Origin of the sequence: Crossiella cryophila, assembly GCF_014204915.1 — a bacterium.
GTDB classification, from domain to species: domain Bacteria; phylum Actinomycetota; class Actinomycetes; order Mycobacteriales; family Pseudonocardiaceae; genus Crossiella; species Crossiella cryophila.
The window spans coordinates 2,935,001-3,162,566 of sequence record NZ_JACHMH010000001.1 but is presented as its reverse complement, the minus strand read 5'-3'; the positions used below and the strand labels follow the sequence as shown (position 1 = coordinate 3,162,566).

At 71.2% G+C, this 227,566-nt stretch carries 209 protein-coding genes, 2 rRNA genes, 2 pseudogenes and 1 riboswitch (2 of these 214 cut by a window edge); of the genes and pseudogenes, 95 read left to right on the top strand and 118 right to left on the bottom strand.

The window, feature by feature from the left end; genetic code table 11:
• From HNR67_RS14745 to HNR67_RS14690, 12 genes are all read right to left on the bottom strand, one after another.
• Positions 1-285, bottom strand: partial view of a YggS family pyridoxal phosphate-dependent enzyme gene (locus tag HNR67_RS14745; RefSeq protein WP_185002581.1) — the 5' portion only. The gene continues 456 nt to the left of window position 1, outside the view; only the first 285 of its 741 coding nucleotides appear in the window; the start codon lies at positions 283-285; the stop codon falls past the left edge of the window.
• A complete protein-coding gene (gene pgeF / locus HNR67_RS14740; RefSeq protein WP_185002580.1) occupies positions 285-989 on the bottom strand; it encodes a peptidoglycan editing factor PgeF in 705 nt (234 codons plus the stop codon). The genes HNR67_RS14745 and pgeF overlap by 1 nt, the downstream gene beginning before the upstream one ends.
• An 825-nt stretch (positions 990-1,814) precedes the next feature.
• A complete protein-coding gene (ftsZ, locus tag HNR67_RS14735) occupies positions 1,815-3,173 on the bottom strand; it encodes a cell division protein FtsZ (RefSeq protein ID WP_185002579.1) in 1,359 nt (452 codons plus the stop codon).
• A 245-nt stretch (positions 3,174-3,418) separates the two neighbouring features.
• On the bottom strand, positions 3,419-3,934 hold the full coding sequence (locus tag HNR67_RS14730; RefSeq protein WP_185002578.1) for a DinB family protein: 516 nt from the start codon (positions 3,932-3,934) through the stop codon (positions 3,419-3,421).
• The gene (locus HNR67_RS14725; protein ID WP_185002577.1) at positions 3,934-4,713 is read right to left on the bottom strand and encodes a cell division protein FtsQ/DivIB; all 780 of its coding nucleotides are present in this window, start codon (positions 4,711-4,713) and stop codon (positions 3,934-3,936) included. Before HNR67_RS14725 ends, HNR67_RS14730 begins: the two co-directional genes overlap by 1 nt.
• On the bottom strand, positions 4,710-6,068 hold the full coding sequence (gene murC / locus HNR67_RS14720; RefSeq protein WP_221490760.1) for a UDP-N-acetylmuramate--L-alanine ligase: 1,359 nt from the start codon (positions 6,066-6,068) through the stop codon (positions 4,710-4,712). Before murC ends, HNR67_RS14725 begins: the two co-directional genes overlap by 4 nt.
• Positions 6,069-6,139: 71 nt before the next feature.
• The gene (gene murG, locus HNR67_RS14715; RefSeq protein WP_312987271.1) at positions 6,140-7,243 is read right to left on the bottom strand and encodes an undecaprenyldiphospho-muramoylpentapeptide beta-N-acetylglucosaminyltransferase; all 1,104 of its coding nucleotides are present in this window, start codon (positions 7,241-7,243) and stop codon (positions 6,140-6,142) included.
• A 128-nt stretch (positions 7,244-7,371) separates the two neighbouring features.
• The gene (ftsW, locus tag HNR67_RS14710) at positions 7,372-8,790 is read right to left on the bottom strand and encodes a putative lipid II flippase FtsW (protein WP_185002575.1); all 1,419 of its coding nucleotides are present in this window, start codon (positions 8,788-8,790) and stop codon (positions 7,372-7,374) included.
• Positions 8,791-8,797: 7 nt separating this feature from the next.
• Positions 8,798-10,165 (bottom strand): UDP-N-acetylmuramoyl-L-alanine--D-glutamate ligase, encoded by a 1,368-nt coding sequence (gene murD, locus HNR67_RS14705; RefSeq protein ID WP_185002573.1) that lies wholly within the window; start codon positions 10,163-10,165, stop codon positions 8,798-8,800.
• A complete protein-coding gene (mraY, locus tag HNR67_RS14700; protein WP_185002572.1) occupies positions 10,162-11,256 on the bottom strand; it encodes a phospho-N-acetylmuramoyl-pentapeptide-transferase in 1,095 nt (364 codons plus the stop codon). The genes murD and mraY overlap by 4 nt, the downstream gene beginning before the upstream one ends.
• The gene (locus HNR67_RS14695) at positions 11,253-12,728 is read right to left on the bottom strand and encodes a UDP-N-acetylmuramoyl-tripeptide--D-alanyl-D-alanine ligase (protein WP_185002571.1); all 1,476 of its coding nucleotides are present in this window, start codon (positions 12,726-12,728) and stop codon (positions 11,253-11,255) included. The genes mraY and HNR67_RS14695 overlap by 4 nt, the downstream gene beginning before the upstream one ends.
• Entirely contained in the window at positions 12,725-14,236 is a 1,512-nt protein-coding gene (locus HNR67_RS14690; protein WP_185010661.1) for a UDP-N-acetylmuramoyl-L-alanyl-D-glutamate--2,6-diaminopimelate ligase, read from the bottom strand. The genes HNR67_RS14695 and HNR67_RS14690 overlap by 4 nt, the downstream gene beginning before the upstream one ends.
• 253 nt (positions 14,237-14,489) lie before the next feature.
• On the opposite strand from HNR67_RS14690, the gene HNR67_RS14685 reads away from it, so the two are divergent.
• Positions 14,490-16,517, top strand: coding sequence for a neutral/alkaline ceramidase (locus HNR67_RS14685; protein ID WP_185002569.1), 2,028 nt, complete (start codon positions 14,490-14,492; stop codon positions 16,515-16,517).
• Here the strand turns inward: HNR67_RS14685 and HNR67_RS14680 are convergent.
• From HNR67_RS14680 to hflX, 3 genes are read right to left on the bottom strand one after another with little or no spacing between them, the layout of a single operon-like run.
• A complete protein-coding gene (locus HNR67_RS14680; RefSeq protein ID WP_185002568.1) occupies positions 16,510-17,220 on the bottom strand; it encodes a dienelactone hydrolase family protein in 711 nt (236 codons plus the stop codon). The genes HNR67_RS14685 and HNR67_RS14680 overlap by 8 nt on opposite strands.
• Positions 17,221-17,245: 25 nt before the next feature.
• A complete protein-coding gene (locus HNR67_RS14675; protein ID WP_246493193.1) occupies positions 17,246-18,283 on the bottom strand; it encodes a hypothetical protein in 1,038 nt (345 codons plus the stop codon).
• Between the two features lie 5 nt (positions 18,284-18,288).
• A complete protein-coding gene (gene hflX / locus HNR67_RS14670; protein ID WP_185002566.1) occupies positions 18,289-19,713 on the bottom strand; it encodes a GTPase HflX in 1,425 nt (474 codons plus the stop codon).
• Between the two features lie 222 nt (positions 19,714-19,935).
• Between hflX and HNR67_RS14665 the strand changes: the two genes are divergently transcribed.
• Entirely contained in the window at positions 19,936-20,862 is a 927-nt protein-coding gene (locus tag HNR67_RS14665; protein ID WP_185002565.1) for a ferritin family protein, read from the top strand.
• On the opposite strand, the gene HNR67_RS14660 is transcribed toward HNR67_RS14665, so the two are convergent.
• Positions 20,808-21,725 carry an NADP-dependent oxidoreductase gene (locus HNR67_RS14660; protein WP_185002564.1) on the bottom strand — a complete coding sequence of 306 codons (918 nt, stop codon included), beginning with the start codon at positions 21,723-21,725 and terminating at the stop codon, positions 20,808-20,810. The genes HNR67_RS14665 and HNR67_RS14660 overlap by 55 nt on opposite strands.
• 76 nt (positions 21,726-21,801) lie before the next feature.
• Between HNR67_RS14660 and HNR67_RS14655 the strand changes: the two genes are divergently transcribed.
• A complete protein-coding gene (locus tag HNR67_RS14655; RefSeq protein WP_185002563.1) occupies positions 21,802-22,215 on the top strand; it encodes a winged helix-turn-helix transcriptional regulator in 414 nt (137 codons plus the stop codon).
• On the opposite strand, the gene dapF is transcribed toward HNR67_RS14655, so the two are convergent.
• From dapF to HNR67_RS14640, 3 genes are all read right to left on the bottom strand, one after another.
• A complete protein-coding gene (gene dapF / locus HNR67_RS14650) occupies positions 22,182-23,024 on the bottom strand; it encodes a diaminopimelate epimerase (RefSeq protein WP_185002562.1) in 843 nt (280 codons plus the stop codon). The genes HNR67_RS14655 and dapF overlap by 34 nt on opposite strands.
• 4 nt (positions 23,025-23,028) lie before the next feature.
• A complete protein-coding gene (gene miaA / locus HNR67_RS14645; protein ID WP_185010657.1) occupies positions 23,029-23,925 on the bottom strand; it encodes a tRNA (adenosine(37)-N6)-dimethylallyltransferase MiaA in 897 nt (298 codons plus the stop codon).
• A gap of 171 nt (positions 23,926-24,096) precedes the next feature.
• Positions 24,097-24,795 (bottom strand): class III extradiol ring-cleavage dioxygenase family protein, encoded by a 699-nt coding sequence (locus tag HNR67_RS14640; RefSeq protein WP_185002561.1) that lies wholly within the window; start codon positions 24,793-24,795, stop codon positions 24,097-24,099.
• A 218-nt stretch (positions 24,796-25,013) separates the two neighbouring features.
• On the opposite strand from HNR67_RS14640, the gene HNR67_RS14635 reads away from it, so the two are divergent.
• The 5 genes from HNR67_RS14635 to HNR67_RS14620 all read left to right on the top strand — a co-directional run bounded on the left by HNR67_RS14635 (position 25,014) and on the right by HNR67_RS14620 (position 31,886).
• Complete coding sequence (locus tag HNR67_RS14635; protein WP_185002560.1) at positions 25,014-26,333, top strand: DUF349 domain-containing protein; 1,320 nt, start codon at positions 25,014-25,016, stop codon at positions 26,331-26,333.
• A gap of 200 nt (positions 26,334-26,533) precedes the next feature.
• Positions 26,534-28,849, top strand: coding sequence for a glycosyl hydrolase family 95 catalytic domain-containing protein (locus HNR67_RS14630; RefSeq protein ID WP_185002559.1), 2,316 nt, complete (start codon positions 26,534-26,536; stop codon positions 28,847-28,849).
• Between the two features lie 175 nt (positions 28,850-29,024).
• The gene (locus tag HNR67_RS14625; RefSeq protein ID WP_185010655.1) at positions 29,025-30,551 is read left to right on the top strand and encodes an NPCBM/NEW2 domain-containing protein; all 1,527 of its coding nucleotides are present in this window, start codon (positions 29,025-29,027) and stop codon (positions 30,549-30,551) included.
• Between the two features lie 253 nt (positions 30,552-30,804).
• The gene (locus tag HNR67_RS46650) at positions 30,805-30,879 is read left to right on the top strand and encodes a putative leader peptide (protein WP_374205783.1); all 75 of its coding nucleotides are present in this window, start codon (positions 30,805-30,807) and stop codon (positions 30,877-30,879) included.
• Between the two features lie 53 nt (positions 30,880-30,932).
• On the top strand, positions 30,933-31,886 hold the full coding sequence (locus tag HNR67_RS14620) for a PhoX family protein (RefSeq protein WP_185002558.1): 954 nt from the start codon (positions 30,933-30,935) through the stop codon (positions 31,884-31,886).
• A gap of 926 nt (positions 31,887-32,812) precedes the next feature.
• Here the strand turns inward: HNR67_RS14620 and HNR67_RS14615 are convergent.
• Positions 32,813-33,985, bottom strand: a complete 1,173-nt coding sequence (locus HNR67_RS14615) for a S8 family peptidase (RefSeq protein ID WP_185002557.1) — start codon at positions 33,983-33,985, stop codon at positions 32,813-32,815.
• A gap of 158 nt (positions 33,986-34,143) precedes the next feature.
• On the opposite strand from HNR67_RS14615, the gene HNR67_RS14610 reads away from it, so the two are divergent.
• Positions 34,144-37,557 (top strand): NACHT domain-containing protein, encoded by a 3,414-nt coding sequence (locus HNR67_RS14610; protein WP_185002556.1) that lies wholly within the window; start codon positions 34,144-34,146, stop codon positions 37,555-37,557.
• Here the strand turns inward: HNR67_RS14610 and HNR67_RS14605 are convergent.
• On the bottom strand, positions 37,554-38,054 hold the full coding sequence (locus tag HNR67_RS14605; RefSeq protein ID WP_246492509.1) for an Rv2732c family membrane protein: 501 nt from the start codon (positions 38,052-38,054) through the stop codon (positions 37,554-37,556). The two genes, HNR67_RS14610 and HNR67_RS14605, sit on opposite strands and share 4 nt — an antisense overlap.
• Entirely contained in the window at positions 38,039-39,517 is a 1,479-nt protein-coding gene (miaB, locus tag HNR67_RS14600) for a tRNA (N6-isopentenyl adenosine(37)-C2)-methylthiotransferase MiaB (RefSeq protein ID WP_312987263.1), read from the bottom strand. Before miaB ends, HNR67_RS14605 begins: the two co-directional genes overlap by 16 nt.
• A gap of 70 nt (positions 39,518-39,587) precedes the next feature.
• Between miaB and HNR67_RS14595 the strand changes: the two genes are divergently transcribed.
• Positions 39,588-40,526 (top strand): TAXI family TRAP transporter solute-binding subunit, encoded by a 939-nt coding sequence (locus HNR67_RS14595; protein WP_312987262.1) that lies wholly within the window; start codon positions 39,588-39,590, stop codon positions 40,524-40,526.
• Positions 40,527-40,572: 46 nt separating this feature from the next.
• On the top strand, positions 40,573-42,402 hold the full coding sequence (locus HNR67_RS14590) for an alpha-1,3-galactosidase-related protein (RefSeq protein WP_185002555.1): 1,830 nt from the start codon (positions 40,573-40,575) through the stop codon (positions 42,400-42,402).
• Between the two features lie 846 nt (positions 42,403-43,248).
• On the opposite strand, the gene HNR67_RS14585 is transcribed toward HNR67_RS14590, so the two are convergent.
• Together HNR67_RS14585 and HNR67_RS14580 are read right to left on the bottom strand one after the other, a co-directional pair.
• Positions 43,249-44,652, bottom strand: a complete 1,404-nt coding sequence (locus HNR67_RS14585) for a HAMP domain-containing sensor histidine kinase (protein WP_185002554.1) — start codon at positions 44,650-44,652, stop codon at positions 43,249-43,251.
• A 4-nt stretch (positions 44,653-44,656) separates the two neighbouring features.
• On the bottom strand, positions 44,657-45,328 hold the full coding sequence (locus tag HNR67_RS14580; RefSeq protein ID WP_185010648.1) for a response regulator transcription factor: 672 nt from the start codon (positions 45,326-45,328) through the stop codon (positions 44,657-44,659).
• 174 nt (positions 45,329-45,502) lie between these two features.
• Between HNR67_RS14580 and HNR67_RS14575 the strand changes: the two genes are divergently transcribed.
• The 6 genes from HNR67_RS14575 to HNR67_RS14550 all read left to right on the top strand — a co-directional run bounded on the left by HNR67_RS14575 (position 45,503) and on the right by HNR67_RS14550 (position 50,221).
• Complete coding sequence (locus HNR67_RS14575; protein WP_185002553.1) at positions 45,503-46,231, top strand: amino acid ABC transporter ATP-binding protein; 729 nt, start codon at positions 45,503-45,505, stop codon at positions 46,229-46,231.
• 76 nt (positions 46,232-46,307) lie between these two features.
• Positions 46,308-47,120, top strand: a complete 813-nt coding sequence (locus HNR67_RS14570; protein ID WP_185002552.1) for a glutamate ABC transporter substrate-binding protein — start codon at positions 46,308-46,310, stop codon at positions 47,118-47,120.
• A gap of 100 nt (positions 47,121-47,220) precedes the next feature.
• Complete coding sequence (locus HNR67_RS14565; protein ID WP_185002551.1) at positions 47,221-47,907, top strand: amino acid ABC transporter permease; 687 nt, start codon at positions 47,221-47,223, stop codon at positions 47,905-47,907.
• Positions 47,904-48,827, top strand: a complete 924-nt coding sequence (locus tag HNR67_RS14560) for an amino acid ABC transporter permease (protein WP_185002550.1) — start codon at positions 47,904-47,906, stop codon at positions 48,825-48,827. The genes HNR67_RS14565 and HNR67_RS14560 overlap by 4 nt, the downstream gene beginning before the upstream one ends.
• Before the next feature lie 70 nt (positions 48,828-48,897).
• A complete protein-coding gene (locus HNR67_RS14555; protein ID WP_185002549.1) occupies positions 48,898-49,746 on the top strand; it encodes a transporter substrate-binding domain-containing protein in 849 nt (282 codons plus the stop codon).
• A gap of 76 nt (positions 49,747-49,822) precedes the next feature.
• Positions 49,823-50,221: a hypothetical protein gene (locus HNR67_RS14550; protein WP_185002548.1), complete on the top strand. Its 399-nt coding sequence runs from the start codon at positions 49,823-49,825 to the stop codon at positions 50,219-50,221.
• A gap of 52 nt (positions 50,222-50,273) precedes the next feature.
• Here the strand turns inward: HNR67_RS14550 and HNR67_RS14545 are convergent, their stop codons facing one another.
• The 4 genes from HNR67_RS14545 to HNR67_RS14530 all read right to left on the bottom strand — a co-directional run bounded on the left by HNR67_RS14545 (position 50,274) and on the right by HNR67_RS14530 (position 54,114).
• Complete coding sequence (locus tag HNR67_RS14545; protein ID WP_185002547.1) at positions 50,274-51,017, bottom strand: succinate dehydrogenase/fumarate reductase iron-sulfur subunit; 744 nt, start codon at positions 51,015-51,017, stop codon at positions 50,274-50,276.
• 1 nt (position 51,018) lies between these two features.
• Positions 51,019-52,932, bottom strand: coding sequence for a fumarate reductase/succinate dehydrogenase flavoprotein subunit (locus HNR67_RS14540; protein ID WP_185002546.1), 1,914 nt, complete (start codon positions 52,930-52,932; stop codon positions 51,019-51,021).
• Between the two features lie 21 nt (positions 52,933-52,953).
• Positions 52,954-53,754 (bottom strand): hypothetical protein, encoded by an 801-nt coding sequence (locus HNR67_RS14535; protein ID WP_185002545.1) that lies wholly within the window; start codon positions 53,752-53,754, stop codon positions 52,954-52,956.
• Positions 53,755-53,835: 81 nt separating this feature from the next.
• Complete coding sequence (locus HNR67_RS14530; RefSeq protein ID WP_185002544.1) at positions 53,836-54,114, bottom strand: hypothetical protein; 279 nt, start codon at positions 54,112-54,114, stop codon at positions 53,836-53,838.
• Positions 54,115-54,374: 260 nt separating this feature from the next.
• Between HNR67_RS14530 and edd the strand changes: the two genes are divergently transcribed.
• The 4 genes from edd (at position 54,375) to HNR67_RS14510 (ending at position 59,600) form a co-directional block, all read left to right on the top strand.
• Positions 54,375-56,234, top strand: coding sequence for a phosphogluconate dehydratase (gene edd / locus HNR67_RS14525; protein WP_185002543.1), 1,860 nt, complete (start codon positions 54,375-54,377; stop codon positions 56,232-56,234).
• Positions 56,231-56,854: a bifunctional 4-hydroxy-2-oxoglutarate aldolase/2-dehydro-3-deoxy-phosphogluconate aldolase gene (gene eda / locus HNR67_RS14520; RefSeq protein WP_185002542.1), complete on the top strand. Its 624-nt coding sequence runs from the start codon at positions 56,231-56,233 to the stop codon at positions 56,852-56,854. Before edd ends, eda begins: the two co-directional genes overlap by 4 nt.
• A gap of 125 nt (positions 56,855-56,979) precedes the next feature.
• The gene (locus HNR67_RS14515) at positions 56,980-58,488 is read left to right on the top strand and encodes an AbfB domain-containing protein (protein WP_185002541.1); all 1,509 of its coding nucleotides are present in this window, start codon (positions 56,980-56,982) and stop codon (positions 58,486-58,488) included.
• 341 nt (positions 58,489-58,829) lie between these two features.
• Positions 58,830-59,600, top strand: coding sequence for a helix-turn-helix domain-containing protein (locus tag HNR67_RS14510; protein ID WP_185002540.1), 771 nt, complete (start codon positions 58,830-58,832; stop codon positions 59,598-59,600).
• Here HNR67_RS14510 and HNR67_RS14505 read toward each other — a convergent pair.
• Positions 59,569-61,095: a flavin-containing monooxygenase gene (locus HNR67_RS14505; protein ID WP_185002539.1), complete on the bottom strand. Its 1,527-nt coding sequence runs from the start codon at positions 61,093-61,095 to the stop codon at positions 59,569-59,571. The two genes, HNR67_RS14510 and HNR67_RS14505, sit on opposite strands and share 32 nt — an antisense overlap.
• A gap of 49 nt (positions 61,096-61,144) precedes the next feature.
• Positions 61,145-61,849, bottom strand: a complete 705-nt coding sequence (locus HNR67_RS14500; RefSeq protein WP_185002538.1) for an NAD(P)-dependent oxidoreductase — start codon at positions 61,847-61,849, stop codon at positions 61,145-61,147.
• Between the two features lie 93 nt (positions 61,850-61,942).
• On the opposite strand from HNR67_RS14500, the gene HNR67_RS14495 reads away from it, so the two are divergent.
• From HNR67_RS14495 to HNR67_RS14475, 5 genes are all read left to right on the top strand, one after another.
• Positions 61,943-62,599, top strand: a complete 657-nt coding sequence (locus tag HNR67_RS14495; protein WP_221489895.1) for a TetR/AcrR family transcriptional regulator — start codon at positions 61,943-61,945, stop codon at positions 62,597-62,599.
• Positions 62,600-62,616: 17 nt separating this feature from the next.
• Positions 62,617-63,207, top strand: coding sequence for a TetR/AcrR family transcriptional regulator (locus tag HNR67_RS14490; protein ID WP_185002537.1), 591 nt, complete (start codon positions 62,617-62,619; stop codon positions 63,205-63,207).
• A 112-nt stretch (positions 63,208-63,319) separates the two neighbouring features.
• A complete protein-coding gene (locus HNR67_RS14485) occupies positions 63,320-63,772 on the top strand; it encodes a hypothetical protein (RefSeq protein ID WP_185002536.1) in 453 nt (150 codons plus the stop codon).
• A gap of 119 nt (positions 63,773-63,891) precedes the next feature.
• Positions 63,892-64,416 carry a hypothetical protein gene (locus HNR67_RS14480; RefSeq protein ID WP_185002535.1) on the top strand — a complete coding sequence of 175 codons (525 nt, stop codon included), beginning with the start codon at positions 63,892-63,894 and terminating at the stop codon, positions 64,414-64,416.
• A 41-nt stretch (positions 64,417-64,457) separates the two neighbouring features.
• Entirely contained in the window at positions 64,458-64,976 is a 519-nt protein-coding gene (locus HNR67_RS14475; RefSeq protein WP_185002534.1) for a hypothetical protein, read from the top strand.
• Between the two features lie 19 nt (positions 64,977-64,995).
• Here HNR67_RS14475 and HNR67_RS14470 read toward each other — a convergent pair whose 3' ends face one another.
• Positions 64,996-65,667, bottom strand: coding sequence for an HAD family hydrolase (locus tag HNR67_RS14470; protein WP_185002533.1), 672 nt, complete (start codon positions 65,665-65,667; stop codon positions 64,996-64,998).
• Positions 65,668-65,771: 104 nt separating this feature from the next.
• Positions 65,772-66,587 carry an amidohydrolase family protein gene (locus HNR67_RS14465; RefSeq protein WP_185002532.1) on the bottom strand — a complete coding sequence of 272 codons (816 nt, stop codon included), beginning with the start codon at positions 66,585-66,587 and terminating at the stop codon, positions 65,772-65,774.
• 38 nt (positions 66,588-66,625) lie between these two features.
• Here HNR67_RS14465 and HNR67_RS14460 point away from each other — a divergent pair, with 38 nt between their 5' ends.
• Both HNR67_RS14460 and HNR67_RS14455 read left to right on the top strand, forming a co-directional pair.
• Positions 66,626-67,036 carry a PPOX class F420-dependent oxidoreductase gene (locus tag HNR67_RS14460; protein WP_185002531.1) on the top strand — a complete coding sequence of 137 codons (411 nt, stop codon included), beginning with the start codon at positions 66,626-66,628 and terminating at the stop codon, positions 67,034-67,036.
• Position 67,037: 1 nt separating this feature from the next.
• Positions 67,038-67,802 carry an APH(3') family aminoglycoside O-phosphotransferase gene (locus tag HNR67_RS14455; RefSeq protein ID WP_185010644.1) on the top strand — a complete coding sequence of 255 codons (765 nt, stop codon included), beginning with the start codon at positions 67,038-67,040 and terminating at the stop codon, positions 67,800-67,802.
• 4 nt (positions 67,803-67,806) lie between these two features.
• Here HNR67_RS14455 and HNR67_RS14450 read toward each other — a convergent pair whose 3' ends face one another.
• From HNR67_RS14450 to HNR67_RS14430, 5 genes are all read right to left on the bottom strand, one after another.
• Positions 67,807-68,382 carry a TetR/AcrR family transcriptional regulator gene (locus tag HNR67_RS14450; protein WP_185002530.1) on the bottom strand — a complete coding sequence of 192 codons (576 nt, stop codon included), beginning with the start codon at positions 68,380-68,382 and terminating at the stop codon, positions 67,807-67,809.
• A 43-nt stretch (positions 68,383-68,425) separates the two neighbouring features.
• On the bottom strand, positions 68,426-68,809 hold the full coding sequence (locus tag HNR67_RS14445) for an MmcQ/YjbR family DNA-binding protein (protein WP_312987253.1): 384 nt from the start codon (positions 68,807-68,809) through the stop codon (positions 68,426-68,428).
• A 469-nt stretch (positions 68,810-69,278) separates the two neighbouring features.
• The gene (locus tag HNR67_RS14440) at positions 69,279-69,824 is read right to left on the bottom strand and encodes a regulatory protein RecX (RefSeq protein WP_312987252.1); all 546 of its coding nucleotides are present in this window, start codon (positions 69,822-69,824) and stop codon (positions 69,279-69,281) included.
• 2 nt (positions 69,825-69,826) lie between these two features.
• The gene (gene recA / locus HNR67_RS14435; RefSeq protein WP_185002529.1) at positions 69,827-70,876 is read right to left on the bottom strand and encodes a recombinase RecA; all 1,050 of its coding nucleotides are present in this window, start codon (positions 70,874-70,876) and stop codon (positions 69,827-69,829) included.
• Positions 70,877-71,126: 250 nt separating this feature from the next.
• Positions 71,127-72,086, bottom strand: a complete 960-nt coding sequence (locus HNR67_RS14430) for a helix-turn-helix domain-containing protein (protein WP_185002528.1) — start codon at positions 72,084-72,086, stop codon at positions 71,127-71,129.
• A 298-nt stretch (positions 72,087-72,384) separates the two neighbouring features.
• Here HNR67_RS14430 and HNR67_RS14425 point away from each other — a divergent pair, with 298 nt between their 5' ends.
• Entirely contained in the window at positions 72,385-74,211 is a 1,827-nt protein-coding gene (locus HNR67_RS14425) for a S8 family serine peptidase (protein WP_221489893.1), read from the top strand.
• Positions 74,212-74,279: 68 nt separating this feature from the next.
• Here HNR67_RS14425 and HNR67_RS14420 read toward each other — a convergent pair whose 3' ends face one another.
• Positions 74,280-74,474 (bottom strand): DUF3046 domain-containing protein, encoded by a 195-nt coding sequence (locus HNR67_RS14420; RefSeq protein ID WP_185002527.1) that lies wholly within the window; start codon positions 74,472-74,474, stop codon positions 74,280-74,282.
• A 39-nt stretch (positions 74,475-74,513) separates the two neighbouring features.
• On the opposite strand from HNR67_RS14420, the gene HNR67_RS14415 reads away from it, so the two are divergent.
• Positions 74,514-74,651, top strand: a complete 138-nt coding sequence (locus tag HNR67_RS14415) for a hypothetical protein (RefSeq protein ID WP_185002526.1) — start codon at positions 74,514-74,516, stop codon at positions 74,649-74,651.
• Here HNR67_RS14415 and HNR67_RS46230 read toward each other — a convergent pair.
• Both HNR67_RS46230 and HNR67_RS14405 read right to left on the bottom strand, forming a co-directional pair.
• Entirely contained in the window at positions 74,648-75,898 is a 1,251-nt protein-coding gene (locus HNR67_RS46230; protein WP_185002525.1) for an MFS transporter, read from the bottom strand. The genes HNR67_RS14415 and HNR67_RS46230 overlap by 4 nt on opposite strands.
• Positions 75,895-77,052, bottom strand: coding sequence for an acyl-CoA dehydrogenase family protein (locus HNR67_RS14405; RefSeq protein ID WP_185002524.1), 1,158 nt, complete (start codon positions 77,050-77,052; stop codon positions 75,895-75,897). Before HNR67_RS14405 ends, HNR67_RS46230 begins: the two co-directional genes overlap by 4 nt.
• Positions 77,053-77,369: 317 nt before the next feature.
• Between HNR67_RS14405 and HNR67_RS14400 the strand changes: the two genes are divergently transcribed.
• The 3 genes from HNR67_RS14400 to HNR67_RS14390 all read left to right on the top strand — a co-directional run bounded on the left by HNR67_RS14400 (position 77,370) and on the right by HNR67_RS14390 (position 82,593).
• Positions 77,370-77,966 (top strand): sigma-70 family RNA polymerase sigma factor, encoded by a 597-nt coding sequence (locus tag HNR67_RS14400; protein ID WP_407645175.1) that lies wholly within the window; start codon positions 77,370-77,372, stop codon positions 77,964-77,966.
• A gap of 9 nt (positions 77,967-77,975) precedes the next feature.
• Positions 77,976-78,779 carry an aminotransferase class IV gene (locus HNR67_RS14395; RefSeq protein WP_185002523.1) on the top strand — a complete coding sequence of 268 codons (804 nt, stop codon included), beginning with the start codon at positions 77,976-77,978 and terminating at the stop codon, positions 78,777-78,779.
• A 112-nt stretch (positions 78,780-78,891) separates the two neighbouring features.
• On the top strand, positions 78,892-82,593 hold the full coding sequence (locus HNR67_RS14390; RefSeq protein WP_185002522.1) for a S8 family serine peptidase: 3,702 nt from the start codon (positions 78,892-78,894) through the stop codon (positions 82,591-82,593).
• A 1,447-nt stretch (positions 82,594-84,040) separates the two neighbouring features.
• Here the strand turns inward: HNR67_RS14390 and HNR67_RS46645 are convergent.
• Positions 84,041-85,156, bottom strand: a pseudogene (locus HNR67_RS46645) (Hsp70 family protein); the annotation flags it as partial.
• A 96-nt stretch (positions 85,157-85,252) separates the two neighbouring features.
• Positions 85,253-85,819 carry a helix-turn-helix domain-containing protein gene (locus tag HNR67_RS14380; protein ID WP_185002520.1) on the bottom strand — a complete coding sequence of 189 codons (567 nt, stop codon included), beginning with the start codon at positions 85,817-85,819 and terminating at the stop codon, positions 85,253-85,255.
• 64 nt (positions 85,820-85,883) lie between these two features.
• Between HNR67_RS14380 and HNR67_RS14375 the strand changes: the two genes are divergently transcribed.
• The 5 genes from HNR67_RS14375 to HNR67_RS14355 all read left to right on the top strand — a co-directional run bounded on the left by HNR67_RS14375 (position 85,884) and on the right by HNR67_RS14355 (position 94,024).
• Positions 85,884-86,711: a class I SAM-dependent methyltransferase gene (locus HNR67_RS14375; RefSeq protein ID WP_185002519.1), complete on the top strand. Its 828-nt coding sequence runs from the start codon at positions 85,884-85,886 to the stop codon at positions 86,709-86,711.
• A 770-nt stretch (positions 86,712-87,481) separates the two neighbouring features.
• Positions 87,482-87,799 carry a hypothetical protein gene (locus HNR67_RS14370; protein WP_185002518.1) on the top strand — a complete coding sequence of 106 codons (318 nt, stop codon included), beginning with the start codon at positions 87,482-87,484 and terminating at the stop codon, positions 87,797-87,799.
• 91 nt (positions 87,800-87,890) lie between these two features.
• Positions 87,891-92,474: an ATP-dependent helicase gene (locus tag HNR67_RS14365; protein WP_185002517.1), complete on the top strand. Its 4,584-nt coding sequence runs from the start codon at positions 87,891-87,893 to the stop codon at positions 92,472-92,474.
• Positions 92,475-92,540: 66 nt separating this feature from the next.
• Positions 92,541-93,491, top strand: coding sequence for an endonuclease/exonuclease/phosphatase family protein (locus HNR67_RS14360; protein WP_221489892.1), 951 nt, complete (start codon positions 92,541-92,543; stop codon positions 93,489-93,491).
• A gap of 17 nt (positions 93,492-93,508) precedes the next feature.
• Entirely contained in the window at positions 93,509-94,024 is a 516-nt protein-coding gene (locus HNR67_RS14355) for a hypothetical protein (protein WP_185002516.1), read from the top strand.
• Between the two features lie 208 nt (positions 94,025-94,232).
• On the opposite strand, the gene HNR67_RS14350 is transcribed toward HNR67_RS14355, so the two are convergent.
• A complete protein-coding gene (locus HNR67_RS14350; protein WP_185002515.1) occupies positions 94,233-95,660 on the bottom strand; it encodes a serine hydrolase domain-containing protein in 1,428 nt (475 codons plus the stop codon).
• Between the two features lie 102 nt (positions 95,661-95,762).
• Between HNR67_RS14350 and HNR67_RS14345 the strand changes: the two genes are divergently transcribed.
• Positions 95,763-96,476: a TetR/AcrR family transcriptional regulator gene (locus HNR67_RS14345; RefSeq protein WP_185002514.1), complete on the top strand. Its 714-nt coding sequence runs from the start codon at positions 95,763-95,765 to the stop codon at positions 96,474-96,476.
• Positions 96,477-96,501: 25 nt separating this feature from the next.
• On the opposite strand, the gene HNR67_RS14340 is transcribed toward HNR67_RS14345, so the two are convergent.
• Entirely contained in the window at positions 96,502-97,509 is a 1,008-nt protein-coding gene (locus HNR67_RS14340) for a 1-aminocyclopropane-1-carboxylate deaminase (RefSeq protein ID WP_185002513.1), read from the bottom strand.
• A complete protein-coding gene (locus HNR67_RS14335; protein WP_312987246.1) occupies positions 97,506-98,141 on the bottom strand; it encodes a GntR family transcriptional regulator in 636 nt (211 codons plus the stop codon). Before HNR67_RS14335 ends, HNR67_RS14340 begins: the two co-directional genes overlap by 4 nt.
• 121 nt (positions 98,142-98,262) lie before the next feature.
• Between HNR67_RS14335 and HNR67_RS14330 the strand changes: the two genes are divergently transcribed.
• Positions 98,263-98,877: a TetR/AcrR family transcriptional regulator gene (locus HNR67_RS14330; RefSeq protein WP_185002511.1), complete on the top strand. Its 615-nt coding sequence runs from the start codon at positions 98,263-98,265 to the stop codon at positions 98,875-98,877.
• Between the two features lie 53 nt (positions 98,878-98,930).
• The gene (locus HNR67_RS14325; protein ID WP_312987244.1) at positions 98,931-100,565 is read left to right on the top strand and encodes an FAD-dependent monooxygenase; all 1,635 of its coding nucleotides are present in this window, start codon (positions 98,931-98,933) and stop codon (positions 100,563-100,565) included.
• 49 nt (positions 100,566-100,614) lie between these two features.
• Here the strand turns inward: HNR67_RS14325 and HNR67_RS14320 are convergent, their stop codons facing one another.
• The 4 genes from HNR67_RS14320 to HNR67_RS14305 all read right to left on the bottom strand — a co-directional run bounded on the left by HNR67_RS14320 (position 100,615) and on the right by HNR67_RS14305 (position 104,427).
• Positions 100,615-102,144: a TROVE domain-containing protein gene (locus HNR67_RS14320; RefSeq protein ID WP_185002509.1), complete on the bottom strand. Its 1,530-nt coding sequence runs from the start codon at positions 102,142-102,144 to the stop codon at positions 100,615-100,617.
• Between the two features lie 226 nt (positions 102,145-102,370).
• Complete coding sequence (locus HNR67_RS14315) at positions 102,371-103,120, bottom strand: MerR family transcriptional regulator (RefSeq protein ID WP_185002508.1); 750 nt, start codon at positions 103,118-103,120, stop codon at positions 102,371-102,373.
• Positions 103,121-103,216: 96 nt separating this feature from the next.
• Positions 103,217-103,987, bottom strand: coding sequence for a maleylpyruvate isomerase N-terminal domain-containing protein (locus HNR67_RS14310; RefSeq protein ID WP_185002507.1), 771 nt, complete (start codon positions 103,985-103,987; stop codon positions 103,217-103,219).
• A complete protein-coding gene (locus tag HNR67_RS14305) occupies positions 103,984-104,427 on the bottom strand; it encodes an SAV_6107 family HEPN domain-containing protein (RefSeq protein ID WP_185002506.1) in 444 nt (147 codons plus the stop codon). The genes HNR67_RS14310 and HNR67_RS14305 overlap by 4 nt, the downstream gene beginning before the upstream one ends.
• A 230-nt stretch (positions 104,428-104,657) precedes the next feature.
• Between HNR67_RS14305 and HNR67_RS14300 the strand changes: the two genes are divergently transcribed.
• Entirely contained in the window at positions 104,658-105,227 is a 570-nt protein-coding gene (locus tag HNR67_RS14300) for a GNAT family N-acetyltransferase (protein WP_312987240.1), read from the top strand.
• Positions 105,228-106,088: 861 nt separating this feature from the next.
• Here the strand turns inward: HNR67_RS14300 and HNR67_RS14295 are convergent.
• A complete protein-coding gene (locus tag HNR67_RS14295) occupies positions 106,089-107,774 on the bottom strand; it encodes a DUF885 domain-containing protein (protein ID WP_185002504.1) in 1,686 nt (561 codons plus the stop codon).
• Between the two features lie 94 nt (positions 107,775-107,868).
• On the opposite strand from HNR67_RS14295, the gene HNR67_RS14290 reads away from it, so the two are divergent.
• Complete coding sequence (locus HNR67_RS14290; RefSeq protein ID WP_312987238.1) at positions 107,869-108,540, top strand: DUF3153 domain-containing protein; 672 nt, start codon at positions 107,869-107,871, stop codon at positions 108,538-108,540.
• Here the strand turns inward: HNR67_RS14290 and HNR67_RS14285 are convergent.
• Positions 108,457-109,470, bottom strand: coding sequence for an AraC family transcriptional regulator (locus HNR67_RS14285; RefSeq protein ID WP_185002502.1), 1,014 nt, complete (start codon positions 109,468-109,470; stop codon positions 108,457-108,459). The two genes, HNR67_RS14290 and HNR67_RS14285, sit on opposite strands and share 84 nt — an antisense overlap.
• A gap of 432 nt (positions 109,471-109,902) precedes the next feature.
• On the opposite strand from HNR67_RS14285, the gene HNR67_RS14280 reads away from it, so the two are divergent.
• Positions 109,903-110,286, top strand: a complete 384-nt coding sequence (locus HNR67_RS14280; RefSeq protein WP_185002501.1) for a RidA family protein — start codon at positions 109,903-109,905, stop codon at positions 110,284-110,286.
• A 17-nt stretch (positions 110,287-110,303) separates the two neighbouring features.
• Here HNR67_RS14280 and HNR67_RS14275 read toward each other — a convergent pair whose 3' ends face one another.
• Positions 110,304-110,540 carry a hypothetical protein gene (locus HNR67_RS14275; protein ID WP_185002500.1) on the bottom strand — a complete coding sequence of 79 codons (237 nt, stop codon included), beginning with the start codon at positions 110,538-110,540 and terminating at the stop codon, positions 110,304-110,306.
• Between the two features lie 162 nt (positions 110,541-110,702).
• Positions 110,703-111,596 carry a methylenetetrahydrofolate reductase gene (locus tag HNR67_RS14270; RefSeq protein ID WP_185002499.1) on the bottom strand — a complete coding sequence of 298 codons (894 nt, stop codon included), beginning with the start codon at positions 111,594-111,596 and terminating at the stop codon, positions 110,703-110,705.
• Positions 111,597-111,775: 179 nt separating this feature from the next.
• On the opposite strand from HNR67_RS14270, the gene HNR67_RS14265 reads away from it, so the two are divergent.
• Both HNR67_RS14265 and mptB read left to right on the top strand, forming a co-directional pair.
• A complete protein-coding gene (locus HNR67_RS14265; RefSeq protein WP_185010632.1) occupies positions 111,776-112,867 on the top strand; it encodes a polyprenyl synthetase family protein in 1,092 nt (363 codons plus the stop codon).
• Positions 112,868-113,081: 214 nt separating this feature from the next.
• On the top strand, positions 113,082-114,689 hold the full coding sequence (gene mptB / locus HNR67_RS14260; protein WP_312987232.1) for a polyprenol phosphomannose-dependent alpha 1,6 mannosyltransferase MptB: 1,608 nt from the start codon (positions 113,082-113,084) through the stop codon (positions 114,687-114,689).
• Positions 114,690-114,741: 52 nt separating this feature from the next.
• Here the strand turns inward: mptB and HNR67_RS14255 are convergent, their stop codons facing one another.
• A complete protein-coding gene (locus HNR67_RS14255; protein WP_312987231.1) occupies positions 114,742-115,107 on the bottom strand; it encodes an Rv2175c family DNA-binding protein in 366 nt (121 codons plus the stop codon).
• A gap of 74 nt (positions 115,108-115,181) precedes the next feature.
• On the opposite strand from HNR67_RS14255, the gene pknB reads away from it, so the two are divergent.
• From pknB to HNR67_RS14235, 4 genes are all read left to right on the top strand, one after another.
• Positions 115,182-117,191 carry a Stk1 family PASTA domain-containing Ser/Thr kinase gene (gene pknB, locus HNR67_RS14250; protein WP_312987229.1) on the top strand — a complete coding sequence of 670 codons (2,010 nt, stop codon included), beginning with the start codon at positions 115,182-115,184 and terminating at the stop codon, positions 117,189-117,191.
• Between the two features lie 11 nt (positions 117,192-117,202).
• Positions 117,203-117,412 (top strand): hypothetical protein, encoded by a 210-nt coding sequence (locus HNR67_RS14245; protein WP_185002498.1) that lies wholly within the window; start codon positions 117,203-117,205, stop codon positions 117,410-117,412.
• Between the two features lie 42 nt (positions 117,413-117,454).
• A complete protein-coding gene (locus HNR67_RS14240) occupies positions 117,455-118,951 on the top strand; it encodes a flotillin family protein (protein WP_246492507.1) in 1,497 nt (498 codons plus the stop codon).
• A gap of 100 nt (positions 118,952-119,051) precedes the next feature.
• Positions 119,052-119,195 carry a hypothetical protein gene (locus HNR67_RS14235; protein WP_185002496.1) on the top strand — a complete coding sequence of 48 codons (144 nt, stop codon included), beginning with the start codon at positions 119,052-119,054 and terminating at the stop codon, positions 119,193-119,195.
• Here HNR67_RS14235 and HNR67_RS14230 read toward each other — a convergent pair.
• On the bottom strand, positions 119,192-119,959 hold the full coding sequence (locus HNR67_RS14230) for a TetR/AcrR family transcriptional regulator (protein ID WP_185002495.1): 768 nt from the start codon (positions 119,957-119,959) through the stop codon (positions 119,192-119,194). The two genes, HNR67_RS14235 and HNR67_RS14230, sit on opposite strands and share 4 nt — an antisense overlap.
• Before the next feature lie 99 nt (positions 119,960-120,058).
• Between HNR67_RS14230 and HNR67_RS14225 the strand changes: the two genes are divergently transcribed.
• From HNR67_RS14225 to HNR67_RS14215, 3 genes are all read left to right on the top strand, one after another.
• Positions 120,059-121,018: an ATP-binding cassette domain-containing protein gene (locus HNR67_RS14225; protein WP_185002494.1), complete on the top strand. Its 960-nt coding sequence runs from the start codon at positions 120,059-120,061 to the stop codon at positions 121,016-121,018.
• Entirely contained in the window at positions 121,015-121,782 is a 768-nt protein-coding gene (locus HNR67_RS14220; protein ID WP_312987223.1) for an ABC transporter permease, read from the top strand. The genes HNR67_RS14225 and HNR67_RS14220 overlap by 4 nt, the downstream gene beginning before the upstream one ends.
• Before the next feature lie 187 nt (positions 121,783-121,969).
• Positions 121,970-122,803, top strand: a complete 834-nt coding sequence (locus HNR67_RS14215; RefSeq protein WP_185002493.1) for an HAD family hydrolase — start codon at positions 121,970-121,972, stop codon at positions 122,801-122,803.
• 58 nt (positions 122,804-122,861) lie between these two features.
• On the opposite strand, the gene HNR67_RS14210 is transcribed toward HNR67_RS14215, so the two are convergent.
• Positions 122,862-124,250, bottom strand: coding sequence for a class II 3-deoxy-7-phosphoheptulonate synthase (locus tag HNR67_RS14210; RefSeq protein ID WP_185002492.1), 1,389 nt, complete (start codon positions 124,248-124,250; stop codon positions 122,862-122,864).
• 156 nt (positions 124,251-124,406) lie between these two features.
• Between HNR67_RS14210 and HNR67_RS14205 the strand changes: the two genes are divergently transcribed.
• Positions 124,407-125,768, top strand: coding sequence for an FAD-dependent oxidoreductase (locus HNR67_RS14205; protein WP_185002491.1), 1,362 nt, complete (start codon positions 124,407-124,409; stop codon positions 125,766-125,768).
• Positions 125,769-125,819: 51 nt separating this feature from the next.
• Here the strand turns inward: HNR67_RS14205 and HNR67_RS14200 are convergent, their stop codons facing one another.
• From HNR67_RS14200 to HNR67_RS14190, 3 genes are all read right to left on the bottom strand, one after another.
• Entirely contained in the window at positions 125,820-126,845 is a 1,026-nt protein-coding gene (locus tag HNR67_RS14200; RefSeq protein WP_185002490.1) for a 6-phosphofructokinase, read from the bottom strand.
• Between the two features lie 150 nt (positions 126,846-126,995).
• Positions 126,996-127,499 (bottom strand): polyadenylate-specific 3'-exoribonuclease AS, encoded by a 504-nt coding sequence (locus HNR67_RS14195; RefSeq protein ID WP_185002489.1) that lies wholly within the window; start codon positions 127,497-127,499, stop codon positions 126,996-126,998.
• A gap of 36 nt (positions 127,500-127,535) precedes the next feature.
• A complete protein-coding gene (locus HNR67_RS14190; RefSeq protein WP_185010622.1) occupies positions 127,536-128,249 on the bottom strand; it encodes a lysophospholipid acyltransferase family protein in 714 nt (237 codons plus the stop codon).
• Between the two features lie 189 nt (positions 128,250-128,438).
• Here HNR67_RS14190 and HNR67_RS14185 point away from each other — a divergent pair, with 189 nt between their 5' ends.
• From HNR67_RS14185 to HNR67_RS45640, 3 genes are all read left to right on the top strand, one after another.
• On the top strand, positions 128,439-128,927 hold the full coding sequence (locus HNR67_RS14185; RefSeq protein ID WP_246492506.1) for a hypothetical protein: 489 nt from the start codon (positions 128,439-128,441) through the stop codon (positions 128,925-128,927).
• A gap of 278 nt (positions 128,928-129,205) precedes the next feature.
• Positions 129,206-129,823: a TetR/AcrR family transcriptional regulator gene (locus tag HNR67_RS14180; protein WP_221489890.1), complete on the top strand. Its 618-nt coding sequence runs from the start codon at positions 129,206-129,208 to the stop codon at positions 129,821-129,823.
• 104 nt (positions 129,824-129,927) lie between these two features.
• Complete coding sequence (locus HNR67_RS45640; protein WP_281403234.1) at positions 129,928-130,059, top strand: hypothetical protein; 132 nt, start codon at positions 129,928-129,930, stop codon at positions 130,057-130,059.
• Between the two features lie 101 nt (positions 130,060-130,160).
• Here HNR67_RS45640 and HNR67_RS14175 read toward each other — a convergent pair whose 3' ends face one another.
• The 9 genes from HNR67_RS14175 to HNR67_RS14135 all read right to left on the bottom strand — a co-directional run bounded on the left by HNR67_RS14175 (position 130,161) and on the right by HNR67_RS14135 (position 136,380).
• Positions 130,161-131,111, bottom strand: coding sequence for an ROK family glucokinase (locus HNR67_RS14175; protein WP_185002487.1), 951 nt, complete (start codon positions 131,109-131,111; stop codon positions 130,161-130,163).
• Positions 131,105-131,497 (bottom strand): hypothetical protein, encoded by a 393-nt coding sequence (locus HNR67_RS14170; protein WP_185002486.1) that lies wholly within the window; start codon positions 131,495-131,497, stop codon positions 131,105-131,107. The genes HNR67_RS14175 and HNR67_RS14170 overlap by 7 nt, the downstream gene beginning before the upstream one ends.
• A 4-nt stretch (positions 131,498-131,501) precedes the next feature.
• Positions 131,502-132,716, bottom strand: coding sequence for an ArsA family ATPase (locus HNR67_RS14165; RefSeq protein ID WP_185002485.1), 1,215 nt, complete (start codon positions 132,714-132,716; stop codon positions 131,502-131,504).
• Positions 132,717-132,742: 26 nt separating this feature from the next.
• Positions 132,743-133,183: an SRPBCC family protein gene (locus HNR67_RS14160; protein ID WP_185002484.1), complete on the bottom strand. Its 441-nt coding sequence runs from the start codon at positions 133,181-133,183 to the stop codon at positions 132,743-132,745.
• Between the two features lie 26 nt (positions 133,184-133,209).
• Complete coding sequence (locus HNR67_RS14155) at positions 133,210-133,998, bottom strand: metallophosphoesterase family protein (RefSeq protein ID WP_185002483.1); 789 nt, start codon at positions 133,996-133,998, stop codon at positions 133,210-133,212.
• Positions 133,999-134,012: 14 nt separating this feature from the next.
• Positions 134,013-134,852: a poly(ethylene terephthalate) hydrolase family protein gene (locus tag HNR67_RS14150; RefSeq protein WP_185002482.1), complete on the bottom strand. Its 840-nt coding sequence runs from the start codon at positions 134,850-134,852 to the stop codon at positions 134,013-134,015.
• 104 nt (positions 134,853-134,956) lie between these two features.
• A complete protein-coding gene (locus HNR67_RS14145; protein ID WP_312987220.1) occupies positions 134,957-135,550 on the bottom strand; it encodes a Uma2 family endonuclease in 594 nt (197 codons plus the stop codon).
• Positions 135,547-135,993: an iron chaperone gene (locus tag HNR67_RS14140; protein ID WP_185002481.1), complete on the bottom strand. Its 447-nt coding sequence runs from the start codon at positions 135,991-135,993 to the stop codon at positions 135,547-135,549. Before HNR67_RS14140 ends, HNR67_RS14145 begins: the two co-directional genes overlap by 4 nt.
• 9 nt (positions 135,994-136,002) lie before the next feature.
• The gene (locus tag HNR67_RS14135) at positions 136,003-136,380 is read right to left on the bottom strand and encodes a polyketide cyclase / dehydrase and lipid transport (RefSeq protein ID WP_185002480.1); all 378 of its coding nucleotides are present in this window, start codon (positions 136,378-136,380) and stop codon (positions 136,003-136,005) included.
• Positions 136,381-136,491: 111 nt separating this feature from the next.
• Between HNR67_RS14135 and HNR67_RS14130 the strand changes: the two genes are divergently transcribed.
• From HNR67_RS14130 to HNR67_RS14115, 4 genes are all read left to right on the top strand, one after another.
• Positions 136,492-138,285: an AMP-dependent synthetase/ligase gene (locus HNR67_RS14130; RefSeq protein WP_185002479.1), complete on the top strand. Its 1,794-nt coding sequence runs from the start codon at positions 136,492-136,494 to the stop codon at positions 138,283-138,285.
• A gap of 183 nt (positions 138,286-138,468) precedes the next feature.
• The gene (locus tag HNR67_RS14125) at positions 138,469-141,663 is read left to right on the top strand and encodes an AfsR/SARP family transcriptional regulator (protein ID WP_185002478.1); all 3,195 of its coding nucleotides are present in this window, start codon (positions 138,469-138,471) and stop codon (positions 141,661-141,663) included.
• 28 nt (positions 141,664-141,691) lie between these two features.
• Positions 141,692-144,913, top strand: a complete 3,222-nt coding sequence (locus HNR67_RS14120) for an AfsR/SARP family transcriptional regulator (protein WP_185002477.1) — start codon at positions 141,692-141,694, stop codon at positions 144,911-144,913.
• Positions 144,910-148,029: an AfsR/SARP family transcriptional regulator gene (locus tag HNR67_RS14115; RefSeq protein WP_185002476.1), complete on the top strand. Its 3,120-nt coding sequence runs from the start codon at positions 144,910-144,912 to the stop codon at positions 148,027-148,029. The genes HNR67_RS14120 and HNR67_RS14115 overlap by 4 nt, the downstream gene beginning before the upstream one ends.
• On the opposite strand, the gene HNR67_RS14110 is transcribed toward HNR67_RS14115, so the two are convergent.
• The 10 genes from HNR67_RS14110 to HNR67_RS14065 all read right to left on the bottom strand — a co-directional run bounded on the left by HNR67_RS14110 (position 148,014) and on the right by HNR67_RS14065 (position 159,207).
• Entirely contained in the window at positions 148,014-149,150 is a 1,137-nt protein-coding gene (locus tag HNR67_RS14110; RefSeq protein ID WP_185002475.1) for a glycosyltransferase family 4 protein, read from the bottom strand. The two genes, HNR67_RS14115 and HNR67_RS14110, sit on opposite strands and share 16 nt — an antisense overlap.
• 10 nt (positions 149,151-149,160) lie before the next feature.
• Complete coding sequence (locus HNR67_RS14105; RefSeq protein ID WP_312987218.1) at positions 149,161-150,519, bottom strand: basic secretory protein-like protein; 1,359 nt, start codon at positions 150,517-150,519, stop codon at positions 149,161-149,163.
• An 89-nt stretch (positions 150,520-150,608) separates the two neighbouring features.
• A complete protein-coding gene (locus tag HNR67_RS46225; RefSeq protein WP_185002474.1) occupies positions 150,609-151,649 on the bottom strand; it encodes a C40 family peptidase in 1,041 nt (346 codons plus the stop codon).
• A gap of 14 nt (positions 151,650-151,663) precedes the next feature.
• Positions 151,664-151,815, bottom strand: a riboswitch (cyclic di-AMP (ydaO/yuaA leader).
• A gap of 302 nt (positions 151,816-152,117) precedes the next feature.
• Entirely contained in the window at positions 152,118-153,491 is a 1,374-nt protein-coding gene (locus HNR67_RS14095) for an NYN domain-containing protein (RefSeq protein WP_407645128.1), read from the bottom strand.
• Positions 153,492-153,569: 78 nt separating this feature from the next.
• Entirely contained in the window at positions 153,570-154,430 is an 861-nt protein-coding gene (locus HNR67_RS14090) for a hypothetical protein (protein ID WP_185002473.1), read from the bottom strand.
• 133 nt (positions 154,431-154,563) lie between these two features.
• Positions 154,564-155,451, bottom strand: a complete 888-nt coding sequence (locus HNR67_RS14085) for a hypothetical protein (protein WP_185002472.1) — start codon at positions 155,449-155,451, stop codon at positions 154,564-154,566.
• Positions 155,452-155,513: 62 nt separating this feature from the next.
• Positions 155,514-156,308 (bottom strand): hypothetical protein, encoded by a 795-nt coding sequence (locus HNR67_RS14080; protein WP_185002471.1) that lies wholly within the window; start codon positions 156,306-156,308, stop codon positions 155,514-155,516.
• Positions 156,309-156,440: 132 nt separating this feature from the next.
• On the bottom strand, positions 156,441-157,298 hold the full coding sequence (locus tag HNR67_RS14075) for a hypothetical protein (RefSeq protein WP_185002470.1): 858 nt from the start codon (positions 157,296-157,298) through the stop codon (positions 156,441-156,443).
• 51 nt (positions 157,299-157,349) lie between these two features.
• Positions 157,350-158,276, bottom strand: coding sequence for a hypothetical protein (locus HNR67_RS14070; protein ID WP_185002469.1), 927 nt, complete (start codon positions 158,274-158,276; stop codon positions 157,350-157,352).
• A complete protein-coding gene (locus tag HNR67_RS14065) occupies positions 158,260-159,207 on the bottom strand; it encodes a hypothetical protein (protein ID WP_185002468.1) in 948 nt (315 codons plus the stop codon). The genes HNR67_RS14070 and HNR67_RS14065 overlap by 17 nt, the downstream gene beginning before the upstream one ends.
• Before the next feature lie 142 nt (positions 159,208-159,349).
• Between HNR67_RS14065 and HNR67_RS14060 the strand changes: the two genes are divergently transcribed.
• Positions 159,350-161,083: a DEDD exonuclease domain-containing protein gene (locus tag HNR67_RS14060; RefSeq protein WP_185002467.1), complete on the top strand. Its 1,734-nt coding sequence runs from the start codon at positions 159,350-159,352 to the stop codon at positions 161,081-161,083.
• On the opposite strand, the gene HNR67_RS14055 is transcribed toward HNR67_RS14060, so the two are convergent.
• The gene (locus HNR67_RS14055; RefSeq protein WP_185002466.1) at positions 161,080-161,322 is read right to left on the bottom strand and encodes a hypothetical protein; all 243 of its coding nucleotides are present in this window, start codon (positions 161,320-161,322) and stop codon (positions 161,080-161,082) included. The two genes, HNR67_RS14060 and HNR67_RS14055, sit on opposite strands and share 4 nt — an antisense overlap.
• Positions 161,319-161,627: a DUF6247 family protein gene (locus tag HNR67_RS14050; protein ID WP_185002465.1), complete on the bottom strand. Its 309-nt coding sequence runs from the start codon at positions 161,625-161,627 to the stop codon at positions 161,319-161,321. Before HNR67_RS14050 ends, HNR67_RS14055 begins: the two co-directional genes overlap by 4 nt.
• Positions 161,628-161,834: 207 nt before the next feature.
• Here HNR67_RS14050 and HNR67_RS44360 point away from each other — a divergent pair, with 207 nt between their 5' ends.
• On the top strand, positions 161,835-162,113 hold the full coding sequence (locus HNR67_RS44360) for an Lrp/AsnC family transcriptional regulator (RefSeq protein ID WP_185002464.1): 279 nt from the start codon (positions 161,835-161,837) through the stop codon (positions 162,111-162,113).
• Here the strand turns inward: HNR67_RS44360 and HNR67_RS14040 are convergent.
• The 5 genes from HNR67_RS14040 to ctaE all read right to left on the bottom strand — a co-directional run bounded on the left by HNR67_RS14040 (position 162,110) and on the right by ctaE (position 167,027).
• A complete protein-coding gene (locus tag HNR67_RS14040) occupies positions 162,110-162,634 on the bottom strand; it encodes a DinB family protein (protein WP_185002463.1) in 525 nt (174 codons plus the stop codon). The genes HNR67_RS44360 and HNR67_RS14040 overlap by 4 nt on opposite strands.
• A 127-nt stretch (positions 162,635-162,761) precedes the next feature.
• Positions 162,762-164,417 (bottom strand): cytochrome bc1 complex cytochrome b subunit, encoded by a 1,656-nt coding sequence (gene qcrB / locus HNR67_RS14035; RefSeq protein WP_185002462.1) that lies wholly within the window; start codon positions 164,415-164,417, stop codon positions 162,762-162,764.
• On the bottom strand, positions 164,414-165,541 hold the full coding sequence (gene qcrA, locus HNR67_RS14030) for a cytochrome bc1 complex Rieske iron-sulfur subunit (protein ID WP_185002461.1): 1,128 nt from the start codon (positions 165,539-165,541) through the stop codon (positions 164,414-164,416). Before qcrA ends, qcrB begins: the two co-directional genes overlap by 4 nt.
• The gene (gene qcrC / locus HNR67_RS14025; protein WP_185002460.1) at positions 165,538-166,344 is read right to left on the bottom strand and encodes a cytochrome bc1 complex diheme cytochrome c subunit; all 807 of its coding nucleotides are present in this window, start codon (positions 166,342-166,344) and stop codon (positions 165,538-165,540) included. The genes qcrA and qcrC overlap by 4 nt, the downstream gene beginning before the upstream one ends.
• A 71-nt stretch (positions 166,345-166,415) precedes the next feature.
• Positions 166,416-167,027 (bottom strand): aa3-type cytochrome oxidase subunit III, encoded by a 612-nt coding sequence (ctaE, locus tag HNR67_RS14020; protein ID WP_185002459.1) that lies wholly within the window; start codon positions 167,025-167,027, stop codon positions 166,416-166,418.
• A 176-nt stretch (positions 167,028-167,203) separates the two neighbouring features.
• On the opposite strand from ctaE, the gene HNR67_RS14015 reads away from it, so the two are divergent.
• Genes HNR67_RS14015 through HNR67_RS14005 form a run of 3 tightly spaced genes read left to right on the top strand, consistent with a single transcriptional unit; the run spans position 167,204 to position 169,476 of the window.
• Positions 167,204-167,614 (top strand): hypothetical protein, encoded by a 411-nt coding sequence (locus tag HNR67_RS14015; protein WP_185002458.1) that lies wholly within the window; start codon positions 167,204-167,206, stop codon positions 167,612-167,614.
• A 21-nt stretch (positions 167,615-167,635) separates the two neighbouring features.
• Positions 167,636-168,715, top strand: coding sequence for an anthranilate phosphoribosyltransferase (gene trpD / locus HNR67_RS14010; protein ID WP_185002457.1), 1,080 nt, complete (start codon positions 167,636-167,638; stop codon positions 168,713-168,715).
• A gap of 53 nt (positions 168,716-168,768) precedes the next feature.
• Positions 168,769-169,476: an aminoglycoside N(3)-acetyltransferase gene (locus tag HNR67_RS14005; protein ID WP_185002456.1), complete on the top strand. Its 708-nt coding sequence runs from the start codon at positions 168,769-168,771 to the stop codon at positions 169,474-169,476.
• A 61-nt stretch (positions 169,477-169,537) separates the two neighbouring features.
• On the opposite strand, the gene HNR67_RS14000 is transcribed toward HNR67_RS14005, so the two are convergent.
• Entirely contained in the window at positions 169,538-169,939 is a 402-nt protein-coding gene (locus HNR67_RS14000; RefSeq protein WP_185002455.1) for a cytochrome c oxidase subunit 4, read from the bottom strand.
• A gap of 40 nt (positions 169,940-169,979) precedes the next feature.
• Positions 169,980-170,906: an aa3-type cytochrome oxidase subunit II gene (gene ctaC / locus HNR67_RS13995; protein WP_185002454.1), complete on the bottom strand. Its 927-nt coding sequence runs from the start codon at positions 170,904-170,906 to the stop codon at positions 169,980-169,982.
• Positions 170,907-171,104: 198 nt separating this feature from the next.
• On the opposite strand from ctaC, the gene asnB reads away from it, so the two are divergent.
• The gene (gene asnB, locus HNR67_RS13990; RefSeq protein WP_185002453.1) at positions 171,105-173,030 is read left to right on the top strand and encodes an asparagine synthase (glutamine-hydrolyzing); all 1,926 of its coding nucleotides are present in this window, start codon (positions 171,105-171,107) and stop codon (positions 173,028-173,030) included.
• On the opposite strand, the gene HNR67_RS13985 is transcribed toward asnB, so the two are convergent.
• The gene (locus HNR67_RS13985) at positions 173,020-173,691 is read right to left on the bottom strand and encodes a TetR/AcrR family transcriptional regulator (protein WP_185002452.1); all 672 of its coding nucleotides are present in this window, start codon (positions 173,689-173,691) and stop codon (positions 173,020-173,022) included. The two genes, asnB and HNR67_RS13985, sit on opposite strands and share 11 nt — an antisense overlap.
• Positions 173,692-173,861: 170 nt before the next feature.
• On the opposite strand from HNR67_RS13985, the gene HNR67_RS13980 reads away from it, so the two are divergent.
• From HNR67_RS13980 to HNR67_RS13970, 3 genes are read left to right on the top strand one after another with little or no spacing between them, the layout of a single operon-like run.
• Positions 173,862-174,962: a WD40/YVTN/BNR-like repeat-containing protein gene (locus HNR67_RS13980; RefSeq protein WP_185002451.1), complete on the top strand. Its 1,101-nt coding sequence runs from the start codon at positions 173,862-173,864 to the stop codon at positions 174,960-174,962.
• The gene (locus tag HNR67_RS13975) at positions 174,959-175,252 is read left to right on the top strand and encodes a ubiquitin-like small modifier protein 1 (RefSeq protein ID WP_312987209.1); all 294 of its coding nucleotides are present in this window, start codon (positions 174,959-174,961) and stop codon (positions 175,250-175,252) included. Before HNR67_RS13980 ends, HNR67_RS13975 begins: the two co-directional genes overlap by 4 nt.
• A complete protein-coding gene (locus HNR67_RS13970) occupies positions 175,252-176,262 on the top strand; it encodes a hypothetical protein (protein WP_185002450.1) in 1,011 nt (336 codons plus the stop codon). Before HNR67_RS13975 ends, HNR67_RS13970 begins: the two co-directional genes overlap by 1 nt.
• Here HNR67_RS13970 and HNR67_RS13965 read toward each other — a convergent pair.
• Positions 176,252-177,190, bottom strand: coding sequence for a carbohydrate kinase family protein (locus HNR67_RS13965; RefSeq protein WP_185010613.1), 939 nt, complete (start codon positions 177,188-177,190; stop codon positions 176,252-176,254). The genes HNR67_RS13970 and HNR67_RS13965 overlap by 11 nt on opposite strands.
• A gap of 171 nt (positions 177,191-177,361) precedes the next feature.
• On the opposite strand from HNR67_RS13965, the gene HNR67_RS13960 reads away from it, so the two are divergent.
• Positions 177,362-177,535, top strand: a complete 174-nt coding sequence (locus tag HNR67_RS13960) for a hypothetical protein (RefSeq protein WP_221491516.1) — start codon at positions 177,362-177,364, stop codon at positions 177,533-177,535.
• A gap of 71 nt (positions 177,536-177,606) precedes the next feature.
• Here the strand turns inward: HNR67_RS13960 and HNR67_RS13955 are convergent, their stop codons facing one another.
• Positions 177,607-177,969 carry a HesB/IscA family protein gene (locus tag HNR67_RS13955; protein ID WP_185002449.1) on the bottom strand — a complete coding sequence of 121 codons (363 nt, stop codon included), beginning with the start codon at positions 177,967-177,969 and terminating at the stop codon, positions 177,607-177,609.
• A 104-nt stretch (positions 177,970-178,073) separates the two neighbouring features.
• Entirely contained in the window at positions 178,074-179,210 is a 1,137-nt protein-coding gene (locus tag HNR67_RS13950; RefSeq protein WP_185002448.1) for a glycerate kinase family protein, read from the bottom strand.
• A 48-nt stretch (positions 179,211-179,258) separates the two neighbouring features.
• Between HNR67_RS13950 and HNR67_RS13945 the strand changes: the two genes are divergently transcribed.
• Both HNR67_RS13945 and HNR67_RS13940 read left to right on the top strand, forming a co-directional pair.
• A complete protein-coding gene (locus HNR67_RS13945; RefSeq protein WP_185002447.1) occupies positions 179,259-179,894 on the top strand; it encodes a DUF3043 domain-containing protein in 636 nt (211 codons plus the stop codon).
• A gap of 140 nt (positions 179,895-180,034) precedes the next feature.
• A complete protein-coding gene (locus tag HNR67_RS13940) occupies positions 180,035-181,021 on the top strand; it encodes an aldo/keto reductase family protein (protein ID WP_185002446.1) in 987 nt (328 codons plus the stop codon).
• Positions 181,022-181,042: 21 nt separating this feature from the next.
• On the opposite strand, the gene HNR67_RS13935 is transcribed toward HNR67_RS13940, so the two are convergent.
• On the bottom strand, positions 181,043-181,243 hold the full coding sequence (locus HNR67_RS13935; RefSeq protein ID WP_185002445.1) for a hypothetical protein: 201 nt from the start codon (positions 181,241-181,243) through the stop codon (positions 181,043-181,045).
• A gap of 48 nt (positions 181,244-181,291) precedes the next feature.
• Here HNR67_RS13935 and cobU point away from each other — a divergent pair, with 48 nt between their 5' ends.
• The 3 genes and pseudogenes from cobU (at position 181,292) to cobS (ending at position 183,970) form a co-directional block, all read left to right on the top strand.
• Complete coding sequence (gene cobU, locus HNR67_RS13930) at positions 181,292-181,831, top strand: bifunctional adenosylcobinamide kinase/adenosylcobinamide-phosphate guanylyltransferase (RefSeq protein ID WP_185002444.1); 540 nt, start codon at positions 181,292-181,294, stop codon at positions 181,829-181,831.
• A gap of 13 nt (positions 181,832-181,844) precedes the next feature.
• Positions 181,845-182,909, top strand: a pseudogene (cobT, locus tag HNR67_RS13925) (nicotinate-nucleotide--dimethylbenzimidazole phosphoribosyltransferase); the annotation flags it as partial.
• Between the two features lie 317 nt (positions 182,910-183,226).
• The gene (gene cobS / locus HNR67_RS13920) at positions 183,227-183,970 is read left to right on the top strand and encodes an adenosylcobinamide-GDP ribazoletransferase (RefSeq protein WP_185002443.1); all 744 of its coding nucleotides are present in this window, start codon (positions 183,227-183,229) and stop codon (positions 183,968-183,970) included.
• On the opposite strand, the gene HNR67_RS44355 is transcribed toward cobS, so the two are convergent.
• Positions 183,930-184,829 carry an EamA family transporter gene (locus HNR67_RS44355; protein WP_221489887.1) on the bottom strand — a complete coding sequence of 300 codons (900 nt, stop codon included), beginning with the start codon at positions 184,827-184,829 and terminating at the stop codon, positions 183,930-183,932. The two genes, cobS and HNR67_RS44355, sit on opposite strands and share 41 nt — an antisense overlap.
• A gap of 68 nt (positions 184,830-184,897) precedes the next feature.
• On the opposite strand from HNR67_RS44355, the gene HNR67_RS13910 reads away from it, so the two are divergent.
• On the top strand, positions 184,898-185,746 hold the full coding sequence (locus HNR67_RS13910; RefSeq protein WP_185002442.1) for a LysR family transcriptional regulator: 849 nt from the start codon (positions 184,898-184,900) through the stop codon (positions 185,744-185,746).
• Here HNR67_RS13910 and HNR67_RS13905 read toward each other — a convergent pair whose 3' ends face one another.
• The 4 genes from HNR67_RS13905 to HNR67_RS13890 form a co-directional block, all read right to left on the bottom strand.
• Positions 185,747-186,844, bottom strand: a complete 1,098-nt coding sequence (locus HNR67_RS13905) for a branched-chain amino acid aminotransferase (protein WP_185002441.1) — start codon at positions 186,842-186,844, stop codon at positions 185,747-185,749. It lies immediately after the preceding gene.
• Between the two features lie 107 nt (positions 186,845-186,951).
• Positions 186,952-187,623 (bottom strand): DUF402 domain-containing protein, encoded by a 672-nt coding sequence (locus HNR67_RS13900; RefSeq protein WP_312987202.1) that lies wholly within the window; start codon positions 187,621-187,623, stop codon positions 186,952-186,954.
• Positions 187,620-188,726, bottom strand: a complete 1,107-nt coding sequence (gene gcvT, locus HNR67_RS13895) for a glycine cleavage system aminomethyltransferase GcvT (protein WP_312987201.1) — start codon at positions 188,724-188,726, stop codon at positions 187,620-187,622. Before gcvT ends, HNR67_RS13900 begins: the two co-directional genes overlap by 4 nt.
• Positions 188,727-188,737: 11 nt before the next feature.
• Positions 188,738-189,988 carry an APC family permease gene (locus HNR67_RS13890; RefSeq protein WP_185002439.1) on the bottom strand — a complete coding sequence of 417 codons (1,251 nt, stop codon included), beginning with the start codon at positions 189,986-189,988 and terminating at the stop codon, positions 188,738-188,740.
• Positions 189,989-190,196: 208 nt separating this feature from the next.
• Between HNR67_RS13890 and HNR67_RS13885 the strand changes: the two genes are divergently transcribed.
• Positions 190,197-191,693: a leucyl aminopeptidase gene (locus HNR67_RS13885; RefSeq protein WP_185002438.1), complete on the top strand. Its 1,497-nt coding sequence runs from the start codon at positions 190,197-190,199 to the stop codon at positions 191,691-191,693.
• 379 nt (positions 191,694-192,072) lie between these two features.
• On the opposite strand, the gene HNR67_RS13880 is transcribed toward HNR67_RS13885, so the two are convergent.
• Positions 192,073-192,486: a hypothetical protein gene (locus tag HNR67_RS13880; RefSeq protein WP_185002437.1), complete on the bottom strand. Its 414-nt coding sequence runs from the start codon at positions 192,484-192,486 to the stop codon at positions 192,073-192,075.
• Complete coding sequence (locus HNR67_RS13875) at positions 192,487-192,831, bottom strand: oxidoreductase (RefSeq protein WP_185002436.1); 345 nt, start codon at positions 192,829-192,831, stop codon at positions 192,487-192,489.
• Between the two features lie 247 nt (positions 192,832-193,078).
• Between HNR67_RS13875 and lpdA the strand changes: the two genes are divergently transcribed.
• From lpdA to HNR67_RS13840, 7 genes are all read left to right on the top strand, one after another.
• Entirely contained in the window at positions 193,079-194,452 is a 1,374-nt protein-coding gene (gene lpdA / locus HNR67_RS13870) for a dihydrolipoyl dehydrogenase (RefSeq protein WP_185002435.1), read from the top strand.
• A gap of 53 nt (positions 194,453-194,505) precedes the next feature.
• Positions 194,506-196,269, top strand: a complete 1,764-nt coding sequence (gene sucB / locus HNR67_RS13865; RefSeq protein WP_185002434.1) for a 2-oxoglutarate dehydrogenase, E2 component, dihydrolipoamide succinyltransferase — start codon at positions 194,506-194,508, stop codon at positions 196,267-196,269.
• A gap of 104 nt (positions 196,270-196,373) precedes the next feature.
• A complete protein-coding gene (locus HNR67_RS13860; RefSeq protein ID WP_185002433.1) occupies positions 196,374-197,282 on the top strand; it encodes a TIGR01777 family oxidoreductase in 909 nt (302 codons plus the stop codon).
• A gap of 9 nt (positions 197,283-197,291) precedes the next feature.
• Positions 197,292-198,032 (top strand): lipoyl(octanoyl) transferase LipB, encoded by a 741-nt coding sequence (lipB, locus tag HNR67_RS13855; protein WP_312987198.1) that lies wholly within the window; start codon positions 197,292-197,294, stop codon positions 198,030-198,032.
• Between the two features lie 167 nt (positions 198,033-198,199).
• On the top strand, positions 198,200-201,355 hold the full coding sequence (locus HNR67_RS13850) for an AfsR/SARP family transcriptional regulator (protein ID WP_185002432.1): 3,156 nt from the start codon (positions 198,200-198,202) through the stop codon (positions 201,353-201,355).
• A 37-nt stretch (positions 201,356-201,392) separates the two neighbouring features.
• Positions 201,393-202,493, top strand: coding sequence for a serine hydrolase (locus tag HNR67_RS13845; protein ID WP_185002431.1), 1,101 nt, complete (start codon positions 201,393-201,395; stop codon positions 202,491-202,493).
• Positions 202,494-202,510: 17 nt separating this feature from the next.
• Positions 202,511-202,978: a winged helix-turn-helix domain-containing protein gene (locus tag HNR67_RS13840; protein WP_185002430.1), complete on the top strand. Its 468-nt coding sequence runs from the start codon at positions 202,511-202,513 to the stop codon at positions 202,976-202,978.
• 54 nt (positions 202,979-203,032) lie between these two features.
• Here HNR67_RS13840 and HNR67_RS13835 read toward each other — a convergent pair whose 3' ends face one another.
• Positions 203,033-203,968, bottom strand: a complete 936-nt coding sequence (locus tag HNR67_RS13835) for an LLM class F420-dependent oxidoreductase (protein WP_185002429.1) — start codon at positions 203,966-203,968, stop codon at positions 203,033-203,035.
• A 20-nt stretch (positions 203,969-203,988) separates the two neighbouring features.
• Positions 203,989-204,654 (bottom strand): TetR/AcrR family transcriptional regulator, encoded by a 666-nt coding sequence (locus HNR67_RS13830; RefSeq protein ID WP_185002428.1) that lies wholly within the window; start codon positions 204,652-204,654, stop codon positions 203,989-203,991.
• Between the two features lie 119 nt (positions 204,655-204,773).
• On the opposite strand from HNR67_RS13830, the gene HNR67_RS13825 reads away from it, so the two are divergent.
• From HNR67_RS13825 to HNR67_RS13810, 4 genes are all read left to right on the top strand, one after another.
• Positions 204,774-205,262, top strand: a complete 489-nt coding sequence (locus HNR67_RS13825) for a hypothetical protein (RefSeq protein ID WP_185002427.1) — start codon at positions 204,774-204,776, stop codon at positions 205,260-205,262.
• A 127-nt stretch (positions 205,263-205,389) separates the two neighbouring features.
• Positions 205,390-206,325, top strand: a complete 936-nt coding sequence (locus HNR67_RS13820) for an oxidoreductase (RefSeq protein ID WP_185002426.1) — start codon at positions 205,390-205,392, stop codon at positions 206,323-206,325.
• Positions 206,326-206,389: 64 nt separating this feature from the next.
• Entirely contained in the window at positions 206,390-207,391 is a 1,002-nt protein-coding gene (gene lipA / locus HNR67_RS13815; protein ID WP_185002425.1) for a lipoyl synthase, read from the top strand.
• Between the two features lie 302 nt (positions 207,392-207,693).
• On the top strand, positions 207,694-208,437 hold the full coding sequence (locus HNR67_RS13810; protein WP_185002424.1) for a DUF4191 domain-containing protein: 744 nt from the start codon (positions 207,694-207,696) through the stop codon (positions 208,435-208,437).
• 37 nt (positions 208,438-208,474) lie between these two features.
• Here HNR67_RS13810 and HNR67_RS13805 read toward each other — a convergent pair whose 3' ends face one another.
• On the bottom strand, positions 208,475-208,933 hold the full coding sequence (locus tag HNR67_RS13805; protein ID WP_312987193.1) for an RDD family protein: 459 nt from the start codon (positions 208,931-208,933) through the stop codon (positions 208,475-208,477).
• A 218-nt stretch (positions 208,934-209,151) separates the two neighbouring features.
• Between HNR67_RS13805 and glnA the strand changes: the two genes are divergently transcribed.
• Positions 209,152-210,576, top strand: a complete 1,425-nt coding sequence (glnA, locus tag HNR67_RS13800) for a type I glutamate--ammonia ligase (RefSeq protein ID WP_185002423.1) — start codon at positions 209,152-209,154, stop codon at positions 210,574-210,576.
• Between the two features lie 62 nt (positions 210,577-210,638).
• Here the strand turns inward: glnA and HNR67_RS13795 are convergent, their stop codons facing one another.
• The 3 genes from HNR67_RS13795 to HNR67_RS46220 form a co-directional block, all read right to left on the bottom strand.
• A complete protein-coding gene (locus HNR67_RS13795) occupies positions 210,639-211,052 on the bottom strand; it encodes a hypothetical protein (RefSeq protein WP_185002422.1) in 414 nt (137 codons plus the stop codon).
• Positions 211,049-212,005: a hypothetical protein gene (locus tag HNR67_RS13790; protein WP_185002421.1), complete on the bottom strand. Its 957-nt coding sequence runs from the start codon at positions 212,003-212,005 to the stop codon at positions 211,049-211,051. The genes HNR67_RS13795 and HNR67_RS13790 overlap by 4 nt, the downstream gene beginning before the upstream one ends.
• A gap of 127 nt (positions 212,006-212,132) precedes the next feature.
• The gene (locus HNR67_RS46220) at positions 212,133-213,128 is read right to left on the bottom strand and encodes an ArsR/SmtB family transcription factor (RefSeq protein ID WP_185002420.1); all 996 of its coding nucleotides are present in this window, start codon (positions 213,126-213,128) and stop codon (positions 212,133-212,135) included.
• 125 nt (positions 213,129-213,253) lie between these two features.
• On the opposite strand from HNR67_RS46220, the gene HNR67_RS13780 reads away from it, so the two are divergent.
• Positions 213,254-213,757, top strand: coding sequence for a hypothetical protein (locus HNR67_RS13780; protein ID WP_185002419.1), 504 nt, complete (start codon positions 213,254-213,256; stop codon positions 213,755-213,757).
• A gap of 16 nt (positions 213,758-213,773) precedes the next feature.
• On the opposite strand, the gene HNR67_RS13775 is transcribed toward HNR67_RS13780, so the two are convergent.
• Entirely contained in the window at positions 213,774-214,514 is a 741-nt protein-coding gene (locus tag HNR67_RS13775; RefSeq protein WP_185002418.1) for an SIR2 family NAD-dependent protein deacylase, read from the bottom strand.
• 81 nt (positions 214,515-214,595) lie between these two features.
• On the opposite strand from HNR67_RS13775, the gene HNR67_RS13770 reads away from it, so the two are divergent.
• Positions 214,596-215,042 carry a hypothetical protein gene (locus HNR67_RS13770; protein ID WP_185002417.1) on the top strand — a complete coding sequence of 149 codons (447 nt, stop codon included), beginning with the start codon at positions 214,596-214,598 and terminating at the stop codon, positions 215,040-215,042.
• A gap of 3 nt (positions 215,043-215,045) precedes the next feature.
• Here HNR67_RS13770 and HNR67_RS13765 read toward each other — a convergent pair whose 3' ends face one another.
• The gene (locus tag HNR67_RS13765) at positions 215,046-215,645 is read right to left on the bottom strand and encodes an NADPH-dependent F420 reductase (protein WP_185002416.1); all 600 of its coding nucleotides are present in this window, start codon (positions 215,643-215,645) and stop codon (positions 215,046-215,048) included.
• A gap of 151 nt (positions 215,646-215,796) precedes the next feature.
• Here HNR67_RS13765 and HNR67_RS13760 point away from each other — a divergent pair, with 151 nt between their 5' ends.
• Positions 215,797-216,102, top strand: coding sequence for a winged helix-turn-helix transcriptional regulator (locus tag HNR67_RS13760; RefSeq protein ID WP_185010601.1), 306 nt, complete (start codon positions 215,797-215,799; stop codon positions 216,100-216,102).
• Here the strand turns inward: HNR67_RS13760 and HNR67_RS13755 are convergent.
• The 4 genes from HNR67_RS13755 to HNR67_RS13740 form a co-directional block, all read right to left on the bottom strand.
• Positions 216,092-216,658 carry a hypothetical protein gene (locus tag HNR67_RS13755; RefSeq protein WP_185002415.1) on the bottom strand — a complete coding sequence of 189 codons (567 nt, stop codon included), beginning with the start codon at positions 216,656-216,658 and terminating at the stop codon, positions 216,092-216,094. The genes HNR67_RS13760 and HNR67_RS13755 overlap by 11 nt on opposite strands.
• 153 nt (positions 216,659-216,811) lie before the next feature.
• Entirely contained in the window at positions 216,812-216,973 is a 162-nt protein-coding gene (locus tag HNR67_RS13750) for a hypothetical protein (protein ID WP_185002414.1), read from the bottom strand.
• Between the two features lie 214 nt (positions 216,974-217,187).
• Positions 217,188-217,616 carry a DUF4279 domain-containing protein gene (locus HNR67_RS13745; protein WP_185002413.1) on the bottom strand — a complete coding sequence of 143 codons (429 nt, stop codon included), beginning with the start codon at positions 217,614-217,616 and terminating at the stop codon, positions 217,188-217,190.
• Positions 217,617-217,667: 51 nt separating this feature from the next.
• Positions 217,668-218,144: a DinB family protein gene (locus HNR67_RS13740; RefSeq protein ID WP_312987188.1), complete on the bottom strand. Its 477-nt coding sequence runs from the start codon at positions 218,142-218,144 to the stop codon at positions 217,668-217,670.
• 30 nt (positions 218,145-218,174) lie between these two features.
• On the opposite strand from HNR67_RS13740, the gene HNR67_RS13735 reads away from it, so the two are divergent.
• Positions 218,175-218,477 (top strand): hypothetical protein, encoded by a 303-nt coding sequence (locus tag HNR67_RS13735; protein WP_185002412.1) that lies wholly within the window; start codon positions 218,175-218,177, stop codon positions 218,475-218,477.
• A 1-nt stretch (position 218,478) separates the two neighbouring features.
• Here HNR67_RS13735 and HNR67_RS13730 read toward each other — a convergent pair whose 3' ends face one another.
• From HNR67_RS13730 to HNR67_RS13715, 4 genes are read right to left on the bottom strand one after another with little or no spacing between them, the layout of a single operon-like run.
• A complete protein-coding gene (locus HNR67_RS13730; protein WP_185002411.1) occupies positions 218,479-219,411 on the bottom strand; it encodes an NADP-dependent oxidoreductase in 933 nt (310 codons plus the stop codon).
• A gap of 2 nt (positions 219,412-219,413) precedes the next feature.
• A complete protein-coding gene (locus HNR67_RS13725) occupies positions 219,414-222,419 on the bottom strand; it encodes a bifunctional [glutamine synthetase] adenylyltransferase/[glutamine synthetase]-adenylyl-L-tyrosine phosphorylase (RefSeq protein WP_185002410.1) in 3,006 nt (1,001 codons plus the stop codon).
• Positions 222,420-222,422: 3 nt separating this feature from the next.
• Positions 222,423-223,169 carry a type 1 glutamine amidotransferase gene (locus tag HNR67_RS13720; protein ID WP_185002409.1) on the bottom strand — a complete coding sequence of 249 codons (747 nt, stop codon included), beginning with the start codon at positions 223,167-223,169 and terminating at the stop codon, positions 222,423-222,425.
• A 24-nt stretch (positions 223,170-223,193) separates the two neighbouring features.
• The gene (locus tag HNR67_RS13715) at positions 223,194-223,730 is read right to left on the bottom strand and encodes a rhodanese-like domain-containing protein (protein ID WP_185002408.1); all 537 of its coding nucleotides are present in this window, start codon (positions 223,728-223,730) and stop codon (positions 223,194-223,196) included.
• Between the two features lie 111 nt (positions 223,731-223,841).
• Here HNR67_RS13715 and HNR67_RS13710 point away from each other — a divergent pair, with 111 nt between their 5' ends.
• Positions 223,842-224,285, top strand: a complete 444-nt coding sequence (locus tag HNR67_RS13710; RefSeq protein ID WP_185002407.1) for an Lrp/AsnC family transcriptional regulator — start codon at positions 223,842-223,844, stop codon at positions 224,283-224,285.
• On the opposite strand, the gene HNR67_RS45635 is transcribed toward HNR67_RS13710, so the two are convergent.
• The 3 genes from HNR67_RS45635 to HNR67_RS13695 form a co-directional block, all read right to left on the bottom strand.
• Positions 224,232-225,122, bottom strand: coding sequence for a GNAT family N-acetyltransferase (locus tag HNR67_RS45635; RefSeq protein ID WP_185002406.1), 891 nt, complete (start codon positions 225,120-225,122; stop codon positions 224,232-224,234). The genes HNR67_RS13710 and HNR67_RS45635 overlap by 54 nt on opposite strands.
• A gap of 103 nt (positions 225,123-225,225) precedes the next feature.
• Positions 225,226-225,342: ribosomal RNA gene (gene rrf, locus HNR67_RS13700) — 5S ribosomal RNA — on the bottom strand.
• A gap of 92 nt (positions 225,343-225,434) precedes the next feature.
• Positions 225,435-227,566: ribosomal RNA gene (locus HNR67_RS13695) — 23S ribosomal RNA — on the bottom strand (it continues 978 nt past the right edge of the window).

Below are 227,566 nucleotides of genomic sequence, written 5' to 3'. Positions count from 1 at the left end.
CTGGAGCCGCCCGATGAGGTGCCAGCGCGGGTGGATCCCGGCCGCGGCGAGTTCGGCGGCCTTGGCGGCCGCCTCCTGCTCCCTGGACTCGCCGAACTCGGTCAGTCCCAGCTCGGCCAGCAGCGCCGCGTCCGAGGCCGGGAAGTTCTTGGTGATCGGCAGCAGCTGGACCTCGCCAGGGTCCCGCCCCGCCTTGGCGCAGGCGGCGTCGATCCGCTCCCGGATCTCCACCAGCGCCGCGGCCAGCTCGTCCCGCCGCTGTTGCCCGGTCAACTCGCCGGTCATCACGCCTCCACCCAGACGACCGAGGCGAGGCGGCCGGTGTTGCCGTCGCGCCGATGGCTGAACAACGTCTTGTCCTCGACCGTGCAGCGCGGGTCGAGTCCGATCTTGGCCACCCCCGCGTCGGCGAGCTGCTGCCAGAGCCCGGCGCGCAGGTCCAGCCCCGGGGTGCCCTTGCGCGTGCGGCAGGCCGCCCCGGGCAGGTGCGCCCCGACGTCGTCCTGCATGGCTTGCGGGACCTCGTAGCACTCCCCGCAGACCGAGGGCCCGAGCAACGCCTCGACCCGGTCGATCCGCGCGCCTGCGGCGTCCATGGCCCGCAGCGCGGCAGGCACCACGCCCACCCTGGCGCCGACCCGGCCCGCGTGTACCGCGGCCACCACGCCCGCCTCGGCGTCGCCGAGCAGGACGGGGACGCAGTCCGCGGTCAGGGCGACGAGGGCGAGTCCCGGCTCGGCGGTGACCAGGGCGTCGGTGGCCTCGGCCGGGTTGGCCTGGGGGCCGGTCACGGTGGTGACGGTGCGGCCGTGCACCTGTTCCATCCAGGCCAGGCGATCCTCGGCCAGACCGATGCCCTCGGCGAGCCGCTTGCGGTTGGCGCTCACGGCCTCGGTGGCGTCACCGACGTGATCGCCGAGGTTGAACGACTCGTACGGCGCACGCGAGGATCCGCCCGCGCGCGTGGTGATGACACGACGAATACGCACGTCCCGAACGTTAGCGCGCTTGCCCGGCCACCCCACACGGAGTGTTGGCCGTTCTTGTACGCCGTGTTGGCCGTTGTCGTACGGGGTGTTGGCGGTTGTGGGACGGGTTGTGGCAAGAGCGAAGATCAAGAGCGTCCTCGCCGGACGGGCAGAAATCAAAGGATGGGGGGAAAGTCAAGAGCAGAGAGCAGTGCTCGTACGGTTCCCCCATCCCCGTCAGCCTTCCGATACCAAACCACATCCCGGGCACGCAGACCGTGCGGTTGGGAAGCTAGGGCGGCGGCAGGTTGCGGTCTGCGCACCCGGGATGCGGTGTGTCCTCTCCAGGCTGACGGGGATGGGGGAACCGCTCGGGGACTGTTGAAAAGCCACCCCGGCTGCTTGTGCTCGGGCTCCGCCCGGTCGCGGCGAGTCGGAACCGCCTAGCCGCAGCGTTCCCGGGCTTCGCCCGCCTGCCCCCAACGCTCGCCGCTCCGGGCTCCGCCCGCCCGGCGTCCCACAACAGCCAACGTGGTGTCCCAGAACGGCCAACACTCCGTACCAAAGCGGCCAACACGCGGGCTGGGGTTTCAAGCTCCCGGCGTGTTGGCCGTTCTGGGACGGTGTGTTGGCCGTTCTCGTACCGGGTGTTGGCCGTTCTTGTACGCCGGGTTGGCGGTTGTCGTACGCCGGGTGGGCGGGTCCTGCCTCTGACTCGGCTGTCTTCCGGGTCCGGAACTGCCCGGCTGTCGTGAGGGGCTTCCCCGTCCGTCCATAACGGCCAACACGCCGTTCGCTGGCAAGCAAAAGGGCCGCCCGGGGGCGGCCCTTTTGGGGTTGGGTGGGTTAGCGGCGCATGAAGGGGGGGACGTCGACCTCGTCGTCGTCGGGCTCGTCGGTTACCGGGACTGAGCGGGACGGGAGGCCGCCGCCTAGGCCGGAGTTGACCGGGGGGAGGCCGTGTACGCCGGTGCGTGGGGGGAGGGGGTTCATGGGGTTGGTCGGCTGGTGCTGGTGGGGCTGGGGGGCCGGGGGTTGCTGGACCGCCGGCTGGGGCGCGGGCTGCGGCTGCGGGGCGGGCTGGTAGCTCGTGTGCGGCTGCGGCGCGGGCTGGTAGGTGGGCTGGGGTTGCGGCGCGGGCTGCTGCTGGGGCTGCTCGGGCTGCTGCTGGGGGGTGCCGCCGAGTTGGCCCGCGGTGGCGGGGGCCACGGGGGCACGGGAGGTGACCGGGGCGGGTTCCAGCTTCTTGTGCGTGGGGGTGCCGCCGTCGAACCCAGCCGCTATTACCGTCACGCGGACCTCGTCGCCGAGGGAGTCGTCGATCACCGTGCCGAAGATGATGTTGGCTTCGGGGTGGGCGGCTTCCTGGACCAGCGAGGCCGCCTCGTTGATCTCGAACAGGCCCAGGTCGGAGCCGCCCGCGATGGAGAGCAGCACGCCGTGCGCGCCTTCCATGGAGGCTTCCAGCAGCGGCGAGTTGATCGCCTTGCCCGCTGCCTGGACGGCGCGGCCCTCGCCGCGGGCCGAGCCGATGCCCATCAGGGCGCTGCCCGCACCGGACATGACGCTCTTGACGTCGGCGAAGTCCAGGTTGATCAGACCGGGGGTGGTGATCAGGTCGGTGATGCCCTGCACACCGGAGAGCAGGACCTCGTCGGCGGAGCGGAAGGCGTCCATCAGGCTGACGCCGATGTCACCGAGCTGGAGCAGCCGGTCGTTCGGGATGACGATCAAGGTGTCGCACTCGTTGCGCAGTGCCTGGATGCCGTCCTCGGCCTGCTTCGCCCTGCGCTTGCCCTCGAAGGAGAACGGGCGGGTGACCACGCCGATGGTCAGCGCGCCGAGCTTGCGGGCGATCGAGGCGACCACCGGCGCACCGCCGGTGCCCGTGCCACCGCCCTCGCCCGCGGTCACGAAGACCATGTCGGCGCCCTTGATGACCTCTTCGATCTCTTCGCGGTGGTCCTCGGCGGCACGCTGGCCGACCTCGGGGTTGGCGCCCGCACCGAGACCGCGGGTCAACTCGCGGCCGATGTCGAGCTTCACGTCGGCGTCGGACATCAGCAGTGCCTGGGCGTCGGTGTTCACCGCGATGAACTCGACTCCCTTGAGCCCAACCTCGATCATGCGGTTCACCGCGTTGACGCCGCCGCCGCCGATTCCGACGACCTTGATCACCGCGAGGTAGTTGTGCGGGGGCGTCATCGGGTCCGCCTTCCTGATCGTGGCTGTGTGTTCCTGTGCTGTGGCTCGCGGGTCTGGACCGTCGCCACCCGGCGCCAGCCCCGTCTCGAAACCCTCAGCCTCAACTGTCGGTTGAGAGTTATGTCAACCCCTGACCATCGAACGGGACGTTATGCACCGTCGGTGTTCTCCGTCCAGCAGCCACGCCGAGTGAACCCGCACACGTAACCCACGGCGGAAAGCCGTGGGCACGTCCCCACTGTCCGTCACTCTCCGGTCACACCGTCGAGCAGCTCGCGGATGAGGTCGAGGTGACCGGCATGGCGTCCGGTCTCCTCGATCATGTGGGTCAGCACCCAGCGCACGGATACGGTACCGAGTCGCGGATGAGCGAATGTCGCCGACAGGTCCTTTCGGGCCAGGATCTCCCGGCTGGCCGCGCATTCCCGCTCGTACTCGGCGATCACCGCGGCCACCGGCCGCCCCTCCGGGACCCGGAACTCCGCCTCCTCGTCGCCGCCGTACCAGGGCGGTTCGCCGGGCTGGTCGTCGACGCGGTTGCTGAACCAGGCCCACTCCACCCAGCGCAGGTGGCTGAGCAGTCCGACCACGGTCATCAGCGGTGAGCTGGGGATCAGCGATCTCCGAGCGTCCACTTCGGACAGTCCGGTGGCCTTGAGGACCACCGTGGCGCGCAGGAAGTCCAGGAAGCCGGTGAGGGTGTCGCGTTCGTCGGCGGCCAGTGGTGGTTCGGGTCTGGTGTCGATCTTCAGCTCGGTCATCAGACGACAGTAGGCAGGTCGGGGCTGGAGATGTTGAATATTTTCCCCGGCCTGCCCAGCAGCGGCTCCAGCACGAGGGCCTTGCGGTCGGAGTCGGCGGTGCTGCCCCAGCGGACCTCGCGGCCGCCGGTCAGCCGCAGCCGGACGTCGCCGGGCACCTCGGCGAAGACCTCCAGCACCTCCGGCCGCAGTTTCTCCGGCACCGCGGCCAGCACGTCCACCGCGGCCTTGGCGGCCGGATCATCCGGCGCGGCGCTGCGCACCTTCAGCGCGGGCAGGCCGTCCGGTGGTTTGGGCACGGTGGCGTAGGCCCGGCCGGTGCTGTCCACCAGCTGCGGGCCGTCCGCGCCCTCGAAGACCGCCACCGGGCTGCGCTCGTCCACGGTGACCACCAGGCTGCTCGGGAAGGAGCGCTCCACCCGCACGGTGAACACCCTGGGCACGGCGCCGATCCTGGCCGCCACCTCCTCGGTGTCCACCTGCAGCAGCGGGGTGCCGTCGGGCACGTTGGCCGCGGTCCGGATGTCCTCGGCGCTGAGCGCCTTGAGACCCTCGAACCGCACCTCCCTGACCGCGAACAGCCCGGTGTAATAGAGCACGTACCCCAGCCCGACCAGCACCGTCACCGCGGACATGAGCACCCAGGGCCGCAGCAGCCTGCGGAGTTTGGCCACCCGCCGCCGCGCGGCCGGACGGCGGCCGCGCACCGACGCCGGGCGCGGCCGGGCCGCCCGGCGCGGGTCGGTGTACCGCCTGCCGCGCTGCGGCGTCGCGCTCATCGTCCGGCGTCCTCGCCGCCGGCCAGCTCGCTCAGGATCTCCGGGCCGAGCATGGTGACATCGCCGGCGCCCATGGTGATCACCAGGTCACCCGGCCGGACCAGGCCCGCCACCAGCTTGGGCGCGTGGCTGAAGGAGGACTCGTAGTGCACCCGGCCCTGGGGCAGCGGCACGTTCTCGGCCACCAGCTCGCCGGTGATGCCCGGTTGCGGCTCCTCACGTGCCCCGTAGACGTCCAGCACCACGACCTCGTCGGCCAGGGCCAGCGCCTGGGCGAACTCGGCGCAGAAGGCCTTGGTGCGCGAGTACAGGTGTGGCTGGAACACGGTGACCAGCCTGCCGGTGCCACCGACCACCGGACGGGCGGCGCGCAGCTGGGCGTCGACCTCGGTGGGGTGGTGCGCGTAGTCGTCGTAGACCCGCACCCCGGCGGCCTGGCCCTTGAACTCGAACCGGCGGCGCACGCCACCGAAGGCGGCCAGCCCCTCCAGCAGACCGGTCAGCGGCGCGCCCAGTTCGAGTCCGGCCAGCAGCGCGGCGACCGCGTTGCCCGCCATGTGCTCGCCGGGCACGGCCACCGTGACGGTGACCTTCTCCCCGTTCAGCTCCAGCTCCGCCTCGCCACCGGCCGCGGTGGGCCGGTGCGCGAGCAGGTGCGCGTCCGCGCCCTCGGCCCGGCCGTAGCGCAGCACCCGCACGCCCTGGGCGGCGGCGCGGTCGGCCAGTGCGGCCGAACCGGGGTCGTCGGCGTTGGCGATGAGCACGCCGCCGGGTTCGATCCGGCCGACGAACTCGTCGAAGACCGCGACGTATGCCTCGACCGTGCCGTGGTGGTCCAGGTGGTCGGCCTCCACGTTGGTGACCACCGCGACCGACGGGCTGAACACCAGGAACGAGCCGTCGGACTCATCGGCCTCGGCCACGAAGGCGCCGCCGCTGCCGTGGTGGGCGTTGGCGCCGGACTCGTTGAGGTCCCCGCCGATGGCGAAGGAGGGGTCCAGCCTGCAGTGCTGCAGGGCCACGGTGAGCATGGAGGTGGTGGAGGTCTTGCCGTGGGTGCCCGCGATGCAGGCCACCCGGTGCCCGGCCATCAGCGCGCCCAGCGCCTCGGCCCGGCGCAGCACGGTGATCCCGCGTTCCCGCGCGGCCACCAGCTCCGGGTTGTCCGGCCGGATCGCGGTGGAGACCACCACCGCGGTGGGGCCGCCGTCGAGCTGGTCCAGGTTCTCCCCCGCGTGCCCGGCGCTGATCTCCGCGCCCTGGGCGCGCAGCGCGAGCACGGTTGGCGAGTCCTTGGCGTCGGAGCCGGACACCCGGGCGCCGCGGGCCAGCAGGATCCGGGCGATGCCGCTCATCCCGGCGCCGCCGATGCCCACCAGGTGGGTGCGGGCCAGGCGATCGTCGAGCGGGCCGACCTCGGGGGCGCTCACCGGCGCACCAGGTCCAGCACCATGCGGGCCAGCACCACATCGGCCTCGCGGTGCCCGCCGGACTGGGCGGCCGCGCCCATCTTGGCCAGCCGCTCCGGGTCGCGCAGGATCGGGATGACCTGCTCGCCGATCCGCTGCGCGGTCAGCTCGCCGTCGGCGATGATGATGCCGCCGCCGTTGTCCACCACCGGGTTGGCGTTGAGCGCCTGCTCGCCGTTGCCGTGCGGCAGCGGCACGAACACCGCGGGCAGCCCGAGCGCGGAGACCTCGGCCACGGTCATCGCGCCGGAGCGGCAGAGCACCGCGTCCGCGGCGGCGTAGGCCAGGTCCATCCGCTCCAGGTAGGGCACTGGCACGTAGGCCGGGGCGTAGGGCACCTGCTGCACGGCCACGGTGTTCTTCGGCCCGTGCGCGTGCAGCACGCCGATGCCGGCCGCGGCGAACTGCCCGGCCGCGGCCGAGACCGCGGAGTTGATCGAGCGCGCGCCCTGGGAGCCACCGACCACCAGCAGGCAGGGGGCGGTGGGGTGCAGGCCGAAGTAGCGGCGGGCCTCATCGCGCAGCGCGGCCCGGTCCAGGGTGGTGATGGACTGGCGCAGCGGGATGCCGATGACCCTGGCGCCGGGCAGGCCGGAGCCGGGCACGGCGGCGGCCACCGCGGCGGCGAAGCGGGCGCCGACCTTGTTGGCCAGGCCGGTGCGCGCGTTGGCCTCGTGCACCACGATCGGCACCCGGCCGCGGGCGGCCAGGTAGGCGGGCAGCGCCACGTAGCCGCCGAAGCCGACCACCACGTCCGCGCCGTGCCGCTCGAAGACCTCGCGGGTGCGGCGGACCGCGTCCCTGACCTTCAGCGGCAGCCGGAGCAGTTCCGGGCTGGGCTTGCGCGGCATCGGCACCGGCGGGATCAGCTCGAGCTGGTACCCGCGGGCCGGCACGATCTTGCTCTCCAGCCCCCGTTCGGTGCCCAGCGCGATGACCCGCACGTCGGGGCGGATCCGGCGCACCGCGTCGGCCAGGGCCAGCGCGGGCTCGATGTGCCCGGCGGTGCCGCCACCGGCGACGACGACACAGGGTCCACTTCGGACGGTTTCACCAGACACTGCGGAAGTCCTCCAGCCCGGATTCCCAGGCATCGTCATGGGGGGATCGGATGGCCGCGAGGGTAACAAAATCCGCCTGTGACACTGCGTGCGCCCGGGGCGCTACGCAGCGCGCCCAGGCACGGGGATCAGCGGATCCGGCCCTCGCGGCTGTTCGGGTAGCCGGCTCTGCGCCGGGGATCGGGGCTGCCGGTGCTGCGCCGGGTGCGCCGCCGGTCGTCCTGGGCCGAGGCGGCCTGGTGGGCGGCCGCGCGCACCGGGCGACCGGCCTGGCGGGGTGGGGTGGACGGGCGCACCGGCTTGCGTTTGGCCGGTGGCCGGTAGGGCTCTGGCGCGGGCAGCCGGAGCAGTTTGCCGACCCGGCCGGGGCCGAGGGTGCGCAACGCGGCCACGGCCTCCGGCTCGTGCCGGGCGTTGTTGGCCAGGATGCCGAAGACCAGCATGGTCACCGCGGCCGAGGTGCCACCGGAGGAGATCATCGGCAAGGTCAGGCCGGTGACCGGGAGCAGCCCGACCACGTAGCCGATGTTGATCGCGGCCTGGGCCACCAGCCACACGGTCAGCGTGGAGGAGACCAGCCGGATCCACGGGTCGGTGTTGCGCTGGGAGATGCGCAGGCCGACGTAGGCGAGCAGGCCGAAGAGCACCAGCACCAGGAACGCGCCGATCAGGCCGAGCTCCTCGCCGACCACGGCGAAGATGAAGTCGTTGTGCACGTTGGGCAGATAGCTCCACTTGGCCTTGCCCTGGCCGAGCCCCACGCCGAAGATGCCGCCGTCGCCAAGGGCGTAGAGCGCCTGCTTGGACTGGTAGGAGGCGGTCGGGTCGGCGTCGGGGTTGAAGAAGGAGGTCAGCCGTTCCAGCCGGTAGGCCGCGGTCATGGCCAGCACGATGGCGCCGGTGACCGCGCCGAGGGCGATCACGCCGAACAGCCGCAGCGGCGCGCCGGCGAACCAGAGCAGGGACAGCACGATCACCGCGAGGGTGATGGTGGAGCCGAGGTCGGGTTGCAGCATGAGCAGGGCGAACATCATCAGCGCCGCGGGCACCAGCGGCACCAGCAGATGCCGCCACTGGTGCAGCATGGCGCGTTTGGTGGCCAGCACGTGCGCGCCCCAGAGCACCAGCGCGACCTTGGCCGGTTCCACCGGCTGGAAGGACAGCGGGCCGATCTTGAACCAGCTGCGCGCCTTGTTCAGCTCGGCGCCGATGCCCGGCACCAGCACCAGGATGAGCAGCAGCAGGCTGACCACCATGGCCGGGATGCTGAGTCTGCGCAGGGTTCTGGCCGGTAGCCGCAGCGCGATCCAGAACAGCACCAGGCCGACGCAGACGTAGGCCAGCTGCTTGGCGAAGATCACGAACGAGGAGTTGAACTTGTTCAGGCTGTCCGGGATCGAGGCGGAGAGCACCATGACCAGGCCGAGGATGGTGAGCAGGCCGAAGACCGCCAGCACCAGGTGGAAGTCGGCCAGTGGCCTGCTCAGCCAGGCGGTGAGGGCGGAACGCCAGGAGACGCGGGCGGTCCTGCGGGTCCGTCGCGGCATCCCCGCCTCACCCAGCCTCTGGCGACTGATGTACCTCTCGGACGGCTTGGGCGAAGGCGCGGCCGCGGTGGGTGTAGTCGGTGAACATGTCCATGGAGGCCGCCGCGGGCGCCAGTAGCACAACATCACCCGGTCGTGCCATTGCGCTCGCCGCTCTCACCACCGACACCATGGGTTCATCGTCCCCCTCCGGCACGGTGTGCACGGGGACCTCGGGCGCGTGTCGCGCCAGCGCGGCGGCGATCACGTCCTTGTCCTGGCCGATCAGCACCACGCCTGCCAGTCGCGGCGCGGCCTCGGCGACGAGGTCCTCGACCGAGGCGCCCTTGAGCAGTCCGCCGGCCACCCAGATCACCCGGTCGTGGGCGCGCAGGGAGGAGGCGGCGGCGTGCGGGTTGGTGGCCTTGGAGTCGTCGATGTAGACCACGCCGTCGACCTCGGCGACCGGGCTGGCCCGGTGCGCGATGGGCTGGAAGCTGCCCAGACCCTCCCGGACGGCTTCGGCGGAGACGCCGTGCGCGCGGGCCAGTGCGGCCGCGACCAGTGCGTCGGCGAGTCCGGGTGGTCCGGCCGGGCGGATCGCGGCGGCCTCGGCGAGTACCGCCTGCTCGACCCGGTCCACCAGGTTGCCGCCGGTGATGCCGAACTGGCCGGGGGCTGGTTCGCCCAGCGTGACGCCGATCTTGCGGGGTGCCGGGGCGGCCGCCAGCAGTTCGGCGACCAGTGGGTCGTCCAGGTTGCCGATGGCCACCTCGCCGGTGAGCACGGCGGCCTTGGCCGCGGCGTAGGCGTCCAGGGAGCCGTGCCAGTCCAGGTGGTCCTCGGCGATGTTGAGCAGCGCGCCCGCGGTGGGCCGCACCGAGGGCGACCAGTGCAGCTGGAAGCTGGACAGTTCCACGGCCAGCACCCGGTGTCCGGCGCGGACCGCGTCCACCACCGGCAGGCCGACGTTGCCGCAGGCGACCGCGTCGGCCCCGGCGGCACGCAGGATGTGTTCCAGCATGCCGATGGTGGTGGTCTTGCCGTTGGTGCCGGTGACCACCAGCCAGGCCCTCGGCCCGTCCGCGGACTCCTGGTCCAGTCGCCAGGCCAGTTCGACCTCGCCGATGACCTCGACGCCCTCGGCCGCGGCGGCGGCCAGCAGCGGGGTGTCCGGCCGCCAGCCGGGGCTGGTGACCACCAGGTCGGTGCCGGGCGGCAGCTCGGTGAGGGAGAGCGCGGTGGCGTACTCGGTGATCGAGGCCAGCCGGGACTCATTGCCGTCGGTGACGGTGACCTTGGCGCCGTTCTCGGCCAGGGCCTGGGCGGCCGACAGACCGGACACCCCGGCCCCCGCGACGAGGACCGAGGCGCCGGCGAACTGGGACCGGCTCATCCGCCCGTGGCCAGCCACTCGCTGTAGAACAGACCCAGGCCGATCATGCAGCAGATGCCGCCGAGCAGCCAGAATCTGATGATCACCGTGGTTTCCGCCCAGCCGGCCAGCTCGAAGTGATGGTGGAAGGGCGCCATCCGGAACAGTCTTCGTTTGGTGGTGCGGAAGACCAGGATCTGCAGGCTCACCGAGAGCACCTCGACCACGAACAGCCCGCCGACGACGAACATCAGCAGCTCGGTGCGGGTCACGATGGACAGACCCGCGACCAGGCCACCAAGGGCCAGCGAACCGGTGTCGCCCATGAAGATCTTGGCCGGGGCCGCGTTCCACCACAGGAAGCCGACGCAGCCCGCCATCGCCGCGGCGGCCACGATCGCCAGGTCGAGCGGGTCCCGGACGTAGTAGCAGGCCGGGTTGAGCCGCTCGGAGCAGTCCAGCCGGAACTGCCAGAACGAGATGACCACGTAGGTGCCCAGCACCATCGCCGCGGTGCCCGCGGCCAGGCCGTCCAGGCCGTCGGTCAGGTTGACCGCGTTGGACCAGCCCGCCACCAGCAGGTTGCAGAAGATGATGAACCCGATGGCGCCGAAGGAGATGATCGAGATGTCCCTGACGAAGGACAGGTTCACCGAGGCAGGGGTGAGGTGGTAGTCGCTGGCGTCCGGGAACTGCAGCACCAGGTAGCCGAAGATGGTCGCGGTCAGCACCTGGCCGACGATCTTCGCGGTGCCGGACAGGCCCAGGTTGCGGGCCTTGCGGATCTTGATGAAGTCGTCCAGGAAGCCGACCAGGCCCAGGCCGGTGGTCAGGAACAGCACCAGCATGCCGGAGGCGGTCGGGCCGACCTGGTCGCCGGTGCCCCTGGTCAGGTAGACGAACAGGTGGCTGGTGCCGTAACCGGCCCACATGGCCACCAGGATCGCGATGCCGCCCATGGTGGGCGTGCCGCGCTTGGTCTTGTGGTGCTGGGGACCCTCCTCCCTGATCTCCTGGCCGAATCCCTGCCGGGAGAAGACCTTGACCAGGTAGGGGGTGAGCAGGATGGAGACCATGAGCGCGATCGCGCCCGCGACGAGAATGCCCTTCACGCGGTGTCACCGCCCTCGAGCAACGCGTCGGCGACCCGCCACAGCGCGGCCACCTTGCTGGCCTTGACCAGCACGACGTCCCCTGGCCGCACCTGTTCGCGCAGCAGCGCGATGGCGGCTTCGACGTCCGGCACGAGTACGGACTCCTCTCCCCATGACCCTTCGAGGTACGCGCCCTGGTGCATCGCGCCCGCCTGCTCGCCGACCACGACGAGCCGGTTGACGTCGAGCCGGACCGCGTAGCGGCCGATCGAGTCGTGCGCGGCGATGCTGTCCTCGCCCAGCTCCCCCATCAGCCCGAGCACGGCCCAACTGCGGCGGCGGGGCTCGGTGCGGCTCATGGCGGCCAGGGTCTTGAGCGCGGCGCGCACCGACTCCGGGTTGGCGTTGTACGAATCGTTGACCACCGTGACGCCGTCGGCGCGGGTGGTGACCTCCATGCGGCGGGCCGAGACCCGTCGCGCCGCGGAGAGCCGGTCGGCGACCTCCGCCGGCGTGGCGCCCAGTTCCAGCGCGACCGCGGCCGCGGCCAGTGCGTTGGACACGTGGTGCGCGCCGTGCAGCCCGAGCCGGACCTGGGCCTCCCCGGCCGGGGTGACCAGGCGGAAGGTGGCCCTGGCCTGCTCGTCGAGGTCGACGTCCTCGGCGCGCACGGTGGCCTTCGGGTCGGTCCCGAAGAAGACGATCTTGGCTTTGCTGCGCTGTGCCATCGCGGCGACCAGCGGGTCGTCGGCGTTGAGGATGGCCACGCCGCCCTCTTCGGCCGACGGCAGGGATTCGGCGAGTTCGCCCTTGGTCTGGGCGACCGCCTCCTGGGAGCCGAACTCGCCCAGGTGCGCGGTGCCGACGTTGATCACCACCCCGATCCGGGGCGGCGCGGTGCGGCAGAGCTGGCCGATGTGGCCCACCCCGCGCGCGGAGAGTTCCAGGACCAGGAAGCGGGTGTCGGCGTCGGCGCGCAGCACGGTCCACGGGTGGCCAAGCTCGTTGTTGAACGAGCCGGGCGGCGCGACCGTCGGGCCCATCGGCTCGACCACCTGGGCGATGAGGTCCTTGGTGGAGGTCTTGCCGGAGGAGCCGGTGATGCCCACGACGGTGAGTCCCTTGGGCGCCAGCGTGTCCACCGTGAGCCGGGCCAGTTTGCCGAGCGCGGCCAGCACCGCGGCGCCGGAGCCGTCGGTGTCGCCGGTCAGCGCCACCGAACCCCGGTTGGCCTCACTGACCGGCGGCACGATCACCGCGGGCGCGTCGACCTCCCGCGCGGCCAGCACACCGGCCGCGCCTGCCGCGATCGCGGCGGCGGCGAAGTCGTGGCCGTCCACCTTCAGCCCTGGCAGGGCCAGGAACAGGCCGCCCTCGGTCAGTTCACGCGAGTCGAACTCCACGCTCCCGGTGACCAGTGGACTGCCGTCGGTGTGGTGCAGGCGCCCGCCGACCGCTGCTGCGATCTCGGCGAGGCTGAGCGGAATCATGAACCCTCCGTGTGGTGGACGCCGGTAGCGCCACCGGGGTTGCCGGACAGTTGCGCGTCGATCGCCCCGGACAGCACCTGCCGGTCGTCGAAGGGCTGCACGACGCCGTTGATCTCCTGGCCGGTCTCGTGGCCCTTGCCCGCCACGACCACCACGTCACCGGGACCCGCGCGGCGCACGGCCTCGCGGATGGCGGCGGCGCGGTCGCCGATCTCGATGACCTCGCCGCGCTCGGCCTCGGGCACGGCCAGCGCGCCGGCCAGCATGGCGGCCCTGATCGCGGCCGGATCCTCGGTACGCGGGTTGTCGTCGGTGACGATGGTCAGCTCGGCGCGGCGGGTGGCGGCCTCGCCCATCACCGGCCGTTTGGCGCTGTCCCGGTCGCCGCCGCAGCCCAGCACCACGATGATCCGGCTGTCCTTGGCCTGTTCACGCACCGAGTCCAGCACCGCGGCGACCGCGCCGGGCTTGTGCGAGTAGTCCACCACCGCGGTGAAGTCCTGGCCGCGCACCACCCGTTCCATCCGGCCGGGCACGTCCACGCTGGAGAGGCCCTCGATGATGGCCGCGTCCGGCACCCCGGCCGCGTGCAGGCAGGCGGCGGCCAGCAGCGCGTTGGCCACGTTGAAGTCGCCGGGCAGCCGGATGGCCAGTTTCAGCTCGATGCCGTCCGGGCCGAGCGCGCGGAAGCGCTGGATGCCGGTGGTCTCGGTGCTGATGTCGGCGGCTCGCCAGGTGGCCTCGCCGTCCAGGGCGACGGTGACGGTGTCCTCGGTGACCAGCTTGCGGCCCCACTCGCCGTCCACCATCACCACGGCCTGATCCGCCCGGCCGTCGAACAGCTTGGCCTTGGCGGCGAAGTAGTCGGCCATGTCGGCGTGGAAGTCCAGGTGGTCCTGGGACAGGTTGGTGAAGGCGCCCACGGTGAAGTGGGTGCCCGCGACCCGGCCGAGGGAGAGCGCGTGGCTGGAGACCTCGATGGCCACGTCGCTGACCCCGCGTTCGAGCATCAGCGCGAACAGCGCCTGCAGGTCCGGGGCCTCCGGGGTGGTGAACGCGCTGTCCAGCCGGTCCCCGGCGATCACCGTGGCCACCGTGCCGATCAGCCCGGTGGTGCGGCCCGCGGCGCGCAGTCCGGCCTCGATCAGCGTGCTGACCGTGGTCTTCCCCGAGGTGCCGGTGATGCCGATGATCGAGAGCCGGTCGGAGGGGTTGCCGTAGATCCGGGCGGCCAGTTCACCCAGCACAGCGCGCGGATCCGGGTGCACCAGCACCGGCAGGCCTGCCGCGCGCACCTCGGGCAGCTCAGCGCCCGCGGCGTCGGTGAACAGCGCGATCGCGCCGCCCTCGACGGCCTGGGCGATGAACTGGGCCCCGTGCGCGCGGGCTCCCGGCAGTCCGGCGAACAGGTCGCCTGGCTGGGCCTGCTGCGCGCGCAGGGTGGCGCCGGTGACCCGGACCGCAGCGTGTTCGCGGCCGTTGTCACCAGCGAGAACGGCGCCGACCATGCCGGCTAGCTCGTCCAGTCGGACCGGCTCGGTCAGCGACGGGCGAGGCGGGGCTGTAGCGACCACTGATGGCACGCGCGAGAGGCTACCGGCGTGCGCTGAGTGGCCTAGCACGGCCCGACTGTGCTACTGGGCGTGATCCACCCGCGCCATACGTGAGAAGGGTTCACATTCAGCTCGGGTCTCGCTACCTTCAGGCCAACGCTTGTCGTGTTCCAGGTCACAGCCGACCTTGGCCGGAAGGGCTACCGCCATGCGCCTGCACCGCATCAGACCTGCCCTGACCCTCGCCCTGGCGACACTGCTCGGCGCCGGGTTGCTCACCCAACTCGACCCGGCCGCGGCCGCTCCCGCGGACACCTACCTGGTGGGCCGGGGCATCGCCGATGTGACCGGGGAACCGGCCGAGCGCGGCATGATGGGCTACGCCAAGCTGGACCAGCAGACCTCCGGCATCCACCAGCGGCAGCGGTCCAGGGCCTTCGTGGTGGCCGACTCCGCTGGCACCCAACGGATCGCGCTGGTGACGGTGGACGTCGGGCAGATCTTCGCCAGCGTCCGGCAGGCCGTGCTCAAGCGGCTCGGCCAGGAACTCGGCGGGGCCTACACGGACGCGAACCTGGCCATCACCGCCACGCACACCCATTCCGGGCCGGGCGGCTACTCGCACTACTCGCTCTACAACATCACGACCTTCGGCTACCACGACGACACCTTCAAGGCGATCGTCAACGGCATCGTGGCCTCGGTGAAGCAGGCCCACCAGGACCTGGCGCCGGGCTCGGTCTCGCTGGGCAAGGGCGAGTTGCGCGATGCCAGCGTGAACCGGTCCCGCCGGGCCTTCGACCGCAACCCGGCCGCGGACAAGGCCTACTTCCCCGAGGGCATCGACCCGCGGACCACGTTGCTGCGCTTCGATCGCGGCGGGCAGCCGATCGGCGCGCTGAACTTCTTCGCCACCCACGGCACCAGCCTGCGCGGCGACCACAAGCTGATCTCCGGTGACAACAAGGGTTACGCCTCCTACCACTGGGAGCGCGATGTCAGCGGGGTCGACTACCTCAGTGGCGCACCGGGTTTCGTGGCGGCCTTCGCCCAGACCAGCGCCGGGGACATGAGCCCGAACCTGGCCCTGAAGCCGGGCATCGGCCCGACCGACGACCACATCGCCAACACCAAGATCATCGGTGAGCGCCAGTTCGCCGCGGCCAAACGCCTGCTGGACAACGGCGGCACCGCGGTGGCCGGCAGCATCGGCTCCCGACTGTCCTTCGTGGACCTGAGCAATGTCACGGTGGACCAGCGCTTCACCGGCGACGGCCAGCAGCACAAGACCTGTGGCGCGGCCATGGGCGCGAGCTTCGCCGCGGGCAGCACCGAGGACGGGCCGGGGCCGGACATCTTCAAGGAGGGTGTCGGCAACAACCCGCTGATCGAACTGGTCACCAAGGCCCGCTACCAGGCCTCGCCGGAACTGCGCGCCTGCCAGTCCCCCAAGGACATCCTGCTGGACACCGGCGCACTCGGGCTGACCCCGAAGATCCTGCCGGTGCAGGTGCTCAAGATCGGCCAGTTCTACCTGGCCACGCTGGCCAAGGAGACCACCATCGTGGCCGGGCTGCGGCTGCGCCAGACGGTGGCCGCGGCCACCGGCGCGCCGCTGGAGAACGTGCTGGTCTCCGGCTACACCAACGACTACTCGGGCTACCTGACCACGCCGGAGGAGTACGACCAGCAGGACTACGAGGGCGGCCACACCATGTTCGGCCGCTGGGCGCTGCCCGCCTACCAGCAGGAGTTCGCCAGGGTCGCCGGTGATCTGAAGGCAGGCCGGGCCACCAGCCCCGGGCCGCAGGTCCCCGACCTGTCCGGGTCGAAGTGGACCGTGCAGCCCGGGGTGGTCATGGACGCCCCGCCGATCGGCTACAAGTTCGGCGACACCGTCACCCCGCCCGCGGCCGCCTACAACCGAGGCCAGCAGGTGAAGGTCGAGTTCGCCGGGGCGCACCCGAACAACAACCTGCACCACGGCGGGTCCTACCTGGAGGTGCAGCGCCAGGAGGGCGACCGGTGGAAGCGGATCGCCGACGACGGCGACTGGTCCACCAAACTCCACTGGGCCCGCTGGGGCATCGCGGCCTCCAGGGTCACCGTGACCTGGGACGTGCCTGCCAGCGCGCAGCCGGGGAAGTACCGGATCGTGTACTCGGGTGACGCCAAGGCTTTGTCCACCAAGATCACCTCGTTCACCGGCGCCTCCCCGGAGTTCACGGTCAGCTGACCGGCAGCGTCCGCGCCAGGAACTCCTCCGTCAGCCGCCAGGCCTCGGCCGCCGCCTCCGGGTGGTGGAACGCCGGGGCCTTGCGGTTGTGGAAGGCGTGCCCGGCCTGCTCCTGCACGTGCAGTTCGACGTTGGCCCGGCCGGCCGCGGCGGCCTCGACCTTGGCCACCTCCGCGCGCGGGATGTAGGGGTCGGCCCCGCCGAAGTGGATCAGGATCGGCGCGCTGATGTTCGCCAGCAGCCCCGCGTTGTCCGGCACGCCCGAGCCGTAGAAGGACACCACCGCGTCCGGACCGCCCTGCGCGGCCAGGAAGAAGGTGACCGTGCCGCCGAAGCAGAAGCCCAGCGCGCCCACCGGCGCACCGCCGACCTCGGGCAGGCCGCGCAGCACCTCCAGCGCGGCCAGGGAATCGGTGATGCCGCCCGGGAAGTCGTGCTTGCCGACGAGTTCCATGGAGGCTTTCAGGCCCTCCTCGCCGTGGTCGGCAGCCCAGTTGCGGTGCTGCCGCCAGAACAGGTCGGGCGCGGCCACCACGTAGCCCAGCGCGGCCAGGTCCGCGGCCACCGCCTTGATGTAGTCGCCGACGCCGAAGATCTCCTGCACCAGCAGGATTCCCGGGCGCGGGGTGGTGGCCTCGGGCAGCCACACGGAGAGGTCGAAGGTGCCATCGGAGACCGTCACGGTCTCCACACGCGTCGTCATTTCGCCATGCTAAGCGCGCAGGACGCTAGCGCTTCGCCCGCCTGCTGCGGCCCACCAGCAGGATCACCGCGAGCACGCCGACCCCGGCGAGCAGGATGCCGCCCCAGGAGGTCGAGCCCTCGGCCTCGGCGGGCTGGCCGGATGCCTGGTTGCCGCCGCCGTTGGGCGCGGGGGTCTTCGATGCCTGGTTACCGGCCGGAGCCGCGCTCGCGGCCAGCGCGGCCGCACCGGGGATCGCCCGGATCGGGTCCATCTCCTCGGAACCGGACAGCAGGGTGCCGTCGGGCTCGAAGGCGATGGCCTCGCCCTGGGTCTCGTTCGGCAGCGGCACGCGGACCGGTTCCCGTTTGAGCGCCTCGGCGATATCGCCGTCGGGGGCCGGGAACAGCAGCGCGTCGGTGTAGGTGCGCAGCGCGACCACGGTGCCGTCGTGGCTGACCGCGCCGCCGGTGACCAGCACCGAACCGAACCCGGCCACCGGACCGCCCGGCGTGCTGCTGGATCTGATCCGGATCGTGCCGACCTTCTCCAGCGGGGTCGGGCCAGGTGCGGTCAGCGCCTTGCCAGGGCGGTAGATCCCGGCCGCGGCGAAGGGTTCCTTGGTGACGATGTACGGGGTGCCCTTGCGGTCCAGCAGCAGGGCTTCCGCGTCGTGCGGGCCGTCGGGGTAGGTCAGCCGGTACAGCGTGGCCTTCCCGTTGGGCGTCAGCGCGTGCAGTGCCACGCTGTCCCGCTTCTTGCCGTTGTCGCCGGTGTCGGCCAGCCACAGCGTGCCGTCGGCCGCGCGGGCCAGGTCCTCCACGTCGAACGGGTCGGTGGGGTTGCTGATCACCCGCTCCACCTTGCACGCCGGGGTGAGCACCAGGACCTGCAACTTGGATCCGCCGTCGGCCATGGCGTACCAGCGCTTGCCGTCGCTGGCCAGGCCGCTGAGTTCCTTGAGCCGCTTGTCGGTGAACCGGCACTTCTCCACCGGCGCGGGTGGTTCGGCGGCCAGCGCGGGCAGCCCGGACACGCACAACAGCGCTGCCAGTGTCACCAGCAGCGCTGTCGTGCGAGCCAGGAAACTCACGCCCGGTTGCCCGCGAACTCGCCGAGTTGCCCGGCCAGTTCCGGCTTGACCCTGGCGCGCAGCTCGGTGCCGTCCTCGGTGTGCTTCTCGGTGAGCACCTGGCCCTCGGAGTGCACCCGGGAGACCAGCTCGCCCCGGCTGTACGGGATGAGCAGCTCCACCAGCACGTCCGGCCGCGGGATCCGCTCGGCCACCAGGTCGCGCACGGTGTCCATGCCGGCGCCGGTGTGCGCGGAGACGAACAGCGCGTCCGGGAAAAGGTGGCGCAGCCGGGTCGCGGTCAGCTCGTCGGCCTGGTCCAGCTTGTTCACCACCAGCACTTCCGGCGGCATGGGGGTGTCCCGGTCCTGGATGATCTCGGCGAACACCTCCCGCACCGCGGAGACCTGGCGTTCCGGCAGCGGGTCCGAACCGTCCACCACGTGCAGGATGAGGTCGGCGTCGGCGACCTCCTCCAGGGTGGATCGGAATGCCTCCACCAGCTGGTGCGGCAGGTGGCGGACGAAGCCGACGGTGTCGGTGAGGGTGTAGGTGCGGCCGTCCTCGGTCAGCGCCCGGCGGGTGGTCGGGTCCAGGGTCGCGAACAGCGCGTCCTCGACCAGCACGCCCGCGCCGGTGATGGCGTTGAGCAGGCTGGACTTGCCCGCGTTGGTGTACCCGGCGATGGCCACGTTCGGCACCAGGTTGGCCACCCGCATACCGCGTTTGGTCTCCCTGACCGTGCCCATCGCGCGGATCTCCCTGCGCAGCTTGGCCATCCGCTTGGTGATCCGCCTGCGGTCGGTCTCCAGCTTGGTCTCACCGGGACCACGCAGACCCACACCGGCGTTGCCACCGGCGCGGCCACCGGCCTGCCTGGACAGCGACTCACCCCAGCCACGCAGCCGGGGCAGCAGGTACTGCAGCTGGGCCAGTTCGACCTGCGCCTTGCCCTCCCGCGAGCTGGCGTGCTGGGCGAAGATGTCCAGGATCAACGCGGTCCGGTCGACCACCTTGACCTTGAGCTTCTCCTCCAGCTGCCGGAGCTGCCCAGGGGACAGCTCACCGTCGCAGATGACCGTGTCGGCGCCGGTCTCGATGACCGACTCGCGCAGCTCGATGACCTTGCCGGAGCCCACGTAGGTGGCCGGGTCGGGTTTCTGGCGGCGCTGGATGAGGCCTTCCAGGACCTCGGCGCCCGCGGTCTCGGCCAGCCGGGCCAACTCCGCGAGCGAGGCTTCAGCCTCCTCGGCGTCGCCCTCGGTCCACACGCCGACCAGCACCACCCGCTCGAGCCGGAGCTGTCGCTGCTCGACCTCGCTGATGTCCGCGAGTTCGGTGGACAGCCCGGCGACCCTGCGGAGCGCGGCGCGGTCGGCCAGTTCCATCTCGCCGGTCGAGAGGATGTCCGTCTCGTCGGCCTGTGTCATGAATTCCGTCATACGGGGTCCAGTGTCCCACGTTCCGCCAGCGATTTCCGGTGTGACCGGGCACTTTCGCGCAGCCGCCGCCGGACGGGTGACGCGGGTGGTCGTACGCCTGGGGTAGCAGCCGGGCGAATCGGTTACCGCCGTGGGCCGATGGAAAAGGACGCGGCCGCGAGTTGGATCAGGGGACGCGCACCTGGGCGTATGCCGGAGAAGTCACCGCAGGAGTCACCCGTCGTGAACCGCCCGATCCCCCGCCGCCTGGACCAGGCGAGCCTGCGCGAACTGCGCTGGCCGTCGCTGCGGGAGGTGTTGCGCCACCCGGTCGAGGTGGCCGCCGAGCGCCCGGAGCCGCGCGAACTGCACCGCCGCTGGGTGGCGCAGACCTGGCAGGCCGGGGACATCGACCTCACCGCGGACCGCAGGCACTGGCGGCGGTCGCTGCCCGAGCGGACCAGGGCGGACCTGCGGGCGCTGCTGCCGAGGCTGAACCTCGGCGAGCCCACCTCGATCGAGTCGCTGCGGCCGATCCTGGTCGCCGCGCCGGACGCGGACGCTCTGCTCTACCTGGGCACCCAGCTCGTGGACGAGGTCCGGCACCGCCAGTTCGCGCTGCGGGTGGCAGCGGAACTGTGCGACCTGCCCGAGCCCGCGCCCGGGTGGCCCGCGATGCGGGAACTCCAGGCCGAACTCTCCGGCGAGCTGCTGCGCCACCCCGCCGACTACCGGCGCTGGCTGCGCGCGGTGACCCTGTTCCACCTGGTCCAGCAGGGGGTGCTGGCGCTGTCCGGGCAGCTCGCCCTGGTCACGCTGCTGGGTGACATGCCGGGGCTGCCCGGCGTGCGGACCGCGTTCGCCGCGATCACCAGGGACCGCTCGCGGCACCTGGCCTTCGGCCTGCACGCGCTGCGCCAGGGCGTGCTGGAGGGCCATGCCGGGGACATCGGCGAGGTGGTGGCGCTGGCCGCGGCGCCGGGCATCGCGGCGGTGTTCGGCGAGGCCCACCCACACGCCCGGCTGGCCTGGCGGCGGCTGGCCTGGCTACTGCGGGAGATCGGCCTGCCGGAACGCTCCGGCCGGGACCGGCTGATCCCGGCCGGAGCGGGTGCTCACGGCGCCAGCACGATCCGGCCGCGGAAACCGCCGGCGGCCAGCTTGGTGTAAGCCTCGGTGACCTGCTCGAACGGCAGCACCTCGGACACCCGGACGGTGAGTTCGCCCTTCTCCACCAGTGCGGACAGCTCGGCCAGCCGGGGCCCGTGCGCGGTGACCATCACCGCGAGGCCGCGCACGTCCGCGCGGTCGGTGTCCGGCTGGCTGCCGTTGACCGAGACGAAGCCGCCGCCGGGACGCACCGCGGTGACCGCGTCCGCACCGATGTTGGCCGCGTCGATCACGCCGTCGACCTGCCCGAAGGTGGTCAGCGCGGCGCCGCGCGGGATGAACTCGGCCGCGCCGAAGGAGCGGACCAGTTCCTCATCGGCGGCACCGGCGGTGGCGATCACCTTCAGGCCGCGCATCTTGCCCAGTTCCACCACGTAACCGCCGACGCCACCGGCCGCGCCGGTGACCAGCAGGGTGCCGCCCTCGGGCAGTTCCAGCAGGTCGATGGCCTGGTCGGCGGTCAGCGCGTTGAGCGGCAGGCTGGCCGCCTCGGCGGCGGTCTTGCCTGCCGGGAACGGGGCCAGGTCGGTCGCGGGCAGCACCGCGAACTCGGCCTGCACATCGGGGGCCCGGTCCAGCTGGTCGGACAGGCCGATGACCCGGTCGCCGACCGCGTAGCCGGTGACGCCCGCGCCCACCGCGTCCACCACACCCGCCACGTCCCAGCCGACGCCGTAGGCCGGGAGCTGTGGCAGCCGCCCGGCGTGCACGAAGAACCCGCCCGCGCTGAGCAGGTCGACCGGGTTGAGCGCGGCCGCCTCGACCTTGATCCGCACCTGGCCCGCGCCCGCCTCGGGCACCGGCACCTCCGCGACCTCCAGCACCTCGGGGCCGCCGAACTTCTTGATCAGAATTGCTCGCATGCGGAGGACATTAAGTGAGCTACTCTCTGCCGGGGAGTACGTACTTCAAAGTGCGTACCACACCGGAAGGAGAGTCATGGCCACGCAGACCGCCGCCGACCGCAGATCAGCCGAGCGGGACGCCTACGACGCCTACCTGGCCGCCTGTCCGACCAGGAACCTGCTGGACCGGATCAGCGACAAGTGGGTGACGTTGCTGCTCTGCGCGTTGCAGGACGGGCCGCGCCGGTACAACGAGCTGTCCCGCAAGCTGGCCGGGATCAGCCAGAAGATGCTCACCCAGACCCTGCGCACGCTGGAGCGGGACGGCCTGGTGACCCGCGAGGTCACGCCCTCGGTGCCGGTGCGGGTGGACTACGCGCTGACCCCGCTGGGCACGAGCCTGCGGGCCACGGTGGAGCAGCTCAAGCTGTGGGCCGAGGCCAACATGGACCACGTGTACCTGGCCCGCGCGGGTTACGACGCGCGGAACGAGTCCCACCAGGACTGATCCAGGGTGCCGCTGGCGACCAGCACGGCAGGCCCGGTGAGGGTGGCGCGCTGGTCCTCCACGGTGACCCTGACCTGGCCGCCGAGGATGTCCACGGTGACCTCGCCGGTGTTGTGGCCGGTCAGGTGCAGGGCGGCGGCCGCGGTGGCCACCGTGCCGGTGCCGCAGGAGCGGGTCTCCCCCACGCCACGCTCGTGCACCCGCATGCGCAGCTTGCCGGGGGCGAGGGTGCGCACGAACTCGATGTTGACCCCGCGCGGGAACACCGCGGGGTCGTAGCCGGGCTGCCTGGTCAGGTCGAGGTCTTCCAGGCCGCCGTCCAGGGGGCAGACCAGGTGCGGGTTGCCGACGTCGACCGCGACGCCGGGGTACTCGCGGCCGCCAAGGGTGGCGGTGGAGCGGCCGAAGACGGTGACCGGGCCCATGTCCACGGTGACGGTGCCGTCGGCGTGCGCGATGACCGGCCGGATCCCGGCCCTGGTGCCGACCGGGAACTCGCCGACCTGGGCCAGGCCCTGGCGCACCAGGTAGTGCGCGAAGACCCGGACGCCGTTGCCGCACATCTCGGCGATGGAGCCGTCGGCGTTGCGGTAGTCCATGAACCACTCGGCCGCCTCGACCCCGGCCGGGGCGTCGGCGAGTTTGGCGGTGCGCACCACCCGCAGCACGCCGTCGGCGCCCAGTCCGCGCTGGCGATCGCACAGCGCGCGCACCAGGGCGTCGGTCAGGTCCAGTTCTCCGTCCGCGTCGGGCAGCAGCACGAAGTCGTTCTCCGTGCCGTGTCCCTTGAGGAATTCCACTCCGGCCACCGGTTCAGAGTACGTCCAGCACGGCCTGGTCCAGGCCGGGGTCCGCCGGGTCGAACCAGTGCGTGCGCTTGTCCCGGCGGAACCAGGAGCGCTGCCGCCGGACGAAGCGCCGGGTGGCCTGCGCGGTCAGCTCGGCGGCGGTGTCCAGGTCGTGCGTGCCGTCGAAGGCGGCCAGGACCTGCTGATACCCCAGTGCCCTTGACGCGGTGAGCCCGTCGCGCAGCCCGGCCGCCTCCAGTTCGCGGACCTCCTCGACCAGTCCGGCGGCGAACATCTCGGTGACCCTGGCGTTGATCCGGGCGTCCAGCAGCGGCAGGTCGGGGGCCAGGCCGATGATCACCGTGCCGTAGCGGGCCGGGCCTGGGGTGGGCAGCGTGGCGGAGAAGGGGCGGCCGGTGAGCCGGATGACCTCGAGGGCGCGCACCACCCGGCGGCCGTTGCTGGGCAGGATCGAGGACGCCGCGAGGGGGTCCTGTCCGGTGAGCCGGTCGTGCAGCACGGCGGAGCCGACCTCGGCGAGTTCGGCCTCCAGTTCGGCGCGCAGTCCCGGGTCGGTGCCGGGGAACTCCAGGTCGTCCAGCACCGACTGCACGTACAGGCCGGAGCCGCCGACGAGGATCGGCGTCCGGCCGGCGGCGAGCAGTTCCTCGACCTTGGCCCGCGCCTGCCGCTGGTAGGCGGCGACCGCGGCGGTCTCGGTGACCTCGAGGACGTCGAGCAGGTGGTGCGGCACGCCCTCGCGTTCGGCCTCGGTGAGCTTGGCGGTGCCGATGTCCATGCCCCGGTAGAGCTGGGCGGCGTCGGCGTTGACCACCTCGCCACCCAGTCGCCTGGCCAGTCGCACGCCAAGCCCGGACTTGCCGGCGGCGGTGGGGCCGACGATCGCGAGAGGACGAAGCAAAACCACCCAACCAGCCTACGAGCCCCCACAACGGCCAACACACCGTCCCACTTCAGCCAACACACCGTACGAGTTCGGCCAACACGCGGGGAGCGGGCAAGCCGGTCGGAGTGTTGGCCGTTTTCGTACCGTGTGTTGGCCGTTTTCGTACGGTGTGTTGGCCGTTGTGGGTCAGGTCCAGGTGGCCACGTGGTAGCCGACGCCGTAGGGGCAGTCGGAGTAGAGCAGCTCGGCCTGCCAGTCCCGGCCCGCGGTGGCGGCCCCGGCGACCTGGTAGGCGGCCCGGCCGTGCGCCCACAGCTCGACCGCCAGCGCCGGGTCCAGTGCGGTCAGCGGGGCCGGGTCGCCGGTGGCCAGCGCGCTGGAGATCCGGGCGTCGAAGTCCGGGGCGCGCGGATCCGGCGGCACCGGGGAGCGTGGGGTCAGCCGGGCCGAGGAGTCGGCGAGGACCAGCAGCCCGGTGCGCTCCGGTCCCGCGGCCAGCGTTGTCCCCAGATCTAGGCACGCGGCCGGATCAAGATCCGTGGGCAGCAGTTGGACGGTCACCGAGCGTGCGCCCGCGTGCGCACGCAGCCAGCCCGCGATCAGCGCCGGGACCGGCAACTCCGGGTCGGCCGGGCCCTGGCCGCGGCCCAGGTCGACCTCGAGGTCCACGCCGAACCCGGCGAAGGTGCCGCGGGCCTCCGGGCCGATGATCTTGGGTCCGGCCTGGTCAACGGCTATCACCCACCAGTGGTCGGCCATTCGGGTGAGGGTGGCGGCGGCCGCGCGGCAGGCCCGCCGCAGGGGTTCCGTCTCGGTGGCGGCTCCGGTCACCAGTTCGGGTACCAACAGGGGTGGATGGGGCGCGAAGGCGACTCGGGCGATCACGAGCATCAAGGCTAGTGGGGCTCGCGCGGGGGCAACCGTAGGCAAAAGCAAGGTCACAACCTGGCCCAGGAGTACCACCGGCGGCCCTGACCTGTTTGAATGCGGCGTCGAGGACCGCGAGTGCCGGTCCTCGATGACGTGCACTGGCCCCGCTGCTGCGGGGCGCCCGCGTATTCAGCTGCGGGCGAGCGAGGCGGGCAGTCAAGGAGGAGCCGGCGATGACGGACCAGGACACGAACCTGGCGACTGTAGCTGCGGCCACACCGGCGCAGCACCCAGGCGGAGCGGGGCAGGCGCCAACGGTGCCGGTCGCGTCCGACGATCCAGGCCGCTGGGGCAGGGTCGATGCCGATGGCACCGTGTATGTGCGCACCGCGGAGGGCGAGCGCTCGATCGGGTCGTGGCAGGCGGGTGAGCCCGCCGAGGGGCTGGCGCATTTCGCGCGCCGCTTCGACGACGTGCGCACCGAGGTCGAACTGCTGGACACCCGGCTGACCTCTGGCGCCGGGGACCCCAAGCAGGCCCTGACCAGCGTGCGCACCATCAAGGAGAGCCTGGCCGAGGCCCACGTGGTCGGCGACCTGGCCGCGCTGGCCACGAAGCTGGACGCGCTGGTGATCAAGGCTGAGGCCGCGGTCGAGGCCGGCAAGGTGGCCAAGGAGGCCGCCAGGGTCGAGGCGGTGGCCAAGAAGCAGGCCCTGGTCGACGAGGCCGAGGGCCTGGCGAATGAGTCCACGCAGTGGAAGGTGGCCGGGGACCGGCTGCGCCAGATGCTGGACGAGTGGAAGGCCGTGCGCGGGGTCGACCGCAAGACCGACGAGCAGCTCTGGCGGCGCTTCGCCAAGGCACGGGACGCCTTCAACCGGCGGCGCGGCTCGCACTTCGCGGACCTGGACCGGCAGCGGTCCACCGCGAAGCAGCGCAAGCAGGAGATCGTGGAAGAGGCCGAGCGGATCGCCGAGTCCGGCGACTGGGGCGACACCGCGACCCGGTACAAGGACCTGATGACCGAGTGGAAGGCCGCCGGCCGGGCCCCGAAGGACGCCGACGACGCGCTGTGGCAGCGCTTCCGCGGCGCGCAGGACAAGTTCTTCGCCCGCCGTTCCGACGCCTTCTCCGAGCGGGACGCGGAGTTCGGCGAGAACGCCAAGCTGAAGGAAGAGCTGCTGGCCGAGGCCGAGCAGATCGATCCGGCTGGCACCGGTGGGCTGGAGGCCGCGCGCGGCGCGCTGTACAAGCTGCAGGAGCGCTGGGACGCCATCGGCAAGGTGCCGAGGGAGAAGGTGCGCGAGCTGGAAGGCAGGCTGCGCGCGGTCGAGGAGCGGGTGCGTGGCGCGGTCGACGCGCAGTGGCGCCGCTCCGACCCCGAGGCTGAGGCCAGGGTCGCCCAGTTCCGCGAGCGGGTCGAGCAGTTCGAGTCGCAGGCGGCCAAGGCGCGTTCGGCGGGCAACGACCGCAAGGCCAAGGAGGCCGAGGCCCAGGCCGCGCAGTGGCGTGAGTGGCTGGCCGCCGCCGAGGAGTCCCTCGCGAGCCGCTGACCAGCGAGAACCAGGCCCCCGGTGCGATACGCGCCGGGGGTCTTTTTTGTCCGCGGTAGCCGGATTCGAAAACCTATACATCCGATCTCTTACCTTGTCGGAGCATTGACGCGCCGGGGCCCGCGCTCCTAGCTTCGTGCACGACATCGGGGTCGAAAAGCCGCCATCGGCCCATCCATGGAAGCGAAAGAGGCTTATCGATGGATGAGCAGAGATGGGATCTTTCTCGTCGGACCTTCCTGGCCGCCACCGCAGCGGCCGGGGTGGTCGGCGCCGCCGCGCCCACGGCCACCGCCGCGCCGGCGGCCCCGGTCCCGGCGGAGCCCCCGGAACCGGGCATCGCCGGACTGTCCGAGGTGGACTGGGCGAGGTTCCTCGGCGCGCAGGATCCGGTGTGGAAGAAGCTGCCTGCCGAGTGGTGGCAGGGGCCCTTCCTCGGTGACGGGCGACTCGGGTCGATCATCCGCAAGGAACCCGGCAAGAACGCGATCCGGTTCAGCGTGCAGCACGCCGAGGTGCAGGACCACCGGCCGCAGTTCGGCAGCGGGCACGGCGTGTGCCGGCTGCCGGTCGGCCACCTGACCCTGGAACCCGCCGGCACGATCACCGGCGTGGACTGGCGGCTGGACCTCTGGCACGGCGAGTTCACCGGCACCATCACCACCTCGGCGGGCACGCTGAAGCTGCGGGCGTTCATCCACACCACCCGCTCGGTGCTGCTGGCCCAGGTGACCCCCAGCGGCGGTGAGCGGGTGCGCTGGGTCTTCCACCCCGAACCCGCGGTCAGCACCCGGCCCGACCCGCCCAGCGGCTACACGCACAACCCGGAACCGGTGCGCGCGACCAACGGCGCGGAGCAGGTGGTGCGGCAGGAGATGCTGGCCGGCGGGCAGACCACCACCGCCTACCGCGACCCGGCCTGGACCTCCGGCGAGCACACCCTGCTGCTCGCGGTGGCGCACAGCTTCCCGGCCCGCACCGCCGAGGCCGAGGCGCTCAAGCTGGTCAGGGACGCCGCCGAGACCGGCGTGGCCGCGCTGGTGGCCAGTCACCGCGAATGGTGGCACGCCTTCTACCGCAAGAGCTTCGTCTCCCTGCCCGACCAGCGGCTGCAGAGCTTCTGGTGGATCCAGCTCTACAAGACCGCCACCGGCACCAGGGCCGGCGGCACCGTGATGGCCACCTGCGGGCCCTGGTTCGAGCCCACCGGCTGGCCCGCGGTGTGGTGGAACCTCAACGTGCAGCTGGAGTACTGGCTCATCCACGGCAGCAACCACGTCGAACTGGACGCCATCACCAGCACGCTGCGGGACAACCAGGCGCAGCTGATCAAGAACGTCCGGCCGGAGTACCAGCACGACTCCGCCGGGGTGGGCCGCAGCACGGACCGGACCACGCTCAAGGGCAGCTACGTGGCGCGTCCCGGCGACGGCGGCGGCAGCCCGGAGACCGGCAACCTGACCTGGACCCTGCACAACGTGTGGCTGTCCTACCGGCACACCATGGACATCGCCATCCTGCGGGACACGCTCTTCCCGATCCTGCGCCGATCGATCAACTACTACCTGCACTTCCTCAAGCCCGGCACCGACGGCAAGCTGCACCTGCCGGAAACCCACTCCCCCGAGTACGGCAACGCGCCGGACTGCAACTACGACCTCGCGCTGATCCGCTGGGGCTGCCGGACCCTGTTGTACGCCAACGACAAACTCGGCAAGAACGATCCGCTGGCCTCGAAGTGGCGGCAGGTGCTGCGTGATCTGGTGCCCTACCCCACCGACAAGAACGGGTTCATGATCGGCGCCGGAGTGCCGTACGAGAAGTCGCACCGGCACTACTCGCACCTGCTGATGGTCTACCCGCTGTATGAGATCACCGGCGACGATCCCGCGCAACGCACGCTGATCGACACCTCCATCAAGCACTGGCACGCCATCCAGGGCGCGCACCGCGGCTACAGCTACACCGGCGCGGCCTCCATGCTGGCCGGACTCGGCCGGGGTGACGAGGCATTGGCCTACCTGCTGAAGTTCTTCGACCCCAGCACCCGGTACCCGGTCACCGAGAACACCATGTACCGCGAGGGCAGCCCGGTGGTGGAAACCCCGCTGTCCGCGGCGCAGTCCCTGCACGACATGCTCGTGCAGAGCTGGGGCGAGTTCATCCGGATCTTCCCGGCGGTGCCGCGCGGCTGGGCCGACGTCACCGTGGACAAGTTCCTCACCGAGGGCGCCTTCGAGGTCAGCGCGGTCCGCAAGGGCGGGCGCACCCGGTGGGTCTCGGTGCGCAGCTTGGCCGGTTCGCCGTGCAAGGTGCGGCACGGGATCCAGCGGCCGATCCAGGTCAGCCGCCCGGACGGCTCGCCGATCGTCTTCCGCGAACTGCCCGGCGGCGTGGCCGAGTTCGATCTGGCCCGCGGCGGCACCGCGGTGATCTACCCGCAGGGCGCCATGCCCGAGCTGACCATCGAGCCGGTCCGGATCTCCAACCCCGGCAAACCCTGGGGCCTCTCCTAAGACTCACCTCGCCGCCGCGAAACCCGTTGCCGGACAAGGAGTTATCGTGCGCAGAAGACTGACGGCCGTACTGGCCGCGGCATCCACCGTGATCGCCGCGACCGGACTCGTGCTGACCACGGTGGCCGCGCCACAGGCCGAGGCACTGGAGAACGGCCTGGCCCGCACACCCCCGATGGGCTTCAACAACTGGAACACCACGCACTGCCGGGCCGAGTTCAACGAGAAGATGGTCATGGACATGGCCGACATCTTCGTGGACAAGGGCCTCAAGGACGTCGGCTACCAGTACGTCAACATCGACGACTGCTGGGCCAAGACCACCCGCAACGCCCAGGGCAACCTGGAACCCGACCCCAAGCGATTCCCGCGCGGCATCAAGTTCGTCGCCGACTACGTGCACAGCAAGGGCCTCAAGTTCGGCATCTACACCAGCGCCGGCACCAAGACCTGCAACACCGCGGGCTTCCCCGGCGGGCTCAACCACGAGGAACAGGACGCCAAACTCTTCGCCAGCTGGGGCGTGGACTACCTCAAGTACGACAACTGCAACAACCAGGGCGTGGACGCCAAGATGCGCTACCGCAAGATGCGCGACGCGCTCAAGGCCACCGGGCGGCCCATCGTGTTCTCCATCTGCGAATGGGGCCAGAACAAGCCGTGGGAATGGGCCCAGGACACCGGAAACCTGTGGCGCACCACCGGTGACATCAACGACACCTGGGCGAAAATGGTGCAGATCTTCAAGAAGAACCTGCCCCTCGCGCAGTACGCCAAGCCCGGCGCGTGGAACGACCCGGACATGCTCGAGGTCGGCAACGGCGGCATGACCCCCACCGAATACCGCTCGCACTTCAGCCTGTGGGCCATCATGGCCGCGCCGCTGCTCATCGGCGCCGACCTGCGCAAGGTCAACCAGGAGAACTTCAACACCCTGCTCAACAAGGACGTCATCGACGTCGACCAGGACGCCAAGGGCGTGCAGGGCAAGCAGATCAAGGCATCCGGCGGCACCTACGTGATCGCCAAGCCGCTCGCGAACGGCGATGTCGCGGTGGCGCTGTTCAACGAGAACGGCTCGGCCGCCACCATCAACACCACCGCCGCGGAGATCGGCCTGTCCGGCAACAACTTCCGGCTCAAGGACCTGTGGTCCAAGGCCACCCGCACCAGCACCGGCGCGATCAGCGCCTCGGTGCCCGCACACGGCACCGTGATGTACCGGGTCAGCCGGGTCGGCGCGCAGACCCCGCCGCCCGCGGGCACCTCGCAGGTCTCCGACCTGGACTGGCAGGGCGTGGCCAACGGCTGGGGCCCGGCGGAGAAGGACCGCAGCAACGGCAACCAGCCCGCGGGCGACGGCAAGCCGCTGACCATCGGCGGGGTCACCTACCCCAAGGGCATCGGCGTGCACGCGCGCAGTGAGATCACCATGTACCTGGGCCGCAAATGCTCCACCTTCACCGCCCAGGTCGGCATCGACGACGAGGTGGCCGGGGCGAACGGCTCGGTGGTCTTCGAAGTGCACGCCGACGGCAACCGCAAGGCGGCCACCGGGGTGCTGACCGGATCCGGCGGCGCCACCGCGATCACCGCCGATGTCAGTGACGCCGAACAACTCCGGCTGGTCGTCACCGACGGCGGCGACAACATCAACTACGACCACGCGGACTGGGCCGACGCCAAGATCACCTGCGCCTGATGCTGATGGCCTAACCGCATCACTCTGATGGCCCGCATCGATCGTCGGTGCCTTCGCCCAGGATTGCAGTCTCCCGCCGCCACGGGAAACCGCAATCCTGGAGCGGTTCCCAGTGGTGACGGGGTCTCGCACTGGGCCATCTGGCGAGCCTGGCTACGCACCTGAACCAGCAGGGGCGTGGCCAGGCGTCGAGGACTGTCCACCACGTGAGAGCCGTTGACAGCGCAAATCCACCGCCCCTAGCGTCCAACCCATGGCACCGCAGGAAATCCTGACCACCCGGGGTCACATCGACCTTGTCCGGGTGGCCTCCGCGGCCTGTCGCTGATCCCGTACACCACGTCTCGCCCCTGCCCTTACGAGACCAACGGGACCAACTCCATGACGCTGGCCATCTCCTCCCCCGACCTGACCACCCTGCTGCGCACCGGCCCCTTCCCGGCCGCCCTGCGCGCCGCGATCCAGGCCAGCGGCCTGAGCCTGGACCGGATCCAGCACCGATTACGCGCCCGCGGCGCCACCGTCAGCGTGGCCACCCTGAGCAACTGGCAATCCGGCCGCCGCCAACCAGAACGCGACGACTCCTTCGTGGTGCTCGGCCACCTGGAGGCCGTGCTCGGCCTGCCGGAGGCGGCGCTGCGGATGCTCGTCGGCCCACCCCGCCCCCGCGGCAGACACGCCATGGCCCCCGTGGCCACCCCCGCCGTGGAACAACTCTGGTCCCGCCGGGACCGCCTGGCCGAACTACTGTCCACAGTAGACACAAGCTCGGACGAGTTGCTGACCCGCCTGAGCCAGCACGACCTGGTCGAGGTAGGCCGCGACGGCCGCCAGCAAAGCCTGCGAGTCAAACAGGTCCTCCGAGCCGACGCCGACGGCGCCGACCGCTGGCTGGTCGTCTACGACCCCCGCCACCCCCGAGGCGCCGCCGCCGACCTGGTCCCCCTGCGCCACTGCCGGCTGGGCAACCTCGCCATCCACCCCGACACCGGCCTGATGGCCGCCGAACTCCTCTTCGACGAACCGCTGAGCCGAGGCGAAACAGTCATGATGGAATTCGAGGTCATCAGCCCCGCAGGCGCCCCACCCCGCCAGGGCGACCTGTTCTGCCGCAAATTCCGCCGCCCCGTCCGCGACTACCTGGCCGAAATCCGCTTCCACCCAGAAGCCCTCCCCCAACGCGCCTACCAGGTAACCAGCCCCCTCGCCTCCCCCACCGGCACCCGCCGCCGAGCCCTGACCGTCTCCAGCTCCGGCTCAGTACACGCCATAGCCCAAGACGTAGGCCCCGGCACCTTCGGCATCCGCTGGGACGGAATCCCCCTCCACCCATAACAGCCAACACCCCGTACAACAACGGCCAACACGCGGTACGAGAACGGCCAACACGCCGGGAGGGGTTCGGGTTTGAACCCCCTCCGCGCGTGTTGGCCGTTGTCGTACCCAGTGTTGGCCGTTGTCGTACACCACGTTGGCCGTTCTTGTACGCCTTGGGCGATTGCGGCTGGGCGAAGCCCGAACAGGCGGCCGGGGTGGCTTTTCAAACCACACCTGAGCGGTTCCCCCATCCCCGTCAGCCTGGAGAGGACACACCACATCCCGGGTGCGCAGACCGCAACCTGCCGCCGCCCTAGCTTCTCAACCGCAACGGTCTGCGTGCCCGGGATGTGGTTTGGTATCGGAGGGCTGACGGGGATGGGGGAACCGTACGAGCACTGCTCTTTGTCTTTGCTCTTGTTTTTGACTTTCCCCCCCATCCTTTGATTTCTGCCCGTCCGGCGAGGACGATCTTGATCTTTGTTCGGGTACCTCAGCAACAGAGGCCAACAGCGCAAAGATCAAAAGCGGAAAAGATGGCCTCGCCGGCCGGGCAGACCACCGGAGGGGGGTGCACAGATCAAGAGCCGGGGTGAGCAGGTTGCGGGGCTGGGCAGGCTGCCGGGGCCGGTTCCAGCGTGGCTCCGAGGGCTCGCGTGTTCTCCGCACGGCCTTCCGCAAGCCAACCACACCCCGAGGAGCGGCCCCCGTCACGATGGGCGGGGTCGGCGGCGGTTTGTGTTGCAGGGGCCGCTCCTCGGGGCGCGGTCAGCAAGCTCCAGGCCGTACGGAGAACACACGAGAACCCTCGTCGTGGGGGTTCACCCCCAACCCCACACCCCGCCCCGTCCCACAACGGCCAACACCCCGTACAACAACGGCCAACACGCGCGGGATGGGTTTCAACCCTCCGCGCGTGTTGGCCGTTATGGGACGGGTGAGGATCAGGGGCCGGTGTAGAGGAGGCGGTTGGGGGAGCCGGCGCCGGGGCTGGTGACCTTGTTGGGGGTGGACTTGGCGACCAGGGCGTCGCGGACCTGCTGCGGGGTGGCGGTCGGGTTGGTGGACAGGTACAGGGCGGCGGCGCCGGTCACGTGGGGGGCGGCGAAGCTGGTGCCGCTGCCGGTGAAGGTGGCCGTGTCACTGGTGCGCCAGGACGAGGTGATGTCCACGCCCGGCGCGAACAGGTCGACCCGCGGGCCGAAGGCGGACCAGCTGGCCTTGGCGTCGGTGCGACTGGTCGCGCCGACCGTGATGGCCTGCTCGACCCGGGCCGGGGAGTTGTTCACCGCGTCGACGCCGTTGTTGCCCGCGGCGATCGAGTAGGTCACGCCGGAGGCGATGGAGCGCTGCACCGCGGCGTCCAGGGTCGGGGACACGCCGCCGCCCAGGCTGACGTTGGCGACCGCGGGCTTCACCGCGTTGCGGGTGATCCAGTCCACGCCGGCGATGACCCCGGCGGTGGTGCCGCTGCCCTGGGCGTTGAGCACCCGGACCCCGTGCAGTCGCGCGGCCTTGGCCACTCCGTAGGCGGTGCCCGCCGCGGTGCCCGCGACGTGCGTGCCGTGGCCGTTGGCGTCGTCCGGGTTGCTGTCGTTGTCGACGAAGTCGAAACCATTCCCGACCCGACCGGAGAACTGCTGATGAGTGGCCCGGATTCCGGTGTCGAGAATGTAGATGTGCACCGCGGCGGCCGTGTTGGAATAGGTGTAGGAGTTGTCCAGCGGCAGGTTGCGCTGGTCAATCCGGTCCAATCCCCATGACGGCGGGTTCGGCTGGGTCGCGGTCAGCGAGACGACCTGGTTCTGCTCCACGTAGGCCACGTTCGGGTCGGCGGCCAGCCGGCGCGCCGCGCGGGCGTCCGCGGTGACCTCGAACCCGTTCAGCGCGGTGGAGAAGGTCCGTCTGACCTGCGCGCCCACCTTTCCGGACACCGTATCCGGGCTGGCCTTCGCGGCCTGGTCCTTGAGCACGACCAGGTAGCTGCCGGGCACCGCGGTGGCCGCGTCGGCGCCCCGGACCGCGCCCTCGGCGGCCTGGGCGGGCAGGGCCGCGAAACCGCTGACGGCGACCGCGGAGAGCAGCGCGACACTCAGCGCACGCGTTGTTTTCGACATGGCTTGCTCCTTGGCAGGGAATTGCTTGGTGGCAATTCAGAGCTTAGGAGAAACAACCCGGGCCGAACAGAATTTACTTTTTACGGCATTGACGTTTTACGGGCAGCACGCGATCTGGCACACTGCGGAGGGTAGTCGGATGACTACCGGGAGGTCGGGTGGCTGGGCGGGGTTGGCACCGGGTGGTCGCGGCCGTGCTGGCCGCCGGGGCCGGGACCACGCTGACCGTGCTGATCGGCCAGGCGACCGCGTTGCGGGACAACCCGTGGGCCTGGCTGGGTGTCGGTGTGCTGATCACGGTCAGCGCCGCGATCGCCGGTTACGTCACCTGGGCCGGACGCGACCCGGCTGGCCCGGCCGAGGTCGAGGCCGCGGTGACCGAACTGGCCCAGACCTCGGAAGTCTTGTGGGACAAGGCGTTGAACCACCGCGGCCTGCAATCCGGACGACTGTTCGAGGTGCCGTGGGCGGTCAGCTCCTACCACCCGGTCGAACCCGATCCGCGATTCCGGCTGCGCCGCACCACCCTCGCGCAGATCGCGGAGACCGCGCAGCGACTGCGCGAACAGCGGGCCAGGGTGCTGATCATCGGACCCGCGGGCGCCGGGAAGTCCTCGCTGGCCCGTCGGCTGGCCTACGCCTGGCTGTCGGAACGCGCGGACCGCGAGCCGGTGCCGGTGCTGGTCTCCGCCTCCTCCTGGACCGAGGGCGAACCGGTGCCGCACTGGCTGGAACGCCAGCTCCGCACCGAGCACCGCGCGCTGTCCCGCCGGACCACCGCCGGGATCACCCTGGCCCGGCATCTGGTGCTGCACAAGCGGGTCTTCCCGGTGGTGGACGGCCTGGACGAACTGCCCGACGGCCCGCGGACCGCACTGGGCGCGGCGCTGCGGGACGCGCTACCCGAGGGCTCGCCGCTGATCCTGACCTGCCGCACCGCCGCGCCCCGGCTGCCGGTGGACACCGTGTTCACCCTGCGCCCGATCGAGGTCCCGGACATCGCGCGCGTCCTGCGCCGGGAAGCCTCCGCCCGGCAACTGGCCAGCTGGGAGCGGCTGTTCTCGTTGTGCCGCAAGGATCCCGACTCGGCACTGGCCCGGATGCTGACCCGGCCACTGCTGGTCGCGCTGGCCGCCGAGGTCTACCACCGGCACGACCCCGACCGCGATCCGGCCGAACTCGCCGCGCTGCCCACGGCCGAGGCCATCGAGGACCACGTGCTGGCCGCCTGGCTGCCGACCACGTTGCACCGCAGGCAACGCCTGCCCGAGGACCGCGACCACCCGGAGCGCTCGGTGCTGGCCTGGCTGACCTTCCTGGCCCGGCACCTGGAACGCCAGGACACCCAGGAGTTCCGCTGGTGGGAGCTGCGCCGGGCGATGCTCGGCAGACGACGGCCACCCACCTGGCTGGAACCCGAGTCCTTCCGCCCACCCGGCACGCCGCAGCGGACGATCACCCTGGCCGAGGTCAGGTCCTGGCTGCGGGATCGCTGGCGGGCGACCCGTTCCGGCCGGTGGCGCCGGTTCGCCCGCGGCCTGGTGGTGGGTGCCCTGGCCGTCTGGGGGTTCGGCGGGCTGCTGTGGCTGATCTCGTTGTACTTCCCAGAGCTGGTCCGGCAGGCCCTCAGCGGCGGCGGCCTGATGCCCAACATGCTCGTGGCCGATCCGTACCTGATGCTGACCATGCTCAGTGTGCTGGTCGGGCTGTTCCTGGGCGGCCTGCTGGCGCTGGTGACGGAGGACGACTCCGACCGGGTGCGGTTCCAGGCCCTCGGCCACTGGCCCGGTGAGCTGGCCCCGCACCTGGCCACCGATCCCGGCAAGGCGGTCAACCCGAGGCACAGCCTGGCCACCGACCGCCGCTGGTCGCTGCTGTGCCTGCTGGGCGGAGCGGCCGGGCTGGTGCTGCTGGTCCAGCTCGCCGCGGCCCAGGTCGAGATAAGCCGGGTGGGCTTCCCTCTGCTGGCCAGGTTCGGTGAGCACGCGGGACTGGCGAGCCTGGTCGCGGTGCTGGTGGCCGCGGCGGCGGTGTGCACCAGGGCGGAATGGCCCTGGTTCGCCGCCACCCGCGTCTCACTGGCCCTGACCAGGCGACTGCCCGCGCGGCTGATCCCGTTCCTGGACGCCATGACCGCCGCGGACGTGCTGCGCCAGGAGGGCGCGATCTACCGGTTCCGGCACGCCACCCTGCGCGACTGGCTGCTGCGCCGCGCGGCCCTGGCCGCCTACCGGTCGCTGGACGAGCCGCACCGGCGCCTGCTCCGGCGGCTGGCCCTGCACCCCGGCCCCGACTTCACCGTCGCCATCGCGGCCCGGCTGGACGAGCTGACCGAGCAGCAGGCCCGGGACCGGCTCCACCGCTGTGTCCGGCTGGAACTGCTCGGGCGGGACGGCGACCGGTACCGCTGGCGGGCCGGACGCACCGCCATCGCCGAGGTCTCCGCCGCGCTCGACCCACCGGGCCTGCCCACCCGGGTGCGCGCCGATCTCCAGCGCGCCTACCTGGACCTGTTCACCGCACACCTGGCCGACCCGCCCTGTCCGCACTCCCCCCAGGCGCGGGTGCTGCCGCTGGGCCCGGACGGCTGGCGGCTGCTGCACGCCGAGCGGCACAACGTGCTGGCCTGCCTGCGGGACGGCGGCGAGCACCTGGTTGACCTGTGCCGGATCACGCTGTCCCCACTGCGCGAGTGGGGGCTAGGGCCGGAGTGTGACGAGCTGCTGGCGCGGCACGGGCTGACCGGACTGCTCCAGCACCACGCCGCCTGGCCGGATTGCCCGGACTGCCAGACGGACACCCTGGGCAGGCTGGGCCGGCTCACCCTGCCGCACGACCCGGACGCGGCCAGCACACTGTTCCACCGCGCCGCCACGGCCGCGCGACAGGCGGATTCCGCGGTGGCCGAGGCCCACGCGCTGCTCGGGATCAGCTACTGCCTGCTGGCGCGCCAGAAGTACGGCGAGGCGGTGGAGCTGCTACGGCAGGCGCTGGCCACCCTGCGCGAGCGGGGCGGGTTCACCACCGCAGCCGAGAACGGCCACCGGGTCGCCTGGGAGCTGTACGAGGCCAACCGGCAGCGCATCGCGGAGCTGGTGCTGGCCACGGCTGTCCAGGACGCCCACCACTGCGGCGACGAGCTGCTGCTGGCCAGGCTGCTGCACCTGCGGGGCGCGGTGCTCGTGGAGCTGGACGAGTTCCCGGAGGCGGCGACCTCCTTCCGGCGGGCGCGCGAGCTGTACCGGGTACTCGAGCACCCGGCGGCGACCGAGTCGCTGGCCGCTTGGGCGGAGACCCTGTTGCAGCTCGGCAAGCACCTCAGCGCGAAGGGCAAGGACGGGGCCTGGGCCACTGCGGCGGGCCGAGACCGGCTGCGCGAGGCGCGGGCGGAGTTCGGCAAGTCCGGCAGGGACCTGCGGGCCGCGGACATGCTGGCGCAGCAGGGCGAATGGGCCGACCGGGACAGTGACGCCCGGCTCTGGCTGACCGACGCCATCGCCCAGTACGAGGACCTGGCCGAGCCGGCACGGATCGAGCAGGCGCGGGGGCTACTCGCCCGGCGCGGCCGTTAGGGGCGGGACCAGGACTGGCGGAACCACTGGATGCCGAGCACGGCCAGCGCGAGCGCCGCCACGTACAGGCCGGGGCCGGGGCCGGGGGCCTGGAACACCGTCTGCCGGGTCCACACCGACAGCAGGCCCAGCATCACCGAGAGCCAGCAGCCCAGGGTGGCCACCCAGGCCAGTGCCCACAGCCGCAGGCTCAGCGTGAGCGCGGTCAGCAGCACGCCGAAGAACAACGCGAAACCGCCGAAGACCCTGGGCAGCACGCCGACCTTGAGCGCCGGATCGGTCTGGCCGAGCAGCACCTGCCAGCCTGCCGCGTCGCCGACCCAGGGCAGCAGCGCGGCCACCAGCAGCACGAACACCGCGCCCGCGATCACCATGGCGCTGCGCGGCGCGGGATCGACCCGGCGGATCACCCGGCGCTCGACCTGCTTCAGCTCGTCGGCGAACTCGGCCATGTCATCCCGTCCGTCCTGCGCGTCGGCGTTCATCGACTGCCGCATCCACCCACCGCCGCTGGTTCGGGCGTGGCCGGGGCGCCGAAGGAGGGCAGGCCCAGGGTCACACCGGAGGTCTTGGGCTTCCGGCCGGCCGCCCAGTTGTCACCGGCCCTGGTGCGCCGGTGGGAGAGCAATTCGCCGTCGGCGATGAGGTTGTGCGGGGCGCCGTAGGTGACCTGGGTGGTGACCACGTCGCCGGGGCGGATCTCCTGATCCACCACGCCCGCCGGGTTGAAGTGCACCAGCCTGCCGTCCCGGGCGCGGCCGGACAGGCGCCGGGTGGCGGTGTCCTTGCGGCCCTCGCCCTCGGAGACCACGACCTCGACCACGCGGCCTTCCTGCTCCCGGTTGAGATCCCAGGAGATCTGCTCCTGCAACGCGATGAGCCGCTCGTAGCGCTCCTGCACGACCTGCTTGGGCAGCTGGTCGTCCATGGTCGCGGCGGGCGTGCCGGGGCGCTTGGAGTACTGGAAGGTGTAGGCGGAGGTGAACCGGGAGGCGGCCACCACGTCCAGGGTGCCCTGGAAGTCCTGCTCGGTCTCGCCGGGGAAGCCGACGATGATGTCGGTGGTGATCGCGGCGTGCGGCAGCGCGGTGCGCACCTTGTCCACAATGGACAGATAGCGGTCGGCGCGGTAGGAGCGGCGCATCGACTTGAGCACCTGGTCGGAGCCGGACTGCAGCGGCATGTGCAGCTGCGGGCACACGTTGGGCGTCTCGGCCATGGCGGCGATGACGTCGTCGGTGAAGTCCTTGGGGTGCGGGGAGGTGAACCGGACCCGCTCCAGGCCCTCGATCTTGCCGCAGGCGCGCAGCAGCTCGGAGAAGGCGGTGCGCTGGCCGAACTCCACGCCGTAGGAGTTGACGTTCTGGCCGAGCAGGGTCACCTCGAGCACGCCCTCGGCGACCAGTGCCTCCACCTCGGCCAGGATCTCGCCGGGGCGGCGGTCCTTCTCCTTGCCGCGCAGCGAGGGCACGATGCAGAAGGTGCAGGTGTTGTTGCAGCCCACCGAGATGGACACCCAGGCCGAGTGCGCGGAGTCGCGCCGGGCGGGCAGCGCGGACGGGAAGGTCTCCAGCGACTCCAGGATCTCCACCTGGGCCTCGGCGTTGTGCCGGGCGCGTTCCAGCAGCACCGGCAGCGAGCCGATGTTGTGCGTGCCGAAGACGACGTCCACCCAGGGCGCGCGCTTGACGATCTCGCCGCGGTCCTTCTGCGCGAGGCAGCCGCCGACCGCGATCTGCATGCCGGGGTTGGCGTCCTTGGCCGGGCGCAGGCGTCCCAGGTTGCCGTACAGCCGGTTGTCCGCGTTCTCCCGCACCGCGCAGGTGTTGAAGACGACGATGTCGGCGTTGTCATCCGCGGCGCGCACGTAACCCGCGTCCTCCATCAGGCCCGCGAGCCGTTCGGAGTCGTGCACGTTCATCTGACAACCGTAGGTACGGATCTGGTAGCTGCGTGTCACCCGCTCGTCCTTTCCCGGTTTCCCGGTTCGATTGTCCAGGGTAGAGCGCGCCGCCTGGCAGGATGAACCGGTGCCCCGCCGACTCCTGAGTCTGCTGCTCGTCCTGGCCGCCGTGCTCGCCTCCGCCGGCTGTGCCGGCGTGCTGGAGGGCGTGCGGCTGACCATCGCCACCGGCGGCCCCGCCGGCGTCTACTACCAGCTGGGCAACGCGCTGGCCGGGGCCTGGGAGCGGGATCTGGGCATGCCGCGGCCGACCGTGCAGCCCACCGCGGGTTCGGTGGACGCGCTGGGCAAACTGGAGTCCGGGGAGGCCGATCTGGCCTTCGCCGCCGCGGACGCCGCGGTGCGCGCCTTCAGTCTGGAGCGCCCGAACCGGCGGCTGCGCGCGCTGGCCAGGATGCACGACGACTTCTTCCACGTGATCGTGCGCGCCGAGGTCCCGGCCACCAAGCTGTCGGAGTTGCGCGGGCTGCGGATCGGCACCGGCTCGGCCGAGTCGGGCACCCGGTTGATCGCCGACCGGCTGCTGGAGCAGGCGAAACTCTCCGCCGCGGACCTGCGTCAGTCCCCGACCGACCTGTCGGACTCGATCGTGGCGCTGGAGCGCAAGGAGCTGGACGGCTTCTTCTGGTCCGGCGGCCTGCCGACCCGGGCGGTGTTCGAGCTGGCCAAGCGGCAGAAGCTGCGGCTGATCGACCTGAGCGACGTGCTGACCGGCCTGCTGGACAAATATTCCTCGGTATACGGCCAGGCCACCGTGCCCGCCTCCAGCTACGGCATGGACAACAAGCCGGTGACCACCCTGGTGGTGCGCAACTTCCTGATGGCCACCGAGGCGTTGCCGGCCGACACCGCGGCCGCGCTGACCGAGGGGCTGTTCGAGGCCAGGGAGGACCTGATCCGGGCGAACGCGGTGGCACTGTCCCTTGACGCCCGCTCGGCGATCGAGACTGCCCCGATCGACCTGCATGAAGGGGCCCTGCGCTACTACCGGCAGGACAAGACCTAGGGCAGGATCGCTCCGACGTCTGGCCCAGACCTCGCGAAGGAGCCCCATGAACCGACTGGCGGTTGCCACAGCGGCACTGGCACTCATCGGAGGACTCACTCCGACACTCGCGGCCGCGGCCCCCACGGCGATGGTCCGGGTGACCGATTTCGGGGCCGACCCGACCGGCCGGACCGACTCCGCCGCCGCGGTCCGCGCGGCCTTCCGGCACGCCAGGGGCCTGGCCCGCCCGACCCGGATCGTCTTCGGCCGGGGCACCTTCCAGCTCTACCCGGAACAGGCCGAGCTGCGCGAGCTGTACGTGTCCAACACCGTCGGCGCCGACCAGCGCTACCGGGACAAGCGGATCGGCCTGCTCGTGGAGGACATGCGCGATGTGACGGTGGACGGCGGCGGCGCGAAACTGGTCTTCCACGGCCAGCAGACCGCCTTCGCCGCGATCCGCTCCAGCCGGGTCACCTTCACCGGCTTCGCCTTCGACTACGCCGCGCCCAAGGTCGTCGAGGCCACCGTCACCGAGTCCGGCCCCGGTTACCGGGTGCTCACGGTCCCGCCCGGCAGTCCGTACCGGGTCGACGGCACCCACCTGACCTGGCTCGGCGAGACCAGCCCCACGACCGGCCAGCCGTACTGGTCCGGCCAGGACAAACTCCAGTACACCCAGGCCCACGACCCCAAGGCCCGCCGCACCTTCCGCCTGAGCAACCCGCTGTTCCGCGACGTGGCCAAGATGACCGACCTTGGCGCCCAACGCATCCGCGTCGACTACACGACCCCGGACCGCCCCACCGACCTCGGCCTCGTCTACCAGATGCGCCTGACCGACCGCACCGAACCGGGCGCGCTGATCTGGGAGTCCCGCGACGTCACCGTGCGCCGGGTGTCCGCGCACTACCTGCAGTCCTTCGGCATCGTCGGCCAGTTCAGCGAGAACATCACCATTGACCAGGTCAACTTCACCCCCGACCCCGCCTCGGGCCGCACCACCTCCTCCTTCGCCGACCACATCCAGATGTCCGGCGTCCGAGGCAAGGTCACCATCACCGGCAACGTCTTCGACGGCCCGCACGACGACCCCATCAACGTGCACGGCACCTACCTGGAAGTCACCGCCCAGCCCGCCCCCGACACCGTGCGCGTGGACTACAAACACAACGAGACCGCGGGCTTCCCCCAGTTCCACCCCGGCGACGAGGTCCAGTTCACCGACAAACGCACCATGCGCCCCCTCCCCGGCGGCCCAGCCAAGGTGCGCGCGGTAGACGGCCCCACCGGCCGAGACCACACCAAACCCCTCACCACCATGACCGTCACCCTGGACCGCCCCATCCCGGCAGGCGTCACCCCGGCCGAGACGGTCCTGGAGAACACCACCTACACCCCCGCGGTCACCATCACCGGCAACGTCTTCCGCAACGTGCCCACCCGAGGCGTCCTGGTCACCACCCCACGCCCGGTGCTCATCGCGGGCAACCACTTCGACGGCATGACCATGGCCAGCATCTACATCTCCGCCGACGCCCACCAGTGGTACGAATCCGGCCCGGTAACCGACGTGACTATCCGCCACAACACCTTCACCCGCCCCAGCAACCCGGCGATCTTCATCGAACCCACCAACCGGGTCCTGGACCCCGCCAACCCCGTCCACCGCGGAATCACCGTGACCCACAACAACTTCACCATCCCCGACATCACCGTCCTGGACGCCAAAAGCACCGCCGGCCTCCACTTCACCACCAACCAGATCCACCGCCTGGACCCCGCCGCACCGCCATACACGGCACCGTTGTTCCGCTTCCACGGCAGCAGCGGCTATCGCGTGGCTGACAACCACATCGCCCCCGGCCTCAACCCCGCGGTGGTGGCGGACTAACTCCGCCCACAACGGCCAACACGGCGTACGACAACGGCCAACAGCCCGTACAAGAACGGCCAACACGCCGGGAGGGGTTCGGGTTTGAACCCCCTCCGCGCGTGTTGGCCGTTGTCGTACGGAGTGTTGGCCGTTATGTGACACCACGTTGGCCGTTCTTGTACGCCATAGGCACTGCGACCGGGCGAAGCCCGAGAACAGGCGGCCGGGGTGGCTTTTCAAACACACCCCGAGCGGTTCCCCCATCCCCGTCAGCCTGGAGAGGACACACCACATCCCGGGCAAGCGGCCCGCAACACAAACCGCCGCCGAACCAACACCAACGCGACCGGCCGCTTGCCCGGGATGTGGTTTGGTATCGGAAGGCTGACGGGGATGGGGGAACCGTACGAGCACTACGTCTTTGCTCTTGTCTTTGACTTTCCCCCCCCATCCTTTGATTTCTGCCCGTCCGGCGAGGACGCTCTTGATCTTGACTTTGGTTTTAGATCAAGATCAAAAGACAAAGGATGGCCTCGCCGGCCGGGCAGACCACCGGAGGGGGGTGCACAGATCAAGAACCGGCATGAGCAGGTTGCGGGGCGGGGTTTGGGCTGCCGGGGCCGGACCCAGCGTGGTTCCGAGGGCTCGCGTGTTCTCCGCACGGCCTTCCGCAAGCCAACCACACCTCACCGAGCGGCCCCCGTTGCGGATTCGTGGGCAGGCGGCGGCAGGTTGCAGGGGCCACTCGGCGAGGCGCGGTCAGCAAGCTCCAGGCCGTACGGAGAACACACGAGAACCCTCGTCGTGGGGTTTCACCCCCAACCCCAACCTGCCCCGTACGACAACGGCCAACACTCGGGGTGATCAAGCGTGTTCGTCGGGGCCTAGGTCTAGGGCTGGGAGTTCGACCACTACGGCCAGGCCTCCGCCCTCCGGCAGGTCGAGCCGAACCGAGCCTCCGGCTCGCTCCACCACCCGCCGCACGATCGCCAGCCCCAACCCCGATCCCGTGATGTTCTGATGACTCGGCGAGCGCCAGAACCGGTCCGTCGCCCGTTCCAGCTCCTCCGCCGTGAGCCCGGGTCCGTGATCCCGGACCGTCAGCACCACCATCTCCCCCACCTCCTCCGCGCTGACCACCACCGAGGACCGGTCCGGGCTGAACTTCAACGCGTTGTCCAGCAACGCGTCCAGCACCGTCTCCACCCCCCGCGGCGGCGCCAGTGCGAACAGCTCCGGCTCCGTCCGGGTGGACAGCGCGATGTCGCGAGCCGCCGCGACCACCCGCCAGGCGTCCACCCGTTCGGCCACCGCGGCGTCCACCTCGGCGGGCACCGGCTCCACCGAGCTGGCCTCCGCCCTGGCCATCGCGAGCAGTTCGTCCAGGATCTGGTTGAGCCGGATGGTCTCCTCCATCGCCGCGTTGTGCTGGTCGACGGAGTCCTCGTGCACGTGGCCTTCCAGGTTGCCCAGGCGTAGCCGTAGCGCAGTGAGGGGGTTGCGGAGTTGGTGGGAGGCGTCGGCGACGAAGGCGCGCTGGGCGGCCAGCACGTCGCTGACGCTGGCGGCCATCTGGTCGAAGGAGCGGGTGAGGTGGCGTAGCTCGGGTGGGCCGGTGTCGCCGCCCACGGGTTCCACCGGGCGGCCGCTGACCACGCTGGCCACCATCCGGCCGGTGGCCTCGTCCAGCCGGCGCACCGGGCGCAGGGTCCAGCGCACGATGGGCAACGCGAGCAGCACGCCGAGGCACAGCACCGCGACGCTGGCCAGGGCCATCACGCTCCACCACAGCAGCACCCGCAGCCTGCTGGCGCCGGTGGGTGACACGGTGACCACCGCGCCGCGCACCTCGCCGCCCACCCGCACCGGCTCGGCCAGCACCAGTGGCGTGCTGTCCCAGGGCATCAGCGCGGTCTCGGTCTCCGGCACCCGCCCGGCCAGGGCCAGCTTGAGCCGGTCCGCGATCCGCGGGTCGCCGACCCTGATCGAGTCGTCCGAGCTGACCAGGAAATGGTTCTCCCGGTCGGTGACCAGCACCGAGATGCCGTGCACCTGGTGATAGCGCTGCAACTCGGGCCGGATCAGGTCCGGCTTGTCCGCCAGCAGCGGGTTCTGCGCCAGGCTGGCGAACCGGCTGGTGTCACCGACCCGGTCCAGGAACAGCTTCTGCTGCTCGATCCCGGCCACGTTCAGCGCCAGCGGCACACCAAGGCCCACCAGCACCAGGATGACCAGTGACAGCACGATGACCAGCAGCCTGGACCGCATCGGCTCAGCCCTCCGCCGGACTGGCCAGACGGTAACCGACGCCGCGCACGGTTTCCACCAGATCCGGCCTGCCCAGCTTGGTGCGCAGGGTGGCGATGTGCACGTCCAGGGTCCGGTTCGCCCCCGACCAGGTCCGGCCCCACACCTCGGCGATGATCCGTTCCCTGGTGCACACCGCGCCGCGGGCCTGGGCCAGCATGGCCAGCATCTGGAACTCCTTGCGGGACAGCGCGACCGGCGCACCCGCCACGGTCACCTCGTACCGTCCCATGTGGACCTCGACATCGCCGAAGGTCAGCGCCGCCCCCGGGGTGCCGCTGCCCTCGCCGCGGCGCCTGCGCACCGCGTGTACCCGCGCCACCAACTCTCCGATGTCATACGGCTTCACCAAGTAGTCATCGGCCCCGGAGTGCAGGCCGAGGATCCGGTCGTCGACCTCCCCGCGCGCCGACACCACGATCACCGCGACGTCGCTGGCCGCCCGGATCGCCCGGCACAGCACGAAGCCGTCCACGTCGGGCAGCCCGAGATCCAGCAGCACGACGTCGACATTGCCCACCGCCTCCAGCACGCCCTTGCCCGAGGGCAGGCGGGTGACAGCCATGCCGCGCCTGGTCAGCGCGGGCTCCAAAGCCTCGGCCACTCGGTCGTCGTCCTCGACCAGCAGTACCCGCACGTGTGGTGCCTCCCGACTCACGTGGCTCATCCGTGACAGAGTTGAGACCCTAAGTCTTACTCAAGTGCCCTGGACTGGTGTGGATTCCGACCCCTAGGTTTCCGCCATCGTTCCACCACCCCGTGCTCTGCCGACTCTGGAGGTTTGATGACCTCGGCCGCCCACACTCCGCCGATGATCCGAATGGCGGGCGTGGACAAGTTCTTCGGGCCGCTGCACGTGCTGAAGAACATCGACCTGGAGGTGCCCAAGGGCCAGGTCGTGGTCGTGCTCGGGCCCTCCGGCTCCGGTAAGTCGACGCTGTGCCGGGCCATCAACCGGCTTGAGCCGATCAACTCCGGAATCATCGAGGTCGACGGCAAGCAGCTGCCCGCTGAGGGCAAGCAGCTCGCCGCCCTGCGCGCCGACGTCGGCATGGTGTTCCAGCAGTTCAACCTGTTCGCGCACAAAACCATCCTCGAGAACGTGATGCTCGCGCCGATGAAGGTGCGCAAGCTGAACAAGACCGACGCGCGAACCCGTGCCATGGAGCTGCTCGAGCGGGTCGGCATCGCCAACCAGGCCGACAAGCACCCCGCCCAGCTCTCCGGCGGTCAGCAGCAGCGGGTGGCCATCGCCCGCGCGCTGGCCATGCGGCCGAAGGTGATGCTCTTCGACGAGCCCACCTCGGCACTGGACCCGGAGATGGTCCAGGAGGTCCTGGACGTGATGACCACGCTGGCCAAGGACGGCATGACCATGCTCGTGGTCACCCACGAGATGGGCTTCGCCCGCAAGGCCGCGGACCGGGTCATCTTCATGGCCGACGGCGAGATCGTGGAGGACTCCACCCCGACGGAGTTCTTCACCAGCCCGCGCTCGGCCAGGGCCAAGGACTTCCTCGGCAAGATCCTCACTCACTGAAACGCTTCGGCACCCCAGCGAGATGAACGGGCGAGGCAGCCGCCTCGTAGTTGAGATGATCCGAAAGGGACAGCAGATGCGCGTTACCCGAGTCCTCCAGGCGGGTGTGGCCGTTGCCGCCGCGGTCGCCCTCCTCGGCGCTTGCGGTGGTGGCGGGAACGCCGGCAGTGGCGGCGAGAAGAAGCTCACGATCGGCATCAAGTTCGACCAGCCCGGCCTTGGTCAGAAGACCGGCACCGGCTACTCCGGCTTCGACGTGGACGTGGCGACCTTCGTCGCCAAGGAGCTTGGCGTCGACGCCAAGAACATCAACTGGGTCGAGGCCAAGTCGGCCGACCGGGAGAGCCTGCTGAAGAAGGGTGACGTCGACCTGATCGCCGCCACCTACTCCATCACCGACAAGCGCAAGACCGAGGTCGACTTCGTCGGGCCGTACCTGGTCACCGGCCAGGACCTGCTGGTCAAGGCGGACAACACCGACATCGTCGGCCCGGAGTCGGTCAACGGCAAGAAGCTCTGCTCGGTGAAGGGCTCGACCTCCGCCGACACGGTGAAGACCAAGTTCGCCAACCAGGCGCAGCTGCAGCAGGTCGACGGTTACTCCCAGTGCCTCAACGGCCTGGACACCGGCACCATCGACGTGCTGACCACCGATGCCACCATCCTGGCCGGTCTGGCCGCGAACCAGCCTGGCAAGTACAAGCTGGTCGGCAAGACCTTCACCACGGAGAACTACGGCATCGGCCTGAAGAAGGGCGACCCCCGCAAGGCCGACATCGCCAAGGCGGTGGAGAAGTTCTACTCCTCCGGTGAGTGGAAGAAGGCCATCGAGAAGAACCTCGGCGCCATCTTCAAGGCGGGCGAGCCGCCGGCCCTCACCGAGAAGTGAGCTGATCACCTCCAGTTGAGCCCGGAGTGCCGGGTGCGGCGACCACCGTGCCCGGCACTTCGTTTACCTCCGTCTACCCAAGTCATAGGTCGAGGAGACCATGCTGGACTTCCTGAGCGAGTACGACGTGCTCGGTGCCTTCTGGCTCACCGTGCAGCTCACCGTGTACTCAGCCATCGGCTCCCTCGTGTGGGGCACCGTGCTCGCGGGCATGCGGGTCAGTCCGGTCCCGATCATGCGGGCGTTCGGCACGGCCTATGTGAACATCATCCGGAACACGCCGCTGACGCTGATCATCGTGTCGATGTCGCTGGCCCTCTACAGCGTGCTCGGCCTGAAGCTGGCCCGTGAGCTGCCCGGCGACCTGACCTTCACCGACACCAACAACTTCCGGCTCGCGGTGCTCGGCTTCGTCATCTACACCTCGACCTTCGTCTGCGAGTCGATCAGGGCGGGCATCAACACGGTGCCGGTCGGGCAGGCCGAGGCCTCCCGCGCGCTGGGCCTGGGCTTCGGCCAGACGCTGAGCATCGTGGTGCTGCCGCAGGCCTTCCGCGCCGTGGTCGCCCCGCTGGCCAGCGTGCTGATCGCGCTCACCAAGAACACCACGGTGGCCAGTGCGATCGGCGTGGCCGAGGCCGGGCTGCTGATGTCGGACATGATCGAGAAGGAAAGTGACAAGATCATTCTGGTCTTCGCGATCTTCGCACTGGGCTTCGTGCTGCTCACCCTGCCGACCGGACTGGTGCTCGGCTGGGTCAGCAAGAAGGTGGCGGTGAAGCGATGAGCGCGCCCTCGGTTCTCTACGACGCGCCCGGCCCCAAGGCCAAGGCCCGCAACGTCGTCTACACGATCATCTTCGCCGTGGCCATGGTCGCGGCGCTGTACTGGATCGTCGTCCAGCTCGGCGTCAAGGACCAGCTGCGGCCGGAACTGTGGACCCCGTTCTTCACCGAGAGCACGGTGTGGACCACGTTCCTGCTGCCCGGTCTGCTCAACACGCTCAAGGCCGCGGCGCTGGCGATCCTGATCGCGCTGCCCATCGGCGCGCTCTTCGGCATCCTGCGGATGTCCGACCACGTGTGGGTCCGGGTGCCCGCGGCCACCGTGGTGGAGTTCTTCCGGTCCATCCCGGTGCTGCTGCTGATGGTCTTCGCCAATGAGTTCTACGCGGCCTTCACCGACGTCGGCCGGGAGGACCGGCCGCTGTTCGCCGTGGTCACCGGCCTGGTGCTGTACAACGCCTCGGTGCTGGCCGAGGTGGTGCGCGCGGGCATCCTGTCCCTGCCCAAGGGCCAGACCGAGGCGTCCATGGCGCTGGGCCTGCGCAAGAACCAGACCATGCGGATGATCCTGCTGCCGCAGGCGGTCACGCTGATGCTGCCCGCGATCGTCAGCCAGGTCGCGGTGATCGTGAAGGACACCGCGCTCGGCGGTGCGGTGCTCAGCTTCTCCGACCTGATGCGCCAGTTCCGGATCATGCCGAACGAGTACAACAACAACCTGATCCAGACCCTGCTGGTGATCGCGCTGATCTACATCGCCATCAACAGCCTGCTCAGCTGGCTGGCCCTGGTGCTGGAGAAGCGGATGTCGCGGCGCAGCCGCCCGCCGCGCGGGGTCAAGGCCGACCACCTGGAGCGGCCCGGCGCCGACCCGATGGCGGCCACCGGCCTGCGCACCGGCGAGGGCGGCGCAGGCGGTTAAGTCCGCCGCGAAGCTCGACCGACGGCCCGTCCCCATCCCGGGGGCGGGCCGTCGCCGTTAGGCTGGGCCGGTGCAGCGGATCGCCCTCGTGGCCCTGACCGGTCTCCTCGTCCTGACCGCCTGCGCCGGCGCGGACCCCGCCCCGACCAGCACCCCCGGCGGCACCGGCACCACCGTCTCGCTGCCACCGACCTCCGAGCAGGCCAGCGGCTCCCCCACCATCGACAAGATCAAGGCCCGCGGGCGGATGGTGGTCGGGGTGGCGGACAACCTGCCCGGGGTGAGCCGGTACCACCAGGACGGCGGCAAGCACAGCGGGTTCGACATCCGGCTGGCCGATCTGATCGCCACCGGGTTCGGGCTGCCCAAGGACTCGGTGCGCTTCCGCAGCACCACCGCGGCCACCCGGCTGTCCACTTTGGAGAGTGGCGATGTGGACCTGGCCTTCGGTGGCATCAAGACCAGCAAGCAGCCGCAGATCGGGCTGGTCGGCCCGTACCTGCCGGTGCACCAGGACCTGTTGACCCGCAAGGGCACCACCGCGGTCGCGCCTGGTCAGCCGGTGTGCGTGGTGGCCGACTCCGGCGCGGCGGAGAAGGCCCGCACGGTCAGCACGAACCTGGTCGAGGAGCGCAACGGCGATGCCTGCGTGTCCGCGCTGCGCTCGGGTGCGGTGGCCGCCTTCTCCGGCGACGATCTGGTGCTGCGTGGCTACGCCGCCGCGGAGAACGGCGCCTTCACCGTGCTCGGCAGGTCGCTGAGCACCGAGGGCTACTTCATCGGCATCCCGGCCCGCGACCGCGCGCTGCGCGCCAAACTGGTCGAGATCCTGGGCAAGGCGATCGGCGACGGGTCCTGGGCGAAGCTGTACCAGGAGAGCTTCGGCGCCCCCGCGCCCACGCCGCCGAGCGTGAAGTAGTCACGGTCGGCTCTCGAACTCATCACCAGCGGTGATCCGGGTTAACAACGGGCTCACCAGGGGCGACCCTGGAGACATGCGTCCCGACCGGTACACCCCGCTGGGCCAGGTCAGCCTGCTCATCGGCTTCGCCACCATCGCGGTCGCCCTGGCGCTCTACCTCGGCGACCCGGCCCGCCTGATCGGCGCGGGCGCCACCGCCCTGGCCGGTCTGGGCGCGGTCGCGCTCGGCCTGGTCTTCCTGCGCCGCGCCGACCGCCAACGGCAGGCCTGCTTCCGCGAGGGTCTGACCGCCATCGAGTCCATCACCGACGACAACCTCCGCGACGCCCTGCACGCCAGCCTCGCGCTGAGCCTGACCGGGGTCCGGATCAGCCTGGCCGAGCTGACCAAGCTGGCCGCCACCGAGGCGACACCGCCCGGCAAGGGCACCATCACCGTCATCGGGCCGCACACCCAGGCCCGCAAACGTTAGTGGCGAACGGAGGAACTCACGGCCCTACGCGCGTGAGTTCCTCCGCCCATGGTCAGTCCTTGCGCTTGCGGAACAGCTTGAGCAGCGGGTCGTAGCGCCGGTCGGCCACCCGCTCCTTCAGCGGGATCAGCGCGTTGTCGGTGATCTTGATGTGCTCGGGGCAGACCTCGGTGCAGCACTTGGTGATGTTGCACAGCCCGAGCCCGTGCTTGCTCTGCGCGTCCTGGTGCCGGTCGGCCGCGTCCAGCGGGTGCATCTCCAGTTCGGCGATGCGCATCAGGAACCGCGGCCCGGAGAAGGACTCCTTGTTCTCCTCGTGGTCACGCACCACGTGGCAGGTGTTCTGGCACAGGAAGCACTCGATGCACTTGCGGAACTCCTGCGAGCGCTCCACGTCCACCTGCTGCATCCGGTAGTCGCCGGCGGCCACGCCCTCCGGCGGCTTGAACGCGGGCACCTCGCGGGCCTTGGTGTAGTTGAACGACACGTCGCACACCAGGTCCCGCACCACCGGGAAGGTGCGCATCGGGGTCACCGTGACCGTCTCGGCCTCGGTGAAGGTGGACATCCGGGTCATGCACAGCAGCCGCGGTTTGCCGTTGATCTCCGCGGAGCAGGAACCGCACTTGCCGGCCTTGCAGTTCCAGCGGACCGCGAGGTCGGGGGCCTGGGTGGCCTGCAGGCGGTGGATGATGTCGAGCACCACCTCGCCCTCGTTGACCTCCACGGTGAAATCGGTGAGACCGCCGCCCGCGCTGTCTCCACGCCAGACCCGGAAGTGCGCCTGGTAGCTCATCTCAGCCCCGCTCTTCCTGGCCGCCCGGATGCCCGGTCAGCTCGGCCTCGGTGTAGTACTTGCGCAGCTCGCCGATCTCGAAGAGCGCCAGCAGGTCATCCCGCATGTCCGACGGCGTCTCCCTGGCCACTGCCACGCCGGGGCCGTCCACCGTGCACACCAGGGTGGTGTGCCGCCAGTCGGAGTCCATCACCGGGAAGTCGTCCCTGGTGTGCCCGCCACGGCTCTCGGTGCGTTCCAGCGCCGCCCTGGCCACGCATTCGCTGACCAGCAGCATGTTGGCCAGGTCCAGCGCCAGGTGCCAGCCGGGGTTGAACTGCCGGTGGCCCTCGACCCCGGCGTGCGCCGCGCGGCGCCGCAGGTCGTCGAGCTTCTTCAGCGCCAGCTCCATCTCCTCGCCCTTGCGGATGATGCCGACCAGGTCGTTCATCACCTGCTGGAGTTCGGTGTGCAGCGTGTACGGGTTCTCCACCGGGCCGTCGACCGCGGCCGCGGTGAACGGCGTCAGCGCCGCCTCCGCCGCACTGTCCACATCGGACTGGAGCACGGCGGGCCGCGCTGCCCCCAGACCCTCCACATAGGACGCCGCCCCGGCCCCGGCGCGCTTGCCGAAGACCAGCAGGTCCGACAGCGAGTTGCCGCCAAGGCGGTTCGAGCCGTGCATGCCGCCGGATACCTCGCCGGCGGCGAACAGGCCCGGCACCCTGGACTGGCCGCTGTCCGGGTCCACCTGCACCCCGCCCATCACGTAGTGACAGGTCGGGCCGACCTCCATCGGCTCCGCGGTGATGTCCACATCGGCCAGTTCCTTGAACTGGTGGTGCATCGAGGGCAGCCGCCGGATGATCTCCTCGGCGGGCAGCCGGCTGGAGACGTCCAGGAACACCCCGCCGTGCGGCGATCCCCTACCGGCCTTGACCTCGGAGTTGATCGCCCTGGCCACCTCGTCCCTTGGCAGCAGCTCCGGTGGGCGCAGGTTGTTGTCCGGGTCGGTGTACCAGCGGTCGCCCTCGGCCTCGGTCTTGGCGTACTTGTCCTTGAAGACCTCTGGCACGTAGTCGAACATGAACCGCTTGCCCTCGGAGTTGCGCAGCACCCCGCCGTCCCCGCGCACCGACTCGGTGACCAGGATGCCCTTCACACTCGGCGGCCAGACCATGCCGGTCGGGTGGAACTGCACGAACTCCATGTTGATCAGCGCCGCGCCCGCGCGCATGGCCAGCGCGTGCCCGTCCCCGGTGTACTCCCAGGAGTTGGAGGTCACCTTGAAGGACTTGCCGATGCCGCCGGTGGCCAGCACCACCGCGGGCGTCTCGAAGAGCACGAACCGGCCGGACTCACGCCAGTAGCCGAACGCGCCGGAGACCTTGTCGCCGTCCTTGAGCAGTTCGGTGACCGTGCACTCGGCGAAGACCTTCAGCCGGGCCTCGTAGTCACCGGACTCGGCGAAGTCCTCCTGCTGCAGGGACACGATCTTCTGTTGCAGGGTGCGGATCAGTTCCAGTCCGGTGCGGTCGCCGACGTGGGCCAGCCGCGGGTACTCGTGCCCGCCGAAGTTGCGCTGGCTGATCCGGCCGTCCTTGGTCCGGTCGAACAGCGCCCCGTAGGTCTCCAGCTCCCACACCCGCTGCGGCGCCTCCTGGGCGTGCAGCTCGGCCATCCGCCAGTTGTTCAGGAACTTGCCGCCGCGCATGGTGTCCCGGAAGTGCACCTTCCAGTTGTCCCCGGAGTTGACGTTGCCCATGGCCGCGGCGATGCCGCCCTCGGCCATCACCGTGTGCGCCTTGCCGAACAGGGACTTGCACACGATCGCCACCCGCATGCCGTGTTCCCTGGCCTCGATCGCCGCGCGCAGGCCAGCGCCGCCGGCACCGATCACCACGACGTCGTAGCTGTGCCGTTCGACTTCGCTCATGCTGTGTCAGATTCCCTAATGTCAGTTGAAGAGGCGCAGGTCGGTGAGCACACCGCTCGCGACCAGCGACACGTACAGGTCAGCCAGCCCCACCGAGGCCAGAGAGGCCCAGGCGAGCTGCATATGCCTGCCGTTGAGCTTGGACACCTTGCCCCACAGCCAGTACCGCACCGGGTGCTTGGAGAAGTGGGTGAGCCGCCCGCCGATGATGTGCCGGCAGGAGTGGCAGGAGATCGTGTAGCACCAGATCAGCACCACGTTGGTGAGCAGGATCAGGCTGCCCAGGCCGATACCGAAGCCGCCGTCCTTGCCGGTGAAGGCGATCAGCGCGTCCCAGGTGAGGATGCCCGCGATCGGGATGGCCGCGTAGAAGAAGTAGCGGTGGATGTTCTGCACGATCAGCGGGAACCGGGTCTCGCCGGTGTACTTCGCGTGCGGCTCGGCGACCGCGCAGGCCGGGGGCGAGAACCAGAACGCCCGGTAGTAGGCCTTGCGGTAGTAGTAGCAGGTCAGCCGGAAGCCGAGCACGAACGGCAGCACGAACAGCGGCGGCGTGATCAGGAACCCGAGATCGGGGAACCAGCGGCCGAAGTGCGCGGAGCCCTCGACACAGGCTTCGGAGAGGCACGGCGAGTAGAACGGCGCCAGGTACTGGTACTGGGGCACCCAGTACGCGCTGTTCATGAACGTGCGGACGAGCCCGTAGACGATGAACGTGGCCAGTCCGGCGAAGGTCAGCAGGGGAGAAAGCCACCACCGGTCGGTGCGCAACGTGCGTGCGTCGATGCGCGCCCGACCGGCGGCGTTGTCGGAAACCGTCATGGTGTCCCTTGTTCGCTGGTGTCCGCGTCGTTGCGAGTCAGCGGGTGGTGCTCCGTCTCGACCGAAACGGGGTTGCCCTGCCTATGCCTGGGCCCGGTAGCCGCCTACGCCCTCGTCATCGGCCCCGCGCCACAGGTCGGGGTCGTACGGGGTGTCGGAGACGACGACCATCTCCCGTTGGCCCGCGGTGCGCGGGACCGGCAGGGCGGACAGTTCGGCGGCATCGATGTCGAGCCGGTCGACATCGTTGGCGATCCGCCGTACCGCGGTGGTGTCGCCATAGCGCAGCCGCAGCTGGGTCAGACTCTGGCGGAGATCGCCGATCGCTCGCTGCAGAGCGGCCAGTTCCGTGTCCGGCATACCGAACACCTCCCTCGACGCGTCGTGGTGGTGCCGCAGACTCTGCCCGCAAACTGGACCTTGTGACAAGGCCCACACGCCAGGTTTCATCCAGTGGTCTCATCCGGGCGAAACTCGGCTGCTTCACGCTTCTGTATCGGTTTTGCTGTTACCGGGGAGTTACGCCTAACGTGTGAGCCGTACTGACTGCCAGCTACGCGGCGCCAAAGTCGTCTCCGCGAGGTCACCCAGGTGGCCCAGGACCGACGAGGAGCCAAGGCATGAGCCAGCTTCATTCCGTCATCGCGGATGTGACCGACCGGATAGCCGCCCGCAGTGCGCGCTCCCGAACGGCCTACCTGCGCCGACTCGCCATCGCGGCAGGTGAGGGACCGGCCCGCGGTGGCCTGGGGTGCAGCAACCTGGCGCACGGATTCGCCGGCATCACGGGCCCGGACCGGGCCCTGCTGCGCGCCAACCGGGCACCCGGCGTCGCGATCGTGTCCAGCTACAACGACATGCTCTCCGCGCACAAGCCCTTCGCCGACTACCCGGAGATCATCAAGGCCGCGGTGCGCACCGCGGGCGGGGTGGCCCAGTTCGCCGGCGGCGTGCCCGCCATGTGCGACGGCATCACCCAGGGGCGCGGCGGCATGGAGTTGTCCCTGTTCAGCCGGGAGGTGATCGCGATGGCCACCGGCGTCGCGCTCTCCCACGAGATGTTCGACGGCGCGCTGCTGCTCGGCGTCTGCGACAAGATCGTGCCCGGCCTGCTGATCGGCGCGCTGGCCTTCGGGCACCTGCCGACCCTGCTCATCCCGGCCGGTCCGATGGCCTCCGGCCTGCCCAACAAGGAGAAGGCCAGGGTGCGGCAGCTCTTCGCCGAGGGCAAGGCCACCCGCGCCGACCTGCTGGAGGCCGAGGAGGCCTCCTACCACTCGCCGGGCACCTGCACCTTCTACGGCACCGCCAACTCCAACCAGCTGGTGGTCGAGGTGATGGGCCTGCACCTGCCGGGTTCGAGCTTCGTGCCGCCGGACACCGGCCTGCGCCAGGCGCTGACCGAGCACGCCGCCCGCCGGGTGGTCGAACTGGCGCACGGGCGCGGCGAGTACACCCCGATCGGCGAGGTGGTCGACGAGCGCAGCGTGGTCAACGGCGTGGTCGCGCTGCTGGCCACCGGCGGATCCACCAACCACACCCTGCACCTGCCCGCCATCGCCGCGGCCGCTGGCATCCAGCTCACCTGGGACGACTTCAGCGACCTGTCCAGGGTGGTGCCGCTGCTGGCCCGGATCTACCCCAACGGCAGCGCGGACATCAACCACTTCCACGCCGCCGGTGGCGTGCCCTACCTGGTCGGCGAACTGCTGGACGCGGGACTGCTGCACGCCGACGTGCGCACCGTGGCCGGTCCCGGCCTGCACCGCTACCGGCAGGAGCCGACCATGGCCGGCGGCGAGCTGACCTGGCGGGACGCGCCCAAGCGCAGCCAGGCCCCCGAGGTGCTGACCTCGGTGCGCGAGCCCTTCGCCGGCGACGGCGGGCTGCGGGTGCTGCACGGCAACCTGGGCACCTCGGTGATCAAGGTGTCCGCGGTGGCCCCCGAGCACCGGGTGGTGCACGCGCCTGCGCGGGTGTTCACCGACCAGCACGCGGTCAGCGCCGCCTTCGCCGCGGGCGAGGTGGACGGCGATGTCGTGGTGGTGGTCCGCAACCAGGGCCCGCGCGCCAACGGCATGCCCGAACTGCACGGGCTGACCCCGCTGCTGGGGGTGCTGATGGACCGAGGGCACCGGGTCGCGCTGGTCACCGACGGGCGGATGTCCGGCGCCTCCGGCAAGATCCCGGCAGCCATCCAGCTCACCCCGGAGGCCGCGGTCGGCGGCATGCTGGCCAGGGTGCGCGACGGCGACATGATCCGCCTCGACGCCGAGGCGGGGATCCTGGAGGTGCTGGTGCCCGACGCCGAACTGGCCGCCCGCGCGATCGTGGACGGCCCGCCCGCCGACGAGGAGTGGGTCGGCGTGGGCCGGGAGCTGTTCGGCGCGTTGCGCACCGCGGTCGGCCCGGCCAGCCAGGGCGCCAGTGTTTTCCCCCTGCCCGCCAACCCGGGCCTGCCGATGGAGGTAGTTCAGTGACCACCGCACGGGAGCTTCTCGCCGTCTCCCCCGTCATCCCGGTCGTCGTCATCGACGAGGTCGAGCACGCAGTGCCGCTGGCGCGGGCGCTGGCCAAGGGCGGGATCGGCGTCATCGAGGTGACCCTGCGCACCGCGGCCGGGCTGCCCTCGATCGAGCGGATCGCGGCCGAGGTGCCGGAGATCCTCGTCGGCGCGGGCACGGTGATCACCGCCGAGCAGGCGACCGCCTCGGTCAAGGCGGGCAGCCGGTTCCTGGTCACCCCCGGCACCACGCCCAGCCTGCTCTCCGCGCTGGAGGACTCGGGGGTGCCGTTCCTGCCCGGTGCGGCCACCATCTCCGAGGCGCTGACGCTGGCCGAACGCGGGCACGACACGCTGAAGTTCTTCCCGGCCGAACAGTCCGGCGGCACCACCTTCCTCAAGGCGCTCTCCGGACCGTTGCCGCACCTGCGGTTCTGCCCGACCGGCGGCATCACCGTCACCAGCGCCCGCGGTTACCTGGCGCTGCCCAACGTCTCCTGCGTCGGCGGCTCCTGGCTGACCCCCAAGGCCGCGCTGGCCGCCGGGGACTGGGCCGTGGTGGAGAAGCTGGCCGCCGAGGCGGCCGCACTGGCCTGAGCCATCCCGTCCCGGCCCTGGATCCGCTCCGGGGCCGGGGCCGGATCGCCTGCGACACAACGGGTTGACCCGTCCTGCCCGCCATGCGAGGCTTCCGGTGAATCGATCACCTGGGGGGTAATCGCATGGCCAAACCCATGTCCTTTGTCGCGCGCGCGTTCGCCGCGACCACCGTTCTGGCGGCACTGACCTCGGGCACCGCGCTGGCCGCGGCACCGCCCGTGCCCGCCGCACAGCAGAACGTCATCAGCAACGAGGCCAAGATCAAGGCCGCCAGGCTCGTCGGCTTCGCGGAGAGCGAGTTCAGCCGCCTGCTGGTCTTCAACGACCGCAACTTCGTCTTCGAGCTGTGGCGCCGCGCGGCCGACAACGAGAAGGCGGCCAAGGTCCGGGACGCGGCCCGGCTCGCCTACGAGACCAACACGCCAGAGGCGCTGGCGGAGTTCGTCAACACCGGCATCCACCAGGCGCACGAGCAGGACCTGGCCGCCGAGGCCGCGCGCCAGGCTGAGCGGGCACTGCGGATCAAGGCCGCGGCCGTGATCGGCGTGACGCCCACCGAGCCCATGCTGCTGGTGGACCGGAAGAACTTCGTCTTCCGGCTCTGGGAGCTGTGCGCGAAGGAGCTGACCGAGGTCAGGGACGCCGCGGTGGTGGCCTACCGGGGCACCGAGGCGCAGGTGCAGGAGTTCCTGACCACCGGCATCGTCGCGGCCAAGCAGGCCGCGGACGAGCGGATCGCCCGCGAGGCCAAGGAGAAGGAGGAGGCCGAGAAGGAGCGGCTGCGCGTCCGCGAGGCCAGGACCAAGGCATTGGCAGTGATCAACGTGCCGGTCACCGAGGTCCTGCTGGGCATGCCGGACATCGACTTCGTGCTGGAGATCGCCCAGCGCGCCGGGCAGCACACCCACGTCTCCGGCGACGCCTGGGCAGCGGTGGAGACCAAGGACCCGGTGGTGCTGCGGCACTACGTCTTCACCGGCATCCACCAGGCGCACGCCAAGGACCTCGCCGAGGCCGCCGTCAAGCAGGACCAGGCCAACCAGCGCCGGATCCTGGAAATGATCACCCACGCGCGGAACACCGGCGTCAACCCGGTGCTGGTCCGGGCCGGCCAGCGGGCCCTGGACGCGGGTCCCGGCGAGCGGGCCGCCTTCCTCGCCCAGGACCGCGCGCCGCTGCTGCGCCAGTCCTTCCAGGCCGTCTCCCCCGGCCTGTCCGGCTCGCCGTTCCTGCGGCACGCCAACGGTTTCGCCTCGATCAGCCCGATCACCGGCGAACTCGACCGGCAGGACGCCACCTGGATGCTGGTGCCCGGCCTGGCCGACCCGGACTGCTACTCGATCGAGTCGGTGAACTTCCGGGGCAGCTTCCTGCGGCACAGTGACTTCCGGATCAGCCTGGCGGGCAACGACAACAGCGAGCTGTTCGGCAGGGACGCCACCTTCTGCGCCCGCACCGGCCGCACCGGCGCGGACGTCTCCTTCGAGTCGGTCAACCTGCCCGGCCGCTTCCTGCGGCACAGCCACGGCGGCCTCTACCTGGCCGACACCAGCAACCGCTTCCCCTTCGACAACCCGCACCTCTTCGCCGAGGACACCACCTGGCGCGTCACCGAACCGTGGGTGAGCTGACCTGAACCGGCGCGCACCGGGGGCCACTCCCCCGGTGCGCCACCCGGCCCCATTCCCTTACCCCACAACAACTCCCACCCCACCCAAGGCGCCACCAAAAAGGTTCCCGCCACCCCATCCCACCCCACACTTCACCCACCCGGGTCACCTGCCCGCCAGCGCATCCCCTTGCCCCGCAACACAATCCCCGCCCCACCCGGCAACACCACGCACCCCCCGGCACGCGCAGTGACCAGCCCGCGCCTCCCCCGCTGTGCCACCCCGGCACACCCCCACACCTTTCAGCGATTCCCCCGCTCCACCCCACCCCCCACACCCCACCCCCCAATACATTCACCCCCATGCCCACCCAACCCCCCACCATCCGCTCCCGCGCCCTCGGCGCCGAACTACGCCGCAAGCGCGAACAGGCCGGGTACACCGGCATGGACCTCGCCCGCCGCACCGGCTGGTCGCACAGCAAGATCTCCCGCCTGGAAACCGGCGACCGCGGCACCACCGTCGCCGACGTGGCCTACGTGCTCGGCTTCTACGGCGCCAGCGACACCGAGACCACCCGCCTGCTCGACCTGTTGCGCGACGCCCCGGACGGCGTCTGGGCCTGCCCCCGCCCGCGCACCTCGCAGGAGAACCAGGCCAGTTCGATCCAGTCCTTCGCCCCGGTGCTGATCCCGCCGCTGCTGCGCACCGACGACTACGCCAGGGCACTGGGCCGCCTCCCGGAACGACCATCCCCGCTGCGCAGGGCCTACCCGCCGACCGCCCTGTTCCACCTGGACGAATCCGCGCTGCACCGCACCGTCGGCACGCCCTCGGTGCTGCCCGAACAGCTGCTGCACCTGGTCTTCCTGAGCAACTGGAAGCACCTGGAGATCCGGGTGGTGCCACTGTCCGCAGGCGCCTGCCCCGGCCTGGGCGGCCCGTTCTCCCTGCTGCACTACGGCGATGACCGCCCGGTCGTGCACCTGCCCCAGGAAACCCAGGACCTGTACCTGGAATCCCCGGCCGACCTGGCCACCTACCGCCGCATCCTGACCGATCTGGACGGGATCTCGCTGTCCCGCAACAGGTCCCGCGAACTCATCGCGGATCTGGCGCACGCGCTGAGCTGACCGGCCCCGGCTCCTTCCCCGAGCCTGCGGCCGTCCGCGCCACCACCAGGTAGTCCGCCTGGTCGAACGCACCCACCCTGCGGGTCAGCTCCCCGGTCGACCACGGCCAGGAGAAACTGTTGCGCCCGTTGGCATCCAGGTAGTAACTCGCACAGCCGCCCGCGTTGTACACCGTGCGCGCCAGGGCCTGCTGCGCGGCCGCGTTGAACCGCTGCTGCGCCTCCGGCCGCACCGACAGCGCGGGCCAGTCCCGCTCGGCCAGCAACCGCACCGCGGCCATCACGTGCGTGAGCTGCGCCTCGATGATCGCGAACGCCGAGGAGTGCCCGGTGCCCAGATTGGGGCCCAGCAACAGGAACAGGTTCGGGAACCCGGCCACCGAGGTGCCGAGGTACGCCTCCGGGCTGCCCCGCCAGACCTGGGCCAGGCTGCGGCCCCTGCCGTCGAAGACCCGGTCGGCCACCGGCATGTCGGTGATGTGGAAGCCGGTGCCGAAGATGATCGCGTCCACCTCGGTGCGCACGCCGTCCGCACCGATCACCACACTGCCCTCGATCCGGCTCAGCTCGGTCGGCCGGACCTCGACGTTGGGCCGGGTGAGTGCCTGGTAGTAGCTGTTGGACAGCAGCAATCGCTTGCAGCCCAACGTGTAGTCCGGGGTCAGCGCGGCCCGCAACCGCGGCTCCGGCACCGTGGCCCGCAGGTGCAGCCGCCCGACCTGCTGCACCAGCCGCAGCACCCAGGGATGCCGGAAACCCACGCCCAGCGCCTCCAGCCCGGCGTACTCGGCCGCCCGCAACGCCCGCTGGGTGCGCGGGAAGTTGCGCAGCAGCCAGCGTTCCAGCCGCGGCACGTAGTGGTCCGGTTTGGGCAGCACCCACTGCGCGGTGCGCTGGAACAGGTGCAGCTCGGCCACCTCCGGCGCGATCTTGGGCACGAACTGCACGGCCGAGGCCCCGGTGCCCACCACCGCGACCCGCTTGCCTGCCAGGTCGTAGTCGTGGTTCCAGCGCGCCGAGTGGAAGGTCTCGCCTGGAAAGTCGGCCAGGCCGGGGATGTCGGGCACCCTGGGTTCGTGCCAGGGCCCGGCCCCGGCGATGAGCACCCGCGCGGTGTAGCGCCCGTCGGTGGTCTCCAGCACCCACCGCTCGCCGTCCCAGCGCGCGGCCAGCACCTCCACGCCGAACCGCAGGTGACCGGTCACCCGGTAGCGGTGCGCGATGTGCTCCAGGTAGTCCCTGATCTCCGGCTGGGTGGCGAAGGCGCGGGTCCACTCCGGGTTGGGCGCGAAGGAGTAGGAGTACAGCGCCGAGGGCACGTCGCAGGCGCAGCCGGGGTAGGTGTTGTCCCGCCAGGTGCCGCCCAGCTCCGCCGCCTTCTCCAGCACCACGAAGTCGGTGACACCCATCCCGCGCAGCTTGACCGCCGCACCGATCCCCGACGCCCCGGCGCCCACCACGAGCACCGGGAAATCCCTGGTCAGCCGGTTCGTCATCAGCGACACCCCGTTCCGGATACCGACGGTTTCCGGAGACTAGCAGTATTTACGCCGCGGTGGCGTGCGCCAGCGCGCTGGGCGCGAGCCGCCCGACGATCGCCGGGGCCTCCTGGACGAGCGTGTCGTCGGTCAGCGCGGCCACCATGAACAAGGCGAAGTCCACCCGCCGGGTCAGATTGCTGGCCAGCGCCGGGTCGCCGACGTGCCGGCGCCACACCGGCAGCCCCTGGCTCTCGCCCTCCTCCAGGTCGCTGCCCCGGACCAGGGTCCACCGCCGGTCGCTGGCGAAGATCCGCCTGCCCGCCTCGACCTGGTCGTCGATCTCCACCGCGCGCACCAGCCTGGCCAGCCAGGTGACCAGCCGGACGGTGGCCCGGAACCGCCAGGTGTACTGGTCGGCGCCGTCCCTGGCCACGTGCCAGCCGCAGGAGAAGACCAGCCGCGCGCCGGGTTCGGCGTGGTCGAGCACCGCCTGCGCCGTGCCCGAGGAGTACTGCCGCACACCCCAGGGCGCCAGCACGGTCAGCACGCCCTCGCACCCGGCCACCGCACGCTTGATCACCGCCGGATCGTTGGTGTCCCCCGGCACCACGGTGATCCGGTCGGCGAGCCCGGCCAGCTTGCCGACACTGCGCTCCCGGCACACCCCGACCACCTCATGGCCGCGGTCCAGCGCGTGCCGGACCAGGTACTGCCCGAGCTTGCCCGAGGCGCCGATGACGCACACCCTGCGCATCCCACCAGTGCTCATGTCCCCGCTCCCACTCACGTCCGGCCGAACTTACGTTGTAAGTCACGGTAGGCTTACAGCGTAAGTCCGTCAAGCGACCTCGAAGGGAGCGCCATGGGCGTGGGCCGGAAACCGGCGCGGACGCCGCTGAGCCGGGAGCGGGTGGTCACCGCGGCGATGGCGCTGGCCGATGCGAAGGGCACGGCCGGGGTCACCATGCGGGCGATCGCGGCCACGCTGGGCGTGGAGGCGATGTCGCTGTACAACCACGTGGCGGGCCGGGAGGACATGCTCGGCGGGATGATCGACGCGGTCTTCGCCGAGATCGAACTCCCGGCGCCGGGCGGGCACTGGCGGCAGGCCATGCGCGAACGGGCGGACTCGGCCCGCGCGGTGCTGCGCCGCCACCCCTGGGCGGTCGGCCTGCTGGACTCCCGCACCAGCCCCGGCCCGGCCACCCTGCGCCACCACGACGCCGTGCTGGGCACGCTGCGCGCGGCCGGGTTCTCCGTCGCGATGGCCGCGCACGCCGTCTCCGCCATCGACAGCTACCTGTACGGCTTCGTGCTGCAGGAGCAGAGCCTGCCCTTCACCGGCCCGGAAGAGTTCGCCGAGGTCTCCGCGGGCATCTTGCGCGAACTGCCCAATCAGGCCTACCCGCACCTGGCCGAACTCGTCGCCGAGCACACCGGCCGGGGCTATGACTACGCCGAGGAGTTCCGCTTCGGCCTGGCCCTGATCCTCGACGCCCTGCACCCCGACCAGGCATAGCGGCTTAGGCTGTCCGGGTGCCCCGACTGAGCCGCGCCGAAAGCCAGGCCCGCACCCGGGAGCTGCTGATCGACACCGCGCGGGAGCTGTTCCTGCGCGACGGCTACCACGCCACCTCGCTGGAGAAGGTCGCCGAGGCGGCCGGGTTCTCCAAGGGTGCGGTGTACTCGAACTTCCGCAACAAGGACGAGCTGTGCCTGGCGGTGCTGGACGCGCTGCACCTGGCCGAGGCGACGCAGATCGTGGCCGCCTTCCAGTCCAGCGCGGACAGCGAGCAGCGGCTGGCCGCCTTCGACGCCTGGGCCCAGCGCATGCTCGGCGACACCGGCTGGACGCTGCTGGAGGTGGAGTTCGCGGTGCAGGCCCGGCGCGATCCGGAACTGGGCGGGCAGCTGGCCAGGCGGGCCCGCGGCCTGCACCGGGCCATCGCCGCGCTGATCGAGCAGCAGAGCGCCGAACTCGGCCTGCGGCCCGCCCTGTCCGCGGAGGTGCTCGCGCCCGCCCTGCTCAGCCTGGGCATCGGCCTGGGCATGCAGCGCGCGCTGGACCCCACGCTGCCGGCCTCGGTGCTCACCGACACCATCCGCGCCCTGCTCCAGCGCGACTGAGCACCACCCGTTCGAGGGAAGCAAGAAAAAAGTCCGGAAGATCGGCAACCACCCGCGCGGCCCATGCGTGTCACAAGTGTCAGCGCTGCGTTTCCTGCCCCGGGGGTGGACCATGACCAATCTCGCGGAGTCCGTCACAGCACACACGGACCTCGCTCAGTTGCGACTTCTGCACGCGCACGGCTATCGCGCGTTGCGGCTCGGGATGAGCGAGGCGGACGCGCTCGACACCGGACTGCTCAGCACCGACGACACCAGCGGCGTGTGCCGCTTCTACCGTTTCGCCACCGGCGAGGGCAGCCAGCCCAAGACCAGCGGCGTGTTCATCTCCCCGACCAACGGCGTGGTCATGATCGGCGGCACCTCGAAGATGCTGACCCCGCAGGGCATCTGGCGTGGCAGCGAACTCGCCGACCTGCGTGATGCCTACCCGGTGCTGCGCCGGGACCGGCTCTGCGACTGGATCTACCGCGCGGCCGCGCCCGGCAACCCGCGCGCGCACTACTGGTTCACCGTGGACGGCGGCCGGATCACCGATTTCGGGCTGCAGGCCAGCGAGCTGTAGCGGTCTGGAAAGAAACTTCCCGGACCGGACGCAACCCGCGGGGAGGGCGGGACGTCTTGAGGGTGGATTCGGCGCGGGAGAGCGCCGGAATCATCATCAACCCGTTGGGGGAAAACAACATGAGTGCTCTGGCGTACAAGCTTGCCCCGGTTCTGGCCGCCGGTGCGGCGGTCCTGCTGCTGGGCGGGACCACCGCCTCGGCCGCGGCCCCGTCCGCACTGCCCTTCCTCGGCCCGACCGGCTACAAGAACCTCAAGCTGGACATGACCGAGGCGCAGGCGGTGGCCACCGGCCTGCTCACCGACAAGCAGTCGATGGGCAGCTGCTTCACCTACCGCTTCCGGCCCAGCGAGGGCACCGGATCCGAGTACGGCGACGTGACCATCGGTCTGAACGGCAAGGTCCACTCCATCGACGCGACCTCACGGATGCTCACCCGCGAGGGAGTCTGGCGGAACATGCACCTCAACGACGTCAAGGCGGTCTACCCGAAGCTCGCCCAGGACCCGCAGCAGTCCTACCTGTACCGGACCCCGGTGCCCGGCAACAGCCGCGCGAACTACACCTTCACGGTCAACAACAACCAGAACATCGCGACCGAGTTCTCGCTGCAGAACAACGAAGACCCCGGCTGCGGGGCCTGACCGGGTACTGGAAGCCGCGAAAAACGTTGGGGGACAACACAATGAACAAGCTAGTCGGCAAGTTCGCGCCGGTGCTGGCGCTGGCCGCGGCGGTCTCGGTCCTGGGCGGCGCCACCGCCTCGGCCGCACCCGCCGGACTGCCCTACCTCGGCCCGGACGGGTACAAGAGCCTGAAGCTGGGCATGTCGGAGGCCGATGCCCTGGCCACCGGTCTGCTCACCGAACAGGAGCAGATCGGGAGCTGCGTCAGCTACCGGTTCGTCAGCAGTGAGGGGAGCATGCCCGCCTACAGCGGCGTGCTCTTCGACGAGAACCGGAAGCTGAACTCGATCGGCGCCACCTCGCGGATGCTCACCCGCGAGGGCGCCTGGCCGAACATGCACATCAAGGACGTCAAGGTGGTCTACCCGCAGCTCACCCAGGACCCGGACCAGCCCTACCTGCACAAGACCCCGGTCCCGGGCAATACCAACGCGAAGTACCACTTCGTGCTGGACGAGCACGACGTCGCTTACACCTTCGGGCTGCACAGCAACCGCGACGCCGCCTGCGGGGCCTGAGCGAGAACCGCGGCTCGGCCTAGGAGCGCCGGAGCAGGGCCAGCGCCTCCGGGATCGAGTCGACCACCGGGCGGCCGGTGACCTCCAGCTTGCGCCGGTTCATCACACCCGTGGTGACCAGCACGCAGGAGGCGCCGGCCGCTTCGGCGGCATCGGAGTCGTCGACCACGTCACCGATCAGCACCACCTCGGCCGGATCGAGTCCCTGCGCGGCCAGGTGCGCCACCAGGTGCCCGGCCTTGGAGCCACCCCCGGTGTCCACCCGCAGCCCGTCCACCCTGGCGAAGAGGTCCAGCAGCCCGAACTCGGTGACCAGCGGGACGAGTTCGTGGTGGAACCACATGGAGAGCAGGGACTGGGTGCCGCCGGTCGCGGCCCAGTCGTGCAGCGCCACCGGCACCCCGGTGGCCAGCGCGCAGGTGTCCAGCACCGAGCGGTATGCCTCGTGGTAGGTCTTGTCCAGCCGGATCCAGTCCTCGGCGGTCAACTGGCGGTCCAGCAGCCGCGAGTAGCAGTCGACCAGCGGCCGGGAGAAGGTGTCCCGCCAGGCGTCCATGGTGATCGAGGGCCTGCCGAAACCGGCGCAGACCTGGTTCACCGAGTCGAGCACCGCATGGTTGTCATCCAGCAGGGTCCCGTTCCAGTCCCAGACAACGTGTGTGGCGCGGAGTGTGCGGTCCCGTGTCGTCACGGCCGGATACTAAGCCGCCGGACCGACAACGCCCGCCCGATTATCCGGCCGCCGAGCTGACCAGCCCGCCAGTGCCGCCCGGCCCACCCCGCCTGCCCTGCCGCTCAGTCGGCCGCCAGCCGGAACACCCGGCGCGCGTTGCCGCCCAGGAACAGTTGCCGCGCCTGCTCGTCCAGCCCCAGCTCGTCGATCCTGGCCAGTGCCCGGCTCGCGCTGAGCATCGGCCAGTTCGTGCCGAACATCACCCGGTCGCGGCCCCGCCCACGCAGGAAGTCCACCAGTTCCGCCGGCAGCCGGTGCAGCACGTAGGCCGAGGTGTCCACGTAGAAGTTGGGGTACTTGGTGGCCAGCGAGAGCACCTCGTGGATCCACGGGTAGCCGACGTGCCCGCCGATCACGGTCAGCTCCGGGAAGTCGAGCAGCACCTCGTCCAGGTACGGGATCGGCCGCCCCGGTTCGGACGGGCACAGCGGCCCGGTGTGCCCGATCTGGGTGCAGAACGGCACGCCCAGCTCCACGCAGGCCACGTAGACCGGGTAGTAGCGCCGGTCATTCGGCGGCAGGTTCCACAACCACGGCACCACCCGCACCCCGGCGAAGCCCAATTGGCCGACACAGCGCCGGATCTCGCGCACCGCGCCCATCGGATCGGCCAGGTCCACCGTTGCCACACCGCGGAAGCGGTCCGGGTGCGCGGCGACCACCGCGGCCACCTCGTCGTTGGAGATCAGCGAACCGGTGGGGCCGTGCCAGCCCGCGAGCAGCGCCAGCGACACCCCGGCCTCGTCCATGGCGGCCAGGTTCTGCTCGACGGTGGGTGTCTGCCGGGAGATGCCGGTCCAGCGCAGCAGGGTGTCCAGCCAGGGCGCGGCCATGAAGCGCTCGGTGGGTTGCTGGGCCCAGACGTCGACGATGTCCATGCCGGGCACGATAGGGCGGCGCTGGGCATGATGGGGCCATGGATCTCGCCGAGGCACGCCGCATCGTCCGGGAACAACCACGCGCGGTGCTGGCCACCACCCGCGCCGACGGCAACCCGCAGATGTCGCCGGTGCTGGCCGGGGTGGCCGAGGACGGCGCGATCCTGATCAGCAGTCGCACCACCGCGTTCAAGGTGAAGAACCTGCGCCGCGATCCGCGGAGCTGGCTGTGCGTGCTGCCGGATGCCTTCTTCGGCCGGTGGATCCAGATCGAGGGCACGGCCACCGTCCTGGAGTTGCCCGAGGCCATGCCCGGCCTGGAGGACTACTACCGCCGCGTCACCGGCGAGCACCCGGACTGGGCGGAGTACCGGGCCGCGATGGAGTCCGAGCGCCGGGTGCTCATCCGCGTCGAGCTGACCAGGGCCGGCCCGGACCGCAGTGGCTGACCTGATCACCGAACTCGGCGCCCGCTACGGCCGGGACTGGGCCCCGGTCACCGTTGGCGAGTCCGGCGCACGGGTCTGGCGGACCGCGCGGCACTACCTCAAGATCGCCCTCACCCCACCGCACCCCGACCCGGCCGCCGCCCCCAGCGCCGAGGCCGCCCGCTGCACCTGGCTGGCCGCCCAGGGTTTCCCCGCCCCGGAGGTGGTCGAACACGGCGACCGCGACGGCTTCTCCTGGCTGGTCACCACCGCCCTGCCCGGCCGCCCTATCAGCGATCCCTGGCCTGCCCACCAGGCTGACGGCGTCGTGGATGCCCTGGCCGGCCTGACCCGCGCCCTGCACGCCCTGCCGGTGGCCGACTGCCCGTTCGACCGCACCCTGGCCGTCACCGTGCCACTGGCCAAGGCCGCCGCCGCGGCGGACCTGATCGACCTGACCCACCTGGCCCCCGAATACGCGGGCTGGTCCACCACGGACCTGCTCGCCGAACTCGACCGCACCCACCCGGCCACCGAGGACCCCGTGGTGTGCCACGGCGACCTGTGCACCCCGAACGTCCTGCTGGACCCGGACTCCCTGGCCGTCACCGGCGTGCTGGACCTGGGCCGCCTCGGCCGCGCCGACCGCCACCTGGATCTGGCCCTGGCCACCAGGAGCCTGACCCGCGCCGGCCTGGACCCGGCCCGCTTCCTGTCCCGCTACGGCCACCCCGAACCGGACCCCACCCTGATCCGCTTCCACCGCCTGCTGGACGAGTTCTACTGACCCGTCACTCCACCGGCACGATCCGCGCCACCAGCGCCGAGACCAGGTCGGCGGCCGCGAACGGCCGCATCGCCTCGGGCAGCGTCAGGTGCTCGACCACCAGCCCGGTCATCGCCAGGTACAGCAACGCCACCGTCTTGGCCCCACCCGGCAGCCCACTGTCCACATGGAACTGCACGTAGGAGTCGAAGTTGGCCTGCATCGTCTCGGTCATCGCCGCCCGCAACTCCGGCCGCCGCGTCGCCTCCAACCGCAGTTCCTGCAACGCCAGGTACCCGGCCGGATCCCGGTTCATCCGGTCCAGCAGCTGGTGCATCAACGTGTCGACCAGCTCCCGCGAACGTGGTGCCCGCATGGTGTCGACCAACATCTCCGGATCCGGCGCCAGCCGAAGATGCACCTGCCCACCAACCTGGTGCAGCAGATCATCCCGATTGGCGAAGTAGTTCGACGCGGTCCCCTTGGGCACCCCCGCCGCCACATCCACCGCCCGGAACGTCAACCCCCTGGCGCCCTCCCGGGCCAGCACCTCGATCGCCGCATCCACCAACGCCGCCCGCCGAGCCAGGTTCTGAACCACCCGCACCTCCCCCATCAACCACTACAAGCATAGTACTCGGTGGTCAGAGATCGTCCAGGCGGGCGAGCAGGGTCTTGGGAGCCACCGCCCGGAAGGCGTCCTCGACGATTTCGGCGACCTCGGCCCAGTCGAGTCCGGGGACATCCAGGTAGACACCAAGCCAGCCCCGGTGCCCGACGTAGGGCGGCCGGAAGTAGCGCTCGGAGTCCTCGGCGATGAGGGCTTCCTGGGCGCCGGGCGGGGCCGCGCACCAGAAGGCGAGGCGGGTGTCGTGATGGTTGTTGGCGTAGGTGACGAAGGTTTTCTTGCCGCGGATGAACCAGGTGGGCTCGCCGTGGCTGAGGCGTTCGGTGGTGTCGGGGAGGGCTAGGCAGAGCGCACGCAGGGCGGCGAGCGGGTCCGGCGGGTCTTGCGGCGGCAGCGGCACGGGGCGACTCCGGTGGCGCGAGCGGGGCGGGCGGTTCCGGTGGGGCCGGTGCTGCGGGCAGTTCCGGCGAGTCCGGTGGCGCGAGTGGGGCCGGTGGGGCCGGTGGGGCCGGTGGTGTGAGTGGCTCCGGCGGAGCCGGTCGGCCAGGCAGCTCCGGCGAAGCCAGCGGGCCGGGCGGGTTCGACCGGCCAGTGCCGCCAGCAGACCGGAGGACTCCGGCGAATTGACAGTGTCAGCGCGCCACAGTGTCAGCGCGCCGGGTGTTTCCGGCAAGCCGGGGCTGCCAGCAGCCGGGCAGATCCGGCGACGCCGCTGGGCCGGGTGGGTCGGCGGGACTGGCCGGCGGGACTGGCGAGGCCGGTCGACCGGAGGAGCCCGGCGGACCGGCGATGCCTGGGATGGCGTGGCCGGGTGCCGGGGCTGCCGGAGTGCCGAGGTGCGGCGTCCGTGGGCGGTTGGTTGGGTTTGGTCAGTCCGGGGGGTTGTCCAGGAGGTCGGCGTCCAGGTTGGCTTCGCGGAGTTCTTCGCGGACCACGCGGAAGGCCAGGCCCTCGGAGTAGCCCTTGCGGGCCAGCATGCCGACCAGGCGGCGGATGCGGGTTTGTTCGTCGGCGGACTGGAGGCTGCCGCCGCGGAGGCGTTTGCGCACCAGTTCCCTGGCGCGTTCCTCCTCGGCGGCGGGGTCCACGGCGGCCACCGCTTCGGCCGCCACCTCGTCGGCGACGCCCTTGCGGCGCAGCTCCACGCTCAACGCCCGCTTGGCCATGCCCTGGTAGGCGTGCCGGGATCGGACCCAGACCTCGGCGAAGGCGGCGTCGTCGATCAAGCCCACCTCGTCCAGGCGGGCCAGCACGCTCTCGGCGACCGCCGGGTCCACCCCCTTGCGGGTCAGGCTCTGCGCCAGTTCCGACTTGGTGCGGGGGCGGGCGGTGAGCAGCCGCAGGCAGATGTCCCTGGCGTGCGCCACTGGGTCCTGCGGTTGCGGCTGCTCCGACCTGCGCTGTCCGAAGGCCACGATCAGAAGTCGACCGGGGCAGGCGCGGGCGCGCTGTCGTCGGCGTCCAGCTTGGCGCCGATGCCCATCTTCTCCTTGATCCGCTTCTCGATCTCGTTGGCCACGTCCGGGTTCTCCCGCATGAACTTGCGGGCGTTCTCCTTGCCCTGGCCCAGCTGATCGCCCTCGTAGGTGTACCAGGCACCGGACTTGCGGACGATGCCCTGCTCGACGCCGACGTCGATCAGCGAACCCTCGCGGCTGATCCCGGTGCCGTAGATGATGTCGAACTCGGCCTGCTTGAACGGCGGCGCGACCTTGTTCTTGACCACCTTGACCCTGGTCCGGTTGCCGACCGCGTCGCCGCTGTCCTTGAGCGTCTCGATCCGGCGCACGTCCAGGCGCACCGAGGCGTAGAACTTCAGCGCCTTGCCACCGGTGGTGGTCTCCGGGCTGCCGAACATGACGCCGACCTTCTCCCGGAGCTGGTTGATGAAGATCGCGGTGGTGCCGGAGTTGTGCAGGGCACCGGTGATCTTCCGCAGCGCCTGGCTCATCAGCCGGGCCTGCAGACCCACGTGGCTGTCGCCCATCTCGCCCTCGATCTCGGCGCGGGGCACCAGTGCGGCCACCGAGTCGATCACCAGCACGTCCAGCGCGCCGGAGCGGATCAGCATGTCCGCGATCTCCAGGGCCTGCTCACCGGTGTCCGGCTGGGAGACCAGCAGCGCGTCGGTGTCCACCCCGAGCGCCTTGGCGTAGTCGGGGTCGAGCGCGTGCTCGGCGTCGATGAAGGCGGCGATGCCGCCGTTCTTCTGCGCGTTGGCCACCGCGTGCAGGGCGACCGTGGTCTTACCGGAGGACTCCGGACCGTAGATCTCCACGACCCGGCCACGCGGCAGGCCGCCGATGCCCAGGGCCACGTCCAGCGCGATGGACCCGGTCGGGATGACCTCGATCGGCGGGCGCCCCTCCTCGCCGAGGCGCATCACCGAGCCCTTGCCGAACTGCTTGTCGATCTGGGCCAGCGCCAGTTCGAGGGCCTTGTCTCTGTCGGGTGCTGCGGGTGGCATCGCGGTGTCCGCCTTCTGTTCCGGGCTGGTCTCTGGGGGTCGCGCTCACGCTAGCGGGCAGGACCGACAATCCGCCGGGAGGCACTTGCCGTCTGTGGATAACCGGCCCGATGTGGACAACAGGGTAACCGAACAGGTGTTCGATCCCGCAACCGACACGCCCTCTGCTACGGTGCCGCGCCCCGAGAGGTTTCGGCGTGCGAGCGGCGCCGCTTGAGGGATGGCCCCAGGTGAAGGACAGGCGGGGAACTCAGAGCCAGCCGTGCCGGATGGCCTGCACCCCGGCCTGGAACCGGGTCTGCGCGCCGCAGCGGTCCATCAGCTGACGCACCCGCCGCTGCGCGGTCCGCGGCGCCATGCCCAGCTGCCGCGCGATGCTCTCGTCGGTCAGGCCCGCGGCCAGCAGCGCGAGCAGCTGCGGGTCCACCTCGGGCGCCGCCTCGGCCGCGGCCGCGCCGGTGAACGGGATACTCCGGTCCCAGTACAGCTCGAAGGTGGAGTGCAGCACGTCCAGCAGCGGGGACGGCCGGATCACCAGCACGCTGTCGATGCCGGTCGCGCCGACCACCGGCAGCACCGCGCCCCGCCGGTCCACCAGGCCCAGCTTGAACGGCAGGTCCGGGGTCACCCTGGCCTTCTCCCCGCCGGCGACCAGCCCGAGCACCTCCTCCAGCCGCCCAGGCAGCTCGAAACTGGACCTTTCGTAGACCACTCGCCAGCTGACATCGCGTTTGCTGCTGTCGCTTTCCAGTCCGATGAACTCCTCGGAATGGGATAGGTAAGGAGGTTTGTCCAAAACCCGGACCTCCTCCCGCGCACTGAGCAACAGGGCTCGCCACTGGGACAGCGCGGCGTCCGCGCCCTTCACCACCTCGACAATGGACTCGTCCTCCGGACAACCGTCGCCGGACTGCCGGTAGATCTCCATCAGCCGGGCCGTCTCGACCCTGGCGCGGCGGTGCTCGCTCTCCCGGTCGGCGATGAGCAGCTCCAGCGCGAGATCGGGCGCGACCGCGCACCAGCGGGCCGTCGCACCGGCCACCCTGCGCACCAGCCCGCGCCCCTCCAGCTCGCCGAGCACCTCGGTCAACCTGCGCGGATCGCGTTCCGATCCGGCCATGGCCAGCTCGGCGGCGGTACTCGTGCCCGCCCGCAGCAGCAACTCGTAGACCGCCGACTCGCTCGCGCTCACGCCGAGGTTCTCGAACACCCGTCCACTCCCGCCTGTTCCGCCCAGTGTGACTCCCGGAAAGCGAAAAGGCACTCCCGCCGCTCTTTGTCTGGATTACCAGTATTCAAGTGATTATCCGACCGAGCGGCCAACAGGTCGGCAATCCGTTAGACCATTCGCCGCAGGTCCTGAACGCATAGTAGTCGGATGATGACGAATGCGTGATCGAGTAATGGCGTGAACACGGTGCTGACGTAAAACAGCCGCGAACAACACTGTGCCAGCGGTCACACCAATGCCTACCTTCCGAGTCCCCTGCTTTGGAAGGAAAACCCCTGTGAACCGTGTGTTCCGCACGGCGCTGGCCGCAGCGTCCGTGCCCGCCGCCCTGGCCAGCAGCATCATGCTGCTGCCCCTGTCCGCCCAGGCCGCGCCCGCCGGGGCCCAGCCCGCCCAGCCGGTGACCGAGCGCCCGTTCGAGCGGCTGATCGTCGGCTACAAGTCCAGCTCGCTGGAGGCCTCCTCCGACGACGCCGCCGCCAGCGACACCCGTGGCAAGGCCGCCAGGGTCGGCAAGGACCTGAAGCTGGACCGCCGCCTGTCCACCGGCGCCGCGGTGGTCGACCTCGGTGGCAAGAACACCAAGGACCAGGCCGCCCGCACCATCGAGGAGTTCCGGGCCGACCCCAAGGTCGCCTACGTCGAACCCGACCTGATGATGCAGCCGCTGGCCGCGCCGGATGACACCGACTACGCCAAGCAGTGGGACCTGTTCGAGGCCACCGCGGGCATGAACGTGCCGGACGCCTGGGCCAGCACCACCGGCACCGGGGTGACCGTCGCGGTGATCGACACCGGCTACGTCGCGCACTCCGATCTGGCGGGCAACATCGTCTCCGGCTACGACTTCGTCGCCGACTCCAGCCGTGCCCGTGACGGCAACGGCCGCGACAACAACCCGGCCGACGAGGGCGACTGGGTCAAGCGCGGCGAGTGCGGCACCGACCTGGCCGGGCAGCCGGTGCCTGCCAAGGACACCGACTCCAGCTGGCACGGCACGCACGTGGCGGGCACCATCGCCGCCTCGACCAACAACACCAAGGGCATCGCGGGCATCGCCTACAACGCCAAGATCCAGCCGATCCGGGTGCTGGCCAAGTGCGGCGGCGCGACCTCCGACATCGCCGACGCGATCACCTGGGCCTCCGGCGGCACCGTCTCCGGCGTCCCGGCCAACCCCACCCCGGCCAAGGTCATCAACATGAGCCTCGGCGGCAAGTCCAGCTGCTCCAGCACCTACCAGAACGCGATCAACTCGGCGGTCGGTCGCGGCACCACGGTGGTCGTGGCCGCCGGCAACAGCAACGACGACGTGGCCAACTACACCCCGGCCAGCTGCGGCAACGTGGTCTCGGTGGCCGCGAGCAGCCGTGAGGGCAACCGGACCTGGTACTCCAACTACGGCGCCAAGGTCGACGTGGCCGCCCCGGGTGGCGAGACCCGCAGGGCCACCGACACCCCCGGCACCATCACCACCCCGGAGAACGGCATCCTGTCCACGCTGAACGCGGGCGCGACCACCCCGGGCGCGGAGAACTACAAGCCGTACCAGGGCACCAGCATGGCCGCCCCGCACATCGCGGGCCTGGCCGCGCTGCTGCTGGGCAAGGACAAGACGCTGAGCCCGGCCACGGTCGAGCAGCTGATCAAGGACAACGCCCGCCCGCTGCCCGGCACCTGCACCGGCGGTTGTGGCGCTGGTCTGGCCGACGCCGCCAAGACGGTGGCCGCGGTCGGCGGCACCACCCCGCCGCCCGCCGGGACCTTCAGCAACGCCGAGGACGTCGCGATCCCCGACCGCGGCGCCGCGGTGACCTCCTCGATCACCGTCACCGGCCGCACCGGCAACGCGCCCAGCGCGCTGAAGGTCGCGGTGGACATCAAGCACACCTACCGCGGCGACCTGGTGGTCGACCTGCTCGCCCCCGACGGCACCGTGTACCCGCTCAAGGCGTCCTCCTCGGGCGACTCGGCGGCGAACGTGCTGGCCACCTACACCGTCAACGCCTCGACTGAGGTCGCCAACGGCGAGTGGAAGCTGCGGGTGCGGGATGTCGCGGCCTACGACACCGGCAAGATCGACTCGTGGAGCCTGACCTTCTGATCCACGCGGTCACCCGACTCACTGGATGAAGTAGTGCGCTGACCCGCCCGGTCCCTGTTCCGGGCGGGTCAGCGACGTTCCGGGGGCACGTCCAGGTCCTCGCACACCGCGCGCCAGACCTGCTTGGGCGAGATCCCCGCGTCCAGGGCCTGGTCCGCGGTCAGCCCGCCGAGTGCGGAGAAGACGTGGTCCCTGGCCAGCATCTCCGCGCGGACCTCGCCGAACTCCTCGGCCATCAGACTGCGGAACACCGTGTTTCTCATTGCCGACCAGCCTACGGCGCGCCCCGGTAGGCTCGGCTCGTGCTCGACTTCGGCGACGACCCCACGGGTCTGTCCTCCCCGCTCGCGACGATCATCATCATCGCCGCGCTCATCGGCGCGATCGTGATCAACCTGCGGTACCTGCGCAGCAGGCGCAAGCGCGACGACGAGGACTAGGCCGCCCGCAGCGCCCGCAGCGCGCAGATGACCAGCAGCGGCAACGCGGCGAAGCCCACCAGCAGGCCCAGCGCCGGGTAGGACCCCGCGGTCACCAGCACCCCGGCCAGCACGCCGCCGCCAGCGCCACCCAGGTTCATCAGCAGGTCGGACAGGCCCTGGACGTTGGGCCGCTCGGCAAGTGGCACCGACTCGGTGAGCAGTGCCGAACCCGATACCACCCCCGCTGACCAGCCGAAACCCAGGACGATCAGTGCCAGGGCGAGTTGCGGCGCGTCCCCGCTGTCCGCGGTGCCCGCGATCCCGGCCGCGGCCACCACCAGCGCCGTGCCCAGGCCGAGCACGGGCACCCGGCCGTGCCGGTCGGCCAGCCAGCCGAAGAGCGGACTGGCCACGTACATGGCGGCCGCGTGCAGGCTGATCACCACGCCGACCACGGCCAGCGAGTGGCCGCCGTGGTCCAGGTGCACCGGGGTCATCGACATCAGCCCGACCATGGCGGCGTGGCAGAGCACGATCCCGGCCAGCGCCAGCCGGGCCTGCCCGCGCAACTGCCGCCAGGCCGCGGCCCGGCGATCCCTGGCTGGCACGGTCAGCACGCCGCCGTGCATCGGGCACCCCGCGCCACCGGCGGATTCCCTGGCCAGCACGAGCGGGTCGGGACGCAGTCCCAGTCCGGCGAGCAGTGCCGCGGCCAGGAACACCAGCGTCGCGACCAGGTAGGCGCCCGCCGCCTCGGGCAGGCCGAGCCCACCCGCCGCCGCACCGGCCGGTCCGGCCAGGTTGGGGCCGACCACCACCCCGGCGGTGCTGGCCCACACCACCACCGACAGCGCCCGCGCCCTGCGCTGCGGGGCGGCCAGGTCGGTGGCGGCGTAGCGGGCGGCCAGCCCGGCCATCGAGCCACCGCCGAAGAGGATCAGCGCGCCGAGCAGCAGCGGCCAGCTGCGCACGGCCAGCGCCAGCACCGCGAGTCCGGCGCCGAGCGCGCCGAGGCCGTAGCCCAGCACCAGCGCGGGCCGCCTGCCCCGCCGGTCGGCCAGGCTCGCGGCTGGCACCGCGAACAGCGCCGAACCGAGGGTGGGCGCGGTCGCGGCGAGTCCGCCCACCGCGGCGCTGCCGGAGAGCGCCGCCGCGGCCAGCGCGCTCACCGCCACCCCGGCGGCCACCCCGCAGGCGCCGAGCACCTGGGTGGCCGTGAGCACCCCGAGCACCCGGCGCTGCACCGCGGGCGCGGGTGCACTCACCCGTCGCCGTCCAGCCGGAGCGACCGGCCGATGATCTCCTTCATGATCTCGTTGGTGCCGCCGTAGATCGCCTGCACCCGCCCGTCCAGGAAGTACTTGGAGATCGGGTACTCGCGCATGTAGCCGTAGCCGCCGTGCAGCTGCAGGCAGCGGTCGGCCACCTTGCGGTCGATGTCGGTGGCCCACAGCTTGGCCATGGCCGCGTCCTCCGCGGTGAGCTTCCCGGCGACCAGGTCGAGCACGCACCGGTCCACGAAGGTCTGGGTGACCCAGTACTGCGTCTCCATCTCGGCCAGCTCGAACCGGGTGTTCTGGAACGCGCCGATGGAGCGGCCGAACGCCTTGCGCTCACGCACGTACCGCTCGGTCAGGTCCAGCATCGCGCGCACCGCCGCGGCCGAGCCGACCGCCATGGACAGCCGTTCCTGCGGCAGGAAGCGCATCAGGTGGTAGAAGCCGCGGTTCTGCTCGCCGATCAGGTTGGCCGCGGGCACCCGCACCTCGTCGAAGAACAACTCGGCGGTGTCCTGGGCCTTCTGCCCGATCTTGTCCAGGTTCCGGCCGCGCTCGAACCCCGGCATGCCGCGTTCCACCGCGAGCAGGCTCAGGCCCTTGCTGCCGGTGGCGTCCGGATCGGTGCGGGCGACCACGATGACCAGGTCGGACAGGATGCCGTTGGTGATGAAGATCTTGGACCCGGACAGCACCCAGTCCGAGCCGTCCCGGCGCGCGTGGGTGCGGATGCCCTGCAGGTCAGAGCCGGCGCCGGGCTCGCTCATGGCGATCGCGGTGATCAGCTTGCCCGCGCAGAAGTCCGGCAGCCAGCGTTGCCGCTGTTCAGGGGTGGTCAGCTCGCGCAGGTACGGCCCGACGATGTCGTTGTGCAGCCCGAAGCCCAGTCCGGTGGCCCCGGCCCGGACTATCTCCTCGTCCTGCACCGCGTAGAAGCGGTAGTCGGACTCGCCACCGCCGCCGTGCTCCACCGGCATGTCGATGCCGAGCAGCCCGAGCTTGCCCGCCTCCTCCCAGACCTCGCGCGCGACGATGCCGTCCCGTTCCCACTGCTCGTGGTGGGGCAGCACTGACCTGGTGAGGAACTCCCGCACCGTCGCCCGCAACGCCTCGTGCTCGGCCTCGTACAGCTGACGCTCCATGCCTTCGATCGTGGCACGCGGCCGATCAGTGCGGAACCGCCCGGCGGGGCCCGGCCACGGCGCGACCGAACGGGCAACGAGCGCCCGCCATTCAGGTAACGGTTTGGACCGGCGACATCACATTCCGTCTCCGGCCCCGTCGCACCGTGCGTTGCGTCACAGAACAAGTCGAAAGTTGAAGCAAGAGTTCGTCCGAACGCAGGAATCGTGTCGGCTGGGGCGACTAGAGAGGGGACGACACAGTGTCCGCACAGGCGCATTCCCTTGGGGGACTCGGCGGGGTGTTACGCCGGGACATCGCCAGGCGCACCAGCACCATCTTCACCCCGGTCCGCCCGGAAACCCAGGACAGCGAACTGGACGGGGTGGTGTCGGCGGCCATCGCGGGTGACCGGTACGCGATGTCCTGGCTGCTGGGCTACCTCCGGCCCATCGTGGTCCGCTACTGCCGCACCCGGATCGGCCGCCAGGAGCGCTCCTACGCCTCGGCCGACGACGTGGCGCAGGAGGTCTGCCTCGCGGTGCTGACCGCGTTGCCGACCTACCGCTCCCAGGGCCGTCCGTTCCTGGCCTTCGTCTACGGGATCGCCGGGCACAAGGTCGCCGACGCCTACCGGCACGCGGCGCGCAACTTCTCCGAACCGGTGCCGGAGGTGCCGGACACCGTGGTCACCGAGGGCGGGCCGGAGCAGCTGGCGCTCTACCGGGAGCTGTCCGCGGAGATGGGCAAGCTGCTGGACGTGCTGCCGCCCAAGCAGCGGGAGATCCTGGTGCTGCGGGTGGTCGTGGGGCTCTCCGCGGAGGAGACCGCCAGCACGGTCGGGTCCACTCCCGGCGCGGTGCGGGTGGCCCAGCACCGGGCGATCAGCAGGCTGCGCACCCTGCTGACCAGGCAGCGGCGCTCCTCGACCTAGTCTCGCGGCATGCACGTGCTGCGCGCCGAGATCGACGGACGACCGGCCACGGTCGAGGAGCTGCTGACCACGACCACGGTCAACTACGGCCATTTCACCGGCATGACCGCGGTGGACGGCCGGGTCCGCGGGCTGGACCTGCACCTGGACCGGCTCGGCAACGCGACGAGGGCATTGTTCGGCACCACCCTGGACACCGACCGGGTGCGCACCCTGTTGCGGCAGGCACTCTCCGGCCTGCCGGGCCCGGTCAGCGCCCGGATCAACGTCTTCCCGACCGAGCTGAGCTGGGGCGGACTCGGCGACCCGATCGACTCCAGGGTGCTGGTGCTGATCCGCCCGGCTCCCGCGGTGGTGACCACGCCGTTGCGCACCCGCACCGTGCGCTATGTCCGGGACGCGCCGGAGTTCAAGCACGTGGGCACCTTCGGCCTGTTCCAGCAGCAGCGGCTGGCCCGGCTGGCCGGCTTTGAGGACGTGGTCTTCCTGGACGAGCGCGGCAGGCTCAGCGAGGGCTCGATCTGGAACCTGGGGTTCTTCGACGGCGAGCGGATCGTGTGGCCGGCGGCGGACGTGCTGCCAGGGGTCGCCTATCAGCTGCTGCGCCGGGGTCTGGCGCAGTTGGGCGTCCCGGAGGCGCTGCGCCCGGTGGAACCAGCCGAACTGACTGGTTTCCGGGCTGCTTTCTTCACCAACGCGACCACTGGCGCACGCGCCCTGAGCTGCGTCGACGAGGTCGAGTACGCCCTCGACCCCGACCTGATGGACCTGCTGCGCCGAGGCTATGAACTCGCTCCCTGGGACCAGGTCTGACCCGTCGATGGATGTCGGTCGATCGCACGAAAAAGTGGAACTCTCACCAGGTTTCGGCCACTAAGGGAAAGGGGCATCAACATCCGCCCCATTCCTACCGAGGGGTCCAACGATGAACCGAAGATCACGGACGTTGGCCGGACTGGTGGCGCTGACCACGGTGAGCGCCACGCTGGCGGTGGCGCCGCCCGCCACCGCCGCGCCGGCCACCACACCGGGCGCCGGGACGTACCACCAGGTCACACTGATCACCGGCGACCGGGTGCGCGCGGGCCAGCGTGCCGACGGGAGCTGGAGCCTGACCGTGGAACCGGTCGCCGACGGCACCGCGTTCGGCTACCAGCAGTTCCCGGTCACCCAGCACGGCCGCACCGACTGGTACCTGGTGCCGAACAAGGCGGATCGCCTCGTCGGCGAGGGGCTGCTCGATCGCGAGCTGTTCAACGTCACCGGCCTGATCCGGCAGGGCTTCGACGACGCGCGCAGCCCGGCGCTGCCGCTGCTGGTGCAGTACCCGGAGGCCGCGACCACCCGCCGTGCCGCGGAACTGCCGGGCACGACGGTGCGCCGGGAGCTGCCGAGCCTGAACATGGCCGCGGTGGAGGAGAAGAAGTCCAGCACCGCCGAGTTCTGGCGCGAGCTGACCCACCAGGGGCCGAGCACGCTGGCCGGGGGCGCGCGCAAGATCTGGCTCAACGGCAAGGCCAAGGCCAGCCTGGACACCAGCGTGCCGCAGGTCGGCGCGCCGGCGGCCTGGCAGGCCGGGTTCACCGGCAAGGGCACCACGGTCGCCGTGCTGGACACCGGCATCGACGACACGCACCCGGATGTGGCCGGGAAGGTCAAGCACAGCAAGGACTTCAGCGGCAAGGGCAACGTCAAGGACGGCGACGGGCACGGCACCCACGTGGCGGCCACCGCGGTCGGTTCCGGCGCGGCCGAGGGCGGCAAGTTCAAGGGCGTGGCCCCGGAGGCCGATCTGGCCGTGGGCAAGGTGCTCGACGACGGCGGCAGCGGCAGCTTCGCCGACATCATCGCCGGCATGGAGTGGGCCGCGGCCGAGGTCAAGGCCAAGGTCATCAGCATGAGCCTCGGCGGCGGGCCCACGGACGGCTCGGACCCGATGGCGCAGGCGGTGAACACGCTGTCGCGCAAGCACAACACGCTGTTCGTGATCGCCGCGGGCAACGCGGGCGCTCCCGGCTCGGTGTCCTCACCGGCCAGCGCGGACCTGGCGCTGACCGTCGGCAGTGTCACCAAGGGCGGCGGGCGATCGGAGTTCTCCAGCCAGGGACCGCGGGTCGGCGACGGCGCGGTGAAGCCGGAGATCGCGGCGCCGGGCAGTGACATCGTGGCCGCGCGGGCCACCGGCACGGCCATGGGCCAGCCGGTGAACGAGCGCTACACCAAGGCATCCGGCACCTCGATGGCCACCCCGCACGTCGCGGGCGGCGCGGCGATCCTGGCCCAGCAGCACCCGGACTGGACCGCCGAGCAGATCAAGTCCGCGCTGGTCTCCACCGCGGTCCCGGTCTCCGGCAACGGGGTCTTCAGCGTCGGCGGCGGCCGGATGGACCTGGGCAAGGCCGTCGGCGCCAAGGCGCTGGCCAGTCCGAGCGTGGTCAACGCGTTCCTGAAGTGGCCAAGCACCAAGGCCGAGACCCGCACGGTGACCTACACCAACCCGGGCACCACGCCGCTGACGCTCAACCTCAAGCTGGACCTGGCCGACGGCACGGGCAACCCGGCGCCTGCCGGACTGGCCAAGCTGTCCGCCAACTCGGTGACCATCCCGGCAGGTGGCAAGGCCGAGGTGGGCATCACGCTGACCCCGCGCGCGGCCAAGCCCGGCGGCTACGGCGGCGTGCTCACCGCCTCCGACGGCAGCACCACGGTGCGCTCGCTGGTCGGCGCGAGTGAGGAGGGCGAGCACTACGACGTCAACGCCAAGGCCATCCGGCAGGACGGCAAGCCCGCCACCGAGCAGGACGGCAGCGTCACGCTGCTGCGGCACCAGGACGGCGCGCGCTACCACCTCTCCTTCACCGGCAGCACCCGCGTGCCGCCGGGCGTGTACAGCGCGATCGCCTCGATCACCACGCAGCGGCCGGGCGCGGACCAGACCATCGCGATGGTGGCCAACCCCGAGGTGAAGATCACCAAGGCGGCGACGGTCTCCTTCGACACCAGGCAGGCCAGGCGGGTCAAGGTCAGCGGTGACCAGCCCGCCGCGCGCAGCGGGTACTGGCTGTCCCAGATGCGGCAGCGGATCAAGGACAACGGGCTGACCTACAGCTTCGGCTGGCTGCTCAACCCGCGTTTCTCCGAGTACTACAGCCATTCCACCGGGAACAGCTCGCCGTCCTTCGGCTACGCGGACAACTTCCGGCTGGAGGAGCCCGACCTCGAACTGTTCACCGAGGGGGCGCAACGCCAGGAGATCCCGGTCGGCTGGCTGCGTGGTTCGCCGGAGGACCCGGTCAGCACCAAGGTGCCCAGCGTGTACGCCGGTGGCGGCACGGTGGAGGAGCTGGCCAAGGTCGACGCCAAGGGCAAGCTGGTGGTCATCGGGCTGCCCGGCCAGACCACCTTTGACGAGGTGTACCAACGGATCCGCAACATCAAGGCGGCCGGTGGCCTGATCGCCGGGCTCTACGTCACCGACGATCAGCCCTTCCGGGCGGGCGAGCGGCTGGCCAAGGAGGAGAACCCGGCGGCGCTGCCCTCGGTGCGGGTCTTCGGCGACTACGGGCCGAAGTTCGCCGAGTACGCCAAGACCGGCGGGCAGATCTCGCTGACCACGCGGCGCAGCAGCAAGTACCGCTACGAGCTGTCCTTCCCCTCCCCAGGCAAGGTCCCGGCCAAGCTGGACTACCCGGTCAAGACCGCCGACCTGGCCGCGATCACCATGGCCTACCACGGTTTCAGCGAGGCTGAGCCGCCCATCGTGGGGGCCAGTGTGGAGGGGCTCGGCGACCGGCTGAGCACCAACTGGTTCACCGGGGCGGTGGCCTCGGCCGAACGGGTCGAGCACTACACACCGGGCAACTGGGAGATCAACGTCGGCGGCTGGTACGGCGCCTCCGGCGACCTGGTCGGCAAGCTGAAACTGGAGGCGGGCAAGTCCTACCGCCAGGAGTGGAACAAGGCGGTCACCGGCCCGGCCTTCACCGGCACCACCAGCAACGGCGTCGGCGACAACCACCCGTGGGCCTGGTTCAAGGCCGACCTGATCGACGTCACCGTGCCCTGGTTCTCCGACGCGGCAGGCCACCCCAGGCCCGCCGACCCGGGCTGGGGCATCGACAAGGGCACCACCACCCTGTTCGCCGACGGCAAGGAAGTCGCCCGGCACAACGCCCCCGGCCGAGGCGTCTTCCTGCGCGAACGCGCCACCCAGTACCGGCTGGAGTCCGACGTCAGCCGCGACGCACCGTGGTGGACCACCAGCACGAAGATCAGTTCGGTGTGGACCTTCGGCATCCCCCGGGTGGAAACCGGGGCCCTGCCACTGTTCAACGTCCGCTACGCACCCCCGGTGAACCTGCGCAACCTGGCGCCGGGGGACCGGGAGTTCGCCATCCCGGTGACCGTGCCGCGACAGGACGGCCCGGCCGAGGCCACCAGCCTGACCGTGGACTACTCGGTGGACGACGGGGCGACCTGGCAGCAGGCCAAGGTGGACAAGACGGCGAGCGGTTGGACCGCGACCGTGCGCAACCCGGCAAAGGGCTTCGTGTCCTTGCGGGGCAAGGCATCCGACGGCACGAGTTCGGTCGAGCAGACCGTGCTCAAGGCCTACGAGATCGGCTGACCTGACGACGGCGGCGTCCCACCCAGGGACGCCGCCGTCCCAGTCACAACCGCTGCGGCCCGGCCGCGAACTCCGGCCATCCCAGCCACAACGGCCGCCACCCCAACCACAACCACCTTCACCACAACCGCGGCCGTCTCCGCCACAACCCCGGCGGCCTCTGCCACAACCCCGGCCGTCCCGGCCGCGGCTGCCGCCATCTCGCCGGGGACGCCGCCGTCCGGCCTCAGCTGGTGCCCGGCTGGATCTTCTGCTCGAACAGGTCGGCCATCGCGTTGGCGTTACCCGACTTGGCCCCGGTCACGTTGACCGCCCCGAACAACGGCCTGCCCTCCACGGTGAAGACCACCCACCCGGTGCTGTTGTTCACCGCCGCCGAGTAGTGCCCCTTGAGCCCATTGCCCTGCCACGCCGCCTCGACCTTCTCGCCCTTGCCCGCGAGTTGTTTGGTCATGGCCGCGGCCATGTCGGCGGACTGCTGCGACGGCGCCTGCTGGTAGATCACCTGCACCTGCTGCCCATCGGCCCCGCTGACACTGCAACTCACCTGCGCCCCGACCAGCTTCGCGACCTCGGCAGGCACATTGGCCACCCCTGGCCCCTTGGCGCACTTCCCGGTGTCGGCCACGGTCCCGGCGAGCTGCCGCAGACAACTCGTGAAGCCCTTGTCATCAGCCGACCCGACCGACTGGCAGTCCTGCGCGGTGGGCAGCTTCGTCCCCCCGAACGCGAACACCCCGACCACCACACCAAGCACGACCACCACCGCCGCGGCGATCCCGATCAACAGCAGCTTGTTCTTGTTTCCCTTGCCGCCCTTACCCGCACCGGCCGCCTGGGGATAACCGCCACCCTGTGGATAGCTTCCAGCGTACTGCTGCTGTTGGGCGTAGCCTTGCTGTTGCCCCGGGTACTGCGACTGGCTCGGCAGTCCAGGAGCCGGGGTGGCCGACTGCGTCACCTGCGAGGACTGCGTGACGTGCGCCGGCTGAGTGCCATGCCCCGTCTGGGTGTGCCCCGCCTGGTCGAGATACGCGGTCTGGTCGAGATACCCGGCCTGCCCCGCGTGCTCCCCCTGCGCCGGGTAACCGCCGTGACCTGACTGCGCGGCATACCCAGCCTGCCCGCTGTACCCAGCCTGGGCGCCATGTTCGGTCTGGGCGCCGTACCCGGCCTGCGCGGCCTGTTCGGTCTGGGCGCCATATCCGGACTGCGCCGGATGCTCGGCGTGCGCACCGTACCCAGCCTGCGCGGCCTGTTCGGCATGCGTGCCGTAGCCAGCCTGCGCGGCGTGGTCAGAGTGCGTGCCGTAGCCGGCCTGCGCGGCTTGGTCAGCATGCGCGCCATACCCCGCCTGCTCACCCTGCGTGCCGTGCGCGGCGTACCCGGCCGCCGCGGCCTGCCCGGCCGCGCCCGATGCCGTCTGCACGCCGGATCCCGTCTGCAGCCCCTGGGCCGTCGCGGACGGCACGTCCTGGGTGCGCATCGGGTTGTCGTCCTGCGGCACGTGGTACGCGCCCATGGCCACCGCGGTCTCGGGCTGGTCGAGACTGACCGGCACCACCCGCAGCCGGTCCGCGATGAGTTGTGCCACCAGCGGGATCCGGCTCGACCCGCCGACCAGGAAGATCCCGGCGAGCTGCTCCGGCGCCATGCCCGCGCGCTGGATGGTCTGGGACAGCACGTCGACGCTGCGCAGCAGGCTGGGGCGGATCAACGCCTCCAGTTCGGTGCGGGTGACCAGGACGTCGGAGAACTCCTCCGGCATCGGCACCTCGGTCTGCGGGTGCCGGGAGAGGGCTTCCTTGGCCTCGCGCACGTCCTCGAGCAGGGTGCGCCGGCCACGGCGGTCCGCGGTGGACTCCGGGCGCAGCAGTCGCTGCCAGCGGCCGGGGTCGCGGAAGGACACCTCCCGGCCGACGTGGATGAGCAGCGCGTGGTCGACGTCCAGGCCGCCCAGGTCCGGCAGGCCGTCCTCGGCGAGCACGGTGAACCCGGTCGGCGTGACCCCGACGACGGCGACGTCGAAGGTGCCGGCGCCCAGGTCGTAGACGGCCAGCGCCTGCCCGGGGGTGAGTTCGCGGTCCGGGAAGGAGGCGAAGTGCGCGGCCGCGGCCACCGGCTCCGGCACGAGTACCAGGTTGGGCCCGAGCCCGGCCAGTCGCGCCGCGGAGACCAGGGCGTTGCGCCGCACCGTGCCCCACTGCGCGGGGTGGGTCAGCCGCACCTCGTCCGGCAGCACGCCGTTGAGTTGCCGAGCGGTTTCCTTGGCGACCCGCTCCAGCACCGCGGCCAGCGCGTCGGTGACGGTGATGACGTTGGTGCCCAGCAGCAACGTGGTCTCGTCGATGCGCCGCTTCGGGTTCGGCTCGAACCGCGACGGGTCCAGCCGCGCCTGCCGTTCGGCGTCCCGGCCGACCAGCAGGGTGCCGTCCTCGTTGGCGTAGACCGCCGAGGGCATGGTCGCGGAGCCGTCCACCTCGATGACCCGCGGCGGCAGGCCGTGTGCGGACAGCACCGCCACGGTGTTGGACGTGCCCAGGTCAACGGACAGGACGCGCACAGCTCTCCCCTCGCCTTCCTTCAGCGGAGGCTGATGCTGCCATGTCCGAACGGAGCAACGCGGGCGGATCCCCTAATTGAGGGTGATTGGTTGTCGCTAGTCCCCGCGCGGCTTCGCCCGGACGTGCATCCGCTCACCCTGCGGACCGAACAGGCTGAGGATCTCCACCGGAGCCTCGCCGGTGCTGCCGAACCAGTGCGGCAACCGGGTGTCGAACTCGGCGGCCTCACCGACCTTGAGGATCACGTCGTGGTCGGCCAGCACCAGCCGGAGCTTCCCGGCGAGCACGTACAGCCACTCGTAGCCCTCGTGCGTGCGCGGGTCCGGCGTCTTCTTGGTGGTCCCGATGACCATCTTGTACGCCTGCAACCCGCCCGGCTGCTGGGTCAGCGGCACCACCACCGAGTCGCCGTGCCGGACCGGTTTGAGTCGCACCCGGGGGTCACCCACCGGCGGCGCCCCGACCAGTTCGTCCAGCGGCACCTGGTGCGCGTGCGCGATCGGCAGCAACAGTTCCAGGCTCGGTTTGCGCTGACCCGACTCCAGCCGGGACAGCGTGCTCACCGAGATGCCGGTGGTCTCCGACAACGCGACCAGCGTGCAGTTGCGCTGCTGGCGGATCCGTTTCAGCCGGGGTCCGACCTCGGCAAGCACCTCATCCATACTCATATTGCAGAAACAGCAAAGAAGTTTGTCAATATTCCTCGCCTGGGTGCATGGTCGGGTCATGACCGACATCGACTGGGCCGCAATGGCCGACCTGCTCGAACGCGAGGCCGAGACCAACTTCCCGTACGTCGAGCAGGCACTGGCCGAGCTGAGCCACCTGACTCCGCAGCGCATCCTGGACATCGGCAGCGGCCCGGGTGTGGCCGCCTGCCAGCTCGCCGCGGCCTTCCCACAGGCCGAGGTCACCGCCGTCGACGGCACCCCCGAACTGCTGGACCGCGCCGAACTGCGCGCCAAACGCCTCGGCGTCACCCTGCGCACCCAGGTGGCCGAGTTCCCGGCAGGCCTCGCCGACCTGGACCGCGCCGACCTGGTGTGGTCCGGCCAGGTCGTGCACCACGTCGGCGACCAGCAGGACGCGCTCCACCGCCTGACCGCGTTGCTCAACCCGGGCGGTGTGCTGGCCATCGTCGAAGGCGGCCTGCCCGCCCGCTGCCTGCCCCGCGACCTGGGCTTCGGCCGTCCTGGCCTGGCTGCCCGGCTGGACGCGGCAACAGCCGACCGCTTCAACCGGATGCGCGCGGACCTGCCCGGCACAGTCCCCGTCGTCGAGGACTGGAAAGCCCTCTTCGCCAACACCGGCCTCACCGAAGTCCGCAGCAAGACCTTCCTGATCGATCACCCCTCTCCATTGTCGGAACCACATCGCCACACCATCCGCCGAACCCTGGAACGCCAGCGCCACGGCTTCGCCGAGGACCTCGCCCCAGACGACCTGGCCACCCTGGACCGCCTGCTCGACCCCAAGGACCCAGCAGGCGTGGACCAACGACAGGACCTGTTCTTCCTGTCCGCCAAAACCGTCCACTACGGCACCAAGCCCTAGCCGACACACACCGCCCAGACCTCAGCCGGTCATGTTCGGCCAGCCCAGCGGCCAGCCGGGGCGCACGGGACACCCCACGCGCTCCGGCAACCGCCGGACATCCCGGCAACCACCAGCCGCGCCGGCACTCACCGGGCAGCCCAGCGGCCGCTCCGGCAACCACCACACCTCGCGGTAGCCACCAACCGCTCCGGCCTGTCCCGGCAACCGCCGGCGCACCGGACAGCGCCAAGCACACCAACAACCACCGATCACACCGGCGGCTGCCAAACGCACCGGCGACCCACGGCCACACGCGACATCCGGCGCTCCGGCAACCGCCTGACGCTCCAGCGGTCACCAACGCCTCATGACCCTCCGGCCATGCCGACAACCGCCTGACGCCCAGCGGTCACCAACACTCCGCGAGCCTCCGGCCACACCGGCAAACGCACCGGCACCTGCCAGACACACCGGCAACCTCAGCCACGCCGGCAATCACTCGACGCTCCAGCGGTCACCGGCGCACCGCGAGTCTTCGGCCACGCCAACAACCACCAGCCACGCCGACGACCATCGGCGACCCAACAAGCACCGCTCTCACCGGACACCCCGGCAACCGCCAGGCCCGCGGCGAGGACCCCGCGACCCGAGTCACAGTCGCGGTCTCCGCACCACCGCCCAGCCGATGCCCGGACATCCCGACCACCAGCGCACCCGGTGCATTCGGAGCGCCCACACCAGTCCGCAACCGGCCAGCCATCGACCGTGCCAGGACATATGCTGCCCAGGTGATGTGGACGATCCTGAGCGCGATCTCGGCAGTGATCACGCTCGTCCTGGTGCTCACCGACAACAGCACCCTTGCCATCGGTGTCGCCCTGCTCGGCCTGTTCGTGGCCATCTACGGCTCGAACCGGGACAAAGCCCGGCGCGAACAGCGATTCCGCGACCAGTTCCACTCCGCGGCCCGAATCCGCGAAACCCACGATCTCGGCCACATCCGCCTGCTCCGCGACGACTCCGAGATCGTCGCGGTCCGGGCGGTGCGCCGTGAATTCCCGGGCATCTCACTCTCGGACGCGGTGGGCCTGGTGCGCAACCTGTAGCCCGCCGCCCTGTGGATAACTCCGCCCCGCCCCGGGCCCTGTGGATAACCGATTAGGCCGAATGTCGGGGTGCGGGGTGAGGATGGGTGCCATGGCCGACCTGCCGATGTTCTCCCCCGCCACCAGGGACTGGTTCCAGGGTGCCTTCGCCGAGCCCACCGCGGCCCAGCTGGGTGCCTGGCTTGCCATTGCCGCGGGTCGGCATGCCCTGGTCGTGGCGCCCACCGGGTCCGGCAAGACCCTCGCCGCCTTCCTGTGGGCGCTGGACCGGCTGGCCACCGAAGCACCTCCCGAGGACGCCCGCGGCCGCTGCCGTGTCCTCTACATCTCCCCGCTGAAGGCGCTGGCCGTGGACGTCGAGCGCAACCTGCGTGGACCGCTCGCGGGCATCCGCCAGGCCAGCCACCGGCTCGACCTGCCCGAACCGGCGATCACCGTCGGCATGCGCACCGGCGATACCCCGGCCGAGGAACGCCGCGCCTTCGGCCGGAAGCCACCGGACGTGCTGGTCACCACGCCCGAATCGCTGTTCCTGCTGCTCACCTCGGCGGCCAGGGACTCCCTGCGCGGGGTGCACACGGTGATCGTGGACGAGGTGCACGCGATGGCGGGCGGCAAACGCGGGGCGCACCTCGCGCTGTCCCTGGAACGCCTGGACGAACTCCTCGCCGCGCCGGCGCAGCGGATCGGGCTGTCCGCGACGGTGCGGCCGATCGAGGAGGTCAGCGCGTTCCTCGCCGGTGGCCGCCCGGTCGAGGTGGTGGCGCCCAGGACACCCAAGACGATCGAGGTCAGGGTGGAGGTGCCGGTCGAGGACATGGCCACCCTCGGCGAGCCGACCGGCGAGGTCAGCGGATCCGCCGCGGGGGCGGAGAAACGCACCTCGATCTGGCCCGCGGTGGAGGAGCGGGTGCTGCGACTGGTCCGCGCGCACCGGTCCACCATCGTCTTCGCCAACTCGCGCCGGCTGGCCGAACGCCTCACCGCCCGCCTCAACGAACTCGCCACCGAGCCCGACGACCGGGTCGACCTCGACCACTTCCCGGCCGAGGCGATCGGCCAGTCCGGGCTGACCACCGGCGCGCACCCGGTGATCGCTCGGGCGCACCACGGCTCCATGTCCCGGGAGCAGCGCACCCTGGTCGAGGAGGAGCTGAAGTCCGGGGTGCTGCCCTGTGTGGTGGCCACCTCCTCGCTGGAGCTGGGCATCGACATGGGCGCGGTCGATCTGGTGGTCCAGGTCGAGGCGCCGCCGTCGGTGGCGGCCGGGCTGCAACGGGTCGGCCGAGCCGGGCACCAGGTCGGCGCGGTGTCCAAGGGCGTGGTGTTCCCCAAGTTCCGCGGTGATCTGGTGGCCTGCGCGGTGGTGGCCGAACGCATGGCCGAGGGTGCCATCGAGGCCGTCCGCTACCCACGCAACCCGCTGGACGTGCTGGCCCAGCACATCGTGGCCATGGTCGCCCTCGAACCCAAGACCGTCACCGAGGTGGCCGCGCTGGTCCGCCGGGCCGCGCCGTTCGCCGCACTGCCCGACTCGGCGCTGAACGCGGTGCTGGACATGCTCGCCGGGCGCTATCCCAGCGAGGACTTCGGCGAACTGCGCGCCCGGATCACCTGGGACCGGATCACCGGCGAACTACGCGGCCGCCCCGGCGCGCAACGGCTCGCGGTCACCTCCGGCGGCACCATCCCCGACCGCGGCCTGTTCACCGTCATGACCCCGGCCAGTGCCGAGGGCGCGGGCTCGCGGGTCGGGGAACTGGACGAGGAGATGGTCTACGAGTCCAGGGTCGGCGACACCTTCCTGCTCGGCACCTCCGCCTGGCGGGTCGAGGACATCACCCACGATCGGGTGATCGTCACCCCGGCGCCCGGCCAGCCCGCGCGGATGCCGTTCTGGAAGGGCGATTCCCCCGGCCGGCCGCTCGAACTCGGCAGGGCGCTGGGCAAGTTCGTCCGTGAAGTGTCCACAGTGGATGAACCGATGGCCAGGGCACGGGTGAGCGCGGCCGGGCTGGACGAGTGGGCGGCGGACAACCTGCTGAGCTACCTCGCCGAACAGCGGGCCGCCACCCGGCACGTGCCCAGCGACCGGACCATCGTGGTCGAGCGGTTCCGGGATGAGCTGGGCGACTGGCGACTGGTGGTGCACTCGCCGTTCGGCGCCAGGGTCAACGGGCCGTGGGCGCTGGCGGTGGCGGCCCGGCTGCGCGAGCGGCGTGGGCTGGAGGCGCAGGTCGCGCACTCCGACGACGGCATCGTGCTGCGGCTGCCGGATGCCTGGGACAGCGACGGCGGCGAGGTGCTACCCACCGCCGAGGACGTGCTGCTCGATCCGGAGGAGGTCGAGCAGGTCGTGGTCGCCGAGCTGGGCTCCTCCGCGTTGTTCGCCGCCCGGTTCCGGGAATGCGCCGCCAGGTCTCTGCTGCTGCCCCGGCGCGATCCGAACCGGCGGGTGCCACTGTGGCAACAGCGCCAGCGGTCCGCCCAGTTGCTGGCGGTGGCCGCGCGCTACGAGCAGTTCCCGGTGGTGCTGGAGGCCATGCGCGAGTGCGTCCAGGACGTCTACGACCTGCCTGGGCTGCGCGCGCTGATGACCGAGGTGCGTGCCCGCAAGGTCAAGGTGGTCGAGGTCGAGACCCCGTCGCCCTCGCCGTTCGCCCGCAGCCTGCTGTTCGGCTACGTCGGCATGTTCCTCTACGAGACCGACGCGCCGCTGGCCGAACGCCGGGCGGCCGCGCTGTCCCTGGACAGCACCCTGCTCGCCGAACTGCTCGGCGCGGAGGCGATCCGCGAACTGCTCGACCCCGAGGTGCTCGCCGAGATCGAACAGCAGCTGCAACGCCTCAGCCCGGATCGCCGGGTGCGGAACCTGGAGGGCACGGCCGACCTGCTGCGTTTCATCGGCGACCTGTCCACCGAGGAGGCCGCCGCCCGCGGTGTGCAGCCGGAGTGGCTGACCGAACTGGCCGCGGCCCGCCGGGCCATCCAGGTGCGCATCGCCGGGGAGCAGCGCTGGCTGGCCATCGAGGACGCCGGCCGGGTCAGGGACGCGCTGGGTGCGGCCCTGCCGGTGGGCGTACCCGAGGTGTTCACCGAACCCGTGCCCGACCCACTCGGTGACCTGCTGTCCCGCTATGCCCGTTCCCGCGGCCCGTTCACCGCGGCCGAGGCGGCCACCCGCTTCGGCCTCGGCGTTGCCGTGGTCACCTCGGTGCTGGAACGCCAGACCGGCCTGGGCCGCCTGGTCAAGGGCGAGCTGCGCCCCTTGCCCGAGGCGCAGGTGCCGGCAGGCGGGCTGGAGTACTGCGACGCCGAGGTATTGCGCCGCCTGCGCCGGGCCAGCCTGGCCCGGCTGCGTGCCGAGGTCGAGCCGGTGGAACCCGCTGCCCTGGGCCGGTTCCTGCCGTCCTGGCACGGTGTCTCCCGGCGGATGCGGTTCGCGCCCACCGAGGACGACGTGCTGGCCGTGGTGGAACAGCTGGCGGGCGCGCCACTGCCCGCCAGCGCGCTGGAGTCGCTGATCCTGCCCGCCCGGCTGCCCGGCTACTCCCCCGCACTGCTCGACCAGCTCACCGCCAGTGGCGAGGTCACCTGGACCGGCAGTGGCGCACTGGCCGGTGGCGACGGCTGGGTAGTGCTGGCGCCGACCGAGGTCGCCGACCTGCTGCTGCCCGATCCCGAGGACGATCCGCCGGCCACCTCACTGCACACCGCTCTTCTGTCTACTTTGGACGGTGGTGCGCTGTTCTTCCGGCAGCTCGCCGACCGGGCCGGGGAAATCCTGCTGTCCCAGGCGGAACCAGCTCCCGACGACCAGGCGGTGCTGGCCGGACTGTGGGAGCTGGTGTGGGCCGGACTGGTCAGCAACGACACGCTGACCCCGTTGCGCGCCTTGGTCTCCGGTCGCGGCGCCACGCACAAGCCCCGGGCGAGTGCGCCCCGCGGCCGTTACGCCCGGTTGCGGGCGGCCCGTCCGGCCATGCCCAGCCGCGGTGGCCCGCCCACCGCGGGCGGGCGGTGGACCCTGGTGCCGCCCAGGGCGATGGACCCGACCCGGCGGGCGCACGCGCGGGCCGAGGCGTTCCTGGAACGACACGGGGTGCTCACCAGGGGCGCGCTGGACACCGAGCGGGTGACCGGCGGGTTCAGTGGGGTGTACCGGGTACTGCGGGCCATGGAGGAGTCCGGGCAGGTGGTCCGCGGGTACGTGGTGGAGGGGCTGGGCGCGGCCCAGTTCGCGGTGCGCGGCGCGGTGGACCAGTTACGCGCCAACTCCCGCGGCGCGGAGCCCTTACCCGAGCAGCCAAGGGCGGTGGTGCTGGCCGCCGCCGACCCGGCCCAGCCCTACGGCGCGGCGCTGGCCTGGCCGGCGGCACTCGGCGACACCAAACACCGGCCCGGTCGCAAGGCGGGCGCGCTCGCGGTGCTGGTGGATGGGGTGCCCGCGCTGTACGTCGAGCGCGGCGGCCGGTCGTTGCTGTCCTTCACCGAGGAGGACGGCGCGTTGCGGGCGGGCGCGTCCGCGCTGGCCCAGGCGGTGCACGACGGCTGGCTCGGGCAGCTCGCGGTGCAGCGCGCCGACGGCGAGGCCGCGCTCACCTCCCACCTGGCCGACGTGCTCCGCGAGGCCGGTTTCCGTGCCACACCGAAGGGACTACGCCTACGAGCCTGAAAAGCTGAAACCCGCCCGTCGATCGGCGGCTGCCTGCCGTCCACCTTCGACTGACAACGTGCCCGGGTGCGACTCACTCGACTTCTCACCCTGCTGACCTGTGCCGGCCTGACCCTGGCCACCGCGGTGCCCGCGGCGGCGCAGCAGACCGCGCCGGAACGGCTGAAGGTCATGTCGGTCAACCTCTGGTACGGCGGCACCAAGGTCAACGACTACCGCGCCAAGCAGGTCCGCTTTCTTCGGGAGCAGGCCGTGGACGTGGTGGCCATGCAAGAGACCTACAGCGTCGCGGCCAAGGAGTTGGCGGCTGAACTCGGCTGGCACCACTACCAGGCGAGCTACAGCCTCGGCCTGATCAGCCGACACCCGATCATCGCGGAGTACGCGCCGGTCAACGCCGCCGGGAAAACCCTCAGCGGCGCCGGGATCCGGATCCGGCTGCCCGGCGGCCGGGAGGCGGTGGTCTGGTCGGCGCACCTGAACTACACGCCGTACGGCCCGTACGACGCGTGCCACTCCGGCATGACCAACGAGCAGATCCTGCGTCGAGAGGAGGAGTCCCAGCGTCCCCAGGAGATCCGCGACATCCTGGCCGAGCTGCGCGAGGAGCTGGCCGAGTCCCGGCACACGCCGGTGATCCTGGCCGGTGACTTCAACTCGCCCTCGCACCTGGACTGGACCCGGGCCACCCGGAAGTCGCACTGCGGCTACGCGCTGGACTGGCCGACCACCCGTGAGGTCGCCAAGGCCGGGCTGACCGATTCCTACCGCACCGCCCACCCCGACCCGGCCCGCGACCCGGGCAACACCTGGTCGCCGGTCTACCCGTGGAACGACCAGGCGGGGAAGGCGGAGCCCCAGGACCGCATCGACTTCATCCACGTCAAGGGCCCGCTGCGGGTGCTGGACTCCCGCACGGTGGTGGTCGGCACCCCGAAGCCGGTGCCCAACCATCGCGACAACGAGTGGACTTCCGATCACGCAGCGGTGGTGAGCACCTTCCGCTTCACCGCCTGACCCGCCAAAATTTCCCCATGGGGATACGCACGACCAACTCGGTCGCCGGGGGGCTGGCGATCTTCGCGGTGGCCGCGGCACTGCTGGCGGTACCGGTGTGGCTGTTCACCGGGCTGTTCGACGGCACCGGCGCACCGGAGAACGCCGAGGCCGACGCCACCCGCCGCGCCACCGCCCTCGGCGACCAGTTAGCCCGGATGCGCCTGTCCGGCGTCGCCGAGCACGCCCGCCTGGCCGTCGAACAGCCAGGCGTGCAGGTCTTACGCACCGAGGGCGTGGACCGGGCCGTGGGTGGCGTCTCCCTGCTGGTCCGGGTCACCGGCGAGGGCTGGCGCAGCAACTGGATGACCGGCGATCGCCGCTCCGGCCCCCCGGAAGCCACCGCCCTCCGCTGCTTCACCCTGGAATTCGGCAAGCCGGGCCGCCCCGAGGGCGGTGCCCACCCGACGGCCTGCCCCGACACCAGCCCGCTGACCTTCCCGGCGCCGACCAGCGCGACCGAGGCCCGGCAGAACGTCCAGCCCACGGGCTGAGCCCCACACCTCACCCAACGCCACCCCAGTCGCCAGCCGCCCGCCCGGGGGCTCGGGGCTCGGGGCTCGGGGCTCGGGGCTCGGGGCTCGGGGCTCGGGGCTCGGGGCTCGGGGCTCGGGGCTCGGGGCGACGAGATACCGGAGCGTCGGGCGGATGCGTGGGTTGAACCGTGCATCCGCGCCGCTCCGGCCACCCCAGGTCACCCGATCAGGCGATCTTCGGCGTCGCCCGCGCACCCACGTACACACACCCCGTCCCATCCGGCAGCCGGCTGAACACCACCGGCATCCAATCCCCACTGAACGTCCCGGTCCCCGGTCCCGCGAACACCGTCACCCCGGCCCCCGCTGCCCCGGACGCCGCTGTCCCCGACACCCCCGCTGACTCCGACACCGCCGTCAACTCCATCTCCAGCGCATCCGAGTACACCGCCATCCCACCCACAAACCGATACACCAGCCGCGCCACCCCACCCTCCGCGGTGACCGTGATCTCCACACCCTCCCGCCGATACGTCCCCGCGAACCGCGCCACATCCACCACCAACGGCTCCGCGGGCGGCCCGAACGGCGCCGGCATCCGCACGTCGGCGATCTCGGCCAGCAGCTCGCGGAACAGGTCGGCGTACAGGATTCTCGCGTCGCCGCCGTTGGTCAGCAGGGCTACCGCGACGCGGGCTCCGGGGATGACGCGCAGGTAGGCGAACTGGCCGGTGGCGGCGCCGTCGTGGCCGTAGCCGGGGGTGCCGTTCCAGTCGTAGAGGGTCCAGCCCAGGCCCCAGGCGTCGGAGCTGACGGTCCACTTGTCGGGGACCTCGACCTCGCGGTGCTGCATGGCGGTGACCGTGTCGGGGGACAGCAGGCGGGTGCCGTCTGGGGTGCGGCCCTCGTTGAGGTGCAGGTGGGCGAAGCGGACCAGGTCGGCGGCACTGCCGCACAGGGCGCCGCCGTAGGGGCCCGCGTTGCGGGTCATCAGGTTCCAGACCGGGACCGGGGTGGGGTCCTCGCCCTGGGGGCCTTCGTGGCCGGTGGCGGTGCGGAAGCGCAGGGCCTGTTCGGGCAGGGTCACCGAGTGGGTCAGGCCCAGGGGTTCCAACAGCATTGTGCGCAGGGCTTCGTCCCAGGTCAGGCCGGTGATGACCTCGATGATCCGGCCGAGCACGTTGTAGCCGCTGCTGCTGTAGGCGAACGCCGCGCCGGGCGGGAAGTCCTGGCCGAGGTCGGCGCAGGCGTCGATGTAGCGGGCCAGGGCGTCGTCGCCGCGGCCGGTGTCCAGGCTGAAGTCGCCGCTGAGGCCGCTGGTGTGGTTGAGCAGCTGGCGGACGGTGACCGTGGCGGTGGCCACCGGGTCGGCGACGGTGAATCCGGGCAGCACGTCGATCACCCGGGCGTCCAGGTCCAGCCTGCCCGCCTCGACCAGTCGCAGGACCAGGGTCGCGGTGTAGACCTTGGCGACCGAGCCGAGCTGGAACAGCGAATCGGTGGTGGCGGTGACGCCGGTGCCGCGGTGCAGGACCCCGCTGGCCAGTTCGTGGATCCGGCCGTCCACCAGCACCGCCAGGGTGGCGCCCGGCACCTGGTGGGCGGCGCGGAGCTGGTCGAGGCGGGTCTGCCAGTGCGTGAGGTCGAAGGTCATCGGATTCTCCCCAGTTTGCGAACGATGTTCCGTTGTTGCGCACACTGTACGCAGACGGCGAACAGAGACGCAACTGCGTACGTTGTGCGCTAACCTTCGGGCATGGCCGCAGAGCAGAAGCCGAACCTGTCGGTGTGGACCCGTCCGCGGCGTACCCGCGAGCAACCGGCGCTGAGCCGGGCGCAGATCGTGGCCGAGGCGGTCCGGCTGCTCGACGCCGACGGCCTGGACACCCTGAGCATGCGCAACCTCGGCGCGCGACTGGGTGCGGGCGCGACCTCACTGTACCGGCACGTGGCCAACAAGGACGAGCTGATCGAACTCGTGGTGGACGAGGTCTACGGCGAGATCGAGATCCCGGACCCGGACGCGGACTGGCGGGCGGGGGCCACGGCCTGCGCGCACAGCATGCGCGCGGTGATCCTGCGGCACCCGTGGCTGGCCTCGGTGCTGGGCCAGGTTGGGCTGTCCTACCTGGGCCCCAACGTGATGCGGCTCAACGACCGGATGCTCGGGGTCTACCTGGCCGCCGGTTTCGACCTGCCCGAGGCGGATCAGGCGCTGAGCGTGGTGGCCGCGTACGTGATCGGCATCAGCACCAGCGAGGCGGCCTGGCTGACCACGCTGGCGCGCAGCGGGCAGGACGAGGCGGAGTGGGCGGATCGGTTGCGGGAGACGGCGGTGCTGGCGATGGCGCCCTATCCGCGGCTGGCCGAGCTGACCGCGCTGTACGCGGGCCAGGACCAGCCACGGGAGGATCGCTTCGACTACGGCCTGCGGCGGGTGCTGGACGGCCTGGCCGCCCGGTTGGGCTAGGCCGGGCGACCAGGCGAGGTCTTGGCTAGCTGGCGAACAGTTCCGGGTAGGCGTTGAGCGCGGGCTGCCCGCCCAGGTGCGCGTACAGCACCGTCGAATCCGGGGCGATCTCCTTGCGGGACACCAGGTCCAGCAGGCCGGCCATGGACTTGCCCTCGTACACCGGGTCGGTGATCATGCCTTCGATCCGGGCCGCCACCCGCATCGCCTCCAGGGTCTGTTCGTCGGGGAGGCCGTAGACGCCGGCGTGGTAGCGCTCGTCCAGGATCAGGGCGTCCGCCGGGATTTCGGTGCCCAGCAAGGACGCTGTGCCCTCGGCGATGCGGCGGACCTGGTCGCGGGTGGCCTCGGGGGTGGCGGAGGCGTCGATGCCGATCACCCGGCGCGATGGGCCGCCGGCCGCGGCGAAGCCGGCGATCATGCCGGCGTGGGTGGAGCCGGTGACCGAGCAGACCACGATGGTGTCGAAGAAGATGCCCAGTTCTCGTTCCTGGTTCACCACTTCCTGGGCCCAGCGGGCGAAACCGAGACCGCCGAGGCGGTGGTCGCTGGCGCCTGCCGGGATGGCGTACGGGGTGCCGCCCGCGGCGCGGACCTCGTCCAACGCCTGTTCCCAGCTGGGGCGCAGGCCGATGTCGAAGCCCGCCTTGGACCGGCGGATGTCCGCGCCCAGCAACCGACTCAGCTGCAGGTTGCCCACCTGGGCGTAGCCGGGGGTGTCGTGCTCGACCCAGTCCTCCTGGACCAGGACCGCGCGCATCCCGGTCACCGCGGCGACCGCGGCCACCTGGCGGGTGTGGTTGGACTGCACGCCGCCGATGGAGACCAGGGTGTCGCAGCCCTGCGCGAGCGCGTCCACCACCAGGTACTCCAGCTTGCGGATCTTGTTGCCGCCGTAGGCCAGGCCGGAGTTGCAGTCCTCGCGCTTGGCCCAGATCCGGGCGCCGCCCAGGTGCTGGGTGAGGCGGGTCAGCTCGTGCACCGGGGACGGGCCGAACAACAGCGGATAGCGGGGGAAATTCGCCAGACTCACGTGCTGCTCCCGTCGTCGTGGGTGTTCAGGGCGGCCCAGTTGGCCTCGACCAGTTCGGCGGCCCGGCCCGCCTCGGCGGCGGCGCAGGCGCGGATGATCTCCTCGTGCATGCGCACCGAGTCGCGCCCGGCGAGCGAGTCGAACCGCAGCAGCACCACCCGTTGCAGCACCGGCAGGTACCGCTCGATGGTGGCGGCCACCGCGACGTTTCCGCAGGTGTTGACCGCGACCGCGTGGAACTCCTCGTCCGAGGCCAGCGCACCCAGTGGATCACCGGCGGCCAGTGCGGCGGCGAAGCGCTCGTTGGCCGCGCGCATCGCGGTCAGCTCGGCCGGGCCGAAGCGCGGCACCGCCAGCCGGGTGGCCACCGCCTGCATGGCCTGCACCACCACCTGCGCGTCCCGCACCGCCACCGGATCCACCGCGGTGACCCGGGTGTAGGAGTGCGGTTTGCTCTCGATCAGGCCCTCGTCGGTCAGCCGCGCCAGCGCCTCGCGCACCGGAGTTCGGGACAGGCCAAGGCGTTCGGCCAGGTCGACGTCGCGGACCGGCGAACCGGGCGGCAGGTCGCCGACCACGATGGCCCGGCGGATGGCGGTCAGCGCGCGGTCCCGCAGCAGCGACCGGTCCACCCGACTAATATATTGCATACCGGGACCGTAGCACGCGGACCGGAAGCGGCCACCACCTCGACTGAAAACTGCGTGACCCGAAAACTTGCGCGCCCCGCATGTTCCTCGCTACGGTTTCCGCATGGACAGCGCGAAGCCGGAACCCGGGCTGCGGGAACGCAAGAAGGCCGCCACCCGGGACGCGCTGAGCTGGGCCGCGATCAAGCTGGCTGTCGAGCGCGGACTGGAGAACGTGCTGGTCGAGGACGTCGCGGCGGAGGCTGGGGTGTCCGCGCGGACGTTCAACAACTACTTCGGCAGCAAGGCCGAGGCGATCGCCTACCGGCATCTGGAGCGGGCCAGGCAGATCGCGGTCCGCTTCCGGGAGTGCCCGGCCGAGCAGCCGTTGTGGGCGGCGCTGACCGAGTCGGTGCTCGGGCATTTCCGGGCGCTGGAACAGAAACCGCCGGACCCGGTGTGGCAGGCCGGGGTGCGGTTGATGACCGAGGACCCCAGCCTCACCGGGGAGTTCCTCAAGGCCAGCGCACTGGCCGATCACGAGTTCGCGGTGGCCATCGCCGAACGCACCGGCACCGACCTCGGGCAGGACCTGTACCCGCGACTGGTGGCCGGCGCGGTCAGTTCGGCGATCGGGGTGGCCACCGAGATCTGGCTGCACTCCGATCCACCGCGGCCGGTGATCCCGCTGATCGCCGACGCGCTGGCCCAGGTCTCCGCCGGACTCCCCGCGCCGTAACGACTTTCCTCCCCCGTGCCCTTGTCCAGCTGGCAAGAGCAATGGAGGACACCGTGGCAGAACAGCACGACGTGATCATCGCGGGCGGCGGACCCAACGGGTTGCTACTGGCCTGTGAACTGGCACTGGCCGGAGTGCGGCCGGTGCTGCTGGAACGACTCGCCGAACCCTCGTTGGAACCCAAGGCCAACGGACTGGTCGGCCGGGTCATCGAGGCACTCGACTACCGAGGGCTGGCCGAGCGGTTCAGCGGTCAGCCCGGCCGGGCGCCGCGCGCGCCGTTCTTCCAGTTCGGCGCGATGTTACTGAATTTGTCCATTGTGGACGATCATCCGTTGCGGGTGATGATGGTGCCACAGGCCAGGATGGAGGCGCTGCTCACCGAACGCGCGCGGGAACTCGGGGTGGAGATCCGGCGCGAGCACGAGGTCACCGACCTGCGTCAGGACGCCGACGGCGTCACGCTGTCCGTGCGTACCCCGCACGGCGAGCAGGAGATCCGCACCCGCTACCTGGTTGGCGCGGACGGCGGGCGCAGCACGATCCGGAAGCGTTGCGGCATCGGGTTTCCCGGCATCACCGACGACAGTTTCACCGGCTGGATGGGCAGTGTGGTCATCGAGGAGCCGGTTGCGGTGCCGGGCACCGGCGAGCTGGAGGTGCCGGGGATCGGCAGGCTGTACCCGGCCAGTTTCCGGCGCACCGAACGCGGATTGTTCGCCTACGGCATGTTCGAGCCCGGCCGGTACCGGGTGTTCATCATGGAATGGCACCGGGACGAGGCGGAGACCGGACTGGCCGGACTGCGCGCCGCGGCGGGCCGGGTGCTCGGCGCGGACATCCCGATGCGCGCGGTGGAGGGGATGGACGAGCCGGACTGCACCACCGCGGGCATCAACTCGCGGCAGGCCGACCGCTACCGCGAGGGCCGGGTGCTGCTGGTCGGCGATTCCGCGCACGTGCACTCCGGCATGGGCGGGCCGGGGCTGAACCTGGGGCTGCAGGACGCGCTGAACCTGGGCTGGAAACTGGCCGCCGTGGTCACCGGCCGCAGTGGCGAGGAACTCCTGGACACCTACGCACGGGAACGGTTCCCGGTCGGCGAGCGGGTGCTCATGCACACCAGGGCGCAGACCGCGCTGGTCTCACCGGGGCCGAATGTGACCGCGGCGCGCGCCCTGTTCGAGGAGCTGCTGACCGAACCGGTGGTGACCCGGCGGATCGCGGAACTCATGGCGGGCGCGGACATCCGCTACGACATGGGTGTCGAGGATCCGCATCCGCTGGTCGGGCGCTGGCTGCCGGATGTGTCCCTGCGCACCGGGCACGGGCCCACCAGGGTGGCCGAGTTGATGCGCGCGGGCAGGCCGCTGTTGCTGACGCTGGCCGACGCGCCGGAACTGGCCGCGGTGGCCGCGGACTGGGTGGACGTGGTGTCCGCGAAGCTCGAACCGGAAGACGTGGAGCCGACCCGGCAGGCAGCGGATGCCGATGCCGAGCCGACCGCACTGGGTGCCTCGGCCGGGGTGCGCTCAGTGGCAGGCACCGGGGCCGGGCTTGGGGAAGTCGAGGTCGTGCTGGTGCGGCCGGACGGCTACGTGGCCTGGGCAGGCAACGCGGACACGCCCGGCGCGGCGGAGGCGCTGCGCCGGGCGCTGGCCACCTGGTTCGGCAAGCCGATGCGATGACCGTCCACAGTGGACCGAGCAATCCCCGTGATCGCTCGGTCCACCGGGTCTAGAACGGCCAGTCGCCGCGTTCGCCGCGTTCCACCAGGGTCAGCAGGTCGAACGAGCGGTCGGACAGGCCGCCGAAGGTGTGCCGATTGGGCTGGCTCACCGGGGTGTGGCCGGTGGCGTAACCGGCCAGGTTCCAGGTGTAGAGCGGAACCCTGGCCGGGACGGCGCTGTTGACGTCGCCCTGGCCGTGCTGTTCGTCGGTCAGCAGCACCACCCGGTCGTGCCCGCGGTAGTGCCGCTCCAGCGCGCCGACCGTGTCCGTGCCCTGACCGAGGAAGTAGCCCTCCTCCTGCCAGCGCCGCACGCCACGCAGCACCGGCTCGTCCGGGCGGACCGCGAACTCCTGGCTCTCGCTGGAGTAGGAGACCACCGTCGGACGCGCCGCCCTGGCCGCCAGGGCCAGGCCGAAGACCACCGCCGCGTCCCACCGCTTCAGCGTGCCGTCGCGGGAGAACGAGTCGGTCATCGAGTAGGAGGTGTCGATCAGCACCAGGGTGCGGCCGGACAGGCGCGGCACCGCGGCCAGCGAGTGGCCCAGCGCCGTGTCCAGCACGCCCGAGCAGCGTTCCCCGGCCGCCCGGTAGGCGGACAGGAAGCGCAGCGGGAGCTGCTTGGACCTGGCCACCTGCGCCGGATCGGCCAGCTTCGCGCCGATCCCGGCCGCGTCCCGGTCGCTGATCCCGGCCTGGTCGAAGTTGCGCAGGTTGCGCAGCAACGCCATGTAGCCCATGGACGGGATCACCGCCGACCAGGCCGCCGGGTCCAGCGGACCCTGCAGCCAGCCGGCCAGCGCCTCCCAGGTCATGCCGGCCTCGCGGAGGTCGGCCACGGCCTGGGCCGGATCGGCGGCCAGCCGGGCTCGCCTGGTCTCGACCGGCAACGCGGTCAGGGCCTGGCGGGCCTGGAGCACCGGCAGTCCGTCCGGCTCACCCGCGCGGCCGTGCCGCTCGTCGATGAGCCGGCGGAACAGCAGGCCCTGGCGTTCGTCCAGCGGCGCCGGGTGGGTCAGCTCCAGCACGTCGGCGAACCGGTAGTCCCGGCCTGCCGAGTCCCACTTGAGCGCGGAACGCTCGTCGTAGAGCCGCCGCGCCGCGTCCGCGATGCCGCGCTTGACCGGCTTCGGGATCGTCCGGCCGTAGCGCGCGGTCCAGTAGCCCAGCAGTTCGCCCGGCTCGTCCGCGCGCCGCAGCACCGAGTCGAGGACCTGCCGGGACTGGCCGGGCAGGCCGTTGTCCAGGCGGGCCTTGGCGAACTCGGCCGCGCCCACCAGGGCGGCGGACCGCAGGTTCGCCGAGCCGCGCAGCCAGGCCAGCAGCCGCGCCGTCCACTCCGGATCGGCCAGGGTGGCGGCGCGAACCAGTGCGGCGTAACGGTTGTCACGGTCCTGGGCCAGCTCGTAGAACGTGGCCTCGCCGACGAGGTTGCTGATGGCCAACAGGAAAAGCTCGGTGCGGGTGTCCCGTTTGTAGGCGAGACCGCCCTCGTACGTGCGCCGACGCAGCCGCGTCAGCAGGTTGAACTTGCTCATGGAACACCCCCCGGGGATTTCCTTGTGGGATAACGGAAAGAGAAAGTTTGGGTGTGCCCGAGATCAGAGCGGCGACGGTACGCGTGCTCTACCAGACTGAGCTACCAGGCCGAAGCCTGGGCGGGAGTTGAACCCGCGACATCGCCAGGATCAGTGGAAGTAACCGTTGCCTGCGCACCGGGCACATGCAGAACATTAGCCGGGATGTTCAGTCACCCCAACCGATTTACCGCAGGCGGTCGGCGTAGACCGCCATCGCGCCCCGGACGAACTCGGCCACGCCCGCGCCGAATCCTTCGTAGTTCGCGGTGAACCGCTCGTCCTGGACGTACATCTCGCCGAGCCCGCGGAACTGCTCCGCGGTGGGTCGCCTGCCCTGCCAGCCCGCGACCACCCAGTCGTAGTGCCGGGCCACGATGGCCTGGACCTCGGCGTCACCGGGGTCCCTGCCGGCCGCGGCGGCCTTGGCCAGCGCGGTGCCGATCGCGACCTGCTCGTCCAGGTGGGCCTGGCGGCCGGCCTCGCCGAGCCCGCGCCACCACTGGTCACCGCGCTGGTAGGTCTCCCTGCCCCAGCGCTGGGTCACCTCCTGCTCGTACTTCGTGTGGTCGAAGCCGTCGAAAACCTCGGCAGCCATCAGTTCTTCACCTTCTTCCGTCTTGCGCAACGTGGTCCGCACCGATTCGATCTGCCGCCCGATCCGCTGTCGCTGTTGCTCCAGCAGTTCGAGGTGGGTGCGCAACGCGGCGGCGGTGTCCCGCTGCCCGTCGAGCACCTCGGTGATCATCGGGAGGCTCAGGCCGAGTTCCCGCAACAGCAGAATGCGTTGCAGGCGCACGAGGGAGTCCTGGTCGTAGTACCGGTAACCATTGCTCCCCACCCGGCTGGGCGGCAGCAGCCCCAGCTCGCCGTAGTGGCGCAGCGTGCGGCTGGTCGTGCCCGCCGAGCGTGCGATGTCCTGGATCGACCACTCCATCGCCGCTCACCTCTCGTTGTTTCCTTCGGTGAGAGCAACGGTAGAAGTTGACGCAGCGTCAAGGTCAACCGCGAAGACGGAAGAAGGTGACCCGGTTCACCCGGCCGTGGTGGCCAGCCGGAGCAGCGCCCAGAGCTGGGCGGTGGCGTCCCTGCTGCCCTCCAGGGTGACCGTGCGGTCCGGGACCCGGCCCCACAGCCACAGGTAGACCGACATGGGCTCGCCGGTGACCAGGCCGTCCGCGCCCGCGGCCTCGGTGGCCGAGACGCGCTCGGCCACCGTGCCCTCGGGTCCGGTGTGCACCAGCCAGGCGTGGCCGCCGGTGCGCAGGCCGACCGTGCCGCGTTGCGGGCCGGTGATGCCCAGCCGCCCGAGCCGGTAGCCCAGCCAGAGCTGCAGGGCCTCGTCCACCCCGTCCACGGCGAACTCCGGCGCGATCTCCAGCAGCGGGCTGCCGGCGGCGGACTGGGCGTCCACCCGGTGCAGCGTGCTCTCGTGCGCCATCCGCCGCCGCCAGAACCCGTAGCTGGAATCGGCGGGCCACCAGGTCGGGCAGGGCGCGTACGGGTCGTGCCCGGCCAGTTCGCCGACCAGGGCGCGCAGTCCGGCGCGCACCTGGTCGGGCAGTGGATCGTCCGGTTCGTCCTCCTCGCTGGTGAGCAGTGGCGGCGCCCCGGTGCGGAGCCAGCTCAGCGCGAGCCGGTAGCCGAGCGCGGCCGCGCGGACCGCCTCGCCGAGGGTGCGCCTCGGCCAGGCGGGCACGGTGCTGGTCAGGTCGGCCTCGGCCGCGCAGACGGCGAGCAGTTCGCCCTCGTTCTCCAGGACGTCGAGCAGCCGGGCCGGGTCGATGAGTGCCTGCCCGCTCACCTGTCTGCCTCGTGCAGGACCCGCTCGGCGAGCACGAGGAAGTCCTCGGTCTGCCGGAGCAGGTCATCGGCGTCGCGCTGGGTGACCAGCCGGGTGATCCCGGCCTGCACCTGCGCCCGGCGATGGGCGCCCGAGGCGTAGAAGGCGGCCCATTCCCGCAGCTCAGGGGCTGCGGCGGCGAGTAACACCCAGACGCTGGTCGGACGGTTCTTGCCGGGGCGGGGACGCGCCCGGATGGCCAGCACCGAGGCGGCGGCGCGCAGGGCGGCCAGGTGCGCCACGGCGTAGCGCTCGGCCGGCTGCGGCTCCCTGCGGGCTGTTTCCAGGCCACGCTGGGCCTGGGCGAGCAGACCGGCCGCGGCCACCGGACCCGTGCGCGGCCGGTAGGGCAGCTCGGGAGAGTTGCGCCGCTGGATCGGGAAGTGGACGGGGACAGACATCACGGCCTCCTCAGAACGTCACCACAAAGGACGACTCCGCCGAGGGGAAGCCGGCGGCGCCGGGCGGCGAGGTGCTTCCCCCACCCCGCCGCCCGGCTTGGTCCGAACACACGATCTCTCGAACATGCGTTCGAACGACTCCACCCTAGCCTGGGGCACCGACAATGCTCAACCCATCTCGACGTGGGGCGGAACACCGCCGGTGCGGCCGGTCATGGTCTGATGGGACGGTGAGCGCAGCAGAGCATCCCGGCATCAGCGAGACCGTCGTCGAGCTGACCGCCGACGACCTCCGCCTGCGCCTGGGTGAGGCCCTGGCGCTGTACGTGGCGGCGATGCGGTACCCGCCGAGCACCGTGCAGCAGCGGGCCCCGATGTGGCTGGCGCACATGGTCCGGGTGGGCTGGCGATGCGTTGGCGCCTTCGACGAGCAGGGCGCGCTGGCCGGGATCGGCTACGGCTACCGGGGCGCGAGCGGGCAGTGGTGGCATGAGCAGGTCCGGCGGGGGTTGACCGCGGTGGCGGCGCCGGATCAGGTGCATCTGTGGATGGGCGATTACTTCGAGCTGACCGAGTTGCATGTGCGGCCGGACGCGCAGGGCAAGGGGTTGGGCGAGCAGTTGTTGCGGGGGTTGATGGGGCGGGCGGATTCGGGGACGGTGTTGTTGTCGACTCCGGAGGGGCCTTCTCGGGCTTGGAAGTTGTATCGGCGGTTGGGGTTTGAGGACGTGTTGCGGCATTACACGTTCACGGGGGATCCTCGGCCTTTTGCTGTTTTGGGGCGGTCTTTGCCGCTTTGAGCGGTGGGGTTTGGGTTTTGGGGTTGGGGGTGAAAACCCCACGACGAGGGTTCTCGTGTGTTCTCCGTACGGCCTGGAGCTTGCTGACCGCGCCCCGAGGAGCGGCCCCCGCAACACAAACCGCCGCCCGGCCAACCCAACGTGACCGGGGCCGCTCCTCGGGGTGTGGTTGGCTTGCGGAAGGCCGTGCGGAGAACACGCGAGCCCTCGGAGCCACGCTGGTTCAGGCCCCGGCAGCCTGCCCAGCCCCGCAACCTGCTCATCCCGGGGTTTGATCTGCCCTCCCCCCTCCGGTGGTCTGCCCGGCCGGCGAGGCCATCTTTTTCGCTCTTGATCTTTGCGTTGTTGGCCTCTGTTGCTGAGGTACCCGAGCGACAGTCAAGATCAAGAGCGTCCTCGCCGGACGGGCAGGAATCAAAGGATGGGGGGGGGAAAATCAAAGACAAGAGCAGAGAAGAAGAGCAGTGCTCGTACGGTTCCCCCATCCCCGTCAGCCTTCCGATACCAAACCACATCCCGGGCACGCAGACCGTTGCGGTTGGGAGGCTAGGGCCAAGCAGGTTGCGGTCTGCGCACCCGGGATGTGGTGTGTCCTCTCCAGGCTGACGGGGATGGGGGAACCGCTCGGGGAGTGTTTGAAAAGCCACCCCGACTGCTCGTTCCTCCGGGCTTCGCCCGGTCGTAGTTGCCTAAGGCGTACAAGAACGGCCAACGTGGCGTACGAGAACGGCCAACACTGGGTACGACAACGGCCAACACGCGCGGAGGGGGTTCAAACCCGAACCCCTCCCGGCGTGTTGGCCGTTCTTGTACCGCGTGTTGGCCGTTCTTGTACGGGGTGTTGGCTGTTGTGGGACGGGGTTAGGCGCCTAGGCGGGTGCGGAGGAGGTCTAGGCCCATGGCGCCCATTTTGAGGGCTCGTTCGTGGAAGTGTTTGAGGTCGAAGTTGGCGCCTTCGCGTTGCTTGGCTTCGTCGCGGGCCTGGAGCCAGAGGCGTTCGCCGAGTTTGTAGCTGGGGGCCTGGCCGGGCCAGCCGAGGTAGCGGTCGATCTCGTCGCGGACGTGGGTGGCGTCGGTGATGGTTCTGGTGAGGAGGAATTCCAGGCCGAGTTCTGGGGTCCAGCGTTCGCCGGGGTGGAAGCCGGAGCCTGCGGGGATGGGGAGTTCCAGGTGCATGCCGATGTCGACGATCACCCTGGCGGCGCGGAAGAGGTGGGCGTCGAGCATGCCCAGCAGGTTGCCGTCGTCGTCGAGGTAGCCGAGTTCGCGCATCAGGCGTTCGGCGTACAGGGCCCAGCCCTCGCCGTGGCCGGAGACCCAGCAGAGCAGGCGCTGGAAGCGGTTGAGGCGTTCGGCCTCGGCGACCGCGGTGGCGATCTGCAGGTGATGGCCGGGGACGCCCTCGTGGTAGACGGTGGAGACCTCGCGCCAGGTGGAGAAGTCCTCCTTGTCGGCGGGGACTGACCACCACATGCGGCCGGGGCGGGAGAAGTCGTCGGTGGGGCCGGTGTAGTAGGCGCCCACGGTGCCGCCGGGCGGGGCGATCCGGCATTCCAGCTTCATCAGCCGGTCCGGGATCTCGAAGTGCACGCCGCGCAACTCGGTCAGGGCCCGGTCGGACAGCTCCTGCATCCAGTGCTGGAAGGCGTCCTGGCCGTGCACCCGGTACCGCGGGTCGGCGTCCAGCGCGGCGGCGGCCTCGGCCAGGGTGGCGCCAGGCCGGATCCGGCCGGCCACCTGCTTCATCTCGGCCTCGATCCGGGAGAACTCCTCCCAGCCCCAGTCATAAGCCTCCTGCAGGTCCAGCTCGGCGCCGGTGAAGAAGCGGGAGGAGAGCTGGTAGACCTCCAGGCCGACCGCGTCCTTCTCCGGGGCGCTGGGGGCCAGTTCCTCGCGCAGGAAGCGGCCGAAGTCGGCGTAGGCGGCCGAGGCGGACTCGGCGTGCGCGCGCAGTTCGCCGGTCAGCGCCGCGGAGACGCCCTGGACCTGGTCGGCGGCGGCGATCATGGTGCTGAAGAAGGACTCCCCGCCGCGGCGGCCCGCCCAGGTCTCGCACTGTTCGGCCACCCGGCGGACCTGGCGCAGCGCGGAGGTGCGGCCGTGCGCGGCGGAGTGGCTCAGCGCGGCGCGCACCTGTTCCAGCGCGACCGGCATGCCGCCGAGCCTGGCCGAGATCACCGCCCAGTCCTGCGCGGTGTCACTGGGCATCAGGTCGAAGGTCTGCCGCAGCTCGTGCACTGGGCTGGCGATGACGTTCAGCTCGCTGACGTCCAGACCGGCCTCGTGCCGTTCCACGGTCAGCCCGACCCGTTCCAGGAACACGTCCTTGGCGGCCTGCTCGTCGGCGTCCGCGGCGGTGGCGGCGCGCAGGTCGCGCAGGGCGGTGCGGGCCAGCTCGGCGCGGGCGCCGTGGCCCTCCGGCGAATAGTCGGTGAGCTTGTCGTCATGACCAGGGACACCGAGGTAGGTGGCGGTGTTCGGGTCGAGCGCGGCGAGGTCTCGCACGTACCGCTCGCTGATCTGATGGACGCCTTCGGTCGCGGACATGCAGCGGACGCTACCGGGCGGGTATGGGTGGACGCTTTCGAGTTCTTGTGCGCCGTCAAGGACAGCTCACCCGAACGGCTGGCAGGATGGCGCGGTGCCCCTGTCCCGCCCGCGACTGGTCGCCCTGCCGCTGCTCGGGCTGCTGTGCGTGCTGTTCCTCTCCGGCTGCGTGCGCGCCTCGCTGACCATGGCGGTCACCGAGGACGACCGGGTCTCCGGGGAACTGGTGCTGCTCACCCTGCCCGCCCGCGACGGCGACCTGGGCCCGCAGCTCAAGGTGCCTGCCGAGCTGGCCAGCCGGGTCCGGGTGCTGCCGCACAGCCGGGAGGGCTACGCCGGCTCGCAGCTGTTCTTCAACGGGCTGACCTTCGAGGAGCTGCGCCAGCTCTCCTCGGCCACCGACCTGATGTCCACCAACTACCGGCTGCAGCTGCGCCGCTCCGGTGGACTGGTCACGTTGTCCGGCTCGGTCGACCTCACCTCGCTGGCCCCGGACCGCACCGACGTCCAGATCCGGATCAACTTCCCGGGCCGGATCGCCAGCACCAACGGCAGGCACGTCGCCGACGGCATCGCCTGGTCCCCCAAGGCCGGGGAGATCACCGAGCTGGCCGCCACCGTCTCCTACGCCGACCAGCGCACCGAGTCCTGGCAGTACTGGGCGCTGGTGGTCGCCGGTGGTTCAGGCGGGGTGGCGTTGCTGGTGTACGTGATGGCCTTCGTCGCGCACCGGCGCTACGTGGCCCGGCTCGAACCCGTGGGCTGAGGGCCGCAGCGTGCGCACCGGCGGGTGCCCGTAGGCCTGGCGGTACTGCGCGGAGAACCGGCCGAGGTGGGTGAATCCCCAGCGCAGCGCCACCTCGGTCACCGACCCGCTGGCCCGGCCCTCGGCGATGGCCAGCAGGTCCTGATGCGCCCGGTCCAGCCGGACCCGGTACAGGTGGGCCAGCGGCGTGGTGTCCAGGTGGGTGCGGAAGGCGCGTTGCAGCGAGCGCACCCCGACCCTGGCCGCCACCGCCATGTCCGCCGGGGTGATCGGCTCGGCCGCGTGCTCCTCGCAGTAGGCCATCGCCCGGCGCAGCACCTGCGGCAGCTCGGTGCGCTCCGGTCCGGCCAGCGCCTGGCTCAGGGTGTGCGGCTGGGTGTCCAGCAGGCCGTGCACCAGCATCTGCTCGAAGTGCGCGGCGGCCAGCGGGGACCGGGCGAACAGGCCGGCCGCGGCGTTGTCGGCGAAGGCGCGCATGGCCACCAGCCAGGACTGGGCCGCGGCCCTGATCTCCGGATCGAACCGGGTCGGCGTGGCAGGCAGGTCGCCGAGCCGGGTGGCCAGTGCCTCGTCGATGGCGGCGCGGGCGAAGCGCAGGATCAGCGTGTTGCTGTCCCCGCTCCAGCGCATCCGCAACCGTTGCCCCGGCCCGATCACACTGCTCTCGGTGCCCACCGCCAGGTTGTCCACCCGCAGCTCCCCGTGTCCGCTCAGCGGCACGTGCACGTTGTAGATGTCGGGCATCTCCCCCGGCCGGACCTCGACATCCGCGCCATAACCCAGCTCGAACACTGACACCGCCCCGACGTGCACCGCCGTGAACCGCCCCGCCAGGGGCTGGTTCTCCACCACCCGGAGCCGATGCGGCGCGAAGTGGTTGCTGACCACCTCGTGCACCTCGTCGACATCCCGGCCCTCGAACAAGATCATGCTGACTCCCCGTGCCGTAACGAGGACGTCCCAGCCGTGGCGCTGGTTGTCCGGAATGCGGCACCCATCCTGTCGCGAAGTGGATTTACCCGCCGGAGCGCCCGGAATACCTTCGCTGCACGACGCGGACCACTGGGGGTGTGCGCGTCGAGACCAGGAGGCGACGAGCATGGCGGCGACACAGATCCGGACGGCGAGGCCGGTCGGGGACCTGCAGGTGGTCCTCGGTGCCCGACCGCCGGGCGTCCGGATCCCACGCCGGGCGCCCGCGCCCGCGACCCGGTCGGCCGACTCCCGCGGCCAGGGTCGCCGCCCCGCGCCCCGGTCGGCGTGACCAGGCGCCAGGCAACGCCACGCCTGGCGCCTGCACGACCGTCCGGGGCCCTGGAAACCCCTTAGGGCCGCCCGCGCGCAAGCCCTAGCCTCGACCCCATGAGTGAACGACGGGTCATCTCCAGCGGGTCGACCTTCGAGGCGCAGATCGGCTATTCACGGGCCGTCGTGGTCGGCGAGCACGTCTACGTCTCCGGCACCACCGGTTTCGACTACGCCACCATGACCATCGCCGAGGACGTCGTGACGCAGGCCGCGCAGTGCCTGCGCAACATCGAGCACGCGCTGGGTGAGGCGGGCTGCACCTTCGACGAGGTGGTCCGGGTCCGCTACCTGCTGCCCGACCGGGCCGACTTCGAGCCGTGCTGGCCGTTGCTGCGCAAGGCTTTCGGCCAGTCCCGGCCGGCCGCCACCATGCTCGTGGGCGGATTGCTGGACCCACGGGCGCGGATCGAGATCGAGGTGGACGCCCGGCTGGGCTGATCAGCGGGCGATGCGGCTCAGCTCGCCTTGGTGTCCGGTTCCGGTGGCATCAACCGGATGAACGGGCCCGCGTCATCGGCCCGTGAACGCCGGTCCGCCCGCTTGCGCCGCCAGCAGGAGCGCACCACCACCACCGCCAGGATCACCGCCACCACGACCCAGACCACCAGCACGATGGTCAACTGCGCCTGGTCTGACAACAGTGGCTGGATGTCCGGCGCGGTCGGCGGTGCGGTCAGGTGGTGGAGCGACAACGGGGCACCACCTTTCGCCGGGTGTGTTGACCATAGCGAAAGTCATGTGGCGCAACGGCATTCACCGTATCCGTTCATCACAAGGAGACCGGATGCGACGAACGGCTGCACCTGAGTGGACCAGTCGGCCCTACGGTCCGTGCGGACCGCAGGGCCGACCATTCACGCTCTGGCGGGTACCAATCCCAGGTTCTCCAGCACCTCACGCGTCGCGGTGGACTTGTTCAGCGTGTAGTAGTGCAGGTTCAGCACACCCTCGGCGAGCAACTGCTGGGACAGCTCGGTCGCGATCCGCACGCCCTCCTCGCGCACCGCGGCCGGGTCCTCGGCGATCGGGTCGATCCGGGACAGCACCTCCGGCGGGATCGGGTCGCCGGACAGCTCGGCCATCCGGCGCACGCCCTTGACCGAGGTGATCGGCATCAGGCCGGGCAGCAGCGGCACCTTGGTCACGTCGATGCCGCGCGCGGCCACCCGGTCGCGCAGCCGCAGGAACTCCTCGACCCGGAACACCGTCTGGGACACCGCGTAACTCGCGCCGGCCTCGAACTTGCGCACCAGGTAGTCCGCGTCGGCCTCCAGGCCGGTGGAACGCGGGTGGCCGTTGGGGAAGCAGGCCACGCTGACGCAGAAGTCGCCGAGCCCGCGCACCAGGCGGACCAGTTCCTCGGCGTGCGTGATGCCCTCCGGGTGCGGGATCCACTCGGCGTGCGGGTCGCCTGGCGGGTCGCCGCGCAGCGCGAGCACGTTGGTGACCCCGGCCGAGGCGTACCAGCCGATGATGTTGCGCAGTTCGGCGACGGAGTGGTTGACCGCGGTCAGGTGCGCCACCGGGGTCAGCGTGGTCTCGGCGGCGATGCGGCCGGTGATCCGGATGGTGCGGTCCCGCTTGGTGCCGCCCGCGCCGTAGGTGACCGAGACGAAGCTGGGTTCCAGGGGTTCCAGATCACGGATCGAGCGCCACAGCTGCCGTTCCGCGTTCTCATCCCCCGGCGGGAAGAACTCCACCGAGAACGAGGGCCGTGCCGAGCACAGCCGATCCACCACCGACGTCATACGCCAAGGTTACTGGCCGGGCACCCGGTGCAGATCGGTTGTTCCAACAAGTGGATGGCACGGCTGGGCGAGCCACCCGATCGGCCCGATACCAGGTGCGCGAAATGGGAGTTTCACCACCCGGGCATGCGCCGCGGCTGAGGAACACGCAGGATTAAAGGGTGCCCCCACCGCAGCTCATGCTTCATCCGGTCGATGTCGACCTGACCACGCACGTGCACAACGCGCTCCAGGAGTTCCTGGAACAGCGGCGGGCCGAGATCGACGCGATCGACGAGACGGTGGCCGCGGCCATGGACTCGCTGACCCGGTTCATCCTCGACGGCGGCAAGCGGATCCGGCCGACCTTCGCCTGGTGGGGCTGGCGGGCCGGTGGCGGCAGGCCGGAGTCACCGGACGCGCCCGAGGTGTTGCGCGCGGTGAGTTCGCTGGAGCTGATCCAGGCCTGCGCGCTGGTGCACGACGACCTGATGGACTCCTCGGACCGGCGGCGCGGGCAGCCGACCCTGCACGTGCGCTTCGCCATGCAGCACCACGCGGCGGGCTGGGCTGGCACCCCGGACGCCTTCGGGCTCTCCGCCGCGATCCTGCTCGGCGACCTGGCGCTGGCCTGGGCCGACGACCTGCTCTACGACGCGGCGCTGGACCAGTCCGCGCTGGCCAGGGCCCGTCCGGTGTGGCGGGCCATGCGCACCGAGGTGCTGGTCGGGCAGTACCTGGACGTGCTCGCCCAGGCCCGCGCGGCCAACGAGCCGGAGACCGCGATGCGGATCAACCGGTACAAGACCGCGGCCTACACGGTGGAGCGGCCGCTGCACCTGGGCGCGGCGCTGGCGGGTGCACAGCCGGAGCTGATCGCCGCGCTGCGCGTCTTCGGCACCGACCTGGGCATCGGCTTCCAGCTGCGGGACGACCTGCTCGGCGTCTTCGGCGACCCCAAGGTCACCGGCAAGCCGGCCGGCGACGACCTGCGCGAGGGCAAGCGCACCCTGCTGGTCACCCTCGGCCTGCAGCGGGCCGAGGAGCGCGGCGACCGGGCCGCGCTGACCGCCCTGCAGGAGGCGATCGGCAACCCGGCGCTGGACGAGGCCGGGGTGGACCGCACCCGGGGGCTGCTGCACGAACTGGGCGCGGTGGACGCGGTGGAACAGCGGATCACCGGGCACACCGAGGCCGCGCTGGCCGCACTGGCCACCGCCCCGGTGGCCGAGGAACTGGCCCGCGACAAGCTCGCCGAACTCGCGATCGAGGCCACCCGGCGCGATCACTGAACCATTGCCGTTACGCGGCTGACACGGCACGGAAACAGGATCGCCGGAATTCCCTCTTCCGACTGACCCCTGAATGGATCGGCGGGACGGGGATTGATGACCTGCGTCTCCTCGGCGCCGATCCCGTGCCGGGCAGCGAAGCCGTTGTGGGACCATGGAGGTCGCGATGACCTCCATTCCTTCGCTTCCTCGTTCGAGCGCCGGTGGTGAACCGGTGCGGTTCTCGCATGAGATTTCGCAGGTGCTCGCCGCGCCGCTGATCATGGGCGCCACGGACATGGCCACGCAGCCGATGATCCGGCCGGAGACGCCAGCGCGCCCGGCCGTGACGGCGCCGCCCGCCGAGTCGAAGCCGGAGCCCCAGCCCGAGCCGGACCCCGCGCCGCGACCGCGTCCGGTGTCCGTGCGCACGGTGCTGCTGGGCGGCCTCGGCGCCGCGTTGATCACCCTCGGCGGCATCGGCGCGGGCGGCGTGCTGGTGCGCGACCCACTGCTGGCCGACACCGGTTTCAGCTGGCTGCGCTACGGCCACGGCAAGGACCTGGCCACGCTGACCCTCTACGCCGGCCTGGCGCTGCTGGTGCTGGCCTGGGTGCGGCTGGGCCGCGATGTCTGGGCCGGCCGGAGTTCCGCCAGAGGGGTGCTGCTGGCCATCGGCGTGTGGACGCTGCCGCTGCTGGTCGCGCCGCCGTTGTTCAGCCGGGACATCTACAGCTACCTGGCCCAGGGCGCGCTGGCCTGGCAGGGCTACGACCCGTACGTGGCCGGGCCGATCCAGCTGGCCACCGGGCCGCTGCTGGAGAACGTGAGCTGGCTGTGGCAGAACACCCCGGCGCCCTACGGCCCGCTGTTCATCCTCATCGCCAAGGGCGTGGTCGCGCTCACCGGCAACAGCATGATCCTCGGCGTGGTGCTGATGCGGCTGGCGCTCACCGGCGGCCTGGTGCTGCTGTGCTGGGCACTGCCCAAGCTGGCCGTGCGGCTGGGCGGCAAGGCGCCGCTGGCGCTGTGGCTGGCCGCGGCCAACCCGCTGATCCTGGTGCACCTGGTCGGCGGCGCGCACAACGACCTGCTGATGGTCGGCCTGCTCGCCGCGGGCGTGGTCTTCGCCCTGGACCGCCGGTTCGTGCTGGGCATCGGCCTGGTCACGCTGGCGGTGGCGGTCAAGGCCAGCGCGGTGTTCGCACTGCCGTTCCTGGTGTGGATGTGGGCGGCCAGGATGGACGGCTCGCTGCGGGTGCGGCTGGGCAAGGCGGTGGCCGCCGGACTGGCCGTGTTCACCGCGACCTTCGCGCTGAGCACCCTGTTCGCCGGGGTCGGCCTCGGCTGGCTCAGCTCGCTGAGCAACTCCTCCGCGGTGATCAACTGGCTGTCGCTGCCCACCGCGGCCGGTCAGCTGGTGCACGGCCTGGTCAGCGTGTTCTTCACCGTCGACGGCGGCTGGTTCCTCGGCGTGGCCCGCACCACCGGCTGGATCCTGCTCTTCGCCTTCGGCCTGCGGCAGTGGTGGCTGGCCAGGGCGGGCGGGGTGAGCGCGGTGCACCGGGCCACGCTGGTGCTGCTGGCCGCCGCGCTGCTCTCGCCGACCACGTTCCCCTGGTACTTCAGCTGGGGGCTGGCGCTGGCCGCCGGGTTCGTCTGGTCGGGGCGGGCGGTGGTGGCCGCGGTGGCCGCCTCGGTGTGGCTGCTGCTGGTCACCTATCCGACCGGGGACTCCGCGCTCTACGACTGGGGATACCTGGCTGGCGCGTTCGGCGTGTCGGCGCTGGCCGCGCTCTCCATGGTGCGGCCGGACCCGCTGCGGCTGCGCTCGCGGGCATGAGAAAAGGACTGTGGCGGGTGGCCGCCACAGTCCGACCGACTGGAAGAAATTCTCAGAAAGCCATGGCCTGTGCTCGGCGCTTCACCTCGCGGGAGCGGTCCGAACGCAACGCGCCGATCGGGGTGCCCGGCAACGAGTCGTCCTCGGTGAACAGCCAGCGCAGGATGTCCTCCACGGTGTAACCACCGTCCTTGAGCACGGTGATCGTGCCCGTCAGGTGCTTCACCACACCGTGGTCGTCGAGGAACTCCGCGGGCACCACGAGCACCCGGTCGCGGCGCAAGGCCAGCAGCTGCCCGTCACGCAGCATCTGGTGCACCCGGGTGATCGGCAGGCCGAGGTTCTCCGCGACCGTGGGCAGCGGCAGGACCTCCACCTCGCGCTTCAGCACGTCATCGGCGGCAGGGATCGTACTCACAGCTCATCAGCCTGCCATATTCCGAGTGGGTGTGCGCTGAACCACGGATCGAGGTCGCTCCGTACGATCGGGTTGTGCAGACGCGGGGTTCAGTACTGACCGGCACGGTGTTGGAGCGCCGATACCGGGTCGAGGGATTGATCGCGCACGGTGGCATGTCCACCGTGTACCGCGGGCTCGACACCAGACTGGACCGTCCGGTGGCCATCAAGGTCATGGACCAGCGGCTCTCCGGCGACCGGAGCTTCCTGGAACGGCTGGAACGCGAGGCCCGCAGCGCCGCCCGGTTGCATCACCCGTGCGTGGTCGGCGTGTACGACCAGGGCGTGGATCCCACGCCAGAGGGCGAACTGGCCTTCCTGGTGATGGAGCTGGTCCAGGGCGGCACGCTGCGCGATCTGCTGCGCAAGGAGGGCTCGCTGCCGGTGCCGCTGGCGCTCAGCGTCATCGAGCCGGTGCTCTCCGCGCTGGCCGCGGCGCACCGCTCCGGGCTGGTGCACCGCGACATCAAGCCGGAGAACGTGCTCATCGGCAAGGGCGGCGCGGTCAAGGTCGCCGACTTCGGCCTGGTGCGGGCGATCGCCGGGGCGGGCACCACCAGCGACAGCATGATCCTGGGCACGGTCGCCTACCTCTCCCCCGAGCAGGTGGCCACCGGCGCGGCCGATGCCCGCAGCGATGTCTACGCGGCCGGGATCGTGCTCTACGAGATGCTCACCGGCGCCCAGCCCTACACCGGCGACACCGCGATCTCGGTGGCCTACCGGCACGTCAACAGCGATGTCCCCGCGCCGGGACTGGCCAAGCCGGGCCTGCCGCCCGCGCTGGACGAGCTGGTGCTGCGCGCCACCCGCCGCGACCCGGCCCAGCGCCCACTGGACGCGGCCGCCTTCCTGCTGGCCGTGCAGCAGCTGCGGGAGCAGCTCGGCCTGGCCACCGTGCCGGTCCCGGTGCCGGTGGAGGAGGTCGACGAGGCCGTCACCCAGCAGATGAAGCCGGTGGTGGACGATCCGGAGGCGACCGTGCGCGCCGTGCCGAGGGCCGCCGCGCCCGCGCCCGCGCCGATCGGCCCGCAGGGCACCAGGGCGATGTCCCGGGCCGAACTCCCCCAGTTCGCCCCGGCTCCCACCGCCGGTCCGCCCACCTCGCCGCGGCCCGCGCCGAACCTGGCCGAGCAGCGGGCCAGGGAGCGGGCGCGCAGCCGCCGCAGCTTCACGCTGTGGATCTCGGTGGTCGCGGTGCTGGCGGTGGCCATCGGCGTGGTGGCCTGGTGGCTCGGTTCGGGCCGCTGGACCCAGGTGCCCGATGTGGCCGGGCAGACCCAGGAATCCGCGATCAGCTCGCTCAAGGCGGCCGATCTGGTGCCGGTGGTCAAGGTCGAGCACCACAACGACGTGGTGGCCGGCACCGTGATCCGCACCGATCCGGCAGGCAAGACCGATGTGCTGCGCGATGAGAACGTCTCGGTGGTGGTCTCCCGCGGCCGTCCGGTCGTGCCTGATATCAAGCCGGGCATCAGCCAGACCGAGGCCGAGGTGCTCATCAGGGACGCCCAGCTCGCCCCGCGCCGCGATCCAGGGCTGGACGGCTTCAGCTCCGAGGTGCCCGAGGGCAAGGTGCTCAAGGTCGACCCGGCCCCCGGCAGCGCGGTGCAGATGGGCGCGGCGGTGTCCATCGCGCTGTCCAAGGGCGCGGCGCCGGTGAACGTGCCCAACCTGGTCGGCATGACCAGGGACGCCGCCTTCGCCGAACTGCGCAGGGTGGGCCTGGAGCCGTTCGAGAAGAGCCAGGACTTCTCCGCCGATGTCGAGGCCGGCCGGGTGATCAGCGCCGATCCCGCGGTGGGCGCCAGGGTGGCCAAGGGCAGCCGGGTCGGCGTGGTCATCTCCAACGCGATCACCGTGCCGGGGCTGATCGGCAAGACCGTCGGCGAGGTCCGGCAGTGGGCGGGGGAACGCGGACTGGGCTTCGAGGTGCAGCACGCCTTCGGCGGCGGCGAGGACGCCAGGGTGTTCGGCCAGCTGCCACCGCCGGGGTCCAGGGTCCGCCCGGGATCCAAGATCACCGTCAACGCGTTCCCGTAGGGGGGTCTCGCATGATCGGCAGGACCGGCCGGGTCACCGGCCGTATCGGCCCTGGGCTGATCGGCGAGGTGATGCTGGAGATCCGCGGTGGATCCGAGGCCTACTACGCCAAACCGGCTGATCGGGGCGCCACCATCGAGGTGGACACCCGGGTGCTGGTGGTCGATTTCGAGCCGCCGCGGATGCTCTACGTGGAGCCGTGGGAACTGCCCTCGTTCTGAGGGAACCTTTTGCCCCCCACCGGTGTCGTAGCGGGTATGACGATGAATCAGACGGTTCTGGTCGCGATTATCGGGGGCATCGTCGGACTGCTCCTGCTCTTCCTGCTGCTGCGACTGCTGTGGCGGGTGGCGGAGCCGAACGAGGCCATGATCATTTCCGGCTTCGGCGCGAAGGGGAACACCGCCGACACCGCGGACAGCCTCGGCTTCAAGATCGTGACCGGCAAGGGCACCCTGGTGCTGCCCGGATTCCAGGTGGCCCGCAGGCTGTCGCTGGACACGCACGCGGCCAACCTGCAGATCCACTGCGTGACCAAGCAGGGCCTGCCGGTGACCGTGCGCGCGGTGGTGATCTACAAGGTGGGCGACGACTTCGTCTCCATCGCCAATGCCGCCCGCCGGTTCCTCGACCAGCAGAACACCATGAACCTGACCATCCACGAGCTGTTCTCCGGTCACCTGCGCTCGATCGTCGGTGGGCTGACCATCGAGGAGATGATCCACAACCGGGACGCGCTCACCGGTGAGGTGCGGCAGTCCTCGGCGATCGAGATGAGCAAGCTCGGCCTGGTGGTGGACTCGCTGCAGATCCAGGAGATCGAGGACGAGTCCGGCTACATCCTCAACCTGGGCAAGCCCTACGCCGCGGCGGTGGCCGCCTCGGCCCGGATCGCCGAGGCCCAGCGGGACCAGGAGGCCGCCGAGGCCGAGCAGATCGCCGCCGCGCTCAAGGCGGCCGCGCTGCGTGACAGCAAGATCAAGCAGGCCTCCTACCAGGCCGAGATCGACCAGGCCGCGGCCAAGGCGCAGCAGTCCGGCCCGCTGGCCCAGGCCAGTGCGCGGCAGGAGGTCGTGGTGCAGGAGACCAGGGCCGCCCAGCTGGAGGCGGACCTGGCCGAGCAGCGGCTGCAGTCCCAGGTGCGCAAGCCCGCCGACGCCAAGGCGTATGAGACCCGCACGCACGCCGACGCCGAGCGGGACGCGCAGATCGCCCGCGCGCAGGCCGAGGCCAAGGAGACCGAGCTGCGTGCCACCGCGGACGCGACCAGGGTGAAGACCGCCGCGATCGCCGACGCCGAGGCCACCAAGGCCCGCGGTGAGGCCAGTGCGGCCGCCACCCGCGCCACCGGTGAGGCCGAGGCCGCCTCGGCCAAGGCCCGTGGTCTGGCCGAGGCGGAGGCCGCCAGGGCCAAGGGTCTTGCCGAGGCCGAGTCGATCAAGGCACGGGCGAACGCGCTGGCGGAGAACCAGGAGGCCGTCATCGCGCAGCAGCTGGCGGAGAAGTGGCCGGAGATCGTGTCCGCGGGCGCCAGCGCACTGGGCAACGTGGACCACATGGTGGTGCTCAACGGCGCCGACGGCCTCTCCGACCTGCTGGCCAAGGCGATGACCCTTGGCGGCACCGGACTGGGTCTGGCACGCACCCTGATGCAGTCCATGGGGACCACCCCGGCAGCAGGAAACACCCCGGACGGCAACACTGTGAAAAATGAGGGTGGCCTGGATCTGAGCAGCTTCCAGGGGCCGGCGAAGTCCTAGTCGCGAGTTTGTGCGGTTTGCCGCCGCGCGCCGCACAACCCGTTCGCTACCCTCAACAGATGCCGGTGGGAGGACCGGCACTGGGGAGGGGGATTCTGTGATGGAACCGTACGACGAGGACAACTCGGGACGTCAGGGTGTCGAGCAGCGGTTCGGCGAACCGGGCTGGGGCGGCACGCTCCGACCGGTCGAGCCGGAGGACACCACCAGGCTGCACGGCCTGTTCACCGACGTCGCGCATTAGCCAGTGACTGACCGCCGGGCCTGGACGAACGCCTCGATCCCGTTGAGCAGATGGGACAGGCCGAACTCCAGGTCCGGCAGTATGTCGTCGGGTTCCGGGTAGTCCTCGGGCACGTCGAAGGCGCCGCCGGCCATGATCCCGGCCAGTTCCGGGTAGCGGTCCGGGCGCACGTAGCGGCCCAGCGCGGCCGCGTAGGCATTCGCCACCGGCCCGTCGGCCCCGTCGGAGAGCGGCCGCTGGTCGATGGAGACCTTGGCCAGGCCCTGCACCGCGGCGAAGACGAAGGTCACCACGGAGACCCGCTCGTAGCCCTCGAAGCCCAGTCCGGCCAGCGCCTTGAGCCCGGCCTCCAGCCAGGACAGCTGGTTCGGCCCCACCGGCGGCCGGTCCACCTGGACCTTGAGCAGCCACGGGTGCCGGTGGCAGACCTGCCAGAACGCCCGGGTCCAGCCTTCCAGGGCGGCCCGCCAGTCCGGCGCCCCGGCCAGTCCGGCCGGTGGCTGCCCGATGGCGTGGTCCACCATCAGGTCGACCAGTTGCTCCTTGGCCGGGACGTAGCGGTACAGCGACATCGTGGTGTAGCCCAGTCCGGCCGCCACCCGCTGCATGGACAGCGCGCCCAGCCCCTCGGCGTCGGCCAGCGCCACCGCGGCCTCGACGATCCTGTCCACCGACATCTTCGGCCGTGGGCCACGGCTGGGCTGGGCCCGCTCACCCCAGAGCAACTCCAGGCTGCGGCCCATCGCCTCGTGCTCGGCTGACATCGCCCCCCGATCTTGTGCGGCTCCACTCGCTTGACCCTCATCCTAGAACTGTGTATCAAGTACACACCTAGTGTGCGTGATACACAGTTTGGGGGCCAGATGGAAACGGACGCCGTGATCAGCGTGTCCGGCCTGCGCAAGTCCTTCGGTTCGGTGGAGGTGCTGCGCGGGGTGGACCTGACCGTGCGGCGTGGGCGGATGCTCGCGCTGCTGGGGCAGAACGGGGCGGGCAAGACCACGGTGGTGCGCATCCTGAGCACCCTGCTGGCAGCCGACGGGGGAACGGCCCTGGTCAACGGGGCCGATGTGGGCAGGCGGCCGGACCGGGTGCGCCGGATGATCGGCCTGACCGGGCAGCAGACCGCACTGGACGGGCTGCTCACCGGCCGGGAGAACCTGGTCATGCTGGGCCGCCTGCACCGGCTGGACCGGCGCGCGGCCAAGGCGAGGGCGGCCGAGCTGCTGGCCGAGTTCGACCTGGTCGAGGCGGCGGACCGGGCGGTCAGCGGCTACTCCGGCGGGATGAAGCGGCGGCTGGACCTGGCCGCCAGCCTGATCACCACGCCGCCGGTGCTGTTCCTGGACGAGCCCACCACCGGCCTGGACCCGCGCAGCCGTACCACGCTGTGGGCGGCCATCGAACGGCTGCTGGCCGGGGGCACCACGATCCTGCTGACCACCCAGTACCTGGAGGAGGCGGACCGGCTGGCCGACCAGGTGGTGGTGCTCGACCACGGGCGGGTGATCGCCGAGGGCACCCCGGCCGAGCTGAAGGCCAAGGTCGGCGCGGAACGCCTGGAACTGACCTTCGGCACCGCCGCGGAGCTGGACCGCGCCCTGCTCGCGCTACCCGGTGAACCACTGCGGCACGAGGGCGAGCAGGCCCGGCTCAGCCTCGCCGTGGACGGCGCCCGGCACCTGCGCCTGCTCCTCGGACACCTGGAGGCCGCGGGCCTGGAACCCACCGGCCTGGCCCTGACCAGGCCGACCCTCGACGACGTGTTCCTGTCCCTCACCGGCGCCCACCCGGAGTCCGAGCGCATCGGAGGCGCCGCGTGAAACCACTGTCCTACCTGGTCGACGCCCAGGTGATGATCGGCCGCAATCTCCGGCACATCGTGCGCAACCCGGAGCAGCTGGCGGTGATGCTGCTGATCCCGACCGCCATGCTGGTGATCTTCCGGTACATGTTCGGCGGCGCGGTGGCCACCCAGGGCACCAGCTACGTCAACTACCTGATCGCGGGCATCCTGGTGATCAGCGTGGGCACCAACTCGATGCCCACCGCGGTCGGCGTGCGCCAGGACATGGCCGACGGGATCGTGGACCGCTTCCGCGCGATGCCGATGCTCAGTTCGGCGGTGATCATCGGGCACGTGGCAGCCACCGTGGTGCGCACCACGGTGTCCACGGTGACCATGATCCTGATCGGCCTGCTGCTCGGGTTCCGGCCGCAGGCGAGCCCGCTGGACTGGCTGGCGATCTTCGGGCTGCTGTGGCTGCTGGCCGCGGCGATGGCCTGGATCGCGGCCCTGTTCGGCCTGCTCGCGCGCACCGTGGAGGGGGCGAGCGGACTGAGCCTGATCCTGCTGTTCGTGCCGTACGCCAGCAGTGCCTTCGTGCCGGCGCACACCCTGCCGGACTGGCTGCGCGCCTTTGTCGAGCACCAGCCGCTGACGCTGGTGATGGACACCGTGCGCCCACTGCTGCTGGGCGTGCCGACCACCGGGCAGGGCTGGCTGGCCGTGCTGTGGTGGAGCGCGATCCTGCTGGTCGTGGCCCCGCTGACCGGCCGGTTGTTCCGCAGGCGGACGGCAGCCTGAACGGCTTGTATCCCGATTGGACCACCGCTGTACCTGCCGGCGCGAAGCTCTTCCGGTGCCGCGGTGGCTGACGCAGGGCCCCGAGTCGCCGCGGCGGCGCCGGCGGCGGCCACCACTGGGGGTTGGCCGCCACCGGCGTCCGGTCGGCGCAACCCGGCCGGGCGGCCGGGCGGGCAGGATCAACCGCATGCGAGAACCATTGCTGGTGGCCTCGGACCTGGACGGCACCCTGCTCGGCCCACTGGCCCACCTCAGCGAAGGCACCAGGTCGGCGGTTGCCGCGGTCACCGCGGCCGGGGTCCCGTTCGTGCTCGCCACCGCCCGCCCGCCGCGCTGGACCCACCCGATCAGCGACCGGCTCGGCCTGGACGGCTACGCGGTCACCGCCAACGGCGCCCTCATCCACCACCTGGGCGAACGCCGCGCCGTGCGGAGCTGGCCGCTGGACCCGGTGCTGCTCGCCGACGCCGCCTCCGCGCTGACCAAGGCCATCCCCGGCTGCTCCTTCGCGGTGGAACTCAGCCCCGAGCACGCCCCCGAGTTCCCCGACGGCGTCTTCCTCACCGAACTGGAGCACCCGATCGGCTGGCCGGAACCACTGCTGCCCGGCGGCAGCCTTGCGCACGCGCCCAGGGCCGAGGTGCTGGGCCGTCCCGCGGTCAAACTGCTGGTCCAGCGGGCCGGCGTGCCCAGCGCGGAGCTGTGCCTGGCCGCCGAGGCGGTGCTGGCCGGCGCGGTCGACATCACCTACTCCGGTGCGGGCGCCATGATCGAACTCTCCGCCCCCGGCATCTCCAAGGCCACCGGCCTGCGCTGGGTCGCCGAGCGCCTTGGCGTCAACCAGGCCGACGTGCTGGCCTTCGGCGACATGCCCAACGACCTGGACATGATCAAGTGGGCCGGGCACGGGGTGGCCATGGCCAACGCCCACCCCGACCTGCGTGCGCTGGCCGACGAGGTCAGCACCGCCACCAACGCCGAGGACGGCATGGCCCAGGTCCTGGCCCGCTGGTTCCGCTGACCCCGGACACGCCGATGGCGGCCACCCGCCGGGTGACCGCCATCGGGGAGACGAGCCGTCAGTTGCGGAGCATCTCCGCGACCAGGAAGGCCAGTTCCAGGGACTGCTGGGTGTTCAGCCGCGGGTCGCAGGCGGTCTCGTAACGACCGGCCAGGTCGTCGTCGGAGATCTCCTGGGCCCCACCGAGGCATTCGGTGACGTCCTCACCGGTCAGCTCGATGTGGATGCCACCGGGGTGGGTGCCGAGCTTGCGGTGCACCTCGAAGAAGCCCTGCACCTCGTCCACGATCCGGTCGAAGTGCCGGGTCTTGTAGCCGGTGCTGGCCTCGATGGTGTTGCCGTGCATCGGGTCGCACTGCCAGATGACCTGGTGGCCGGAGGCGGTGACCTTCTCCACGATGGGCGGCAGCACCTCGCGGACCTTGCCGTTGCCCATCCGCGAGATCAGCGTCAGGCGGCCGGGCACGTTGTGCGGGTCGAGCCGCTGCACGTACTCCACGGCCATCTCCGGCGTGGTGCTCGGGCCGATCTTGAGGCCGATCGGGTTGGACAGCAGCTCGGCGAAGGCGATGTGCGCGCCGTCGAGCTGGCGGGTGCGCTCGCCGATCCACAGGAAGTGCGCGGACAGGTCGTACAGCTTGGGGGTGTCCCCGCTGACGTCCATCCGCAGCATCGCGCGCTCGTAGTCCAGCACGAGCGCCTCGTGGCTGGCGTACAGCTCGACGGTCTCCAGGTTGTGGTCGTTGACGCCACAGGCCTGCATGAAGCGCAGCCCGCGGTCGATCTCGGCGGCCACCGCCTCGTAACGCTCACCGGCGGGCGAGGAGCGCACGAAGTCCTTGTTCCAGTCGTGCACCCGGTGCAGGTCGGCCATGCCCGCGCTGGTCAGCGCGCGGACCAGGTTCATCGCCGCGCCCGCGTTGGCGTAGGCGCGGACCAGCCGGGACGGGTCGTGCGCGCGCGCCTCCGGGGTGGCGATCAGCGAGTTGACCATGTCGCCCCGGTAGGTGGGCAGGCCCAGCGCGTCCGTGCCGGAGGAGCGGGGCTTGGCATACTGCCCAGCGATCCGGCCCACCTTGACCACCGGCATGGAAGCGCCGTAGGTCAGCACGATCGCCATCTGGAGCAGCGTCCGGATGTTGCCCCGGATGTGCGGCTCGGTGTTGTCGGCGAAGGTCTCCGCGCAGTCGCCGCCCTGGAGCAGGAACGCCTCACCGCGGGCCACCTGGGCCAGACGGTCGCGAAGGCGCTCGATCTCCGGCGGCACCGTGATCGGGGGAACACTCTCGAGCACGGCGCGGACGTTGCGGACCTGCTCGGGGTCGGGCCAGTCCGGCTGCTGGGCAGCGGGACGGGCGAGGGCGTCGTCGAGGCGGGTGCGCAATTCGGGCGGTAGGGGCGGCAACGCTGGCAGCGTGTCGACCGGCACGTCCACGGTCCAGTTCACGGCCCAAAGAGTACGCGGTGCTACCTGGCTCCTGACCGGTGGTACAGGACTCCCGATATCTGGAACGGAAACGTGAGAGCAGCCTCACGGAATCAATCCAGTTAGGTCAGGCTAACCTTAAGATAGAGGGAGTCATCCATAGCTGAGGGAGAGTTCATGCAGCGCCCGCTTCGGGTCGCGGTCGTCGGTGCGGGTCCGGCTGGCATCTACGCGGCCGACATCCTGGCCAAGTCCGACACCCCGGTGTCCATCGACCTGCTCGACAAGCTGCCCGCCCCCTACGGCCTCATCCGCTACGGCGTGGCCCCCGACCACCCGCGGATCAAGCAGATCGTGCACGCCCTGCAGCGCGTGCTGGAACGCCCGGAGATCCGCTTCCTCGGCAACGTCGGCTACGGCACCGACCTCACCCTGGACGACCTGCGCCGGCACTACGACGTGGCGATCTTCGCCACCGGCGCCGAGAAGGACCGCGGCCTGAACATCCCCGGCGTGGACCTGGACGGCAGCTACGGCGCCGCCGACTTCGTCAGCTGGTACGACGGCCACCCCGACGTGCCGCGCGAGTGGCCGCTGGTCGCCAACAGCGTGGCCGTGCTGGGCGTGGGCAACGTGGCCCTGGACGTGGCCCGCATCCTGGCCAAGTCCGCCGACGAGCTGCTCACCACCGAGATCCCGGACAACGTCTACCAGGGCCTCAAGGCCAGCCCGGTCACCGACGTGCACGTCTTCGGCCGCCGCGGCCCGGCCCAGGCCAAGTTCACCCCGCTCGAACTGCGCGAACTCGACCACTCCCCGAGCGTCGAGGTCATCGTGCACCCCGAGGACATCGAGTTCGACCAGGGCAGCATGGCCGCGATCGAGAAGAGCAACCAGGTCCGCCAGGTGGTCAAGACCCTGCAGGACTGGGCCATCCGCGACCCTGGGACCCGCCCGCGCCGCCTGCACCTGCACTTCCTGCACCGCCCGGTGGCCATCCTGGGCGACGGCGTGGTCACCGGCCTGCGCACCGAGCGGATGGAACTGGACGGCACCGGCGATGTCACCGGCACCGGCGCCTTCCAGGACTGGCCGGTCCAGGCCGTCTACCGGGCGGTCGGCTACCTGAGCACGCACCTGGCCGAGCTGCCCTTCGACCACGCCGCGGGCGTCGTGCCGAACGAGGCAGGCCGGATCCTGGACGGGGCGGAGCAGTTCGACCGCGCCTACGTGACCGGCTGGATCAAGCGTGGCCCGGTCGGCCTGATCGGCCACACCAAGGGCGACGCGCTGGAGACGGTCAACAGCATCCTGGCCGACCTGCCCAACCTGGCCTCGGCCCCCGAACCCGCCCGGGAGCGGGTGATCGACCTGCTCACCGAGCGCGGGGTGGACTTCACCACGCTCGAAGGCTGGAACCGGCTGGACACGCACGAACTCAAGCTGGGCCTGGCCGCGGGCCGGGAGCGGATCAAGGTCGTCTCGCGCGAGGAGATGGTCGCGATCTCCGCCGGGCTGCGCACCGCGCCCGTGCACTGAGGGAACTGAGCGAATGCGGCGCTCTCGCCATTGAGAGCGCCGCTGTCGTACTCAGCCGAAGAAGACCTCGGCCTCGGCGTACCGGTCCTCCGGCACGGTCTTCAGCTCGGCGGTCGCCTCGGAGAGCTTGACCCGCACGATGTCGGTGCCCTTGAGCGCCACCATCACGCCGAAGTCGCCGTCGTTGACCGCGTCCACCGCGTGCAGCCCGAACCGCGTGGCCAGCACCCGGTCGTAGGCGGTCGGCGTGCCACCGCGCTGGGTGTGCCCCAGCACCACGGCCCGCGATTCCTTGCCGGTGCGCGCCGCGATCTCCTCGGCCAGCCAGGTGCCGATGCCACCCAGCCGGACGTGCCCGAACGCGTCCTTCTCACCGGTGAGCAGGACCTCGGCCCCGTTCTCCGGCACCGCGCCCTCGGCCACCACGATGATCGGCGCGTACTCGCGCTCGAACCGCCGCTGCACCCACTCGACGACCTTGTCCACGCTGAACGGCTTCTCCGGCACCAGGATCACGTTGGCGCCGCCGGCCAGCCCGGAGTGCAGCGCGATCCAGCCAGCGTGCCTGCCCATCACCTCGACGACCAGCGCCCGGTGGTGGGACTCCGCGGTGGTCCGCAACCGGTCGATCGACTCGGTCGCGATGTGCACCGCGGTGTCGAAACCGAAGGTGTAGTCCGTCGCGCCCAGGTCGTTGTCGATGGTCTTGGGCACGCCGACCACGCCGATGCCGTCGTCGGTCAGCCGCTTGGCCACGCCGAGTGTGTCCTCGCCGCCGATCGCGATCAGCGCGTCGACCTGCTGCTCGGCCAGCGTCTTGCGGATCGCCTCGACTCCGCCGTCCACCTTGTAGGGGTTGGTCCGGGAGCTGCCGAGGATCGTCCCGCCGCGAGTCAGGATGTCCTCGACCTGGTCCAGCCCGAGCGGCTTGGTGTTGCCCTCGATCGGACCCTTCCACCCGTTGCGGAAGCCGATGAAGTCGTGGCCGTAGACCTCGACCCCCTTGCGGACAACCGCCCGGATCACCGCGTTCAGCCCCGGGCAGTCGCCGCCACCCGTGAGCACACCAATGCGCATCTAGTGCCTCCTCGTCACGCCGATCATGTGACCGGCGTCTCGCGTCACCGCCGAGTGTGCCGGTAGCTGGATCGGTGCAGCAAGCGGGGTGGCTAGAACCGGCAACATCTGCGGAACTTCCGCGAAACCGGCGGAACTAAGCCCGTGCGCTCAGCGGACGGTGAAGCCCTTCCGCAGCCGGGTCTGCTCCATGATCTGCCAGCGCTGATGGTTGTGCCGGGCGTCGGCCAGCGCGTCGTGCGCGTCCGCGGGCGGTCCGGGCAGCCTTGGCTTGCCCAGGTCCTCCCAGCGCTGCCGCAGGTCCCTGGTGAACCGGGGCAGTTCCTGCGGCAACGCCGGCATGGCGCCCCAGAGCTGGGCCAGCGCCACGTGGTCGTAGGCGGCGAACCAGGCCCACAGCTCGGGCTGGTTGTCCGACTCGGTCACGAAGTCCAGCAGCTCGCGGCGGATCTGACCGCGGCTGCGCCAGTGCGGATCCGATGGCGGGGGCAGCTGGTTGAGCACGTTCTGCCGCACCCACGGCCCGGCCTTGTCAGGGTCGAACTCGGTGGACACGGCGTAGTACTCGCGGCCGTCCTCGCTCACCACCCCGATGGAGACGAGGTCGATGGTGACACCGTCCTCGATGAACTCACAGTCGTAGAAGAACCGCACCGACCAAGGTTAGTCGCCGCCGCGGTGCTCCCGCGCTCAGGCCGCCTTGCGGGCGGGCTTGGCCGCGGCCGGGGCGGGCTGCGGATCCTTGAGCTTGGCCGCGTAGACGTCCACGTACTCCTGGCCGGAGGTCTCCATCAGGGCGTACATGATCTCGTCGGTGATGGACCGCTCGATGAACCGGTCCCCGCCGAGGCCCTCGTACCGGGAGAAGTCCAGCGGTGGCAGCACCACGATCCGGATCTTGTGCGGCCGCCACATCCGGGAGCCGATCGGGTTCGCCCGGTCCGTGCCGATCATGATCACCGGCACCACCGGCACCCCGGCCTCGAGAGCCATCCGGGCCACGCCCGTCTTGCCCTTGTACAGCCTGCCGTCGGGCGAGCGGGTGCCCTCGGGGTAGATCCCGAGCAGCTTGCCCTCCTTGAGCAGCCGGACGCCGGTGTCCAGCGCGGCCTGCGCGGCCATCGCACTGGACCGGTCGATGGGCACCTGGCCGAGCCCGCCGAAGAAGGCGCGCTTGAACCGGCCCTTGATGCCCTTGCCGGTGAAGTACTCCCGCTTGGCCAGGAAGGTCACCCGCCGCGGCACCATCAACGGCAGGAAGAACGAGTCGGCCACTGCCAGGTGGTTGCTGGCCAGGATGGCCCCACCGGACTCCGGGATGTGCTCAAGGCCCTGGATGGACGGACGGAAGAACAGACGCAAGATCGGCCCGAGCAGGACCCACTTCATCACCCACCACAACACCGCGGAAAGCGCCTCCCTCAAAGCCCAGACCAGGCCGGTGTACTCCAGACTACGGAGCGAGTTCGACTGCGCACAACGGCAACGCACCCGTTGACGTGCAGTGGTGACCAGACACACCCATCTTGTTCTGCCGGTAGGGCTATCAGGACGCCTGCCGGAGCCGCCCCGGTCGTGGGACGATGGCGGATGATGAGCAACCGCGCGGAGGAGACCAACGGCCCGGAGGACGTCGACGCCGCCTTCGAGGCGATCGTCGCGGGTCTGCGCCGTGAGGGCAGCGCTCCGGAATGGCCGGAGAGCCCGGAGGCCGCGGCCAAGGCCGCCGAGTCCCCGGAGGCCACCGAGGCAGAACGCACGCCGCGCCCCGACCGCGCGGCCACCGTCGAGAAGGACGCCCCGCCGTCCCGGCCGGCGGCCCCGCCCGAAGAGGACGAGGGCCACTACGAACCCCCCGAACCGCCACCCCTGCCCCCGCTGCGCCGCACCACGGTCGCCTCACTGGCCCTGATCGTGCTCGGCGTGCTGCTGTTCTTCGTGCACGGGCTGCTCGGGATGCTGTGGAGCACCGCGTTCCCGCTGGGACTGCTGCTGATCAGCGGCGGCATCGGCTGGCTGGTGGTCAACATGCGCAAGGGCCCGCCGCCGGACTCCGGCTGGGACGACGGCGCGCAGGTCTAGTCCCCGCTCACCGGGAACGGCGTCCAGCCGCGCTGCACGCTGGCCGCGATGACCGCTTTCGGCCACCCCGTCAGGTAGGGCACCCACCAGCATCACCGCGTACAGCGCGACCGCCACTCCCAGCTCGAACCGGTGCCCCAGCAGCGTGGTCACCGTGAGCAGCAACAGGAACGCCTGCATCCTGCCGTTGGCCGCCCGGTTCTCGAAGCGCAGGTCGTTGAACGGCCGCATGGGGCTGCTCCGAGGCGAGCTGGGCCAAGAACCTCAGCCGGGCGCGAGTGCTCGACACCGCGCTGGAGTTCGTCGACCGGCACGGCCTGGCCGCGCTGTCCATGCGCAAACTCGGCGCCGAACTGGATGTGGAGGCGATGACCCTCTACTACTACGTGCCCAGCAAGGCCGCCCTGCTGGACGCGCTGGTGGACCGGGTCTCCGAACTCTCCCGGCCAACGGCCGCCGCGGCCGCGGACCCGCCTGCCGACCGGCTGCGCGCCTTCGCGCACGCCCTGCGCGCCACCCTGATCCGGCACCCCGGCGTGTTGCCCCTGGTCGCCACCCGGCCGCTGCACTCCGCCGACTCGCTGCCGTTCATGGAGTCCAGCCTGGCCGGCCTGCGCGCCACCGGGCTGACCGCGGGGCAGGCGATGGACCTGCTCAACGTGATCGGCACCTTCGTCATCGGCCACACCCTGGCCGAGGTCGGCCGCCCGCCAGGACACGAGGACACCGCCGAGACCGACCTGCCCGAACTGGACCCGGCCGAGTACCCGAACCTGGCCGAGGTGGTCGCCACCGGCACGGGCCTGGACCAGGCGGACCGGTTCGCGCGGGCGGTGGAGGTGCTGCTCGCCGGGTTTGGCGGGAGCCAGCTCACAGCAGCACCCGTAACACGGTGAACTACGCCACGAACTGGGCTTATCCGTTTGTGTACCGATTCAGCCGGGCCGTATTCTGAGACTCGTCAGAACCGATACAGAAACGGAAGGCAGGTCCGGACTCCATGGATCAGCTCCAGGCCATGTGGCTCGCCAAGGCGCTCGCCGAGACGAGCTGGGCGCGTGAGCAGAAGCAGCACCGTCGCAAGACCACCGGTGGCCTCCGCCGCCGCCTGTTCCGCCGTAGCGGCCGCTGACCCAGCGGCGCCTGACCGGCAGCGTCGCCGGTTCAGCCAGGCGTCTCACTTTCCGGACCCGAGCCTTCGCGCCGGGTCCGTTGTCTTTTCGAAGGGGCTGGTCAGACCCTGGCGACCAGGTCCGCGGCCAGGGCGGCCGCGCCGACGATGCCCGCGTCGTCGCCGAGCTGGGCCGGGCGGATGCGGGCCAGTGGCCGGTGGCCCGCCCCGGTGACCTGTTTGGCGTAGTGCTCGCGGGCCTCGTCCAGGAACAGCGGCGCGGATTCGGACACCCCGCCGCCGATCACCACGACCTCCGGGTCGTAGACGTCGGCGACCAGGGCCAGGCCCTCGCCGAGCCAGCGGGCCAGTTCGGCGAAGGCGCGCAGCGCGAGCGGGTCGCCCTCGCGGGCCGCGCCGGCCACGGCCCGGCCGGTGACGGTGCGGCCGTCCCTGACCGGCTCACGGGCCAGCACGGTGGACAGGCCGGGTTCGGTGGCCAGCAGTTCGACCGTGGTGGCGGCCAGCGCGGTGCCCGAGCAGTAGCGCTCCCAGCAACCTCGCTTGCCGCACGGGCACGGACGCCCGCCGGGCACCACCCGCAGGTGGCCGAGTTCGGGGGCCACCCCGTAGGCGCCGCGGAAGACCTCGCCGTCGATGAGCAGCGCGCCGCCGATGCCGGTGCCCAGCGCGACCATCACCGACACCCGCGCGCCGCGGGCGGCGCCGAAGCGGTACTCGGCCATGGCCGCGGCGTTGGCGTCGTGTTCGAGCACCACGGGCAGCCGCAGTTTGCGGGACATCCGGTCCGCGACCGGGGACTGCCGCCAGGCCAGGTGCGGGGCGAAGCGCACGCCGCGCCGGTCCTCGGTGACGAAGCCGGCCACGGCCAGGCCGACCGCGGACACCTCGTGCCGGTGGGTCAGCTGGGTGACCACCGAGCTGATCGCGTTCTCCAGCGCGTCCTGCCCGGCCGGGGTGGCGGTGCGGGCGGTGTCCAGCACGGATCCGTGGTTGTCGACGACTCCCGCGCGCACCGTGGTCCCGCCGACATCGATGCCGACAGTCAGCACTCCCGCTCCACGGTGATCCGCTGCACCCGGGGCGCACCCGGCGGCGGTGCGGGCTGATCGGCCGGGGGCGGCTCGGCCGCGGGGTCGTGCGGGGCGGCCGGGGGCGCCGGGACGCGTTCCTCCATGGCCGAGCGCAGGGTGCCGAGCAGGCCGGCCAGGTGGTCGGCGGCGCGCACGGCCAGTTCCGGCCGTTCGCCGCGCAGCACCGCGACGGCCGCGCACAGCGGGCACCAGCCGCAGCTCGCCGGGTTGTGCCCGTCCACCGGCGCGTCGGCGGCGATCTTGCGCAGCCAGGGCACGGCGCGGTCGGCCACCGCGTCCAGCAGCAGCCTGGCCTCCTCGGCCAGCCTGGTCTGTCCGTCGCCGGGGTTGTTCTGCTCGTTCATCGCCTCACCGCATCCAGAGCCGGGGGTCGGGCTGGAACCGCACGGTGAGTCCCTCGGACCCGGCCGCCGCCCCGGTCACCTCGCATCGCCGCAGCACCGCGGGCAGCGCGACCAGTTTGCGCCTGCCGTCCACGGTGACCACCAGATCATCGTCCACCCTGGCCAGGTCCACAGTGGACTCGGCGAGCAGCGGCAACGCCAGGTGCAGCTCGTACCTGGCCTCCAGGCCGCGGCCGGTGCCGCTGACCGAGACCAGTGGCGGCCGGGCGGCGCCGGCCAGGGGATCGCCCTGGCCGTACAGCTCGGCGGCCAGTTCCAGCAGCGCGGGCACGCCGACCGGTTCCTCGGCGCGATGCTCGACGGTGCGCACCGGCACCTCGGTGGCCTCGTGCAGTTCGGCCAGCACGGTGTCCTGTTCGCCGCGCCGGGTGCGCAGCCACTGCGCGGCGGGTCCGCGACCGGCCACGCCGAAGTCGGGCAGCACCCGGTTGGCCACGAGTCCGTCCACCCGGATGCCCTGCAGCGCGAGCGCGGTCAGCGTGCGCCGGGTCTCGGCGGTGACCACCCGTTCCGGCGTCAGCACCAGCCGGACGCTGGTGTGCTCGGGGCTGACCAGCAGGTCGCGCAGGGCCTCGAGGCGGATCGCGAGTCGGCCGAGGGCCTCGGCGGCGGCGTCCCACTTCTCCACGGTGGCACTGCCGGCGACCCCGGCCAGCAGCCCGCGGACCACCCGGCGATGCGTGGGGAAGAGCCTTTCCAGGTAGCTCGCGAATGCCTCGGGCAGGGCGAGCAGGCGCAGCGTCTCGGCGGTGGGTCCGCAGTCCACGACCACGGTCTCCCACGGGCCGAGGCGGGCGGCGCGTTCGACCTCGGCGAGGGCGAGCAGCTCCTCGACGCCGGGCAGCACGGTCAGCTCCTCGGCGTCCAGCTCGTCGACCCCGGCCCCGGCCAGCACGGTGTGCAGGTGCCCGCGCAGCTCCTGCCAGGCCCCGTCGACCAGCCCTCTGGCGTCGATCTGCGCCGCGTACAGCCCGCTCGCGCCCTCGACCTCGGCCGGGGCGGAGGTCAGTGGCGCGCCGAGCGCGTCGGCCAGGGAGTGCGCGGGGTCGGTGGAGACGACCAGCGCCTTGTGGCCGTCCGCCGCGAGACGGGCGGCCGTCGCGGCGGCGAGGGTTGTCTTGCCCACCCCGCCCTTACCGGTGAACAGCAGGACACGCACGAGGAACGATTCTCCGTGACGCGGGTTCAGCCGGTGCTCTCGACCCGGCGCTTGAGGTTCTTCAGCGCGATGTCCATGATCATCTTCTCCGCCTTGCGCTTGAACAGCCCGATCATCGGGATGGCCAGCTCGACGGTGAGCGAGTAGGTGACCTTGGTGCCGGAACCCTCGGCGGCCAGCTGGTAGCGGCCGTTCTGGGCCTTCTGCATGGTGCCCTTGACCAGGTTCCAGCCCAGCGAGCGGTCGTCCTCGCTGTACTCGTAGGCGAGCACGTACTCGTCCTTGAACGCGCCGGCGTCCACCTTGAACCTGACCTGGCTCGGGCGGTCCGCGTCGTCGGTCTCCAGCACCTCGACGGCCTTGAACTGGTCGGCCCAGTCGGGGTAGCTGACGAAGTCGGAGATCACCGCCATGATCTCCTCGGGCGAGGCGTCGATGACGATGGACTGGGTGGACTGGTCGGCCATGTCGGGGAGGTTACCGCGTTCGGGGGTCACCACCGCAGCACGTAGGGCAGCTCCCGGCGCTGGAAATGACCCACGTTGACGCATTCGGTCCGCCCGATCCGGCTCCGCCGGGCCAGCGGCTGGTGCACGTGCCCGAACACCGACCAGCGCGGCTGATCCCGGTCAATGACCTCCAGGATGGCCCTGGAACCGAACTCGGCCCGCCGCGCGACGACGTCGTAGGTCAGTTCGGCGCGTGCCGGAGGAATATGCGTGCAGAGCACGTCGACCGCGGTGAGATCGAGCACAGCCTCGGCGTACTCCTGCTCCGAACGCAGGTAGGGCAGCCAAGGCGCCTGCTTGGGCAGGGTGGTGCCGGGGGCCAGCAGCGCGCCGCCGACGAAGCCGAACCGCAGCCCGCCGATCTCGGCCACATCGCCGTCGAGGACCTGGAGATCGGGCCCGGCGAACTCCTTCCACAGGTAGGGCAGGTCGACGTTGCCCGGGGTGGCGTAGGTGGGCGCGCTCATCGCGCCGAACAGCGCCGCGTACTGCTCCCGCGCCGCCTCCTCGATCACCGCGCCGGCATCGGCCAGCCCGGCCCACAGCGAGCGCACGAACGCCCCGGCCTCACCCCGCCGCCCGCCCTTGCGCAGCTCGGCGAACTGGCGCACCTTCTCCGCGCCGAAGATCGCGCCGAAGATCCCGCGCTCGTGCTGGTGGTAGTCGACGAAGTCCAGCAGGTCGCCGAGCACGACCAGCGCGTCCGCCCCCTCCCCCGCCCTGGCCAGCGCGTCGGCGTTGCCATGGACGTCGGAGACCACATGAACTCGCACACAACGACTTTAGGTCACCGCGTGCGGGCGGCTTCCGCCTTCGCGTTGCGCTCGAACTTCGACCACGGCGTCCCCGCGCCCGCCCCGCAGTACCCGCAGTCCTGCCCGGAGAACAGCCCGCGCGCCTGCCCGTCCGCCATGAGCTGCCAGCGGAACCAGGCCGTCACCGGCCCACGCAGCTCGAAGCTGGCCAGGTGCCCGGCCCCACGCAGTTCCCCGAAGACCGCTGGCACCTGTCCGGCCCGCGCGTACTGGCTCCACACCACCGGCGAGCCGACCACGAGATCGTTCTGCCCCGCGGTGAAGAACGCGGGCCCACGCAGGTTGCCGGGGTTGTTGAACGGCCCGCCGAACAGCGGCGCCACCGTGTCCACCCGCGCGTCCGCGCCAGCGCCGATCGCGGCCCCGCCACCGAGGGAGTGCCCGGTGGCGCCGACCCGGTCCAGGTCGACCTTGCCCGCGTAGACGCTGCCGGGCCTGGCGTTCTCGGCGGTGAGGTGGTCGAGTCCGGCGAGCAGCGGCCGGCCGGAGCCGGACTGGCCCTCGCCGGCGGCCACGATGAAGCCGTGTGAGGCGAAGTGGGTGAGCAGCGGGGTGTAGTCCGCGACCGTGCCCAGCGCGCCGTTGGCCCACAGCAGGACGGGGTGCCTGGCACAGCCGAGGGAGCCGAGGGTGGTGGGGCGGAAGAGGGTGTGGCCGTTGCCGGTCGAGGCGCTGGTGACGGCGAAGGGGCCGGGGGCGGTCCAGTTGGCGTTGACCGACGGGCAGGCGGACGGCGCGGCGGCGGCGGGCGTGATCACCGTGGTGGCCAGCAGGGCCGCGGCGACAGTGGCGAACCGCTGGAGAGTTCTCATGCCCATTTGGTACTGGATTCCGCGGTCAGGATCGATGGCGGCCAGGCAAAGGGGACCTACGGTGCGGTCGGCGTTGACCGGGCGGCTGCCCGGACGGACCGGCGCTAGTCGAGGCGGCTCAGATCGACCGTGACCGGGAACGGTGTGCTGGTGGAGAAGGCACCGGTGGCCCGAGACTGGTCCTGATAGCCAAAGCGCTCGGTCAGGCGGCACGGGAACAGCGAGATGGGCTTGTCGATGTCGAGAATCCAGTAGTGCGGGATACCCGCGTCGGCGTAGTCATGGCGTTTGAGCACGTGGTCGGTTCGCCGGGACCCACGTGCCGCGACCTCGATGGCCATCACCACCTCGCTTGCGCGGATCATGCCGCCCTCGGCTTGTACCCGGGGCAGGCACGCTTGGTCGACAACCATCAGATCCGGCCGCCGGGACGATCCCGGCTGGTCCGCCGGGGCCAGTTCCAGGTCGATGTCGACCCTGGCGATGAGTTCGACACCCGCCGGAAGCTGCCGGGCGAGCTGGTCCGCGAACCGTTGCGCGGCCAGGGCATGCCTGATGTCCTGGTTCGGCGACATCAGCACCCGGCCTTCCTGGAGTTCGCTGTAGCCGAACTCGATCTCACCCAGGGCCTGGTACTCGGCGATGGTCAGCAAGCGCCCGAAAGCGGCGCGGGCGAGCGCCGATCGTTCGAGGTTCACCGCGCGCCACGGCTCTTCTCGTAGATCTCGATGTAGCGCTCCACCGGCACCTGCGCCACCACCTCGCCGATCAGCTCCAGCGGCAGATCGGCCAGCTTCTTGAAGCGCACGCAGGACTTGCCCATGTCGAGCTTGCGCCCGGTCGCCTCGAACCGCTCCCGGAACTCCTCGGCCCGGTCCGCCTCGCCGTAGATGCCCATCAGGTACAGCGACAGGTACTGCTTCTGCGAGGCCAGCGCGACGTAGCCGAGCGGGTGGCCGTTGTAGGTCTTGGGGTAGCGGCTCAGTGGGATGTGCCAGCAGATCATCCCGAAGTCCATGCCCTCGGCGTAGCCCTCCGGCAGGTTCGCCAGCACCACCTCGCGGACGGCGGCGACGATCTCGCGGCGGTCCGGCGGCAGTTCGGCCAGGTACTCCTCGACGGTGTTCGCGCTGCTCTGCATGGGGGCAGGCTAGGGCGCTACCCCGACAGGGCGCCCGGCCTCGAACTGGTCCTTCCAGGTGAACGCGACCTTTTTCTGCGCTCGCTGGCGGCGCACGGTCTCGCGCTGGGCCTCGCGCGGGGTGAACGGGACCGCACCGGGGCGTTCGGCGCGCAGGAAGTAGTGCACCACCGTGCCGTCCAGCACGGCCTCCAGCCACAGCTCCATCGTGCCGGTGAGCGCGCCTGCCACCGTCCAGCGCAGGCCCTCGGCCCCGCGATCGGCGTAGACCGACAGTTCCAGGTCCGGCCAGTACTCGCGCCAGGCGGCCGGATCGGCGAGGCTGGGAGCCAGGGTGGACGGCGGGACCGTGATGAAGAGTTCGTCGACCACGTCTACCGAGGACATGGGACGAAGCGTGCCATAACGGCCACAGGTGGATTACGCCCTATTGTCACAGCGTCACAAAGAGCTAGGTTAACCCGTCAGTAACACCGTCCCCCCGTTAGCGAGGTTGACGTGCGAGAGTTCAGCGTCCCGGCCACCGCCACCGTGGCCGATGAGGAGAACCTCACCGACATGGTGCAGGCCAACGCCGAGCGGTTCGCCACAGCGGTGAGTTTCCGCAGACGGGTGGATGGCACCTGGCTGGATGTGACCGCCAAGGAGTTCGCGGCCGAGGTCGTCGCGGTGGCCAAGGGCTTCATCGCCGCGGGCATCCAGCAGGGCGACCGGATCGGTCTGCTGTCCAAGACCCGCTATGAGTGGACCCTCTTCGACTACGCGATCTGGTTCGCCGGCGCGGTCAGCGTGCCGATCTACGAGACCTCGGCGGCCGCCCAGGTCGAGTGGAACCTGTCCGACTCGGGAGCGCGCGCGGTGGTCGTGGAGACCGCGGCGCACCGCAGCACCCTGGACGGGGTGCGCGGCAACCTGCCCGAGCTGGCGCATGTGTGGCAGATCGACGGCGGCGCGGTGGCCGCCCTGGTCGAGGCAGGCAAGGACATCCCCGACGCCGAGGTGCACGCCCGGCGCGCGGCGATCAAGGCCGACGACCTGGCCACCCTCATCTACACCTCCGGCACCACCGGGCGCCCCAAGGGCTGCGAGCTGACCCACCGCAACCTGCTCTCGGAGATCCGGGCCGCCATCTCCGCCTTCCCCACCCTGCTGCAGGCCGGGAACTCGCTGCTGGCCTTCCTGCCGCTGGCACACGTGCTGGCCAGGGTGCTGGCGGTGTGCGCGGTCTACACCCGCACCACGGTCGGGCACACCGCCGATGTGAAGAACCTGGTCGCCGACCTCGGCACGTTCCGGCCGACGGTGGTCGTCTCGGTGCCGCGAGTCTTCGAGAAGGTCTACAACGGCGCCAAGCAGAAGGCGCACGGCGACGGCAAGGGCAAGATCTTCGACCTGGCCGAGGCCACCGCGGTCGCCTACAGCGAGGCGCAGGACCACGGCGGCGCCGGGCTCGGGCTCAAGATCAAGCACGCGATCTTCGACAAGCTGGTCTACGTCAAGCTGCGCAACGCCCTCGGCGGCCGCTGCCAGGCCGCGGTCTCCGGCGGCGCGCCGCTGGGCACCCGGCTGGCGCACTTCTTCCGCGGCGTCGGCGTCACCGTCTACGAGGGCTACGGCCTCACCGAGACCAGCGCCGCGGCCTGCGTGAACACCCAGGACGCGATCCGGATCGGCTCGGTCGGCCGCCCGGTGGCGGGCACCTCGGTGCGCATCGACGAGGACGGCGAGGTGCTGATCAAGGGCCCGATCGTCTTCCAGCGCTACTGGAAGAACGAGGCGGCCAGCGCCGAGGCCATCCGGGACGAGTGGTTCCACACCGGTGACCTGGGCGAACTCGACGACGAGGGCTTCCTCAGCATCACCGGTCGCAAGAAGGAGATCATCGTGACCGCGGGCGGCAAGAACGTCGCCCCCGCGGTGCTGGAGGACCGGCTCCGGGCGCACCCGCTGATCAGCCAGTGCATGGTGGTCGGCGACCGGCAGCCGTTCATCGCCGCGCTGATCACCGTGGACCCGGAGTTCTTCCCGGCCTGGAAGAAGCAGCACGGCAAGCCGGACGCCGCCACCGTGGCCGAGCTGAGCGATGACGCCGACCTGCGCGGGGAGATCGAGGCCGCGGTGGCCGAGGCCAACCTGGCGGTGTCCAACGCGGAGGCGATCAAGAAGTTCCGGATCCTGCCGGTGGACTTCACCGAGGCCGGTGGCGAGCTGACGCCGAGTCTGAAGCTGCGCCGGAACGTGGTGAACGAGACCTACTCGACCGAGATCACCGGCATGTACAGCCAGAAATAAATATCGGGTGACCCGCGCTTCGTCCCCCTGTAGCGCGGGCCACCCGGCCCCCCTGGCAAGAAGATTGCCGGACGGCGCTGTCGTCTCGCTGACGTGTGGCTAACGCGGCGTTCTACAGTGTTCGGGGCACGCTGCACCCGGGTTTCATGGTGCCCGCTACCAGGGCACAGGGGGAAGGATTTGATGGAATCAGCGCCCAAGGAGGTGGTTTTCCGGATTCTCGGGCCGGTCGAGGTCCGCCGAGGCGGGCTGCCGATCGAGGTACGAGCCGGAAAACACCGGGCGCTGCTGGCCACCCTGTTGCTGCGGGCCAACCAGGTGGTGCCGCTGGAGGAGCTGACCGACCGGATCTGGGGCGACCACCCGCCCGCCCGCGCCCGCGGCACCCTGCAGACCTACGTGATGCGGCTGCGCCAGGCCCTTGGCGACGAACCAGGCCCTGACCAGCTCGTACATACCCGGCCAGAGGGCTACCTGATCCGGCTCACCCCCGCCCAGCTCGACCTGTTCGCCTTCCGCGAGCTGCTCGAACAGGGCCGGGCACTGGCCGCCAACGGCGATCCGGCCGGGGAGGCCGACCGGCTGCGGGCCGCGCTGGCGCTCTGGCGCGGCGAGGCACTCACCGGGGTGCCATCGGACGCGCTGCGCCGGGACGAGGCGCCCCGGCTGGCCGAGGAACGGCTGCAGGCCCTGGAACGGCGGATCGAGGTGGACCTGCAACTGGGCAGGCACACCGAACTGGCGGGCGAGCTGCAGCGGCTCACCGCCGAACACCCGCTGCGCGAGCGGTTCTGGCACCAGCTCATGCTCGCCCTCTACCGCTGCGACCGGCAGGCCGAGGCCCTGCGCACCTTCCACCAGGTCAGCGACACCCTGGCCGAGGAACTGGGCATCGACCCCGGCGAGGCACTGCGCCAGCTGCACCGGGCGATCCTGGTCAACGACCCGGCGCTGGCCGCGCCCTGCCCGGTCGAACCCGGCGTCCCCACCGCGGGGCAGCCGCGGGCCGGGGTGCCCCGCCAGCTCCCGCCCGACCTGGCCGACTTCGTGGGCCGCGAGCCGGAACTGACCCAGATCGGCGAGCTGCTGGCCGGGGCCCCGCCGGGCACCGCGGCGCCGATCGTGGTGCTCTCCGGACCGCCGGGCATCGGCAAGACCGCGCTGGCCGTGCGGGCCGCGCACCGGCTCGGTGAGCGCTTCCCGGACGGGCAGCTGCACATCAACCTGCGCGGCTACGCCACCAGCAGGCCGATGACCGTGGCCGAGGCGCTCGCGCACTTCCTGCGGGTGCTCGGGGTGGCGCAGAAGCAGATCCCGGCCGAGATCGAGGAGCAGGCCGCGCTGTACCGCTCGCTGCTCACCGGCCGCCGGATGCTGGTGGTGCTGGACAACGCGGCCGCCGCCGACCAGGTCCGCCCGCTGCTGCCCGCCGAGGCGCGCTGCGGAGTGCTGGTGACCAGCCGGGACGACCTGCGCGGACTCACCGCGTTGCAGGGCGCGCGCAGGCTCACCCTGGAGGTGCTGGACCGGCCGGAGGCCCGCGGGCTGCTGGCCGCCATCCTGGGGCCGGAGCGGGTGGCCGCCGAACCGCTGGCCGCGGACGCGCTGGCCGAGCTGTGCGCCCGGCTGCCGCTGGCGCTGCGGATCGCCGCGGCCAACCTGGTCAGCAACCCCCGGCACACCCTCGGCGGCTACCGGGACGAACTGCGCGCCGGCACCATCGCCGCGCTCAGCATCGACGGCGACGACCAGACCGCGGTGCACGCCGCCTTCGACCTGTCCTACACCGCGCTGCCCGCCGACGCCCGCCACCTGTTCCGGCACCTCGGCCTGGTGCCGGGCCCCGACTTCACCGCCCAGGCCGCCGCCGCGCTGGCCGGGATCGGCCTGGCCGAGGCCGACCGGCTGCTGGACCGGTTGGCCGCGGCCAACCTGGTCGGCCACCTCTCCGACCCGGCCCCGCGCACCGGCCGCTTCCACTTCCACGACCTGCTCCGCCGCTACGCCCTGGACCTGGGCGAGGAGGAGGACAGCGCGGCGGAACTGGCCGCGGGCAGGCGGCGGCTGTTCGCGGCCTACCTGGCCGGTGCGGACCAGGCGATCCGGCGGCTCTACCCCGACGCGCTGCTGCTGCCGAGGGACACCGAGGAGGTGCCGGCGCCGGAGTTCGACAGCGGTCCGGCCGCACTGGCCTGGCTGGACACCGAACGCCCCAACCTGCTCGCCGCGGTGCACCACGCCGCCGACCACGGGCCGCCGGAGACCGCCTGGCACCTCATCGACTCGCTGCGGCTGTACTTCTACTCGCACCGGCACACCGCGGAATGGCTGGCCGCCGGGCACGCCGCGCTGCGCGCCGCCCAGCAACACGGCGAGGTCGAGGCCGCCGCGACCATGCACCACAACATCGGCACCGCGCACAGCAACGGCGGCGACTACCAGCAGGCCGTCGACCACTTCCAGCGCGCGCTGAGCCTGCGCGCGGACCGGCCGCGCACGGTGGCCACCGCCAAGGCCACCGCCACCACGCTGAACAACCTGGGCATCGCACACGCGGTCTTCGGCAGGCTCACCGAGGCCGCCGACCACCTGCTGCGCGCGGTCACCCTGCACCGCGAACTCGGCGCGGAAGCGTTGGCGCACAGCACCCTGGTCAACCTCTCCATCGTGCTGGCCGACCTGGGCAGGCTGCGCACCGCCGCCGCGCACCTGCGCGAGGCGCTGGCCTTCTACGCCGACCACGGCTCCCGCTACGACCAGGCCAACACCCAGGAGGCCCTCGCCAGGGTGCACCTGGACCTGGGCGAGCACGCCGAAGCCGCCCGGCACGCCGAGGCCGCGCTGGCCAACGCCCGCGCGGTGGACGACCGGCGCACCGAATGCGACGCGCTGTGCACCCAGGCCGCGCTGCACCTGGCCGCCGGCGAGCACACCGCCGCGCTGCGGGCCGCCACCGGCTCACTCGGCCTGGCCCGCGACATCGCGCACGCCGGCACCGAGATCGACGCGCTGATCGTGCTCACCCAGGCGCACACCGCCGCGGGCGCCGCCGAGGAGGCGCTGCACTGCGGCCGGGAGGCCGAACGGGTGGCCCGCGCGGCAGGCAGGCGGGTCAAGATCGGCCAGGCGCTGACCGCGCTGGCCGCGGCCGCGCTGGCCGGCGGTGCCGCCGGGGTGGCCCTGGCCACCGCGCGAGCGGCCCTGGAGCTGCACACCGACACCGGGCACCGGCTCGGCGAGGCACGCACGCTGGTGCTCATCGCCGACGGGCTGGCCCTCGGCGCGGACAGCGTGGCGGCCCAGTCCCACCGGCAGCGCGCGGCCGCGCTGTACGCCGAGTTGTGGGGAAGGCACCGGGAACCCGCTGGGGTCGAGTAGACAGGTCAGCGGAGAGGGGGTGGTAGGCGTGACCGAGCTGGATTTCCGGGTCCTCGGCCCACTGCAGGTGACCAAGGACGGCCAGCCGCTGCGGATCGGCGCGGCCCAGCACCGGATCCTGCTGGCCTGCCTGCTGCTGAACCCGCGCAGGCCGGTGGAGTCCGAGCGCATCGCCGGGCACCTGTGGCCGGTCAACGGCAGACCGCGCAACCCGCGCGGCGCGGTGCACACCTACGTGCAGCGGTTGCGCGGGTTGCTCGGCGCCGAGGCCATCCGCACCGTCGAGGGCGGCTACCTGCTCGACGTGCCGGCCGAAGCCGTCGACCTGCACCGCTTCGCCGCGCACCTGCGGCGGGCCGACGAGGCCCAGGACACCGCGGCCGAACACGCCGAACTGACCGCGGCGCTGGCCCAGTGGCGCGGCGAGGCGTTCGCGGACGTGCCCGCGCCGGAGTTCGCCACCCCCGAGACCGCCCGCTGGGCCGGGCTCCGGCTGACCGCGCTGTCCAGGCGGATCCAGCTCGACCTCGACCGCGGCGAGCACAACGCGGTGATCGGCGAACTCCAGCTGCTCACCCGCCAGCACCCGGTGCACGAGGTGTTCTGGAGCCAGCTCATGCTCGCCCTCTACCGCGCCCAGCGCCCGGCCGAGGCGGTGCAGGCATACGCCAGCGCCGCGGCCACCCTGCACGCCGAACTCCAGGTGCAGCCGGGACCGCGGCTGCGCTGGATGCACGAGGCCGTGCTCACCAACGCACCCGAACTCGCCCCGCCGTCGGCCCCGGCCGTGCTCTGGCGACCGGCCTGCCAGCTGCCCTCCGACATCGGCGATTTCACCGGCCGCCGCGAGGAACTGCGCGCGCTCACCGGACTGCTGGTGCGTCAGCAGGCGCGGCGGGTGCTGGTCTGCGGGCAGCCCGGCATCGGCAAGACCGCGCTGGCCGTCCGGGCCGGACACCTGCTGCGCCCGGCCTTCCCGGACGGGCAGCTCTACGTCAACCTGCGTGGCTACTGCCCAGGCGAACGGCTGGACCCGGCGCAGGTGCTCGGCCAGTTCCTGCGGGCCCTCGGCGTGCCGGCCGACCAGGTGCCCTACGGCACGGCGGACCGGATCAGCAAGTACCGGGCACTGCTGTCCGGGCGGCGGGTGCTGGTGCTGCTGGACAACGCGGGCTCGGCCGAACAACTGCTGCCGCTGCTGCCGGACTCCCCCGGCAGCGCCGCCCTGGCCACCAGCCGCAATATACTGTCCACTGTGGACACTCCACGGGTGCGGCTGGACCCGTTGGGGGAACAGGACTCCCTCGCCCTCATCGGCGCGATCCTGGGCGCCGAACACCTGGCGGCGCACCCGGTCGCGGCCGCCGAACTGGCCGGACTGTGCGCCCGGCTGCCACTGGCGCTGCGGATCGCCGCGGCCAACCTGACCATCCGCGGCGAACCCGACCTGCCCGGCTACGTGCACGAGCTGGCCACCGGCAACCGGCTGGCCGCACTGGCCATCGACGGCGACGACGACGCGGCCGTGCACCGCGCCTTCGACCTGTCCTACGGCACGCTCTCCGTTGCCGCGCAACGACTTTTCCGGCTGATCGGACTGGTGCCCGGCCCGGACTTCACCGCCGCGCACGCCGCCGCGCTCACCGGGTTCGAGCTGGACCGGGCCGAGGAGCTGATGCGCCAGCTGGCCACCGCGCACCTGGTCCAGGAACACCGCGAGGGCCGCTACCAGTTCCACGACCTGCTCCGGCTCTACACCGGCCAGCAACGCGATCTGGAGGACAGCCAGGACGAGGTCGCCGCGGCCGGGCAGCGACTCTTCGACTACCTGCTGGACTGCGCCAACTACGCCACCGTGCTGCTCTACGCCGAGGCCCCGCGCAACCGGGCCGTGGTCGGCAAACTCGCCCCCTTCGACGAGCCGGTGGCGGCCAAGCACTGGCTGGACGAGGAACGCGCCACCCTGATCGCCGCCGTGCTGGCCACCGAGGACCGGCCGGACGAGCTGTGCGTGGACCTCGCGACCGCGCTGACCAACCACTTCTGGACCAACGGGCACTTCGAGGAGCAGGTGCTCATCTGCGAGACCGGGCTGCGCGCGGCCATCCGGCGCGGCTACGTCTTCGGCCAGGCCGACATGCACAACGGGCTCAGCGGGGTGCTCTCGCTCTACGGGCGGGTGGCCGACGCGGTGCGGCACGGCACGCTGTCCGTGCTGCGCTACCGGGAGGTCGGCGCGCTCGGCGGGGAAGGGCTGGTGCTGGCCAACATCGCGATGGCCTACGAGGTGGCCTGCCGCTTCCCCAGGGCGATCGCCCGCTACACCAAGGCGATCCGGCTCAGCCGGGAGGCGCGCTACCCGGCGGGTGAGGCATTCGCCAGCCAGGGCCTGCACTCCGCCTACGTCGCGGTCGGCAGGCTGGCCGAGGCCAAGGTGCGGATCGAGCACGCCTGCAAGATCATGCGCAGGCACCACGCGCACGAGTCCGAGGCGCAGTGCCTGGTGCAGCTGGCCGACACGCTGGCCGCGCTGGGCGAGTTCGCCGAGGCCGGGCAGCGGCTGGCCGAGGCGGCGGCGCTGGCCAGGCGGCTGGGCGGGTTGCAGGAGCGGATGGTGGCCGAGGCCCGCGCCCGGCTGCAGCTGGCCCGCGCCGACCTGCCCGGCGCCCGCGCGCACCTGGACCGGGCGCTGGCCGTGGCGGTGGACAACTCCAGGGACCGGCTGGCCCCCGGCACCCGCACGCTGATCGCCGACATCCACCGCGGGCACCGGGAATGGGCCCGCGCGCACCACCACTACCTGGCCGCCCGCGAACTGGCCAACGCCGCCGGGCACCCTGCCTTCCCGGTGCTGATCTCGGTCGGCCTCTCCGCCGTGCACCGCGGGCTGCACGAGCCTGCCGAGGCACTGCCGTACGCGGTGGCCGCCGAGCACATCGCCCGCGCGGGCGGGCTGCGCACCGTGCTCGGCGACGCGCTCACCGAACTGGCCGAGGTCCGGCTGGCCCTCGGCGAGGCCGACACCGCGGCCGAGCTGGCCGGGGCCGCGCTGGCGGTGCACCGCTACACCGGCCGCCGCCCGGCCACCGCGACCGCGCTGGAGGTGCTGGGCAACGCCCGATCGGTGCTGGCAGGGCCGGCCGCCGCGTGTCCACTGTGGACCGAGGCACTGGCGCTCTACCGTGAGCTGGGCATGGTCGACCGCACCGGGCTGCCCGCCCGGCTGGCCGCGCAGGGAGCCGCGCCGTGACACTGGAGTTCCGCCTGCTCGGCCCCACCGAGGTCCGGCAGGACGGCACGCCATTGCCCACCCTGGCCGGAAAACACCGCACCGTGCTGGCCGCGCTGCTGCTGCGCCCAGGCCGTCCGGTGAGTATCGCCGAGCTGACCGCGCAGGTGTGGGAGGAGCCGCCGCGCAACCCGAAGAACGCGCTGCAGACCTACATCCGCCGCCTGCGCGCCGCCCTGCCCGAACCGGTGCTGCGCACCACCGGCACCGGCTACCAGGCCGACGTGCCAGCCGATTCCGTTGACCTGCACCGTTTCCGCGCCCTGCTGGCCAAGGCGGGCGGGGAGCCGAGGGCCGAACGGGACACCCTGCGCACCGCGCTCGCGCTCTGGCGCGGCCCCGCGCTCTCCGACGTCTTCTCCCCCGCCCTGCGCCAGGCCGTGGCCGGGGTGGAGGCCGAACACCAGCGCGCGCTGGAACGCCGGATCGACCTGGACCTGGAACTCGGCGAGGACACCGGCCTGATCGCCGAACTACGCCGGCTCACCACCCAGGACCCACTGCGCGAACGCCACTGGGCCCAGCTCATGCTCGCCCTGACCAGGGCGGGCCGCCAGGCCGAGGCGCTGCAGACCTACCAGGCCGCCACCGGCGTGCTGGCCGACCTGCTCGCCGTCCGCCCCGGCGCCGAACTGCGCGCCCTGCACCAGGCCATCCTCACCGAGGCGGTCCCGCCGCCCGGCCCGCCACCCCGCCGCGGCCTGCCCATCCACCAGCTTCCGTTGGACATCAACGATTTCGTCGGCCGCGCGGACCTGGTCGAGGCCATCACCGGCGCACCAGCGGGCACCACGGTGGTCTACGGCCAGCCCGGCGTCGGCAAGACCGCGCTGGCCGTCCACATCGGACACCTGCTCAAGGACCGCTACCCCGACGGCCAGCTCTACGTCGACCTGCGCGGCTACTCCCCCGGCGAGAAACCCACCCCCTTCGCCGTGCTGGCCCGTTTCCTGCGTGCCTTCGGCCTGGCCGAGTCCGAGATCCCGCCGACCGAACCCGGCCGGGCCCGGCTCTACCAGTCCCTGCTCGCCGAGCGCCGCTTCCTGGTCCTGCTGGACAACGCCGCCGACGCCGCCACCGTCGCCCCCCTGGTCCCCACCGGCCCGCACTGCCGCACCCTGATCACCAGCCGCGGCGTCATCCCCGGCCTGCCCGAATGCCGGCGCATCACCCTGGACGTGCTCAGCCCCGCCGAGGCCACCACCCTGCTCACCCGCACCCTTGGCCGGGACCTGGTCCAGGCCCAGCCCGCCGCGGCCACCCGCCTGGCCGACCTCTGCGCCCGCCTCCCGCTGGCCCTGCGGGTGGCCGCGGCCAACATCGCCGTCCTGCCGGTCCCCGACCTGGCCGAGTACCTGCACCGGCTGCACGAGCCCGACCGCCTCGGCGAACTGGCCATCGAGGACGACCAGGACACCGCGGTCCGCCGCGCCTTCGAGCTGTCCTACCGGACCCTGTCCACCGCGGCGCGGCGGATGTTCCGGCTGCTCAGCGTGGCGCCGGGCGCCGACCTCGCCGAGCCGGAGGCGAGCGCGCTGGCCGAGGCACCCGCGGCGCCGCTGCTGCGCGAACTGGCCGACGCGCACCTGCTCGATGAGTACCGGCCCGGCCGCTACCGCAGCCACGACCTGCTCCGGCTCTTCGCCACCGAACAGCACCAGGCCGAGGACAGCCCGGCGGAGCGGGCCGCGGCGCGGCGACGATTGCTGGCGCACTGCCTGGGCGTGCTCGTCCAGCTGCAGCACTTCCTCTACGGCCCGGCGACCGAGACCGCGCTCGACGACTGGGCACCCCCACCCGCCCGGCTCACCCTGGGTACCCCGGCCGAGGGCGTCGCCTGGTTCGAGACCGAGTTCGCGACCCTGCTGGCGATGCACGCCAGGGCGGCCAGGACCGACCCGGCGGGGGCCGCGCTGCTCGGCATCGCCATGCTCAGCCAGCTCTACGTGCACTTCCGGCAGGACGAGCGCGCCCCGATCGCCGAACTGACCGCCCAGGCGGCGGAGGCGGCCGGGAACCGCAGGGCGCTGGCCGACGCGCTGGCCGCCTGGAGCGAGGCACTGCTCTGGCAGAGCGACTACCGCGCCAGCGTGCGGCGGGCCGCGATGGCCAGGACGCACTACGCCGCGCTCGGCCTGCTCGTCGGCGAGAGCATCGCGCTGACCCGGATCGGCCACGCCCGCGGCCTGGCAGGCCAGCTCTCGGTCTCCGGCGAGTACCTCGAGCGGGCGCGCCTGGCGGCGATCCGGGCGGGCTCGCGGCTGGCCGAGGCCAACGCGCTGGCCCATCTCGGCGCGGTCGGCCTGCGGCAGGGGCGGCTCGCCGAGGCCGCGGCGGCGATGTCCGCCGCGCACAAGCTGTCGACGGAGATCGGGGCGATCGGCGTGCAGTCGCTCTACCTCAACGACGTCGGCGACCGGGAACTGCACGAGGGGCAGCCGGCACTGGCCGTGCGGAGTCTGCGGCGGGCCCAGGAGCTACGCCGGGAACTCGGGTTCGCCGCGCAGGAGACCCTCGGCGCCGGCATGCTCGCCGAGGCCTACGCCGAACTCGGCGACTACCCGAACGTCCGCCACCAGCTCGATCTGATGCACGCCGACCCAGACCCGGCCAGCCACCGGATGAACCTGCCCTACGCCCGGTACGCCGAGGGCCTCGCGGAGTACCGGCAGGGCCGGTCCCGGTTGGCCATCGAGCACCTCACCGCCGCCTTCGACCTCGCGGTGCCGCTGCGGCAACACAACGAGCAGGTCCGCGCGCTGACCGGACTCGCCCTGGCCCACCTGGACCTGGCCGAACCCGCCGAGGCCAGGCGGCACAGCACCGAGGCGGTCGCGCTGGCCCGGCGCACCCAGCAGGAGGGCTTCGCGGCCAGGGCGCTGCTGGTGCTGGCCAGGACCGAGATCCGGCTGGGGGCGTTCGACGTGGCGACCGGGCACGCGGCGGAAGCGTTGTCCGCCTTCCAGCACATGGGGCACGAACGCGGCGAGGCGGAGACCCTCGCCCTGCTCGCCGAACTCGGCGCGGCCCAGCCCTCGGGGCAGCCCCCAGCGGCCGCCGCTCACCCGTCCAGATAACCCGCCAGCCGCGCCCCAGCCGCGTCCCAGCGCCAGGCCCGCCGCATCCACTCCCGCCCGGCCCGCCCCATCGCGGCCGCCAGCTCCGGGTCCAGCAGCAACCGGGTCACCGACTCCGCCACCGCGCGCACCGAACGCGGGTTGACCACATGCCCGGTCACCCCGTCCCGCACCGTCTCCGGCGCACCGCCGGAATCACCGGCCACCACCGGCAAACCGCTGGCCGCGGCCTCCAGGAACACCAGGCCCAGGCCCTCCACGTCCAGGCCGAAGCCGCGGTTGCGGCAGGGCAGGGCGAAGACGTCGGCCGCGGCGTAGTAGGCGGGGGTCTCGCTGGGCGGGATGTGGCCCGCGAAGATCACGTGTTCGTCCACTGTGGACTGTTGGGCGAGGGCACGCAGGCGTTTGCGGTACGGGCCGGCGCCGACCAGCAGCAGTTTGGCGCCGGGCACCCTGGCCCTGATCCGGGGCAGCGCGTGGATCAGGGTGTCCTGGCCCTTGCGCGGGGCCAGCCGGGACAGGCACAGCACCACCGGCGCGCTGCCGAGGTTGTGCCTGCGGCGGATCTCCTGGCGGGCAACGGAATCCGGCCGGTAGTAGGTGGCGTCCACGCCGGCGGGCAGGTGTTCCAGGGCGGCCAGCGGGCCGAAGGCGGAGGCGATGGCGGCCCTGGTGTAGCGGCTCACGCAGGTGACCACGTCGGCCGCGGCGCCGATCCGGCGCAGTGCCCAGCGCGCGCCGGGGAACATCGACCAGCCGACCTCGTGCCCGTGGCTGCAGGCCACCACCCGGCGCGCCCCGGCCGAGCGCAACCGCGCGGCCAGCAGCCCCAGCGGGGCGGCCGCGCCGAACCACACCGAGGTGCAGCCCTCGGCCCGCAGGATGTCCGCGGCCCTGGCCACCACCTCCGGTTCGGGCAGCAGCACCGGCGAGGCGTGCCGCACCACCGGGAACGGCTGGGCGGCGTCGAACTCCGCGGCCGAGGCGGGCGGGCCGTCCCAGCCGGGTGCGTAGACCACCAGCCGGTCCGCCGGCAACGCGGTGGCCAGTGAGTGCAGGTACGCCTGGATGCCACCGGGACGTGGCGGGAAGTCGTTCGTGACCAACAGGGTGCGGCGCACGAGGCGAACCTTAGCCGTAGGTCTTGCGCAGGAACTCCCGCCAGCCCGCGACGAGTCTGGCCCGGTCCACGCCCAGCACCTCGCGCAGCATCCGGTCCTGGCCCGCGGTGTCGGTCTGCCCGGCCCTGGCCAGCCGCCGGTACAGCTCCACCAGCGTGGCCTCGCCGTGGCGTTCGGCGATGTGCGTGGTCAGCGACCAGGACGACTGGTAGGCCACGTCCAGTTTCTGGCCGCCGGAGCGGAAGTCGGCGTCGGCTGGCAGGTCCAGCTGGCCGTTCTCGGCGCGGACCCGGCGGGTCAGGTCGGGGGCGGCCTCGGTGGGCGCGATGCCCGACCCGCGGTAGCCCACGTAGTCGGCGAAGCCCTCCAGCAGCCACATCGGCGCGCCGTCCACGGTGGCGGCCCTGGCGGCCACGTGGGTGATCTCGTGCCGCAGCACCACCCGCAGCGCGCTGGCCGAGAGGCGGGTGGCGGTCTTGGGGTTGAACACGATCCGGGCGCCCTCGACCAGCTGCTGCTCGTGGTCCACCCGGTCGGCCAGGGCGACCGCGGCGATGGAGTCCACCGCGAACTCCGAGCCGACCATGGCCTGCAGTTCCCTGGTGGTCTCCGGCAGCACCACGACCACCCGCTGCGACCACTCCCGGCCCCACACCTCGCTGACCGCGCGCACCGCCGCGTCCAGCTCCTTGGCCACCCGCTGGGCCAGTGCCTGGTTGGCCCGGTGGCCCAGCACGATGCCGGAGTTGGTGGTCAGCACCAGGCAGGGGCCGAAGTCCCACGGGCCGCGCCAGGTGCGCCTGCCCTGGGCCTCCAGCGCGGAGTCGGAGGTCAGGTACCAGCTGTCGCCGTAGCGGGCGAACAGGTAGCCCATCGGCCGGGTGGTGGCCACCGCGTCGCCGCCGCCCAGGGCGTAGCTCAGCTCCACCCTGGGCGCGAACAGCTCCTCGGCGTCGGGGGCGTAGGAGGTGAGCCCGGAAGTGCCGAGGGCCTCGGCCGGTTCGAGGTGGTAGCGCCAGCTGCTCAGCGGCACGCCGGCCAGGTTGACGAACAGGTTGCGCTGCGCGGTGGCGAAGGCCGAGTCGGCGTTGGGGTCCAGGGTGGCCAGGAAGGTGGTCTCGTCCCGGCGCAGGATCGCCTCGGCCCGGCGGCGCATCAGCTCGGACACGGCCGCGGCGCGCGGGGCCTCCGCGGTGGTGGCCGGGGCCTCCGGCGGGACCGGGCGGCCCGCCGCGTCCAGCGTGGTGACCTGGGGCTGCGGGTCGACCACATCGCGGGCCTGCGGGGTGGCGACCACGGCGAGCCCAGCAAGCAGCACGGCGGCCACCGCGGCGACCAGCCAGCTCCTGTACCGGCCAACCCCGGACACAGCTGCATCCTAGGGCCGGACAGGCCGCGGGGCCGACACCCGATCGGTGACGGCCCCGCGGAAAAAACGGACTTACCTGGACGAGTGGCTCAGGAGCCGACCCCGACCCGGCGGACCGCGACGATGCCGCTCTGCAGCGGGGCGATCTTGACCACGTCGCCGGTGGTGGGCGCGTGCACCATCTTGCCGTTGCCGACCGAGATGCCGATGTGGCCCTTGTAGGCGACCAGGTCGCCCGGCTGGATGGCGCTGATCGGCACCGCGGTGCCGATCCGGGCCTGCTGCGAACTGGATCGCGGCAGCTCCATGCCGACCTGCCGGTAGGCCCAGTAGATCAGGCCGGAGCAGTCGAAGGTGTTGGGACCCTCGTCGCCGTAGACGTACTTCGAGCCACGCTTGCTCAGCGCCTTCTCCAGCGCCGCGCCCGCGATCCCGCTGTTGCCGGGGATGTTGATGACCGAGTTGTCCTCGGGCCCCTTGAGCTTGTTCCGCTCGTCCTGGGTGAGCTTGTCGTACTGCGCCTTCACCTTGGACCGGCGGGTCTCCAGCTCGGCCCGGCGCTTGTCCAGCTCGGTGGTGATGCGCTTGGCCTCGTCAGTGGCCTTCTGCGCGCGGTCCTTGGCGTCCACCGCGCGCTTGCCGGCGTCCTCGGCCTGCTTGATGGTGGCGTGCAGCTTGTCGATGGCGTCCTTGTTGTCGCCAGCGAGCATGTCCAGCAACGCCATCTTGTCCAGGAACTCATTCGGCGAACGCGACATCAGCAGCGCGCTGAGCTGGTTCAGCCGCGCGCCCTCGAAGTCGGCGGAGGCCATCTTGTCGACGTCCCCGCGGAGCTGCCGTTCCTGCTCGCGGGCCAGGGCGCCGAGCTTGCTGGCTTCCTCGGCCTCCTTGTTGGCCTTCTCCAGGTCGGCGTTCTTCTTGTTGAGGTCGTCCTTGGCCTCGTGCAGGGATTCCGCGATCTTCTCGGTTTCCTTGGACATTTCCTGGAGCTGCTTCATCGCCTCGGAGGCGTTGGCGGGCAGTTCCGGGTCGGCCAGCGCGGGGGTCGTCGGCGCGAGGCCGACGGCGACCACAACTGCGGAGGCCGCGAGGGCCCCGCGCATCGTGCGCTTGAGTCGATGCGACGCCACGTGGCGTACTACTCCTTCGTGCTCGCTACCGCTTACCGGGTTAGCTGACGGGTTCGGGCCCGAAGTCGCCCTACGCGCGGCGCCCAGGTACAGGCCCGCCCGATTCACCCCAACTGCCTGGGTCCCCGGTTCGGCCCCCGACAAGCCGATTCGGCGGTGTCTCGCGGTGTCGCCCTCGGTTGGACGACGGTCCGCCGCGAGATCTCGGACAGGTTACGAGTAGTGAGGCCCCCAGTCCACCGCCGCGGGGCGGCCGATGTTCGGCCGTGACCCGGCCGCCCGATCGGACTAGTTACCCAGCGACACAACAGCGCTGTGTAATCACTCACCATATTCAGCGCGACCTGCGGTGTTGCCGTTCCCTAGAGATCAACTGTCAATACCCACCGACACGGTCCGTTCCTGGTTGCAACCCGGTTCACCCGAGAAAAGTGACGAGCGCCACACGCCAACCGCGTATGTGCGCGCTCACACCCGGCCCAACCTGGCCAGCAACACCGCCGAGGGCACCGGGTGCGCGCCCCGGCGGCGGATGGAATCGGCCACCGCGCGGTCGGAGGTCACCACGACCACCGGGCGACCCTCCGGCTCGGCGGTGACCAGGGCCCTGATCACGTCGTCGGCGAGCACGCCGGGATCGCTGAAGAGCACCCGCACCCCGCGCGGCGCCGAGGTGGGCACCGCGACCACGCCGGCGCCGTCGAAGACCAGCGTGACCTCGGCCCCGGTGCGCGCGGCCAGCACCGCGAGCTGGTGCACCAGCCGGTCCCGCTGCTCGGAGAGGGTCAGCTCGGGGTAGCCGGTCTTGGTGACGTTGTAGCCGTCCACCACCAGGTGCACGGTGGGCAGCGCCAGCAGCCGGTCCAGTGCGGCCGGATCCTCCACCCGGCCGACCGCGCCGGTGGCCGGGGTGGCCCCGCGCACGGTGTCGGCCGGCCGCGGCCCACTGCCGCCGAGGGCGAGTTCCCGGCGCAGGCCGGTGACCGCGCCGGCCAGGGTGTCCACCAGCAGGCCGAGCCGGACCTCGTCGGCCTGGCGGGCCTCCCTGGCGGACTGCCTGGCCACCTCGGCCTCGGCCAGCGCGCGACCGGCCTTGACCCGCTCGGTGTCGGCGCGTTCGCGTTCCTTGTCCCGTTCGGCGGTGATCGCGGCGACCACCGCCTCGGTCTCGCCGTGTCCCTTGGTCAGCGCGGTCCTGGCCGCCTCGGCCTCGTCCTTGGCCTGACGCAGTTTCACGCCCTGCTCGCGGAGGCGTTTGCGCAGCCGGTCCAGTTCGGCCTCGCCCTCCTGCCGGACCCGCTCGGCCGCGCCCCTGGCCTCGTCCAGTTCGGCGCGCATCCTGGCCAGTTCGGCCTCCAGGCGCTCGATCCGGGACACGCCGGCGTCGCGTTCGGAGCGCAGCTGGGCGTCCACCGAGCGCCGGGCGACCAGCTCCACGTGCAGTGGCGCGGCCGGATCGGCCAGCAGCACGGCCGCGGCCGCGGTGGCCACCGGATCACCGGGGGCCAGCTCCAGGGTGCTGGGCCGGTGCTCCCGGCACCACTGCACCACCGCGTTGCGGAAGACCGCCGAATCCCGCAGCGCGGCCAGCAGCGGACCGGTGCCCAGCTTCGCCCGCTTGGCCGGGGCGAACCGGGCCACCGGCCGCAGTGGCTGCGGGATGTCGAGCTGGGGCATGGTGCCCAGCGCCTCGGCGGACAACTCGGCGAGTCGCGCGCGGACGGCCTCGGGCAGAGCGTCGAACTCCACCTCGGGCTCCGGCGGCGGCGCACCGTCCACAGCGGACGGACCCGGATCGGGTTCCGGCCGGTCGTGGCTGGTCTGCGCGGGCAACGGGAACACCCGGATAAGGTTAGCCGTCGTCAGCGCCCCTGGCGCGCAGCCACCGTCACGCTCGGCGACGCTTGCACAACAAGCTGATCACGCCAGGGCCGGGACCGGGGTCCGCTCGGCCACCGGGGCCGGGATCTCGGCGGGCATGGCGAAGTACAGGCGCACCAGCTTCTCCGCCAGCGCGGCCAGCACCCTGGTCGGCAGTGCCCGCAGAACCGCGCGCACCGGCGCCACGTTCTCCTTGTCCAGCAGCAGCACCTGGTAGACGCCGAGCACGGTGTGCCGGGGCGCCCGGCGGATCCGCGCCACGGCCTCGGCCAGCTGCCCCGACAGGTATTCCCGGGCCTTGACCCTGGCCTGGTCCACCCCGTGCATCCGGACCAGCAACCGCAGCGAGCTGAAGCAGTCCTCGGCCACGTCCTCGGCATAGGACTCGAAGTCGTCGATCATGTCCAGGAAGGCGGCCAGCGGGCGCAGCACGTGGAACAGCCCGTCGTCGGTCGGCACGCCCTTGATGTTGTTGAGCACCCTGGTCAACCCGTTGACCACCAGCGACCGGATGTCGCAGACCTCGGCGAAGACCTCCTGGGTCAGCTCGACCTCGCCGAGCATGATCCGGCCTTCCAGGACGTAGTACCGCTCCAGCTCGTCCACCACGTGCGCCACTCCGCCGTCCCAGGCGTCATAACCCTTGATCAGCTCGATCATCTCGTGCTTCCACGAGTGGTCGGTGATGGTCGAGCTGCCCATCCGCTGGGCCTGTTCGTACAAGAAGTCACCCTTGTACATCAGGCCGTAGTACTGGACCATCAACGGCCGCACCCTGGCCGCCTCGGCGGCGGTGTAGTGGCCGAACCTGAGGTTGAAGCCGTTGAGGTAGTCCAGGAACCTGTGCGCCCGCGCGTTCATCTGGTAGCTGATGTGATGTTCCTGCCAGTAATCCGACATGTCCGATTCCTCCCGAGTTCGCCTTCCAATGCGAATCCAGGATAGAATTCGAAAATCTCACCTCGGCCACGTCGGCGAATTCACATAAATGCCAGCAGAAGTGCTTGCGGAAACATCGAATTACAGCGAAATGTCATTTCTCGTCAATGAGAACCGGCAGTTCCGGCCTGCCCTGCTTGTCCTGGCGGGCCACGGTCTTGAGGATCCGCGCCAGCACCGGGCGCGGCAGCCTGCGCAGCACCGGCAGCAGCCAGTCCGGGACCGCGGAGGCGAGCACCATCAGCATCGTGGTCACGCTGATCCGATCGATCTCCACACAGGCCCGCTCGACCAGCCGGGAGCGGAACTCCTCCAGCTTCACCCGGCCCCGCTCGGCGCCGAAGATGCGCGCGTACATCCGGATCGTGCTGTAGCTGCCCGCGGCGATGTCCTTGGCGTAGGAGGGCACGTCGTCGGCGATCTCCCACAGCATGTACAGCGGCTTGCAGACCTGGACCATCTCCTCGACCACCCGGGGATCGGTGCCGAGCAGGTTGAGCATCAGCGGGGTGACCAGCGCGATGTCGGAGGAGCGGATGGAGAGCACCTCGTAGACCGACTCCTCGGTGACCTCGACCTCGCCCAGCAGCAGCTGGCCCTCCAGCTCGAAGTAGCGCTGCAGGTCGTCAAGGCGTTCCCGGCCCCGCTCATCGAGCAGGCCATAGCTCTCCAGCAGCTCCTCCATGTCCCGCCGCCAGCTCAGATCGACCTCGAAGTCGCCGTTGAGCTGCGCCTCCTCGTAGGCGAGGTCGGCCTGGTAGACCAGGGCCAGGAAGTGGATCACCAGTGGCTCGAACACCTTGGCGGTGTCCTCGTTGACGCCGATCATGCGCAGCATCGAGTCGTAGCCCTCGAGGAACATCACCCGGCTGGCCTTGAGCGATTCCAGGTAGGAGACCCGGCTCGAGGTCCACGTCTCGGGACCGTCGGGGCCGAGGATGCGCTCGCGCAACTCCTCAGCGGTGGCTGTCGATTGCACCATGACGAATACCCCAGGTCAGTCGTGGGTCGATAGGTAGGTAAACGCTTGCCCCGACAACGGGGTCAGGCGGGGACGACCGCGATGATCGGCTGCGGCAGCGCGGGCAGTTCCTGCCTGCGGGCCAGCCAGGTACGCAGCTCGCGGTGCCCGCGCAGGCGGATCCGCCCGCCGCGCAACCGGTTCTCCGCCTCGGTGAGCAGATCCTGGCGCTGCTCACGCACCCTGGCCCCGACCTGCTGGGCGCCCGCGATGGCCAGCAGCGCGTGGTAGTGGTTGTACCGGCCCGCCGCCACGTCCTTGGCGTAGTCGGCGAGGTCGCCGTCGAGCTGGGCCAGCCGCACCGCGGCCTCGTAGGCGCCGAGGGCGAAGGTGGACAGCGGCCTGCCGCACAGGGTGCTGATGACCTTGACCAGGGCCAGCAGCTCACCGGCGCGCAGCCGGGCCAGCTCGGTCAGCAGGGACTCGGTCGGCTCGACCAGGCCGGCCCGCAGCGAGGCGGTCAGCGTGTGCGCGTGCTCGAGGTCGTAGAGGCCCTTCTGCACATCGGTGTCATAGACCCCGTAGCTCTTGAAGAAGGTCTCGATCTCCTTCTTCCAGGAGCCGTCCGCGGTTTCCAGGCGGCGGGCCTGGGCGCACAGCGCGAGGTAGTGATAGGCCAGCGGCTGGATGAGCCGGATCTCCGCCCTGGAAGCCCCCAGCAGTTCCCAGTACCGCAGCCCGCCACAGGAGAAGAGCCGGGCGGTCGAGGTCACCTTGTCCCGGTAGCTGACACTGCTCTGTTCCCAGAACTCCGGCGCCGAACGCCCGTACACATTATCCCGGACATTCGTCAGCGGTTTGTTTCCCCACCTGGACAACGACTCCTCCTCGCCACACGGACTGGGGGCGAAGCTAGCAGCAAGGGCGGCTGCTGGCCCGGCAGTCAGCGGAACCTGAGGAAACTGTTGGCATCCCGGTAACCGCAGAACTGCCGGGGTCTTCGGCTATTTCTATCGAGAATTGGCACTTTCGGGCAACGGTGCGGGTACCGGCGCGGTGGCCAGCTCCCCGGTGCGCCCGAGCGAGGTCAGCAGCGGCAGCAGCACCGCCCTCGGCAGCTTCGACACCACCGCCGCGGTCAGTTCCAGGCCCAGGTCGGGCAGGCCGGCCAGGAGCAGCTTGCGCAACGCCGGGGTGCTCGCGCCCGGCAGCCTGCCCAGCGCCTGGCGCAGCAGCGCGGACCGGTAGGCGCGCAGCTTGTGCGTGGCCTGGCTGTGCCCGTGGCCCTGGACGAAGAGCCGGAGCAGGTTGAACCGGTCCCAGGCGATGTCCTCCGCGTAGTTCGCCAGGTCGGCACGCAGGTCCTGCAGGCGCAGCCACGGATCCAGCAGGGCCAGGTGCTCCTCGTCGACCGGCTGGTCCCGCAGCAGGTAGAGCAGCCGGTTGAGCACCCGGTGGTCGGCGATCCGGTCCCTGGTCAGCTCGGTGACGACCTGCTCGTCCACCGCCAGCTCGCCACGCCGGATCCGGTCCCTGGTCAGCAGGGCATGGCCGAGATCGGCCAGCCCGGCCCTGACCTGCTCGTCGAGCAGGCCGTAGCTGTCGGCCAGCGCGGACAGCTCGCCGACCAGCGACGGGTCGGCCTCGGCCTGGTAGGCCAGTGCGATGTAGTGCCGGACGAACGGGCGGATGACGTCGAACTCGGCCCTGGTGAAGCCGAGCGCGTACCGCGCGCCCCAGTTGTCCCACCGCAGCGCGCGGTTGGCCCGCAGGCTGTCCCGGTAGCTGATGTCCAGTCCCTGCCAGGCCGCAGGCGGCTCCGCCGGAACCATCCGCGCCTTGAGCCGCTGCACCGCCGCCTCGGTCACGATCGTTCTCCCCGTTCTCAGGTGTGTGCTGGTGCCCTCGGCGCCGCCGGGTCAGGAGGTGGCGGCGACCAGCGGCCCGGACTCCGCGATCGGGGCTGGCACCGGAATCTTGCGGATCATGTCCATCTCGATCTTCAGCAGCGTGCCGGCCAGCGCGCGCAGCACCCCGGTGGGCAGCAGGCGCAGCACCCCGGCGGCGTGCTCCAGCGGCAGCACCTCACTGCCGCTGACCATCCGCACCAGCGCGTCCCGGCCCGCGGTGCGGAGGCCGCCGAGCAGGTCGGCGATCGCCTTGTTCTGCAACGCGCGCAGCCCGGCGATCGCGCCGCCCGCCCCGTGCCGCCACACCATCAGGCGCAGGGTGTTGAAGCTGTTGCCTGCCACGTCCTCGGCGTAGGAGGTGAGGTCGTCGTTGATCTCACCGAGCAGCCACAGCGAACGCAGCAGCGCCTCGTAGTCCGGCGTGCAGCGCTCGCCGCGGGCCCGGAACACCACATGCAGCAGGCCGAAGAAGTCGCTGGAGCGGATCCGCAGGACGTCGGCGAGCACCTCATCGGTCAGCTCTACCTCGCCGAGCAGGATCTGCCCTTCCAGGACGTAGTAGCGCTCCAGCTCCTCGATCTCCTTGCCGATGGCGGGCTCGTAGAGGCCGTGGCCCTCGGCGACGTCGCGCATCCGCTGCTTCCAGCCGCCTTCGGCGCTGGACTGGCCGCTGGCCTGGGCGTCCTCGTAGATCTCATCGCCCTGGTAGACCAGCGCGAGCCACTGCACGACCAGCGGCTGCAGCAGGTCGTACTCGGCCCGGCTGCACCCCAGCAGGCGGCGGTAGATGTCCCCGCCCTTGAACTTCAGCACCGAGGTGCCCTTGAGGGTGGCCGCGTACGGCACGCCGGACTGACGCCAGGTGGCGTGTTTGGGCTGGTTGTAGATCGTCGCCCGGATGCGCTCCAGGGACTGCCGCTCACGACGAGAGGACACGGTCTTCCTTCCGCTGGTCCAGTTCAGCGATCGGCTGCGCGATCGGCTTGGAGATCTCCCGCGCGCCGAATCCCTCGAACCTGAAGACCGAGGTGGCCACCGTGGCCAGCACCCGGTGCGGCAGCAGGCCGAGCAGCTCCGGCAGCACCGGCAGGTTCAGGTTCACCAGCGGGGTGCTGGTCAGGTAGCGCACCAGCGCGGGCTTGCCGGCCTTGCCGAACTGCGCCAGGCCCTTGGCCGCGATCCGGTTGCGCAGCTCCCGGAGCTGCCGGCCTGCCTGCTCGGCGCCGTGCAGCCGGAGGTAGAGGCGCAGGGTCTTGTGGCTGTCCCCGGCACTGCCCCGCTGGTGGGAGTCGAGGTCCTGGTCGAGGTCGAACAACGCCGTTGAGGTCTTGACCAGCTGGTAGAACTCCTCGTCCGGGGTGCGGCCCTTGAGCCGGTCGATCACCCGGACCATCACGTGCAGGTCCGAGGAGCGCAGGAACGCGATCTCCTCCAGGACGGCCTCGGTCAGCGGCAGCTCGCCGAGCAGGACCTGGCCTTCCAGCACGTGGTAGCGCTCAAGGTCGTCCAGCGTGGCCTGGATGCGGCTGTCATAGACGTTGTGGTTCTTGAGCAGGTCCTGCAGGCGGATCTTCCAGCTGTGGTCGGTGATCCGGCTGGACCCCTCGGCCCTGGCCGCCGCGTAGCCGCGCTCGCCCTGGAAGACCAGGGAGTGGAAGTGCAGCACCAGTGGCTCGACCAGCCTGGCCTCGGCCGGGGTGCAGCCGATGGTGTGCCAGTAGGCGCCCGCGGTCTTGTCCAGGATCTCCATCTCGGCGCGCAGGTTCTCGGCGTAGGAGACGCGGTTGTCCTGCCAGCTGTCAGGTCGTTCACCCGCGGCCAGGGTGCGGCCTATCCGCGCCAGTGTCTGCTCGTCGCGCCTGCCCACTACCCAGACCTCCGGATCATCCCACCACGGCCAATGTGCCGGAACATAACAATGGATCTTGAGCAGGCACCAGGCAGAGAAGTTGACCCCGACACCGTTTCTGCCGCCGGAACTGTCGGTGCCCTGACCTACCTTCAAGACGATGAATCAGGACCGCCCGAGGGCCATCCCAGTGCAGCTCAGCCTCGAGCAGTTGGGCACCCCACTGCACGAGGTGACCTTCGTCGTGCTGGACCTGGAGACCACCGGCGGGCGGCCCGGCACGGACACGATCACCGAGTTCGGCGCGGTGAAGATCCGCGGCGGGCAGCTGCTCGGCGAGTTCGGCACCCTGGTCGACCCGGAGCGCGGCATCCCGCCGGAGGTGGTCGCGCTGACCGGCATCACCGAGGCCATGGTGCGTGACGCGCCCAAGCTGGCCGAGGTGCTGCCCGCCTTCCTGGAGTTCGCCACCGGGGACGCCAAGACGGTGCTGGTGGCGCACAACGCGCCCTTCGACATCGGCTTCCTCAAAGCGGCCAGCGCGCAGCTCGGCTACGAGTGGCCGAAGCTGCAGGTGCTGTGCACGGTCCGGCTGGCCCGCCGGGTGCTCTCCCGCGAGGAGGCCCCCAGTTGCCGGCTCTCCGCGCTGGCCGCCCTCTTCGGCGCCGCGGTCACCCCCAACCACCGGGCCCTCGACGATGCCAAGGCCACCGTGGACGTGCTGCACGCGCTGCTGGAGCGGGTCGGCCCGCTTGGCGTGCACTCACTGGAGGAACTGCTCGGCTACCTGCCCGAGGTGACCGCGGCCCAGCGCGGCAAACGCGGCCTGGCCGGCGGCCTGCCCGAACGGCCGGGCGTGTACCTGTTCCGCGGGCCCAGCGAGGAGGTGCTCTACGTCGGCACCGCCACCAACCTGCGCCGCCGCGTCGGCCAGTACTTCACCGCCGGTGAGACCAGGGCCAGGGTCAGGGACATGGTCGCCTTCGCCGTCCGCGTCGACCACGTCGAATGCGCCCACCCGCTGGAAGCCGCGGTCCGCGAACTGCGCCTGCTCGCCGCGCACCGCCCCCGGTACAACCGTCGCTCCACCCAGCCGCACCGCGCCTGGTGGATCACCCTCACCGACGAACCCTTCCCCCGCCTCTCCGTGGTCACCACCCCGAGGGAAGGTGCCCTAGGCCCCTTCACCAGCCGAAACACCGCCACCCTCGCCGTGGAGGCCATCCACGAGGCCATCCCGCTGCGCCAGTGCAACCAGCGCATCCCCGCCCGCAACCCCCAGGGCCGCCCCTGCGTCCTGGCCGACCTCGACCGCTGCGCCGCCCCCTGCGCGGGCCACCAGTCCCCCGCCGACTACGCCCCCGCCGTCGAGGCCCTGCGCGCCCTGGTCGCCGGCCACGACGACAACCCCGTCCGCCTGCTCCTGGACCAACTCGGCACCTTCGCCACCACCGAACGCTTCGAGCAGGCAGGCCTGCACCGAGACCGGATCGCGGGCCTGCTCAAGGGCCTGGACCGCGGCCAGCGGCTGACGGCGTTGGCGGCGATCCCGGAGTTCATCGCGGCCCGCCCGGACGGCAGCGGCGGCTGGCAGTTCGCGATCGTGCGGCACGGACGCCTGGCCTCCGCGGGCGGCGCCCGGCGCGGGGTGGCGCCGATGCCGGTGGTGGAGGCGCTGGTACTGGGCGCGGAGACGGTGCTGCTGGGGGCGGGCCCGCTGTTCGGGGCGCCCGCGGAGGAGGTCAGGGTGATCCTGCGCTGGGTGGAGCAACCGGGGACGCGGCTGGTGCGGGTGGCGGAGCCGTGGCGCTCGCCTGCCAGGGGGGCGGCCCGGTGGCGGGAGTGGCTGGAGCGGGCGGAGGCTGGGCGGCAGGGGTACGCGGGGGCGGATTAGCCGTAGAACTGGATCCGCCAGACCACCACCCGGACCACCGAGCCGTGCACGGTGTACTCGATCACCCCGTGCGGCCCCATGTGTGTGGTCCACCGATGGGTCTTGGGACTCCAGGTGCCTTCCTGCTCCGGCGCGACCGCCAGCCGACGACGCTTCGCGGTGAACGCCTGCTGCCCGGACGACGGCATGCTGTCGAAGGTGCGCTGCGCGACCTCGGCCAGGATGACCTCGTACCTCACGGCCGGGCCTCGTCCTCATCGCGGATCGGCGGCGGCAACAGGGAGAAGTCCTCGCCGCTGTCCCGGAACCGCTTGATCTCCGCTTCCACCTCCGGGTCCGGGTTGACCCCGAGGATGGCCATCGGCCACCAGGCGTGCACGACCTCCTGCACCGGGGCGAGGTCAAAATCCTCGGCGGCCTGGGCCAGTGCCGCGCGGAACAGCTCCTCGAACCTGGAACGGGCCTCGCCGTCCAGCGCCGCCCACACCGCAGGCCCCGTCTTGGCCACATCCACCCAGTCCGGATGCCCCGGTCCCAGCCTCATCGCCCGCTCCCCTGCCCGTCCCACTGCCGCCCACCCCACTGCCGCCTGTCCCACCGGCCCTCCCCCGGCCTCCCCGCCCTTCCCCAGTTTCCCCCTTGCCACAGGGTCAACCCAGTCCCCGCCACCCGATCGGGTCCGGCCACCCCGCGCGGTGGAAAACCCGCTGGCTACGATCGGTCCACCACCTCAGCGCCCAAGGAGCACACCGTGATCAAGGCCATCGTGCTGATCCAGTCCGACGCCGCGAGCATCCCGGAGGCCGCGCAGACCATCGCCGACTTCGAGGGTGTGCTGGAGGTCTACTCCTGTGCCGGTGACGTGGACCTGATCGCGGTGGTCCAGGTGTCCCGGCACGAGGATCTGGCGGAGCTGGTGCCCGGCCGGATCGGCAAGGTGGCCGGGGTGCTCAACACGGACACGCACATCGCGTTCCGCTCCTACTCCAAGGCCGACACCGAGGCCGCGTTCAACATCGGCGTCGACTAGTCGCCGCTCGGCTGGGCCTGCGCCGCCGCGCCCAGCTGCTCAGTGGTGCTGGCCCCGTCCAGGGACTCGCGGATGATGTCGGCGTGACCCGCGTGCTGCGCGGTCTCGCGGAACAGGTGCAACAGGATCTGGCGGGCCGACCAGTACTGGGGTTCCGGCGGGGACCACGGGTTCTGCGGGAGCAGGACCATGCTGTCCAGGTCGACGGTGGCGAAGGCCGTGTCGGTGATCTTGGCGGCGGCCAGGTACTCCGCGCGCAGCTCATCCAGGGTCCGGTCGGTCGGCATCTTGTACTGGTCCATGTCGTACATGCCCTCGGGCTCTACGCCGTCCGCGGTCAGCAGGATCCGGGTGAGCACGCGCTCGGCCGTGCTCAGGTGGCGGAGCACGCCGCCGAGGGTCAGCTCGCTCACCGTGGTCCGGGTGCCCGCCTGCTCGTCGGTCAGGTCGCGCAGGGTGATCAGCAGGGATTCGCGGGCTTCGGCCAGCATGGCCAGGGTCTGGGTGCGCTCGGTCGTCATGAACGGGACGGTATTGGGCTAAGAGGACAGGGGAGGTCCTAGTTCGCCGTCAGCACACGAGAATTAGGACAAGAAAAAGGCGCGGCCCGCGAACAGTGCTCGCGGGCCGCGCCTTCGTGTTTCTCGCTTACTCCTTGGGCTCCGCGGGCTTGCCCGCGGTCAGCTCCCTGGTGTTGTCGCCGCCGCGCAGCTCGCCCTCGTGCTTGGCGCGCTTGAGTGCGACGGTCTCCTCCACCGGGTCCGGGCTGAGCAGGCTGCCGGCCACCGGCTCGCCTGCCGCGCCCAGCGCGTTCATCTTCTTCGGCACCGAGGCGCCCTGGTAGGCCAGGGGCACCGGGTGGCCGTGGTCGTCCACCGGGCCGAGCGGCTGGTGGATCTCGATGAACTCACCGTGCGGCAGCCGCTTGATGATGCCGGTCTCCACCCCGTGCTCCAGCACCTCGCGGTCGTGCCGCTGGGCGCCGAGGCAAAGCCGGTAGGTGAGGATGTAGGCGATCGGCGGCAGGATGATCAGCCCGATCCGGCCTGCCCAGGTCATCGCGTTCAGCGAGATGGTGAACTGCCACGCGATGATGTCGTTGAAGCCGGACAGCATCATCACCATGAAGAAGGTGATGGCCATCGCGCCGAGGCTGGTGCGGACCGGCACGTCCCTCGGCCGCTGCAGCAGGTTGTGGTGCGCGTCGTCCTTGGTCATCTTGCGCTCGATCCACGGGTAGAGGATCGCCAGGGTGACGCAGAACCCGATACTGCCCATGAACGGGAAGAACGAGGCCGGGATGGTGTGCCCGAAGATGTAGATCTCCCAGGCAGGCCACAACCGGACCAGGCCGTCCGTCCAGGCCATGTACCAGTCGGGCTGGCTGCCGGCGGAGACCTGCGCGGCGTTGTACGGCCCGAAGTTCCAGATCGGGTTGATCTGCAGGAGCCCGCCCATCAGCGCGATGACGCCCACGGTGACGGCGAAGAAGCCGCCGCCCTTGGCCGCGAACACCGGCATGATCCGGACGCCGACCACGTTGCTCTCGGTGCGGCCGACACCGGGGAACTGGGTGTGCTTCTGGTACCAGACCAGCGCCAGGTGCACCGCGACCAGGCCGAGGATGATGCCCGGCAGCAGCAGGATGTGCACCGTGTAGAGCCTGGGGATGATGTCCGTGCCGGGGAACTCCCCGCCGAAGAGCGCCCAGTGCACCCAGGTGCCCAGCACCGGGATGGTCAGGATCAGCGCGGAGGCGATCCGCAGGCCGACACCGGAGAGCAGGTCGTCAGGCAGCGAGTAGCCGGTGAAGCCCTCGAACATGCCCAGCACGAACAGCAGGATGCCGATGATCCAGTTGACCTCGCGCGGGCGGCGGAACGCGCCGGTGAAGAACACCCGGAACATGTGCGCCACGATCGAGGCCATGAACAGCAGCGCCGCCCAGTGGTGCACCTGCCGGGCGAACAGGCCGCCGCGCACCTCGAAGGAGATGTTCAGCGCGGACTCGAAGGCCCGCGACATCCACACGTCCTTGAGGTTGGTGAACACCCCGGCGTACTGGACCTCCTCCATCGAGGGGTCGAAGAACAGCGCGAGGTAGACACCGGAGAGCAGCAACACGATGAAGCTGTACAGCGCGATCTCACCGAGCATGAACGACCAGTGCGTCGGGAAGACCTTGTTGATCTGCCTGCGCAGCCCGCCCGCGACGTGGTAGCGGTCGTCGGCCCACTTGGCCGCGCCGCCGGCCGCCCTGGCCGCCGGGTTCGCCTGCTTGGTCGGCGTGGTGATCGAACTCATGACTTACGCTCCCAGTAGGCCGGGCCCACCGGCTCGATGAAGTCACCGCGGGCCACCAGGAAACCCGTCTCCGGGTCCACCGTGATGGGCAGCTGCGGCAGCGAGCGGGTCGCTGGGCCGAAGATCGGCTTGGCGTAGGTGAAGACGTCGAACTGCGACTGGTGGCACGGGCAGAGCAGGCGGCCGGTCTGCTGCTCGAACAGCGAGGTCGGGCAGCCCAGGTGGGTGCAGACCTTCGAGTAGGCGTACAGGTCGCCGAAGTTGAAGTCCGCCTGGCCCTTGCGCTTGGTCACCGGCTGGCCGGGGCGCAGCCGGATCAGCATGACCGGGTTGTCCGACCGGCGCAGTGCCTTGAGCAGCGCGTGGTTGTCGCCGCGCTCGGACTCGCGGAACGGGAAGACGGTCTCGAAGCCACCGGCCTCGACGTCCTCCGGGCGGACCAGCACGACATCGTGCGGGTTGCCGGTGTCGCGCCGCAGGAAGACCTTCTCCTTGGCGTCCTTCTTCTTCCAGCCGCTGGTGGCCAGCGCGCCGTCCTCGTCGTAGGCCTTCGGGTTGCGGACCAGGCCGCCGATGGCGAAGACGCCGACGCCAAGGCCGAACACGGTGCCCGCGCCGAGCAGGCTGCGCCGGATCAGCGACCGGCGGCCGATCTCGGCCTTGGCGCCGGAGTCGGCCAGCAGCGCGACCGTGGTCTCCTTGTCGAACTCACTCGACCCGCCGTCGTGCCGGTCCTGCACCGCGACCTCGTGCGGCAGCAGCCGCTTGGCGTAGGCGATGACGCCAACGCCGATGCCGAGGATGGACAGACCCAGGGTCAGGCCAACCATCGGGGTGTAGAGGTCGTACCAGAAGCTGCCCGGCTGATCCGGCGCGATGTAGTGCGAGGGCCAGAAGATGTACACGCCGAGGAAGGCGAGACCGGCCAGCGCGCCGAGGCCGAACCAGGAGGCCACCGCGCGCTCGGTGCGGCGCTCGGCCCTGGTGCCCGGCACCGGGAAGTGCGGGTCCCGGTGCTTGAGCACGACCCCGTCGGCGGCCAGGCCGAGGGTGACCAGCTCGTCGCGGCTCAGCTCGGCCAGTTCGGCGTCGCTGGGTGTCTTCTTCTCGTGCGAGTCGCTCATGCCCTGCTCCCGATCCACACGGTCACACCGATCAGCGCGGCGAGACCGATGATCCAGGCGACCAGGCCCTCGGTGGCCGGGCCGAATCCGCCCAGCGGGTGGCCGCCCGGGTTGTTGTTGCCGTCGGTGACCGACTTGACGTAGGCCACGATGTCCTTCTTCTCCTGCGGCGAGAGCTGCCGGTCGGAGAACTTCGGCATGTTCTGCGGGCCGGTGAGCATCGCGGCGTAGATCTGCTCCTCGGACACCCCGTCCAGCGCGGGCGCGAACTTGCCGGAGGACAGCGCGCCGCCACGGCCGGTGAAGTTGTGGCAGGAGGCGCAGTTGAGCCGGAACAGCTCACCGCCGCGGGCGGAGTTCTCCCCGCGCAGCTCCTTGCCGGACTCCTGCGGCAGGGTCGGGCCGCCGCCCTTGGACTGGATGAACGCGCCGAGGGCGTCGATCTCCTCGGAGTTGAACTTGGCGGGCTTGCGCGCGGCCTGCGCCTCCTGGCGGGCCATCGGCATCCGGCCGGAGGAGACCTGGAAGTACACCGCGGCCTCGCCGACACCGATCAGGCTGGGCCCGCGGTCCTGCTCACCCTGCAGGTTCGCACCGTGGCAGGTGATGCAGGCGGTGTTGTAGAGCTGCTCGCCCTGCCGGATCTTGGTGGGATCCGACTGGGCCTGCGCGGTCTGCGGCTCGGGCAGGAACCCGGCGTAGAGCGCACCCGCGCCGACAAGCGCGATGCCGAGGGCGAGCAGGCCGGACAGGCGGCGCCTGAACTTGGCCCGCTTCCTGGCCCGATCGTTGTTGGTGGTCATCAGTGCGGCAACCCTTGCAGTCGAATTCGGGCGTACGCCTTGGGTGGGAGCTTCGGGAAGAAGTCGTCTCGTCAGGGAACGAGGTAGATGACGGCGAACAGCCCGATCCAGACGATGTCGACGAAGTGCCAGTAGTACGACACGACGATCGCCGCGGTGGCCTGGGCCGGCGTGAACTTGCTGAGCTTGGTACGCCAGATCAGGAACACGAAGGCGATCAGGCCGCCGACCACGTGCAGACCGTGGAACCCGGTGGTCAGGTAGAAGACCGTGCCGTAGGCCGAGGACGCGATGGTGGTGTGGTGCCCGGTGACCAGCGTGTAGTACTCGCCGATCTGACCGCCGACGAAGATCGTCCCCATGATCAGGGTGAGCGTGTACCACCGTCGGAGACCGAACACGTCACCGCGCTCGGCGGCGAAGACACCCATCTGACAGGTGAACGAGGACGCCACCAGGATGGTCGTGAAGACCAGGGCGTACGGCAGGTTCAGCTCGGTCGGATCCGGTGGCCACTTCCCCGTGTTCTGGGCCTTCACCGTGAAGAACATGGCGAAGAGACCAGCGAAGAACATCAGCTCGCTGGACAGCCAGACGATGGTGCCCACGCTGACCATGTTCGGGCGGTTCAGCGAGTGCACCCGTTGGCCGATGGAGGGCGCAGCAGTTGTCACGCGACGCATTATGTCCTGCGGCTCCAACGCTCGCTGGGCCGGGTCCGGCCGAGTTCCCGATCGTGTCCTGTCCCACACCCCCGCGCGCACCGCGCGCGAGGATCCGCCGACAGGGTGAAGGCCGCGCTCGCCGGGCCGGGCTATAGCATCCAACTGCCCGAACGACCTGCCGAAGAGGACCCGTGATGAGCAACGAGACCCTGACCGTCCTGGTGTTCAGCCACCGCGACGAGGTGCGCGAGGCGATCATCAGCGCGGTCGGCCGCAAGCCAGCGCCTGATCTGCCCAAGCTGCGCTACGTCGAGGCGGGCACCATCGCCGAGGTGCTGGTGGAGGCCGACTCCGGCGGCGTCGACCTGGCCATCCTGGACGGCGAGGCCCAGCCCACCGGTGGCATGGGGCTGTCCAGGCAGCTCAAGAACGAGATCACGCACTGCCCGCCGATCGTGGTCGCGGTGCGGCGCAAGGACGACCGGTGGCTGGCCACCTGGTCCCAGGCGGACGCGGTGATCGTGCACCCGCTGGACCCGCTGGCCGCCGCCGAGACCGTGGCCGAGGTGCTGCGTTCCCAGCGGCTGCCCGCGGCCCAGGGCTGAGCGGGACGGGCGGTGCGATCGATGAGCGACGCGACGCCTGACCCGAGCACTCCCGTCGAGCCGACCTGGCCGGACCTGCTGGGCCGCCTGGTCAACCGGATCGACTGCGACACCGCGGACCTGGCCTGGGCGATGGGCCAGGTGATGTCCGGCGCGGCCACCGTCGCGCAGACGGTGGCCCTGGTGGTCGCGCTGCGCGCCAAGGGCGAGACCGCCGCCGAGGTGGCCGGCATGGCCGAGGGCATGCTGGCCTACGCCCGCCGGGTGGAGATCGAGGTGCCCGCGGTGGACATCGTGGGCACCGGCGGCGACCGCTCCGGCACGGTGAACATCTCCACGATGGCCTCCCTGGTCACCGCGGCCGCCGGGGTGCCGGTGGTCAAGCACGGCAACCGGGCCGCCTCCTCCAAGTGCGGCACCGCCGACGTGCTGGAGGCCCTGGGCGTGGTCATCGACCTGCCGCCGGAGGGCGTGCGGCGCAGCGTGGCCGAGGCCGGCATCGGCTTCTGCTTCGCCCCGGTGTTCCACCCGGCCATGCGGCACGCCGCCCCGGCCCGCCGCGAGATCGGCATCCCGACCACGTTCAACCTGCTGGGCCCGCTGACCAACCCGGCCCAGCCGCCGGCCGCGCTGATCGGCTGCGCCGACCCCAAGGCCGCCCCGCTGATGGCCCAGGTCTTCGCGGGCCGAGGCTCCTCGGTGCTGGTGGTCCGCGGCGACGACGGTCTCGACGAGCTGACCACCACCACGACCAGCACGGTCTGGCTGGTGCACGAGGGCGAGGTGGACCGCCAGACCCTGGACCCGACCGAGCTGGGCATCCCGGTCAGCGACCCGGCCGCGCTGCTCGGCGGCGACGCCGCGGTCAACGCCGAGGCCGTCCGCAGGCTGCTGGCCGGTGACCAGGGCGCGATCCGGGACGCGGTGCTGCTCAACGCCGCGGGCGCGGTGGTGGCCCATCGCGGCCCCAGCGGCGACCTGCTCGCCGACCTGCGGGACGCACTGGGCGTGGTGACCGCGGCGATCGACTCCGGCGCGGCGGCGGACCTGCTGGCCCGCTGGGTCACCCTGACCCGGAAGCTCAAAGCGGAGCTGTCCTGATCGACGGACCCGGCCTGCTCGCCGCCTGGCGGCGGGCCGGGATCGCCGAGGGCATGACGGTGATCGCGCACGCCGCGCTGTCCAGCCTCGGCCAGGTGCCCGGCGGCGCGGCCACCGTGCTCGCCTCCCTGCGCCAGGCCCTCGGCGGCACCGGAACCCTGGCCGGACCCGCGTTCACGCCCCAGGTGGCCGATCCGGCCCCGGGAGCGGGTGTCCCGGACGAGCGGGTGCGTGCCGAACGCGCCGCGGTGCCGCTGTTCCACCCCGATCTGCCCTCGCCGATGGGCGCGCTGGCCGAGGCCATCCGCACCAGCCCCGGCGCGCTGCGCAGCAGTCATCCCCAGGCGTCGGTGGCCGCGGTCGGCGCGCACGCGGCGGACATCGTGGCGCACCAGCCGCTGTCCTTCGCGCTGTCGGCCGACTCGCCCTTCGGCAGGCTCTACGACCTGGACGCGCGCATCCTGCTCATCGGCGTCGGGCACGACCGCGACAGCTTCCTGCACCACGTGGAGACCCGCACCCCCGCGCCGCGGCTCAAACTGCGCCGGTTCCCGCTGCTCGTCGAGGGTGAGCGGGTGTGGGGCGAGGCCATGGACGTGGCCGACGACAACGGCCGGTTCTTCCCCACGCTGGGCGCGGAGTTCGAGCACCGGCACGGCGTTCACCCGTTCCGGGTGGGCGCCGCCGAGTGCCGCCTGCTGCCCGCGCGGGCCCTGGTGGACTTCGCGGTCCCCCGCCTCACCGAGCTGCTCGCCGCCTGATCAACGACAACGGCGGGCGTCCCCGGGAAGGGAACGCCCGCCGTCGGCGATGCGGAAAACCTCAGTCGTGGCTGGGCGCCGCGGTGTGGTACTCGAACAGCAGCCCACCCACCATGATCAGCACGGCCAGCAGGCCGAGTGCGATCAGCCAGATGTGGAAGAAGGCCAGTGCCACACCGGTGAAGGCGGCCGCGGCGGCCATGCCGACCGGCCAGTAGCTGCCAGGGCTGAAGAAGCCCAGCTCACCGGCGCCGTCGGCGATCTCGGCGTCGTCCTCGTCCTCGGGCCGCGGGTCGATCCGGCGGGCGATGAACCGGAAGTAGGTGCCGCAGAGCAGGGTCAGGCCACCGGAGAGGACCAGCCCCACCGTGCCGACCGGCTCCCTGGCCCAGAACCCGTAGACGATCGCGGCCACGAAGCAGAAGGCCGTGATGAACTCGAAGATCCGCGCTTCGACCTTCATGATTACCTCAACTCCAGTTCTGCGCTGCTCACCAGGCTCCTCACCGGTCCCCGCCGGAGGGCTTGCGGGAGGTACGGCTGGTGTCGAACGGCTTGGTGGTGACCGCCTGCGGGGCGCACATCTCGCCGCACTTCAGCTCGGTGAGGGCCTCGGCGGCGGTGTAGGTCTTGCCGGTGCTCGGGTTCAGCTTCACCCGCAGCTGCATGTACCGGTCGAAGACCTGCGGCTGGAGCGCCCGCACCTCGAAGTTCATCACCGCGTGGTAGGTGCCGCACAGCTCGGCGCACCGGCCGACGAAGGCGCCTTCCCGGTCGATGGAGTTCTGGAAGACGTTGTCCTGGCTGTTCTTCTCCGGGTACGGGATGGTGTCCCGCTTGAAGTGGAACGCCGGGACGAAGAACGAGTGGATGACGTCCTTGGACTCGATCGTGTAGCGGATCTCCTTGTTCGCCGGCAGCACCAGCAACGGGATCTCGGTACTCGAGCCGGTGGTGCGCACGGTGGTGCCGTCCGGGGTCTTGAAGTCCTGGTACTCGAACTCCCAGTTCCACTGGAAGGCCCAGACCTTGACGTTCACATCCGGCGTCTTGTCCTTGGCCGTGACCACGTTCTGGGCCTGGGTGGAGAAGACGAACAACACCACGATGATGATCATCGGAAGCCCGATGAGCACGAACTCCAGCGGCCCGTTGTACTGGAACTGGCGCGGGAACTCCTCGGACTTCTTCCGGTGGAAGATGATCGACCAGAAGATCAGCGCCCACACGATCACGCCGACGACCAGCGCGGCGATCACAGACCACGTCCACAACTGACGCATGGCCTCCGCCTGCGGGGTTACCCCCTGCGGCCAGCCAAAACGCAGCACCTCGTCGACGGAGCAGCCACTGGCCGCGACGCCCACCAGGCTGACCAGGCCGGTGACCTTGGCCAGCCGCGCTGCCCGGTTGCCCTCCTTGCGGCCCACTGCTCGCTGCCTCCTCGTGACAGGCTGGAAAACGGTCACGGCCCACCCGCGCACCAGCGCGATCGACCTGCCGTCGCAATCAGTTCGGGACTCTAGCCCAGCACTAGCCTGGCTACCCGTTCGGGGTGAACCGGAGGGGCGCGTGTCGGCGGGCATACTGGGCGCCGACGTCGTCGAGATGGAAGGTGTCCGAGACACGTGTGCGGCCTGCTTGGACTGGTGTGTTCCGCCCAGAACAACAACGCGAACATCGGCACGGCGGTCGGCAGCGTCGCGAGGGCGCTGCAGTGCCAGCGCCACCGCGGTCCCGACGAGAGTGACACCTGGCACAACAACGACGTGGTCTTCGGCTTCAACCGGCTGTCGATCATCGACGTGGAGCGTTCCCACCAGCCGCTGCACTACGCGCAGGGCCGCTACACGATCCTGTTCAACGGCGAGATCTACAACTACCTCGAACTGCGCGCCGAACTGCGCGACAGCTACGGCGCGGAGTTCGCCACCGACGGCGACACCGAGGCCATCGTGGCCGCCTACCACCACCTCGGCCCGTCCATGGTCGGCAAGCTGCGCGGCATGTTCGCCTTCCTGATCTGGGACGCGGAGAAGCGGGTGATCTTCGGCGCCAGGGACCCGTTCGGCATCAAGCCGCTGTTCTACGCCGCCGGTCCGGGCGGGGTGGCCTTCGCCAGTGAGAAGAAGAGCCTGCTCGACCTGGCGCCCACGCTGGGCCTTTCGCCCAAGCTGGACCAGGCCGCGCTGCAGCACTACCTGATCCTGCAGTACGTGCCGGAGCCGGAGACGCTGCACACCACGATCCGGCGGATCGAGTCCGGCACCTCCTTCACCGTCTCCCCCGGCGGCCAGGTGGTCACCGAGCGGTACTTCCAGCCGACCTTCGCCCCGCGGCCGATCACCACCAGCACCGAGGCCGGCCAGCTCTACCGGGACATCGCCGGGGTCATGCGCGATTCGGTGGCCAAGCACATGCGCGCCGACGTGACCGTCGGCGCCTTCCTCTCCGGCGGCATCGACTCCACCGCGATCGCCGCGCTGGCCAAGGAGCACAACCCGGACCTGATCACCTTCACCACCGGGTTCGAGCGCACCGGCTACTCCGAGGTGGACGTGGCCGCGGAGTCCGCGGCCGCGATCGGGGTCAAGCACGTGGTCCGCACGGTCACCGCGCAGGAGATGATGCAGGCCCTGCCGCTGATCACCTGGTACCTGGACGATCCGGTGGCCGACCCGGCGCTGGTGCCGCTGTGGTTCATCGCCCGCGAGGCCCGCCAGCACGTGAAGGTGGTGCTCTCCGGCGAGGGCGCGGACGAGCTGTTCGGCGGGTACACGATCTACCGCGAACCGCTCTCGCTGGCCCCGTTCGAGAAGGTGCCCGGCGCGCTGCGCTCGGTCATGGGCAAGGTCTCCAGCCGGATCCCGGAGGGCGTGCGCGGCAAGGACCTGCTCCGCCGCGGCGCGCTGACCCTGGAGGAGCGCTACTACGGCAACGCGCGGATCTTCCGGGACGACCAGATCCAGCAGGTGCTGCGCACGCACGACCCGCGCATCTCGCACACCGACGTGACCGCGCGCTGGTACCGGGACTCGCTGGCCTGGGACCCGGTGACCCGGATGCAGCACATCGACCTGTTCACCTGGCTGCGTGGGGACATCCTGGTCAAGGCGGACAAGATGACCATGGCCAACTCGCTGGAACTGCGGGTGCCGTTCCTGGACCCGGAGGTCTTCCGGGTGGCCGCGCGCATCCCGCAGGACCAGAAGATCACCAAGGAGACCACCAAGTACGCGCTGCGCCAGGCCATGCGCGGGATCGTCCCGGCGCACGTGCTCAACCGGCGCAAGCTGGGCTTCCCGGTCCCGGTGCGGCACTGGCTCAAGGACGAGATGCACGACTGGGCCCGCGACATCGTGCACCAGTCGCTCACCGACGACCTGATCAACAAGAACGCGGTGCTGCGCATCCTGGAGGAGCACCGCTCCGGCCTGCTGGACCACAGCCGCCGGATCTGGGCGCTGCTGGTGTTCATGCTCTGGCACGGGATCTTCGTGGAGCGCCGGATCGCGGTGCACGTGCCGGAGCCGCACTACCCGGTCAAGCTCTGAGCCGCGCCTCCAGGCCGTCCAGCACGGCCTGGAGGCCGAACTCGAAGGTGTGCTCGGGGGCCGCCGCGTAGTCCGTGGCGGCCACCCCCAGCCGGGCCCGCAGCCGGGGGAACGGCGCCGCGGCCTCGTGCGCCCTGGCCATGACCTCCCGCAACTGCTCCTCGGCGTCACCGCCGTCCCGGCTGAGCTTCCTGGTCAGCGAGGCGGTGGCGGCCGGGCCGAGTGCGTTGCCCAGCACGTAGGTGAAGACCGCGGCGGCGGCCTGGTCGGCCAGCGCGCCGGTGAACCCGGCGGTCTCGTAGACGGTCAGGCCGCACTCGTCGTAGCGGGCCTTGCCCGGCCCGTGCATCAGGTGCGCGCCGAATGCCTGCACCAGCCAGGGATGCCTGCCGAGCATCGCGTACAGGCCGGTGGCCAGCTGTTCCGCGGCCGCCCGCCAGCCGGTCCGGTCCGGATCGGGCAGTGCGATCTCCTGCCAGATCTCGTCCCCGGCCAGCGCGATCAGGTTCTCCTTGCTGCCCACGTGCCAGTACATCGCGGTGGCCGCCGAGCCGAGCCACTTGCCGAGCGCACGCATGTTGAAGCCCTCGAGCCCGTCCGCGTCCAGCAGCCCGACCGCGGCCTTGACGATCTGTTCCCTGGTCAGCGTGTCCCGCGGCATGGGCTCACGATAGGACACCCGTCAGCCACTTGCACATAGTTCAACTCCGGCCCCACCTCGGGCAGCGGCACCGCCGTCGACCTGCCCGGACGGCTGTTCGAACGGGAAAATGTCGGGGACCCCGCGTAGCCTGCGATCCGTCAAGTGACCCACATCACTCGGAGGACGCCGTGCCTGAGGAACAGGTGCTGCTGGCCGTGGGGACTCGCAAGGGTCTGTGGCTGGCCACCAGCGAACACGACCGGGCGGACTGGACCTGGTCCGGGCCGCACCACGCGATGACCGAGGTCTACGCGGTGGCCGTGGACACCCGGCGCGGGACACCCCGGCTGCTGGCCGGTGTGGCCAGCGAGCACTTCGGCCCGAGCGTGGCCACCAGCGACGACCTGGGCGCGAGCTGGCAGGAGCCGGACCACGCCCCGGTGGCCTTCCCCGCCGACACCGGCGCGGAGCTGCAGCGGGTCTGGCAGCTCGCCGCCGGACCGGCCGATCAGCCCGAGGTGGTCTACGCGGGCACCCAGCCCTCGGCGTTGTTCCGTTCCACCGACGGCGGGCGCACCTACGACATGGTGCGCGGGCTGTGGGACCACCCGCACCGGGAGCAGTGGGGAGCGGGCTACGGCGGGCAGGCGGTGCACACGATCCTGCCGCACCCCACCGACCGGGAACGGGTCACCGTGGCCATGTCCACCGGCGGGGTCTACCGCACCGAGGACGGCGGCACGAACTGGGCGCCCAGCAACTCCGGCATCAAGGCATACTTCCTGCCCGACCCTGACCCCGAGTTCGGCCAGTGCGTGCACAAGATCGCGCAGAACCCGGCCGACCCGGACCGGATGTTCCTGCAGAACCACCACGGCGTGTACCGCAGCGAGGACGGCGGCGCGCACTGGATCTCCATCGCCGAGGGCCTGCCCAGCGATTTCGGCTTCCCGATCGCGGTGCACCCGCACCGGCCCGAGGTGGTCTACGGCTTCCCGCTCACCGCCGACAGCAACCGGTTCCCGCCGGAGGGGGCCTGCCGGGTCTTCCGCAGCGAGGACTCCGGCGCGCACTGGACCGCGCTGACCAAGGGCCTGCCGCAGGAGAACTTCTGGACCACGGTGCTGCGGGACGCGCTGTGCGTGGACGACGCGAGCGTGCCGGGGGTCTACTTCGGCTCCCGCTCCGGCGAGGTCTACGCCAGCCGGGACGAGGGCGCCAGCTGGCAGCGGATCATCGAGCACCTGCCGGACGTGCTCAGCGTGCGCGCGGCGGTGATCAGGCGGTGAGCCCGGTGCGGGTCACCGTGCTGCTGCCGGGCGTGCTGCGGCCCGCCGCGGGCGGCGCGTCCCGGCTGGACCTCGACCTGCCGGCCGGCGCGACCCTCGGTGCCGCGCTGGACCTGCTGGCCGCCGACCACCCGGCGCTGGACCGCAGGCTGCGCACCGAGCAGGGCACGCTGCGCCGGTACGTGAACTTCTACGTCAACGGCGAGGAATGCCGTCGGCTGGGCGGCCCGGACACCCAGCTGCCCTCGGGCGCGGAGATCCAGGTCATCCCCTCGGTGGCGGGCGGCTGATGCCGGTCACCGTCGCCGCCGCCAGGGCCACCGCCGCGGGCTGGGTCGCCGAGCACGCCACCGGTGACCCCGGCTTCGGCGGCGCCTACCTCGCGGGCTCGGCCGCCTGGCTGGGCGCCGAGGCCGTGCTGCCCGCGACCTCGGACCTGGACATCATGCTGGTCACCGCCGCCAGTCCGGCCCCGGCCAGACCCGGCAAGTTCCGCCGGGACGGCCTGCTGCTCGAACCCACCTACCTGAGCTGGGCCGAGCTGTCCTCGCCGAAGGCGGTGCTGTCGGACTACCACCTGGCCGGCGGGCTGCGCACCAACACCATCCTGGCCGATCCCACCGGCAGGCTCACCGCGCTGCAGGAGGCGGTGGCCAGGGATTTCAGCGCGCCGCGGTGGATCCGCCGCCGCTGCGCGCACGCCGAGACCCGCATCCGCACCGGGCTGATGGCCGCGCAGACCCCACAGCCATGGCCATGGCAGGTCACCCGCTGGCTGTTCGCCACCGGCGTCAGCACGCACGTGCTGCTGGTCGCGGCCCAGCGCAACCCGACCGTGCGCCGCCGCTACGCCGCGACCAAGGCCCTGCTCACCGAGCTGGGTCAGCCGGACTGGCAGGAGGAACTGCTGGCCGTGCTGGGCTGCGCGCACCTCAGCCCGGACCAGGTCCGCGGGCACCTGGCGGCGCTCACCGCGATCTTCGACGAGGCCGGACCGGCCGCCGCGACCAGCCCGGACTTCTTCGCGGGCGATCTCAGCCCGCAGGCCAGGCCGGTGGCCATCGACGGCGCGCACGAGCTGCTGGCCGCCGGCGAGCACCGGGAGGCGATGTTCTGGCTGGTCGCCACCTACGCCCGCTGCCTCATCGCGCTCGGCAGGGACGACGACCCCGCATTCACGGAGTTGATGGCCGATCTCGGTCAAACAGGTCCGGCCGACCTGCGCAGGCAGATCGGCCGGACCGAAGCGTTCCTCCCTCGGCTGGCCGAGATGCGGGAGGTGGTGCTGGCTAGTTCTTGAGCGCCTTGGCGATCTCCGCGGACGCCTCGGCGCCGTAGGCCTCGGCCAGGCGGGTGAGCGCGACCTCGCGGTCCAGCACCCACTCCTGCGGGCCGTCGACCTCCAGCACCAGCACCGCGATCAGCGAGCCGAGCTGGGCGGCGCGCTCCAGCGGCAGGCCGGCGGCGATGCCGGAGAGGAAACCGGCGCGGAAGCCGTCGCCGATGCCGGTCGGGTCGGCCTTGTGCGTCTCCGGCACCGCTGGCACGTGCAGCGGCGCGGCCAGGCCCTTGCCGACCAGCTCAACGCCCTTCTCGCCAAGGGTGGTGATCCGCAGGTCGACGTGGTCCAGGATCTCCTCCTCGGACCAGCCGGTCTTCTGCAGCAGCAGCTGCAGCTCGTAGTCGTTGGTGAACAGGTACTTCGCGCCCTCGACGAGCTGCTTGGCCTGGTCACCGTCCATCCGGGCCAGCTGCTGGGAGGGGTCGGCGGCGAACGGGATGCCCCGCTGCCGCGACTCCTCGGAGTGCCGCAGCATGGCCTCGGGGTCGTTCGGGCTGACCAGCACCAGCTCCAGGCCGCCGACCTTGTCCATGATCGGGGCCAGCTCGATGTTGCGGGCCTCGGCCATCGCGCCCGCGTAGAAGGAGGCGATCTGGTTCATGTCGTCGTCGGTGGTGCAGACGAACCGGGCGGTGTGCTTCACCTCCGAGGTGTGCACGCCCGAGCAGTCGACGCCGTGGCGCTCCAGCCAGGAGCGGTAGTCGGCGAAGTCGGCGCCAACCGCGCCGATCAGCACCGGCGAGTAGCCGAGCACGCCCATGCCGAAGGCGATGTTGGCGGCGATGCCGCCCCGGCGCACGATGAGGTCATCCACCAGGAAGCTCAGCGACACCCGGTCCAGGCGGTCGGCGACCAGTTGGTCGGTGAACCGGCCCGGGAAGTGCATCAGGTGGTCGGTGGCGATGCTTCCAGTCACAGCGACAGGCACGTACTGCGCTCCCTATGAGACGACTGCTGGTAGGCCATCGTCACCCGTTCCGGTCGCAGACAGCCGGGAGCGAAGACTACTTGGTGGTAAGGCTGTCGCACATCAATCCACGGTTCTAACGTCCTCGATGTGACGATTCCGGATGCCAGCACCCTGGCTGAGCTGATCGAGGACTGCGCCGAGATCCCCCCTGTCCTCCGCCCGTCCGAGCACCTGCTGCCGCTGCCGCGGCGCGAGGCATCGTGGCAGGTCAACGAGGTGTGCTCGGCCCAGGTCAAGGAAATGGACGACTACGGCGCCTGAGCGCGCGGCACGAAAAAGGACCGCGGTGCACACCGCGGTCCCGTTTTCGTGCTCTGGGTCTACCAGCAGAACTAGTGGAAAGAATCACCACAGGCGCAGGAGCCACCGGCGTTCGGGTTGTCGATGGTGAAGCCCTGCTTCTCGATCGTGTCGACGAAGTCGATGACCGCGCCTTCCACGTAGGGCACGCTCATCCGGTCCACCGCGACCTTGAGGCCGCCGAAGTCACGGAAGACGTCCCCGTCGAGGGTGCGCTCGTCGAAGAACAGCTGGTAACGCAGGCCGGCACAGCCACCGGGCTGCACGGCGATGCGCAGGTGCATGTCGTCCCGACCCTCTTGGTCGAGCAGCGACTTCGCCTTGCTGGCAGCGACGTCGGTGAGCGTGACGCCGTGCGTCTGCGCTTCGGTCGCCGTGGTGTTCTCGGCGGTCATGGTTCTCCCTACGAGGTCGGCGCTCGGGCCCGTACCGTAGCTGCAACGCAGCCCTGAGCCGGGATGTTCCCGTATTCCTATGGTCGCACAGCAATATCCCGGCGTTAGTTCTGTGGGCTCCGCCACTGACGGGCCACCCGTTCGGCCAAACCACTGAGCCCACCTGCGGGTTCGGCGATCGCCCTGGCCACCGACCCCACGTGGTCGGCCACCGAGTACGAGTCCTCGACCCCGGCCGCACCGGCCTCGCGGCGGCCAACGCTCACCTGACCGGCGAGCACCAGGCAGGGCACCCCGCGTTCGGCCGCGCCCGCGGCCACCCGGCTGACCAGCTTGCCGCGCAGGGACTGCCAGTCGAAGCTGCCCTCGCCGGTGAGCACCAGCCCGGCCTGATCCAGTGCCTCGTCCAGCGCGCTGAGCCGGCGGACCAGGTCGGCGCCGGAGTCCACGGTCGCGCCCAGCGCCAGCAGCGCCGCGCCCAGTCCACCGGCCGCGCCCGCGGCGGCCAGACCGGCCACGTCGGCGCCCAGCTCTTCCAGCAGCACCTCGGACCAGCGGGTCAGCGCCAGGTCCAGCTGCTCGACCTGGCCGGGGTCCGCGCCCTTCTGCGGGCCGAACACGTGCGCCGCGCCGGTCGGGCCGAGCAGCGGGTTGTCCACGTCGGAGGCGGCGATCAGCCGCAGTGCGCCCAGGTCCGGCCGACCGGCCAGCCCCGCGCAGTGCACCAGTGCCGCGCCACCCTCGGGCAGCGGCGCGCCCAGGGCGTCCACCGGCCCGGCGCCCAGCGCGGCGAACAGGCCCGCGCCACCGTCGGTGGTGGCCGAGCCGCCGAGCCCGACCACCGCGGTACGCATCCCGGCGCGCACGGCGTCCAGGAGCAGTTCCCCCACCCCACGGGTGGTGGTCAGACCGGCCGCCCGATCCGCCTTGGGGACCAGGTGCAGTCCCGCGGCCTGCGCGGATTCGATATAGGCGGTGCCGTCATGGGCCAGCCACACCGCGGTGACTGGTTCGCCGAGCGGTCCGGTGACCTCGACCGTGTGCACTTCGCCACCCAGGGCGGTGTGCAGCACGTCCACGAAACCGGGGCCGCCGTCGGCGAGCGGACGAAGCAGGAGCCGGTCGGCCGGTGAACCCAGCCGCCACCCCCGCGCGATGGCCTCGGCGGCTTCCAACGCCGTCAAGGTGCCACCGAAACAGTCAGGGGCGATGAGCACCAGCCGCCCCGAAATGTCCGTCATAGGCCGGACGGTACTCGGGCCGTTTTGCCCCTGCCCTACCCTGTTTGCGTGAGGTTTCTCCGTCGCAACAGCACCGAGTCGACCACGGACCCCGAAGAGGGGGTGTCGTCGGCCGAACTCGCCGAGCCCCTCGAGGGCGACAAGGGGCGCACGCCGGCCAAGGGCAGGGCGACCCCGAAGCGCCGCGAGGCCGAGGTGCGCAAGCGCGGACCGGTGCCCCCGCCGCCGCGGACCCAGCGCGAGGCGCTGCGCAGGGCCAGGGGCAACAAGGACGAGCGGCGCAAGGCCGCGGTGATCCGCCGCGAGCGGATGAACGCCGGCGACGACGCCTACCTGATGCCGCGGGACCGCGGCCCGGCCCGTGCCTACGTGCGCGACCTGGTCGACTCCCGGCGCAACCTGATGGGGCTGTTCATGCCCCTGGCGATCATCGTCTTCGTCTCCATCCTCACGCCGTCGCCGATGATCAAGCAGTACGCCAGCCTGTTCTGCATGTTCATGCTGCTGTCGATGATCATCGAAGGCATCGTGCTGGGCCGCCTGGTCACCAGGAAGGTCCGCGAGCGCTTCCCCGACAACACCACCCGCGGCTTCGCACTGGGCTGGTACGCCTTCACCCGCGCCACCCAGATCCGCAAACTCCGCATGCCCAAGCCCCGCGTCAAAGCAGGCACCGCCGTCTAACCCCTCCCCCAGAGTGTTGGCCGTTCTCGTACGGGGTGTTGGCCGTTCTCGTACGCCTGGTTGGCCGTTGCGGGGCTGACCGGCTGAACAGTCAGCCAACTCGTTAGCGGCGCGAACGATCTGCCTCTAGGATCGTTTGCATGGAGTTTCGACGTCTGGGTCGTAGCGGCCTCTCGGTCAGTGAGATCTCGTACGGCAACTGGATCACCCACGGTTCGCAGGTCGAGGAAGAGCAGGCGCACGCGTGCGTGCGGGCCGCCCTCGACGCGGGCATCACCACCTTCGACACCGCCGACGTCTACGCGAACACCGCGGCCGAGTCGGTGCTGGGGCGGGCGCTGGCCGGGCAGCGGCGGGAGGGCCTGGAGATCTTCACCAAGGTCTTCTGGCCGACCGGCCCCGGCGGGCCCAACGACAAGGGCCTCGGCCGCAAGCACATCATGGAGGCCGCGCACGGCTCGCTGCAGCGGCTGGGCACCGACTACCTGGACCTCTACCAGGCGCACCGGTACGACCGCACGGTGCCACTGGAGGAGACCATGCTGGCCTTCGCCGACCTGGTGCGGCAGGGCAAGGTGCTCTACATCGGCGTCTCGGAGTGGAACGCCGAGCAGATCAGCCGGGGCGCGGCGCTGGCCCGCGAGCTGAAGGTGCCGTTCATCTCCAACCAGCCGCAGTACTCGATGCTGTGGCGGGTGATCGAGTCCCAGGTGGTGCCGACCTCCGAGCGCGAGGGCGTCAGCCAGATCGTCTGGTCGCCGATCGCGCAGGGCGTGCTCTCCGGCAAGTACCTGCCCGGCGCGGCCCCGCCCGCCGGTTCGCGGGCCACCGACGAGCGCGGCAGCGGTTTCGTCGGCCGGTTCCTGCGCGATGACCTGCTCGCCGCGGTGCAGAACCTCAAGCCGCTGGCCGAGGAGGCCGGACTGACCATGGCCCAGCTCGCGGTGGCCTGGGTGCTGCAGAACCCGAACGTGGCCTCCGCGATCGTCGGCGCCTCCCGGCCCGAGCAGGTGCACGACAACGTCAAGGCCGCCGGGGTCGTGCTGGAGCCCGAGCTGCTGGAGAAGATCGACGCGGTGCTGGACGGGTTCGTCGAGACCGACCCGCGCAAGACCGTCGTCGCCTGAGTCCGCCGGGCCTGCGTCCTGCTACTCGGCCGGGCGCAGGCTCATCGGGCCGTAGACCTCGTCATCGCCGTCGAGCAGCGTGACCTGCTCGATCCCGGTGGTGGAGAGCTGATCCCACTGGGCGCTGAACCACGCCTCGGCCTCGTCCTGGTCCTCGAACTCCACCGCGGGGCCGGACAGCTCGCCGCCGCCGGAGTCCTCGTATCGCCACCGGTACGCCATGCGGCAACGGTAACGTGATCACCAGGCCAGGAGCAGGAGGAGCGAGCAGTGACGCGACGCACGCTGGTGCTGGGCGGCGCGCGCTCCGGCAAATCCGCGCACGCCGAGGGCCTGCTGCCGGCCGAGGCCGCCACCTACTTCGCCACCGCCCGCCGCGATCCCGCCGACGCGGACTGGGAAGCCCGCATCGCCGAACACGTCCGCCGCCGCCCGCCGGGCTGGCGCACCGTGGAGTGCGGCGTGAACCTGCCCGAACTGCTTTCCCAAGCGGCACAAGGGGATCCGCCGATCCTGGTGGACGACCTGGCCACCTGGCTGACCGGTCTGCTCGACGACGCCGGTGCCTGGGAGGGCGGTCCGGACACGCTCGTCCCGGTGCGGGAGCGGGGTGCGGCCCTGCGCGCGGCGGTCGCGGACTGCCCCGCGCCGGTGGTGCTGGTCTCCGCGGAGGTCGGCCTCGGCGTGGTCCCCGCGACCCGTTCTGGCAGGCTCTTCCGTGACGAGCTGGGCGGGCTGAACGCCCGGCTCGCCGAGGTGTGCGACCAGGTTGTGCTGCTGGTCGCCGGTGTCCCGCTGAAGCTGCGCTGACGGAGGTTCCCCAGTGGACGAGAGTGTCTCGGACGAGGCTGTCCGGTTCCCGCCGGTGGCGCCGCCCGACGCCCAGGTCCGCGGCGACGCCGAGGCGCGCCAGGCCCAGCTGACCAAGCCCGCCGGATCGCTGGGCAGGCTGGAGCAGCTCGGCGTGTGGCTCTCGGCCTGCCAGGGCGTGTGCCCGCCCCGGCCGCTGACCCGCCCCCGGGTGGTCGTCTTCGCCGGGGACCACGGCATCGCCCGGCACGGCGTCTCGGCCTACCCGAGCGAGGTCACCGGGCAGATGGTGCAGGGCTTCCTGGCCGGCACCGCCGCGGTGAACGTGCTGGCCGAAGCCGCGGGCGCGACCGTGCGGGTGGTGGACATGGCCGTGGACGCCGACACCGCGGACTCGGTCTCCGGCCACAAGGTCCGCCGCTCCTCCGGCGTGATCGACCGCGAGGACGCGCTCACCCAGGCCGAGGTGCTCGCCGCCCTCGCGGCCGGGCGGGCCATCGCCGACGAGGAGGTCGACGGCGGCGCCGACCTGCTCATCGCAGGCGACATGGGCATCGGCAACACCACCCCGTCCGCGGTGCTGATCGCCGCGCTCACCGGCAGCGAGCCGGTGGCCGTGGTCGGCCGCGGCACCGGCATCGACGACCACGGCTGGATGCGCAAGACCGCCGCCATCCGGGACGCCCTGCGCCGGGCCCGCCCGGTCAGCGCCGACCCGGTCGGCCTGCTGCGCACCAGCGCGGGCGCGGACATCGCCGCGATGGCCGGTTTCCTGGCCCAGGCCGCGATCCGGCAGACCCCGGTGCTGCTCGACGGCGTGGTGGTCGGCGCGGCCGCGATGGTCGCCGAGGAACTGGCCCCCGGCGCCCGCGAGTGGTGGCAGGCCGGGCACCGCTCGGTCGAGCCCGCGCACTCCATCGTGCTGGAACACCTGGACCTGACCCCGCTGCTGGAGTTCAGCCTGCGGCTGGGCGAGGGCTCCGGCGCGGTCGCCGCACTGCCGCTGCTGAGCATGGCCGGGCGGATCCTGGCCGAGATGGCCACCTTCGCCGAGGCAGGCATCGCCGTGCCGGGCGAGACCACCCCGCTGGACGCCCTGGCCACCACCGCCACCGGCCTGGCCGCCACGGTCCTGGCCGAGGCCACCAGCCACGCCCCCAGCCCCGAGCTGGACACCGCCATCCCCACCAGCCAGACCCCGGCCGCGACCGCCACCAGCCACGCCCCGACCTACCCCGGCCACACCACCACGCACCCCGACACCACGTACGGCTACGGCCACGGCCACACCGCCACCCAGCCGGACGAGCCCCGCGACAACCCGGCCGACACCTCCTACCCCGCCCCGCCGCCGGCCGCCCCGACCATCACCGTGGCCCCGCCGACCGACCTCTGATGTCCGGCCTCCGCCTGGCCCTGTCCTGGCTGACCGTGCTGCCGGTGCGCACCGGCCAGGTCGACACCGCGGTGGCCCGCACCGCCATCGCGCTGGCCCCGTTCGTCGGCCTGCTGCTGGGCGCCGCGGCCACCGCGGTCCTGTTCGCGCTGACCTGGCTCGGCGCCCCCGGCCTGCTCGCGGGCCTGCTGGTCATCGGCCTGCTCGCGCTGGCCACCCGCGGCATGCACCTGGACGGCCTGGCCGACACCGCCGACGGCCTGGGCTGCTACGGCCCGCCGGAGCGCGCCCTGCGGGTCATGCGGGACGGCTCGGCAGGCCCGTTCGCCGTGGTCACCCTGATCATCGTGCTCGGCGCCCAGGCGGTGAGCCTGTCCGCGCTGGCCGACGCCGGCCGCTGGGCCGCGGTGGTCGTCGCGCTGGCCGCCGGTCGCACCGCCTTCGCCTGGTGCTGCCGCCATGGCGTGCCCGCCGCCCGCCCCGAGGGCCTCGGCACGCTGGTCGCGGGCACCCAGCCGACCCTGGTCCCGGTGGCCTGGACGGTGCTGCTGACCATCGCCGCGGCCGCCGCCACCCCCGACCGCCCCTGGCTCGGCCCGATCGGCGTGCTGCTGGCCCTTGGCGTGGTGCTGCTGCTGATCCGGCATGTGCGGAAACGCTTCGGCGGCGTCACCGGCGACGTGCTGGGCGCGGCCGCGGAGATCACCGTGCTGATCGTGCTCGCGGTGACCTCTTTCCGCTGACACCGGCGCCCGCGGTGGCGCCAGCGCTGGCCAGCACGACCAGCCCGATCGCCAGCAGCTGCGCCCAGCTCAGCTCCTGCCCCAGCACCAGGAACCCGGCCAGCGCGGCCAGCGCCGGGTTCAGGCTCATCATGATCCCGAACGCGCCCGCAGGCAGCCGCTTCAGCGCCAGCAGGTCCATCGAGTACGGCACCGCCGAGGCCAGCAGCCCCACCAGCAACCCCAGCGCCAGGTACTCCGGCCGCACCAGCTCGGCTCCGGCGGCCCCGATCCCCAGTGGCAGCACCGCGATCGCGCCCACCGCGGCCCCCAGCGCCAGCCCCTCCATCCCGCTGAATGCCTGCCCCAGCCGCCGGGTCAGCAGGATGTAGCCGGCCCAGCAGGCCGCCGCGGCGAGTGCGAAGAGCACGCCCACCGCGTCCACCCCGCCCAGTCCGCTGCCCAGCAACAGCACCCCGGCCCCGGCCAGCGCCGCCCACACCAGGTCCAGCCTGCGCCGGGACAGCACGATGGCCAGGGTCAGCGGGCCGAGGAACTCGAAGGTGATCGCCGCGCCCAGTGGCAGGCGCTGGATGGACAGGTACACGCAGACGTTCATCGCGGCCATCACCACACCGAACAGCCCGATGGTCAGCCAGTCGCGGCGGGAGCGGCCACCCAGCCGGGGGCGGGCGAAGGCCAGCAGCAGCACGGCCGCGCCGACCAGGCGCAGGGTGACCACGCCCAGCGGGCCCAGCACCGGGTACAGGCTCACCGCCAGCGCGGCGGAGAACTGCACCGAACTCATCCCGACCAGGATCAGCGCGACCCCGTGCAGGCGGTTGCCGAGCTGCTCGGCCGGGGCGAGGGTCGCGGTCACGGCCTCAGCCTAAGTAGCCTGCCGTCAACCCGGAAATGCTTCCCACGCAGCGGTTATGCTTGGCGGTAATGGATGTCGAGCTACGGCACTTCCGGTGCTTCCTGGCCATCGCCGAGGAGGGCTCGGTGACCGCGGCCGCCGCGCGGCTGCACCTCACCCAGCCCGCGGTCTCGCGCACCCTCGGCCAGCTGGAACAGCGACTCGGGCGGCGCCTCGTCGACCGGTCCACCCGGCACCTGCGGCTGACCGCCGACGGGGAGGCCTTCGCGGACCGGGCCCGCGCGGTGCTCGCCGCGGTGGCCGCCGCCCTGGACCCCGGCCCCGAACCACCGCTGCGGGTGGGTTACGCCTGGGCCGCGGCCGGACCGCACACCACCGCGATCCTGCGGGCCTGGCGGGAACGACGCCCCGAGGTGCCCCTGGAGATCCGGCGCTTCGACGAGCGGACCGCCGGCCTGGGCCGCGGCGAGGTGGACGTGGCCCTGCTGCGCACCGAGGTCACCGACCCCCGCCTGCACAGCTGCGCGCTCTACCTCGAACGCCGCTACGCCGCACTGGCCGCCGACCACCCACTGGCCGAGCGGCCCGAACTGACCCTGCGCGACCTGGGCGGACTGCCCATCGCGCGCAACGAACTCTCCGGCACCACCACGCCGGAGCTGTGGCCCACGGACGCGCCGCCGGGAGAGACCGTGCGCGTGCACAACGTGGACGAGTGGCTCACCGTGATCGCGGCGGGCCGGGCCGTCGGCGTCACCGCGGACGGCACCCGGCACCACCACATGCACGCGGGCGTGGCCTACGTGCCGCTGTCCGGGGTGCCGCCGGTGACGGTCTACCTGGCCTGGCCTGCCGGGCACCGCCACCCGCGACTCACCGAGTTCCTGGCGCTCACCAGGGAAATCGTCCGGAGCTGATCAGGCCAGCGTGGTCATCCAGCCGTGCGGGTCGGCCCCGCCGGTCTGCACGTTGGTCAGCGCGGCCCGCAGCTTCATGGTCAGCTCGCCGGACTCGCCCCCGTTGATCAGGAACTCCCCGCCCGCGTGCTTGACCCGGCCGACCGGCGTGATCACCGCGGCGGTGCCGCAGGCGAAGACCTCGGTCAGCTCGCCGGAGTCGACCTTCTTCTCCCACTCCTCGGTGGAGATCCGCCGCTCCTCCACCGGGTAACCCAGGTCGGTGGCCAGCCTCAGCAGCGAGTTGCGGGTGATGCCGGGCAGCAGCGCGCCGCTCAGTTCCGGGGTGACCACGCGGGCGTTCTCGCCCTCGCCGAGGACGAAGAACAGGTTCATCCCGCCCATCTCCTCCACCCACCGGCGCTCCACCGCGTCCAGCCACACCACCTGGTCACAGCCCTGCTCCGCGGCCTGGGCCTGGGCGAGCAGCGAGGCGGCGTAGTTGCCGGCGAACTTGGCCGCGCCGGTGCCGCCGGGCGAGGCGCGCACGTACTCGGTGCACAGCCACACGCTCACCGGCTTGACCCCACCGGCGAAGTAGGCGCCCGCCGGGGAGGCGATCAGCACGTACAGGTACTCCTTGGCCGGGCGCACGCCCAGCCCCGCCTCGGTGGCGAACATGAACGGCCGCAGGTACAGCGACTCGTCCGCGGCGGTGGGCACCCAGTCCTTGTCGACGTCGAGCAGCTCGCGCACCGAACCCAGGAACAGCTCGTCCGGCAGCTCCGGCATGGCCATCCGCCGCGCCGAGGCCCGCAGCCGCTCCGCGTTCGCCTCCGGCCGGAACGAGGCGATCGAGCCATCCGGCTGCCGGTACGCCTTGAGCCCCTCGAAGATCGACTGCCCGTAGTGCAGCACCATGGCCGCCGGGTCGAACGGGATCGCGCCGTAGGGCACCACCGCGGCGTCGTGCCAGCCCTGCTCCGGGTTCCAGCGGATGGTGACCATGTGGTCGGTGAAGTACTGGCCGAAACCGGGCTTGGCCAGGATCTCGGCCCGCCGCTCCCCAGTCGTGGGCTGGGGGTTCAGGCTACGGGTGAACGACACCGTTGACGTCATGGCAGCAGCGTAGTACTTCGTGTTGCCCCCGACCATCGTCATCCCAACGATCGGACGTCCTACTGTTCAGTCTCCCCGGCCATCTCGGCCGGGGAGACCGCACAACGTCACACCACCGGCAGCCCGTCCGCGATCTCCGCGGGCAGCAGCGGAGCCGGCCAGCCGGCCTCAGGGGTGAAATCGCACCAGCTGCCGTCGAAGGGGAACGCGCCCTGCTCGGCCAGGGCGATCATCCGCTCGCCCTCGGCCCGCAGCCTGCCCATCTGGGCCACGGTGAACAGCCCGGCGTCCACCGCCTCGGCGGCCTCGTCCTCGTCCTTCCAGCACCAGGTCAGGTCCGGCTCGACCACCACGTCGAGCACCCCGTCCACCCGGTCCACGTAGCCCTCGCCGCGGCCCATCGGCAGCTCGAGGTTGACGTACCAGTGCCGGAAGCTGCCGTCGGGGTTGAAGAACCACCACACGCTGGACCACTCGTGCTCGTCCACCAGGCGCAGGTTGGAGTGCCCGTGCCAGCTGGAGAGCACCGGGATGCGCGGGATCCGGAACCGTTCGGACAGCGGGGCGTCGCGCTGGTGGCGGCCGTCGGCCAGCCGGGTCGCGCGGACCCTGGTGCCGTCCGGGATCCAGCACACCAGCTGGGCGCCGTCATCACGCAGCACCCGGGCCGGGGTCACCGAACCCAGGCTGCCGTCCAGGCGGCGGAAGCGGTAGAGGACCTCGTCGCCGGGTTGCCAGGGCATGGTCACCGACTCGGGTGGGGGCTGGGTGCGGGTCACCGGACGTGGGTGTCCACGAACGGGGGCTTCACGATCTCGCAGCGCAGCGAGCGGCCCCGGACGTCCAGGGTGACCTCCGCGCCCGGCGCCAGGCCGGCCGCGGTGTCCAGCAGGGCCAGCGCGATGCCGGTCTGCAGGGTCGGGGAGAAGGTGCCGGAGGTGGTCTCGCCGACCTTCTCCCCCGCGCTGAGCACGACCATCCCGGCCCTGGGCACGCCACGCTCCAGCGCGCGCAGGCCGAAGAGCTTGCGGGCCGGGCCCGCGGCGCGTTCGGCGCTGAGCGCCTCCCGGCCCCAGAACGCCGCCTTCTTCCAGCCGACCGCCCAGCCGGAACCGGCCTGCACCGGACTGATGTCCAGGGACAGGTCCTGGCCGTGCAGCGGGTAGCCCATCTCGGTGCGCAGGGTGTCCCGAGCACCCAGGCCACAGGCCCGGCCGCCGTGGGTGGCCGCGACCTCGAGCAGCCTGGCCCACAGCGCGGGCGCGTCGTCCCAGGCCGGGACCAGCTCATAGCCGTGTTCGCCGGTGTAGCCGGTGCGGCAGATCCGCACCGTGGTGCCGTTCCAGGGCGCGTCGGCGAAGGCCATGTAGTCCATGTCGGTTGGCAGGCCCAGCTCGGCCAGCACCTCGGCCGACTTCGGGCCCTGCACCGCGAGCACCGCGAAGCCGTCGTGCTGCCCGGTCACCGTGACGCCCTCGGGCGCGGCCGCGACCAGCAGCTCCACCACCTTGGCGGTGTTGGACGCGTTCGGGACCAGGAACACCTCCTCGGGGGAGACCAGGTAGGCGATCAGGTCGTCGACCACGCCGCCGGTCTCGGTGCAGCAGAGGGTGTACTGGGCCTTGCCGGGCGCGATCCGGTTCAGGTCGTTGGACAGGCAGGCGTTGACGAACTCGGCCGCGCCCGGACCGGCGACGAGCGCCTTGCCCAGGTGCGAGACGTCGAAGACGCCAACCGACTCGCGCACCGCGGTGTGCTCGGCGACCACGCCGCCGCCGGTGTACTGGATCGGCATCTCCCAGCCGCCGAAGGGCGCGAAGCTGGCGCCGAGGGCACGGTGTGACTCGTGCAGGGGGCTGGTGCGCAACGGAGTGTCAGTCACAAGGGGGCAAGTTACCGCCATTGGCGGGTGAGCAGCGCGGCGACGCAGGATCCAGTCACGACCGTGACCAGGGTCGCGAGCAGCATCACCGGCGGCAGGCTCATCAGCAGCACCACCGAGAGGCCGAGGCCGAGGCAGGCGGTGCGCATCGGCCAGGTGCGGTCCTCGATCAGCAGCAACCGGGCCGCGGCGTTGGTGAAGGCGTAGTAGGTGAGCAGGCAGCAGGCGGCGAACTGCAGCGCGATCTCCGGGGTGAGCAGCAGCACCAGCCCGCTCGCGCCCGCCGCGGCCAGCAGCTGGGCCCGCCACGGCGAGCGGCTCAGTCCCAGCGGCAGGTCCCGGTCCCTGGCCAGGGAGAACAGCGCCCGCCGCAGGTCCACGCTCACGATCAGCGCCATCGCCCCCAGTGCCACCGCGGCCCCCGCGCTGACCAGCGGCAACAGCACCGCGCCGTCCGCGGCGACCAGCGCGTCCCGCAGCGGGGACGGGGACAGCGCGAGCCGGGCCGGGCCGAGCTGGCGCAGCGCCGCCCAGCCCAGCAGCAGGTAGAGCAGCAGGCCGAGGCCGATGACGAACGGGATCGCCCGGCGCACGTTGCGCCCGGAGTAGGCCCGGCCGTCGGCTGGCGAGGTGATCCGCTCGAAGCCGACCAGGCCGAAGAACATCACCGAGCCCGCGGTGAGCAGCATCCGCGGGTTGTCCGCGCCCGGCTGACCGGCCACCGGTATCACCTGTTCGGGTGGTGGCACGGCGAAGCAGGCGATGATGACCACGGTCAGCACCATGAGCACGAAGGCGGCCACCGCCCAGCTCACCCAGCGCGGGGTGGCCAGGTCGGCCGCGCCGATCGCCGCGGCCACCACGATCACCGTCACCGCGGCCACCCAGGGCCGCGCCGGCATCAGGTACGCGCCGAACGCGCCCGCCACCGCGGCCAGCGAGGCGAGCTTGCCGACCAGCAACCCGGTCCCGGCCAGCCTGCCCGGCCAGCGGCCAAGGTGCTCCTTCGTGCAGGCATAGCCGCTGCCGTAGCCGACATAGGCGGCGGACTGGTCAGAAGTGGAGAAGGCTGTGCACAATGCCGCCAGCGCCGCGAGCACCACCCCGACCAGCAGCCAGCGGCCGGCCGCCTCGGCGGCGGGCGCGAGCCCGATGAAGGCGCCCGCGCCGAGCATGCCGCCCAGACCGAGCACCACCAGGTCGGGTACGCCGACCGCGCGCGAGGATTCGGCGCTTGATGCTCGCGGAACGTCCAATGCCACCGACACACAGTATTCGGACTGTATTAAAGAGCGATAGCCGCCGTGGGGGCGGATAGCCCACTCGGATTAGCCTTCCGCAACACTGGACCTGGGAAGAAGACCGGGCTTGCGGCGAAGAAACCGCTTGCCGCGACAACAACGAACCACACGCCGTCGCCAGCCTCGACACGCGCGCGCAGCTCGGGCGGGACGGGATTAAGGAGCACACGTGACCGCGCCCAAGCTTGCGCTGACCGACAGCGATCCCAAGTCCGTCGCGACCGACGCGGTGGTCATCGGCACCATCCAGGGATCCGACGGCGTGCTGCTCGCGCCGGGCGCCGAGCAGGTGGACGCCGCCTTCGACGGTGAGCTGACCGCCCTGCTGAGCACCCTCGGCGCCACCGGCAAGGCCGATGAGCTGGTCAAGCTGCCCGCGCGCGGCGCGCTGACCGCCCCGCTGGTGCTCGCCGTCGGCCTCGGCAAGACCGCCGCGGGCCAGGACGGGCCCGGCAGCGAGCAGGTCCGCCGCGCCGCCGGGGTGGCCGCCCGCGCGCTGGCCGGGGTGACCAAGGCGACTGTGACACTGTCCACAGTGGACCTGGGTGCCACCGTGGAGGGTCTGGTGCTCGGCGCCTACACCTTCACCGGCTACAAGTCCGACCAGGGCAAGGCCCCGCTGGCCAAGGCCGACCTGGTGGTCGCCGACGCCAAGGACAAGCACGCCAAGAACGTGCTCAAGGCCAACACCGCGATCGCCGAGGCGGTGGCCACCGCCCGCGACTTCGTCAACACCCCGCCCAACGACCTGTTCCCGGCCTCCTTCGCCGAGCGCGCGGTCAAGCTCGGCGAGGCCGTCGGCCTGACCGTGGAGGTGCTGGACGAGAAGGCGCTGCGCAAGGGCGGCTACGGCGGCGTGCTCGGCGTCGGCGGCGGCTCCTCCCGGCAGCCCCGGCTGGTCCGGCTCAGCTACACCGGCCCCAAGCCGAAGAAGAAGGTCGCCCTGGTCGGCAAGGGCATCACCTTCGACACCGGCGGCATCTCGATCAAGCCCGCGCCCGGCATGGACGAGATGACCATGGACATGGGCGGCGCGGCGGCCGTGGTGGCCACCGTGGTGCTGGCGGCCAAGCTGAAGTACCCGCTGGAGATCATCGCGACCGTGCCGATGGCGGAGAACATGCCCTCCGGCACCGCCTACCGCCCCGGCGACGTGCTGACCATGTACGGCGGCAAGACCGTCGAGGTGCTCAACACCGACGCCGAGGGCAGGCTCATCCTGGCCGACGCCATCGTGCGCGCCGGTGAGGACAACCCGGACTACCTGATCGAGACCTCCACCCTGACCGGCGCCCAGGTCGTGGCGCTCGGCAAGCACACCGCGGGCATCATGGGCAGCGACGAGTTCCGCGACCGGGTGGCCACCATCGCCCGCGCCACCGGCGAGGGCGGCTGGGCCATGCCGCTGCCGGAGGAACTCCGCGCCGACCTGGACTCCCGCCTGGCCGACCTGGCCAACGTCTCCGGCCACCGCTGGGGCGGCATGCTCGCCGCGGGCATCTTCCTGCGCGAGTTCGTGCCGGAGAACGTGCAGTGGGCCCACCTGGACATCGCGGGCCCGGCCTACAACTCCAACAGCCCCTACGGCTACACCTCCAAGGGCGGCACCGGCGTCCCGGTCCGCACCCTGGCCGCCGTCCTGGCCGACATCGCCGACCAGGGCTGACACATTGGCGTGCTCCGCACGCAGGTGTTTTCGCTCTTAGTCGCCTCGCCGCGTACCCGCCCCACGCGAAGCAAGCTTCGGATGGGTCGGGCACGCGGCAAGGCAACGCGAAAACACAACCGCACTGAGGGCGAAGGGCCCGCCGTGTCGCTGGCGCGCCACGCCTGTTTCGCAACAAGGGGCGGACGGTCCAAGGGCCCGCAACGGCCCGCCCGCTCCGGCGGCCGTCCCACAACGGCCAACACCCCGTACGACAACGGCCAACACGCGCGGAGGGTTTTCACCCACCGCGCGTGTTGGCCGGTCTTGTACCGCGTGTTGGCCGTTCTTGTACGGGGTGTTGGCCGTTCTTGTACGTCGGGTTGGCTGTTGTGGGCGCTCAGATGAGTGGGACGACCCAGGCGGCTACCGCCTGCTCGCGTTGCCTTGGCTTCTTCTCGCCGAAGAAGGCCGCCGCGACGGTCTCCGCGGTCACCGGGACCACCCTGGACGGGAACGGCAGTTCCGAGGGCGCGCAGGAACCCGTGGAGCAGCGGAGCTGGCGGGCCAGCTCCTCGTACCAGGCGTAGAAGGTGACCGGAGCCGCGGCGAGCTGGGCCACCGCGCGTTCGGCGAGCCGACCGGCCAGTTCGGCGAGCACCGCGGCCAGGGTGGTGACGTCCAGGTGCGCGTGTTCGGCCTCGTCCGTGGTCAGCCACCAGGTGTTCTCGCGCTGCTCGCGTTCGCGGTCAGCCGGGTCCAGGAACAACGGCTCCTGGGCCACTCCGGCGAGTCGGTCGAGAAAAGTGGACACCTAGCTGGACGCCTTCCCGTCGCGGCGCTGCTGCGCGCGCTGTCGTGCGGTGTAGTCGCGCATCCTCTGTGGATAGCCGACCTTGTTGGCCTCGTACATCGGAATCTTCAATTTCCGGGCAAGTTTCTGCGCCGCGTCGAAGCCGCCGATCCGGCGCCGGGTCCACTCGCCGTCGTGTGCGATGAACACGACAGTGGCCTCGGTCACCGTGGTCTTCGGCTCCAGGTACGACTCGACCCCGTGCCGGGCCGCCGCCCACGCCTCGAGATGGGCGGTGTCCGCGTTCGAGGCCGAACGCAACTGCCCCGGGCGCTCCTTGCGGCGGAAACGGTCGAACAGGCCCACCGCGCACCTCCTTCGCTCCAACCCCCGATCTTGCCAGGCCGGTTGTCAGGCGGACGTCACATTCCGGGCGAAACTCCGCCACGGTGATCGACCCAGCGTGACCCAGGACATGCGTACTGAGACGTAGCCATCCCGCGTCGCGAGGACCCCTGACATGGTGACAAGATGGCGGATGCCCGTCGCGCTGAACCGGCGTTGTCGGCACCAAGAGAACGCCAGCAAACGATGCCTCCATGAGGAGATCGAAGTGACCGACACCTCCGCCGACCTCGTGATCCTTGGCGGCGGCTCGGGCGGCTACGCATGCGCTCTGCGCGCGAGCCAGCTCGGCCTGTCCGTGATCCTGGTCGAGAAGGACAAGCTCGGTGGCACCTGCCTGCACCGCGGCTGCATTCCGACCAAGGCGCTGCTGCACGCGGCTGAGGTGGCCGACACCGCCAGGGAGAGCGACCAGTTCGGCGTCAAGGCCAGCCTGGACGGCATCGACATCGCCGGGGTCAACACCTACAAGGACACCGTGGTCGGCAACCTGTACAAGGGGCTGGCCGGGATGTTCAAGTCGCGCAAGGGCGTGACCGTGGTGGAGGGCGCAGGCACCTTCGTCGGCCCGAACACCGTGGTCGTCGACGGCCAGCGCTACACCGGCAAGAACGTCGTGCTCGCCACCGGCTCCTACGCCCGCTCGCTGCCCGGCCTCGAGATCGGCGGCCGGGTCCTGACCAGTGACCAGGCCCTCAACCTGGACTTCGTGCCGGAGAAGGTCGTCGTGCTCGGCGGCGGCGTGATCGGCGTGGAGTTCGCCAGCGTGTGGCGCTCCTTCGGCGCCGAGGTCACCATCGTGGAGGCCCTGCCCCGCCTGGTGCCCGCCGAGGACGAGTTCTGCTCCAAGCAGGTGGAACGCGCCTTCCGCCGCCGCGGCATCAAGTTCAAGACCGGCGTCCGGTTCACCGGCGCCACCCAGACCGACTCCGCGGTGTCGATCACCCTGGAGTCCGGTGAGCAGCTCGACGCCGACATCCTGCTGGTCGCGGTCGGCCGCGGCCCGAACAGCGCGGGCCACGGCTACGAGGAGGCCGGGGTCAAGATGGACCGCGGCTTCGTGCTCACCGACGAGTACCTGCGCACCAACCTGCCGAACGTCTACGCGGTCGGCGACCTGGTGCCGGGCCTGCAGCTGGCGCACCGCGGCTTCCAGCAGGGCATCCTGATCGCCGAGCAGATCGCCGGGCTCAACCCGAAGCCGATCGACGAGGCCGGCATCCCTCGGGTCACCTACTGCGAGCCCGAGGTCGCCTCGGTCGGCCTCACCGAGGCGCAGGCCAAGGACAAGTACGGTTCCGTCGAGACCGTCACCTACGACCTGGCAGGCAACGGCAAGAGCCAGATCCTCAAGACCAAGGGCGCCATCAAGCTGGTGAAGGCCACCGACGGCCCCGTGGTCGGACTGCACATGGTCGGCTCCCGTGTCGGCGAGCTGATCGGCGAGGCTCAGCTCATCTACAACTGGGAGGCATACGCTGACGACGTGGCCCCCCTGGTGCACGCGCACCCCACCCAGAACGAAGCCCTCGGCGAGGCACACCTCGCCCTGGCCGGCAAGCCGCTGCACGCGCACGGCTGATCGCTCGGCGCGAGGCAAACCCAGTGAGCACAAGCACGAGGAGCTAGCGAAAGATGGCCTTCTCCGTCCAGATGCCGGCGCTCGGCGAGAGCGTCACGGAGGGCACTGTCACCCGGTGGCTCAAGCAGGTCGGCGACACCGTTGCGGTCGACGAGCCCTTGCTTGAGGTCTCCACCGACAAGGTGGACACCGAGATCCCCTCACCCGCGGCGGGCGTGTTGCAGCGCATCGTCGTGAACGAGGACGAGACCGTGGACGTGGGCGCCGAACTGGCGGTCATCGGGGACGGCGACGGTGGCGACTCCGCCCCGGCGCCCGCCGCCGAGCAGCCGGCCCCGGCCCCCGCGGCAGCGCCCGCCCCCGCACCCGAGCCCGTCCAGCAGGCCGAACCGGCCCCCGCGCCGGAGCCGGCAGCGGCCCCGGCCGGTGGTGGCGCGGCGCAGGGCACCCCGGTGCCGATGCCCGCCCTCGGCGAGTCCGTCACCGAAGGCACCGTGACCAGGTGGCTCAAGCAGGTCGGCGACACCGTCGAGGTGGACGAGCCGCTGCTGGAGGTCTCCACCGACAAGGTCGACACCGAGATCCCGTCCCCGGTGGCCGGGACCGTGCTGGAGATCAACGTCGGCGAGGACGAGACGGTCGACGTGGGCGCCCAGCTCGCGGTGATCGGCAGTGGCGCACCCGCCGCGCAGGCCGCTCCGGCGCCTGCCCCGGCTCCCGCGCCCGCTCCGGCCGCCGCCCCGGCACCGGCGCCCGCCCCTGCTCCGGCCCCCGCGCCGCAGCAGGCCGCACCGGCTCCGGCCGCCGCGCCCGCCCCGCAGGCGCCCGCCGCGGCCTCGGCTGAGGACAACGGCGACGCGCCCTACGTGACGCCGCTGGTCCGCAAGCTCGCCGCGGAGCACAAGGTCGACCTGAACGCGCTCAAGGGCTCCGGTGTCGGCGGCCGCATCCGCAAGCAGGATGTGCTCGCCGCGGTCGAGGAGGCCAAGGCAGCAGCCGCGGCCGCCGCGGCCAAGCCCGCCGCCGCCCCGTCGGCTCCGGCCGCCGCCGGCGCGCCGCGCGCCGCCGCCCCGGCCTCCACGCCGGAAGCGGAACTGCGTGGCAAGACGGTGAAGATGACCAGGCCCCGCCAGGTCATCGCGCGCCGGATGGTCGAGTCGCTGCAGACCTCCGCGCAGCTGACCACGGTGGTCGAGGTGGACGTCACCAAGATCGCCCGGCTGCGGGCGCGGGCCAAGGGCACCTTCGAGGCGCGGGAAGGCGTGAAGCTCTCCTTCCTGCCGTTCTTCGCCAAGGCCGCCGTCGAGGCGCTCAAGCAGCACCCGAAGCTGAACGCCTCGATCAACGCCGAGGCCAACGAGGTCATCTACCACGGCGCCGAGCACCTGGTGATCGCGGTGGACACCGAGAAGGGCCTGATGGTCCCGGTCATCCACGACGCGGGCGATCTGAACATCGCGGGCCTGGCCCGCAAGATCGCCGACGTGGCCGACCGGACCCGGCGCAACAAGATCACGCCGGACGAGCTGAGCGGCGGCACCTTCACGCTGACCAACACCGGCAGCCGGGGCGCCCTGTTCGACACGCCGATCATCAACCAGCCGCAGGTGGGCATCCTGGGCACCGGCGGCGTGGTCAAGCGCGCCGTCGTGGTGACCGACGAGGCTGGCGGCGACACCATCGCCATCCGCTCCATGGTCTACCTGGCCCTGTCCTACGACCACCGGCTGGTCGACGGCGCCGACGCGGCCCGCTTCCTGACCGCGGTCAAGCAGCGGCTCGAGGAGGGCGCGTTCGAGGCCGATCTGGGTCTCTGACGCACCTCGCACGATCCCCGGAGGGCCCTCGCCGCGCTACGCGGTGGGGGCCCTTCGGCCGTTGGCGGGTCGCGGTGATCGCGCCGATGCACCACGATCGAGTCATGCGAGTGGTGATCGCCGGTTCCTCCGGCCTGATCGGCAGCGCCCTGGTGAGCCAGTTACGGGAGAGCGGCCACGAAGTCGTCCGGCTGGTGCGCCGGGCCCCGGCCGCCCCCGACGAACGCCGCTGGGACCCGCCGAGCGGGGTGTTCGCCGACGGCGCGCTGGACGGCGCGGACGCGGTGGTCAACCTGGGCGGGGCGGGCATCGGCGACAAACGCTGGACCGAGGAACGCAAGGCCAGGCTGCGGGAGAGCAGGCTGGTGCCGACCACCGTGCTGGCCCAAGCCGTGGCCCGGCACCGGATCCCGGTGTTCGTCAGCGGCTCCGCGGTCGGCTACTACGGCGACACCGGCGACCGGGAGATCGACGAGACCGCCGAGGCGGGCACCGGTTTCCTGGCCGAGCTGTGCCGGGACTGGGAGGCCGCCACCCAACCGGCCGAGCACGTGGGCGCGCGGGTGGTGCGGGTGCGCACCGGGCTGGTGCTCTCCGCGCACGGCGGGCTGCTCGGACGCCTGCGGCCGCTGTTCTCCTTCCTGCTCGGCGGCAGGCTGGGCAGCGGGGCGCAGTACATGCCGTGGATCTCCCTGGACGACGAGGTCGGCGCGATCCGGTTCGCCCTGGAACACAGCCAGGTCAGCGGCCCGGTCAACCTCACCGGCCCGGAACCGGTGACCAACAGCCAGTTCACCGCCGCGCTGGCCGACTCACTGCACCGGCCCGCGCCCTGGGTGGTGCCGGAGTTCGCGCTCAAACTGGTGCTCGGCGCGGAGACCGCCCAGGAGATGGCGTTGTTCGGCCAGCGCGCGCTGCCCGGAGTACTGCGGTCGCAGGGCTACGTCTTCCAGCACCCCACGGTCGCCGCCGCCCTGGCCGCCGCCGTGCCCGAGGGCGAACCGGCGGCGTAGGGTCGAGGCGTGCGCAACAGCGATCCCCTGTCCTGCCGGGAGTCGGGCGAACCCGTACTGGTCCGCCACCTCGGCAGCATCGACTACCTCAAGGCCTGGGAACTCCAGCGCGAGGTGCTGGACGCCCGTGCCGACGGCGACGGGCCGGACACCCTGCTGCTGCTGGAGCACCCCAGCGTCTACACCGCGGGCAAGCGGACCCAGCCGGAGGACCGGCCGACCGACGGCACCCCGGTGGTCGAGGTCGACCGCGGCGGCAAGATCACCTGGCACGGGCCGGGCCAGCTGGTGGGCTACCCGATCGTCAAGCTCACCGATCCGGTGGACGTGGTCGACTACGTGCGCCGGGTCGAGGAGGGCCTGATCAAGGTCTGCCGCGACCTCGGCCTGCCCGCGGGCCGGGTCGAGGGCCGCAGCGGGGTGTGGCTGCCCGCCGACGAGACCAGGGTCGAGCGCAAGATCGCCGCGATCGGCATCCGGGTGCAGCGCGGGGTCACCATGCACGGCTTCGAGATCAACTGCGATGCCGACCTGGCCGCCTTCGAGCGGATCATCCCGTGCGGCATCGCCGATGCCGGGGTCACCTCGCTCAGCGCCGAACTGGGCCGCCAGGTCACCGTGGCCGAGGTCGAGCCGCTGGCCGAGAAGGCGGTCCTGGACGCGCTCTCCGGCGCGCTGCCGCTGTCGGAATGCTGGGTGCCCCGCCCCGAACTGAGTGCCCCCGGAATCACTTTCGCCCTGCCGAACTGACACGCCCAGTGATCAGATAGCCACCGGACCCGTTCGGCACTGCTCCGATCGGGGGTTCCACCACCCCTGACGTGCCCAATCCCGCCACTCACCGACGTAAGCTGGCCCCTCGCTGTCCGGAAGCTGGGGGTCATGCGCCGGAGGGTCCGGTCCAGGGGAGGGTGTCTGTGCACGGCCCGTTGTCCTTCGGTCTGCTCGGTCCGCTTCAGGTGCTGCGCGGGGGGCAGCCGATCGCGGTGAAAGCCGCCAAACAGCGGACCGTGCTGGCCAGTCTGCTGCTGCGCGCCAACCAGCACGTGGCCTTCGACGAACTCGCCGAACGGGTCTGGGGCGAGGAGCAGGTCAGCCAGCCCCGGCAGACCCTGCAGGTCTACGTGATGCGGTTGCGCCAGGCCCTCGACGGCGTGCTGCTGCACACAGAACCCGACGGCTACCGCCTCGAACTCGACCCGGAATCCCTGGACATCCACCGCTTCCGGCGGCTCACCGACCAGGTCAAACTCGCCGGTGACGACCCCGGCCGGATCGTCGGCCTGCTCACCGAGGCGCTCGCCCTCTGGCGCGGTCCCGCCCTGTCCGACGTGCCATCGGAGTCCCTGCAGTGCGGCGAGGCCCGCTGGCTGGACGAACTGCGGCTGCAGGCGGTGGCCGACCGGCTGCACGCCCGGCTGCGGCTGGGCGCGCACCAGGAGGTCGTCGGCGAGCTGTACGGGCTCACCGGCCAGTACCCGCTGCGCGAGCAGTTCTGGGCCCAGCTCATGCTCGCCCTCTACCGCTCCAACCGGCAGGTCGAGGCCCTGGAGGCGTTCCAGGCGGTCAGCGGCAGGCTGTCGGAGGACCTGGGCGTGGACCCCGGCGAGGAACTGCGCGCCCTGCACCGGGCCATCCTCAACAACGACAGCTCACTCGGCCCGGCCACCGCGCACACCAGCGCCCCCGCCCCGGCCGCCGCACGCCCCGGCGGCCTGTCCCAGCTGCCGCCCGGCGTCGCCGACTTCGTCGGACGCGGCCCGGAGATCACCCACCTCGGCGACCTGCTGCGCGGCGCGGGCTCGGCCATGTCGGTGCCGGTGGTCACCCTCACCGGACCGCCGGGCGTCGGCAAGACCGCGCTGGCCATCCGGGCCGGGCACGAGGTGCGCGCGCACTTCCCGGACGGCCAGATCTACGTCAACCTGCACGGCTACTCCCCCGGCCCGCCGCTGGCCCCCGCCGACGTGCTCAGCCGGTTCCTGCGCGCCCTCGGCGTCACCCCCGAACAGATCCCGCTCGACCCGGAGGAACGCGCCGCGCAGTACCGCTCGCTGCTCACCGGGCGACGGCTGCTCATCGTGCTGGACAACGCGATCGGCCCGGAACAGGTCCGCGCGCTGCTGCCCGGCGAACCCGGCTGCGCGGTGCTGATCACCAGCCGCAACGCCCTGCGCGGGATGACCGTGCTCGACGGCGCCCGCCCGCTGTCCCTGGAAGTGCTCTCCCCGGCCGACGCCCGCCGCCTGCTCGGCGGCATCCTCGGCCCCGACCTGGTCGCCGCCGAACCCGCAGCCGCGGCCGAACTGGCCCGCCTCTGCGGACACCTGCCCCTCGCACTGCGGGTGGCCGCTGGCAACCTGGCCGGGCGGCCCAGCGCGCGGATCGCCGACTACGTGGCCGAACTCAGCGCCGAACGCCTGGCCGGCCTGCGCATCGAAGGCGACGACGCCACCGCCGTGCAGGCCGCCTTCGACCTGTCCTACGACATGCTCGACCCGCCGGCCCAGCGACTGTTCCGGCTGCTCGGCCTGGTGCCGGGCAACGACTTCACCAAGGAGGTCGCCGCCGCGCTGGCCGGACTCACCCCCGAGGCCGCGCTGCCGCTGCTGCGCCAGCTCGGCACCGCCAACCTGGTCCAGCACCAGGCGGGCGACCGGTACCAGGCACACGACCTGCTCCGGCTCTACGCGGCCGAACGCGCCGCCGCCGAGGAGACCGCCGAGGCACTGGACACCGCCCGCCGCGCCCTGCTCGCCTACTACCTGCACACGGCCCGCGGCGCCGCCCGCAGCCTCTACCCGGAGATCGTCCAGCTCCCGCTGCCCGCGCCCCGGCCCAACCCGGCCCCGCGCCCCGCGGCCGCGATCGCCTGGCTCACCGCGGAAACCGCCAACATCGTGGCCGCCGCCACCATCTGTGCCGGACCGCTGGCCCCCTACTCCTGGCTGCTCGCCGACGCGCTGCGCGGCTACTTCCACCACACCGGCCACGTCGCCGACTGGCTGCACGTGGTCGAGACCGGCCTGGCCGCCGCGCTGGCCGAACCCGACGAACCCGGCGAGGCCGCCATGCGGCTCAGCCTGGGCACCCTGCACTGGACCCTCGGCGACAACCGGGCCGCCGCCGGGCACTACGAACAGGCCCTGCGCATCCAGCGGCGGCTCGGCGACCTCGACGGCGAACTGGCCACGCTGAACAACCTCGGCCTGGTCTGCCTCAACCTGGGCAGGCTCACCGACGCGGGCGCGCACCTGCGCAGCGCGCTCGCGCACGCCGACGCCCGCGACCCGCACCGGCACGCCATGGCCAGGGCCAACCTCGGCCACCTGTGCGTGGACCTGGCCGCGCTGGAGGAGGCCGAGGCGCACTCCAGGGCCATCGTGGCCATCGGCGCGGCCGAGGGCTCCCGGCTGCTGGCCACCTACGGCCACTACGTGCTCGGCCGCGCCCAGCTCGCCCGCGGCGCGCTGGCCCAGGCCGACACCGTGCTCACCGAGGCACTGGCCACCTTCCGCGAACTGGGCCACCGGCGGATGGAGGTCGAGGTGCTGGCCGCGCTGGCCGAGACCCGCCGCCACCTCGGCGACCACGACCGGGCAGGCGCCGACGCCGAGGAATCGGTGCGGCTGGCCCGCGGCATGGCGCACCGGGTGGCCGAGGTCAACGCGCTCAACGCCCTCGCGGACTGCGCCGAACCCCGCCGCGCCGCCGAACTGCACACCCAGGCGCACGCACTGGCCACCTCGGGCGGACACGTCTGGGGCCAGGTGGCCGCGCTGCTCGGCGAATCCGGCACCCACCGCCAGACCGGCCGCCCACGCGACGCGCTGACCAGCGCGAACACCGCCCTGGACCTGATCGCCGCGGCGGGAGAGCCCACCCGGTTCACCCCGGCCGCGCTGCTCGCCCGCGGCGCCGCCCAGCTCGACCTCGGCGACACCGACGGCGCCAGGACCAGCGCCGAGGAGGCCGTCCGGCTGGCCACCGGCACCGGCCAGCGACTGGAACAGGACCTCGGCCTGGCCCTGCTCGGCGAGACCCTGACTGACGAACGGACTCCGATCCTCTAGACTTCCGGAATTACGGAAATCCAGAGAAGGGGTTCTCATGCTGTCCCGACGCCGCCTGCTGACCGCCGGCGCACTGACCGCGGGGTCCGCGCTGCTGCTGCCCGGCCTGGCCAACGCAGCCGCCGGCACGCCCGCGACCAGCGACTTCACCACCCGCGATGGCTGGCTGGCCTGGTTCGCCGCGCACCGCGACCAGGTCGGCGTCTTCGCCGACAACGGCGCCCAGGCCTGCCTGGCGCACCGGGCGCAGGTGTCCCAGCCACTGGCCTCCGCGGTCAAACCAGTGCACCTGGCCGCCTACACGCTCTCCGGCCTGGCCCCGGACACCAAGGTCACCGTCGGCGAGTGGGAGCGCTTCTACCTGCCGCACACCGACGGCGGCGCGCACGAGCAGTCCCAGCGGCTGCTCGGCATCGAGGCGGACCCGGCGACCAAGCTGGCCAGGAACCCGGCGCAGCAGGTCACCCTGGACCAGATCGCCGGCACGATGATCTATTTCAGCGACAACGCGGCCACCGACTACCTGCGGCACCGCCTGGGCGCGGCGGCGCTGCGCCGGGCCGCGCAACGCGGTGGCTGGACCGGCCTGGACAGCCGCTCCAAGCTGGCCGACTTCCTCTACCTGCTGATGCCGGAGGAGGTCCGGCCCGGGGTGCCGCGACTTCCGATGGGCGCCCGCCTCGAACAGCGCTTCCTGACCGAACCGGCCTTCCGGGACCGGGCCAGGGCGCGCGTGGTCAGCGGCCCGCCGCCCTCCTGGGACGCCCAGGTCGCCTGGGCCAGGACCAGCGGCGGCGCGAGCGCGGCCACCCTGGCCGGCTTCCACCGGGCCGCGGCCACCGGCCGGTTCCCCGAGGCCACCCGGCGGCACCTGGAACACACCCTGGCCGGTTCGCTGCCGCCCGGCGTCGCGGGCATCGGCTGGAAGGGCGGCTCACTGGCCGGGGTGCTGGCACTGGCCGGTTACACCCGCTGGCAGGACGGCCGGGTCGGCTCGACCGCGTTGCTGCTCCAGGAGCTGAGCGAGGCGGACTGGGACGGCATGAACGCCGAGGGCTCGCTGTTCTTCCAGGTGTTCCTGGACCTGGCGCTGGATCCGGCCTGGCAGGGCAGGGTCGCGCGGGCGCTGCGCGGGTAGCCGGGCATGCTGATCCGATGAGCGAGAAGGAGCTGGCCGGCCGGGTGGCCGAGCTGGAGGCCAGGGTGGCGGCCCTGGAGGGCATCGCCGAGCAGGTGCTGGCCGACACCGGCGGCGTGGTCTCCTACCAGGGCCGACTCACCGAACCGGGTGAGCTGGACTGGACGATCACGCTTCCGGTGTCCACGGTGCTGGGCCTGCCGGACGGCCCGCGGCTGGAGGTGCTGGCCGCGCTGGGCCACCCGGTCCGGGCCAAGGTGGTGCGGGTGCTCGCCCAGCACGGCCCGCAGGGCGCGGCCGAACTCCAGGCCGCCGCCGAGGTCGGCTCGACCGGCCAGCTCTACCACCATCTCAAACCGCTGACCACCAGCGGCCTGGTGGACCAGGACGGCCGCGGCCGGTACCGGCTGCGCGCCACCGCCATGGTGCCGGTGCTGATCCTGCTGGCCGCCGCCGCGGACATCGCCGGACAGCTCAAGTCCTGACGGAAAAGGGGCCGGAGCCACGCTCGGCGTGACTCCAGCCCTTTCTCCTCGTACTCAGGCGAACTGCGGCATGACCTCGGTCGCCACCAGCTCCACGTGGTCCAGGTCGGCCAGGTCGAGCACCTGCAGGTAGACCCGGCTGATCCCGGTCCGCTCCCGCCAGGCGCCCAGCTTGTCCACCACCTCGGCCACCGTGCCCGCCAGCCCGTTCTCCCGCAGCTCGGCCACCTCGCGGCCGATCACCCCGGCCCGCCGGGTCACCTCGGCCTCGTCCCGGCCAGCGCAGAGCACCAGCGCGGCCGAGCGGGTGATCTCCTTGGGGTCCCGGCCGATCGCCGCGCAGGCCGCCTCGACCCGCTCGAACTGGCGCACCGCGGAGTCCGGATCGGCGAAGGGCAGGTTGAACTCGGCCGCGTACTGGGCGGCCAGCGCGGGCGTGCGCTTGGCGCCCCGGCCACCGATGAGCACCGGCGGACCGCCGGCCCGCACCGGCTTGGGCAGCGCGGGGGAGTCGGTGAGCTGGTAGTGCTCACCGTCGAAGCTGAAGGTCTCGCCGACCGGCGTGCGCCACAGGCCGGTGATCACCGCGAGCTGCTCGGCGTAGCGGTCGAAGCGCTCGGCCACGTCCGGGAACGGGATGCCGTAGTTGGCGTGCTCGGTCTCGAACCAGCCCGCGCCCAGCCCGAACTCCACCCGGCCGCCGGACATCTCGTCCACCTGCGCGACCTGGATCGCCAGCGGCCCCGGGTAGCGGAAGGTGGCCGCGGTCATCAGCGTGCCCAGCCGGATCCGGCTGGTCTCCCTGGCCAGACCGGCCAGCGTCACCCAGGCGTCGGTGGGGCCGGGCAGGCCGCTGACCGAGCCCATCTTGAGGTAGTGGTCGGAGCGGAAGAACGCGTCGTAACCGGCGTCCTCGGCCGTCCGGGCCACCCGCAGCAGATCGTCGTAGGTCGCCCCCTGCTGGGGCTCGGTGAAGATCCTGAAGTCCACCGGCACACGCTAACCCGGGTTCAGCGGCGGCGCGTCCGGCGCGGCGCCGAGGTCTCCACCCTGATCGGTTCGGCGTTGCCCACCTTGTGCAGCAGCCGCAGCCCGGCCATCACCCGCTCGATGCACAGGCCGACCTCCTCGCTGGCCTTCTTCGGATCGGCCGCGTTGGCGATCTGGGTGGCACTGCCCGCCAGCGCGCCGAACATCAGCCGGGACATCGGCTCGATCGGCAGGTCGTCGATCTCGCCGGACTCGGCCAGCCCGACCACGGTGGCCCGCACCAGGCCGTAGCTGAACTGCTCCTCGGCCTCCCGCCAGCGCTCCCAGCCCATCACCACCGGACCCTCGTGCAGCACGATCCGCTGGTAGGAGGGCTCCAGACAGACCTTGAGGTAGGCGCGCAGACCGGCCATCGCGCTCTCCCACGGGTCGCCGGGCTGGGAGACGATCTTGGCCAGCCGGGCCAGCATGTCGGTCTCCACCGCGTCGAAGGCGGCCTCGAACAACGCCTGCTTGCCGCCGAAGTGGTGGTAGAGCGCGCCCTTGGTGACCCTGGCCTTCGCCGCGATCTCATCCAGCGAGGTGCCCGCGTAGCCCTTCCGGCTGAACAGCTCCATGGCGCTGTCCACCAGGGCCTGCCTGGTGGATTCCGAATATTCCATACGCCGCGGCCGCGCTGTCGCCATACTCACAACACTACGACATACCGAGAGTACGTACTCATGGTATGTTCTCCGTGTCGGAGCCATACCGTCAGTACGCCGGAAACTCCGGGTATGGGCGGTCCACGGCAAGGAGGGGCGTCATGAGCTGGAACGACTTCTACCGACGGCGCGATGTCATCAACGCCGTGCTGCGTCAGGCCGAACGGACCGGGGACCCCGTGCTGCCGTTCGAGGACGTCCAGCACGCCGCTGACGTCTTCGCCGACCGCGCCGAGTTGCTGGCCGCCCTGCACTACCGCTGGATGCTGCGTCTGACCGGCCACCTCGAACTCGCCCTGCACGAGCACGGCGACCGGGTCGAGGCCGCCACCAGCGCCTGGCAGCGCCTGGCCACCGAAGAGCCGACCCTGCGCCGCCTGCTCGACGCCGGAGCCCAGACCATCCCGGCCGCCATCGCGCACGAACAGCGCACCCTGGCCCTGGTCACCGGCCTGGCCGACGCCCGCGAACCGGCCGAGCAGATCGAGCGTGTCGGCGCGGCCTTCCTGGCCCTGGCCCGCGACGGCGCCCGCCAGACCCGCTGCACCTCCACCCGGAACTTCCTCCGCGGCTTCGCCGCCAGCGCTTAAGCCACCCGCGTGACCCGGCCGTCCACCATGACGGCCGGGTGACGCGGCGGAACTCCCGGCCGCCGGTCGCGTTGATCAGGGTGTCGAGGACACTGACCCCCGACGGCGGCGAGACGGGGTGGACGGCATGCGGAACTGGACGGCCGAGGACATGCCGGACCAGAACGGGCGCACGGTGGTGATCACCGGGGCCAACTCCGGCCTTGGCCTGCACAGCGCCTACGCACTGGCCGCCAAGGGCGCCCACCTGCTGCTGGCCTGCCGCTCCCCGGAACGCGGGGCGCGCGCCGTCGACCAGGTCCGCACCACCGCGCCGCGGGCCAAGGTGGAACTGGTCCGGCTCGACCTCGGTGACCTCGCCTCGATCCGCGCGGCCGCCGAGGACATCCGGGAACGCGCCGGCGACCGGGTGCACGTGCTGATGAACAACGCGGGCGTGTTCTGCCCGCCGCTTGGCCGCACCGCGGACGGCTTCGAGACCCAGATGGGCGTCAACCACCTCGGCCACGCCGCGCTGACCTGGCTGCTCATGCCCGCGCTGCGGCAGAGCCCGGACGCGCGGGTGGTCACCCTGTCCAGCCTCGCGCACCGGCGCACCACGCTGAACCTGGACGACCTCAACTACGAGCGCCGCCGCTACAACGCCTTCGCCGGCTACGGCGAGGCCAAACTGGCCAACCTGATGTTCGCCCAGGAACTCGACCGCAGGCTGTCCGCGGCCGACCTGGACGTGCGCAGCCTGGCCGCGCACCCCGGTCTGACCGACACCGAACTGGGCGCCAACGGCGGCCGGGCCCGCAAGAACAAGGTCCTGGAGCTGGGCGTCACCCTGTTCAACAAGGTCGCCACCATGCGCCCCGAGCGCGGCGTGCTGTCCCAGCTGTACGCGGCCACCGCGCCGGAGGTGCGCGGCGGCCAGTACTACGGCCCGGCGGGCGCGGGCGAGGTGTGGGGCGGACCGGGTCTGGCGGCCTGCTCACCGGAGTCCCAGGACCTCGCGGTGGCCGCCCGGTTGTACGAGCGCAGCGGCGAGTTGACCGGAATCGCACCCGACCCGGCCTGACGTGTGATCGGCCACTCCCCCGCTGGGCTGGGGTCCCCGGCTCCGGGGACGTAGGCTGGCGGTCATGACCGTGGTGCCCGAGGGCCGCAAGCTTCTGCGGCTGGAGGTTCGTAACAGCCAGACGCCCATCGAGAAGAAGCCCTCGTGGATCAAGACCAGGGCGAAGATGGGTCCCGAGTACCGCGAGCTGAAGGGCCTCGTCAAACGCGAGGGCCTGCACACGGTCTGCGAGGAAGCCGGCTGCCCCAACATCTACGAGTGCTGGGAAGACCGCGAGGCCACCTTCCTCATCGGCGGTGACCAGTGCACCCGCCGCTGTGACTTCTGCCAGATCGACACCGGCAAGCCAGCCGACTTCGACGCCGAGGAACCGCGCCGGGTCGCCGAGTCGGTGCAGGCGATGGGCCTGCGCTACTCCACCGTCACCGGCGTCGCCCGCGACGACCTGCCCGACGGCGGCGCCTGGCTCTACGCCGAGACGGTCCGCCAGATCCACGCGCTCAACCCCGGCACCGGCGTCGAACTGCTGATCCCGGACTTCAACGCCGACCCCGAGCAGCTGGCCGAGGTCTTCGGCTCCCGCCCCGAGGTGCTGGCGCACAACCTGGAGACGGTGCCGCGGATCTTCAAGCGGATCCGCCCCGCCTTCCGCTACGAGCGCTCCCTGCAGGTGATCACCGAGGCCCGCGAGTTCGGCCTGGTCACCAAGAGCAACCTGATCCTCGGCATGGGCGAGACCCCGGAAGAGGTCACCGAGGCACTGCAGGACCTGCACGACGCTGGCTGCGACATCATCACCATCACCCAGTACCTGCGGCCGAGCCTGCGCCACCACCCGGTGGAGCGCTGGGTCAAGCCGGAGGAGTTCGTGCAGCACAAGGAGTCCGCGGAGAAGATCGGTTTCGCCGGGGTGATGGCGGGCCCGCTGGTCCGCTCCTCCTACCGCGCCGGCCGGCTCTACTCGCAGGCGAAGCAGTTCCGCGGCGAGCAGGTCCCCGAGCACCTGAACCACCTCGCGCAGGCCGGTCCGGGCGCCCAGGAGATCACCGCCCTGCTCGCGCGGTGACATTGGCGTGCTCCGCACGCGGGATTCCTGCGTGCGGAGCGCGCCAAAGGCTACTGCGCCCTTAGTCGCCCCGCCGTGCATCCGCCGCACGCGAAGCAAGCTTCGGATGCGTCGGACACACGGCAAGGCAACGCGAAAAATCAACCGCACTGCCGGCCAAGAGCCCGCCGTGTCGCTGCGCGCCACGCCTCTTTCGCAACAAGTGGGCGCTGGTCAGGGCTTCTCGTGAGCCGTAGACCTTGCCTGCCCGGCCATCAACCGCCCGAATAGGTGAGCCGGGGCCACGGCCGTATCCTGGGACCATGGCCCCGAAGCCCCCCAAGCCGGACAAGGCGACTGCCAAGGCGGCAAGCCGCGAGCGGCGTGCTGCCTCCAAGGCACGTCGCAAGCAGATCTTCGAAGCGTTCAAGATGCAGCGCCGTGAGGACAAGTGGCTGGTGCCGCTGATGATCCTCGCGGTGCTCGGCGCTACCGGCGTGGTGTTCGGCATCGGCTGGCTCATCGGCTACCCGTATGTGGTGCTGCCGCTGGGCATCGCCATCGGCGCGCTGATCGCGGTGAGCATCTTCGGCCGCCGGGTGCAGCGCAACGTCTACTCCAAGGCCGACGGCCAGCCCGGCTCGGCGGCCTGGGCGCTGGGCAACCTGCGCGGCAAGTGGCGGGTCACCCAGGCGGTGGCCGGCACCACCCAGCTGGACGCGGTGCACCGGGTGCTCGGCCGCCCGGGTGTGGTGCTGGTCGCCGAGGGCGCGCCGCACCGGGTGAAGCCACTGATCGCGCAGGAGAAGAAGCGCATCGGCCGCATCATCGGCGACACCCCGATCTACGACGTCATCGTCGGCAACGAGACCGAGGACAAGCAGGTCCCGCTGCGCCGCCTGCAGAGCTACCTGTCCAAGCTGCCGCGCAACATCACCGTGGCGCAGATGGACGTCATCGAGAAGCGGCTCTCCGCGCTGGCCAGCCGCGGCGCGGCACTGCCCAAGGGTCCGCTGCCGCAGGGCGCGAAGATGCGCAACGTGCAGCGCACCATCCGCCGCCGCTGAGCCGTCGCCGGGCCCTGGCGGCCCGGCTCCCGGTGCTTCAGCGCGCGATGGTCATGACGGTGCGGGCGACGTGGTCGTGCAGGCCACGTCCGTCCACATCCATCACCAGCGGCGGGATCACCAGGCACAGCAGCAGGGTGCGCAGCACCGAATGCCCGAACGAGATCCGCTCCCCAGCGCCGGTCAGCGAGGTCGGCTTGATGCCCACCACCCAGTGCCCGGGGGTCCGGCCGAAGGCGGCCAGGCTGGCCACGGTCAGCAACGCGAACAGCGCCATCGCCGACACCGCCGGGTTGGTGGTGAGGAAGTTGCCGATCAGCGCGCCCGGCAGCCAGTCGATGAGCAGGGCCAGGAACCGGCGACCGGTACCGGCCACCGAGCCCAGCCCGGCCTCGGGCAGCCGGAGTCGCTCCCCTCGGTAACCAGGATCCGCCGCCGGATCACTCTCCCGCGCCGAGCCCGGTCCTGACAGCCACGAACCCGTCCACCTGCTCACGGTGTCAAGGGTAGGACGGGCGGTTGACCCTGCCCCGACCAGGTGGCGCCGTTCCCCGAAATGGGGTGTCGTTAACACCGGTGAAACACTCGGGTGATGACCGAGCAACACCATGGTCATACGGTCTGCTGGCAACAGGGCCGGTCCCGTACCGGTTCTCCTGACCGCGTGCAGAGCACACCGGCCCTGCCGGCACAACGACGAAGGAGCCAACGAGGGTGTTCACCAATCCCGACGAGGTCCTGAGCTTCATCTCTGACAACGATGTGAAGTTCATTGACGTGCGGTTCTGCGACCTGCCCGGCATCATGCAGCACTTCACCGTGCCGGCCACCTCGTTCGAGCGCGAGACGTTCGAGGAGGGCCTCGCCTTCGACGGGTCCTCGGTGCGTGGTTTCCAGTCGATCCACGAGTCGGACATGCTGCTGCTGCCCGACGTGGCCACCTCGCGCCTCGACCCGTTCCGGATCGAGAAGACCCTCATCATCAACTTCTTCGTGCACGACCCGCTGACCCGCGAGCCGTACAGCCGGGACCCGCGCAACATCGCGCGCAAGGCCGAGCAGTACATCGCCGAGTCCGGCATCGCCGACAGCTGCTTCTTCGGCGCCGAGGCGGAGTTCTACCTGTTCGACTCGGTGCGCTTCGACACCACCGAGAACGCCTCCTTCCACGAGATCGACTCCGTCGCGGGCTGGTGGAACACCGGCACCGACGAAGAGGGCGGCAACAAGGGCTACAAGGTCAAGTTCAAGGGCGGCTACTTCCCGGTCTCCCCGACCGACCACTTCGCCGACCTGCGCGACAAGATCACGCTGAACCTGATCGACTCCGGCTTCACCGTCGAGCGCGCCCACCACGAGGTCGGCACCGCCGGACAGGCCGAGATCAACTACAAGTTCAACACCCTGCTGCACGCCGCGGATGACCTGCAGCTGTTCAAGTACATCGTCAAGAACACCGCGTGGGCCAACGGCAAGACCGCCACCTTCATGCCGAAGCCGCTCTTCGGTGACAACGGCTCGGGCATGCACGCCCACCAGTCGCTGTGGAAGGAAGGCTCGCCGCTCTTCCACGACGAGTCCGGCTACGGCGGCCTGTCCGACACCGCCCGGCACTACGTCGGCGGCCTGCTGCACCACGCCCCCAGCCTGCTGGCCTTCACCAACCCGACGGTGAACTCCTACCACCGCCTGGTCCCCGGCTACGAGGCCCCGGTCAACCTGGTCTACAGCTCCCGCAACCGCTCGGCGTGCATCCGCATCCCGATCACCGGGAACAACCCCAAGGCCAAGCGCGTGGAGTTCCGCTGCCCGGACTCCTCCGGCAACCCGTACCTGGCCTTCGCCGCCATGCTGATGGCAGGCCTTGACGGCATCAAGAACAAGATCGAGCCCCCGGCCCCGATCGACAAGGACCTCTACGAGCTTCCCCCCGAGGAAGCCAAGAACGTCCCCCAGGTCCCCAGCTCCCTGGACGAGGTCCTCAACAACCTGGAGCGCAACCACGACTTCCTCCTCGAGGGCGGCGTGTTCACTCCGGACGTCATCGAGACCTGGATCTCCTACAAGCGCGAGAACGAGATCGACCCGATCCGCCTGCGCCCGCACCCGTACGAGTTCGCGCTCTACTACGACGTGTGATCCGCGGTAGCTGAAACCGGCCGAGGGCCGGGTGGTCACCACGACCACCCGGCCCTCGGCCGTTACCCAAGCTCCTTCTCCACCACAGCCACCACGTCCTCCCCCACCTTCCCCCGCCCAGTCCCCAGCAACCACCGCTCCAACCCGCGATCCCCCGCATCCCGCGCCGACTTGTCCGCCAGCTGCACCACCTGCCGGACCCGGGCAGGCTCAGCCCCCTCCGCCAGCCGCACCAGGAACCCCCGGTACCCCAGGTTCTCCGCAGGCGCCGCGGCCTTCGTCGTGGGCAACGCCTCGATGCGGCGGCGCAGCTCGGTCGAGTCGGTGGCCGAGAGCACCCAGGTCGGGTTGGGCATGCCGGAGTAGATGTCGAGTTCTACCTCGATCGGGTCGGTCACCGGGGGGTCTCCTGCCTGCTGGGTGCCGCACGCGACCAGGGATGCCAGCAGCAGTGCGAGGGCGGGGTGGGGTTTCATGCCACGTAGGCCGTGTCGTTGTTCTGGTAGAAGTAGCCGCAGAAGTCGGTGTAGTCGCCGCGGCAGATGTTGTTCGGGGCGTAGCCGCGGCCGTTCTCCTGGTAGATCGAGTGGCCGCAGTCGTCGGTGTACTTGGCCGGGGTGCCGCCGGGTTTGTGGCCCCACCACCAGTTCGGGCCGCCGGTGACCAGGCGGTAGAAGTGGTAGTCGCGGCCGGGCCAGATGACCATGGCGATGGTCAGGGTGTTGGTCTGGCAGCCGTCGACCCAGCCGTCGGCGCGCAGGCCGTCGGTGACGTTGCCGCAGCTCATGATCGTCGCCGGGCGGCCGCCTCGTCGGCCGGGCAGGGCGTAGCGGACGTCGGCGAGGTGGTTGCTGGCGAAGCAGTAGCAGTTGTTGCGGGTGACGTGGGCCGGGTCGTTGAAGTGGTTCGCGTTGGCGCTGAACACGTTCGAGCCGCAGGCCCACCAGGTGCCGCCCCGCACGCCCAGCTCGCCGGTCTCGTTGGCCTGGTCGGGGTTCTCGCCCTCGGTGGCCCGTTGCACGCTGCCGGTGGGCGCCATGGACTGGGCCGCGGTCTGGATGAGGCTGACGCCCTGGCCGGCGATCTCGGTCAGTTCCTCGTCCACGCCGCTGTCCTTGACCGAGCTGGACGTGCCGAGCAGCCAGTCCGCGATCGGTTCGTCGGCCGAGCGGCTGCCGACGCGGAAGGTCAGCGGCAGGCCGGCGCCGTTGGCCAGCCGGGTGTCGTTCCAGGCCCCGTCGGTGGACTTGATCATGCGGACCAGCAGGCCGCGGTAGCCGAGGCTGAACTGCTCGTCCTCGGTGGCCACCGGGGAGAGCTGGTCCGGGTCGGCGGTGACCCGCTCGATCAGCTCGCGCTCCTGGGCGTCGGTGAGTCGCCAGGTCGGGTTCGGCATTCCGGAGAAGATGTCGAGTTCCACTTCCAGCACGGTGTTTCCCCCTTGCCGTGACGGGCGGAATTGCCCCTTCTCCGTGGAGGGTCCCAAATGCCGGCTGATCGGACAAGTAGCGCCGGGCCCGGTTCAAGGTAAAACAAATTCAGGCCGGCCCCTGCGTTTACCCGGTCGCGCTCTGATCGACCGCGGCCAGCAACTGACTGGCCAGCCGGGTGCGCACGTACAGCACCTCCCGGCCCCGCCGGCGCGAGGTCACCAAGGCGTTGCGCCGCAGTACGGACAGGTGCTGGCTGACCGCGGGCGGGGTCAGGCCCACGGTGGCGGCCAGTTGCGTGGTCGACCTGGGTAAATCCAATTGCAGTAACAACAAAGCGCGACTGCGGCCGATGAGATCACCCAACGGCAGCTCGCATTCCGCATCACCGGGATTTCGCCAGACCGATGCGACGCCATGCGGTGGATAGGCGAGAGTAGGCCGATAGGGTTCGTTCAACACGACAAAGGGAGTCGGCCAGGCGAACACGGTCGGCACCAGCAGCAAACCCGTGTTCCCCGGTAGATCTTTCTCGCCGGAATGCCTGGCCAGGTCGATGTCGAGCCTGCCCTCGGTGTAGCGGACGTCCGGGTGCAGCCGGTCGAAGGCCGCGACGGTGCCACCGGTGGCCAGGCCGGTGGCCAGCCTGGTGAACTCCGCGTCCAGCACCGCGTTCATCCGCGATTGACTCGGCTCGATGACCAGCCGCCGGTACCGCGCCAGGCTCTCGGCCAGCCGCGGCAGTTCCCGCGCCGGATCGGCGTGCAGCGGCCGCAGCACCGGCGGCAGCGCGGCGGGCGGGGCCAGCTCCTCCAGCGCCGAGCGGATCGCGGCGGCCGGGGTGGCCAGCAACTGGTCGAGTTCGGCGCCGAACTCGGTGTCCCAGCCCGCGGGCGGGAGCAGCAGGAAGTCGGGCAGCCAGCCGGGGCGGCAGGTCAGAGCCAGTGCGACGGTCAGGTCCAGCCCGGCGATCTCGCGGCGGGCCGCGGTGATCCAGCGCTGGTGCACGAAGTGCCGGGCCGGGTCGCCAAGGGTGCGCAGGCTGCCGGTCACCTCGTACAGCGGCGACCGGGCCAGCCGGACCCTGGTCAGGTCCTCGGCACGCATCCGGAGGCTGATCACGGCCCGAGGGTAGCGGCGGGGTCCGTCAATTAAGCGAGCGCGAAATGGTGGGCGGACCTGGCCACCGCGGGCGCAGGGTGGGCGGCGAGCCGCGCTGGGCGGCACCACGACCGGGGAGCATCGCCGTGCCCGACACCCTTGACCTGTCCGCGCTGGGCAACATCGACCCGGCCTGGACGCACCTGCGCAAGCAGGTCACGCCCGCGGCGGAGCTGGCACTGCCCGACGCCCGCCTGAAGTGGTACGACGTGCACCGCCCCGACCAGCCGATCCCGGCCGCGACCCGCACCCGCGCGCGGGAGTTCCTCGCCGCCGAGGTGGCCGCCGGCCGGGTGGTGACCCGCGGCGACCTGGGGTTCATCGTGCTACACAGCTCGGGCACCGTGCTCTTCGCGCTGCTGTGCCTGTGGCGCGGGGTCAACGAGATGTGGCAGGCCGCCTACGCCAGCACCGACGGCGGCCCGTTCACCCCCGCACAACAGGCGGACGGCCTGACCCCGACCCAGTGCGTGTGGGAACTCGGCCCCACCACGCACGAGCGGATGGCCTGGTCGCACTACCTGGAGTCCGCCCGCGACCAGGACGCCAAACTCGCCTACCTGGCCGACCGCCTCACCGGCCTGGTCTGACCCCGGCGGCCCCGGATCACCCGGCCAGCAGCGCCTGGCAGATCCGGGGCAGCGCCACCCCGATCGGCTCCCGGATCACCTCGGTCGCGAACTCGTCGTACGGCGTCGGCGCCGCGTTGACCACCACCAGCTTCGCCCCCGCCCGCACCGCCACCGCGCACAGCGAGGCGGCCGGCTCGACCTGCAGCGAACTGCCCACCGCCAGGAACACCTCACTGGCCGCGGCGATCGTGCGCGCCTTGCCGATGACCTCGGCGTCGAGCTGCTGGCCGAAGAGCACCACCGCGAGCTTCAGGATGCCGCCACAGTCCGCACAGGACGGATCCAGCTCCCCGCCACGAACCCGGTCCAGCACCTCAGGAGTCGGCGTACGCGCGTCGCAGCCGACGCAGAGCGCGCCGTGCATGCTGCCGTGCAGTTCCAGGACCTTCCGGGCGGGCACCCCGGCCCGCTGGTGCAGGCCGTCGATGTTCTGGGTCAGCACCCGGACCGCGGGACCCGCGCTCAGCCCGGCCAGCGCCAGGTGGGCTGGGTTGGGCTGGGCGAGCCAGGCCGGGTGGGTCAGGTACCGCTGCCAGAAGCGCTGCCGGATCTCCGGGTCGGTGAGGAAGTTGTCCAGGGTGAACAGGTTGGCCAGCTTGGGATCGCGGGTCCAGATGCCGTCCGGGCCCCGGTAGTCGGGGATGCCGGAGTCGGTGGAGATGCCCGCGCCGGTCAGCACGGCGATCCGCCGCACCCCGCGCGCCCAGTCGGTCATGGTCGCCGAGGCTAGTCAGCACGGGGCGGGCGGGCCATCGGTTTCCGCCCTGCCCCCGACCGCGGACGGCACACTGTCCACATGCGTCTCCCGCACGGCTCCACCAGCTTCAACACCACCACCCCCGGCCCGGACCCGAAACAGTTCCGCACCCTGATCACCGCCGTGGCCCGGGAGTTCGGCGCCCACATCGAGGAGTTCCTGCTCCCCGACGGAACGCCGAACTACATCACCACCCGCCTGCGCGAGCGGGAACGGCGCTTCGACCTGCTCTGCCACGACTCGCTGTTCCTGCTCGCTTTCGCCGAGGTGTCACCGACTCCGGGTGCTCCACCGGTCTTCCGGGACGAACCGCGGTGGGCCGAGCTACTCCAGGCCAGATCGGAATTCGGGGTCTACACCAGGGAAGAACTCGACACCCCACTGTCCGAAGTGGACATCAACGAGCTGAACTCCTTCGAGCACGGGCAGATCCGGCACTGGCGGCCGGGCACCGTCGGCGAGCTGACCTTCAACCACTGGGACTGATCATCAACCCAGGGGCGGCAGGATGGCCTGGGCGTCGGCGCCGCGCATCCACAGGCCGATGACGAAGGCCGCGGTGGCCTCCAGCAGGCCTGCCCTGGACAGCGGGCCTGCCACCACCGGATCGCAGCCCAGGTCCCGGACCAGGGTTTGGACCTGGGCCAGGGCGGTGGGGTCGTCGCCGCAGAGTGGGACGGCCAGGGGGCGGTCGGCGAAGACCGGGGGTGTCAGCCGCCAGGTGTCGACGTGGCACAGGTTGAACGCCTTGACCACGTGTGCGCCGGTGGTGGCGAGTTGTTCGGCCAGGCTGATGTCCTTGGTGGTCAGGGTCCAGTCGGGGGCGACCGGGTTGGTGCAGTCGATCACGGTGCGGCCCGCGGCGCCCGCCTCGGTGAGCACGTCCAGGGCCGCGGCGGCGGGCACCGCCAGCAGGAGCACCTGGCCGAAGGCGGCCGCCTCGGCGTAACTGCCGGTGCGGGCCTCCAGGCGGGTGGCCAGTGGGGCGGGGTTGGTGCGGGTGGCGATCATCAGTTCGTGGCCCTGGCGGGTCCACTGGGTGCCGAGGGCCTCGGCCATGTCGCCCGCGCCCAGGATGCCGATGCGCATCAGGTTCCTTCTGTTGGAGTTGGTGCTGCCCGAACGGTAGGAAGGGCGATGGGCACCGAATGGTGTCCGTCGGCTGCGGCAGGCTGGGGCGGTGTTCACGCTGGAACGGGACCTACTGGCCGACTGCCGGGCGCGGCTGGCCTTCGACCTGATGGCCAACACCTGGAACCCGGTCGTGCTGTGGGCGCTCAAGGACGGGCCGCGCAGGCCGGTGCGACTGCGCAGGGAGATCGGCGGCATCCGCACCAAGGTGCTCACCGAGACCCTGCACCGGCTGACCTACCACGGCCTGATCGCCAGGGACTGTTTCCGGGAGGCCCCGCCGCGGGTGGAGTACCGGCTGACCGAGCTGGGTCGCAGCCTGCTCGGGCCGATCGAGGCCTTCGGCGCCTGGGCCTACCGGCACGGGGACGAGGTGCTGGCCGCGCAGGAGGCCGCCGAGGAACTCAGCGGCTGACCCGCAGGCCCAGCTCCACCCGGTCCAGCTCACTCCACAGCCGCTGCCCTCGGTGCCTGCGCAGCAACGCCAGCGACACGCCCTCCACCGGGATCCGCACCGGCTCGGCCCGCACCGCGGCCAGGATCCGGCGGAGCTGGGCCGGATCCACCGGCTCGGTGTGCTCGGCCAGCAGCAGCCTGGGCGGCCGGGGCCAGCGCGGGCGCCTGCCGAGCACGCCCGCCACCGCGGCGGCCAGTGCCCGGCGCACCGGTCGCAGGTCGCCGGTCACGGCCAGCGCCACCGAGCCACGCCGCCGGATGACCCGGCCGGTGACCAGCGCCAGGGCCGGGACCTCGGCCAGCCGTTCCCGCGCGGCCGCGGTGATGGCCTGCACGTCGGTGTAGCGCAGCCGCTCGGCCGGGCCCAGCTCACGCAGCGGCAACCGCAGCCAGGGCGGCGCGCACGGGTGCAGTTGCGGGAGCCTGCGCAGCGCCCCCTGGTACTGGCCGGCCAGCCGGTGCACGGCCAGGTGCTCCTTGAGCGGGATGTGCCAGCAGTACACCCGGTCGTCCACACGCTCCCCCGTCCACCTCGGCTGCCTGCCTCCTTGGTACCGACCGGGGCCGTCAGCCCGCGTCCACCTGTGGTCGCGGCCGCACTCAGCAGACAGACCGAGGGCCGGGCAGCGTGGTCGCCGCCCGGCCCTGGGACTCCTTGAGTCAGAGGGTCAGGACTGGTGCTCCTGGGGCTGGGTCTCCGCCTGGGCCCGTTCCTTGCGGGCGCGCGCGGCCTCGGCCAACAGCATGGGCGAGGGGGCACGGTGCACCGGCGATGTCCGAGCGGCCTGGTCACTGGCGGCCCGTGGCGACTGCCCGTTCTGCTCGACCATTACGTCCTCCTCCAGCCGGGTACTAACCAACTGCCCACGAGGCTAGGCCGGTCCGCGTCACCCCATCAGGCGAATCTGTGACAGCGGAGCGCATCGGAATCGATTCCGAAGGCCGCGCAAACGATCGCCAGCACGCCGTTGACCAGCGTTTACCCGCGCGAGATGACAATCCGCCGTGCACCCTGGAGTTGCTCCGGATACCTGGACAAGATCTTCAGAATTCGTCCTCTTCGTCCTCATCCTCGGCATCGCCGAGGTACAGGTCGACCGAGAACGGGCAGGGCAGGCCGGCCAGCCGGGCGGTCAGCGCCGGGGTGAAGGTGAGCTGACCCTGGCCGTTGGTGGCCTCCACCGTGCACCACACGTCGACCTCGAAGTCGCCGCTGAGCCCGGCGAGGGCGCCCAGCTTCCCGTCCAGCTCGTCGAGCAGCCACTCCAGGTGCGCGGAGAGCGGCTCGGTCGGCTCGGCCTCGCTCTCCAGCAGCCACATGGACTGCTCGCGCAGGGTCGAGATGCTCTTGCCGATCGGCTCACCGCGCTCGGCGGCGGTGGTCGGGTCCAGCCCGAGGGTCTCGGTGACCACGGCCGCGGCGGCCTTGGTGCTGAACAACCGCAGGGACGCGCTGGCGCGGGAGATGGCCACTCTCACTCCTCCTGGACGACAGCCCTCATCCTGGCAGACCGCGGTGAACGCTCAACCGCCGAGCAGGGCATCCCTGGTGACCTGGAGCTGACCGTGATGCTGCGCCAGCTCCTCGTAGACGTGCTGCAGCGCCGCGCCCTGGCTGATGCCGCCGGGGAAGGTGCGCCAGTGCGGTGGCGGCTCCCGCCGGACCGGCTGGTCGTACTCGGCGCCTGCCACGTCCGCGCCGAAGCGGGCCCGCACCGCCGCGGTCCGCTCGACCAGTTCGGCCACCGGCCCGGCCGCGGTGAACTCGGCCGGACGGTCTCGTTCGACCTCTCGCCCGGCCACCACCTGCCCGCCCCAGAAGGCGACCACGCCAAGGCAGTGGGTCAGGATCTGGTAGGGCGTGTTCGCGCCAGGCAGGTCCGGTTTCCGGTTGGCCAGCTCATCGCCCAGCTCCAGCAGCACGCCGGTCATGCCGTCCAGTGCCCGGTCGACGAAGAACAGATAGTCCGCCTCGCTGATCACGCTCGTGCCTCCCCGCACTCCGGCTCCTCGGCGAGTAGCTTGCCAGGCGTGACCGACAGTCTCCGCGAAGAAGAGCCCGATGTGCCCACCCGCATTGTCAGCCACTTCTACGACAATCTCGCCGACGCGGTCGAGTCCCTGGAGGCCGCCGAGCGGCTCGGACTCGGCGTGACCGTGCGCAACCGCATGGTCCTGCAGGGCGCCAACGACGACAGCGGCGAGGTCGTGCTGGAGGAGTGGGTGGTCGACGTCTACGACGCGCCGCCGCTGGAAGAAGACGAGGACGACCTCACCGACGAGGACGACGACGAGGAGATCGCCGCCGTGCCCGCCGGGGAAGCCACGCCGTAACTCAGTCCACCACCAGAACCAGCTTGCCGCGGACGTGCCCCTCCTCCAGGAGGCGGTGCGCCGCGGCGGCTTCGGCCAGCGGGAAGGTCTGCTGCACGTCCACCCGCAGCCGGCCACTGGCGGCCAGCTCGCCCAGGAAGGTGAGCTGCTCCTTGTCCGCCTGGGCGAAGACGTAGCGGCCGCCCTGGGCCAGCACCTCGCCGCCGACGATCGAGGAGTGCCGGGCCGGGTCGCGGACCAGCTGGGGTGAGTCGGTGAGCGCCTGGCCGCCGATCAGGTCGATCGCGGCGTCCACCTTGCCGTCGCCACCGACCAGCGCGGCCACCCGCTGCACCAGCCCGTCGCCGTAGGTGACCGGTTCGGCGCCCAGTTCGCGCAGGTAGTCGTGGTTGCGCTCGGAGGCGGTGCCGATCACCCGCTTGGCGCCCAGTTCCCTGGCCAGCTGCACCGCGACGTGGCCGACCCCGCCCGCGGCGGCGTGCACCACCACGGTGTCGCCGTCACCGACGCCTGCCGCGCGCAGGGCCTGCAGCGCGGTCAGGCCGACCAGCGGCAGCGCACCCGCGGTCACCCAGTCCAGACCGGCCGGTTTGCGCACGATGGCGCGCTGCGGGGCGGCGACCTGTTCGGCGTAGGCGCCGTGTTCCACGCTGTCCTTGCGGATGTAGCCGAACACCTCGTCACCGGGGGCGAACTCGGTGACGTTGGGGAACACCGCGGTGACCACACCGGCCACGTCCCAGCCGGGGATCAGCGGCAGGTGGTGCGGCATGGTGCCCTGGAGGTAACCCAGGCGGATCTTGAAGTCCACCGGGTTCACCCCCGCGGCACGCACCTGGATGAGCGAGTTCTCCGGGCCGAGGAGCGGTTCGGGCAGTTCCCGCAGGCGTAGTACCTCGGGGCCGCCGAACTCGTCGAACGCGATTGCCTTCACTCTCAGGAATCGTAGAACAGCCGCTCCACCACCGCCCGAGCACGACGGGTTACCCGGCGGTACTCGTCGATGAACTCACCGGGGTCGGCCGTGGCCGGGTAGCCCATGGCCCTGGCCACCGCGGCCAGCTCGCGGCCCTGCCGGGGCAGCTGGTCGGTGGGTTTGCCGCGGACCAGGGTGGCCGCGTTGCGGGCCCTGGTGGCCATGTCCCAGGCCGCCTGCAACGCGGCGGCGTCGGCGGGCTGGACCAGTCCCTCGGCCGCCGCGGCCGCCAGTCCCCGCACCGTGGACGGGGTGCGGAGGGCGGGCACGGTGTGCGCGTGCTGGAGCTGGAGCACCTGCAGCGTCCACTCGACGTCGGCCAGTCCGCCGCGGCCGAGTTTGGTGTGGGTGGCCGGATCGGCGCCGCGGGGCAGCCGTTCGGCGTCCACCCTGGCCTTGATCCGCCGGATCTGCAGCACGCTGGCGTGGTCGAGTCCGGCCGCCGGGTAGCGCACCGGGTCGATCATCTCGACAAAGCGTTGCCCCAGTTCGGGATCGCCTGCCACCGGCCGGGCACGCAGCAGCGCCTGCTGCTCCCACACCTCGGCCCACTGGGCGTAGTAGGCGCGGTAGGACTCCAGGGTGCGCACCAGCGGCCCGCTGCGACCCTCCGGGCGCAGGTCGGCGTCGACCTGTAGCGCCGGGTCCTGGCTGGGCGCGCCGAGCAGTCGCCGGATGAGTTCGGCGACCGCGGCCGCGTACCGCACCGCCTCGGTTTCGTCAGCGCCCGCAACGGGTTCGCACACGAAGAGCACGTCGGCGTCGGAGCTGTAGCCGAGTTCGGCGCCGCCGAGGCGGCCCATGCCGATCACCGCGATCCTGGCCGGTTGCGACCCGCGTTCGGCGGCGACCGCGCGGCAGGCCGCGTCCACCGCGGCCTCCAGCACCGCCACCCACACGCTGCTCAGCGCGGCGCACACCGCGGGCAGTGCCAGTTCGCCGAGCAGGTCAGCGCAGGCCACCCTGAGCAGTTCGTGGCGGCGCATCGAGCGCGCGGCGGTGACCGCGGTGACCGGGTCGGCGTAGCGGGCCACGGTGCGGCGCAAGGAGATCGCCACCTCGGCTGGTTCGCGGCCGGCCAGCGCGGGGGTGTCGGCGAGCAGCCGCAGCACCTCCGGCGCGCGCACCAGCAGGTCCGGCACCGTCCGCGAGGTGCCCAGCAGGAAGGCCAGCCGGTCGGCCACCGCGCCCTCATCGCGCAGCAGCCGCAGGTACCAGGGCGTGGTGGCCAGCGCCTCGGACACCCGGCGGTAGGCCAGCAGTGCGCCGTCGGGGTCGGGGCTGTGCGCGAACAGGTCCAGCAGCACCGGCAGCAGCGCGCCCTGGATCGCGGCCCGCCGGGACACCCCGGTGGTCAGCGCCTCGATGTGCCGTAGCGCGCCGTCCGGGGAGGCGTAGCCGAGCGCGGCCAGGCGCAGCTTGGCCGATTCGGTGGACAGTCGCAGTGCCTCGCTGGGCACCCTGGCCACCGCCTCCAGCAGCGGCCGGTAGAACAGTTTCTCGTGCAGCCGCCGGACCCGGTTGCAGTGCGAGCGGAACTCGGCCTGCAGCACCGTGCCCGAGCTGCGCCGCCCGTCCGGCCGGACCCCGGCGGCGCGGGCCAGCCAGCGCAGGCCGAGGCGGTCGTCGTCGGCGGGGAAGAGGTGGGTGCGCCGCAACCGTTGCAGCTGCAGGCGATGCTCCAGGGTGCGCAGGAACCGGTAGGACTCGGCCAGCCCCGCCGCGTCCGCGCGGCCGACGTAACCACCGTGCCCCAGCACCCGCAACGCGTCCATTGTGGACAGAACACGGAGTTCGGCCGCGCCGCGCCCGTGCACCAGTTGCAGCAGCTGCACCGCGAACTCGACATCCCGCAGCCCGCCGCGGCCGAGTTTCAGCTCCCGGTCGCCCAGCCCGGCTGGCACGTGCTCCTCGACCTTGCGCCGCATGGCCTGCACATCGGCCACGAAGTGGTCCCGGTCGCCGGCCGACCACACCATCGGCGAGAGTGAGTCCACATAGGACTGACCGAGTTCGGCGTCCCCGGCCACCGGCCGCGCCTTGAGCAGCGCCTGGAACTCCCAGGTCCGCGCCCACCGCTTGTAGTAGGCGATGTGCCCGTCCAGGGTGCGTACCAGCGCGCCGGCCTTGCCCTCGGGCCGCAGCGCCGCGTCCACCTGGAAACAGGCCTCACCGGCGACCCGCATCAGGGCGGCGGCCAGCCGGGTGGCCACGCCGATATCGCCCTCGGCCACGAAGATGACGTCGACATCGCTGACGTAGTTGAGTTCCCGCGCCCCGCACTTGCCCATCGCGATCACCGCGATCCGGCAGGGCAACTCATCGGTGTCCGCGGGCACGATCTCCAGCACACCCACGGCCAGCGCGGCCTGCAGGGCGGCCCCGGCCAGGTCGGAGAGCAGTGCGGCCACGTTCTCGTAGGAGACCTGCGGGGCGTCGCCGTCGATGGTGTGCGCGAGGTCGGCGGCGGCGATCCGCAACAGCTCCAGCCGGTATGCCTCGCGCAGCGCGCGCACCGCCTCCGGCCCGCGGAGCCGGGCCCGCCACACCGGGTGCGCGGGATCGGCGCCGACCGCGGCGAGCAGCCGCGCGGTCAGTTCGGCGACCTCGGGCAGCGGCGCGTCCAGTGCGCCGTCGAGCACTTCCAGCCGGGCGGGTTCGGCGATGACGAAGTCGGCCAGCGCGCTGGAGGCCCCGAACACCGCGAACAACCTGGTGCGCAGCCCGGTCTCGGTGCGCAGCCGTTCATCCAGGGCGGGCCAGCCATCGCCAAGGGCCTCGCGCAGCCGGACCAGGCAGCGCAGGGTCAGATCGGGATCGGCGCTGCGAGAGAGCGCGGCGAGCTTGGTCTCCGCACCCAGCCTGCCCCACCAGCCGACCTCGCCGAGCAGGTCGGCCGCGCGCGGATCGGTCAGCCCGAACCGCGCGGGCGAGGGCGTGGCCCGGCTGGGATCGGTGAAGGTCATCCGCTACACCAGCGGCAGGCGCCGGCCGGGCGCCGCCGGGCTCAGCTCCCCGGCGGCGAGCCGGACGAACCGCTCGGTGAACGGCTGCCACACCTCGGCCAGGTCCTGATGCCGCTCGACCAGGTGGTCGTGCTCCAGATGCCCACGCGGCGCGAACGCGGCCTCCTCCGGGGAGTGCTCGGCCCAGCGCTGGACCAGTTCCGGGGTGGTCTCGATGTGGAACTGGAGTCCATAGGCGTTGTCCCCCACCCGGAACGCCTGGTTGACGTACTTCGGCGAGGAGGCCAGCAGGACCGCGCCGCCGGGCAGCGTGAAGATCTCGTCCACGTGGTACTGGAGCACATCAGGCGTCATCGGCAACGGCTCGAACAGCGGATCCCCCGCCGCCGCGTCCCGCTTGGCGATCAGCAGGGTGCCCACCTCGGGCCCCACCGCGCCCGGCCGGACCTGGCCTCCGGTGGCCGCGGCCAGGAGCTGCCCGCCGAGGCAGATGCCCAGCACCGGCACCCGCCGACCGACCGCGTTGGCCAGCAGCGCCCGGATGTCCTTGAGCCAGGGGTGTTCGGCGTCGTCGTAGGCGCCCATCTCCCCGCCCAGGCACACCAGCGCCTGGTAGCCCTCCATGCTGGCCGGGATGGGTTCCTGCCCGGCCCGGACCAGGTGGATCTCGGCACCGGCATCCAGCAGCCAGTCGGCGAGCGGGCCGAGCGGATCCAGGTCGGAAGGCTGGATGACAAGCACCGAGGTCATGGGAGAAAGCCTAGGCGCTGCTCCCTAGCAGGCGCAGGCCACCGCCCGGTGGATGTGATCACCCGCTCCCCGCACCCCCGGCGCAGCCACGCCCGGCCCCGCCGCGCCCGGCCCGCCACCGGCCACAGCCGCGTCCCTCACATCGCCCCCAACCACCGCGTCACCCTCGATCGGATAGTCCGCCCCGATCCAGGCCTGAATCCCCCCGGCCAGCCGCTTCACCTTGAATCCCAGCCCGGCCAGCCGGGCGGCACCCTTGGTCGCGGCGTTGCACTGGAAGCTCTCGCAGTAGCAGAGGTAGACCAGGTCGCGGTCCAGGTGCGCGGTGTTCTCCTCGGTCAGCGTGGCGTAGGGCAGGTTGATCGCACCGGGGATCCTGGCCGCCGCGAACGCCTCCGGCCGCCTGCACTCCACCAGCACGTAACCGGTGACCGTGCCGGCCACCAGGTCCCGGTGCACGTCGTCCGGATCGGCCTCGAAGGCGAGTTCGGCGGCGAAGTGCGCGGCCGCCACGGCGGGCTCGGCCACCGGCAGGGAAAGCACGTGCGAAGTGGTCTGCATGCTGGAAATTCTCGGGCAGTGGGACGCCCTCGAACATGGGGCGTTCCTGGTTCTAGCCTGGTTGTGCCTGTGTTTCCCCGCGAAAACCTAGCTTTGACGAGGATTTGTTGCGTGGACCTAGATGAACTGGACTGGCGCATCCTGGACCTGCTCCAGCAGGACGGCCGGATGACCTTCACCGAGCTGGCCCGCCGGGTCAACCTGTCCGCCCCCGCCACCACCGAACGCGTGCGCAGGCTCGAGCAGCTGGGAGTGATCACCGGCTATGCCGCGGTGGTCGACCCCCAGCTGCTCGGCCTGCCCATTCAGGCCATCGTCCGGGTCCGGGTCAGAAGCCTGGACTCGCCCCGGTTCCGCGAGCGGCTGCTGGCCCTGCCGTCGGTGTGCGACGCCGACCACGTGACCGGCGATGACTGCTGGCTGTTGCGGGTGCGATGTAAGTCGATGGCCGAACTGGAACAGCTCGTCGACAACGCGCAGCAGTACGGCGAGACCACCACGTCACTCGTGTTCTCCTCGCATGTGCGGAACCGCCCCGTCAGCAGTCCCGGCTGAGAAGGCGATCTCCACAGCGTCGAACACCGGCCGATAACCCAGCCGCGGATAGATCCGGTTCGTCACCGGATCCCCGAGATCGGTGAACAACAGCACCTCGGTCGCGCCCTGGACGAGCGCCCACTGCGAGGCCGCCGCCGTGGCCGCCGAGGCATAGCCATGCCCCCGGTGCCGCACCGGCGTGTAGACGTACCGGACCCTGGCCATTCCCCCGCTGGGCACATTGGTGAACGCCAACGACACCGGCGTCCCGTCCACCTCCCAGACGAAGTGCGGATCCCCCGCCTCGAACGCGGCCAGCACGCCGGCCCGCTCATCCAGCGAATACCCCACCCCGTCCAGTTCCAGGCTGAACGCCTCCCGCCACTTCACCAACAGCTCCAGATCAGCCCTCCCGCCAATCCGCGCCGCACCGGCGACCGCAGGCGGGGTCAACTCCTCCAGCCGGAACAACCGCGTCGCCAACTTCTCCAGGCTCACCTGCCCGGTCCGCTCGGTCCAGGCCCGCGCGAACGTGACGGCTGCCTCCCGCGGCCCGGTCACCGCGGTCAGGCCAGGGTCGTGCAGGAGTACCGCGTCCACCGCGGCCGGGACGGTTTCCGGCGGCAGCCCACCGATGAGCAGTGGCCAGGGCGCGGTACGCAGGCTGGCGCCGACCAACGCGCCGGAGTTGTCGTGCACCGTGAGCATGAGCGGAGTGGTGTAACCGGGTTCGGTCCCGGCCAGGCAGCGCTCCATGACGGTGATCGCGACGGTATTGCGCACGGGGTCCGCGAGGAAGTGCGGCCCCGCAAGCTTCCAGAAGAGCTGAGGATTGGTGTGCACCTGCGCATCCATGTACCCAGGGTGCGCCGGGCCGGAGCTTCCGGCGACTCAATTTTCGAACGCAAAAAAAGCGTGTGGCCCCAGAACCAAAGTTCTGGGGCCACACGCAAATTTAGTTCGGCGGCGTCCTACTCTCCCACACGCTCACGCATGCAGTACCATCGGCGCTGGAGGACTTAGCTTCCGGGTTCGGAATGGGACCGGGCGTTTCCCCTCCGCCATAACCACCGAAACACTATGAAAAAAACAACCCCAACACACACCTGAAACAGGGTGTATCTAGTTGGTTCTTTCAGAACCACACAGTGGACGCGTAGCAACTTTGTGAGCAAGCCCTCGGCCTATTAGTACCCGTCAACTCCACCTATTACTAGGCTTCCATCTCGGGCCTATCAACCCCATCGTCTATAGGGGGCCTTAACCCTTCAAGAGGGTGGGAGACCTCATCTCGAAACAGGCTTCCCGCTTAGATGCCTTCAGCGGTTATCCCTTCCGAACGTAGCCAACCAGCCATGCCCTTGGCAGAACAACTGGCACACCAGAGGTTCGTCCGTCCCGGTCCTCTCGTACTAGGGACAGCCTTCCTCAAGTCTCCAACGCGCGCGGCGGATAGGGACCGAACTGTCTCACGACGTTCTAAACCCAGCTCGCGTGCCGCTTTAATGGGCGAACAGCCCAACCCTTGGGACCTACTCCAGCCCCAGGATGCGACGAGCCGACATCGAGGTGCCAAACCATGCCGTCGATATGGACTCTTGGGCAAGATCAGCCTGTTATCCCCGGGGTACCTTTTATCCGTTGAGCGACACCGCTTCCACAAGCCAGTGCCGGATCACTAGTCCCGACTTTCGTCCCTGCTCGACCCGTCAGTCTCACAGTCAAGCTCCCTTGTGCACTTACACTCAACACCTGATTGCCAACCAGGCTGAGGGAACCTTTGGGCGCCTCCGTTACCCTTTGGGAGGCAACCGCCCCAGTTAAACTACCCACCAGGCACTGTCCCTGAACCGGATCACGGTCCGAGGTTAGATATCCAGTACGACCAGAGTGGTATTTCAACGATGACTCCACCACAACTAGCGTCGCAGCTTCACAGTCTCCCACCTATCCTACACAAGCCGAACCAAACACCAATACCAAGCTATAGTAAAGGTCCCGGGGTCTTTCCGTCCTGCCGCGCGTAACGAGCATCTTTACTCGTAATGCAATTTCACCGGGCCTGTGGTTGAGACAGCGGAGAAGTCGTTACGCCATTCGTGCAGGTCGGAACTTACCCGACAAGGAATTTCGCTACCTTAGGATGGTTATAGTTACCACCGCCGTTTACTGGCGCTTAAGTTCTCAGCTTCGCCACCAAAGTGACTAACCGGTCCCCTTAACGTTCCAGCACCGGGCAGGCGTCAGTCCGTATACATCGTCTTGCGACTTCGCACGGACCTGTGTTTTTAGTAAACAGTCGCTTCTCCCTGGTCTCTGCGGCCAACCAACCCTAGCCCGTAAAGAGCTTCAAGTCAGCGGGCCCCCCTTCTCCCGAAGTTACGGGGGCATTTTGCCGAGTTCCTTAACCACAGTTCACCCGAACGCCTCGGTATTCTCTACCTGACCACCTGTGTCGGTTTGGGGTACGGGCCGCGTGAACACTCACTAGAGGCTTTTCTCGGCAGCATAGGATCACTCTACTTCGCCTCAATCGGCTACGCATCACGTCTCAGCCTACATGGATGACGGATTTGCCTATCACCCGGCCTACACGCTTACACCAGTACTACCACTCACTGGCGGAGCTACCTTCCTGCGTCACCCCATCGCTTGACTACTACGAGATCAGATCCCACGCTCACTCAGTTTCTCCCGAAGGATCCACTTCGCTCGGGTGGTTAGTATCCCTCGCCTCACCATGGGCGCATCCACACGGGTACGGGAATATCAACCCGTTGTCCATCGACTACGCCTGTCGGCCTCGCCTTAGGTCCCGACTTACCCTGGGCGGATTAACCTGGCCCAGGAACCCTTGGTCATCCGGCGGCAGAGGTTCTCACTCTGCAATCGCTACTCATGCCTGCATTCTCACTCGCACACCCTCCACAACTCGCTCACGCGGCTGCTTCCCTGGATGCACGACGCTCCCCTACCCATCCACACGACTAGACACCCGGTTCAAGCCCGGGAGCCGATCTATAGTGTGAATGACACGGCTTCGGCGGTACGCTTAAGCCCCGCTACATTGTCGGCGCGGAACCACTTGACCAGTGAGCTATTACGCACTCTTTAAAGGGTGGCTGCTTCTAAGCCAACCTCCTGGTTGTCTGAGCGACCCCACATCCTTTCCCACTTAGCGCACACTTAGGGGCCTTAGCCGGTGTTCTGGGCTGTTTCCCTCTCGACTACGAAGCTTATCCCCCGCAGTCTCACTGCCACACTTCACACACCGGCATTCGGAGTTTGGCTGATTTCAG

Bases quoted from the DNA above. Each gene is read 5' to 3' on its own strand.
- ftsZ (WP_185002579.1), bottom strand. From the start codon at position 3,173: ATGACGCCCCCGCACAACTACCTCGCGGTGATCAAGGTCGTCGGAATC.
- HNR67_RS14730 (WP_185002578.1), bottom strand. From the start codon at position 3,934: ATGACCGAGCTGAAGATCGACACCAGACCCGAACCACCACTGGCCGCC.
- HNR67_RS14725 (WP_185002577.1), bottom strand. From the start codon at position 4,713: ATGAGCGCGACGCCGCAGCGCGGCAGGCGGTACACCGACCCGCGCCGG.
- murC (WP_221490760.1), bottom strand. From the start codon at position 6,068: ATGAGCGGCATCGCCCGGATCCTGCTGGCCCGCGGCGCCCGGGTGTCC.
- ftsW (WP_185002575.1), bottom strand. From the start codon at position 8,790: ATGCCGCGACGGACCCGCAGGACCGCCCGCGTCTCCTGGCGTTCCGCC.
- murD (WP_185002573.1), bottom strand. From the start codon at position 10,165: ATGAGCCGGTCCCAGTTCGCCGGCGCCTCGGTCCTCGTCGCGGGGGCC.
- HNR67_RS14695 (WP_185002571.1), bottom strand. From the start codon at position 12,728: ATGATTCCGCTCAGCCTCGCCGAGATCGCAGCAGCGGTCGGCGGGCGC.
- HNR67_RS14690 (WP_185010661.1), bottom strand. From the start codon at position 14,236: ATGGTCGGCGCCGTTCTCGCTGGTGACAACGGCCGCGAACACGCTGCG.
- HNR67_RS14685 (WP_185002569.1), top strand. From the start codon at position 14,490: ATGCGCCTGCACCGCATCAGACCTGCCCTGACCCTCGCCCTGGCGACA.
- HNR67_RS14680 (WP_185002568.1), bottom strand. From the start codon at position 17,220: ATGACGACGCGTGTGGAGACCGTGACGGTCTCCGATGGCACCTTCGAC.
- hflX (WP_185002566.1), bottom strand. From the start codon at position 19,713: ATGACGGAATTCATGACACAGGCCGACGAGACGGACATCCTCTCGACC.
- HNR67_RS14660 (WP_185002564.1), bottom strand. From the start codon at position 21,725: ATGCGAGCAATTCTGATCAAGAAGTTCGGCGGCCCCGAGGTGCTGGAG.
- HNR67_RS14655 (WP_185002563.1), top strand. From the start codon at position 21,802: ATGGCCACGCAGACCGCCGCCGACCGCAGATCAGCCGAGCGGGACGCC.
- HNR67_RS14635 (WP_185002560.1), top strand. From the start codon at position 25,014: ATGACGGACCAGGACACGAACCTGGCGACTGTAGCTGCGGCCACACCG.
- HNR67_RS14630 (WP_185002559.1), top strand. From the start codon at position 26,534: ATGGATGAGCAGAGATGGGATCTTTCTCGTCGGACCTTCCTGGCCGCC.
- HNR67_RS14625 (WP_185010655.1), top strand. From the start codon at position 29,025: ATGGGCTTCAACAACTGGAACACCACGCACTGCCGGGCCGAGTTCAAC.
- HNR67_RS14620 (WP_185002558.1), top strand. From the start codon at position 30,933: ATGACGCTGGCCATCTCCTCCCCCGACCTGACCACCCTGCTGCGCACC.
- HNR67_RS14615 (WP_185002557.1), bottom strand. From the start codon at position 33,985: ATGTCGAAAACAACGCGTGCGCTGAGTGTCGCGCTGCTCTCCGCGGTC.
- HNR67_RS14605 (WP_246492509.1), bottom strand. From the start codon at position 38,054: ATGCGGCAGTCGATGAACGCCGACGCGCAGGACGGACGGGATGACATG.
- HNR67_RS14590 (WP_185002555.1), top strand. From the start codon at position 40,573: ATGAACCGACTGGCGGTTGCCACAGCGGCACTGGCACTCATCGGAGGA.
- HNR67_RS14585 (WP_185002554.1), bottom strand. From the start codon at position 44,652: ATGCGGTCCAGGCTGCTGGTCATCGTGCTGTCACTGGTCATCCTGGTG.
- HNR67_RS14575 (WP_185002553.1), top strand. From the start codon at position 45,503: ATGATCCGAATGGCGGGCGTGGACAAGTTCTTCGGGCCGCTGCACGTG.
- HNR67_RS14570 (WP_185002552.1), top strand. From the start codon at position 46,308: ATGCGCGTTACCCGAGTCCTCCAGGCGGGTGTGGCCGTTGCCGCCGCG.
- HNR67_RS14565 (WP_185002551.1), top strand. From the start codon at position 47,221: ATGCTGGACTTCCTGAGCGAGTACGACGTGCTCGGTGCCTTCTGGCTC.
- HNR67_RS14560 (WP_185002550.1), top strand. From the start codon at position 47,904: ATGAGCGCGCCCTCGGTTCTCTACGACGCGCCCGGCCCCAAGGCCAAG.
- HNR67_RS14550 (WP_185002548.1), top strand. From the start codon at position 49,823: ATGCGTCCCGACCGGTACACCCCGCTGGGCCAGGTCAGCCTGCTCATC.
- HNR67_RS14545 (WP_185002547.1), bottom strand. From the start codon at position 51,017: ATGAGCTACCAGGCGCACTTCCGGGTCTGGCGTGGAGACAGCGCGGGC.
- HNR67_RS14540 (WP_185002546.1), bottom strand. From the start codon at position 52,932: ATGAGCGAAGTCGAACGGCACAGCTACGACGTCGTGGTGATCGGTGCC.
- HNR67_RS14535 (WP_185002545.1), bottom strand. From the start codon at position 53,754: ATGACGGTTTCCGACAACGCCGCCGGTCGGGCGCGCATCGACGCACGC.
- HNR67_RS14530 (WP_185002544.1), bottom strand. From the start codon at position 54,114: ATGCCGGACACGGAACTGGCCGCTCTGCAGCGAGCGATCGGCGATCTC.
- edd (WP_185002543.1), top strand. From the start codon at position 54,375: ATGAGCCAGCTTCATTCCGTCATCGCGGATGTGACCGACCGGATAGCC.
- HNR67_RS14515 (WP_185002541.1), top strand. From the start codon at position 56,980: ATGGCCAAACCCATGTCCTTTGTCGCGCGCGCGTTCGCCGCGACCACC.
- HNR67_RS14510 (WP_185002540.1), top strand. From the start codon at position 58,830: ATGCCCACCCAACCCCCCACCATCCGCTCCCGCGCCCTCGGCGCCGAA.
- HNR67_RS14505 (WP_185002539.1), bottom strand. From the start codon at position 61,095: ATGACGAACCGGCTGACCAGGGATTTCCCGGTGCTCGTGGTGGGCGCC.
- HNR67_RS14500 (WP_185002538.1), bottom strand. From the start codon at position 61,849: ATGAGCACTGGTGGGATGCGCAGGGTGTGCGTCATCGGCGCCTCGGGC.
- HNR67_RS14495 (WP_221489895.1), top strand. From the start codon at position 61,943: ATGGGCGTGGGCCGGAAACCGGCGCGGACGCCGCTGAGCCGGGAGCGG.
- HNR67_RS14485 (WP_185002536.1), top strand. From the start codon at position 63,320: ATGACCAATCTCGCGGAGTCCGTCACAGCACACACGGACCTCGCTCAG.
- HNR67_RS14480 (WP_185002535.1), top strand. From the start codon at position 63,892: ATGAGTGCTCTGGCGTACAAGCTTGCCCCGGTTCTGGCCGCCGGTGCG.
- HNR67_RS14475 (WP_185002534.1), top strand. From the start codon at position 64,458: ATGAACAAGCTAGTCGGCAAGTTCGCGCCGGTGCTGGCGCTGGCCGCG.
- HNR67_RS14465 (WP_185002532.1), bottom strand. From the start codon at position 66,587: ATGGACATCGTCGACGTCTGGGCCCAGCAACCCACCGAGCGCTTCATG.
- HNR67_RS14460 (WP_185002531.1), top strand. From the start codon at position 66,626: ATGGATCTCGCCGAGGCACGCCGCATCGTCCGGGAACAACCACGCGCG.
- recA (WP_185002529.1), bottom strand. From the start codon at position 70,876: ATGCCACCCGCAGCACCCGACAGAGACAAGGCCCTCGAACTGGCGCTG.
- HNR67_RS14420 (WP_185002527.1), bottom strand. From the start codon at position 74,474: ATGAGAAACACGGTGTTCCGCAGTCTGATGGCCGAGGAGTTCGGCGAG.
- HNR67_RS14405 (WP_185002524.1), bottom strand. From the start codon at position 77,052: ATGGAGCGTCAGCTGTACGAGGCCGAGCACGAGGCGTTGCGGGCGACG.
- HNR67_RS14395 (WP_185002523.1), top strand. From the start codon at position 77,976: ATGCACGTGCTGCGCGCCGAGATCGACGGACGACCGGCCACGGTCGAG.
- HNR67_RS14390 (WP_185002522.1), top strand. From the start codon at position 78,892: ATGAACCGAAGATCACGGACGTTGGCCGGACTGGTGGCGCTGACCACG.
- HNR67_RS14380 (WP_185002520.1), bottom strand. From the start codon at position 85,819: ATGGATGAGGTGCTTGCCGAGGTCGGACCCCGGCTGAAACGGATCCGC.
- HNR67_RS14375 (WP_185002519.1), top strand. From the start codon at position 85,884: ATGACCGACATCGACTGGGCCGCAATGGCCGACCTGCTCGAACGCGAG.
- HNR67_RS14365 (WP_185002517.1), top strand. From the start codon at position 87,891: ATGGCCGACCTGCCGATGTTCTCCCCCGCCACCAGGGACTGGTTCCAG.
- HNR67_RS14355 (WP_185002516.1), top strand. From the start codon at position 93,509: ATGGGGATACGCACGACCAACTCGGTCGCCGGGGGGCTGGCGATCTTC.
- HNR67_RS14350 (WP_185002515.1), bottom strand. From the start codon at position 95,660: ATGACCTTCGACCTCACGCACTGGCAGACCCGCCTCGACCAGCTCCGC.
- HNR67_RS14345 (WP_185002514.1), top strand. From the start codon at position 95,763: ATGGCCGCAGAGCAGAAGCCGAACCTGTCGGTGTGGACCCGTCCGCGG.
- HNR67_RS14330 (WP_185002511.1), top strand. From the start codon at position 98,263: ATGGACAGCGCGAAGCCGGAACCCGGGCTGCGGGAACGCAAGAAGGCC.
- HNR67_RS14320 (WP_185002509.1), bottom strand. From the start codon at position 102,144: ATGAGCAAGTTCAACCTGCTGACGCGGCTGCGTCGGCGCACGTACGAG.
- HNR67_RS14315 (WP_185002508.1), bottom strand. From the start codon at position 103,120: ATGGAGTGGTCGATCCAGGACATCGCACGCTCGGCGGGCACGACCAGC.
- HNR67_RS14305 (WP_185002506.1), bottom strand. From the start codon at position 104,427: ATGTCTGTCCCCGTCCACTTCCCGATCCAGCGGCGCAACTCTCCCGAG.
- HNR67_RS14295 (WP_185002504.1), bottom strand. From the start codon at position 107,774: ATGTCCGCGACCGAAGGCGTCCATCAGATCAGCGAGCGGTACGTGCGA.
- HNR67_RS14285 (WP_185002502.1), bottom strand. From the start codon at position 109,470: ATGATCTTGTTCGAGGGCCGGGATGTCGACGAGGTGCACGAGGTGGTC.
- HNR67_RS14280 (WP_185002501.1), top strand. From the start codon at position 109,903: ATGAGTGAACGACGGGTCATCTCCAGCGGGTCGACCTTCGAGGCGCAG.
- HNR67_RS14270 (WP_185002499.1), bottom strand. From the start codon at position 111,596: ATGACGTCGGTGGTGGATCGGCTGTGCTCGGCACGGCCCTCGTTCTCG.
- HNR67_RS14265 (WP_185010632.1), top strand. From the start codon at position 111,776: ATGCTTCATCCGGTCGATGTCGACCTGACCACGCACGTGCACAACGCG.
- HNR67_RS14245 (WP_185002498.1), top strand. From the start codon at position 117,203: ATGATCGGCAGGACCGGCCGGGTCACCGGCCGTATCGGCCCTGGGCTG.
- HNR67_RS14240 (WP_246492507.1), top strand. From the start codon at position 117,455: ATGAATCAGACGGTTCTGGTCGCGATTATCGGGGGCATCGTCGGACTG.
- HNR67_RS14235 (WP_185002496.1), top strand. From the start codon at position 119,052: ATGGAACCGTACGACGAGGACAACTCGGGACGTCAGGGTGTCGAGCAG.
- HNR67_RS14230 (WP_185002495.1), bottom strand. From the start codon at position 119,959: ATGTCAGCCGAGCACGAGGCGATGGGCCGCAGCCTGGAGTTGCTCTGG.
- HNR67_RS14225 (WP_185002494.1), top strand. From the start codon at position 120,059: ATGGAAACGGACGCCGTGATCAGCGTGTCCGGCCTGCGCAAGTCCTTC.
- HNR67_RS14215 (WP_185002493.1), top strand. From the start codon at position 121,970: ATGCGAGAACCATTGCTGGTGGCCTCGGACCTGGACGGCACCCTGCTC.
- HNR67_RS14205 (WP_185002491.1), top strand. From the start codon at position 124,407: ATGCAGCGCCCGCTTCGGGTCGCGGTCGTCGGTGCGGGTCCGGCTGGC.
- HNR67_RS14200 (WP_185002490.1), bottom strand. From the start codon at position 126,845: ATGCGCATTGGTGTGCTCACGGGTGGCGGCGACTGCCCGGGGCTGAAC.
- HNR67_RS14185 (WP_246492506.1), top strand. From the start codon at position 128,439: ATGAGCAACCGCGCGGAGGAGACCAACGGCCCGGAGGACGTCGACGCC.
- HNR67_RS45640 (WP_281403234.1), top strand. From the start codon at position 129,928: ATGGATCAGCTCCAGGCCATGTGGCTCGCCAAGGCGCTCGCCGAGACG.
- HNR67_RS14170 (WP_185002486.1), bottom strand. From the start codon at position 131,497: ATGAACGAGCAGAACAACCCCGGCGACGGACAGACCAGGCTGGCCGAG.
- HNR67_RS14160 (WP_185002484.1), bottom strand. From the start codon at position 133,183: ATGGCCGACCAGTCCACCCAGTCCATCGTCATCGACGCCTCGCCCGAG.
- HNR67_RS14150 (WP_185002482.1), bottom strand. From the start codon at position 134,852: ATGAGAACTCTCCAGCGGTTCGCCACTGTCGCCGCGGCCCTGCTGGCC.
- HNR67_RS14140 (WP_185002481.1), bottom strand. From the start codon at position 135,993: ATGCAGAGCAGCGCGAACACCGTCGAGGAGTACCTGGCCGAACTGCCG.
- HNR67_RS14135 (WP_185002480.1), bottom strand. From the start codon at position 136,380: ATGTCCTCGGTAGACGTGGTCGACGAACTCTTCATCACGGTCCCGCCG.
- HNR67_RS14125 (WP_185002478.1), top strand. From the start codon at position 138,469: ATGGAATCAGCGCCCAAGGAGGTGGTTTTCCGGATTCTCGGGCCGGTC.
- HNR67_RS14090 (WP_185002473.1), bottom strand. From the start codon at position 154,430: ATGTCGGATTACTGGCAGGAACATCACATCAGCTACCAGATGAACGCG.
- HNR67_RS14085 (WP_185002472.1), bottom strand. From the start codon at position 155,451: ATGGTGCAATCGACAGCCACCGCTGAGGAGTTGCGCGAGCGCATCCTC.
- HNR67_RS14060 (WP_185002467.1), top strand. From the start codon at position 159,350: ATGAATCAGGACCGCCCGAGGGCCATCCCAGTGCAGCTCAGCCTCGAG.
- HNR67_RS14050 (WP_185002465.1), bottom strand. From the start codon at position 161,627: ATGAGGCTGGGACCGGGGCATCCGGACTGGGTGGATGTGGCCAAGACG.
- HNR67_RS14040 (WP_185002463.1), bottom strand. From the start codon at position 162,634: ATGACGACCGAGCGCACCCAGACCCTGGCCATGCTGGCCGAAGCCCGC.
- qcrB (WP_185002462.1), bottom strand. From the start codon at position 164,417: ATGAGTTCGATCACCACGCCGACCAAGCAGGCGAACCCGGCGGCCAGG.
- qcrA (WP_185002461.1), bottom strand. From the start codon at position 165,541: ATGAGCGACTCGCACGAGAAGAAGACACCCAGCGACGCCGAACTGGCC.
- qcrC (WP_185002460.1), bottom strand. From the start codon at position 166,344: ATGACCACCAACAACGATCGGGCCAGGAAGCGGGCCAAGTTCAGGCGC.
- ctaE (WP_185002459.1), bottom strand. From the start codon at position 167,027: ATGCGTCGCGTGACAACTGCTGCGCCCTCCATCGGCCAACGGGTGCAC.
- HNR67_RS14015 (WP_185002458.1), top strand. From the start codon at position 167,204: ATGAGCAACGAGACCCTGACCGTCCTGGTGTTCAGCCACCGCGACGAG.
- trpD (WP_185002457.1), top strand. From the start codon at position 167,636: ATGAGCGACGCGACGCCTGACCCGAGCACTCCCGTCGAGCCGACCTGG.
- HNR67_RS14005 (WP_185002456.1), top strand. From the start codon at position 168,769: ATGACGGTGATCGCGCACGCCGCGCTGTCCAGCCTCGGCCAGGTGCCC.
- HNR67_RS14000 (WP_185002455.1), bottom strand. From the start codon at position 169,939: ATGAAGGTCGAAGCGCGGATCTTCGAGTTCATCACGGCCTTCTGCTTC.
- HNR67_RS13985 (WP_185002452.1), bottom strand. From the start codon at position 173,691: ATGCCGCGGGACACGCTGACCAGGGAACAGATCGTCAAGGCCGCGGTC.
- HNR67_RS13970 (WP_185002450.1), top strand. From the start codon at position 175,252: ATGCCGGTCACCGTCGCCGCCGCCAGGGCCACCGCCGCGGGCTGGGTC.
- HNR67_RS13965 (WP_185010613.1), bottom strand. From the start codon at position 177,190: ATGCACTTCCCGGGCCGGTTCACCGACCAACTGGTCGCCGACCGCCTG.
- HNR67_RS13955 (WP_185002449.1), bottom strand. From the start codon at position 177,969: ATGACCGCCGAGAACACCACGGCGACCGAAGCGCAGACGCACGGCGTC.
- HNR67_RS13950 (WP_185002448.1), bottom strand. From the start codon at position 179,210: ATGACGGACATTTCGGGGCGGCTGGTGCTCATCGCCCCTGACTGTTTC.
- HNR67_RS13940 (WP_185002446.1), top strand. From the start codon at position 180,035: ATGGAGTTTCGACGTCTGGGTCGTAGCGGCCTCTCGGTCAGTGAGATC.
- HNR67_RS13935 (WP_185002445.1), bottom strand. From the start codon at position 181,243: ATGGCGTACCGGTGGCGATACGAGGACTCCGGCGGCGGCGAGCTGTCC.
- cobS (WP_185002443.1), top strand. From the start codon at position 183,227: ATGTCCGGCCTCCGCCTGGCCCTGTCCTGGCTGACCGTGCTGCCGGTG.
- HNR67_RS13910 (WP_185002442.1), top strand. From the start codon at position 184,898: ATGGATGTCGAGCTACGGCACTTCCGGTGCTTCCTGGCCATCGCCGAG.
- HNR67_RS13905 (WP_185002441.1), bottom strand. From the start codon at position 186,844: ATGACGTCAACGGTGTCGTTCACCCGTAGCCTGAACCCCCAGCCCACG.
- sucB (WP_185002434.1), top strand. From the start codon at position 194,506: ATGGCCTTCTCCGTCCAGATGCCGGCGCTCGGCGAGAGCGTCACGGAG.
- HNR67_RS13860 (WP_185002433.1), top strand. From the start codon at position 196,374: ATGCGAGTGGTGATCGCCGGTTCCTCCGGCCTGATCGGCAGCGCCCTG.
- HNR67_RS13845 (WP_185002431.1), top strand. From the start codon at position 201,393: ATGCTGTCCCGACGCCGCCTGCTGACCGCCGGCGCACTGACCGCGGGG.
- HNR67_RS13840 (WP_185002430.1), top strand. From the start codon at position 202,511: ATGAGCGAGAAGGAGCTGGCCGGCCGGGTGGCCGAGCTGGAGGCCAGG.
- HNR67_RS13830 (WP_185002428.1), bottom strand. From the start codon at position 204,654: ATGGCGACAGCGCGGCCGCGGCGTATGGAATATTCGGAATCCACCAGG.
- HNR67_RS13825 (WP_185002427.1), top strand. From the start codon at position 204,774: ATGAGCTGGAACGACTTCTACCGACGGCGCGATGTCATCAACGCCGTG.
- HNR67_RS13820 (WP_185002426.1), top strand. From the start codon at position 205,390: ATGCGGAACTGGACGGCCGAGGACATGCCGGACCAGAACGGGCGCACG.
- lipA (WP_185002425.1), top strand. From the start codon at position 206,390: ATGACCGTGGTGCCCGAGGGCCGCAAGCTTCTGCGGCTGGAGGTTCGT.
- HNR67_RS13810 (WP_185002424.1), top strand. From the start codon at position 207,694: ATGGCCCCGAAGCCCCCCAAGCCGGACAAGGCGACTGCCAAGGCGGCA.
- HNR67_RS13795 (WP_185002422.1), bottom strand. From the start codon at position 211,052: ATGAAACCCCACCCCGCCCTCGCACTGCTGCTGGCATCCCTGGTCGCG.
- HNR67_RS13775 (WP_185002418.1), bottom strand. From the start codon at position 214,514: ATGACCGACTGGGCGCGCGGGGTGCGGCGGATCGCCGTGCTGACCGGC.
- HNR67_RS13770 (WP_185002417.1), top strand. From the start codon at position 214,596: ATGCGTCTCCCGCACGGCTCCACCAGCTTCAACACCACCACCCCCGGC.
- HNR67_RS13765 (WP_185002416.1), bottom strand. From the start codon at position 215,645: ATGCGCATCGGCATCCTGGGCGCGGGCGACATGGCCGAGGCCCTCGGC.
- HNR67_RS13760 (WP_185010601.1), top strand. From the start codon at position 215,797: ATGGCCAACACCTGGAACCCGGTCGTGCTGTGGGCGCTCAAGGACGGG.
- HNR67_RS13750 (WP_185002414.1), bottom strand. From the start codon at position 216,973: ATGGTCGAGCAGAACGGGCAGTCGCCACGGGCCGCCAGTGACCAGGCC.
- HNR67_RS13725 (WP_185002410.1), bottom strand. From the start codon at position 222,419: ATGACCTTCACCGATCCCAGCCGGGCCACGCCCTCGCCCGCGCGGTTC.
- HNR67_RS13720 (WP_185002409.1), bottom strand. From the start codon at position 223,169: ATGACCTCGGTGCTTGTCATCCAGCCTTCCGACCTGGATCCGCTCGGC.
- HNR67_RS13715 (WP_185002408.1), bottom strand. From the start codon at position 223,730: ATGCAGACCACTTCGCACGTGCTTTCCCTGCCGGTGGCCGAGCCCGCC.
- HNR67_RS45635 (WP_185002406.1), bottom strand. From the start codon at position 225,122: ATGGATGCGCAGGTGCACACCAATCCTCAGCTCTTCTGGAAGCTTGCG.